This is a genomic window from Sorangiineae bacterium MSr12523, assembly GCA_037157775.1.
GTDB lineage: Bacteria > Myxococcota_A > Polyangia > Polyangiales > Polyangiaceae > Pendulispora > Pendulispora brunnea.
Window position 1 is genome coordinate 1844095 of record CP089982.1, and the last position, 230686, is coordinate 2074780.

202 protein-coding genes, 1 tRNA gene and 1 pseudogene (2 of these 204 running past the window's edge) are annotated in these 230686 nt (G+C 63.5%); 119 read left to right on the top strand and 85 right to left on the bottom strand.

Annotated features, from left to right (window positions below):
- A protein-coding gene (locus LZC95_07320) for a phospho-sugar mutase (protein ID WXA96644.1) crosses the window boundary here: on the top strand, positions 1-61 show its end. The gene continues 1709 nt to the left of window position 1, outside the view; only the last 61 of its 1770 coding nucleotides appear in the window; its start codon lies off the left edge, out of view; its stop codon occupies positions 59-61.
- Here LZC95_07320 and LZC95_07325 read toward each other — a convergent pair.
- A complete protein-coding gene (locus tag LZC95_07325) occupies positions 45-605 on the bottom strand; it encodes a Uma2 family endonuclease (GenBank protein ID WXB00308.1) in 561 nt (186 codons plus the stop codon). The two genes, LZC95_07320 and LZC95_07325, sit on opposite strands and share 17 nt — an antisense overlap.
- A gap of 98 nt (positions 606-703) precedes the next feature.
- The gene (locus LZC95_07330) at positions 704-2482 is read right to left on the bottom strand and encodes an AMP-dependent synthetase/ligase (GenBank protein WXA96645.1); all 1779 of its coding nucleotides are present in this window, start codon (positions 2480-2482) and stop codon (positions 704-706) included.
- 175 nt (positions 2483-2657) lie between these two features.
- Here LZC95_07330 and rpmI point away from each other — a divergent pair, with 175 nt between their 5' ends.
- The 6 genes from rpmI to LZC95_07360 all read left to right on the top strand — a co-directional run bounded on the left by rpmI (position 2658) and on the right by LZC95_07360 (position 8982).
- Positions 2658-2855: a 50S ribosomal protein L35 gene (rpmI, locus tag LZC95_07335; protein ID WXA96646.1), complete on the top strand. Its 198-nt coding sequence runs from the start codon at positions 2658-2660 to the stop codon at positions 2853-2855.
- A 77-nt stretch (positions 2856-2932) separates the two neighbouring features.
- On the top strand, positions 2933-3310 hold the full coding sequence (rplT, locus tag LZC95_07340; protein ID WXA96647.1) for a 50S ribosomal protein L20: 378 nt from the start codon (positions 2933-2935) through the stop codon (positions 3308-3310).
- Positions 3311-3368: 58 nt separating this feature from the next.
- Positions 3369-4439 carry a phenylalanine--tRNA ligase subunit alpha gene (gene pheS, locus LZC95_07345; GenBank protein ID WXA96648.1) on the top strand — a complete coding sequence of 357 codons (1071 nt, stop codon included), beginning with the start codon at positions 3369-3371 and terminating at the stop codon, positions 4437-4439.
- Positions 4440-4472: 33 nt separating this feature from the next.
- Positions 4473-6950: a phenylalanine--tRNA ligase subunit beta gene (pheT, locus tag LZC95_07350; protein WXA96649.1), complete on the top strand. Its 2478-nt coding sequence runs from the start codon at positions 4473-4475 to the stop codon at positions 6948-6950.
- Positions 6951-6968: 18 nt separating this feature from the next.
- The gene (locus LZC95_07355; GenBank protein ID WXA96650.1) at positions 6969-8423 is read left to right on the top strand and encodes a serine/threonine protein kinase; all 1455 of its coding nucleotides are present in this window, start codon (positions 6969-6971) and stop codon (positions 8421-8423) included.
- Positions 8424-8445: 22 nt separating this feature from the next.
- Entirely contained in the window at positions 8446-8982 is a 537-nt protein-coding gene (locus tag LZC95_07360) for a DUF1232 domain-containing protein (protein ID WXA96651.1), read from the top strand.
- Between the two features lie 152 nt (positions 8983-9134).
- On the opposite strand, the gene LZC95_07365 is transcribed toward LZC95_07360, so the two are convergent.
- Both LZC95_07365 and LZC95_07370 read right to left on the bottom strand, forming a co-directional pair.
- Positions 9135-10811, bottom strand: coding sequence for a protein kinase (locus LZC95_07365; GenBank protein ID WXA96652.1), 1677 nt, complete (start codon positions 10809-10811; stop codon positions 9135-9137).
- 156 nt (positions 10812-10967) lie between these two features.
- Complete coding sequence (locus LZC95_07370; GenBank protein WXA96653.1) at positions 10968-11690, bottom strand: hypothetical protein; 723 nt, start codon at positions 11688-11690, stop codon at positions 10968-10970.
- A gap of 231 nt (positions 11691-11921) precedes the next feature.
- Here LZC95_07370 and LZC95_07375 point away from each other — a divergent pair, with 231 nt between their 5' ends.
- The 3 genes from LZC95_07375 (at position 11922) to LZC95_07385 (ending at position 14495) form a co-directional block, all read left to right on the top strand.
- Complete coding sequence (locus LZC95_07375) at positions 11922-12899, top strand: hypothetical protein (protein ID WXA96654.1); 978 nt, start codon at positions 11922-11924, stop codon at positions 12897-12899.
- Between the two features lie 92 nt (positions 12900-12991).
- The gene (locus tag LZC95_07380; protein WXA96655.1) at positions 12992-13168 is read left to right on the top strand and encodes a twin-arginine translocase TatA/TatE family subunit; all 177 of its coding nucleotides are present in this window, start codon (positions 12992-12994) and stop codon (positions 13166-13168) included.
- Positions 13169-13265: 97 nt separating this feature from the next.
- Positions 13266-14495 (top strand): pyridoxal phosphate-dependent aminotransferase, encoded by a 1230-nt coding sequence (locus tag LZC95_07385; protein ID WXA96656.1) that lies wholly within the window; start codon positions 13266-13268, stop codon positions 14493-14495.
- Between the two features lie 4 nt (positions 14496-14499).
- Here the strand turns inward: LZC95_07385 and LZC95_07390 are convergent, their stop codons facing one another.
- On the bottom strand, positions 14500-14931 hold the full coding sequence (locus LZC95_07390; protein WXA96657.1) for a tropomyosin: 432 nt from the start codon (positions 14929-14931) through the stop codon (positions 14500-14502).
- A 147-nt stretch (positions 14932-15078) separates the two neighbouring features.
- Here LZC95_07390 and LZC95_07395 point away from each other — a divergent pair, with 147 nt between their 5' ends.
- Genes LZC95_07395 through LZC95_07420 form a run of 6 tightly spaced genes read left to right on the top strand, consistent with a single transcriptional unit; the run spans position 15079 to position 23548 of the window.
- Positions 15079-15699 carry a hypothetical protein gene (locus tag LZC95_07395; protein ID WXA96658.1) on the top strand — a complete coding sequence of 207 codons (621 nt, stop codon included), beginning with the start codon at positions 15079-15081 and terminating at the stop codon, positions 15697-15699.
- A complete protein-coding gene (locus LZC95_07400) occupies positions 15696-16760 on the top strand; it encodes a hypothetical protein (GenBank protein WXA96659.1) in 1065 nt (354 codons plus the stop codon). The genes LZC95_07395 and LZC95_07400 overlap by 4 nt, the downstream gene beginning before the upstream one ends.
- Positions 16757-20452, top strand: coding sequence for a glycosyltransferase (locus LZC95_07405; GenBank protein WXA96660.1), 3696 nt, complete (start codon positions 16757-16759; stop codon positions 20450-20452). Before LZC95_07400 ends, LZC95_07405 begins: the two co-directional genes overlap by 4 nt.
- Positions 20449-21750: a radical SAM protein gene (locus LZC95_07410; GenBank protein ID WXA96661.1), complete on the top strand. Its 1302-nt coding sequence runs from the start codon at positions 20449-20451 to the stop codon at positions 21748-21750. The genes LZC95_07405 and LZC95_07410 overlap by 4 nt, the downstream gene beginning before the upstream one ends.
- Positions 21747-22199, top strand: a complete 453-nt coding sequence (locus LZC95_07415) for a hypothetical protein (GenBank protein WXA96662.1) — start codon at positions 21747-21749, stop codon at positions 22197-22199. Before LZC95_07410 ends, LZC95_07415 begins: the two co-directional genes overlap by 4 nt.
- Positions 22196-23548 carry a hypothetical protein gene (locus LZC95_07420; GenBank protein ID WXA96663.1) on the top strand — a complete coding sequence of 451 codons (1353 nt, stop codon included), beginning with the start codon at positions 22196-22198 and terminating at the stop codon, positions 23546-23548. Before LZC95_07415 ends, LZC95_07420 begins: the two co-directional genes overlap by 4 nt.
- 21 nt (positions 23549-23569) lie before the next feature.
- On the opposite strand, the gene LZC95_07425 is transcribed toward LZC95_07420, so the two are convergent.
- Complete coding sequence (locus tag LZC95_07425; protein ID WXA96664.1) at positions 23570-23974, bottom strand: hypothetical protein; 405 nt, start codon at positions 23972-23974, stop codon at positions 23570-23572.
- Positions 23975-24105: 131 nt separating this feature from the next.
- On the opposite strand from LZC95_07425, the gene LZC95_07430 reads away from it, so the two are divergent.
- Positions 24106-24783: an oxidoreductase gene (locus LZC95_07430; protein WXA96665.1), complete on the top strand. Its 678-nt coding sequence runs from the start codon at positions 24106-24108 to the stop codon at positions 24781-24783.
- On the opposite strand, the gene LZC95_07435 is transcribed toward LZC95_07430, so the two are convergent.
- The 4 genes from LZC95_07435 to LZC95_07450 all read right to left on the bottom strand — a co-directional run bounded on the left by LZC95_07435 (position 24780) and on the right by LZC95_07450 (position 32571).
- Positions 24780-25337 (bottom strand): YaeQ family protein, encoded by a 558-nt coding sequence (locus LZC95_07435; GenBank protein WXA96666.1) that lies wholly within the window; start codon positions 25335-25337, stop codon positions 24780-24782. The genes LZC95_07430 and LZC95_07435 overlap by 4 nt on opposite strands.
- A gap of 24 nt (positions 25338-25361) precedes the next feature.
- Complete coding sequence (locus tag LZC95_07440; GenBank protein ID WXA96667.1) at positions 25362-25622, bottom strand: hypothetical protein; 261 nt, start codon at positions 25620-25622, stop codon at positions 25362-25364.
- 284 nt (positions 25623-25906) lie between these two features.
- Complete coding sequence (locus tag LZC95_07445; GenBank protein ID WXA96668.1) at positions 25907-30550, bottom strand: translocation/assembly module TamB; 4644 nt, start codon at positions 30548-30550, stop codon at positions 25907-25909.
- Positions 30550-32571 carry a BamA/TamA family outer membrane protein gene (locus tag LZC95_07450; GenBank protein WXA96669.1) on the bottom strand — a complete coding sequence of 674 codons (2022 nt, stop codon included), beginning with the start codon at positions 32569-32571 and terminating at the stop codon, positions 30550-30552. The genes LZC95_07445 and LZC95_07450 overlap by 1 nt, the downstream gene beginning before the upstream one ends.
- A gap of 88 nt (positions 32572-32659) precedes the next feature.
- Here LZC95_07450 and LZC95_07455 point away from each other — a divergent pair, with 88 nt between their 5' ends.
- The 4 genes from LZC95_07455 (at position 32660) to LZC95_07470 (ending at position 35890) form a co-directional block, all read left to right on the top strand.
- Positions 32660-33175, top strand: a complete 516-nt coding sequence (locus tag LZC95_07455) for a YXWGXW repeat-containing protein (GenBank protein WXA96670.1) — start codon at positions 32660-32662, stop codon at positions 33173-33175.
- Positions 33176-33247: 72 nt separating this feature from the next.
- Positions 33248-33997 carry a hypothetical protein gene (locus LZC95_07460; protein ID WXA96671.1) on the top strand — a complete coding sequence of 250 codons (750 nt, stop codon included), beginning with the start codon at positions 33248-33250 and terminating at the stop codon, positions 33995-33997.
- Positions 33998-34067: 70 nt separating this feature from the next.
- Positions 34068-34682 carry a glutathione S-transferase family protein gene (locus LZC95_07465; protein ID WXA96672.1) on the top strand — a complete coding sequence of 205 codons (615 nt, stop codon included), beginning with the start codon at positions 34068-34070 and terminating at the stop codon, positions 34680-34682.
- 275 nt (positions 34683-34957) lie between these two features.
- Entirely contained in the window at positions 34958-35890 is a 933-nt protein-coding gene (locus tag LZC95_07470; GenBank protein ID WXA96673.1) for a hypothetical protein, read from the top strand.
- Position 35891: 1 nt separating this feature from the next.
- Here LZC95_07470 and LZC95_07475 read toward each other — a convergent pair whose 3' ends face one another.
- Together LZC95_07475 and LZC95_07480 are read right to left on the bottom strand one after the other, a co-directional pair.
- Positions 35892-37217, bottom strand: a complete 1326-nt coding sequence (locus tag LZC95_07475; GenBank protein WXA96674.1) for a hypothetical protein — start codon at positions 37215-37217, stop codon at positions 35892-35894.
- 39 nt (positions 37218-37256) lie between these two features.
- Positions 37257-38036 (bottom strand): methyltransferase, encoded by a 780-nt coding sequence (locus LZC95_07480; GenBank protein WXA96675.1) that lies wholly within the window; start codon positions 38034-38036, stop codon positions 37257-37259.
- A gap of 173 nt (positions 38037-38209) precedes the next feature.
- Between LZC95_07480 and LZC95_07485 the strand changes: the two genes are divergently transcribed.
- Positions 38210-39031: a hypothetical protein gene (locus tag LZC95_07485; GenBank protein ID WXA96676.1), complete on the top strand. Its 822-nt coding sequence runs from the start codon at positions 38210-38212 to the stop codon at positions 39029-39031.
- Positions 39032-39352: 321 nt separating this feature from the next.
- Here the strand turns inward: LZC95_07485 and LZC95_07490 are convergent, their stop codons facing one another.
- Positions 39353-39772 carry a hypothetical protein gene (locus LZC95_07490; GenBank protein WXA96677.1) on the bottom strand — a complete coding sequence of 140 codons (420 nt, stop codon included), beginning with the start codon at positions 39770-39772 and terminating at the stop codon, positions 39353-39355.
- 81 nt (positions 39773-39853) lie between these two features.
- Positions 39854-41059, bottom strand: a complete 1206-nt coding sequence (locus LZC95_07495; protein ID WXA96678.1) for a hypothetical protein — start codon at positions 41057-41059, stop codon at positions 39854-39856.
- 309 nt (positions 41060-41368) lie between these two features.
- On the opposite strand from LZC95_07495, the gene LZC95_07500 reads away from it, so the two are divergent.
- A complete protein-coding gene (locus tag LZC95_07500) occupies positions 41369-42976 on the top strand; it encodes a metallophosphoesterase (GenBank protein WXA96679.1) in 1608 nt (535 codons plus the stop codon).
- An 89-nt stretch (positions 42977-43065) separates the two neighbouring features.
- Here LZC95_07500 and LZC95_07505 read toward each other — a convergent pair whose 3' ends face one another.
- Together LZC95_07505 and LZC95_07510 are read right to left on the bottom strand one after the other, a co-directional pair.
- Positions 43066-43599, bottom strand: coding sequence for a hypothetical protein (locus tag LZC95_07505; GenBank protein WXA96680.1), 534 nt, complete (start codon positions 43597-43599; stop codon positions 43066-43068).
- 61 nt (positions 43600-43660) lie between these two features.
- Positions 43661-44188, bottom strand: a complete 528-nt coding sequence (locus LZC95_07510) for a GFA family protein (GenBank protein WXA96681.1) — start codon at positions 44186-44188, stop codon at positions 43661-43663.
- Between the two features lie 230 nt (positions 44189-44418).
- Between LZC95_07510 and LZC95_07515 the strand changes: the two genes are divergently transcribed.
- On the top strand, positions 44419-44889 hold the full coding sequence (locus tag LZC95_07515) for a hypothetical protein (GenBank protein ID WXA96682.1): 471 nt from the start codon (positions 44419-44421) through the stop codon (positions 44887-44889).
- Positions 44890-44976: 87 nt separating this feature from the next.
- Here LZC95_07515 and htpG read toward each other — a convergent pair whose 3' ends face one another.
- On the bottom strand, positions 44977-46908 hold the full coding sequence (gene htpG / locus LZC95_07520; GenBank protein ID WXA96683.1) for a molecular chaperone HtpG: 1932 nt from the start codon (positions 46906-46908) through the stop codon (positions 44977-44979).
- 42 nt (positions 46909-46950) lie between these two features.
- Positions 46951-47892, bottom strand: coding sequence for a LysR family transcriptional regulator (locus LZC95_07525; protein ID WXA96684.1), 942 nt, complete (start codon positions 47890-47892; stop codon positions 46951-46953).
- Positions 47893-47971: 79 nt separating this feature from the next.
- On the opposite strand from LZC95_07525, the gene LZC95_07530 reads away from it, so the two are divergent.
- Positions 47972-48736: a dioxygenase gene (locus LZC95_07530; GenBank protein ID WXA96685.1), complete on the top strand. Its 765-nt coding sequence runs from the start codon at positions 47972-47974 to the stop codon at positions 48734-48736.
- Between the two features lie 32 nt (positions 48737-48768).
- Entirely contained in the window at positions 48769-49410 is a 642-nt protein-coding gene (locus LZC95_07535) for a YceI family protein (GenBank protein WXA96686.1), read from the top strand.
- A 127-nt stretch (positions 49411-49537) separates the two neighbouring features.
- On the opposite strand, the gene LZC95_07540 is transcribed toward LZC95_07535, so the two are convergent.
- Positions 49538-51022, bottom strand: coding sequence for a trehalose-6-phosphate synthase (locus LZC95_07540; GenBank protein WXA96687.1), 1485 nt, complete (start codon positions 51020-51022; stop codon positions 49538-49540).
- Positions 51023-51106: 84 nt separating this feature from the next.
- On the opposite strand from LZC95_07540, the gene LZC95_07545 reads away from it, so the two are divergent.
- Both LZC95_07545 and LZC95_07550 read left to right on the top strand, forming a co-directional pair.
- Positions 51107-51739 (top strand): hypothetical protein, encoded by a 633-nt coding sequence (locus LZC95_07545; protein WXA96688.1) that lies wholly within the window; start codon positions 51107-51109, stop codon positions 51737-51739.
- A 50-nt stretch (positions 51740-51789) separates the two neighbouring features.
- On the top strand, positions 51790-52818 hold the full coding sequence (locus LZC95_07550; GenBank protein WXA96689.1) for a serine/threonine protein kinase: 1029 nt from the start codon (positions 51790-51792) through the stop codon (positions 52816-52818).
- 96 nt (positions 52819-52914) lie between these two features.
- Here LZC95_07550 and LZC95_07555 read toward each other — a convergent pair whose 3' ends face one another.
- Positions 52915-53631, bottom strand: a complete 717-nt coding sequence (locus LZC95_07555) for a DUF882 domain-containing protein (protein ID WXA96690.1) — start codon at positions 53629-53631, stop codon at positions 52915-52917.
- Positions 53632-53712: 81 nt separating this feature from the next.
- Between LZC95_07555 and LZC95_07560 the strand changes: the two genes are divergently transcribed.
- Positions 53713-55464, top strand: coding sequence for an LTA synthase family protein (locus LZC95_07560; protein ID WXA96691.1), 1752 nt, complete (start codon positions 53713-53715; stop codon positions 55462-55464).
- A gap of 1 nt (position 55465) precedes the next feature.
- On the opposite strand, the gene LZC95_07565 is transcribed toward LZC95_07560, so the two are convergent.
- A complete protein-coding gene (locus LZC95_07565; protein WXA96692.1) occupies positions 55466-56266 on the bottom strand; it encodes a formylglycine-generating enzyme family protein in 801 nt (266 codons plus the stop codon).
- A 522-nt stretch (positions 56267-56788) separates the two neighbouring features.
- Between LZC95_07565 and LZC95_07570 the strand changes: the two genes are divergently transcribed.
- Positions 56789-57478, top strand: coding sequence for a hypothetical protein (locus LZC95_07570; GenBank protein ID WXA96693.1), 690 nt, complete (start codon positions 56789-56791; stop codon positions 57476-57478).
- A 72-nt stretch (positions 57479-57550) separates the two neighbouring features.
- On the opposite strand, the gene LZC95_07575 is transcribed toward LZC95_07570, so the two are convergent.
- Positions 57551-58420, bottom strand: a complete 870-nt coding sequence (locus LZC95_07575; protein WXA96694.1) for a metallophosphoesterase — start codon at positions 58418-58420, stop codon at positions 57551-57553.
- A 6-nt stretch (positions 58421-58426) separates the two neighbouring features.
- Here LZC95_07575 and LZC95_07580 point away from each other — a divergent pair, with 6 nt between their 5' ends.
- Entirely contained in the window at positions 58427-59278 is an 852-nt protein-coding gene (locus LZC95_07580; protein ID WXA96695.1) for a nucleotidyltransferase family protein, read from the top strand.
- Positions 59279-59499: 221 nt separating this feature from the next.
- A complete protein-coding gene (locus LZC95_07585; GenBank protein ID WXA96696.1) occupies positions 59500-62598 on the top strand; it encodes an ATP-binding protein in 3099 nt (1032 codons plus the stop codon).
- 28 nt (positions 62599-62626) lie between these two features.
- Here the strand turns inward: LZC95_07585 and kdpC are convergent, their stop codons facing one another.
- From kdpC to kdpF, 4 genes are read right to left on the bottom strand one after another with little or no spacing between them, the layout of a single operon-like run.
- Entirely contained in the window at positions 62627-63259 is a 633-nt protein-coding gene (gene kdpC / locus LZC95_07590) for a potassium-transporting ATPase subunit KdpC (GenBank protein ID WXA96697.1), read from the bottom strand.
- Between the two features lie 8 nt (positions 63260-63267).
- Positions 63268-65463, bottom strand: a complete 2196-nt coding sequence (gene kdpB, locus LZC95_07595) for a potassium-transporting ATPase subunit KdpB (protein ID WXA96698.1) — start codon at positions 65461-65463, stop codon at positions 63268-63270.
- Between the two features lie 2 nt (positions 65464-65465).
- Positions 65466-67211, bottom strand: coding sequence for a potassium-transporting ATPase subunit KdpA (kdpA, locus tag LZC95_07600; GenBank protein ID WXA96699.1), 1746 nt, complete (start codon positions 67209-67211; stop codon positions 65466-65468).
- On the bottom strand, positions 67211-67300 hold the full coding sequence (kdpF, locus tag LZC95_07605; GenBank protein WXA96700.1) for a K(+)-transporting ATPase subunit F: 90 nt from the start codon (positions 67298-67300) through the stop codon (positions 67211-67213). Before kdpF ends, kdpA begins: the two co-directional genes overlap by 1 nt.
- A 413-nt stretch (positions 67301-67713) precedes the next feature.
- Here kdpF and LZC95_07610 point away from each other — a divergent pair, with 413 nt between their 5' ends.
- Together LZC95_07610 and LZC95_07615 are read left to right on the top strand one after the other, a co-directional pair.
- On the top strand, positions 67714-69066 hold the full coding sequence (locus LZC95_07610) for an HINT domain-containing protein (protein WXA96701.1): 1353 nt from the start codon (positions 67714-67716) through the stop codon (positions 69064-69066).
- Between the two features lie 236 nt (positions 69067-69302).
- A complete protein-coding gene (locus LZC95_07615) occupies positions 69303-73337 on the top strand; it encodes a protein kinase (protein WXA96702.1) in 4035 nt (1344 codons plus the stop codon).
- Positions 73338-73341: 4 nt separating this feature from the next.
- Here LZC95_07615 and LZC95_07620 read toward each other — a convergent pair whose 3' ends face one another.
- Together LZC95_07620 and LZC95_07625 are read right to left on the bottom strand one after the other, a co-directional pair.
- Positions 73342-73851 (bottom strand): ATP-binding protein, encoded by a 510-nt coding sequence (locus tag LZC95_07620; GenBank protein ID WXA96703.1) that lies wholly within the window; start codon positions 73849-73851, stop codon positions 73342-73344.
- On the bottom strand, positions 73848-75779 hold the full coding sequence (locus LZC95_07625; GenBank protein ID WXA96704.1) for an APC family permease: 1932 nt from the start codon (positions 75777-75779) through the stop codon (positions 73848-73850). Before LZC95_07625 ends, LZC95_07620 begins: the two co-directional genes overlap by 4 nt.
- Before the next feature lie 72 nt (positions 75780-75851).
- On the opposite strand from LZC95_07625, the gene LZC95_07630 reads away from it, so the two are divergent.
- From LZC95_07630 to LZC95_07655, 6 genes are all read left to right on the top strand, one after another.
- Positions 75852-78539 (top strand): sensor histidine kinase KdpD, encoded by a 2688-nt coding sequence (locus tag LZC95_07630; GenBank protein ID WXA96705.1) that lies wholly within the window; start codon positions 75852-75854, stop codon positions 78537-78539.
- 8 nt (positions 78540-78547) lie between these two features.
- Positions 78548-79237: a response regulator gene (locus LZC95_07635; protein WXB00309.1), complete on the top strand. Its 690-nt coding sequence runs from the start codon at positions 78548-78550 to the stop codon at positions 79235-79237.
- A 44-nt stretch (positions 79238-79281) separates the two neighbouring features.
- Positions 79282-79512, top strand: coding sequence for a hypothetical protein (locus tag LZC95_07640; GenBank protein WXA96706.1), 231 nt, complete (start codon positions 79282-79284; stop codon positions 79510-79512).
- Positions 79513-79620: 108 nt separating this feature from the next.
- Complete coding sequence (locus LZC95_07645; protein ID WXA96707.1) at positions 79621-80253, top strand: hypothetical protein; 633 nt, start codon at positions 79621-79623, stop codon at positions 80251-80253.
- Between the two features lie 662 nt (positions 80254-80915).
- Complete coding sequence (locus tag LZC95_07650) at positions 80916-83342, top strand: condensation domain-containing protein (GenBank protein WXA96708.1); 2427 nt, start codon at positions 80916-80918, stop codon at positions 83340-83342.
- Positions 83343-83615: 273 nt separating this feature from the next.
- Positions 83616-84440, top strand: coding sequence for a hypothetical protein (locus LZC95_07655; protein ID WXA96709.1), 825 nt, complete (start codon positions 83616-83618; stop codon positions 84438-84440).
- A 145-nt stretch (positions 84441-84585) separates the two neighbouring features.
- Here LZC95_07655 and LZC95_07660 read toward each other — a convergent pair whose 3' ends face one another.
- Positions 84586-85092: a hypothetical protein gene (locus tag LZC95_07660; GenBank protein ID WXA96710.1), complete on the bottom strand. Its 507-nt coding sequence runs from the start codon at positions 85090-85092 to the stop codon at positions 84586-84588.
- A complete protein-coding gene (locus LZC95_07665) occupies positions 85089-85484 on the bottom strand; it encodes a hypothetical protein (GenBank protein WXA96711.1) in 396 nt (131 codons plus the stop codon). The genes LZC95_07660 and LZC95_07665 overlap by 4 nt, the downstream gene beginning before the upstream one ends.
- Before the next feature lie 392 nt (positions 85485-85876).
- Here LZC95_07665 and LZC95_07670 point away from each other — a divergent pair, with 392 nt between their 5' ends.
- Complete coding sequence (locus LZC95_07670; GenBank protein WXA96712.1) at positions 85877-87103, top strand: sigma 54-interacting transcriptional regulator; 1227 nt, start codon at positions 85877-85879, stop codon at positions 87101-87103.
- Here the strand turns inward: LZC95_07670 and LZC95_07675 are convergent.
- The 6 genes from LZC95_07675 to LZC95_07700 all read right to left on the bottom strand — a co-directional run bounded on the left by LZC95_07675 (position 87100) and on the right by LZC95_07700 (position 105709).
- Entirely contained in the window at positions 87100-88983 is a 1884-nt protein-coding gene (locus LZC95_07675; GenBank protein ID WXA96713.1) for a DUF885 domain-containing protein, read from the bottom strand. The genes LZC95_07670 and LZC95_07675 overlap by 4 nt on opposite strands.
- A gap of 209 nt (positions 88984-89192) precedes the next feature.
- Positions 89193-89819, bottom strand: a complete 627-nt coding sequence (locus tag LZC95_07680) for a hypothetical protein (protein ID WXA96714.1) — start codon at positions 89817-89819, stop codon at positions 89193-89195.
- A gap of 20 nt (positions 89820-89839) precedes the next feature.
- Entirely contained in the window at positions 89840-91039 is a 1200-nt protein-coding gene (locus LZC95_07685) for a cytochrome P450 (protein ID WXA96715.1), read from the bottom strand.
- Entirely contained in the window at positions 91039-91707 is a 669-nt protein-coding gene (locus LZC95_07690; GenBank protein ID WXA96716.1) for a glutathione S-transferase N-terminal domain-containing protein, read from the bottom strand. The genes LZC95_07685 and LZC95_07690 overlap by 1 nt, the downstream gene beginning before the upstream one ends.
- Before the next feature lie 29 nt (positions 91708-91736).
- Positions 91737-94763 carry an acyltransferase domain-containing protein gene (locus tag LZC95_07695; GenBank protein WXA96717.1) on the bottom strand — a complete coding sequence of 1009 codons (3027 nt, stop codon included), beginning with the start codon at positions 94761-94763 and terminating at the stop codon, positions 91737-91739.
- The gene (locus LZC95_07700) at positions 94760-105709 is read right to left on the bottom strand and encodes an SDR family NAD(P)-dependent oxidoreductase (protein WXA96718.1); all 10950 of its coding nucleotides are present in this window, start codon (positions 105707-105709) and stop codon (positions 94760-94762) included. The genes LZC95_07695 and LZC95_07700 overlap by 4 nt, the downstream gene beginning before the upstream one ends.
- A 210-nt stretch (positions 105710-105919) precedes the next feature.
- Here LZC95_07700 and LZC95_07705 point away from each other — a divergent pair, with 210 nt between their 5' ends.
- A complete protein-coding gene (locus LZC95_07705) occupies positions 105920-106114 on the top strand; it encodes a hypothetical protein (protein ID WXA96719.1) in 195 nt (64 codons plus the stop codon).
- 389 nt (positions 106115-106503) lie between these two features.
- Here the strand turns inward: LZC95_07705 and LZC95_07710 are convergent, their stop codons facing one another.
- Complete coding sequence (locus LZC95_07710) at positions 106504-107478, bottom strand: AraC family transcriptional regulator ligand-binding domain-containing protein (GenBank protein ID WXA96720.1); 975 nt, start codon at positions 107476-107478, stop codon at positions 106504-106506.
- Positions 107479-109052: 1574 nt separating this feature from the next.
- Between LZC95_07710 and LZC95_07715 the strand changes: the two genes are divergently transcribed.
- The 8 genes from LZC95_07715 (at position 109053) to LZC95_07750 (ending at position 117225) form a co-directional block, all read left to right on the top strand.
- Positions 109053-109895: a hypothetical protein gene (locus LZC95_07715; protein WXA96721.1), complete on the top strand. Its 843-nt coding sequence runs from the start codon at positions 109053-109055 to the stop codon at positions 109893-109895.
- On the top strand, positions 109892-110773 hold the full coding sequence (locus LZC95_07720) for a site-specific DNA-methyltransferase (protein ID WXA96722.1): 882 nt from the start codon (positions 109892-109894) through the stop codon (positions 110771-110773). The genes LZC95_07715 and LZC95_07720 overlap by 4 nt, the downstream gene beginning before the upstream one ends.
- Positions 110770-111762, top strand: coding sequence for a hypothetical protein (locus tag LZC95_07725; protein WXA96723.1), 993 nt, complete (start codon positions 110770-110772; stop codon positions 111760-111762). Before LZC95_07720 ends, LZC95_07725 begins: the two co-directional genes overlap by 4 nt.
- Before the next feature lie 57 nt (positions 111763-111819).
- Positions 111820-112059, top strand: a complete 240-nt coding sequence (locus LZC95_07730; protein WXA96724.1) for a hypothetical protein — start codon at positions 111820-111822, stop codon at positions 112057-112059.
- Positions 112060-112171: 112 nt separating this feature from the next.
- On the top strand, positions 112172-113671 hold the full coding sequence (locus LZC95_07735; protein WXA96725.1) for a DNA cytosine methyltransferase: 1500 nt from the start codon (positions 112172-112174) through the stop codon (positions 113669-113671).
- On the top strand, positions 113668-114999 hold the full coding sequence (locus LZC95_07740; protein ID WXA96726.1) for a DEAD/DEAH box helicase: 1332 nt from the start codon (positions 113668-113670) through the stop codon (positions 114997-114999). Before LZC95_07735 ends, LZC95_07740 begins: the two co-directional genes overlap by 4 nt.
- Before the next feature lie 52 nt (positions 115000-115051).
- Positions 115052-115372, top strand: a complete 321-nt coding sequence (locus LZC95_07745) for a hypothetical protein (GenBank protein ID WXA96727.1) — start codon at positions 115052-115054, stop codon at positions 115370-115372.
- Positions 115369-117225, top strand: coding sequence for an ATP-dependent DNA helicase (locus tag LZC95_07750; GenBank protein ID WXA96728.1), 1857 nt, complete (start codon positions 115369-115371; stop codon positions 117223-117225). Before LZC95_07745 ends, LZC95_07750 begins: the two co-directional genes overlap by 4 nt.
- Before the next feature lie 8 nt (positions 117226-117233).
- On the opposite strand, the gene LZC95_07755 is transcribed toward LZC95_07750, so the two are convergent.
- On the bottom strand, positions 117234-117758 hold the full coding sequence (locus LZC95_07755; GenBank protein ID WXA96729.1) for a hypothetical protein: 525 nt from the start codon (positions 117756-117758) through the stop codon (positions 117234-117236).
- Positions 117759-117854: 96 nt separating this feature from the next.
- Between LZC95_07755 and LZC95_07760 the strand changes: the two genes are divergently transcribed.
- The 6 genes from LZC95_07760 to LZC95_07785 all read left to right on the top strand — a co-directional run bounded on the left by LZC95_07760 (position 117855) and on the right by LZC95_07785 (position 122592).
- Positions 117855-119357 (top strand): virulence-associated E family protein, encoded by a 1503-nt coding sequence (locus tag LZC95_07760; GenBank protein WXA96730.1) that lies wholly within the window; start codon positions 117855-117857, stop codon positions 119355-119357.
- Positions 119358-119630: 273 nt separating this feature from the next.
- Positions 119631-120320, top strand: coding sequence for a hypothetical protein (locus LZC95_07765; GenBank protein WXA96731.1), 690 nt, complete (start codon positions 119631-119633; stop codon positions 120318-120320).
- The gene (locus LZC95_07770) at positions 120299-120706 is read left to right on the top strand and encodes a hypothetical protein (GenBank protein WXA96732.1); all 408 of its coding nucleotides are present in this window, start codon (positions 120299-120301) and stop codon (positions 120704-120706) included. The genes LZC95_07765 and LZC95_07770 overlap by 22 nt, the downstream gene beginning before the upstream one ends.
- 325 nt (positions 120707-121031) lie before the next feature.
- Complete coding sequence (locus LZC95_07775; GenBank protein ID WXA96733.1) at positions 121032-121196, top strand: hypothetical protein; 165 nt, start codon at positions 121032-121034, stop codon at positions 121194-121196.
- Positions 121197-121314: 118 nt separating this feature from the next.
- Positions 121315-122265 carry a hypothetical protein gene (locus tag LZC95_07780; GenBank protein WXA96734.1) on the top strand — a complete coding sequence of 317 codons (951 nt, stop codon included), beginning with the start codon at positions 121315-121317 and terminating at the stop codon, positions 122263-122265.
- A gap of 132 nt (positions 122266-122397) precedes the next feature.
- Positions 122398-122592 carry a helix-turn-helix domain-containing protein gene (locus LZC95_07785; GenBank protein ID WXA96735.1) on the top strand — a complete coding sequence of 65 codons (195 nt, stop codon included), beginning with the start codon at positions 122398-122400 and terminating at the stop codon, positions 122590-122592.
- 3 nt (positions 122593-122595) lie between these two features.
- On the opposite strand, the gene LZC95_07790 is transcribed toward LZC95_07785, so the two are convergent.
- Positions 122596-123003, bottom strand: a complete 408-nt coding sequence (locus LZC95_07790; protein ID WXA96736.1) for a hypothetical protein — start codon at positions 123001-123003, stop codon at positions 122596-122598.
- On the bottom strand, positions 123000-123473 hold the full coding sequence (locus LZC95_07795) for a hypothetical protein (GenBank protein WXA96737.1): 474 nt from the start codon (positions 123471-123473) through the stop codon (positions 123000-123002). The genes LZC95_07790 and LZC95_07795 overlap by 4 nt, the downstream gene beginning before the upstream one ends.
- A 203-nt stretch (positions 123474-123676) precedes the next feature.
- On the opposite strand from LZC95_07795, the gene LZC95_07800 reads away from it, so the two are divergent.
- The gene (locus LZC95_07800; protein ID WXA96738.1) at positions 123677-124651 is read left to right on the top strand and encodes a site-specific integrase; all 975 of its coding nucleotides are present in this window, start codon (positions 123677-123679) and stop codon (positions 124649-124651) included.
- A gap of 20 nt (positions 124652-124671) precedes the next feature.
- Entirely contained in the window at positions 124672-124992 is a 321-nt protein-coding gene (locus LZC95_07805) for a hypothetical protein (protein WXA96739.1), read from the top strand.
- A 12-nt stretch (positions 124993-125004) separates the two neighbouring features.
- On the opposite strand, the gene LZC95_07810 is transcribed toward LZC95_07805, so the two are convergent.
- The 8 genes from LZC95_07810 to LZC95_07845 all read right to left on the bottom strand — a co-directional run bounded on the left by LZC95_07810 (position 125005) and on the right by LZC95_07845 (position 129224).
- Positions 125005-125349: a hypothetical protein gene (locus LZC95_07810; protein ID WXA96740.1), complete on the bottom strand. Its 345-nt coding sequence runs from the start codon at positions 125347-125349 to the stop codon at positions 125005-125007.
- Positions 125350-125637: 288 nt separating this feature from the next.
- Positions 125638-125982, bottom strand: a complete 345-nt coding sequence (locus LZC95_07815; GenBank protein WXA96741.1) for a hypothetical protein — start codon at positions 125980-125982, stop codon at positions 125638-125640.
- 86 nt (positions 125983-126068) lie between these two features.
- Positions 126069-126401: a hypothetical protein gene (locus LZC95_07820; GenBank protein ID WXA96742.1), complete on the bottom strand. Its 333-nt coding sequence runs from the start codon at positions 126399-126401 to the stop codon at positions 126069-126071.
- The gene (locus tag LZC95_07825) at positions 126398-126730 is read right to left on the bottom strand and encodes a hypothetical protein (GenBank protein ID WXA96743.1); all 333 of its coding nucleotides are present in this window, start codon (positions 126728-126730) and stop codon (positions 126398-126400) included. The genes LZC95_07820 and LZC95_07825 overlap by 4 nt, the downstream gene beginning before the upstream one ends.
- Before the next feature lie 205 nt (positions 126731-126935).
- On the bottom strand, positions 126936-127241 hold the full coding sequence (locus tag LZC95_07830) for a hypothetical protein (GenBank protein WXA96744.1): 306 nt from the start codon (positions 127239-127241) through the stop codon (positions 126936-126938).
- 103 nt (positions 127242-127344) lie between these two features.
- Positions 127345-127566, bottom strand: coding sequence for a hypothetical protein (locus LZC95_07835; GenBank protein WXA96745.1), 222 nt, complete (start codon positions 127564-127566; stop codon positions 127345-127347).
- 83 nt (positions 127567-127649) lie between these two features.
- Positions 127650-128051: a hypothetical protein gene (locus LZC95_07840; protein ID WXA96746.1), complete on the bottom strand. Its 402-nt coding sequence runs from the start codon at positions 128049-128051 to the stop codon at positions 127650-127652.
- A 165-nt stretch (positions 128052-128216) separates the two neighbouring features.
- A complete protein-coding gene (locus LZC95_07845) occupies positions 128217-129224 on the bottom strand; it encodes a DUF932 domain-containing protein (protein ID WXA96747.1) in 1008 nt (335 codons plus the stop codon).
- A gap of 359 nt (positions 129225-129583) precedes the next feature.
- On the opposite strand from LZC95_07845, the gene LZC95_07850 reads away from it, so the two are divergent.
- The 12 genes from LZC95_07850 to LZC95_07905 all read left to right on the top strand — a co-directional run bounded on the left by LZC95_07850 (position 129584) and on the right by LZC95_07905 (position 136939).
- Entirely contained in the window at positions 129584-129892 is a 309-nt protein-coding gene (locus LZC95_07850) for a hypothetical protein (GenBank protein ID WXA96748.1), read from the top strand.
- A gap of 43 nt (positions 129893-129935) precedes the next feature.
- Positions 129936-130745, top strand: coding sequence for a hypothetical protein (locus LZC95_07855; protein ID WXA96749.1), 810 nt, complete (start codon positions 129936-129938; stop codon positions 130743-130745).
- A gap of 115 nt (positions 130746-130860) precedes the next feature.
- Positions 130861-131103 carry a hypothetical protein gene (locus LZC95_07860; protein ID WXA96750.1) on the top strand — a complete coding sequence of 81 codons (243 nt, stop codon included), beginning with the start codon at positions 130861-130863 and terminating at the stop codon, positions 131101-131103.
- A gap of 267 nt (positions 131104-131370) precedes the next feature.
- Positions 131371-132015, top strand: a complete 645-nt coding sequence (locus LZC95_07865; protein WXA96751.1) for a hypothetical protein — start codon at positions 131371-131373, stop codon at positions 132013-132015.
- A gap of 228 nt (positions 132016-132243) precedes the next feature.
- The gene (locus LZC95_07870) at positions 132244-132585 is read left to right on the top strand and encodes a hypothetical protein (protein ID WXA96752.1); all 342 of its coding nucleotides are present in this window, start codon (positions 132244-132246) and stop codon (positions 132583-132585) included.
- Positions 132586-132629: 44 nt separating this feature from the next.
- Positions 132630-133826, top strand: a complete 1197-nt coding sequence (locus tag LZC95_07875; GenBank protein WXA96753.1) for a hypothetical protein — start codon at positions 132630-132632, stop codon at positions 133824-133826.
- 113 nt (positions 133827-133939) lie between these two features.
- Positions 133940-134512 (top strand): hypothetical protein, encoded by a 573-nt coding sequence (locus LZC95_07880; protein WXA96754.1) that lies wholly within the window; start codon positions 133940-133942, stop codon positions 134510-134512.
- A gap of 228 nt (positions 134513-134740) precedes the next feature.
- Complete coding sequence (locus LZC95_07885) at positions 134741-135178, top strand: hypothetical protein (protein WXA96755.1); 438 nt, start codon at positions 134741-134743, stop codon at positions 135176-135178.
- Positions 135179-135431: 253 nt separating this feature from the next.
- The gene (locus tag LZC95_07890; protein ID WXA96756.1) at positions 135432-135824 is read left to right on the top strand and encodes a hypothetical protein; all 393 of its coding nucleotides are present in this window, start codon (positions 135432-135434) and stop codon (positions 135822-135824) included.
- A gap of 25 nt (positions 135825-135849) precedes the next feature.
- Positions 135850-136089 carry a hypothetical protein gene (locus LZC95_07895; protein ID WXA96757.1) on the top strand — a complete coding sequence of 80 codons (240 nt, stop codon included), beginning with the start codon at positions 135850-135852 and terminating at the stop codon, positions 136087-136089.
- The gene (locus LZC95_07900; GenBank protein WXA96758.1) at positions 136086-136391 is read left to right on the top strand and encodes a hypothetical protein; all 306 of its coding nucleotides are present in this window, start codon (positions 136086-136088) and stop codon (positions 136389-136391) included. The genes LZC95_07895 and LZC95_07900 overlap by 4 nt, the downstream gene beginning before the upstream one ends.
- Before the next feature lie 356 nt (positions 136392-136747).
- A complete protein-coding gene (locus LZC95_07905) occupies positions 136748-136939 on the top strand; it encodes a hypothetical protein (GenBank protein ID WXA96759.1) in 192 nt (63 codons plus the stop codon).
- A 262-nt stretch (positions 136940-137201) separates the two neighbouring features.
- Here the strand turns inward: LZC95_07905 and LZC95_07910 are convergent.
- The 3 genes from LZC95_07910 to tnpB all read right to left on the bottom strand — a co-directional run bounded on the left by LZC95_07910 (position 137202) and on the right by tnpB (position 139484).
- Positions 137202-137274, bottom strand: a tRNA-Lys gene (locus LZC95_07910).
- A 41-nt stretch (positions 137275-137315) separates the two neighbouring features.
- Positions 137316-138773, bottom strand: a complete 1458-nt coding sequence (locus LZC95_07915; protein WXA96760.1) for a hypothetical protein — start codon at positions 138771-138773, stop codon at positions 137316-137318.
- Positions 138774-139016: 243 nt separating this feature from the next.
- Positions 139017-139484, bottom strand: coding sequence for an IS66 family insertion sequence element accessory protein TnpB (gene tnpB / locus LZC95_07920; protein WXA96761.1), 468 nt, complete (start codon positions 139482-139484; stop codon positions 139017-139019).
- 264 nt (positions 139485-139748) lie between these two features.
- On the opposite strand from tnpB, the gene istA reads away from it, so the two are divergent.
- Both istA and LZC95_07930 read left to right on the top strand, forming a co-directional pair.
- Positions 139749-141314, top strand: coding sequence for an IS21 family transposase (gene istA, locus LZC95_07925; protein WXA96762.1), 1566 nt, complete (start codon positions 139749-139751; stop codon positions 141312-141314).
- Complete coding sequence (locus LZC95_07930; protein ID WXA96763.1) at positions 141311-142129, top strand: ATP-binding protein; 819 nt, start codon at positions 141311-141313, stop codon at positions 142127-142129. The genes istA and LZC95_07930 overlap by 4 nt, the downstream gene beginning before the upstream one ends.
- A 460-nt stretch (positions 142130-142589) precedes the next feature.
- Here LZC95_07930 and LZC95_07935 read toward each other — a convergent pair whose 3' ends face one another.
- The gene (locus tag LZC95_07935; protein ID WXA96764.1) at positions 142590-143063 is read right to left on the bottom strand and encodes a hypothetical protein; all 474 of its coding nucleotides are present in this window, start codon (positions 143061-143063) and stop codon (positions 142590-142592) included.
- 234 nt (positions 143064-143297) lie between these two features.
- Entirely contained in the window at positions 143298-144689 is a 1392-nt protein-coding gene (locus tag LZC95_07940; GenBank protein WXA96765.1) for a hypothetical protein, read from the bottom strand.
- Between the two features lie 571 nt (positions 144690-145260).
- Between LZC95_07940 and LZC95_07945 the strand changes: the two genes are divergently transcribed.
- On the top strand, positions 145261-145998 hold the full coding sequence (locus LZC95_07945) for a hypothetical protein (GenBank protein ID WXA96766.1): 738 nt from the start codon (positions 145261-145263) through the stop codon (positions 145996-145998).
- Positions 145999-146357: 359 nt separating this feature from the next.
- Here LZC95_07945 and LZC95_07950 read toward each other — a convergent pair whose 3' ends face one another.
- Positions 146358-147170 (bottom strand): hypothetical protein, encoded by an 813-nt coding sequence (locus tag LZC95_07950; GenBank protein ID WXA96767.1) that lies wholly within the window; start codon positions 147168-147170, stop codon positions 146358-146360.
- Positions 147171-147481: 311 nt separating this feature from the next.
- Complete coding sequence (locus LZC95_07955) at positions 147482-148291, bottom strand: hypothetical protein (protein ID WXA96768.1); 810 nt, start codon at positions 148289-148291, stop codon at positions 147482-147484.
- A gap of 173 nt (positions 148292-148464) precedes the next feature.
- On the opposite strand from LZC95_07955, the gene LZC95_07960 reads away from it, so the two are divergent.
- From LZC95_07960 to LZC95_08120, 33 genes are all read left to right on the top strand, one after another.
- Positions 148465-150303 carry an AIPR family protein gene (locus LZC95_07960; GenBank protein ID WXA96769.1) on the top strand — a complete coding sequence of 613 codons (1839 nt, stop codon included), beginning with the start codon at positions 148465-148467 and terminating at the stop codon, positions 150301-150303.
- Between the two features lie 291 nt (positions 150304-150594).
- Positions 150595-151074, top strand: coding sequence for a hypothetical protein (locus tag LZC95_07965; GenBank protein WXA96770.1), 480 nt, complete (start codon positions 150595-150597; stop codon positions 151072-151074).
- Positions 151071-152153, top strand: a complete 1083-nt coding sequence (locus LZC95_07970; protein WXA96771.1) for a hypothetical protein — start codon at positions 151071-151073, stop codon at positions 152151-152153. The genes LZC95_07965 and LZC95_07970 overlap by 4 nt, the downstream gene beginning before the upstream one ends.
- Before the next feature lie 47 nt (positions 152154-152200).
- Positions 152201-152629, top strand: coding sequence for a hypothetical protein (locus tag LZC95_07975; GenBank protein WXA96772.1), 429 nt, complete (start codon positions 152201-152203; stop codon positions 152627-152629).
- A 51-nt stretch (positions 152630-152680) separates the two neighbouring features.
- A complete protein-coding gene (locus LZC95_07980; protein ID WXA96773.1) occupies positions 152681-154114 on the top strand; it encodes a terminase family protein in 1434 nt (477 codons plus the stop codon).
- A gap of 6 nt (positions 154115-154120) precedes the next feature.
- On the top strand, positions 154121-155677 hold the full coding sequence (locus LZC95_07985) for a DUF935 domain-containing protein (protein ID WXA96774.1): 1557 nt from the start codon (positions 154121-154123) through the stop codon (positions 155675-155677).
- A gap of 236 nt (positions 155678-155913) precedes the next feature.
- The gene (locus LZC95_07990) at positions 155914-157446 is read left to right on the top strand and encodes a phage protease (GenBank protein WXA96775.1); all 1533 of its coding nucleotides are present in this window, start codon (positions 155914-155916) and stop codon (positions 157444-157446) included.
- Between the two features lie 52 nt (positions 157447-157498).
- Positions 157499-157909, top strand: coding sequence for a DUF2190 family protein (locus tag LZC95_07995; protein ID WXA96776.1), 411 nt, complete (start codon positions 157499-157501; stop codon positions 157907-157909).
- Positions 157910-158008: 99 nt separating this feature from the next.
- Entirely contained in the window at positions 158009-159088 is a 1080-nt protein-coding gene (locus tag LZC95_08000; protein ID WXA96777.1) for a major capsid protein, read from the top strand.
- Positions 159085-159309, top strand: a complete 225-nt coding sequence (locus LZC95_08005; GenBank protein ID WXA96778.1) for a hypothetical protein — start codon at positions 159085-159087, stop codon at positions 159307-159309. Before LZC95_08000 ends, LZC95_08005 begins: the two co-directional genes overlap by 4 nt.
- A 3-nt stretch (positions 159310-159312) precedes the next feature.
- Positions 159313-160077, top strand: a complete 765-nt coding sequence (locus tag LZC95_08010) for a site-specific DNA-methyltransferase (protein ID WXA96779.1) — start codon at positions 159313-159315, stop codon at positions 160075-160077.
- Entirely contained in the window at positions 160064-160543 is a 480-nt protein-coding gene (locus LZC95_08015; protein ID WXA96780.1) for a hypothetical protein, read from the top strand. The genes LZC95_08010 and LZC95_08015 overlap by 14 nt, the downstream gene beginning before the upstream one ends.
- Entirely contained in the window at positions 160540-161085 is a 546-nt protein-coding gene (locus LZC95_08020; protein ID WXA96781.1) for a hypothetical protein, read from the top strand. The genes LZC95_08015 and LZC95_08020 overlap by 4 nt, the downstream gene beginning before the upstream one ends.
- 17 nt (positions 161086-161102) lie before the next feature.
- The gene (locus LZC95_08025; protein ID WXA96782.1) at positions 161103-161798 is read left to right on the top strand and encodes a hypothetical protein; all 696 of its coding nucleotides are present in this window, start codon (positions 161103-161105) and stop codon (positions 161796-161798) included.
- Between the two features lie 137 nt (positions 161799-161935).
- A complete protein-coding gene (locus LZC95_08030) occupies positions 161936-162304 on the top strand; it encodes a hypothetical protein (GenBank protein ID WXA96783.1) in 369 nt (122 codons plus the stop codon).
- Positions 162301-163824, top strand: a complete 1524-nt coding sequence (locus tag LZC95_08035) for a hypothetical protein (protein WXA96784.1) — start codon at positions 162301-162303, stop codon at positions 163822-163824. Before LZC95_08030 ends, LZC95_08035 begins: the two co-directional genes overlap by 4 nt.
- A gap of 18 nt (positions 163825-163842) precedes the next feature.
- Positions 163843-164220, top strand: coding sequence for a hypothetical protein (locus tag LZC95_08040; protein WXA96785.1), 378 nt, complete (start codon positions 163843-163845; stop codon positions 164218-164220).
- Entirely contained in the window at positions 164217-164828 is a 612-nt protein-coding gene (locus tag LZC95_08045; GenBank protein ID WXA96786.1) for a hypothetical protein, read from the top strand. The genes LZC95_08040 and LZC95_08045 overlap by 4 nt, the downstream gene beginning before the upstream one ends.
- A gap of 61 nt (positions 164829-164889) precedes the next feature.
- The gene (locus LZC95_08050) at positions 164890-165435 is read left to right on the top strand and encodes a hypothetical protein (GenBank protein WXA96787.1); all 546 of its coding nucleotides are present in this window, start codon (positions 164890-164892) and stop codon (positions 165433-165435) included.
- Positions 165436-165462: 27 nt separating this feature from the next.
- Complete coding sequence (locus LZC95_08055) at positions 165463-167616, top strand: phage tail tape measure protein (GenBank protein WXA96788.1); 2154 nt, start codon at positions 165463-165465, stop codon at positions 167614-167616.
- Entirely contained in the window at positions 167613-168548 is a 936-nt protein-coding gene (locus tag LZC95_08060) for a DNA circularization N-terminal domain-containing protein (GenBank protein ID WXA96789.1), read from the top strand. Before LZC95_08055 ends, LZC95_08060 begins: the two co-directional genes overlap by 4 nt.
- Before the next feature lie 3 nt (positions 168549-168551).
- Entirely contained in the window at positions 168552-169787 is a 1236-nt protein-coding gene (locus LZC95_08065) for a hypothetical protein (protein WXA96790.1), read from the top strand.
- Positions 169784-170554, top strand: coding sequence for a hypothetical protein (locus LZC95_08070; protein WXA96791.1), 771 nt, complete (start codon positions 169784-169786; stop codon positions 170552-170554). The genes LZC95_08065 and LZC95_08070 overlap by 4 nt, the downstream gene beginning before the upstream one ends.
- Before the next feature lie 759 nt (positions 170555-171313).
- Positions 171314-172813: a baseplate J/gp47 family protein gene (locus tag LZC95_08075; GenBank protein WXA96792.1), complete on the top strand. Its 1500-nt coding sequence runs from the start codon at positions 171314-171316 to the stop codon at positions 172811-172813.
- Between the two features lie 243 nt (positions 172814-173056).
- Complete coding sequence (locus tag LZC95_08080) at positions 173057-173548, top strand: hypothetical protein (GenBank protein ID WXA96793.1); 492 nt, start codon at positions 173057-173059, stop codon at positions 173546-173548.
- Positions 173548-174525 (top strand): hypothetical protein, encoded by a 978-nt coding sequence (locus tag LZC95_08085; protein ID WXA96794.1) that lies wholly within the window; start codon positions 173548-173550, stop codon positions 174523-174525. The genes LZC95_08080 and LZC95_08085 overlap by 1 nt, the downstream gene beginning before the upstream one ends.
- A 336-nt stretch (positions 174526-174861) precedes the next feature.
- On the top strand, positions 174862-175719 hold the full coding sequence (locus tag LZC95_08090) for a hypothetical protein (GenBank protein ID WXA96795.1): 858 nt from the start codon (positions 174862-174864) through the stop codon (positions 175717-175719).
- Entirely contained in the window at positions 175716-176537 is an 822-nt protein-coding gene (locus LZC95_08095) for a hypothetical protein (GenBank protein ID WXA96796.1), read from the top strand. The genes LZC95_08090 and LZC95_08095 overlap by 4 nt, the downstream gene beginning before the upstream one ends.
- Positions 176538-176862: 325 nt before the next feature.
- The gene (locus LZC95_08100) at positions 176863-177351 is read left to right on the top strand and encodes a hypothetical protein (GenBank protein ID WXA96797.1); all 489 of its coding nucleotides are present in this window, start codon (positions 176863-176865) and stop codon (positions 177349-177351) included.
- A 335-nt stretch (positions 177352-177686) separates the two neighbouring features.
- A complete protein-coding gene (locus tag LZC95_08105; GenBank protein WXA96798.1) occupies positions 177687-179210 on the top strand; it encodes a hypothetical protein in 1524 nt (507 codons plus the stop codon).
- 36 nt (positions 179211-179246) lie between these two features.
- Positions 179247-179606, top strand: coding sequence for a hypothetical protein (locus LZC95_08110; GenBank protein WXA96799.1), 360 nt, complete (start codon positions 179247-179249; stop codon positions 179604-179606).
- Positions 179603-179872 (top strand): hypothetical protein, encoded by a 270-nt coding sequence (locus LZC95_08115; protein WXA96800.1) that lies wholly within the window; start codon positions 179603-179605, stop codon positions 179870-179872. The genes LZC95_08110 and LZC95_08115 overlap by 4 nt, the downstream gene beginning before the upstream one ends.
- 110 nt (positions 179873-179982) lie before the next feature.
- Complete coding sequence (locus tag LZC95_08120) at positions 179983-180603, top strand: hypothetical protein (GenBank protein ID WXA96801.1); 621 nt, start codon at positions 179983-179985, stop codon at positions 180601-180603.
- 162 nt (positions 180604-180765) lie between these two features.
- Here LZC95_08120 and LZC95_08125 read toward each other — a convergent pair whose 3' ends face one another.
- The 7 genes from LZC95_08125 to LZC95_08155 form a co-directional block, all read right to left on the bottom strand.
- The gene (locus tag LZC95_08125) at positions 180766-181362 is read right to left on the bottom strand and encodes a hypothetical protein (protein ID WXA96802.1); all 597 of its coding nucleotides are present in this window, start codon (positions 181360-181362) and stop codon (positions 180766-180768) included.
- Between the two features lie 224 nt (positions 181363-181586).
- Positions 181587-182567 (bottom strand): hypothetical protein, encoded by a 981-nt coding sequence (locus LZC95_08130; protein ID WXA96803.1) that lies wholly within the window; start codon positions 182565-182567, stop codon positions 181587-181589.
- 21 nt (positions 182568-182588) lie between these two features.
- On the bottom strand, positions 182589-183476 hold the full coding sequence (locus LZC95_08135) for a fatty acid desaturase (protein ID WXA96804.1): 888 nt from the start codon (positions 183474-183476) through the stop codon (positions 182589-182591).
- Positions 183477-183495: 19 nt separating this feature from the next.
- A complete protein-coding gene (locus tag LZC95_08140) occupies positions 183496-184779 on the bottom strand; it encodes an FAD-dependent oxidoreductase (GenBank protein ID WXA96805.1) in 1284 nt (427 codons plus the stop codon).
- Entirely contained in the window at positions 184776-185972 is a 1197-nt protein-coding gene (gene cfa, locus LZC95_08145) for a cyclopropane fatty acyl phospholipid synthase (protein WXA96806.1), read from the bottom strand. The genes LZC95_08140 and cfa overlap by 4 nt, the downstream gene beginning before the upstream one ends.
- Complete coding sequence (locus LZC95_08150; GenBank protein WXA96807.1) at positions 185969-186805, bottom strand: hypothetical protein; 837 nt, start codon at positions 186803-186805, stop codon at positions 185969-185971. Before LZC95_08150 ends, cfa begins: the two co-directional genes overlap by 4 nt.
- Before the next feature lie 242 nt (positions 186806-187047).
- Positions 187048-188097 carry an AraC family transcriptional regulator gene (locus LZC95_08155; GenBank protein ID WXA96808.1) on the bottom strand — a complete coding sequence of 350 codons (1050 nt, stop codon included), beginning with the start codon at positions 188095-188097 and terminating at the stop codon, positions 187048-187050.
- A 335-nt stretch (positions 188098-188432) separates the two neighbouring features.
- Between LZC95_08155 and LZC95_08160 the strand changes: the two genes are divergently transcribed.
- Positions 188433-189317, top strand: a complete 885-nt coding sequence (locus tag LZC95_08160; protein ID WXA96809.1) for a hypothetical protein — start codon at positions 188433-188435, stop codon at positions 189315-189317.
- Positions 189318-189658: 341 nt separating this feature from the next.
- Here the strand turns inward: LZC95_08160 and LZC95_08165 are convergent, their stop codons facing one another.
- Positions 189659-190543: a hypothetical protein gene (locus tag LZC95_08165; GenBank protein ID WXA96810.1), complete on the bottom strand. Its 885-nt coding sequence runs from the start codon at positions 190541-190543 to the stop codon at positions 189659-189661.
- A gap of 163 nt (positions 190544-190706) precedes the next feature.
- Between LZC95_08165 and LZC95_08170 the strand changes: the two genes are divergently transcribed.
- Positions 190707-191027, top strand: coding sequence for a hypothetical protein (locus tag LZC95_08170; GenBank protein ID WXA96811.1), 321 nt, complete (start codon positions 190707-190709; stop codon positions 191025-191027).
- A 233-nt stretch (positions 191028-191260) separates the two neighbouring features.
- Here the strand turns inward: LZC95_08170 and LZC95_08175 are convergent, their stop codons facing one another.
- The 11 genes from LZC95_08175 to LZC95_08225 form a co-directional block, all read right to left on the bottom strand.
- The gene (locus LZC95_08175; protein WXA96812.1) at positions 191261-191602 is read right to left on the bottom strand and encodes a DUF4280 domain-containing protein; all 342 of its coding nucleotides are present in this window, start codon (positions 191600-191602) and stop codon (positions 191261-191263) included.
- Between the two features lie 41 nt (positions 191603-191643).
- Complete coding sequence (locus LZC95_08180; protein ID WXA96813.1) at positions 191644-192714, bottom strand: hypothetical protein; 1071 nt, start codon at positions 192712-192714, stop codon at positions 191644-191646.
- 29 nt (positions 192715-192743) lie between these two features.
- Complete coding sequence (locus LZC95_08185) at positions 192744-194975, bottom strand: hypothetical protein (GenBank protein WXA96814.1); 2232 nt, start codon at positions 194973-194975, stop codon at positions 192744-192746.
- 18 nt (positions 194976-194993) lie between these two features.
- Positions 194994-198098 carry a peptidoglycan-binding protein gene (locus LZC95_08190; GenBank protein ID WXA96815.1) on the bottom strand — a complete coding sequence of 1035 codons (3105 nt, stop codon included), beginning with the start codon at positions 198096-198098 and terminating at the stop codon, positions 194994-194996.
- Between the two features lie 63 nt (positions 198099-198161).
- A complete protein-coding gene (locus tag LZC95_08195; GenBank protein ID WXA96816.1) occupies positions 198162-199538 on the bottom strand; it encodes a type VI secretion system baseplate subunit TssK in 1377 nt (458 codons plus the stop codon).
- Positions 199535-200953, bottom strand: a complete 1419-nt coding sequence (gene tssC / locus LZC95_08200) for a type VI secretion system contractile sheath large subunit (protein ID WXA96817.1) — start codon at positions 200951-200953, stop codon at positions 199535-199537. The genes LZC95_08195 and tssC overlap by 4 nt, the downstream gene beginning before the upstream one ends.
- Positions 200950-202314, bottom strand: a complete 1365-nt coding sequence (locus LZC95_08205; protein WXA96818.1) for a type VI secretion system baseplate subunit TssK — start codon at positions 202312-202314, stop codon at positions 200950-200952. Before LZC95_08205 ends, tssC begins: the two co-directional genes overlap by 4 nt.
- Positions 202308-205148: a type VI secretion system baseplate subunit TssG gene (tssG, locus tag LZC95_08210; protein ID WXA96819.1), complete on the bottom strand. Its 2841-nt coding sequence runs from the start codon at positions 205146-205148 to the stop codon at positions 202308-202310. Before tssG ends, LZC95_08205 begins: the two co-directional genes overlap by 7 nt.
- Positions 205148-205546, bottom strand: a complete 399-nt coding sequence (locus LZC95_08215) for a hypothetical protein (protein WXA96820.1) — start codon at positions 205544-205546, stop codon at positions 205148-205150. Before LZC95_08215 ends, tssG begins: the two co-directional genes overlap by 1 nt.
- Positions 205543-206076, bottom strand: coding sequence for a hypothetical protein (locus LZC95_08220; GenBank protein ID WXA96821.1), 534 nt, complete (start codon positions 206074-206076; stop codon positions 205543-205545). Before LZC95_08220 ends, LZC95_08215 begins: the two co-directional genes overlap by 4 nt.
- A gap of 3 nt (positions 206077-206079) precedes the next feature.
- Positions 206080-207795 (bottom strand): type VI secretion system baseplate subunit TssF, encoded by a 1716-nt coding sequence (locus LZC95_08225; GenBank protein WXA96822.1) that lies wholly within the window; start codon positions 207793-207795, stop codon positions 206080-206082.
- A gap of 513 nt (positions 207796-208308) precedes the next feature.
- On the opposite strand from LZC95_08225, the gene LZC95_08230 reads away from it, so the two are divergent.
- The 3 genes from LZC95_08230 to LZC95_08240 are packed head-to-tail and all read left to right on the top strand — an operon-like array spanning position 208309 to position 209460.
- Positions 208309-208665: a hypothetical protein gene (locus LZC95_08230; GenBank protein WXA96823.1), complete on the top strand. Its 357-nt coding sequence runs from the start codon at positions 208309-208311 to the stop codon at positions 208663-208665.
- Positions 208662-209018, top strand: a complete 357-nt coding sequence (locus LZC95_08235; protein WXA96824.1) for a hypothetical protein — start codon at positions 208662-208664, stop codon at positions 209016-209018. The genes LZC95_08230 and LZC95_08235 overlap by 4 nt, the downstream gene beginning before the upstream one ends.
- The gene (locus tag LZC95_08240) at positions 209002-209460 is read left to right on the top strand and encodes a hypothetical protein (GenBank protein WXA96825.1); all 459 of its coding nucleotides are present in this window, start codon (positions 209002-209004) and stop codon (positions 209458-209460) included. Before LZC95_08235 ends, LZC95_08240 begins: the two co-directional genes overlap by 17 nt.
- A 60-nt stretch (positions 209461-209520) precedes the next feature.
- Here the strand turns inward: LZC95_08240 and LZC95_08245 are convergent, their stop codons facing one another.
- The 4 genes and pseudogenes from LZC95_08245 to LZC95_08260 form a co-directional block, all read right to left on the bottom strand.
- The gene (locus tag LZC95_08245; protein ID WXA96826.1) at positions 209521-210825 is read right to left on the bottom strand and encodes an AgmX/PglI C-terminal domain-containing protein; all 1305 of its coding nucleotides are present in this window, start codon (positions 210823-210825) and stop codon (positions 209521-209523) included.
- Positions 210826-212141: 1316 nt separating this feature from the next.
- Positions 212142-212561: pseudogene (locus LZC95_08250) on the bottom strand (DUF1565 domain-containing protein).
- On the bottom strand, positions 212515-214002 hold the full coding sequence (locus LZC95_08255) for a hypothetical protein (GenBank protein ID WXA96827.1): 1488 nt from the start codon (positions 214000-214002) through the stop codon (positions 212515-212517). The pseudogene LZC95_08250 and the gene LZC95_08255 overlap by 47 nt, the downstream one beginning before the upstream one ends.
- 37 nt (positions 214003-214039) lie before the next feature.
- Positions 214040-215032, bottom strand: coding sequence for a hypothetical protein (locus LZC95_08260; GenBank protein WXA96828.1), 993 nt, complete (start codon positions 215030-215032; stop codon positions 214040-214042).
- A gap of 28 nt (positions 215033-215060) precedes the next feature.
- Between LZC95_08260 and LZC95_08265 the strand changes: the two genes are divergently transcribed.
- Positions 215061-215969: a hypothetical protein gene (locus tag LZC95_08265; protein ID WXA96829.1), complete on the top strand. Its 909-nt coding sequence runs from the start codon at positions 215061-215063 to the stop codon at positions 215967-215969.
- A gap of 64 nt (positions 215970-216033) precedes the next feature.
- Here the strand turns inward: LZC95_08265 and LZC95_08270 are convergent, their stop codons facing one another.
- Positions 216034-218460 (bottom strand): protein kinase, encoded by a 2427-nt coding sequence (locus LZC95_08270; GenBank protein WXA96830.1) that lies wholly within the window; start codon positions 218458-218460, stop codon positions 216034-216036.
- Positions 218461-218544: 84 nt separating this feature from the next.
- Here LZC95_08270 and LZC95_08275 point away from each other — a divergent pair, with 84 nt between their 5' ends.
- The 3 genes from LZC95_08275 (at position 218545) to LZC95_08285 (ending at position 223027) form a co-directional block, all read left to right on the top strand.
- Positions 218545-219927 carry an FHA domain-containing protein gene (locus tag LZC95_08275; GenBank protein WXA96831.1) on the top strand — a complete coding sequence of 461 codons (1383 nt, stop codon included), beginning with the start codon at positions 218545-218547 and terminating at the stop codon, positions 219925-219927.
- 1127 nt (positions 219928-221054) lie between these two features.
- Complete coding sequence (locus tag LZC95_08280) at positions 221055-221954, top strand: hypothetical protein (GenBank protein ID WXA96832.1); 900 nt, start codon at positions 221055-221057, stop codon at positions 221952-221954.
- Positions 221954-223027 (top strand): hypothetical protein, encoded by a 1074-nt coding sequence (locus tag LZC95_08285; GenBank protein WXA96833.1) that lies wholly within the window; start codon positions 221954-221956, stop codon positions 223025-223027. The genes LZC95_08280 and LZC95_08285 overlap by 1 nt, the downstream gene beginning before the upstream one ends.
- Positions 223028-223029: 2 nt before the next feature.
- On the opposite strand, the gene LZC95_08290 is transcribed toward LZC95_08285, so the two are convergent.
- From LZC95_08290 to LZC95_08300, 3 genes are all read right to left on the bottom strand, one after another.
- Positions 223030-223584, bottom strand: coding sequence for a hypothetical protein (locus tag LZC95_08290; protein WXA96834.1), 555 nt, complete (start codon positions 223582-223584; stop codon positions 223030-223032).
- Positions 223585-223887: 303 nt separating this feature from the next.
- Positions 223888-224382, bottom strand: a complete 495-nt coding sequence (locus LZC95_08295; protein WXA96835.1) for a hypothetical protein — start codon at positions 224380-224382, stop codon at positions 223888-223890.
- 448 nt (positions 224383-224830) lie between these two features.
- Complete coding sequence (locus LZC95_08300; GenBank protein WXA96836.1) at positions 224831-225175, bottom strand: hypothetical protein; 345 nt, start codon at positions 225173-225175, stop codon at positions 224831-224833.
- Positions 225176-225488: 313 nt separating this feature from the next.
- Between LZC95_08300 and LZC95_08305 the strand changes: the two genes are divergently transcribed.
- The 3 genes from LZC95_08305 to LZC95_08315 all read left to right on the top strand — a co-directional run bounded on the left by LZC95_08305 (position 225489) and on the right by LZC95_08315 (position 227315).
- Complete coding sequence (locus tag LZC95_08305) at positions 225489-226217, top strand: hypothetical protein (protein ID WXA96837.1); 729 nt, start codon at positions 225489-225491, stop codon at positions 226215-226217.
- Positions 226218-226448: 231 nt separating this feature from the next.
- On the top strand, positions 226449-226661 hold the full coding sequence (locus LZC95_08310) for a hypothetical protein (protein ID WXA96838.1): 213 nt from the start codon (positions 226449-226451) through the stop codon (positions 226659-226661).
- A gap of 252 nt (positions 226662-226913) precedes the next feature.
- Positions 226914-227315, top strand: coding sequence for a hypothetical protein (locus LZC95_08315; protein WXA96839.1), 402 nt, complete (start codon positions 226914-226916; stop codon positions 227313-227315).
- A 154-nt stretch (positions 227316-227469) separates the two neighbouring features.
- Here the strand turns inward: LZC95_08315 and LZC95_08320 are convergent, their stop codons facing one another.
- The 3 genes from LZC95_08320 to LZC95_08330 are packed head-to-tail and all read right to left on the bottom strand — an operon-like array spanning position 227470 to position 230378.
- On the bottom strand, positions 227470-228048 hold the full coding sequence (locus LZC95_08320) for a hypothetical protein (GenBank protein ID WXA96840.1): 579 nt from the start codon (positions 228046-228048) through the stop codon (positions 227470-227472).
- Positions 228045-229601, bottom strand: a complete 1557-nt coding sequence (locus tag LZC95_08325) for a hypothetical protein (protein WXA96841.1) — start codon at positions 229599-229601, stop codon at positions 228045-228047. Before LZC95_08325 ends, LZC95_08320 begins: the two co-directional genes overlap by 4 nt.
- A 3-nt stretch (positions 229602-229604) precedes the next feature.
- Positions 229605-230378: a hypothetical protein gene (locus LZC95_08330; protein WXA96842.1), complete on the bottom strand. Its 774-nt coding sequence runs from the start codon at positions 230376-230378 to the stop codon at positions 229605-229607.
- Between the two features lie 101 nt (positions 230379-230479).
- Between LZC95_08330 and vgrG the strand changes: the two genes are divergently transcribed.
- Positions 230480-230686, top strand: the start of a protein-coding gene (vgrG, locus tag LZC95_08335; protein ID WXA96843.1) for a type VI secretion system tip protein VgrG. Its footprint extends 2025 nt past the window's final position; only the first 207 of its 2232 coding nucleotides appear in the window; it begins with the start codon at positions 230480-230482; the stop codon falls past the right edge of the window.

A 230686-nucleotide genomic window follows, 5' to 3' on the forward strand; every position in this document is an offset into this window, starting at 1 on the left:
GCGCGGCCAAGCCACACTTACGGCGCTCGGCAACAGCTTCAAAGCTATTCTGGGGATTTGACGATTCGAATCGTGCGCGTTTCATACGGCGGCTCGACGATCGGAAAATCGTCGATGCCATCGTAGATCGCATCGATGGATATTTCCGCTTCGCAGACGGTGAATCCGCCGGAGGTGGCGCGTTGCCAACTCCATTCGACGGGGCCGCGGCGATAGATCTGAACGTGTTTTTCGTTCTGAGAGACCAGCACGTACTCTTGCAGTGAGGAGAGCTGGGTGTACCGGCTCACTTTGAGTGTCTTGTCGATGTGCTCCGTGCTCGGCGAAAGGATCTCGAAGAGTGCACGCGGATTCACCAGCGCCCGGCCACGAATTGGGTCGTAGCGAGCAGGCTCGCACGTGACGATGACATCCGGGGCGAAGGCATCGTCCGTTGCTTCGATGTAGACACCCATCGGCCCCACGACACGGCATCGGCCAGCAAGAGCGTTCCCTATCCTGTGGATCAAAGAACCCATCAGGAATGCGTGCCTTCCCGAAGGCTGGTTCATTGCCACGATGCGCCCATTGAAGAGCTCGTAACGACGTTCGTCTGGAGGCGTCATGTCGCAGAACTCTGCGAACGTGACGCGCTGCCTCGGGTCTGCCGCTCGGCTCATGCTCCGACTCCCTCTGGACAGGATACCCCCGCTTGGCGTCGAGGCTACTCCTGGTACATCGCCTCGATTTGGGCGGCCCAGTTTTGATTCACGACGCGGCGTTTGACCTTCAAGGTCGGCGTGAGCTCGCCGTCCTCCATCGAGAGGGGGCGGGGGAGGATGATGAACTTCTTCACCGTTTCGACCTTGGCCAGATTGGCGTTGGTCTCGTCGATGCCCTTTTGGATCGCGGCGCGGATTTCGGCGCTCTCGTGGAGGCTGCCGTTGGCGGTGATGCCGCGCTCTTTGGCGAAGGCGCTCGCCGCGTCGGGATCCAAGGTGACGAGTGCGGTGAGGTACTTGCGGCGGTCGCCGATGACGATGGCTTCCGACACCAAGGGGTGCGTCTTGATGCTCTCCTCGATGTTCTTCGGCGTGATGTTCTTGCCGCCCGCGGTGATGAGAATCTCCTTCTTGCGGCCGGTGATGTTCAGGAACCCCTCGGAGTCGAAGACCCCGAGATCGCCCGAGTGCAGCCAGCCATCGATGAGACTCTCGCGCGTGGCCTCCTCGTCCTTGTAGTAGCCCATGAAGACGTTGCGGCCGCGCACCAGGATTTCGCCGTCGGGCGCGATCTTCGACTCGACGCCCGGGAAGGCGCTTCCCACCGTGCCGAAGCGGATCTTGCCCGGCTGGTTGAACGTCGTCGGGCCGGTGTCCTCGGACTGCCCGTAGACCTCTTGGACGACGATGTCGATCGACGCGAAGAACTCGAGCACGTCTTTGCCGATGGGCGCCGCGCCCACCACGAAAATGCGCGCGCGGCCCAAGCCGATGGCCGGCTTCAGCTTGGAGAACACCAGGCGCGTGGCGATCGCGTGACGAAGGCGCAAAAGCGCCGGCGGCTCCTGGCCTTTGCACACGTGTGCCGAGTACTCGGTGGCCGTACGGCGCGCGAACGCGAGGATCTTCTTCTTCGCCCCTTTGGCCTCGGCCATCTTGGCCGAAATGCCCGCGTGCATCTTTTCCCAGATGCGCGGCACGCCCAGGAAGATGGTCGGCTGCACCTCTTTCAGGTTGTCCGCCACCTTGTCGATCGACTCGGCGAAGTACACGCTCGCGCCCGACGAGATGGGCAAGTGCAGCGTGAACATCTGCTCCGCGATGTGGGGCAGCGGCAGGTACGACAGGCTCGAATCGCCCGGCTTGCAGGGAACGACCTTCAAGGCCTGCTCCGCCGTCCATGCCAGATTGTCGTGCGAGAGCATCACGCCCTTGGGCGGGCCCGTCGTGCCCGACGTGTAAATGAGCAGCGCCAGCCCGCCCGGCTTCAGCGCGTGCAGGCGCTCGTCGAACGTCGCATCGGTGACGTCCTTGCCCTTGGCGAGAAAGGCCTCCCACGACAGCACGCGGTCGTCGCCCGGCGAAGGCCCGCCGCGCATCACCACCACGTGGCGAAGCTTGGGCATGTTGCCCCATTGGGACTTCACCTTCTCCCAATGGCCGGCCGTCTCGATGAGGAGCACGGGCGATTCGGCGTGGTCCACGATGTACTGGATCTCCGTGGCCGACGAGGTGGCATACACGCCGGCGGCGGCGCCCCCCACGGCCATGGTGGCCAGATTCATGATGACCCACTCGGGCCGGTTGAAGCCCAGAATGGAGACGGTGCCTCCTGGCGAAAGACCCAAGGCTATCAAAGACTTACCAGCGGTTTTCACCTGCTCGGCATAGGTCTTCCAGCTCGAGGGTTGGTAGACGCCCCCCTTCTTCTCATAGTAGGCGGGTGCGTCGGGTCGGATTCTCGCTTGGTTGAAAAGTCTGTCGACGACGGTCTCTGCCACGCGTCCACCTTACGAGAAGTTTGGAAGCCCGCCTTGACAAAGTGCTCGCTGTTGAGGATAAACCCGCCTCCCGCATCCTCGTAGCGTTCTAAACGTCGAACCTGCTTTCTACCTCGGCCTTACTAGCCGGCGCCTGGGGCAGGTACCTACGGGAGCGATTCTAAAGGTGACGGCCATGCCGAAGATGAAGACCAATAAAGCTGCCTCCAAGCGATTCCGCGTCAGCGGAACGGGACGCGTTCGTCGTCCCAAGCAGGGCGGCAACCACGGGATGCAGGAAAAATCACGCAAGCGTCTGCGCCGCCTTCGCAAGAACGACATGGTGGACAAGACGCTCCAGAAGAAGATCCGCAGTCTTCTTCCCTACGGCTGATTCTGGCAGCAGCAAGTTTTAGCCATCAGTCAATCAGTCACGTAGGCCGCTGATTTCGACCTTATCAGGAGCATCCTATGCCGCGCGCAAAACGAGGATTCAAGGCACGTCGCCGTCGTAACCGTATTCTGAAGCACGCTTCGGGCTTCCATAGCGCCCGCTCGCGCCTCTTCGCCTATGCGAAAGAGGTCGTGATGAAGGCGTGGGTTTATGCCTACGCCCATCGCAAGCGCAAGAAGCGTGATTTTCGCCGTCTCTGGATCGCCCGCATCAACGCCGCCGCCCGCACCAACGGGACGAGCTACTCGCGCTTGGTGCACGGCCTCAAGAGCGCCAAGGTCGGTCTCGACCGCAAGGTGCTGAGCGATCTCGCCATCACGGACGCAGCCGCGTTCCAGCAGATCGTCGATCTCGCGAACAAGAGCACGCCCGTCGCAAAAGCTGCAACGAAGTAGCGATTGCCCAAGATCGGCGTCGCCAAAAGCGAGCCTCGGCGTGTATTAAGGGCTCGTTATGTCCGAAGGCGCAATTTCGCCGGTCCAATCGAATCTCCTCGCATCGCTCGACGCACTCCGCACTGATTTTGCGCGCCGGTTCGAGGCCGCCACCACCGAACAGGTCCTTCGCGAGGAAAACGCGAAGATCCTCGGGAAGAAGGGCGAGCTCACCCAAATCCTGAAGCAGATGGGCAGTGTCCCCGGTGACCAACGAAAGGCCATCGGGGAACGCGTCAATACGCTGCGCAAGGAAGTGGAGGATGCCTTCGCCGCTCGGCTGGCGGCCATCGCACGCGCGAAACGCGAAGCGGATCTGCACGCGCCGCCGTTCGACCTCACGTTGCCCGCTCGGGAGGCGCTGCCGCTCGGGCACCGGCATCCCATCACGCGGATGCGCGAAGACCTGGTGACCATCTTCCGGTCGCTGGGCTTTGCCGTGCACGACGGGCCGGACGTCGACCTCGAGGAGAACAACTTCACCAAGTTGGGCTTCCCGCCGGATCACCCGGCCATCGACGAGCAAGACAGCTTCTGGACGACGTCGGGCCACGTGTTGCGTACGCACACGAGCAACGTGCAGGTCCACGCGATGATGGGGCAGAAGCCTCCGTTCGCATTCATTGCGCCGGGCACCTGCTACCGCCGCGACGACGACGTGACGCACTCGCCGATGTTTCATCAAATCGAGGGCTTCCTCGTCGACGAGAAGGTGACTCTGACGCAGCTTCGCGGCGTTTTGTCCGAGTTTGCAGCGCGCTTGTACGGCGAAGGCACCAAGGTGCGCTTCCGCGCCAGCTACTTCCCGTTCGTGGAACCGGGGGCCGAGGTCGACGTGCAATGCGTCTTCTGCAAGCAGCCCGACGGCACGAACAAGGGCTGCAACGTGTGCAAGCACTCGGGCTGGATCGAGATTCTCGGCTGCGGAATGATCGATCCGCGCGTCTTCGAAGCGTGCGGGATCGACTCCGAGCGGTACACCGGCTTTGCCTTCGGCATGGGCATCGAGCGCGTGGCGATGCTTCGCTACGGCATCCCGGACATCCGCCTGCTGTTCGAAAACGATCCGCGTTTCTTGGCGCAATTCTAATAGAACGAGACAAACGAGACAGAGGAAGAACCGATGCTTGCCTCGTATCAGTGGCTAAGGTCGCTCGTGCCGCAGTTGACGGCCTCGCCGGAGGACGTCGCGGCGCGCCTGACATCCGCAGGCCTGGAGGTGGAAGGCCTCACCGCGTACGGCGCGGGAAGCGAATCGTGCATCATCGTGCGCGTCGTCTCCATGCGGCCGCACCCGAATCGCGCGAACCTGCGCCTGGTGACGGTGGATCGCGGCGGTGGAGCGGCGCACGAGGAACTCGTGTGCGGTGCGCCCAACGTGCCCGATCCGGGCGGCCTCGTGGTGCTCGCACCGCTGGGCACGCACCTGCCGGCGAAGGGGCTCACGCTCGAGAAAAAGGCCATCGGCGGAATCGAAAGCGCCGGCATGCTCGTGAGTGAGTCCGAGCTCGGCCTCTCGGAGGATCACGATGGCATCATCGTGCTGCCGCCGGATTTCGCGCCGGTGGGCACGCGTTTCTCGGACGCGGTGCCGGAGGCGCGCGATACGATTTTCTCCATCGGTGTGACGCCGAATCGGCCCGATGCGTTGGGCCATGTCGGCATCGCGCGCGAAGTGGCGGCGCTCTTCGGCTTCCCGTGGTCGCCGCCCGAGCCGAAGCTGCCCGAACCTCTGCGTGGAAAGTCGGCCGTCGCAAGCGACGGACCTCCGGTGCGCGACGACGCGACCAAAATGGACTCGCTGGTGCGCGTCCGCATCGAGGACGGCGAACGGTGCGCCCATTACGGGACGGCGCTTTCGCTGGGCGTTACGATTCGGCCTTCGCCGCTGGGCATTCGCTACCGCCTTTCGGCGCTCGGTGTGCGGCCGATTTCGAACGTGGTCGATGTCACGAACATCGTCATGCTCGAGTTCGGGCACCCGCTCCACGCGTTCGATTTGGATCTCGTGCGCGGTGCGGAAATCATCGTGCGACGTGCGCGTCCGGGCGAAACGATGCGCACGCTCGACGACAAGGAGCATCAGCTCACCGACGACGATCTCGTCATCGGCGATGCCGAAGGCCCCACGGGGCTGGCCGGAGTCATGGGCGGTGCGCACAGCGAAATTCGCGCGACCACGAGCCGCGTGCTCATCGAGTGCGCCTACTTCGACGCCCGCGGCGTGCGGCGAACGTCGCGGCGGCACGGCTTCCACACGGAGGCGAGCCATCGCTTCGAGCGCGGCGTCGATCCGGGCGACACGCGCGCCGTGCTCACGCGCGCGGCGGTGCTCATGCAGGAGCTGGGCGGCGGTACCGTGCTCTCCGAGGTGCGGCTCACCACGGCGCGGGAGATCCCGGCGGCGGTGGTGCGGCTTCGTCTCTCGCGGGTGGATCAGCTCATTGGCGTGCACATCGCGCAGGACGAGGTCACCGGCATCCTCAAGCGACTCGGCTTCGTCCTCGACGGCCAGGAGGGCGACACGCTGGTCCTCAAGGTGCCCACGCACCGGCCGGATGTGACGCGCGAGGTGGACATCATCGACGACATCGCCCGCATCCGCGGCCTGGAGACCTTGCCGGCGGTTCTTCCGCCGATGCATCCGCGCCTCGACGTGGGCGGGCAAGAAGAGGCCGTGCGCCGTGCGCGTGCGGCGGCGGTGGAGCTCGGGCTCTCCGAGGCGCTGACCTTCCGCTTCATCGCGCGTCGCTGGCTCGAGGCGGTGGGCGCACCGGCGCCCGCCCTCACGGTGGCGAACCCCATGTCGGAGCGCGAGAGCGTCATGCGCACGTCGCTCCTGCCGGGGCTTTTCGAGGCGGTCTCGCGCGCCTCGCGTCACGGCGAGCACGATGTGCGGATGTTCGCCATCGGGCCGGTATTTCTTGCTGCGCCGGCGTCGGACAAGGCGCCGCCGGCCGAGGAGCGGGTGACGTTCGCGGCGGTGCTCTCGGGCGACCGGCCGAGCTACCTCACGAAGCCCGTCGCGTACGACGTGTGGGACGCGAAGGGCGTGGCCCTCGGGTGGCTCACGCGCATCACGGGCGGTCGCGAGGCCAGCGCGGTGCGCGCCGAGGAAAGCGAGCGGCCGCACCACCTGCACCCGCGCGGTGCCGCGTTCCTGCTGCTCGACGGCGAGCGCGTGGGCAATTTCGGTCCGGTGCATCCCGACGTGGCGGACGCGTTCGAGCTGCCGCAGGGCGCCCTCGCGATCGAGATCGACCTGGCGAAGATCCTCGCCGGCGGCCGGCGTGAGCCGAAGTACACGCCCATCCCGCGCTTCCCCGCCAGCGTGCGCGATCTCGCGGTGGTCGTGCCCGACGGCATTTCCGCGGGCGACGTGGAGCGCGCGGTGCGTGAAGCCGCGGGCGCGCTGGGCGAGTACGTGACGCTCTTCGACCGATACGTCGGCGGCGGCGTTCCGGCGGGCCATGCAAGCCTGGCGTTTCGCATCGTCTACCGCGTTGCAGACCGCACGCTCACCGACGCGGAGGTCGACGCGCAGCACACGAAGGCCATCGAAACGGTACAAGCTCGCTTTGGGGCTACGTTGCGCGCATAATCGCGTCGCCCATGCGTCATGGCGAATCCCTCCCCGAATGATCCCTGGATTGGGGCGGTCCTGGCGGATCGCTACCGGTTGACTCGGTCGCTCGGATCAGGCGGCATGGGAAGCGTGTACGCCGCCACGTCCCTCGAGACGGGGCAATCGGTGGCCATCAAAGTGCTGCACCGGGAATTCCTCTCCGATGCGGGGGTGCTCTCGCGCTTCCTGGAGGAAGGGCGTACCTGCCAAAAGCTGGTGCACCCGAACATCGTGCGCGTGTTCGGCACGGGCCACGCGCGCGTGGATGACGCCTCCCAAGCGCATGCCGAGCTGCCATTCTTGGTGATGGAGCTCCTCGAGGGCGTGCCTCTCAGCGCGTACACGAAGAACGGCGGTCGGGTGCCGCTAGCGCAAGCTGTGCCCATCGTTCAAGCCGTGCTCTTCGGCCTGGCCGCCGCCCACGCCGAGGGCATCGTGCACCGCGATTTGAAGCCGGAGAACGTCTTTCTGGCGCGCGAACCCAATGGGCAATTCATCGTGAAGATCCTCGACTTCGGCATCGCCAAGGTGATGGACGAAGCGGGCGGCATGGGAAAAAAGACGAGCACGGGCATGCTCCTCGGGACGCCCGCGTACATGAGCCCGGAGCAGATCAAGAACTCCAAGGACGTGGACCCGCGTTCGGATCTGTTTTCACTGGGCGTGCTCTTTTACGAGATGCTCGCGGGCGGCCCGGCTTTTCCCGCACCCAACGAATTTGCGAAGCTGTCCGCCGTTCTGACGATGGAGCCGGAGCCCATCGAGCGCATCGATTCGAAGCTCGCGTTTCTCGCGCCGTTCATTGCACAATCGATTGCCAAGGATCGCCAGCAGCGATTTCAATCGGCCGCGGCCATGATGCATGCCTTGGCGGCGGTGCTGGGGCACGATTCAGGAACGGGCCCGCAAGCGGGTCCTGGGGTTTCGCGAAGCCGTGCGCAGGCGCAGCCGCTCTCGCAGCTTCCCGAGGTGCCTTTTACGGCCACGGCGCGGGTGGCGCAGACGCCGTTCACGGGCGGTGCGCCGCCGCGCGCATCGGAGAAACCACCGTCGATCATCGCGAGCGAGGCGATCATTTCCGCGTCCCCCATTCCGATGCCTCCTCGGGCAAGCCCGGCCCCGCAAGCCGTGCCTGCGGCGGCACCTGCCCCGCGCGCGGAGCCTGGGGTCGGAACGCTCGCCAGTGCGGGGGCGGGCATTACGGAGGCGCGCCGGCGCCTCTTGGATATGCCGATTTCGTCGAGCGATACGCTGGCGAGTGCCCGAGGGAATCAGCATCCCGTGCACGAGCCTCCGCCGCAGGTGGTGCTGGTGGCGCCGTCCTCCGGCTCCGGTGCACTGTCATCGGGTGACTCGCGCGGCGTTGCGCCTTGGGTCGTTGCGGCGTTGGTGGCGGCGGCGCTGCTAGCCGGCTTTATTCTGGGTTTCGCCGTCGCCCGGGCGATGTAGCCCATGCTAGCTTAGGACTGCCATGACAGATTCGGTCGATCCGCGTTATCTCGAGCTCTTTCCCGCGTGGCTTCGCTCGCTGGGCGAGGATGTCGCGGCCTTCGGCGAGATCATCCAAGGTGGATATTCGGAGCCGGTCAAACAATACGCGGCGGCCGGATTGAATTACCTCTTCAAGTCGCTCGACTTGATCCCCGACGGCATCGACGATCTCGGGTTCTGCGACGACGCATTCGTGCTTCGCGTGGCGGCATCGCTCGCCATCGCAGAAGACGCGGCGGCCCAAGACGGGACGTTGGGGCGTCTGGCCAGCGACACCGAGGCATTGCGCGATTTCCTGGGCGAAGATTACGACCGCCTCGAGGCCTACGTGAAAACGCTGCGCAAGGGCGCCGCGCGCGGCCGCACCGTGGAAGACATTCTGAGCGACGAGACGATCCGCGCTTCGTTCCTGAACGAGGTGACCGCGTGGTCGCAGGCCTTTCAGCCGCCCACGTTTACGCGCGATCCAAAGACCCTGATCAAACTGCGCGCCTTCTTGAGCGCGAAGCTCCCGTGACGCTCCCAGAAGGTTGAACAGGGAGGCGGGGAGACGGGGAGTTTTTTTTGTTTTCAATCAGCCCAATGCGCTGAATTGAAAACCAACGAAACAGCGTTCCGCGCCGGCCGTGCCGAAAGTCCTCCCCGCCTCCCCGTCTCCCTGTTCAATCTTCAGGGATTGCGGCTTTCGGGGCCGTAGTTGGCTTTGGCGGTGATGTGCGGGGTGTTGGGCTGCCCGTGCATGTTCTCCATGAGCTCTTGCAGGAGATCGCGCACTTCGGGTTTGCCCTTGAGATGGTTCAACAGCAGCGTCGACACCTCGCTGAAGGCCTTCTCGAAGGCGAGGCCTTCGCGCGTGCGGGCGGCGACCTTTTCGCGGCCCTGCGCCAGATCTTCCTCGAGCGCCTCGGCGTAGCGTGACAGCTGCGCGCGCAGCTCTTCGATTTGGCGGCGCAGGTCGCGGGCGTGCGCGTCCTTGATGCCCGCCTTCTGCTCGCGTTCGGCGAGGTGCTCTTTGCGTGCCTCCACCAGCGCGGCGGCAGCGCCCGAGCGCTCGAACGTTGCACGAAGCTGGATCATGCTCAGACCCTGCGTGAGTGCACTCTCGGCTTGCGCTCTCGCGGAGGCCGCGGCGCGTTCGGCGACTTGCACCAGCTCGCGAATGCGCGCTGCCTCGTGCTGCTCGCTCGTCACGTCGCGCAGTGCACGCGATTCCTCGTGCGCGAGCTCCTCCACCTTTCGACCGATCTCCGCACGCAGCGCGCGACCGCGTCGCTCCAGCGACTCCAGCTTGCGCGTGTGGCTTGCCACCTCGCCCTCGAGACGACTTGCACGCGCCGCCAGATCCCACGCTTGCGCGACCGCGGCCTGCAGATCCGCAGGCGCATTCGCCGAAGGGTAGGCACGGCTCACCATGCGCGAGAACAACGCTGCGCGATTCGCCCACTCCGTCACGCCCGGTGACTGCGGCGGGGGAGGCGGCGGCGGCGGTGCGAGCTCGCCCACCGTGTTCACCTCCCACGCCGTGCTCGGAATCGAGCGCTGGAGCGACTTCAGCTCCTCGTGCAGGTGGTGCGCATCCTGGAAGCGCTTGCGCCGATCCTTCTCGAGCAGCTTCAGCACGATGACTTCCGCCGCGGGAAGCACGTCCGGCTTGATGGCGCGCGGCTTCGGCGCGGCCTGTGCGCGCTGCATCTCGAGCAAGGTCTCGCGATCGCTCGAGCGGAAGGGCAACTGACCGGTGAGCATCTCGAAAAAGAGAATGCCCAGCGCGTAAAGATCGCTCTGCGGTACGGCCTCTTCGCCGCGGGCCTGCTCCGGCGACATGTACTCGGGCGTCCCGAACACCGCGCCTTTGGGCGCGAGGCGCGGATCCATCGCCAGGTGCGCGAGCCCGAAGTCGAGGATCTTCACGAAGTCTTTCCGACCTCCGCGCGTCGAGAGCAAAATGTTGTCGCTCTTCAGGTCGCGGTGGACGACGCCCAAATCGTGGGCGCGTGCCAGGGCGGCGGTCATCTGCTCGAGGATGTCCAGGCTTCGCGCCAGGGCCATCGGCCCGCGCGCCAGCTCCGTCGAGAGGGCCGTGCCGACGAGGTATTCCATGACGAGATAGAGCTCGCCCTCCTCGGTTTCGCCGATGTCGTGAATGTCGATGATGTGCGCATGATCGACGCGGTTCGCGGCGCGCGCTTCGCGCAACATCCACGCGCGCAAGTGCGTCTCGCCGCGCAGATCAGGCCTGATGAGCTTCAGCGCGACGAGCCGATCGATCAGTACGTGGCGCGCGCGGTAAACGACGCCCATTCCACCTTCGCCGGCGCGCGCTTCCAGTCGATAGCGTCCAGCCACGACGCGCCCCAGCATCGGGTCGGCGGGTTTTGCGGAGGAGGGCGTACGATGAGGCTGCGGCTGATTCACTCCGGTCGAGCCTAGCAGCCCTGACCCGCACAAACCAAGCGTGCCGACACCTTCATGGACGTCTCGCCGATCGGTCGGCCGTCGAACTTAAAACGTTGCCTTGAAGATGGGCAGCCGAAGCTCCGTCACTTGCTGCACGCCGAGCTGCTTGCGCTCCTGAAGCGAATAGCTTTCGCGCACTTGCGGCAGGGGGATTCCCATGCGGAAGCCTGCATCGCGATGCAGGTCGAGCAACGACATGGGAACCGCGGGCGGCTTCGCCGGACTCGCTGCAGGCGGGGTGGACGGTGCCGGTGTGGTGGAAGGCGGCGGCGTGGTCGCCGATCCTCCTCCCTCGAGCACCACACCCCCACCCGGGCGACCCGGATCGGCCGGCGGTGCATTCGTCGGCGCGCGATCTTCGCTCGCGCCGTCGCTCGGCTGGTAGCGCGTGGCGTTGAGGACGAGAACGACCGCCGGGATGACCAGCGCAAGGCCGCCCGCCAGCATGTACGTGGGCACGCGCCCGTCGTCCGAGAACGAAGCTTGCTCGATGGCGTATCCGGCGAATCCACCGCCGACCGCGCCGAGGCCGCCGCCGATGACGTAAGCCCAGGGGCTCTGCACCTTGAAGAGCGACATCGGGATGGTCACGACCTCGGCTCCGAGCAGTGCGCCGCCTGCGATGCCTTTGCCATCGGGCGAAACTTCATCTGCATGTGCCACGCCGGGGCTCGCCGTGAGCGTTGCCGTTGCGAGTGCGGTGGCCGTGACGGCTGCCAAGACTCGACGCGCGGATGCTACGGAAAACAGCTCACCCAAAGTCGTCATCCCAGATCCTCCGGTCATGAGTTTCGCGAACCTACCACGACGTTCATCGGTTTTCAGGCTTTGTTGGGTCTGGGCTGATGTCGAAGCCGTTCACTTAACCCGTACACGTTCCCGTTCCCGTTCCCGTACACGAAGAAGCCTCGAGAAAGATCGGGAAGGGGAACGGGAACGTGTACGTGTACGGGAAGAGGCCGGCGCCAGGTGAACGGCATTGGGGCTAAGGTAGCGCCCGTGCTTCCGTTGATTCGGCCAGCGGCGCGGGATGCTGCCGCGTTTTGCGTGGGCATTGCGGTGCTCGCTCTCGGGGCGGGCGCGGTGCGTGTCCTGCCTTGGGCGCTCGACTCAACCGTGCCTTGGTCGGTGGCGCTTCCTTTTGCACGGAGCGTGGCGATGCTCGCGCTGGAGGCGGCGGTGCTTCTCGGATGGCCGCTCGGATGGGCGCTGGCCGCGCATCGCTTCGTAGCCGCGGGTGAGGCGCGCGTCTTCGCGCTGCTTGGCGAGACGCCGCTGCGCACGGTGTTTCGTCTTGCGCCGAGCGGTGCGGCCTTCGCGTGCGTGCTTGCGTTGCTCTCGTTTCTCGGCGGGCGCGATGCGAGTGCACCGGGGCGCGTGCTCGCGGAGCTCGTGGCGGAAGGACGCGCGTCGTGCGTTGCGGATCCTGCGGGGCCTCCGCGTGCGATCACCATTCCGTTTCTCCGTGCGAGCTGGCTCTGTGCACCGGACCGCGAACCGCGGTTGCTCGCGCCCTCGCCCTTGGGCAACCTCGTGGTGAACGCCGCCGATGCGCGCATCGCCGAAGATCTGCGCCGCATCGAGCTCGATGATGCGCGCTTTACATTGGGTTCGGACAAGAACACGGCGCACGTGCGCGCCGGTGCGATGGAAATCCGCGGGCTGCCGCCGTGGGCGCAATCGTCGAAGCTTCCTCCTCTAGGGCGCGCGCTGCTCATGGTGGCCAGTGCCTTCGCCGCGTCCGCGCTGGTCGTCTTTCTGCTGCTCTCCGAGCGATTGCGCGGGCGTGCTGCCGGGCTGGCTGTCGCGGCGTCGGGGCCGCTGGCCGCGCTGGGCGTGCTTCGCGCGCTGGAGCGTCAGAGCAGCGGGCCGATTGCCTTGTTTTTGCTTTTGCCGCTCGCGGCGGTGGCCGCGGTGCTATGCAGCACATGGCTCGCCGCGTGCTTGCCCAGAAACGGCGTCACTGCTAGCACATGACACACATTCTCCGGGCACTTCGCCTGGGGAGTACGATTCGGAACCAGAAGCAAACGAGGACTACCATGGGGTCAATGGGTTGGCCGGAGCTCTTGATCATCGCGTTGATCGCCGTCGTGCTGTTCGGTGCCGGCCGCCTTGCCGATATCGGCAAAGGTCTCGGTCAGGGCATCAAGCATTTCAAGAAGGGCCTCAAGGAAGCCGAAGAGGTCGGTAAAGACGACGACGAAGCGGCGCCGAAAAAGTTGCCCGAGAAGAAAGAAGCCTGACGCGTCGCGCCAGCCAGTGCTAAACGCATTCCTCGAGCCGCCTTGGGTGGCCTCTCATTAAATGAGGCGGGCGGCTCGCTCGAAAGGAGCGCGTGCCGTGCCTCAAGGTCTAGCGAAACGCCTCAGCGTGATTGTTCCGAGCATCACGCTGCAAGTGAGCGCGAGGGCGAATGATCTTCGCTCGCGTGGGATCGACGTGGTGAATTTCGGAGTGGGTGAGCCCGACTTCGAGCCCCCCTCCTTCATTCTCGATGCGGCCAAGAAGGCCATCGACGCGGGGCAGACGTCGAAGTACACGGCGGTGACCGGCATTGCGGCGCTCAAGCAGGCCATTTGCGCGGCGACGGAGAAGAAGCGCGGCTTCTTGCCGACGCCCGATCAGATCACGGTGAGCGTGGGCGCGAAGCACTCGCTCTTCAACGTGGCCCTCGCGTGTTACGAGGAAGGCGACGAGATCATCATCCCGACGCCCTGTTGGGTGAGCTACCCCGAGCAGGTGCGCATGTTCGGCGCCGAGCCGGTGCTCGTTCCCACGACGCCGGAAAGCGGCTGGCGTCTGTCGCCCGAGGATCTCGCGCGTGCGCTCACGCCGAAGACGAAGGCGGTCATTCTGTGCACGCCGTCGAACCCCACGGGCTCCGCGTACACGGAAGCGCAACTCGCCGCGCTGCTCGAGGTGCTGCGCAAGCACGACTGCTACATCGTGGTGGACGAGATTTACGGCGACTTGGTTTACGAGGGTTTCCGCCACGTCTCCGCCGCGAAGATCGCGCCCGATCTGCTGTCGCGCCTCGTCATCATCGACGGCGTGTCCAAGTCGTACGCGATGACGGGCTGGCGCATCGGCTGGTCCATTGCCCCGAAGCCGCTCGCGAAGGCATGCGACGTGGTGCAAGGTCAGAGCACGACGAACCCCACCGCGGTCGCGCAGCATGCCGCCGTGGCCGCGCTCACCGGTCCGCAGGAAGAAGTGGAAGCGATGCGCGCCGTGTTCCAGAAGCGCCGCGATCTCATCGTCTCCTTGCTGAACGCGATTCCCGGCGTGAAGTGCCGCACCCCCGAGGGCGCCTTCTACGCCTTCCCCGACTGCCGCGGTCTGTACGGCATCAACTACAAGGGCAAGGCCATCTCGAACGACGAAGACCTCGCGTTCTTCCTCCTCGAGAAAGCCCACGTCGCCGCCGTCCCCGGCGGAGCCTTCGGCGCGCCCGGCTACCTCCGTTTCAGCTACGCGACCAGCGAAGACCGCATCTCCAAGGGCATCGCCTCGATGCGCGCCGCCATCGAAGCCGCGCGCCAAGAAGGCCAATCCGCCACCGCGGGCTAGCCGCTCAGTAGCCCGGCATTTGGTCGGCCGGTAAGTGGAGGCAGGTGCAGGAAGGATCGCCCGTGATGCAGTTGCATGGGGCGGTCCTTTCGTTTTGGTAGCGATGGTACGGGGTTAGCGAGGGGGATTCGCGGTAGCTCGGGATGGGCTGGGAGAGCTCGCGGTGTGAGGGGACCGTGATGGCGGGCGAGAGCCGGTTGTAGTGCGGGCAGGCTCGCTGGCGCACGCTGATGAGCACCGCCATCGCGGCGATCAGCACGGCGGTCGCCATGGGAATGAGGCCCACCCATGCGAGGGGCGGGCGCGGAATCGCAATGCGGCTTTGCCGAAGTTGGGACTCGAGAAGAGCGTTGCGTCGTTCGAGTGCTGCTTTTTCCGCTTCGAGTTGCGCGATGCGGGCGTGCGACGCTTCGAGCTCGTTGCGAAAAGGGGCCATGAGCAAAGCTTGACCCCACGTGCGTCGCGCGCAAGCGAGTGCGGCGCCTGCGGGAAATGGCTACGGCTGCGCTTTGACGCAGCCAAAAGATCGCGTTGACGCGAAACCCTAGCCGGGCGACGGTCGAAACCATCGCTGGAGGCGAGCATGGCGCTTACGGATCCCGCGTCCCGCGCGGTTGGATACCTCATTCTCCGTCATCTCTACGATGGCGACATCATCGAGTGGCCCATCCCCGACGACCATCCGCAGCGACCCGTCTTCGAAGATCTGGAGGAGCAAGGCTTCATCGCCCGGTGGGACCGCGTGTGGCCTCTTCACGATCGCTACCGCCTCACCGAGCGAGGCATCGCGGCCATCGAGGCCGTCTATCGTCCCAACGGCGCGGGCGATTTTTACAATGAGCTTCGCCAGCGCGGCTTGAGCCCGCCCGATCGTCGCGCGTACATCGCCTCGCGCGGGCTCGATCCGTTCTTGTGGCCCCTGCTGCACGATCCGTGGACGCACTGGAGCACGTTCACCGATTTGGGGGCGTCGTATTACACGTATGTCTGGGAAGATCAGAGACCGCCGCGGCGTACGCGCCACCAACGAATGACGGCGCGGCCGCAATACCTCGGGCACGTCGAGTCGGACCGGGACGATCTCGAGGACGACCCGCTCTACGAAGGCGACAACCCCATGCCGGTGGCGTTGGTCGATCTCGACAACGAAGCCGATCACATCGGCCACCACGCGCCGGATCAAGGAGATTACGACATCTCGTGAGCACGCGGACTTTGCGCATCTTGCTCGTGGCCAACGACGGCGCGAGCGCAGGGCATGTGATGCGCGTGTTGGCCGTCGCGCGCGGGCTTTCCCGGCTGGCCCAGCGGCGCGGCTTCACCCCGGCGTTGCTGCTCGCGACCACCTCGGAAGCGCACCAGCTCGGAAGCGAGCAAGTGGCCGTGGTGCGTCTGCCGGCGCCGGTCTCCGGGCGTCGCGCAGGATTGACCGACGTCGAACGCCGACGCATCACCGGTGCAGCCCTCGAAAGCGTGGCCGATGCCTTCGGGCCGGATCTTCTCGTGGTGGATACGTTTCCATCGGGGCCGCACGGTGAGCTCGCGGGGCTCTTGTCGTCGGGGCGCATGCCTTCGCGCGCCAAGCGCGCCATCGTGCGTCGAAGCGTGCCGCGGGAGGTTCTCGACCACCCCACCCTGGCGCGCGGACTGGAGCGATACGATCTAGCCATCGTGGCGGACGATCCATTCCGCGACGAGACCTTGCGCCTGCCGTTGCGCACCGCGCACGTGCCGTCCATCACCCTGACGGAGCCCGCGGACGCGGAGAATCGGGATGCCGCACGGGCACGGTTCGGTGTGCCGCAAGATGCGTTCGCCGTGTTGGTGGCAGCCGGAGGCGGGGCCGATCAAGAGGCGGCGCAGTGCGCCTCCCGCATCGTCAAGGCATTGCCGCAGGGCGTGTTCCCCGTGGTCGCGGCGGGCCCGCTCGCTCCGGGCGCAGGCGGCACGCGCGTTGCGCCGATGGCTCCGTGGCTGGCTGCGTTCGACGCGGCGTTCTCCGCGGCGGGGTACAACACCGCGCACGAATTGGTGAAGGCGGGCATCCCGTCGGCGCTGTTCGCGATGCCGCGGCCGTTCGACGATCAGGCCGCGCGCGTTCGGCGCTTTGCCGATGCCTCACTGGCGTTCGCACTGGAGCGGTTCGACGAGGAGGGCTTGCGCGAGGCCATGGCATGGTTCGAGGCCGGACCACGCGTGGAGCTGCCCTCGGGCGGTGCCGACGAGGCGGCGCGAGCGCTGTTGGACCTGGTGGGGGCGACGTGAAGATCGCGTTTCATGCGATCAACGGCGTGGGGCTCGGGCACCTCGTGCGCGTCCTGGCCCTGGCCAACGAGGTGCGGGCGTTGGTGCCCGGGGCGCGCATCCTGGTGGTGACCAACGCGCGCGATCCATCGATGCTCACGCGCGCCGGAATCGACTTCGTGGCTTTTCCTCCGAGGCTACACGAACCGCACGCCGATCCCCGGCGGGTCGATTCGGCGCTGCCGCCCGCGCTGGAGGAGGCGGCCCTTCTCGCCGTGTTCGAGACGTTCGCGCCGGACCTGGTGGTCTTCGACACCCATGCACCCATGGGCGTGGTTCGGCAGCTCCGCGGCCCGCGTGCGGTGCTCGTGTTGCGTGAATTGCGTCCCGATGCCCTGCGCGCCTTCCTCGCGAGCGGCGCACCCGCGTGGTTCGACCGCATCGTGGTGCCGCACGATGCGGACGAGGTGAACATGCCGCTCGAAAGCGCGCCCCTGTCCATCGTGGGCCACGTGGTGAGCACGCATGCGCTGGCCGCGCGCAACGTGGCACCGCAGGAGGGCACGCGCGTCGTGGCCATGGCGGGCGGCGGCGGGCAGCCCCTCGATGCCGCGCGCTACACGCGGGCGGTGGCTGATGGCCACCTTCTCGCGCGGGCCCGCATCCCGGGCCTGGAAACGGTGCTCGTGCTCGGTCCTTACGGGGAAATGCCCGCCCACGCCGAGGATTTTCCCGGCCTGACCATGCGGCGCTCGGTGGCCGACCTGCCGGGGCTCTGGGCACGCGCGAACCTGGTGATTTCGCAGGCGGGGTACAACGCCATTGCGGAGATCCGCACACTCGCCAAGCCGGCCATTTTGATTCCGGGATTTCGCAAGGCCGAGGATCAACGGGCGCGGGCGAAACGGCTCGTTCGTGCGCGTGCGGCGGTCATGGCACGCCCGGAAGCGCGGTCCATCGCGGATCGGATCGAGGCGCTGCTGACGACACCGGGGGCGCTCGAAGCCATGCGGCGCGCCCACGATGCGTACCCTCTCGTGCCGCGAAACCGCGAGGCAGCGGAGGCCGTGCTTCGTCCGGTGTGGCGTGGGCCGGGGCCGCTGCGTCGGGTGGTGCTTGTCGCGCACGACTTTGCGCCCAGGGTGGGCGGGATGGAGACCGTGGCGCGTGCGCTCGCCGAGGGGCTGCTCGCGCGTGGCGTCGAGGTGCGCGTTTACACGATGAATCGGCTGGGGGCGGCGACGGCGAGCGGCCTTCCCGCGGGGGTGGTGCGCCCGCTGTATGCGCCGCCCCTCGGCGGGCGGGGTATCGACTTGGAGGCGGACCTGCTCACGACGATCGACGCGGCCCTCGAGGAAGCGCCCGACGTCGTTCACCTTTGCCACGCCGGGCTCGGGCCATGGGTACCGGCGCTGCGCGCGGCCCTGCCCAGTGTGGTCACCGCCCATGTGCACGGCAACGATCTGCTCGCGCCGTGGGTGCACCATGGTCGTGAGCCGGACGCGTACCGTGCGGCGGTCACCGGCGGGCTGTCCGCAGCCGATGCGGTGCTTTGCGTGTCGCGCTTCTCGGCGCAGGCCGCGCGCGATGCAGGGGTGGCGTCCGAGCGCATTCGCGTGGTGGAAAACCATGTCGACGTCGATCGGTTCGCGCCGGGCCCGCGGGACGAGGCGCTCGCACACCGACTCGGGTTGCAGCCGGACGACGAGGTATGGCTCACCGTATCGCGCCTTGCGCTTCGAAAGGGGCATCGCACCGTGCTGCGTGCCCTCGCGGCGGTGGCGACGCAGCGTCCGCGCTTGAAATACGTCTTCACCGGCGAAAGCGACGAACGCCTCGCGGAGCTCCTCGCGTACGCCGCCTCGTTGGGCATCGGGGGGCGTGTGGTGGCGGCGGGCTTCGTACCGGAGAGCGAGCTTCCCGCGCTCTACCGGCTCGCGGACGTCTTCATCCTGGTCCCGGACGGAGACGAGCAGACCGATGTCGAGGGCTTTGGCGTAGCGTTGCTCGAGGCCGCTGCGAGCGGCATCCCCGCGGTGGCCACCTGGGTGGGTGGCGTGCCCGAGGCGGTGGAAGACGGCGTGAGCGGCGTGCTCGTGCCCAAGGGCGACCATGCGGCGTTGGCGCAGGCTGCACTGCGGTTTCTCGAAGATCGCGACCATGCGAAGGCCATCGGCCAGCATGCGCGTGCGCGGGTCGTGTCGCGCTTCTCACAGGCGCAGGCCGTGGAGCGCGTGGTGGCCTTATGGGAAGCTCGGCTGGGGCACGCGAGGCAAGCGCTCCCTGGCCCGAGCCTCGTGCACGCGGCGCGCGAGCACGCAGGCCAACGACGACGGGAGCGGGCGAGGCGGCTCGAGCTGATGAAGGGCCACATCGCGCGCGGGAAAATCGTGCGGCTGCGCGCGATGGGCACCGGGGCGAGGCTTTTGCCCGACGCGCTCGCGGATTGCGAAACCCTGGGCCACGCGCCGCGCGTCGAGATGAAGTTGCGGCGGTTTCTCGATGCGGACTTCGCGGTGTACGCGCTCCCGCGCGTCGAATCGGTGGAGCTGGTGCACGGTGTGCCCCACGCGCTCGGCCCGGCGCTCCTGGAAAAGCTGCGACAGCTGCCCGATGCGGCGCTGGCCAAGGTGCGCTCGGTGCGCATCTTCCTGACCACGGAAGCGCGTGAGCAGAGCGAACTCGCACTATCGGCCGTCACCGAAGCGCATGCCCTGCGCAAGGCCCTGCGCGAGCGCGGCATCCTGGTCGTGCCGCCACCCGAGTTGATGCGCTACCTGTCCGAGATGCCCGCGGGCGGCCCCGAAACCGGCATGCTCGAACCGACGAACCTCTGCAACCTCGAGTGCCCCACCTGCCCCACGGGGAAGGGCAAAATTGCGCCGCTTCCTCCCATGAGCTTGCGCCAATTCGACGCGGTCATCGGTGAGCTCGCGCCGCGGATGAAGAACCTCGCCCTTTGGAACTACGGCGAGCCACTCTTGCACCGCGAACTCCCTGCGATGATCGCGCGCGCCAAGAGCGCCGGTGTGCGCGTCGTGAAGGTCTCGTCCAATGTGCACTTTTTGACCGAGGCACGCGGCCAGGCGCTCCTCACCTCCGGCCTCGACGTGCTCATTTTGAGCGTCGACGGTGCGAGCCAGGAGACCTACGCCACGTTTCGGAAAGGCGGCGACTTCGCCAAGGTCAAGGCGAACGTCGCCTGGCTCTGCGCCGAGAAGAAGCGCCGCCAACTGACCAAACCACGCATCGAGCTGCAGTTCATCGCCATGCGGCACAACGAGCACGAACTGCCCGAAATGCGCCGCCTCGCGCACGAGCTGGGCGTCGATCGCCTGCGCATCAAAACGGTGAACGCCGAGGACGACGAAAGCCGGCACCTCGTTCCGAAGGAGCTGCTTCTTTCGCGCTACCGCGCCGATGGTCGCTCGCACAACCGCCGGCATCCCTTCTGCACGATGGCATGGGACCACACGGTGGTGAACGTGGACGGCTCCGTCACGCCGTGCTGCTACCTCCGGCCCGACATGGGGGCGGAGTTCGTCATGGGCAACGTATTCGAAACATCGTTTGCCGAGATTTGGCGCGGCGAGAAATACCGCGCCTTCCGTGCCGCCATGCTCGACGGGCGCGCCTCGATGCCCGTGTGCAGCACCTGCCGCGGGGGCACACACGATCTCGTCGCCGCCGTCGAGGAGGTGGGCGCACCATGATGGCGCTCTTCGAAGGCGGCACCCCGAACGAACCGGGTGCGGCGCGAGCTCTCTACGAGCGCGCGCTGAATGAGCCTGGGGGCGCGATTCGTTGGTGCGTCGATGCTGCGAACATCGGGCTGCTATCCCGAGCGGCGCGCGAGCTCGATGCCACGACCGCGCTCGAGGTGGTGCTCCCCGCGCGCGATGAGGCGCCAGATCGAACCGTGGTGGCCGACGAAGGCGTGCTCGTGCCCACCTTGCGGCGCATCCTCCAGCAGCGGCCCGAGAAGCTTGCGTTTTCCATGAGCAATGGGCGGCCCTACGTCTTGCCGCCGCCGGCGTTGGATATCTCGACGAACGACCTTTGCGGCTTGAAATGCGTCATGTGCGGCAACCGCGCCACGCGGCGCGATCCGCACACCATCTCGGTCGACGACGTGCGCGCGCTGATCGACGAGGCCGCGGAGTGGGGCATCCGCCGCGTGGCCCTCACCGGGGCGGGCGAGCCCTTTCGCGATCCCGCGATGCTGGAGCACGTGGCCTACGCGAACGCGCGCGAGCACCTGGTGACCATCACCTCGAACGGCTTCCCCATCTCCGAGAAGATGGCCGGCGAGCTCGCCCACCGCAACGTCTCCGTCTCCCTGTCCATCCACGGTGCGACGGAGGGCACGCACGACGCCATCGTGGGCGTGCCCACCGCGGCCGATCATGCATGGCGCGCGGTGCGGCGCCTGGTGCGTGCGCGCGATGGCCGGCCTCAGTCGAAGCTCCGCGTGAACGTCTCCAGCGTGATCCAGCGCGACAACCTCGGCGAAATGCCGGCGCTGGTCCGGCGCGCCCGCGAAGAAGGCTGCAACGGCATCAACCTGCAGCCGGTCAACCTGCAACACGGCTTTCTCAAGGCCGAGGCCATCGTGCGCCGCGACGACATTGGTGCGATGTCGCGCTTCTGGCCGGTGCAGAGCGTCGAGCTCGAGCGCGTCTTCGAAGAGCTTTTTGCCCTCAAAGCCGAATACGGCCGTTTCATGCATGCTTCTCTGGAGCGGCTCGCGCTGTTCCGTCGCTATTTCGCCGACCCATCCCGCGAGGCGCTCGGTGTGACGTGCCATGTCGGCGAGTCGTTCCTTGCCGTCGATCATCGCGGCCAGATCAAACCGTGCTACCGCCTCCCATGGTCCCACGGCGATGCACGCTTCCAGCGTCTGCGCCCCCTCTGGAACAGCGAGGCGTACGCGCACACGCGCGCCCTCGTCGAGAGCTGCCCGCTCACGTGCATGAACAATTGCTTCTTTCGCAAGGAGGCCGCCTCGTGATTCCGCTCGTCGAACGCGTGCGCGTGGCCGTGACCGATCCCGAGCTTTCGCGGGCGCTGAACCAAGCCATCGCTGAGGCCATTCGTACCGCCATGCCGTCCGAGCTGCCGGCCCTGCGTGTCGTTCGCTTTCGCACGCGAAAAAAGCTCGCCCAACTGCTCGCCGCGCCGGAGACACTGGCTGGCGCCATCGCGGTGATTCGCGTGACCCGTGCCAACGCGCGGCACCTCGAAGCCTGGATCATCGAGGCGCGGCGGGCCGGTGTGGCCGGCGTTCAACTCGTGTGGAACGGGCGCGATCCGTCGCCCGAGCACGTGCAGCCGCGCATCTTTCGCGTGCTCGAAGTGGCCCGCGCCACCTTGCGCGAGGGCCCGGTGGTTCTCTCGTCGCGCGGCGCGCCGGAGCAGGCGCTGCTTCTCTCGATTTCGATGAAAGGGAACTCGCCATGATGACGTGCGGGCGGGCCATCGCGATCTTGCGGGGCCTCGAGACGAATCAGCTCGTCGCGGAGGCCAAGGAGATCGACACCCTGATCAAGGCCGGCGCCATGGTCGAGGCCGATCCCGAGCATTTCCACGCGCTCACGCGCATCCATCAGCTGAAGGCCACGGTGCCGGAACTCGATGATGCGCTGTCGACGGTCTCGCTCAAGATGGCGCTCACCGACATCGAGTCGAAGCTCAAAGACGAGTGGTACCGCATCCGCACGGGCAAGGAGGAGCTCCGCGCCCAAGAGCAGGCCCGCATTGCCATCCGCTACGCCCTCGGCCGGCTCTCCGATCGCGAGGAAGGTGCGAAACTGCTCACGCTGGACAAGCAGCGCGCGCTGATCCCGGAGGGCGCGATGTACGTGGCCTGTCCGTCGCTGGGCTGCGAGCTGTACGCCATCACCCACCGCGGTCGAAGCATGCGCCAGGAGCTCGAGATCCGCCTCGCCCGATTCGAGCCCGTGGAGTTCTCCGCCTTTCTCAAGGTGTTCGACAAGACGTCCGCCAAGATGGACGCCTTCGTGAAGAACCTCACCGCGCTCTCGCAGGATGTTCCTCCGGTGCGCAAACACCGCGCGCAGATCCTCGTCGGCCTGGTCAAGTCGGGGTTGCCCGCGCAGCAGGCGACGGGCACCTATCGCGAGGTGTTGCGCCACAACCAGCCGCCCGACATCGCGGTGACCTGCGCCCGCAATGTCGGAAAGTTCGGCAACATGGCCAACACCATGGGCGCCCTCCAGCAGGCCCACCGCGCGCTCGTGCAAGCCGGCCTTCGCGATGGGCCGGAGCTCGCCTCGGCCGCCAAGGCGTTGCTCGCGTACGAGCCGCGCGAATCGGCGGTGGCGCGCTTCCTGGAGCTCGTGCGCGGCTTGACGCAGTTGCTTCCGAACGCCGGGGCGCTCGTCTACAAACACGCCGCCCGCGTGATGCTATCCGCTGGCACCGTGCACGAGATCGTGCGCCGCGTGTCCATGACGCTGCAGCTCCTCTTCTCCCGGCGCAACCTTCTTGCCGACGAGGTCAAGGTTGCCGTCGCCCTGGCGGGGATGGTTCAGACGGAGGACGTGCTGCCGGGCTTCGTGGAGCGCTTCTTCCACCTGCGGCACCTGCTCGCACACGAGGCGGGCAACCAGCCCGCGTTGGCTGCGGACTACGCGCTCGAGTGCATCGTATGCCCCGGCACACCGGAGGAAGTCGTCTCCCTCGTGCGAAACCTCGCCTGGCGCATCACCGAGACACGATCGCAGAGCACCACTCCGCAGGACGCCACCGCCATGGCCGTCGCCTTCGCCAAGCGCTTCGCTTATTGAAGCCCCATCATTCCTGCGAGATCACTTCTGCGTGATGTTCCCTTTGGCGTCGATCACCCAGAGCCCTTGGCGGTCGACCTCGTCGTCGCTGAACGTGTCGTTCTTGTTCGTGTTCGTCTTGTGAAGGTCGAACGTCCCCGGCGCGATATTGCCCTTTCGCTTGAACTGCTCTTCCCAGGTGCGAGGCTTCACGCCGTCCGTGTCGACCAGCACGACCGTGCCCTTCTCCATCACTTCAATCATCGGCACGGTGAGGCCATTGATCTGCACCCGCTCGTATTTGCCATCGGGTGGCACCCAGCTGGCCGTCGCACCGGTCGTTTGAGTCGCCTCGCGCTTGTCTTCTTTGGCGTCGGCGCGCTCACGACTGCAGGCCGTGCAAAAAGCCAAGACAAAGAACAACAAGGAAAGTCCAAATCGGGTCATGGTGATCGCGAATGCTACTCACGAATTGGAGGCTCTGGAATCATTCCAAGTTGGCCACGCTTGAGCCGAAGTGGCGCTCGTTCGTTTTGGGGGTGCGTTTTCCAGGGCGCAGGAGCATAACCCTTGGCCGGATGACCTCACGCACTGCGCTCATCGTAGGTGCCACGGGACTGGTGGGGAATCACTGCCTCGATCTTCTCCGGTCCGAACCGCAATACCGCCGCGTGGTCGTGCTCACGCGCCGCACCCTCGGCGTGGCCGATGCGAAGTTGAGCGAGGAGCTCGTCGACTTCGATCGGCTCGACGAACACCCCGACGCGTTTCGTTGCGACGACGTTTATTGCTGCCTAGGGACCACGCGAAAGATCGCCGGCTCCAACGAAGCGTTCCGCAAAGTCGATCACGACTACATCGTCGAGGTGGCCCGCCTCGCCAAGGAGCGCGGTGCCAAGCGCTTCGCCCTCGTCTCCAGCATGGGGGCCGATGTGCGGTCGCGCAATTTCTACCTGCGCGTGAAGGGCGAGACCGAACGTGACGTCGAGGCGCTCGGCTACGACGTCCTGCAGATCTTCCGCCCCAGCTTCCTCGTCGGGCAGCGCAACGTGCGCCGCCCCAGCGAAGCGATGGTCGTCGCCGTCACGCGCGGGGTGTCCAATGCCCTCATCGGCCCCTTGCGCAAATACCGCCCCATCGAGGCCTCCACCGTGGCCGCGGCGATGGTGCGCTCGCTCGTGCAGGGAGAGCCGGGGCAGCGGATTCACACGTTCGACGGCATTCAGTCCCTCGTTCCGCGCGAGGCCAGCGTTTAGCGCTCGACCAGCTCGACCAGAGTACGGCGCGTGATCGTTCCCTCCCGCGTCAGCTTGCCCGCCGTCACGTAGAGCTGTCCCTCGTTTCGCACCAGCTCCCATTGGGTGTGCCGCTCGATGCTCGCCTCGAGCCCGTCGAGAAATGCCGGCTCGAGCCGCCATACTTCGATGTCGGCCGCGCGATGAATTTCCTTCTTGGCCCATTCGCGCCGAAGCAAGGTCAGCTCCGCGTGCGTATAGAGCGCCACCCGCTTGGCGGCCTTCGAGGCCTTGTGCAACCGCTCCGCCGAGGGCGCGCCAACATCGATCCACGCGAGCAGCAGCCCCGTCGGATCGTGCACGGCAATGGGCGGCTCGTCGGTGGAGGAGAGCCCGCCTTTGCTGAAGGCAATGCCTTCCTCGTACGAGAGGGCATACGCAAAGAGGCGTGTGAGCATGTAGCGCAGGCTCTCCGAAGGATGCCGCGCCACCCGCAAATCCAAGGACTCATAAACGCCGCGGTCGACATCCGACAGGGCGATCTCGACTCGATGTATTGTCGCAGTAAGGGCCATGGCTGGCCCATCCTAGCGGATCGTCTAGGCACTCTCGGCGTGCGAGTTTCGCTCGGATAACGACGAGCGCAGCCTCGACAGCCGCTCGATGATGCTCTCGAGGCTCACGCGAAGCTCCGCCGGCCGGCGATGCCCGCGATCGATCTCGATCGTCTCGGGCTCCAGGGTTTGCCATTCGACGAGCTCTTCTCGGCCCGCACGATGAATGCGCACGCGCACTTCGTGGCGAAGCGAGTGCATGCGCGAGAGGTTCTCTTCGAGCTCGGACATCTTTGTCTTCTGCATGACGGGTTCCTCCCCCGACGAGAAACCCCGCCGGCGATTCGTCGTAATCCGCGCACTGCCGGGATCGCAATGTCGATCCCGTACATGCAACGTAACGGACATCGCATCATTGCATAGCCAATGCGCACGCGGGCCGTTTTTCAGAGAGAAAAAAGTGCGCGGCTCCAACGCCAACCAGCTCCAACCAGCAGAGCGGGTAGCTTCGTCGAAGCAGCGTTTCGATGTCCCAACGCTGCGCTACGTTTCGTCATCGTTTCAAAAAATGGCGCTCATGGCGCGCAGCGTCAATAGCGTCGTTGCCAGACACCGTCGACGATGGAGGTTCCTCGATCGCCAAACGTCGTTTCCAGCGTCCAATTGCGTTTCACGCGCCAGCTGATGATCAAGAAATTGCGATCGGGCCGATCGAGCGGCGGCACGCCCAGCGCGTGGCCCAACTTCACCGCGAGGCTGCGCGACAATTGGAACTCCAGTTCCGGGCGCGGGTTGGCCGATTGCGTTGTGTCGATGTGGGCCGTAATGCGATCGGTCCCTGCGAGATCCTCGATGCCTTTGTTGAGCCCTTGTGCTGCATAGGCGCCGCCCATCCCGACGGCGCGAACGGTTCCATCGGGCTGCCGCTGCGGGTACGGCGTCGATTGTGAGCCCTCCGCGGTGCCGAACATCAGCAGCGCCACGATCTCGTTCTTGGGCCGTGGCGGCTCCGACCGCAAATTGACTTTCCCCGTTTTGAGCGGGCCGACGAAATCGGCGTACACCAAAGTCCCATCCGGGGCATTCCAGCGCGCGGTCACCACGATTTCGGGATTGTTCGGTTCGCCCACGAACGATACCGTGCCGCGCTCGATTTCGAGCTTCTTACCCTGCAGCTCGATGAATCCGCCGGTAAGGCGGAGCCGTCCGGTCATTTTCGTCTTTTCGCCGCTAATTTGGATTCGAGGATCGCCGGTTACACCGACCTTCACATCGGTGGAGCGCCGAATCTCGACATCGTCACCCAGGTGAACGTTGACCGTCGTGACGGTCTGTGGCTCGTTCGTGGTCTTTGCTTCGCCGCCTTCGTAGTCCTCTTGATCGAGCGGTAGCTTGGTCAGCTCGTCGCGTTTGCGCTCGACGCCAATCTGGATGTCGTTGCGCGCTTCGAGATCTTGCACACTGTTCCCGCCGGTGGGCGGCAGCTTCGTGTGGAAGCTGGGGATGTTCACGTTCATCGTGGTGGTGCGGCCATCGGGGCTGTTGCGAAGGTCGACGCTCACATCGCCATAGATGGCGCCGATCGGTTCGCCTTGGAGGGCCAGCGGCAGCGCTTCGCGTTCGCGGATGTGCACCTTGCCGGATGCGTGCTCCAGCTTGGTGCCGGCCAGCTTGGCCTCCGCACTGGCCGAGAGCCTGCCCTCGGTACCGTGCGCCACCACGTCATCGACGCGAACGCGGCCGTCCTCGGTGAGCTTCACCGTCGCGCGCACGCCGTGCAGCTCGTCGCCGAGCGCGGGCAGGTTGACCACGCCTTCGCGGAAGGCGAGCTGGCCGCTCATCTTCGCGTCCTTCGAACGGGGATCCCATCGACCTTGCGCTTTCGCATCGAGGTATCCGTCCAGATCGCTCACCGCGCCCGCAAGAAAGGGTTCCAGCGCGGCAACTCGGAAGTGCTGCGCGGAGACGTTGGCCTCGACCGGTTTGCTCTCGTCGAGTGCCGGTGCCACGGCCGCGCCCCATGTCGTCGTGGCGCGGGCGCGCGCCTCGAAGAATCCGTCGTCCTGGTCGAACCGCACCACGGCTTCCGTCGGCTCGGGCCCGCCCGCATGGGCCTCGATGAATCCGCCTTTGTAGCGCGCCTCGCCCACCGCGAGCTTCTCGATGTCCAGGCGCGCGCGCGCCCGGGCATCCTTGTGAATGCCTTGCACGGCCAGCTCGCCGCGCATCGTTCCGCGCACCTGCATATCGGAAAATTGCGACACGCTCTGCAGCGGAAAGTTGGCCAGTTTTGCCTGCAGATCCGCATCCCATGGCAGCTCGCGCCCGGCCACGGGATGGAGCAGATCCTCGATGTTCACGTTGGCTTGAGCTTTCGCCGTGAGGACCTCCGTGCCTGGAAGCGTGTTCACGCGCACGGTGGTCTCGAATCGCTTTCCGTCGTAGGAGGCGTTCATGCGCGTGTCCGTCGCCGGCGTGCGGGTCCCGGGTTCGACCTTGAAGTCGGAAAGGCGCGCATCGATCGCGAGGCGCGGCTCCTGCGCGTTGCCCGAGGCGGACAGATTCAACTCGAGGTTCCCGGGCATTCCTTTGGTGCGAAGCGCCGGCGGAAGATCGGCGACCTTGCGGCGGGGCACCTGGAAACGCGCCTCGAAGGGCACCTTTTCCAGCTCCGCCATCGCGTGGGCCGGATCGGGATCGCTCCAGAGCTCGTTGTAGGGCAGCTCCGCTTTGGCGTCGAAATTCATCAAGGGGCCATGTGCATCGACGAGGCGCGCGGACAGCTCGGCGTGGCCGCTGGTCGCATCCACGCGCAGATTGAGCGCTGCATCGACGTCGCTGCTTCGCCAGGCGGGCGGTGCGACGACCTTCGTTCGTCCCACGGGCGGCGGCGTCTCGGGTTGCGTGCCGGCGAGCACCAGCCCGCGCGTCTGGGTGGAAAGGCTGATCTCGGGCGCCACGGTCGGCGAATCGCGGCGCAGGGTCCCCGTGACGTCGAGCTTCCCCTTCATCTCGCCGAAGGGCCGCTGGTTGGGCGGCACGAGCGAGGCGATTCGCTCCAAGTCGATCTCGCCGTCCAGTGCAGCACGGCCGATGAGGCCTTTCCACGCTGCGACGTCGAGCGGACCCTTCGTCCCGTGCAACTTCGCCTTCGTGCTGCGCAGCGAGATGTGCCCCGCCTCCGCGAAGTCGGCCTTCACGCCGATGTCGAGATCGTCGTCGTTCAGGACCGCCGCAAGCTCCACGTTGCCGTGTTGCAGCTCGGAGACGGTGGCGTCTTCCACGGACAGGTCCACGCGCCCCTTCGCCGTGCGCTCCGCGAGGCTTGCGTCGATGGCGAAGGCCAGCGTCCCTCCCGAGACTTTGTCCTGGACATCGAGCAGGCGGGCCATGCGGTCCAGATCGAGCCCGTCGGCCTTGGCGTGCACCGTCAGGCCATGCGCGCTTTTCGAAAGCGAGGCGTGCGCCGGCGCGCCCAGGCCCGAAATGACGAGGCCATCGACCTTCAAAGCATTGGCCGCCACCAGGCGGTCGACGTTGACGGACACGGTTTCGCCGTTGCGGTCGAGGGTCACGCGCGCGTTTCGGACGACTTGGTGCACGGGATCGACCGAGCCGCGCACGCCAAGGGTGCGAACATCGTAGCCGCCCGCGACGACGTCGCTGGCGTGGACGCTGGCATCGATGCGGGGCGCGGAGAAGGTGCCCGTCGCCCGTGCGTCGACGGTGGCGCGGGCCACTTGCGCCGTATCGGTGTAGGCGAAATCGCGCACGTTGGCTTGGAGCCGCGCGTCCAGGGTTTGGCCCTCGACGTCGACGCTTCCCGTGGCCTTCAGATCGAACGCACCGGCCAAGCCCCGCGTGAGGCTTTCGAGCCGCGGGACGCGCTCCACCGCCGGCACGTTGCTGGAGACAGCGAAGTCGACCCGATGGTGCTCTCCGACGGGGCGCATGGTGGCCTCGAAGGCGACGGGCGCGCCGCGCTCCTCGATGGAGCCCTCGGCGCGGGCGCTGTCTTCCGTGAAGCGTCCCCGCACGTGCGCCGGCGGGACGGCGTTCGGCCCGAAGGAGCCGGGCAGCACATCGAAGGTGTACACGCCGGAGAGCGCGCCTTGGGGCCCGATGGCCAGCTCGATTTCGCTGGTTGCGGCAAGCTTCGAGGCCGGCGCCGTCTCCGAGAACGCGCGAACGTCCACATCGCGTGCGGCCACGTGCGCGACGACGTGGGTGCGGTCGGCGCCGAGGCCTACGGTGCCCGTGACGTCGACCGCGCCTGGGCCTGCGGTCACGTGCGCTTTGGCCTCGAGGCGCGACAGCTCGCCATGCACCTCGGCATGGGCCTCGAACGGCTCGCGGACGGGCGGCGGATCGAACATGCCGCGAAGCCGCTCCGCTTCGGTGCGCGGTACATCGAGCACCGCATCCAGGCGATCGCCATTCATGCGCGCGTGCGCGTGCGCAGGGACGCCTCCTGCATCGCCATCGAACCGCCCGGTGAGCTCCATCGACTCGCCGCTGTGCGAGGGCATGGCCAAGTGGAACTCGGCATTCCCATGCGGGTTGGCTCGATTGGGCATTCCGCGCGCGGCGAGGTGCGCGCCATCCAAATCGATGCGCGTGTCCTTCGGCGCGACGAGCACCCGGACGGAAAGCCCATCGGCATCGACGTCCAGTGCGGGCGCACCCGCCATGGTGCCGTGCACCCAGCCATGCGTGAGGGATGCGTGCGGAAAGAAGAGCCGCAGCCCGCGCGCGGTGGGATCCGGTGGCTTGGGCGGCACGGGCTTGGGGGGCTCGACGGGCTCGAATGCACGAAGCAGACGCATCACGTGCTCGGAGCTCTGGTCGTCGTCGAGATTCGCCTCCAGATAGGCGATATCGAGTTTCGTCACGGTGATCTCGATATCGCCTTTTCCAAGCAGTGCGGATTTCAGCACAGCCATGGCCGATAGCCGCGCATCCACGCCGTCGGCCAGCAACACGCGTTGTCCGCTCGGATCGGTCACCTGAGCACGCACGCCGCGCACGCCATCGAGCCCGAGGTGCGCGATGCGCTCGAGGGCGATGCGTCCCTTGAGCGATTGCGCCAACAGGGCATGGATCTGATGGGCCGCGACACGCCGCGTCGCCGGCAAATCGAGGTGCAAAAGCGCACCGGCCACCGTGGCCGTGACGAACGTGACCGTGGTGCCTACGACCGTACCAAGAATGCCGAGAACGCGTCGCGATCGCATCAGAACGCCTCTCCCAGGCCGAAAGCAATGGCAATTGGAATGCCGAAGAGGTCCTGCGGCGTCTTTTCGTCGCGCGTTCGGCCGCCGAGCACCTGAAGTCCCGGAATTCGATAGCCGATATCCAATCGAATGGGACCGACCGGTGTGTCGTAACGCGCCCCGACGCCGCACGACAGATGCAAGTGGGTGAGGCGAATGTCCACAGTTTGCGGGGAGACGTCACTCATGTCACAGAAAACGGCCCCAGCCAGGGGGCCATTGATGACGAAGCGCAGTTCGTTCTGAAATTCCCAAAGCGTGAATCCCCCAATGGGGATCGTGCAATTCGGATCCGTGGACCCAGGTACGCATGCGCTTTGCACTTGGGCCGCCGCCGTCTCCGGATTCAAAAAAGGCACGAACGCATGCGGGCTCACCCCGCGGAACGGATAACCGCGATTCGAGGTGGAGCCGCCGGAGAAGAACCCTCGAAAGAACATGACTTGAAGATCCCGCGTGCGATCGGCATCCTGCGGCAATTGGGCGCGCGCCGGATCGCGCACGGCGTCTCCGTAGTTCGAGGGGAAAAGAAACCCGACGGACAGGCGTGTGACGAACGAGCCTTTCGCGGCCACCGGAATGTACGTGCGGATCTCGGGCTGCACGCGAATGTCGCGCACGTTCCCGCCGAGCCCGGCCACCTGCAGATCGTTTCCCAGGAAGATGCCTTTTCGCGGATGCACGGCATCGTCGCGAAAGTCGAGCTGGGTCAGAAGCTCCGGGTAGCTGACCACGATGTTGGAAAGCGTCGGGTCTTTGGCACCCTGGTACATGAAGGGGATATCGATTTGCACATTTTGGGATAACGCAGCATACAGCTTCCAAATCGTGCGATCGACACCGACCGAACCTCGGAATTCGGCATACCCCAATACCGGATCCGGTGTTTTTGCATCGGGATTCAGAAGCACCGGAAATACATTGAACTCGGGGCGGACGAAGCCCGTGGTGCGCGCCTCGAGAAAGCCGGGTTGGCGAAGCTCGGCGCGCAGCTTTTCCTCGGGGAAGAAACGCTCCGGCGCGACCAGGTTGTTGATGCGCGTTGGATAAAACACCAGGCCGGGTTTCAGGGTGACTTGGAAGCTGCGAAACCCGCCGAGGAAGTTTTTGCTCTCCCAACCCACGAGCCCGTGGACGTCCGCGCGCAATTGGTCGAATTCGAAGCCGCCGCCGAGCCGCACGGTGCGAAGTCGGGCCGGCTCGACTTTGACGGTTATCGGCACCACGTGGTCGTCCGGCGGTGGGGTGCGCAAATCCGGTTTCATTTCCACCGAAGCGAAGACGCCCAATTCCAAAATAGCTTGCTGCGCGCTGTCGAGATCGGCCTCGGAATACGGTTCGCCTTCCTGGATATCCATGGCGCGCCGCACGGGTGCAGCCGGCAGCTCGCCCAGTCCCTCGATGGTCACCTTGCCGAAGCGTGCGGGCTTCTCCGGCGTGGCGCTCAGAACGATTTTGGCCGTGTGACGGACCAGGTCCACGGCGGCGGCGCGTGTCACTTTGGCGTACGCGTATCCGCGATCGCTGAGCGCGCGCCGCACATCACCTTCCGCGGTCGTGAGGTCGTCTTCGGCGAAGGGCTGGTTGTGCGGCAAACGCCCTGCGGCGGCTTTCAAGGCGGCGTCGCGCACCGGCGGTGGGAGTCCCTCGATGCCCTCCACGGTGACATGTTCGATGCGGACCGGTTGACCTTCATCGACGATGACCTCGACGCGGACGTGCCCCTTGCCGGTCTCGATGACCTGGCCTGCCATCGCCCGGGCGTCGTAGTACCCGCGCGCGCGATAAAAGCGCTCCACCCGCGCGAGATCGCGCTGCAATACGAAGCGATCGAGAAGTTCGTAATCGAAGACGACCCCGCGGAAGAGGGACAAGAATTTCGGGCTGGGGCTCGTGGCGAGCTTTTCGGCAATATCGGAATCGTCCACGTTGCGTGCGCCGCGGATGTTCACGGCATCGACCGCCGCGCGACCTTTCGGCACGGACGCGCAGCCGGTCAGACACACCAGCAACGCGAGAAATCCAGCGAGTCCGAGAAGGACTCCGCATCTCAAGCGGAAAACCGCAACCATGGGTACAAAGCAACAGCGAGGCCGATCGCAGAGCGCCCGGCATGCAGCGTGCTCGCGCGTCACGTTGATGCGGCTCGTATTCGTCGTGCTTGCATGGTGCACGTGTGCGGTTGGCTGCGGCTATGCGCGGCTTCCGCATCCGCCGTACGTTCGGCAAACCTCGGCCGAATTGGTGGAGGTTCCGTATCCGCCGCCGCCCGCCCGTGTCGAGTTCGTACCCACGAAGCCACGCGATGAAGCCGTTTGGGTCGACGGCGAGTGGACGTGGCACGGTCGTCGGTGGGCATGGAAACGTGGCCGATGGGTCATTCCTGCATCCGGAACGGCATTCTCGCCACGTGCGCTGATACGCAACGATTCGGGCACGCTGTTCGTCGCCGAGGGACGATGGCGCGACGAGCGGACGGGCCGCGAGGTCGCGGAGCCCTCCGCGCTGGCCGTTGGAAAAGCGAGCCCCGGCGACGTGGTCGATCCGGAGGGCGATCCGACAGCGACGGGGCAGGATCTCGAGTAGGGGTTGAAACTCGCGCCGTCGTCGTGAATGATTCGCGTCGATGCGGCTCCCAACCGTGGAGCACGAGGCCCCATGCCCATCGTCCGCAAACTTGCACTCGGTTTGGCGACGGTCACCTTCGTGACCCTCGGTGTCGGCACATGGGTGTCGGCGGCCAACGAACGACGACGACACGATGCGGAAACCATCGAGCGCGCAGGCCCGACAAAAACCGGGGAAAGTGAGCGCGAGCCGGTGATTCTCCTGCATGGTTGGGCGGCCTCGCGCAAAGATATGGCCACGATGCGGGATGGTTTCGCGAGCGCGGGATATCCCACCTACGTGGGCGCGTTTGCGGGTGAAGACAACATCGTCAACGCGCGGGCCATCGCCGACATCGTTGACACGGCGAGGCGAGAGACCAAGGCCGAGAAGGTCCATCTGGTCGGTCACAGCATGGCGGGGCTGTCGATGCGCTACTACATCAAGCGCATGGGCGGGGCGGCGAACGTGCGGTCGTACGTGGCCTTCGGCACGCCTCAGTATGGCTTTTCGGTGGCATGCATCCTGGCCGAAACGAACGGCGGCCAAATGTGCCCGTCGAGTGCCTTTTTGAAGGACCTCAACGCCGGGGATGACACGCCCGGGAACGTGGCCTACTTCGCGTATCGGAGCACGAAGGACACGCCGGGCATCACGCGGCTCGATGGTGGGGCGTGCTTCGTCGAGCTTCCCGACGTGTCGCACTTCGACGAGCCCAAGTCGCCTGCGTTCCTGCAGTCGATTCTGCGCGCCGTTGGTGGCACCTGTCCGGGTACGTACACGGATCTGGCCGTGGAGTGAGGTTCGCGAAAAACTGACACTCCCCTGTCATCGGAGGGTGCCAGTGTCTCCTTTCGACAGGAGGCAGACCGTGAAACTCTATTTTTCCCCGTACTCGTTCAACTCGCGCAAGGCCCTCATGACCGCGTTGCAGCTCGGGCTCGCGCCCGAGGTGATTCACGTGGATCTCGCCAAAGGCGAGCAGCGCAAACCCGAGCTGCTGGCCATGAACCCCAACGGCAAGGTGCCGGTGCTGGTCGATGGCGACTTCGCGTTGAACGAGTCGCAGGCCATCATGGCCTATCTGGCCGACAGGACACCCGGCCAAACGCTTTATCCAACGGAGCTTCGCGCCCGGGCCGACGTGAATCGGTGGCTATTCTGGAGTTCGAACCATTGGGGAATCGCGATATCGATGATCAATCGGGAAAGGGTCGTCAAAAAGCTCATCGGCGCTGGCGATCCGGATCCCGCACAGATCGAGCGCGGCGAAGGTTTCTTTCGCGATTTCGCCAAGGTGCTCGACGCGCATCTCGCCAAGCGAGAGTGGATGAGTGGTAATGCGATATCGCTTTCGGATATTGCCATTTCCTGTCCACTGATGGTGGCGAAAATGGCAGAGTTGCCCGTGGCGGAGTTTCCGAACATCGAAGCATGGTTCGCGCGTATTCAAACGCTCGACGCGTGGAAGCGCAGCGCGGGATGAATTGACCCACTGAGTTACGAAGGGCGCATTGGGCAGTATCTCGATGCGCCCCGAACTGGATATCATGCGATTCGAGTGCCTCATTCGATGAATGACTGATCCATTCGAGAAGGCTGAATTCACGGGGCATGATCGGATTAATCACCCCCGTAAGGAGGATTGTTTTCAATCCCCTCCGTTGCTACCACTGGTGCAGAAGGATTTCTTGGCTTGGGTCGTCGCCGCATGCGCCCCAGCGAAATTTGGAAATCCGCCGACGGAAAGGGGTACGCGCCATGAGGACGATCACGACCGTTGCTGCTGCCTTGCTGTTCGTTTTTCCGATTGCTGCAGGCTGTTCTTCCGCCCGCGAGGAGGCGAGTGCGCCCGGCGAGGAAGAGATAGGCGAAGAGGGCGCCGTCGCCACTGGCCAGAGCGCCCTCGCGACGTGTTATTGCGCCGCGCCTTATACCTGCGGGCATTCGACTTCGCCGTCCTACATGTATCCCGCCGCGTATTCGGCGATCAAACGCGCGGGCGTTACCGATTCGCAGCTTACGCAGACTTATGGCGACGCCGAGGCTTCCGTGGGAACGCACTGCCCGGAGCCGGGAACGAGTTATTCGGCGGCGACGGACGTTACGTCGACCTCCACGCCCTGCACCCGTGTTCACAAGCTCCGCATGGAGGGCTTCGCCGCATGGTCGCGCGTTCCGCCCACGTTTTCCGCGCACATTCACGCGGTTTACGCGGGGACGCCGGTGTTGAAGCAGTCGCTGAAGAATCAGATTAGCTCGTTCTATCAAAAGCGAAATGGTCTCGCGAACAACGCGATCGACGATATTTGCCCGATCAGCGATGCGGAAATCACGGCGGTGCGAAATGTACAGAATGGCGGTGGCGGTGGCACGACCAGCTGCACCGCCGGGGGCCGCTACTGCGGTGGCGACAAGGTGGTGGGCGACGCGAATACGCTCTATCGCTGCAACTCGGACGGCAAATCGGCCACTGTGATTCGCGCGTGCTCGCATGGCTGCTACATCGCCCCCGCGGGCCAGGACGATCGATGCCGTTGTGTGGCCGGCAGCGCCTACTGCGGTGGCGACGTGGTGGATGGCGACGCCAATACGCTCTACCGGTGCGGCTCCGATGGCGTATCGACCAGCGTCATCCAAGTCTGCGCCAACGGCTGCCAGTGGAACACGGGCGACGACGATAGCTGCAAGTAGCCTATCGCGGGCCCGCGAGCGTGAAGTCGCCTTTGCGCGCACCCGGCTTCAGTGTCCAGCCGGGAGAGAGCTGCAGTGTCCAGCCGTCGCCTTGCAAAGGGTGGGCGGCTGGATCGGCGGGCGTGGATACCGTGACGGTGGTCCAATCCTCGGAGAGGAGGGCACCCGTGGAAGCACTGAGCACGCCCCATTCGTCGCTCACGCGCAGCTGACGGTACACGGTGCCGGCGTCGCCCAGGGGCTCGAGTTGATTCGGGTCGAACGAGATTTGCTTTTTGCGCAATGCAATGACGAGGTGCGGTCCTTCCACGAAGCGCGCGCGGTAGCTCGCTGCGCGCGCCAGGCGTGCCTCCTCCCGGCGGCCTTCGGTCCCGCGCAAGGTGGCGCCGTCGTAGCTCGATTGCCGGTTCGCGGACTCGGCTTCGAGCTTGGGCGGCAGCCGAGCGCCCGTGGCGTGCGCGAGCAATGCGCCAAGATCGCTCGCGGGGCTCAGGGACCGCCGCCAGGGGACGCCGGTTTCATCGAGCAGGAGCCCATAGGCAGGGCCTGACGCATACGCGAACGAGCGCACGAACGAGGGCTTTGCGGGACCCTTGTCGAGCAGTTGCGCCGCTACGGCACGGCGCTCGGCGGGCGAGTTCGACGCCAGGGTAGTGCCCGTGTACTCGGCGAGCCCCTCGTTCATTTCGAGGGCGCGCTCGTCCTGCGCCGCCGTTGGAAAGATCTCGCGACGGCGCGCGCGAAAGACGAGGGCGTCCTCGATGGCCCGCTGCCGCGGGGCGCCCTGCTCGAGCACGGCCTTCTTGAGGGCGCGCCATTCGAGCTGCAAAAGGATTCGGCCTTCCAGGGCATCGAGATGCGCATTGCCCGAGTCGTCCATCGGGATCCGCAGGGCGGCTTGCTGCCGATGAAAGGCCTCGTGGGCCATGAGGCGCTTGCGGGCGGGGGCATCTTCCGGCAGAGGCCACAGCACCTCGGTCCAGCGGACGCCGGCCCATTCCAGCGCGGAGTTGGCCGGCGATACATCGTTGCCGACATGGCCGATGAAGAGATGGCCTCGCGCGACGAGTTGGCCTTGGGCATCGGCTCGATTGGCGACCACCTCCCGCGATTCGGGGTCGAGGAACAAGATCGGCCCATCGAGATGGAGGCCCCAGAGTTTCCCGTCGTCGCGCGCGAACAATGTGGCTGCCTCGGTGAAATAAGCTTCGGCACGCGCTTCATCGATATGGGCAAGCGGTGGTACGGGAACGAGGGCGGGTTGGGTCGGCGCCGGCGCGCAGCCGAGGACGAGCCCGAGGGGAAGCCAACGAATCGAGTCGAGCATCGCAGGGCACGTAGGTCCAATCGTGGACCGGTGACAGTCTCAAACCGGTTTTCTTCCCCAGGCGGCGCACCCGCATGCCGTGAGCCCCACGAAATCCGGATTCCGTATCAACGCGAGAAACGCATCGATGTCGCCATGGCCGACGAGCCCCGCGTCGACCATGCGAGGGCGGAGGTGTTCGATCGCAAGGGCCCATACGGGGGTCAGCGGCCGCGAGCCACCCCATTCCGTTGCCCGGCTTTCGAATTGAACATCTTCGAGCCCTTGTTCACGCACCAAGCAACCAAGTTTTCTTCCGCGCATGCGGTCGTGACCTCCCGACGCGAGAAGGCTCAAAAAGGCTTCGCTCACCTTGGTGAAAACGCCTTCGTGGCCGCCCCGCACTTGGCCAAATGACCCGTAGTCCGAATCCTCGACGAGGAGCCACCCGCCGGGTACGAGCGCCGTTACCATTTTGCGCAGCACCGGCTCCGGCTCACGGAGATGTTCGAGCAGCGATCGTTCATGAACGACGTCGAACGCGCCCGTTTCGAGCGCGTCGGCCGTGATGTCATGCCGCCGCACCTCCAGATTGGGCGTATCGAGCGCATCGAGAAATCTCGTCTCGATGTCCGTCGCCACCACGCGCCCCGCAGGGCCGACCCGCTCACAGAGCCACCGCGCAATGGACCCACCGCCTCCGCCCACCTCGAGGCAGCGCCATCCCTCGCGCACGCCGATGGCTTCGAGCCGTCGAATCGTAAAGGGATCGGCCACCGCCTGCAGAGCTTCGAGTCGTTCCAATTCACGCGAGGCTTTGTTGTCGAGAAGGTAAGCCATACCGTAGAACGGTCTACGAGATGCAGGGCGACCGCGCACGTTCTGATGCCTTATCGCGGCGTCGATTTTTGGCGTAACGCGCCAGACGTACCTCATCAAGGAGATGCCTCTTTTCGTCGTCCCTTTTTCGCAGCTAGGCTCGCCGAATGTTGCTTGGCTCTCGATATCGTAAAATGGCTTGGACGGCCCTGGCGTGTGCTCTTCTCGCGTCGTTCGTATCGGCGGATGCCGCGGCAGCGGATCGAAGGACGCCGGGCGAGTGTGCGGCCTCGTTGGATTGCTCGATTGCCGACATCGATGCGATGTCGATGCCCGAGCGGCTGCAGTTCCTTCAAGCCATGGAGAGCGGGCCGGCGGCGCAGTTCGGGGCATCGGACCGATGGCGCAACATCGAAGGCATCATCATGTTTTTCCGCGACCGGCAATGGGGCGCGTCCGGTACTTGGGTATCGTACGTGGACGCCGGCATCCTGGAGGGGGTCGAACGCGGTTTGGCCATCGCATTGGGGCGCGGGACCGATCCATCCGGCAATCCTGGTTCGCAACGCTGGGCAAGTTACGATACGCGCCTTTTGCAGGGCGAGCTGAAGATCCGCGGTCCACACGATCGCGCATGGGGCGAGGCCGAGCAAGCCTCGACCGACCACGGCGTCACCGTGGCCGAGAACCACGGTCAATATGCCTCCACCGTCGAGCAACGCTTCTTCGGTTTCTCCGAAGTCTACCGCTGGGCCCTCCGCAACCGCCCCGCCGTGCTCGATCTACTGGCCATCTATGGCCCCTTGATCCACCCCGATCTCGCGCGCCTACGCGTCCCCTTCTACGACTGGTTCACCGACGTGCGCGAATGGAAGCCCACGTACATCGGCGCGGCCATTGCCTACGAGCTGTCCGACCTCCACCCCATCGCCGGCCTCACCGGCATGCCGGCACTGCTCTTCGAATACATCCCGCAGCTCTTCGAAACGTATTTGGCGACGCAGTCCTCGCGATAAGCCAACTAGGAAACAGCGTCACGCCCCCGGGATTTTGGCTTAGCTCCAATCATGTGCGTAACGAAGGGCAATATATTGAGTGCCGTTCGGCCAAAGAACAAGTCGTGACCTGTTCGGCCTGTTTCTGCGGTGATGTACTGCCTTATCACTGACATCGACCGAGGACACCCCTTTGGGGAATCCTTTTTTAGCCGCGGGAACTCGGGGTGAAGCTTTCGGATCTCCTCTTTCGATCTCGGAAATGTGAGCGGGGAGGTCATGGGCAACCGTTGCGAGTAAATCCTTCGCAGAGATTGCTCCTGAAAGAAAACGCGTGGACCGCTATCGGCAATAGGCGTCGCAGGTTGCTGTGAGGCAGCCGTCGGTGGCGGCGCCGAGGGGGCGGCAGGTGTCTTTGCCGGCGTAGCAGGAATCGACGCAGATGCAGTCGGTGGCGGCGCATCGATTGACGCAAACGTCGACGCCTTCGCACGAGGGCTCGTTGTTCTTGGCGGATTGTTGCGTGCTGCACGCGCCGGCGTATTCCTCGTCCTGGCATTCGCAACGGGGCACTTTGGCGAATGCGATGCATTCGATGCACTTGGGGGACGTCTCGCGGGTCCATGATGCGCGGGTGGCGCAGGCCTTGGAGACGTCGTTGACGCCGTTGGTCGTCGTGCCGGTGTCCTCCGAGGAGGAGCCGCAGGCGGTGAGAACCAAGGTGACACAAGATAAGAAGGCGCAAAGGTAAGTCTTATTCATATTCGTGCTCATGAGGTGCGAGAAACGGACACGGGCGGCGCACCCGAATGCGTGCGCCGCCCATGGATCACACGACGCCGATCACTTGCCGACGCTGGCCGTGATGCTCGCGGATGCCGAAGCGGAGTCCTTGACGTTCGCCAGCGCCTGGCCCGCGGCGCCCACCAGTGCCGGGATGCAGGCCGGCTTCACGTCGGCGATGGCGTTGATGTTGGCCGACACCTGCCCCGTAATGTCGACCATGGCCTCCAGGCGGGTCTTCAAGGAGAAGATGATGGGGAGGTTCGCCTTCAACGTGGCCACGAGTTTGCCGATCTTGCCGGAGTCCACGTTGAACTTGATGTCGATCGACGGCGGCGTGCACGACGCCTTGGCCTGCACGCTGGCGCTGCAGTTTGCATCGCACTTCGCGTCGACCTGGCAGCCGCCTTCCAGCTTGCCGCCCTTGCATGAGATGGGCTCGTAATCGGCTTTGCACTCGCCATCGCACTTGACCGATGCCTCGGCGGTGCCCTTGCAGCTGGCCGAGCACGTGCCGCTGCAGCTTCCGTTGCATTGGACGTTGGGCGCCGTCACGGAGCACGTGCCGGAGCACTTCCCCTTGCACGTTCCATCAGCCTGCGGGCCGTTGCCGCCTGCACTCGCCGTGCACGTTCCGTCGCACTTGCCTGCGCACTCGACCCCGCCGCTCGCCGTGCAGGACCCTGAGCAGCTGCCCGTGCACTGACCCTCGCAGGAAAGCGTCGCTCCTGCTTTGGCCGTGCATTCGCCCTTGCACGCGACTTCGAGCTTGCCGCCCGTGCAGGTCGGCGGGTTCACCTTTACGTCACATTTCCCGTCGACCGAGCATTTCGCTTGGCAATCCGCCTTGGCGCTGATGGAGGCTTCACAGACGGGCGGGGTGGCTTGCACCGTCAGGGTCGCACCGGCCTTGAACGAGGTAATTTGATCCACGGCAAGCTTACACCATGCTTGCATTTGCTTGTTCTTGTTCGTCTCTGCGTCGGCGGCGTCCTGCTTGTCGGCAGGGGCATCGAGATCCTGCGCAATGCCTCGGCAAGCCGTTGTCAGATCGTCCACGGCCGCCGCTGCGATGCCGGCGACATCTGCGACCGCTTGGGCAGCCACGCGCCCTTGCGCCGTTCCCGCGACGTTGACATCGACGGTTGCACCCACCTCGAATTCGTTGCAGCAAAGCGGGTTGTTCGCATCGTCGCTGCACCCGTTGGCAAAGAGGGGAAGACCGAGGACTGCGACGACGATACCGGGCATGAAGCGATTCTTCATTGGAAGATCTCCTTGAATGCGTGGGGACCCAATTCCTGACCCTCACGAAGAGGGACCTGCCGCTGCCCAGTTCAAGGGTCGGAACGCGATTTGGTGTCGCGACATTACATCAAGGGAGAGAGTTCGAGCGGGAATTTACGCATCAAGCGAACATGCGGTTTTGCTGCGACAAGCTCGTATCCGGAGTGCGACGTGCGTTCGACCCGTGCTCGCCGTGTCATGGTCACCGGATGTGCCAGTGGGCACTCACACCCTTCCTACGCTCGCTTCTCTTCCTTTGAGACGCACTTCAGTTACTCTTGACTTCAAATGAAGTCTTACGCGTCCCTCCTCGTCTTGTCCCTGATTGCCTCGGCATGCTCCAGCAGCGACGACAACGGTCCCTCGTCGCCGCCCCCGGATGACCATAAGCCGACCGAACGCGAGGTCGCCAAACTTGCGCCGCTTTCGGCACCGGTGAAGCTCACCGATGTGCAAACCATCGTGCCCAGGCACGCGGTGGAAGCGGAGCAGAGCAAGCCCACGTCGATCGAGCCGGCGGTGTTGAAACAGCAGCTGGCGGACGGCTTTGGTGCATTTACGACGGGGCCGGGGGAAGCGATTCAGGTGGAAACTCCGGATGGGGCAGCGGCACCCACGCCCGGGCCGAATGCGCGAAAGCTCACCCGATTTGCCCACTTGGCGGATTTTCAACTTGCGGACGACGAGTCGCCGACGCGTGTGGCCAACGTCGATGGGATCACACCGGATCTCAGCGCCGCATGGCGTCCGCAGGAAGGGCACGAGTGCCGCGTCGTCAATGCCGTGGTCCGAACGGTAAACCGGATTCACAAGGATGCGCCGTTCGACTTCGTGGTGCTTGGCGGCGACAATGCGGATAGTGCTCAGCAAAACGAAGTCGACTGGGTACTCGCACTACTCGGTGGGGCCGACAAGCTGGCGTGCGATTCGGGCAATGCCGACGATCCGGTGCCCGGGGCGAACAACGATGGCAAAGATCCGTTCACCCCCGAGGGGCTCGATATGCCTTGGTACTGGGTGTCGGGCAACCACGATGTATTGATTCAGGGGACGTTGGTGGTCGACGCGAATTCGATCGCGCAGTCGAAGGGGTCGAAGCCGGGGGTGTACGGGACGCGCGATTACCGATTGCCCGGAAGTCCGATCGCAAGCGATGGAGAGATCCCCGCCGATCCGAATCGCGCCGCGATGCCGCGCGCCGACTTGATCGACCGGGTGCTCGCGCACAAAGGGAAGTCCGGGCCGCTGGCCCATGGGTTGGGGGACTACGCCAAGTCGGCGAAAAAGGCTTTTTACGAGCAAGATCTCGGTGAGTCGGGGATTCGGCTCATCACCATCGATACGGCGGCGGAGACCGGGGGAGCCGAGGGACTGCTGCGCAAAGGGGATATCGATGCCTTCGTGAAGCCGGCCCTGGAGCGGGCGAAGCAGGACAAGAAGATGGTGCTCTTTGCTTCGCACCATGCGGCGGAGAATCTCTCGGACGGCGGATCGCTCGGTGGGAAGCAGCAGCCGGATGCGTTTTTGAGGCCCGAGTGGGAGGCGTTGCTGACCGCGAATCCGCACGTCATCGGGCACATTGCGGGGCATTCGCACATTCACAAGGTGCGGCACGTGGCGGCGGCCGCGCCGGCGACCAATGGCTATTGGGAAGTGCGGACTTCGGCGATTGCCGATTATCCGCACCAGTTCCGGACCATCGAAGTATGGGACGAGGACAATGGCTATTTGTCGATTCGCTCCGTCGCCGTGGACTACTCGACGGAGAACGATTCCGTGGCGGAAATGGGCCGCACGTTGGGGATTCTCGATTATACGACCCACGGGGTGGGGGCAGGGCAGGGGACGGCGAAGGATCGGAATGTGATCCTTTGGATCAAGAAGCCGACTTTTTGATCGCTCTCCCATTGATATCGCGCGCCTTCGATAACGAAAGAATCGTGGCGTCCCTCATCGAGCAAGCCGCGACGGCTCAGGGCAAGTAGCTACGAAGTCCGCGACGCTTCGGACGCGAAAGCGGCCTTCCACGTCTCGAGCGAGAGGTCCACGGGGGGCTCGACGGCGGATCCGGTGACGACGCTGTCGATGAAGTCTCGGAACCGTCCGCCAAAGTTGGGCCGCGCGATCCTCCAAGCGGCCCGCCAGCCCGGGCTTCTCGCCATGAGCCGAACGCCCGCAACGACGGTTTCGAACGCGTCGTCGTTCAACAGCCCTTCCTCACGTTGATAGAACGAGTCTTCGAAATGGAAGAAGAGCGCGCGGCATAGGTGGATGTACTGGCGTAGCTCCGTTTGCGTGATGTCCTGGGGGCTCTCCGAACCGTGAAGCCATGCATCCGCCACGGCGGGGTCTGCGAGCGCCAGATGCAACTCGACGATGCGCGAGGCGCGACTGTGCCTGATCGAGATTTGCTGATTGCGCTCTGTCTGCCTCACTTGAAGCGCGAGGTAGATGACCGAGACCAGTACAGCAACGCCGCTAATGAGGGTTCCGAAAGACGCGAGATCGGAAAGTGACATGGAGGTTCCCGCAGTCTCGCAAGACTCCGACGTGGGCGCCACGCTCCAGTAGCATTGCCCCTTAGGAGGCTTTTCGTGTCTTTCGGGACTTGGGGGATTTCGGGGACTTGCGTGACTCGCCCGAGAGGCCGTGGTTCTCGTGCCATTTGGCAATGGATAGCTTGGGGTAGCGCTTGAAGGTGGGGCCCTCGCCCGGGGCGGGGACCCACTTGGGCTTGAAGGCCAGCATGATGCGCACCTGCTCGGGGGGCTCGGGCAGCTCGGTGTCGACGGCGGCCGCGTTGGGCCAGATGCCCTCGGGCCAGCGGTCGTCGGCGACGAAGAGGTGCGTGCCGCATTCGCCGCAGAACCAGCGTTCACCCTCGCTGCGGTGAGGGCGCTGGCCTTTTTCGCGCATCACCGCGTGGTACTTCTTCACATAGCGCTCGCCGCGGATCTTCAACGTGTCGCGCTTGCCCATGATGTTGCACGTGAGCGCGCCCGAGGTCTTGCGGCAGATGGAACAGAAGCAATACATGTACGGATACGGCGTATCCGAATCGATGCGATAGGTGACCTTGCCACACTGGCACGAGCCTTCGAGTTTCATGCCCCGCAGTTTGGCACGGGCCAACATCCCTCGTAAGCTTGTGTGGACATGGCCCGCGACTACAGCCTTCTCGAACCCGGCGAAGAGCCGTGGGATGTTCGCATCCTAAATCTTCTTCCTAGCGGGGTCGACGAAACCCAAATCCGCGAGAATCTCACACTCACGCCCGAGCAGCGGCTCCGCAAAATGCTTGCGGTCCTTCGCTCCCTCGATGCTTTGCGAGCCACTCGATGACCGACCTGGAACAGCTCGTCCGGATATTTTCCGAGAACGGAGTTCGCTATGTGGTCATTGGCGGCGTCGCCCTGGTGCTGCAGGGGTCGTCCCGCGTGACACAGGATCTCGACATCTGCTACGCGCGGACGCGAGACAATCTCGACGCGCTTGCACGCAGTCTGGGGCCGTTTCACCCGCGTCTTCGCGGCGCCCCACCCGAGCTCCCCTTTCTTTGGGACGCGCAGACCTTACGGAGCGGCCTGAACTTTACTCTGGCCACCGATATTGGCGATGTCGACCTGCTGGGAGACGTCCCTGGGCTCGGGGGATTCGATGAGGTGCATTCGCTATCCGTGGCGGTCTCGCTCTTCGGTCACCAGGTCCTTCTGCTTGGTCTCGATGGATTGGAGCGCGCGAAACGAGCGGCGGGTCGGCCCAAAGATCTGCTCGATCTCGAGGAGATTCGCGCGTTGAAAAAGAGGTAGTCCTTATCCGCCGGCGCGCGCGAGGAAGGCACGGCCCGGCCACCAAAAAGGTGGCCCAGGCCCTGGTCGATCACGTACTTCGAAGCGTCAACCCTGCTTGGTCGCGCCCCCGGTCGCAACCTCCGTGAGCAGCGAGGCAATGCGCCGCGCCAGCCGATTCGGATCGTCGATGGTCGCGCCCTCGGTGAGCAGCGCCTGGTCGTAAAGAATATCGATCCACTCGTCGATCTTCGGTGACTCGGCGTCCTTCTCCACCAGCGACGCGAGCGACTCGATGATCGGGTGCGTCGCGTTGATCTCGAAAATGCGCTTCGCATGCGGAATGCCCCGCCCGCGCTCCTTGAGCAGCCGCTCCATGAAGGCGGGCGTGCCCCCATCGGGAAGCACCAGGCACGACGGCGTGTTCGTCAGCCGGTCCGACACCTTCACCTCGCGCACCCGGTCGTGAAGCACCTTGACCATGCGCAAGATGAGCGGCTGCAACCGCGTCGACGCTTCTTCCTTCGTCTTCTTCTGCTCCTCGTCGAGCGGCAGCTTCAGATCCGTGCGCATCGCCGACACCAGCGGCTTGCCCTGGAATTCGCGCAGACCCTCGGCCGCCCACTCGTCGACGGGATCGCTCATGAAGAGCACCTCGAACCCGCGCGAGGTCAACGTCTCCAGATAGGGCGAATTCTGCAGCGACGCCGTCGACTCGCCAAAGAGGTAATAAATGCCCTCTTGGCCTTCCTTCATGCGGCCCACGTAATCGGCGAGCGACACCAGGCCTTCGCCATGGGAGCTGCCATATCGAAGCAGCGGCGCAATGCGCTCTTTGTATTCGCTGTCCAGCGCCAATCCCTCTTTGAGAACTTGGCCGAAGTTCTTCCAGACGGTCTCGTAATCGTCCTTGCGCTCCTTGGCCATTTCCTCGAGCAGGTCCAAGGTCTTCTTGGTAACCTGCTTCTTGATCGCGTGCAGGATGGTCGAGTCTTGCAGCAGCTCACGCGAGACGTTGAGGGGCAAGTCGTCCGAATCGATGACGCCGCGCATGAAGCGAAGCCAGGGCGGAAGCACCTCCTCCACGTCGTCCATGATGAAGACGCGCTTCACGAAGAGGCGCACGCCGCGCGGCTTGCGGCCGTCGTACAGATCGAACGGCGGGCGGCGCGGGATGAACAAGAGGCCCGCGAACTCCTGCGTGCCCTCCACTTTGAAGTGGGTGCGCGCGATGGGCGGCTCGAAGTCGTGCGTCAGATGCTTGTAGAGCTCGTCGTACTGCGCGTCGGTGATTTCCGACTTGGGGCGCTGCCACAGTGCGTTGGCGCGGTTGATTTGCTCGGGCTGCTCCGGCTTTTCGTCCTTCTCGGGCTTCTTTTCCAGCTTAATGGGGTAGGCGACGTAATCGGAATAGCGGCCCACCAAGTCGCGAATGCGCCACTCGTCGAGGAAGTCTTTGTGCTCGGGGCGCAGGTGAAGAATGATTTCCGTGCCGCGCTCGGCCCGGGTGGTGGGCTCGATGGTGAAGGTGCTCTGCGCGTCCGACGACCAGAGGAGGGCGCGCTGGCCGGGGCCGGCGGCGCGGGTGATGACCTCGACACGATCCGCCACGAGGTAGGCGCTGTAGAAGCCGACGCCGAATTGGCCGATGAGATTGACGTCTTTCGCGGTGCCTGCTTTGGAAAGCTGCTCGAGAAAAGCCCGCGAGCCCGAGTGCGCCACGGTGCCGAGGTTCTCGATGAGCTCCGCCTCGGTCATGCCGATGCCGGTGTCGCGGATGACGAGCACGCCCTTTTCTTTGTCCGGCGCAATCGTGATCTCCAGCCGGGGGTCGTTGCCCATCAATTCGGGCTCGGTCAGGTTGCGAAAGCGGAGCTTGTCCAGCGCGTCGGATGCGTTGGAAACGAGCTCACGCAAGAAGATCTCTTTATGGCTGTACAGCGAGTGGATGACGAGCTTGAGGACCTGAGCCACCTCCGCTTGGAACGGGAGACTCTTCTTGCCCTCTGTCGTGGCTTGGTTGGGGGTCGGATCGGTCATGACGCTCTGGCAATAATCACAGGAAAACCACCTGAAAAGGGGCTACCTCTGCATTTGCCAACGACGCAGAAGTGCGCGGTAGGCGGTCGAGTCGGGGGCGTGCTTCGTGAGGTAGTCTCGGAAGGCGCGCACCTTGGCCGGAACGACCCGCGCCGCCGGGTGGACCAGGTAGAGGCCCACCTGCCGCAGGGCCCAATCCGGAAGCACGCGCACGAGGCCGAGGTCCGCCCGCGCGAAGAGGGAAGGCAGGATGACGATGCCGCCGTCTTTCAGCGCGAGCTCGCGTAGAAAGATGGGGTCGTTGCTCGCGATGGCCGTTTTCACATCGGTGTGGCGCACGCCCTCCGGCCCGCGCAGTGTGAGGCGCGCGATGGGCGGCCCGAGGACGGCCATGACATGGCGCTCCAAATCCGCAGGCACGCGTGGTAGGCTGCGCCGGCGCAGGTAGCGCGGGCTCGCCCAGAGCGCGAGGTCCGTCGTGGAGATACGGCGGGCCACGAGACCCGAATCGGCCAACTCCGCGGCGGGGCGCACGGCCAAGTCGATGCCCTCGCCCACGAGGTCCATGAAGCGCGCCTCGACGAGAACCTCGACGGTCACGGCAGGATGGCGCGCGCAAAACGTGGCGATGAGCGGCGGGAGCCACGTGGTGGCCAGATCCACGGGCGCCGTGATGCGCAAATGACCGCGGGGCGTGTCGCGATCTCCCTGGGCTTCGCGGTTCGCCTCGTCGATGTGCGCGAGGGCGGGTGCGATTCGTTCGAGGTACGCGGCACCCACCTCGGTGAGGTGCAACTTGCGCGTGGTGCGCGTGAGAAGCTGCGCACCGAGTCCTTCTTCGAGGCGACTGAGACGCCGGCTCAAGGTGGACTTCGGCACGCGAAGGCGCTGCGCGGCCGCCGTGAGACTGCCCAATTCGGCGATGCGCACGAAGGCCTCGAGTTCTTCGAGCTGCGGGAAGAATTGTTGCGTGCCATGCAACATAGAGATGCACTGCTATCGCCTTGTTGGCGTTGGTGCAATCACCCAGATTGCCGGGGGTCAAATGAAGGAAACCCAGCGTATGCCGGTCGCGTTCGTGGGGCACGGTGCGCCGTTGCTCGCGCTCGATGCCGAGAAGGGCGCGGAGCTCTCGGCGTGGGCCATGACGTTGCCGCGCCGCCCAAGTGCCGTGCTGGTGGTGTCGGCCCACTGGGAGGACGCACCGGTGACCTTGTCGTCGACGCGAAACGGAACGCCGCTGGTGTACGATTTTTATGGCTTTCCGGAGCCGCTCTATCAGGTTCGGCACGATGCTCCGGCGGCACCGGAGCTCGCCACCGAGGTGACGAAGCGCCTCGCTTCGTGGGGGCCGCGTGCAAGCGATCGCGGGCTCGACCATGGCGCATGGACCGTGTTGACCCACCTGGATCCGGAGGCGCGGCTGCCGACGCTGCAGCTATCGATGCCACACTCCGCGAGCATGAAGGAACTCCTGGCCCTCGGCCGCGCGCTGTCGCCGTTGCGTGATCAAGACGTATGGATTCTGGGGAGCGGGAATATTACCCACAACCTCCGGCGTCTTCAGCGTGATGGTACGGATGCGCCTGTGGCATGGGCCGCGGAGTTCGATGCGTGGGCGACGGAGACCTTGTCGTCCGGTGACCTGGATGCTCTATGCGACCCCAAACGAGCACCCGGTTGGGCCTTGGCGCATCCAACACCGGATCATTATCGCCCGCTCGTCGTAGCCGCGGGCGCGGCTGGAGACGATGCAACAAAGGTTCGTTTTCCAATCGTAGGATTCGAATTCGGTAGTCTGAGTCGCCGTTCGGTGGAGTTCGGGTAGGCCCCGTTTTTTTGGTGAAGGAGAGAAGGAAGATGATGCTTCGATATGCCGCTGTAGCTTTCGTCGCGGTCGCGCTTGCGGCCGGGTGCGACAACGATCCGGGCAAGGACAAGGCGAAGGCGCAGGTATCCGCGCCCGCGGCGGTGCAACCGGTGACCACCGGGGCGGCGACGAAGCTCGCGTTCTCCAGCGCCGATGGGTCCAAGTTCTCGTTCGTGGGCGCGAAGGTGACGCGCAAGCACGATGGCAACTTCGGCAAGTTCTCGGGGACCGTCGATTTGGTCGACGGCAATGCCGAGAAGAGCAAGGTGACCGCCGAGGTGGACGTGGGCTCGCTCTCCACCGACGAGGAGAAGCTGACCGGCCACTTGAAGACGGGGGATTTCTTCGACGTGGCGAAGTTTCCGACGGCGAAGTTCACGTCGACGGCCATCAAGGCCGGCGGCGAAAAGGGCGCCTCGCATACCATCACGGGCAACCTCGAACTTCACGGCGTGACCAAGTCGATCTCGTTCCCCGCGACCATCAAGGTCAACGGCGATCAACTCGACGCCGACGCCGAGTTCGCGATCAACCGCAAGGACTTCGGCATCGTCTACCCGGGCAAGCCGGACGACTTGATCAAAGACGAAGTCCTCATCAAGCTCGCCATCCGCGCGAAGAAGGCGTCCTAGCTGAGAAGACGAACCGCCAAAGGCGCCAAGAACGCCAAGGATTTGGGGTGTCGACGAGGTCCACGGCACTCCGATCCAACAATCTCTTGGCGTCCTTGGCGTCTTGGCGGTTCCATCCACCAGCGTGTTAGTCCACGCCGAGATCCGTCAGTTGGGCGGTGAGCCAGTGGGATGCGGTCCAACTGCGGACGCGGGCGCGGAAGCGTTGGAGACGGCCTTCGCGTTCGGTGCGGGGCATCTCCAGGGCGCGGACCATGGCCTGCGTCGTCTCCTCCACGTCGAGAGGCGAGACCGTGAGCGCGCTGCCCGCGGCTTCTTCGGCGACGCCCGCCGTCTCGGAGACCACGAGCACCCCGGGGCGGTCCGTATCGGCCACGATGGCCCATTCTTTTGCGACGAGGTTCATCCCGTCCTCCTTCGAGTTGACGAGAAGAACGTCGCACCGCTCGAGCGCGGCCAGCGCCTGCTCGCGGTCATTCGTGTAGAACACCTCGATGGGCGGCCGCCCGCAGCTCGGGCCGTAGGTCGCGTTGATGCGCTCGATCTCGCGGTAAATCGCGGCCTTGTAGTCACGGTACACCGTGTGGTCCGTGCGTGACGGCACCAGGAAGGCGCGAAAGAGCACCCGCCCGTGCAGATCGGGGCGCGTCTCCAGAAGGTGCGCGAACGCCTTGAAGCCCACCAGCTGGTTCTTGCTCGGATCGAGCCGGTCCACGCGCACGATGGAAAACTCGGACCGCGTGTCGGCAAAGCGCGCACGCGCTTCGACCACGCGTGGGCTATCGCGCAAGGCCAACAGCGCCTCTGGATCCACGCTCGCGGGGTAAACGCCCACGTAGACTTGCCGCCCATCGATGGCGCGCACCGTCTTCGTCTCGAAGTCCACCTCGCGCTCCGCCGTATACTTGCAGCATGCAAGGAACGCCTCGCGGTCCTCCTCCGTTTGGAAGCCCACACGATCGGCGCCGAGCATCCCGTGCAAGATCGCCTCGCGCCACGGCTTCGGCAGAAGGCGCAGCACCGTCGGCTCCGGAAACGGGATGTGCGTGAAGTGCAAGCTTCGCACATGCGGAAAATGGCGCCGCAGCAGCGCTGGCAGCGGATACAGATGGTAGTCCTGCACGAGAAACGCCCGCGGCGTCACGCATGTCTCTTTCACCGCGGCGGCGAGGCGACGGTTCGCCTCGAAGTACCCGCTGGACCAGGCGCGGTAGCGCGCGTGATCGACCAGCTCGTAGCCGCCGGGCCCTAGCATGTGATGCTGCAGCATCCAGAGCACCTCGTTCGAGATGCGCCCGTAGTACGCTTGGTAGACCTCGGGCGGCAACGGTAGCGGCACCACGTCGAACTCCGCGCATTGATCCGCGGCCGTGGTGAACAAGCCGTCGCGTTCCCCTTTGGCATCGGGCGGCTCGGACACGCAACAGAACCACGTCGTGTCGGGGCGCTGCGCCAGCGGCGCGAGCATGCTGACCAGGCCTCCCGAGGCGCGTTCGACGACCCAGCCGCCGCCGCGCCACACGAAGTCATTCGGGCCACGGTTCGACAGAATGACGATCTTGTCCTGCTTCGTTTCCCTGATGCGACTTTGGCCAACTTGAGTGGTTTGCACGCCGTTCAAGCTGGCGAGGCCCGCGTTAAGATGCCGTAAAAACGAGGCTTGCGCTCCTGGCGGCGCCCATCTATCGAAAGTGCCATGCGCGAGACGAAGGTCGTGGCTCAACTTGCTGCCGCAGAGGCAAACCATGCCGATGATCCAGAACGCGTGGAACTCCTGCGGCGCGCCCGGCGTTTCAAGTCCAGTTGGGTGGAGCTCGCAGAGTCACTGACCCGCGTACGGCGCACCGGCCAATGGAAGGCGTGGGGGTATGACAGTTTCGAGAACTATGCGCGCCGCGAGCTGCATCTGAAGCCGGAGACCGTGGACAAGTTGACTGGCTCCTTCGCGTTTTTGTCGGCATCCCGGCCGGAGGTGCTGGCGCGCGATGGCATCTCCACACCGATCCCGAACTATCAGGCGGTCGACTTCTTGCGCCGCGCCGAGGCGGAAAATGTGCCGTCCGACACGCTCGAGTCCTTGCGCCGGCGCGTTCTCGACGAAGGCGCTCCGCTTCCCGCGCTCAACCGCGAGTTTCGCGACCAGGTTTTTCCCGTGGACGAGGATACGCTCCACCAGCGGGAGGTGGCTGGCCTGCGCAATGTCGCCACGCGCCTTCGCCAACTTCTGGCCGAGACGCGCACCGTCCCCCGCAAGCTAGCATCCGAAGTGTCAACGACGCTCGACCACCTGCTTGAAGTGCTCGAGGATCGCGAGGAAGAGGCAGCTTGAACGACGGACTGTCCAAGAATTCGTCGCGGGACAATGATAAGGTCCCGAAGGTGCCGCCCCCTTCCAGGCCTACGAAGCTTGGCGATTACGACGTCATCGCCAAAATTGCTTCGGGCGGTATGGCAAATGTTTACTTGGGGCGTTCCAAGTCTTCCGACGGAGAAGACAGTGTCGTCGCCATCAAGGTGCCGCTGCACGAGCTGGCCCAAGACGAGCAGGGCATCAAGATGTTCATGGACGAGGCAAAAATCCTGTCTCGTCTTTCGCACCCCAACCTGATTCGCACCGTCGGGTACGGCACGTCGGGCGAGTACCACTTCATCGCGATGGAGCTCCTCGTGGGGCGCACGCTGATGGACGTGTGGGACACGTGCGCGGGGCTCAAGGTCGCCATGCGCCTCGATGTGAGCGCGTGGATCACGGCGCGGGTGGCCGACGGACTCGAGTACGCGCACGGGCTTGCGGATCCCGAGGGCGCGGAGCTCGGGATCATCCACCGCGATGTGAACCCCAGTAATATTTTTCTAACCTACGACGGCGAGATCAAGCTGTTCGACTTCGGCCTGGCCAAGTCGGTGGGGCGCGCTTCGAAGAGCCAGGCGGGCATCGTGAAGGGCAAGCTGCCCTATCTTTCGCCCGAGCAGATCCTGCAGGTGCCCATCGATCGGCGCAGCGACATCTTCACCTTGGGCACGACGCTCTGGGAGATGACCACGATGCGGCGGCTGTTCCGTCGCGACAACGACATCGCCACGGTGAAGGCGGTGCGCAACGCGCCCATCCCGGATCCGCGCACCCTCGTCAAAGGCTACCCCGACGCCCTCGCGAAGATCGTGATGCGCGCCGTGGAACGCGAGCGTGACCAACGCTATTCCACCGCCGCGGAGTTCTCCCGCGATCTCGATGGCTTCGTGCGCCGCACCGCGAAGGGCACCAACATGTCGAACCTGACGCCGGCCATGCTCGACCGGCTCTTTCCGGGCGATCGCGCGCGCCAACTGGGCTGGCTCCGCCGCCGCATGACCCCACCGCCGCCGCCCGTGGCCGAAAAGCGCGCCTCGAAGCGGAAGCAAACGTAGCGAACCGCCAAGACGCCAAGAGCGCCAAGGATTCAGGGATCGGCGCAAGCCCCATCTTCCAATTCTTGGCGTCCTTGGCGCCTTGGCGGTTGGCTCCTAAGGCTGCTCGGGCAGATCGCTTTCGGGCGTCCACGCGGCGTCGCGCTCTTCGCGACCGGGATCGTTCAGCTTTTTCTCGTGCCACGACTTGCCTGGCGGCGAGGCATCGAGCCAGTGGTAGCTCTCCTCGCGCACGTCGAGGTGCACGTATTGGGTGTCGGGATGCGTGTAAATACCCACTCCCACCTTCGGTAAAGTGCGTACGTACGAAGCTACCTTCTTGGAATCGATCCCGCGCAGCTTGAAATCGATGGCCTCGCCGGTGGCATGCTTGCCGGCCGAACGCTTTGCCTTCGAGGGGCGGTACGCGGAGACCACCACCACCGAATGCGCTTTGAAGTGATACGCCACCTTCATCACGAGCTGCACCAAGCGGGGATGCATGGGGGCAGGTCCCGCATCCTTGGCCGCAACGATGCGACGAAAGGCCTGCAATTCGTCGGGATCGACGGTTCCGTCGGAGGCATAGAGACGAATCGGGATCTCTTCCTCGGTGTTTGCATAATACACGCGAATGGCGTCGAGCTTCTCCGTCCACTCGGCCACGCGCTTGGGCACCGGCGGGGGATTCGAAGCCGCCACATCCACGGATGGAGCTGCGGGTGTCGTCGGCGCTTGACTCTGGAATTTTTCCGCGGGAGCGTGCCCGCACGTGGTCAGGAGAAGCGCAATGGGCGCGATGACGAGCAGCGGGAATCGCGCACGATGCAACATGACATCCACGCATAGCATAAAATGATTGGCATCTACACTCGAGTTGCGCGCACAGGTAGGAGGGTCTCGCCTCTTATTGCATTGACGGCATTTGCCACTCAGTGGGTCGCCCTCGATTGCCTGCTGCGTGGAATCGAGCCATATCGCCGGGATCCGCGCCTTCTCTTCACGGCGGCTGCAAGTGTTCTTTTGAGTTTCGTTCTCGGGAATATTTTCTGGCGACGCTTTTTTCGTGCGCTGATTTCGTTGCTCGTGGCGTCGCTCGTGGTCATCGACGTATTCGTCTATCGGCACTACCACGTACCGCTGGACGAGCAGGTCATCGAGACCGCCATGTTCGCGTGGTCGGACGTGAAGCCGGTGGTGCTCGCCATGCTGCCGGGGACGGCGATCATCGTGACCGCGGTGGGCGCGTTCGAGTACGCGTTGCTCACCGTGGGGGCACGTGCGGCGTGGTTCCAGCGTCGGCGAACGCGTGCCCTCGTGGTCGCAGCCGGTGCGCTCCTGCTGCTCGCCGGAGGCAAACTGCGCGAAGGTACCCTCGACGTGCGCCTCGCGCATGCGGCGTCTCTTGCGTGGGAGCCCTCGCGCGATGCGGAGGCCGCGGGTGCGCAGGTGCGGGTCCCCGCGCTTTCGTCGCGGCGAAAACGCCTGCCCAACGTGCTTTTCGTGCTCACCGAGAGCGTGCGCGCCGAAGACTACGAGGGGCCGCGAACGGCGGCCCTGCTGCCCTCGCGCGTGACCCTGCAGGGAATGCGCTCCGTGGCGAGCTACACGGCGGTGTCGGTGTCCGCGCTCACCACGGGCCTATCGCAACTCGGCCACCGAGCCGACATTCTTGCGGCGCCAACTTGGTTCGACTGGATGAAATCCGTGCGCGGGGACGATGGGCAGCGGCCGCGCGTCATCTACTGGTCCGCGCAATCGGAGCATCTGTTCGAGCGCACGGAGCTGCGCACGGTGATGGACTCTTTCGTGATGATGGAGACCCTGTTGGGGCACGCCGTCGCGGACGAGGACGAAATGATCGACCGCGGCGTGGACCGCCTTCTTGCCGCGCACACCGTGGCGAATCTGCCCGCGCTGCAGTCGCCGTATTTCATCACGCTGCACTTCGGCGGCACGCATGCTCCCTATTTCGTCGACAAGGACGATGCTCCCTATTCGCCGTGGGAGCGCACGGTGACATGGTCCAAAATGCCGCTTTTGCACAATGCTTATCGGAATGCCATTTTCGAGCAGGACAAGAGCATTGCCTCATGCATCGGGCGCTTTCTCGAGGCGCAAAAAGACTCTCCCTGGATCATCGTATTGACCAGCGACCACGGTGAATCCTTCGGCGAGCGCGGGGCCATTCACCACGGGCAAAATCTGTACGACGAGCAAACCAAGGTGCCGGGCTGGATCGCCTTTGGCAATGGCGCGCTCGAGCCCGAAGAAGAGCGCGCCCTTCGCGGGCACGCCGGCGACGTGGTGACGCACTTCGATGTATTGCCCACGCTCCTCGACATGTACGGTGTGCTGGATGCCACGCCGGTGCTGCCTTACCGCGGGAAATTCGCGGGCCGCAGCCTGCTCCGCCCCGACGAGGCGCCGCGCGCACCGATACCGGTGACCAATTGTACGGAGATGTTTCCCTGCCCCGTCAACACCTGGGGCATGTTGAGCGACCAACGACTCCTGGTTGCGCAGCCCTGGGACAACGCATTCCATTGCATGAACGTGCGCGACGGCGCCGCCATGGATAATGCCAACGATGGGGCATGCGCCTCATTGGTTTCGGCGTCGAAAACCTATTTTTCAGAGCTGCCGAATCACGCGCCGAATCGATGAATCATCGACGACGGCGGGCCCGCCGGGGTTTGGGCGCGAGGGCGCGGGTGGTGCTTTTGGCCAGATCCCATACGGGAACCGTCGTGTCGTCGTCCCATTCGTCGTCATCCACGGGGATGCCATCGTGCTTGGCATTTTCGGCGCCCATTCCGTCCGATGAATCGGTCGTGCTGGTGTCCTCGTCGTCGTCCAATGGCAACGAGTCCGCATCGGCGCAGCAGCGAAATCCCGTGGAGTAATCGTGGTAATACGGGGCGTGGGCGGCGGTGATGTATTCGCAGCCCTCGCCATTGATTTCGGTATCGAGGTAATAGCCGCCGCGGAAAATGCCCTCGTCGACCCACTCGTGCAGATTGCCGACCATATCGTGCACACCGTAGCTATTGGTGCAGGCGGTCGCGGTTCCGGTGGGGGCGACCGTACCCTCGAGTTGGTTGAGGCGCGGGTCGTTCATGTGCTCGGCGGTATGTCCGCCGTGGAAGATTTTTATCACCGGCGAGATGCGTTTCGTATCCACGCATGCGCCGGGAACACGGGTGGGGCCATACGGATACCGCGTGTTGTCCGGGCCGCGGCAGGCAGCCTTCCACTCCTGCGAGCGGCAGAGTCGTTTGCCGGAATTGTGGCACGCTCTACGGGCCTCGAACATCGATATATAGGCTTGTGGCACGACCCCCGCTCGGGATACGGCACGCACCTGATGCTTCTTTGGAATCTCGTAAGGGCTAAAAGGAACTTCGCTCCCGTCCTCGAGTGTCTCGACCAGCGATCCTTCGTATTTGTCCACACAGGTTTCGCCCACCAGGGCCATATCCGATGGACAATGCCGTGCAGGCGGTATTTCCCGCGCAGCTTCGTCAATTTGAGCGCGCGCCGGAGTCGATAAAAACAGCACACCGAATGCGCACATTCCTAACAGCCGGCACATCACTCTCATCGTCGTACATGTGCGATGCTGCGTGCCGTCTGAACAATTTCGCGTGTCGTATCGTGATCGACGCCGCATGAGAATACGAATGGCCAGGATGAGCCGATATCCCCAATAGCCTGCCGAAGAAATTCACAGGGAGGCGGGGAGGCGGGGAGTTTTTTTTGGTTTTCAATTGGCCCAATGTGCCAAGTGGAAAACCAAAAAAGGCGTTCCGCGCCGCTCGCGCCGGAACTTCTCCCCGCCTCCCCGCCTCCCTGTGAATTTCTCTCCTGAGCCCATTGGGTGGTGCGGTGTTAACCCATGCTATCGGGTGGCGGGCGATCCCCTTACCGACCTTGAGTCGAGGAATTTCAACGGTTTACGGGAGGCACATGCGTTGCAGACCGGGCGGGCATGAGAGAGGTGACATCGGCGGTGCTCCTGGTTGGGGTGGCGATGCTTGCATGCGCATGTTCATCGAGTGACTCCGGCGGAGAAGAGCGTGATGCCGGCACGGAGCCGGATACGTCCGGCTCCACGCCAGATTTTCAAGTGCAGCCGACGGAGCTCTACTCGGGATATGACGAGGAGCACGTGTTCCATATCCCCTTCGCGGCCTACGGCGCCGGCACGGACTTGAAAGCTACGGTCGCCGATACCAGCGTCGCCAGCATCGAGCCGACCACCTTTCAGGGCGATCCCTCGGACACGGGCAAGTGGTACATGCTGACCGTCAAGAAGGCCGGCAAGACCAAGGTCACGGTCACCTCGGGCGGCAAGACGAAAGAGGTGAGCGTCAACGTCGTGGGCTACGACAAGAACCGGTACGCCGCCGGCGAGGCGCGTTACAACAGTGCCGACGGTAGCCAGCCGCCTTGCGCGGAGTGCCATAGCAAGAAGGACGGCCCGGACCACTCGCCCTACAAGCTGGCCCCGATTCCCGACAACCAGGTCAAACTCATCATCACCACCGGCATCCTCGACGGCTTCCCCATCAAGGATGTCCAACAGAACCACCGCTGGACCCCCAATGACGAGCAGCTCGCGGGCCTCGTCACCTACCTCCGGGCGCTACCGCCCCGCGGCTTCTCCGGCACGCCCTAAACTCGTCAGCTCGTCCCACATTAGCGAGCACGGGCGGAAGCGCCACACTGAGGCGATTGCGCTCCTGCCGGCTCAGAGCTGGAGCACACGGAAGTTGGGACTCTCCGGCGTGACGGTCCGGAGTAGCGGCAGCGCAACATTGTAAATCGGAATGCCCGCGTTCGTGCGGCCCTCCGGGCTGCCATGGTGCGCGTGCCCGTGAAAAAGCGCATCGACCGGATACCGATTCAGCGGTTCCGCCAGACGCCCGCAGCCGAGGTAGGGGAAAATCTCCACGGGCTCCCCCTCCACCGTCTCGCGAATGGGCGCGTAGTGCAAAACAGCAATGCGCCGCTCCGTGCGCAAACGGCTCAGGGCAGACTCGAGCTTGAGCGCTTCATCGATGGCCTCTTGCACGATGCGCTTGATGGCAGCTTCGCCCCAGCCTCCCAATGTGCCACGGCCGAATCCGCCGATGAATCCTTTGGTCCCGGCGAAACCGACCCCGCAGACTTCCACCGCCTCGCCATCGAGCATCTCCACACCGGCTTGCTCTAAAATGGCGGAAACCTCCTCGGGGTGGCCGGACTCGAAATCGTGATTTCCCAGAACGCCTACCTTGGGAATGCGCACCACGCCCAGCTCCTTGGCCAGGATGTGCGCCTCCTCCGCGGTGCCGTGATCGGTCAAATCTCCGCAGAGAACCAGGACATCGGCCCGGTCGTTGACGGCCTCGAGCAACGGCGAAATCGTATGGGTCGACGTCTTTCGGCAGTGGAGATCGCCCACGGCGGCAATGCGCACGCGCGGGCCGGATTTGATGTCGCTCATTGGCGAATTTCCCGGGTTGGAGGCAATGCAGTGCGGCGGTTGGAGCAAGATCCTCGCCGAAGCGGCACCGTCGGCAGCCCGCCACTGGCTCGTGCCTTGCTCCGTCCTGCCTCCGCCGCTGGTTGCGGTCATCCCCTCATGAGCTCCTCGCCGCTATCCCTCCCGCGCTACGCCGAGCGTGCTTGCAGTGAGCCCCCGCACGCCTCGCACGCCCTCGCCAGCGAAGCGTTCTATGCGCGCTGCCTGCAGGACCTCACGAACGCCAACGTGCCCTTCCTGGCCGGCGGCTCGTACGCCCTGATGCAGTATTGCCACCTCGTTCGCAAAACGAAGGATCTCGACCTGTTCGTGCGCCGTCGCGATTTGGATGCGGTCCTTGGCGTGCTTCGCGGCGCCGGTTGTTGGACCGAAGTTCCGTTTCCGCATTGGTTGGCCAAGGCCCATCAGGATGGGCAGTTCATCGACATCATCTTCAACTCGGGCAATGGCCTCACCGCGGTGGACGACGATTGGTTCCATCACGCCACCAGCACGACCTTGTTTGGCGTGGATGTGTTGCTTTGCCCCATCGAAGAGACGATTTGGTCCAAGTCCTTCGTCATGGAGCGCGAGCGCTTCGATGGCGCGGACGTCGCGCATTTGATCGTGGCACAGGGCCACCATCTGGATTGGGAGCGCCTCCTGCGGCGATTTGGATCGCGCTGGCCGGTGCTACTCGGACACCTAATTTTCTATAGCTTCATTTATCCAGACGAACCCACTGTCCCCGCGTGGGTCATGGACGAGCTGTTTCGACGGGCGCGTGAAGATGTGGCGCTTCGCCATGCCGTGCGCACGCAGAGGCGGATGTGCCGTGGCACCTTGCTGTCGCGCGAGCAATATCTGCCGGATTTGGGACGCGGATTCGTCGATGCGCGCCTGCCTCCGTATGGAACCATGAGTGCACACACCATCGCCATCTGGACGGAGGCCATAAGAAAGAATCGTTGAGTTTGATTTCTTTCTCGGTGCTTCACCCCCGTATTGCCCGCAAACTGGTAAATATCCGGCTGGACAGTGCTTCTGCCACTTCCCGGCGGCGCTGAAGCCGCTTACCCTTGTACTTGCGTCAAAGGGAAGGGGGAACGTGGACTCGTGGGTGGAAGCTCTCGCGCCTCGTTCTCCCGTCGGGGGAGATGATGAACAAGGTGCCTACGGGCCAGTTTCGAGGAGTGACGACCATCGGGGCACAGGACCTGAGCGGAACGCGCCGTACCGGCGCGGCAGAGCGGACGACTGACTTCGAAGAGCGTGGCGCCGGTGTTGGTGGCGTTGGCAGCGTGCACGGGCGGCGCCATCTTCGGTTTCTTACCGACCTGCGCGAACTGATGGAGAGCCTCGAATCGGCCGAAAGCCCGGAAGACGCCTGCGCCCTGACCGTGGAAGCCCTCGTCGCCGGCGGGCGCGACGTGATGTGCGCCTTCGCCTATCTTGTGGAACGAGACGGCGACCGTACCCGCCTGGTGGCGCGCTCCGGCCCCGCTTGGGTGCATGATGCAACGATTGTGCTGCGCCAGCCTGCCTTGCGCGGCGCCCTGGAGGTCATTGGCGATTTGGATCGGCACCTGATGGTGCGTGAGCGCACGGCGCTCAACGATGTGCCGCGGGTTGGCTTGAGCGTGCCGGCGAAGGAGCCCCGCGGGGACATGCCGCGTGCGGTCCTGGTGGTGGGCCTCACCGATCCAGCATCGTCGCTCGAGGGCGACATGCACGCGTACCTCGATCTGGTGGCGACGCAGCTCGGCAGCCGCATCGGGCGGCTCTACGCGGAGGAGCAGCAGCGCGCGCGCTCGACGGCCTTCGCCGCGCGCGACCGCGCGAAGACGGACTTCGTCGGCACCGTGAGCCACGAGTTCCGCACGCCGCTCACCTTGGTCTTGGGCCCGGTCGACGATGCCATCGACGACGAGACCTTGCCCAAGGAGCATCGCGCGCGCCTCGGGCTCGTGCGGCGCAACGCGCAGCGTCTCGCCAAGCTGGCCGACACCCTGCTGGACTTCTCCCGCGTGGAGACCGGGCGTGTGGACGCCGTCTTTCACGAGGTCGATCTGCCCGCGCTCACCGCGGACTTGGCGAGCGCGTTTCGCTCGGCCATCGAGAAGGCGGGCTTGCGCCTCGTCGTCGACCTTTCGCCCATGCGTGAGGCCACCTTCGTGGACCACGACATGTGGGAAAAGATCGTTCTCAATTTGCTGTCGAACGCGCTCAAGTTCACCTTCGAGGGCGAGATTCGTCTTTCGCTGCGCGAGCGCGACGGCCATATCCAGCTTTGTGTGAGCGACACGGGCAGCGGCATCCCCGAGGCGGAGATCGGCCGCGTGTTCGAGCGCTTCCACCGCGTGAGCGGCGTGCGCGGGCGCACCCAAGAGGGCACGGGCATCGGCCTCGCGCTGGTGAAGGACCTGGTGAAGATCCACGGCGGCGACATTTGCGTGGCGAGCTCGACGCAGTTGGGCGCGGGCAACGGCACCACGTTCACGGTGAAGATCCCCACGGGCTCGTTGCACCTTCCGCAGAGCCGCGTGAGCCGTCAGCAGACGTCGGCGCGCGCCTCGGCGGGCGTGGCCACCTACGTGGAGGAGGCCCTGCGATGGCTTCCCGGATCGGACGAGAAATGTCCGTCGACGCGGCCGCCCGCCTCCACCTCGGCGCCGGGGACCGTCGCCACTGCCGCGGCTCCAACCCGAGCGCGGATTCTGTTGGCCGATGACAATGCCGACATTCGCTCGTACATGACCCGGCTGCTCGGCAAGCACTGGGACGTGACCGCGGTGGCCGATGGCCAGGCGGCTTTGGAAGCCGCTCGCGCGAACCGACCCGACTTGATCCTGAGCGACGTCATGATGCCGCGCCTCGATGGCTTTGCGTTGCTCCGCGCCATTCGCGAGGATTCGCGGTTGAAGACCACCCCGGTCATTCTGCTCACGGCGCGGGCGGGGCAGGAATCCACCGTCGAGGGTTTCGCGGCGGGCGCCGATGACTACGTGCTCAAGCCGTTCTCCGCGCGGGAGCTGGTGGCGCGCGTGCGCACGCACCTCGAGCTGTCGAACGTGCGGCGGCAATCCGAAATGGAGCAAGAGACGGCGCGCACGCACGCCGAGCGGCTCAATCGGATGAAGGACGAGTTCCTGGCCACGGTCTCGCACGAGCTGCGCACGCCCCTGCAGGCCATCCTCGGCTGGGTGAAGCTCCTCAGCGACGGCCAAGTGAAGCCCGAGCGCGTGGCCAAGGCCATCGACGTCATCGAGCGCAATGCCCGGGCGCAGGCGCAATTGATCGAGGACATCCTCGATGTGTCGCGCATCATCGCGGGCAAGATTCGGCTCGATCTGAAGCCGGTCGACATGGTCGCCGTGGTGAACGGCGCCATCGACACGGTGCGGCCTGCCGCGCAGAAGAAGCAAATCGAGATCGTCGCGACCCTGGGACCGGCGCTCGGTGGCGTCGTGGGCGATGCGGATCGCTTGCAGCAGGTGGTGTGGAACCTCCTGTCCAACGCGGTGAAGTTCACCCCGGCGGGCGGCAAGGTGGCCATCTTCGCAACCATGAACCGAGGCCGGGTCGAGGTGCGGGTGACGGACACCGGCGAGGGCATCAACCCGGCGTTCCTGCCGCACGTCTTCGAGCGATTCCGCCAGGCCGACGGCACCACCACGCGTTCGCAGGGCGGGCTCGGTCTAGGCCTGGCCATCGTGCGGCACATCGTGGAACTCCACGGCGGCACCGTGGAGGCCGACAGCGAGGGCTCGGGCAAGGGCGCCAGCTTCGCGGTGAACCTGCCGGTGCGCACCTTGATGTCGACCGCGCGTTTCGCCGAGCGCGATTCGGGCACGCATCCGACGGCCGCCGTCGCGCGACGGCTCGATGGAAAGCGCATCTTGGTCGTGGACGACGAAGAGGACGCTCGCGACCTTCTGATGGAGGTCCTCAAGGAAAACGGCGCCGAGTCACGCGGCGCGCGCAGTGTGGCGGAGGCTCTCTCGATGATCGACGAGTTCCGCCCCGACGTGATCCTGTCCGACATCGGGATGCCCGTCGACGATGGGTACTCGTTGATTCGACGGCTCCGCGCCATCGAGGCCGAGCGCAAGTCCCCGCCGATTCCGGCGCTGGCGCTCACCGCCTACGCCCGGGAGGCCGACCGCCGCATGGCCCTCGAGGCGGGCTACCAGATGCACGTGCCCAAGCCCGTCGAACCGTCGGCCTTGGTCGAAGCCATTGCGCGCTGGGCCGCGCCCGTGGAGCCGTTGAAGGACACGGGTACGACCTGAGGTTCGCGTGCTGGAGGCGCTGGAAGCGCTAAAGCGCGTCCAATGCCAAGTTCAACTCCAGCACATTGACGGCAGGCTCGCCCAGAATGCCCAGGTCCCGTCCCTGGGTATGCGCGGCGACGAGCTCGCGCACCCTCGCCTCCGGAATGCCACGTACGCGCGCCACACGGCGAACTTGGTATTCCGCGGCGGCGGGGCTGATGTGCGGATCGAGCCCGCTGCCCGAGCCCGTCACGAGATCGACCGGGATAGGCGCGTTGTTCCCAGGGTCGGCCTCGTGCAACGCATCGATGCGCGCTTGCGCAGCCTTGGTCTCCGCCTCGTTCGTGGGGCCGAGGTTCGCCGGCGACGACGAAGCCCCGTTGTACGGCCCAGGCGAGGTGGCCGAAAGCCGGCCCCAGAAGTGCTTCGGATCCTCGAACGACTGGCCGAGGAGGTGCGAACCCACGACCTTGCCGTCTTTCACGATGAGGCTTCCCTCGGCCTTGTCCTTGAAGAGCGTTTGCGCGACCCCCGTCACGACCAGCGGATACACCACGCCGGTGATCACGGTCAGAATGACCAGCATGCCGATGGCGTGAACGAGCTGGCGCGCGAACGACGGTTGCTCGGCGGACGTGACGGGCGAGTCTTGTTGAGCGGTATTCGTAGAGGCAGTCATGGCAGCACTCACGTGAGGTGGAGAACGACGAGGAGCAAGTCGATGGCCTTGATTCCGATGAACGGAATGACGATGCCACCGAGCCCGTAGATGAGGAGGTTGCGCTGCAAGAGCGCGCCCGCGCCCATGGGTTTGTAGGCAATGCCGCGCAGAGCCAGGGGGATGAGGAAGATGATCACCAGCGCGTTGAAGATGACCGCGCTCATGATGGCGCTCGCCGGCGTGGCCAGGTGCATGACATTGAGCTTGTTCAGTTGCGGGTACGTCACCGCAAAGGCCGCCGGGATGATGGCGAAGTACTTCGCAATGTCGTTCGCGATGCTGAACGTGGTCAGCGCACCGCGCGTCATGAGCATCTGCTTGCCGATTTCGACGATCTCGATGAGCTTCGTCGGATTCGAATCGAGGTCGACCATGTTGCCGGCCTCTTTCGCGGCCTGCGTGCCGGAGTTCATGGCCACCGCCACGTCGGCCTGGGCCAGCGCGGGGGCGTCGTTCGTGCCATCGCCGGTCATGGCGACCAGGCGCCCGCCGGCTTGGTGCTCGCGGATCAATTTGAGCTTCGCCTCGGGCGTGGCCTCCGCGAGGAAGTCATCGACCCCCGACTCGGCCGCGATGGCCGCCGCAGTGAGCGGGTTGTCGCCCGTGATCATCACGGTCTTGATGCCCATGCGGCGCAACTCGGCGAAGCGCTCCTTGATGCCGCCTTTGACGATGTCCTTCAATTCGATGACACCGACGACCTTCGCACCATCCGCCACGACCAGCGGCGTGCCGCCCTTCTTGGAGATGTCCTTCACCGTGTTCTGCACGGCCTCGGGGAAGATCGTGCCCTTGGCCTTCACGTAGGCCTCGATGGCCTCGGAGGCGCCCTTGCGAAGCTGGCGCCCGTCGGCATCGACGCCGCTCATGCGGGTCTGCGCCGTGAAGGGGACGAACGTCGCGCCGAGATCGTGCAGGTTGCGCTCGCGAAGGCCGTATCTCTCCTTGGCGAGAACGACGATGCTGCGTCCCTCCGGCGTCTCGTCGGCCAGCGACGAGAGCTGCGCGGCATCGGCAAGCTCCGCCTCCGACACGCCGGGGGCAGGGTGGAACTTCGTCGCCTGGCGGTTGCCGAGCGTGATGGTGCCCGTCTTGTCGAGCAAGAGCACGTCCACGTCGCCTGCGGCTTCTACGGCGCGACCCGAGGTGGCGATGACGTTGGCCTGGATCATTCGGTCCATGCCGGCGATGCCGATGGCCGAGAGCAGACCACCGATGGTCGTCGGAATGAGGCACACCAGCAGCGCGACCAGCACGGTCACACTGACGACATGCCCCGCGCCCGCCGCCTTCACGGCGTACGACGAGAAGGGCAGCAAGGTTACGGTGGCCAGCAAGAAGATGATCGTCAGCTTGGCCAGCAGAATGTTCAGCGCGATCTCGTTTGGCGTCTTCTGTCGCTTGGCGCCTTCGACCATCGAGATCATGCGGTCGAGGAAGGTCTCGCCCGGGTTGGCGGCCACGCGCACGATGATCCAGTCCGAGAGCACCTGCGTGCCGGCGACGACGGCGCTGCGGTCGCCACCGCTCTCGCGGATGACCGGCGCGCTTTCGCCCGTGATGGCAGCCTCATTGACCGAGGCCACGCCCTCGATGATGTCGCCGTCGCAGGGAATGTCGTCGCCCGCCTCGATGAGGACCACGTCGCCTTTGCGCAAGGTGGCCGACGAGACGACGTTGTACTTGGCCTCGCGGCGTGCCTCGGCAAGCTTCTTCGCTTGCGTATCCTTGCGCGCATTGCGAAGTGCATCGGCCTGCGCTTTGCCGCGCCCTTCGGCCATCGCTTCCGCGAAGTTGGCAAAGAGCACGGTGAACCATAGCCACGCCGAGACGGCCGCGATGAAGCCGGCGGGCGCCTCGCCTTGGCCGACCACGGCCTGGATGAAGAGCAACGTGGTGAGCGCGCTCCCCACCTCGACCACGAACATGACGGGGTTTTTGACCTGATGGCGCGGGTCGAGCTTGATGAACGACTCGACGATGGCGCGCTTGACGATGTCGGCCTCGAACAGCTTGCGCGGGGCCGCCCCACCGCGCGCGGGGGTGACGCCGGCGCGTGCAGCTTGGTGGGCTTCTTTTTTCGCCTGCGCGGCAATCTGCGAGATGCGCCCTGACGGCGCCGGCTCCGGAATGGAGGGCAACGAAGGTGACTTGGTGCTCATGGTCAAGGTCCCAGTGCGAGGAGATGCTCGACGATTGGTCCGAGGGCCAACGCCGGAATGAAGGTGAGCGCGCCAACGATGACAATCGTGCCCACGAGCATGGCGACGAAAAGGGGAGTGTGCGTGGGCAACGTTCCGCTGGTCTGGGGAACGATCTTCTTCTTTGCGAGCGCGCCGGCGGCGGCCAATACGGGAATCATCAGCCAAAAGCGCGAGAGGAACATGCATATCCCGAGTAGCGTGTTGTAAAACGGCGTATTCGCCGAAAGGCCGCCGAACGCGCTGCCGTTGTTGTTCGACGCCGACGAGAGTGCATAAAGGATTTCACTGAATCCGTGCGCCGACGGGTTGAGCGGCCCTTTCTGCCCCGCCTCGGTCGTGCAGGCGATGGCCGTGCCCACGAGCACGAGCGCGCACGGAACGAGAATGGCAATGGAGGCCATCTTCATCTCGTACGCCTCGATCTTCTTGCCCAGGTACTCGGGGGTGCGGCCCACCATGAGGCCCGCGACGAAGACCGCGACGATGGCGAACATCACCATGCCGTAAAGTCCGCAGCCGACGCCGCCGAAGATGATCTCACCGAGCTGCATGAGCCACATGGGGACGAGGCCGCCGAGTGGCGTGAGCGAATCATGCGCGGCATTGACCGACCCATTCGAGGCCGCGGTGGTGGCCGCCGCCCAGAGTCCGGAGTTGGCAATGCCGAAGCGAACCTCTTTGCCCTCCATGTTGCCGCCGGACGAGAGCGCGCTCGCCGCTTGGTCGATGGGAAGGTGCGCCAGCGCCGGGTTTCCGCCCTGCTCCTGGTAGACGCAGAAAAAGAGCAGCGGAACGAAAATGACGTACATCGCCGCGAGCAGCGCCCAACCCTGCCGCGGATCCTTCACCATCTTACCGAAGGTGTGGCAGAGCGCGGCTGACAGGATCAGGATGGAGAAAACCTCGAGGAAGTTCGCCAGCCCGGTGGGGTTCTCGAACGGATGCGCGGAGTTGGCATTGAAGAAACCGCCGCCATTGGTGCCGAGCTGCTTGATGGCGATTTGCGAGGCGGCCGGCCCGAGCGGGATGACTTGATCGACGATGCTCTTGCCATCGGCATCCTTGGTGGCCTCGAGCAGGCTGGCCGAGCCATAACTGCTGAAGGACTGCACGACGCCCTGCGAGACCAGGAGCACCGCGAGGATGAGGGAAAGCGGTAGCAAGATGTAAAGCGTGCTCCGCGTGAGATCCGTCCAGAAATTGCCCAGGGTGGAGGCCGACCGTCGGGTGAAGCCGCGAATGAGCGCGACCAACACCGCCATACCCACCGCGGCCGAAACGAAGTTCTGCACGTTCAGGCCGAGCATCTGCGTGAGGTAGCTCATCGTGCTCTCGCCGCCGTAGCCCTGCCAATTCGTATTGGTGCCAAAGCTGATGGCCGTGTTGAACGACGAATCGGGCGTGACGGCGCCGAAGCCCTGCGGGTTGGCCGGCAGCACGCCTTGAATGCGCTGAAGCAGGTAGACGACGAAGATGCCGACGATGTTGAAGAGCATCGACGCGACTGCGTACGTCTTCCAGGTCATCTCCTTGGTGGGATCGATCCCGAGTACGCGGTAAATGAGCCGTTCGACGGGCCCGAGGACTTTCTGCGCGATCGTGGCCTCGCCGGTGTAGACGCGGGCCATGTAGTCTCCGAGTGGCTTGGAGAGGACCGCGAGCAAAATCAGATATAGAAGAATCTGAAAGATGCCATTGGTGGTCATCAGAACTTCTCCGGCTTAAGCATCGCGAACGCGAGGTAGACGAGGAGGCCGGCCGACAACACGGCCCCAACGAGTTGGAAAGCGGTCATGGCGAGCTCCTTCTCTCAGACCCGTTCGCAGAGGTGCATGAGCGCGAGTGTGGTGCCGAAGAGCACCACCGTGAGGCCTATGAAAATGATGTCCATGGGGGACCGAGCTCCTCTTTCTCCGGCGTCGTGTGGTGGCCGGAACAGCGTGCGCAACTTAGGTCGGCCGAAATCAAGGACTCATAAAGAGGGGCCTACACGGCATTAAGATTTCATTAATGAGTTGCCCTACCAGTTCACTCGGGCCTGGCGGCCCTCGTAGGCCTCATCTGCCATCGATTCCGCACTCTTCCGCCGGTTCAATGAACCGTATTCCGTTCAGCCGTGTGTCCATGTAAGACCGCCTGAAAATACCGAGAAAGTCGAAGCGCTCCGGACAAGTACGCGTGAGGTATGCGAAGTGCTAAGCGCGCCGCATGATCCGACGTCTCTTGGATGATCGACGCGGAGTATCTGCGGTGGAGTACGCGCTCCTGTTGGCCGCTCTTCTCCTTGTCTTCGCCGGGGGCTATCACGCGCTCGGTAGGAAAAACGTCAAACCCACGAATGCATCGACCGACGAGTTGAGAGGCGGTACGGGGTACATCGCAGGCACGGGGCCGGGTGCGTCGGGCGCCGGTGGAGCCGGGAATGTCGGTGGAGGACCCGGCGGCGTCGTGTGCGACGGTCGTTCATGCGGCGCCCCGGGAGGCAATTGCTTCGTGGCGGGGACGCCCGTATGGACCCCCAGCGGCGAGCGTCCCATCGAGAACATCGCCGAAGGCGATATCGTGTTTTCGCGTGATGAAGCGTCGGCAGCGATAAAGCCTCGTCGCGTGGTGCGGACCTTCACACGGCGCGCGCAGCGTCTGGTGGCCGTGACGATCGCGAGCGCGCAAAAAAGCGAGACATTGCGGGTCACCGGCGAGCATCGTTTCTGGACCGAAGATCGCGGCTGGGCCGAGGCCGCCGCCCTCGTGAAGAATGAGCCGCTCGTCGACCTCGCAGGCGACGCCGTCCGCGTGGTTTCGGTGGTGCCTCTTGCCGAAGAGGCCGTCGTTTACAACTTCGAAGTCGAGGAGACGCACACGTACTTCGTCGGGCACACCGCAACATGGGTGCACAATGCATGCGATCCCATCAAGCCTGTGTTCGACGGGCTGACGGGTCAAGCGGCCGTGGGGATTTCGCCGACGCTCTTCACCAACTATTTCACCACGGGTGCCCTCCCGCCGAACGGAACGGGGACGTTCGCGATCAACACCACCAGCGGTGCGATATCCATCGGCCAGTCTTCGTGGTTCGGCCCGCCGACGTTCAATGGGCAATATGTCGGGTTGCTCACGCAGCCGGACGGGAATGTGCCGCACGACATCAACCCCAATGCGGACGTGATCTTTACGGACAACCTCACCGGCTGCGCGGTCGTGGTCACGCAGAACGACCGACCGCAGTTGCTGCACATACATGCGCCGCTTCTGGGAGACGATCCCCAAACGTACAACGCGACCCTCGTGCCTTATATGTACTCGCAGGGGATCGATGCGGACGGCAATCCTTCGCACGGCATTCCCCCGCCGTTGGTGGTGAAGGCCAGCGATTACGGTTGGATCATTGGTGGCGGCGACTACGGGCCGGGAATGAACAACCCGCACAACGCGCACGCGTTCCTCTATGGCGTCAAAGATGACACCGGCCATCGTCAGTGGTGGCTGCTCAAAGTGCAATCGCTGCCAAACAACGGCGGCTATCAGCACACGACGATGCCCGTGGGAACGACGCTCTATTGAGTGTCGCGAACGTGCCCGATTTGGCACTTTCTCATCGACGTAAGAAGCACGCCATCATGACGTGCCGGCCTGCTACCTGAACCCTTCGACACGATTTGCGCAAAAACGCTCTGATTCGGAGCGCTCGGTGTGCAGGCACGCGAGGCGGGATGTAGTTCGAGCATCGTCGCCGTGGACGAATTGGTGTCGGCAAGCGAACGCATTGCGAATGCGACGTGGCATTCTAGCTACCGCCGATGAGGACGAAAAAGAACGAAGGCATGCCCATAGTGCCGGAGAGCGCCGTCGGAACGCTGACGGACGGCGCTCGTTGGGCGAACCGGCGCGACAATGCGCTCGAACCAGCCAACGCGGTCAACACCGGCCTGAAGCCCGGAAGAAGGCTTGGCGGAATGACCCAAACGCGATTCGAGCTGCTCGAGCCCCTGGGTACTGGAGGTATGGGGGTCGTCTTTCTCGCGCAGGACACCGTTCTCGATCGAAAAGTGGCGATAAAGTTTCTCCGGCGCAAAGACCTGAACTCCGCGGAGGCATTCGGGCGTGTTCAGCACGAGGCGCAGGCGTGCGCGCGTTTGAACCACGAAAACATCGTTCGCATGTTCGACATCGGGCAAGACGAGGGACACCCCTTTCTCGTGATGGAATACCTGGAAGGGCATCCCCTCGACGTTCTCATGCGCCGTGCGCGCGAAACGAATGAAGCCCTCGTCGATGTCCGGCGTGCCGTACGCCTCATGATCGACGTCGCAAAGGGACTGTCGCACGCACACCGAGCGGGCATCGTGCACCGCGACTTGAAGCCGAGCAACGTCTTCATCACGAGAGACGGAACGGCGAAAGTTCTCGACTTTGGCGTGGCGCAAATGACCGCCGATAGCGACGTCGCCGGTGAGTATTTCCTTGGGACGCCCCAGTACATGTCGCCCGAACAATGGCACGGTCAGGTTCAAGATGGCCAAACCGATATTTGGGCAGCGGGGGTGATCTTCTTCGAATTGCTCACGGGGGTTTCTCCGTTCACCGGCCATCACATCGCCGAATTGCGCAACGCCGTGCTTTCGCCAGATCCTTCGCCGTCGCTGCGAGGTTTGCGCCCAGAGCTGCCCGAGGAGGCCGAAGAAATTGCAACGCGTGCGCTCGAAAAAGACAAGAATGCGAGATTCGGCAGTGCAGACGACTTGCTGGACGAGTTGGTTGCATTGGAGGTGCTGCTCGTGCAGGACCTGCACGGCCAATCGACAGCAAACTTTCCCCGACGGCGAGCGCCCAGGCTCACGGCGAATGCCGAGCGACGTCAGATTACCGCGATGGTTTGCTCCCTTTCGTCCACGAGAACGGACGAATCGGTGGGCGAATTCTTCGAGGCGTGCGCCACGATCGTGCGCCAATTGGAGGGCAGGATTTTATCCTCCTTGGGCAGTCAGGTCGTGGCGTGCTTTGGCTATCCCCGAGCCCACGAAGACAGCGCCGAGCGCGCCTTGCGTGCGGCGTCCCTGATCGTCGATGCATTTCGGCCCGATGACCATGAGCCCTCTCGCGGCGCCTGCGTGGGGGTAGCGACAGGTCCTTGCATCCCGCTTGCCGTGGACCCGGAAGCCGCTCCTCTGCGCATGCAAGGGGAGGTGCTGGACGTCGCTCAATCGCTGGAACGCCGCGCCCGGCCGAACGAGATTCTCATGGAACGCGCAACACGGCTGCTCGTGCAGGGCGCCTTCGAGCTCGATGAGGTGGTAGCCCAAGATGGAATCGCGTCGCACCCTTCGTATCGATTGTTGCGGCGGAAGGAGAATCGGATCCGCTTCAACCCGATTGCGGCGGGCAACGTCACTCCGCTGGTGGGGCGCGCGTCCGAGCTCGACGAACTGCGCGTCCTTTGGAGCACGGCCAGCAGCGGCAAAGGCCAGTTCGTATTGATCACCGGCGAGGCGGGAATCGGCAAGTCGCGCCTGCTCGAGCAGCATCTCGAAGGCCTGGCGGCGGAAGGCCACAGGTTGGTGCGCTGCCAATGTTGGCCGCACTCCCAGAGCAGCGCACTGCAGCCGATCCTCGAAGGCCTCGAGCACTCGATGGGTTTGGATCCCAATGCCTCTCCGCTCGAGAAAGCGGCCCTACTGGGGCTTCCCACCCAAGATGTGGCCGCTCTGCCGATGTCGAGAAATGCCAATTTGCTCAAGCTCCAAATGCTCGAAGCGCTCGTCGGCTTGTTCCAGCGGCTGGCCGACCAGGAGCCTTTGCTGCTCGTCCTCGAAGACGCACACTGGGCGGATTCCATTACGCTCGATTTGCTGGAGCGCTGGTTATCCGGTCTCGCGGGGATGCGCGCCATGGTGCTCGTGACCGCGCGCCCGGAGTTTCAGCCGATCTGGGCGCGTTCTTCGCTTCTGCATCACCTCGATCCATGCCGGCTTTCGCCGAGCGAGAGTGCCGCGCTGGTCGCCTTTGCCGGTCGCGGGCGCCATTTGCCCGCGGCCCTGGTGGAGCAAGTCGTGCAGCGCGCCGACGGTGTCCCGCTCTTCATTGAGGAGCTCACGTACAGTGTGCTGGACGCGCTTCAAAAGGGCGGAAATGGCCCTTCACCGTGGGTTGGCGTGGTGCCAGCGACCCTCGAGGCACTCTTGCGCGCACGCCTGGACAACTTGCCCGAACCCGGCAGGGAGCTGGCCCGGGTGGCATCCGTGCTCGGGCGCGAGATGAATTACGATTTGCTTCGGGTGATGTGTCCTCTTTCCGAGGAATCACTCCGGATTGGGCTTCTGCAGCTCGTCGAAACGGGGATTTTTCGGCCGATAGGGCCCATATCGCGCGCGACGTGTCGGTTCAAGCACGTCCTCGTGCAAGAAGCCGCGTACCAATCCCTCGTCAAGCAAGAGCGCCAGGAGCTGCACCAGCGAGCTGCCGAAGTGCTGGTTTCGCAATTTTCTCAAATCGCGGAGCAAAACCCGGAAATCGCGGCCCGGCATTTCGCCGAGGCGAAGCGCCCGGAGGAGGCCTGCGTGTACTTCGAAAAAGCGGCGAAACAGGCCCGGCAAAGATCGGCGAACGTCGACGCTCTCCACCATTTCGCGCGTGCGATGGCGCAATTGGGTCTGCTGCCTTGGAGTTCGGGACGCGACCGACGTGAGCTTTTGCTGAAGGCCCAGCTGGCGGGCGTGTACCTCGCCGAGGATGGACTCGAGTCGAGCCGTGTCCGGGAGACCCTTTCACGGATTCGCGAGCTCGCCGAGAGGTACGAGGGCGACGAACAATCGTTCTGGGCGCTGTGCAGCCTCCAACAATTGAACCACGTTCAGGGTGAGCAGCGCACCGGTCGCGAATTGGCCTTCAAACTGATGGCCCGCGCCGAAAAAGCCGAGCATCAGGGCATGATGCTCGCCGCCTACACCGGGAAGGTTGCATCGGCACTTCTTTGCGGCGACCTCACGACGTGCCGCAACGATGCGGAGGCAGGGATACGGCTCTACGAGGCGCAGCCGCAAGGCGCGATTCGTTTCCATGTGGGGGCCAACGTCGGCGCCATGTTGCACGTGTATCTCGGTTGCGCATTGTGGCTATTGGGCCAGCCTGACCAAGCCATTCGCCATTGCCAAGAGGGGGTGCGAATTGCGCGCAAGTACGATCATCCGGCAAGCCTCACGATACGCTTGCTCCTCCTCGCCCTACAGTACAATGAATGCGGTGAGTACCCCGAGGCGCGTGCCACCGTCGATGAGATATTGCGCCTGTGCGAGGAGTACGGCCTCCACTTCATTAGCAGCCAAACCCGTGTCATCCGAGCGTGCACGCAAGTCCATTGCGGTGAGCGCGAGGGTGTCGACGAGCTCCAAGCAGCCCTGGAGGGTCGAGCCTCGATGGGCGGGACCCTGGCGTTTACGCGCTATCTTTCCGTACTTGCCTATGGGCAGCTACAAAATGGCGCGCTCGACGAGGCGATGCTTTCGGTCGACAAAGCGATGGAGATCTCGGAACGGACGGGGGAACGCTATTGCGATGCGGAGCTCCTTCGATTGAAAGGGGAAATACTGTTCGCCATGGACACTTCGGATCTCCACCGCGTGGCACGCCACTTCGAGCGCGGCCTCGAAGTAGCGCGCGGCCAGCATGCCAGGAGTTGGGAGCTGCGACTTTCCTGCAGCTACGGTCGCTTGCTTGCAAGCCACGGAAAGACGGCCGAGGCCAAGGCGCTCCTTGCTCCGGTTTTGGCGAACTTCATGGAAGGTCATGGTACGCGTGACCTTCGAAGGGCGCGCACGCTGCTTTCCTCCTGGGACTGAAAGCTCAATGCGCTGGAATATGCAGCGCGATCGACGTCCCGTGCTCGAAGCCCGAGGTCCGACTCTTCACGTCGATGCGACCGCCATGGGCGGTGACGACGTCGTGGATCAACATGAGCCCCAATCCGGCCGCGTGCATCTTGCCGTTGGCCCGCTGAAAGAGCCAGGGCAACTTGTCCGCCGGTATGCCGGGGCCGTCGTCTTGAACCCGGATGACCACTTCGTCTTTTTCGCGCACGTAGGCCAAATGCACGACGACCGAGCCGCCCGGCATGAGTCGCGTCCCCGGTCGTGCGTAGCGCAGCGCATTGCCCACCAAGGTGGCGACGGCCCAGGCGATCTTCTCGGGATCGATGCAGATGTCCTTGGGAAGATCGTTCGAGGCCTCGATGGTGAAGGCCACGTCCAGGTTCGATGCCTGCCGCTTCAGGACCTCGAGGCTCGAGGCGAGCAGCTCGTGCAGCTCCGTGGGCGAGCGCCGTATGGGAATGGATTCCACCATCACGTTCATCATGTCAGATAAAACGGCGTGTTCACGACGATCACGCGGGGGCCGCCGCGAAGCCGAAGCAGACCCTTGAGGATGATTCCGCGGTTGTTGTGAAGCAGCGCGTGGTACCAGCGCCGCACGACCAAGTCGGGGACGATGACCACGACGTCGCGGCTCGGATGCTCGTCGCGGACTTGTTCGACGTACTCGATGAGCGGGGCAAAGAATTGCCGGAAGGTGGACTTGCGCACCACGAGGCGCGGCGGCTCGAGGCCTGCGGCCCGTGCCGGCTCGACGACCAGCGAATCCCAGGTGCGCGCGAGCGCACACGGCGCATCGTCCTGCGTCTCTTGTGTCACGATGTGCAGCGCGCGCACGTCGGGTGAAAGCTCGACGGCGAAGCGCAGTCCCCGGCTCGTGAGCTTGTTCCACGCTTGAACGGGAACCACGACCAGGGGCGACGTCGTCCTGGAAAGGTCGAGCGGGCGGCTGTCGTTCACCTCCTGGCCGACGTAACGGTAGTGCCGGTGGATGCGCGAGAACGTCAGAACCGCGAGCGGGACGAGCAAGACGGCGACCCACGCGCCGTCGGCGAACTTCGAGACGACGACCACCACCAGGGTGATGCCGGTCGCCGCCGCGCCCAGCGCATTGAGCCAGAGCGAGCGGCGCGCGCCGCCGATGCGCCGCCAGTGCGCGACCATGCCGGCTTGCGAAAGCGTGAAGGCCAGGAACGCGCCAATGGCAAATAGCGGAATGAGGCGATCGGTCACGCCGCCGAAGGCGACGAGCAAAAAGCCCGATATCACGGCGAGCACCACCACGCCGTAGGAGAAGACCAGCCGGCGCCCGCGCGTGGCGAACGTATCCGGCAGGAACCGGTCGAGCGCAAGCACGCGGCAAAGGCGCGGAAAATCGGCGAAGCTGGTGTTCGCCGAAAGCGCGAGCACCGCCACCACGGAGCCCATGGTGACGTAATAGAGAGGCCCGCGCCCGATGACCGCACCGGCGAGCTGCGAGAGGACGCTCTGGTAGCCGCTCTCGCCCGGCGCGGTCGCGCCAATGCCGTATGCGCGCGCCAAAAGGGCAATGCCCGCGAGCAACGCCACGAGAAGGGCAATGATGACGGTGAGCGTGCGCTGCGCATTCGCAATGGTGGGGCGGCGGAAAATGGGCACGCCGTTGCTCACGGCTTCGACGCCCGTCATGGCCGTGCAGCCGCTGGCGAACGCCCGCACCACGAGCCAGAGGCTCATCGTCTCCGTCGAAACCGGAAGAGCGGGCGGAGCCTCCACCGGCACGGGATGCCCGCCGGCCGCGAAGGCTTTGAAGGCGCCCCAAAGAAGAATGCCGCCCAGCGAGGCCACGAAAAGGTACGTGGGCAACGAAAAGGTGAGCCCCGACTCACGCGTGCCCCGCAGATTCACGATGGTGAGGAGCACCAGGATGGCGAGGCACAACGACACCGTGTGCGGCAACAACGCCGGCACCGCCGACACGAGCGCACCCACGCCGGCGGAGATGCCCACAGCCACGTTGAGGACATAGTCCAGCGCGAGCGCCGCACCGGCCACCAGGGCCGCTCCTTGGCCGAGATTCTCTTTGGCCACGGTGTACGAACCACCGCCGTTTGGATACGCGGCGATGGTCTGCCGATACGAGACATAGACCACCAAGAGGACGGCCACGATGATGCCGCTCAACGGCACGATGAACGAAAGCCCCAGCGCACCGAGCGGCAAGAGCAACGTGAGCGCCGCCTCGGGGCCGTACGCCGCCGACGAAAGCGCATCGAGGCCCAGCACTGGCACTCCGGCCAGGGGCCCTATCTTCTGTTCGTCTTCCTCCGCCGTGGCAAGCCACCGGCCGAAGATGTAGTCGGCCAGCGTCTTTTTACTTGGACCTGCGGGCACGCTCTCGGCGTGCGTCACGATCTTGGCTGAAAGAGTCATTTTCGATATCAGCAGCTATTCTGACCACGTACTCCCTCGTGAGCGGATCAAAAGATTGTTAAGAACGACGCGATGAGCGACGGCCGACCCGACCCCGATTTGCTTCTCCAGCGCGTGCGCGACGAGGAAATTCGCGCCCGCAGCGGCAAGCTCACCATCTTTTTCGGCGCCGCGCCCGGCGTGGGGAAGACGTATGCCATGCTCGAGGCAGCCCGCGCCGAGCACGGCCAAGGTCGCGACGTCGTGATCGGCATCGCGGAGACGCACGGCCGTTACGACACGGCGGCGCTCTTGCTCGGGCTGGAAATCTTGCCTCGCCGTAAGATCGCCCACCGCACGGTGAACCTCGAGGAGTTCGATCTCGACCTCGCCCTGTCGCGGCGCCCGGGGCTCCTTCTCGTCGACGAGCTCGCGCACACCAATGCGGAGGGAAGCCGCCACGCCAAACGCTGGCAGGATGTGGTCGAGCTCTTGGACGCCGGCATCGACGTCTTCACCACGCTCAACGTGCAGCACGTCGAGAGCCTCAAGGACGTGGTGGCGCAGATCACCCACGTTCTGGTCAAAGAGACGGTGCCCGACTCCATTTTGGATCGCGCCGACGACATCCGCGTCATCGACTTGCCCGCCGACGAGCTCCTCGAGCGCATGCGCGAGGGCAAAGTGTACGTGCCCGATCAGGCACGGCGTGCGGTGTCCAACTTTTTCCGCAAGGGTAACCTCATTGCGCTGCGCGAACTCGCCCTGCGCCGCACGGCCGAGCGGGTCGATGCGCAGATGCAGCACTACAAGCGCGAGCACGGCATCGAGCGCGTGTGGCCCGTGGGCGAGCGCGTGCTCGTCTGTGTGAGCCCGAGCCCCACGTCCGCGCGCCTCGTCCGCGGGGCACGCCGTCTTGCGAGCTCGCTCCACGCGGATTGGATTGCCGTCTACGTCGAGACGCCCGCCTCGTTGCGCCAGAGCACCGAAGACAACCGCCGCGTGGCCGCGAACCTCCAGCTCGCGCAGCAGCTCGGCGCGGAAGCCGTCACCATCAGCGGCTCCAACGCCGCCGAAGCGGCGATGAGCTATGCCCACCAGCGCAACGTCACCCGCGTGGTCATCGGCAAGCCCACGCACGCGCGCTGGCGCGACCGCCTCAAGGCCTCCTTCCTCGACGAAATCGTGCGCCACAGCGGCGATGTCGACGTCTACGTCATGTCGGGCGATGAAAGCGCGATGCGCCGCGCCCGCGAAGAGGCGCAACCTGCCCGCGCGCCGCGCGGCATGGCGGGTTACGTGATGGGCGCGGGCGTGGCCGTCGTCTCCACCCTCATCTCGTGGGCCTTCTTCCGACGCGAGCAATTGCCCGACACCGTGATGGTCTATTTGCTCGGCATCGTGCTCGTGTCGATGCGTTATGGCTACGGGCCCTCACTCCTTGCGGCCGTGGCCAGCGTCGTCTGTTTCGACTTTTTCTTCATTCCGCCGTATCTGACCTTCGCCGTCGGCGACTTGAGCCACCTGGTGACGTTTGCCGTCATGTTCCTCGTCGCCGGCATCATCAGCCGACTGACCACGCGCGTGCGCGAGCAGGCACAAGGCGCCGGCGAGCGCGAACGGCGGACCGCGAGCCTTTATGCCATGAGCCGTGAGCTTGCCACCGCGAAAACACTGGAGCACGTCGTATCCATCGGTCAGAGGCACATCGGCGACGTCTTCGGCGCGCGGGTCGTCGTACTTCGCGCCGGCTCGCTCGCGCCCATCGTGCGCGAAGGCGCCTCGCTGGAACTCGACGACAAGGAAAAAGGCGTCGCAAGTTGGGTATGGCAAAATGGGCAAATGGCGGGCGCGGGCACCGACACCCTTCCGTCCGCCCGCGGGGTCTATCTGCCTTTGCGCGCCTCGCGTGGAAAGTTGGGCGTCCTCGGCGCCCTCGCCACGACGCCCGAGTCGCTCATCGAGCCGCAGCGGCGCCAGCACCTGGAGGCATTCGGCGCCCAGCTTGCGGCCGCCATGGAGCGCGCCGAGCTCGCGGAAGAAGCGCAGCATGCGCGCCTGCAGATCGAGTCGGAGCAACTTCGCAATGCGCTCCTCAGCTCCGTTTCGCACGACCTGCGCACGCCGCTCGCGGTCGTCACCGGCGCGGCGAGCACCTTGCTCGAACGAAACATCGCCGAGGGAACGCGGCGTGAGCTGACCGAGACGATCTTGCACGAGTCCGATCGGCTCAATCGGCTCGTGCGCAACCTGCTCGACGTCACCCGCGTCGAGGCCGGCGCGTTGCGCGTCAAGAAAGAGTGGCAGCCGCTGGAAGAGGTCGTCGGTGCCGCGCTCCACCGGGTCGATGCAGCGCTGCAGGGCAGGGAGATCATCACGGATCTGCCGGACGATCTGCCGCTGGTCCCGCTCGACTCCGTGCTCATCGAGCAAGTGCTGGTGAATCTTCTCGAAAATGCTGCAAAGTACACTCCAGCCCATGCATCGATATCCATCGCAGCCCGCGCGCAACACAAGCCAGAGAACCAAGTGCAAGTGACCGTCGCCGACCGTGGCCCGGGCATCGCGCCGGGCGAAGAGGAGCGCATCTTCGAAAAGTTCTACCGCGCGCAAGAAGGGCGCGGCGGCGCTGGCCTGGGACTCACCATTTGCCGCGGCATCGTCGCCGCGCACGGCGGACGCATTTGGGCCGAAAACCGCTCGACGGACGAGGGCGGCGCTATGTTTCATTTCACGTTGCCGATCGAGGGCGAGCCGCCGAACCTGGAGCTTCAACCATGACCGAAGTCATCCCCCGCATCCTGGTCGTCGAGGACGAGCCCCAGATGCAGAAATTCCTGCGAGCGTCCCTCACGAGCCACGGCTACCGGGTCGTCGAATCCTCCACGGGGGGCGATGGCCTCGTGCAGGCGCAGGCGCACAATCCCGATCTCGTCCTCTTGGATCTCGGTCTTCCGGACATGGATGGCCTCGAGGTCACCAAGGGCCTGCGCGCTTGGACGACCACACCCATCATCGTCATTAGCGCGCGCGGGCAGGAGGAAGACAAGATCCGCGCGCTCGATGAAGGCGCCGATGACTATTTGACCAAACCGTTCAACACGGGTGAGCTCATGGCCCGAATTCGCGTGGCCCTTCGCCATGCGATGCGCGCCGGCCTCGAGAAGCCCGAGCCCGTGCTCGCCGTCGGTGGCCTCAAAATGGACCTCGACCGCCGCCAAGTCTTCGTGGAAGGCGACGAGGTCCACCTCACGCCCATCGAATACAAACTTCTGACCGTGCTCATGAAAAACGCGGGCAAGGTCCTCACGCACAGGCAGCTTCTCAAAGACGTTTGGGGCCCGGCCTATGCGAGCCAAACGCAATACCTCCGCGTCTACATGGTCCAACTCCGACACAAGCTCGAAAAGGAACCGGCTCGCCCCCGCTACCTCGTGACCGAGCCCGGTGTGGGCTATCGACTCAAAACGGAGGACTGAATCTTGATCCCATCTTGATGGGGCCTCCGTCATATTCGAGGCTCATGGAGCCCGCCGCCAGCACCGAAGCCGATCCAGCCGTCTCCGCCGTGAATAGCGCAGCCGTACTCGTGGCCGCGCTCTTCGTCTGGGGGGCGAGTGTAGTGCGCGTGGTAGGTACATTTGTGTACCGCGAGCCCTTCGGTGCCGAATCCACGCTCGCGCTGGTCATGGTGCTCCTCATGTCGCGGGTTCTCTTCGCCCCGCTGGCATCCCGATTTCGGCAACGCTCTTGAGCAGTAGGTAAGCGCGCGCAATCGAGCGCGCACCCAGTTCTTCGGACATACGGCCAAAGAGCCGGTAAACTCGTCGGGTTCCTTTTGACGAAGCTTGGGGGCCCATCGATGAACATTGCGAAGTTTCCAGCGCGTCCCGCCGAGGAAGTTCCCCGGATGCGCGCAGGGCAATTGCACGAAGCACTCGCACTCATCGACGAGCTTCCGAAGCCCGTCGCACGCGCCATTCGCGCGAAGTACAACCCGAAGTACCTGCAGGAAATCGAGCAGGCGACGCGCCTCACGTGGATTCCCATCGAGTACGGCGTGGAAATGGCGGTCGCCTACCATGAAGTCCTTGGCGAAAAGGACACGTTTCTCTGGGGACGCGCCACCATGCTGCGTGTCACGGAAAAGCCATGGATTCGTCACCTGCGCGACACCGCAGTCCGCATCTTCGGATTAACCCCCAAAGGGCTATATCGATTCGCCCCCCGTTTCTGGGACGCGGTCTACAGCCATAGCGGCGAACTCGTCTGCGTGCCCCGCACGGAAGGCGCGGTAACCATCGTTCTGAACAATATTCCGCGCGTCATGCTCGAGGCCCACGGTCATCTCACTACGATGTCCGGCGCTTTTGCGGCCGCTCTCGAGTTCTGCGAAGTTCGCGGCGATGTGTGGATGCGTCCCGTCGTGGCGGGAGACAACCGCTGCACGTACGACGTAATTTGGAGTGAGCGGAAAACAGCGGTTTCGCAGTAGAAGTCGTTTCATCGCTTTCGCAGACGTGGCCGTGTTCCGACCGGGCTCATTTTTGGCTGATTCCGCGCAGTTGCGCGCTCAAATGCGCGGCTTCCGTCCGATCGGCAATGAATGTGAAACGATACAAATCCAAGATAACGGATATGAAACGATAAAATCATTAGGCGCCTAATTGGATATTACCCATGGGTAACATTCAATGCGTGCTCGACCGTATGATGATCTGCGTCATCTTGGAAATTCGCGGAAGATTCACTTGAACGAGAGTTTAGGATTGGCACGCCGGCAAGCATCCGGGCGAATTCCTATTCGCCTTGCGAGGCATTCGACGCCAGTGACTCGAAGTCATCTCAGATATCAATCGTCCGACGTTGACGCTTGGTGGTCTGGCCATTATCGTGCTAAGACTTTCGCATGCCCGCTGGCTTGCATGTCGGCATCCGATGTTTCGGAGCCCGGAGTGCGAGATGGCGAGGTACCCCAGGTAGCCGCCTCGTGAGGGTGATTCGGAGTCACGCCCAAGCGGTTTGCATTGGATAGCGAGCGAGCGCCTGCGTGGATGGCTCTCGCCGGAGAACGAATCAACGATGAGTGAGCGCAATCCTTCCTCGGTCCCACAAAGGCTTCGTGCGTGCTTTGGGCGTGGAATTTTTGACGATACCATGCGCGACTGGGTCGACACGACGGCGGCCCGTATTCGCTCCCTGTGGAAGGTGCCCGGCCGGCGCCCGCGCATGTTGGAGCTTGGTTGCAGTTCCGGCCCGCTCTTGTTTCGGCTCGCCGCCCACGCCGAGACGTACCACGCGACCGATATGTCGAGAGCCGCCGTCGAGTCGCTCTCGCGCGAATGCAATACCATGGGTTTTTCGCACGTCACGCTCGCCCAGCGGGAAGCGAACGACTTCAAGAAACTCGGTATGAGCGCGTACGACGTTATCGTCCTCAATTCCGTCGTGCAGTACTTCCCCAGCATCGACTACTTGGTCGACGTCCTCGAGAAAGCATCGCGGGCGCTACGGCCCGGCGGGTCGCTCTTCATTGGCAATGTGCGCAGCTTGCCGCTCCTCGAGCTGTTCCACACCTCCGCAGAACTCGCGAAGGCCCCGGCGTCGCGTACTGTCGCGCAGCTCAAACGGCGCGTTCGCCATGCCGTGGCGGCCGAGAACGAGCTGGTCGTCGATCCGGCCTTTTTTTGGGAGCTCGGGCGCTTGCTCCCGCGCCTCGCGGGGCTCGTGTGCGAGCGCATCCTCTGCCAGCGCACCCGCTCCCGCGACGAGGCGAGCCAATTCCGTTACGACGTGGTCTTGCGGCATCGTGCCATCGACGCCCTGCCTCCCGCCGTGGACTCCCTCGAATGGCGCGCGCCATTCGCCGCCCCCGCGAAGGAGATCCTTCAAGGCCTGCGCGAGCGGCTCGAGGAGGAACGGTGGCCGATGCTGACGCTCACCCACGCGCGCGATGCGCGGCTCGCCTCGGAACTTCGCGCCTTCGAACTGGCCAATGAGGCAGAAGAAAACTGCACCGTCGGCGATTTGAGGAAAGCGCTTTCCGACCGGGACGCACCGTCCACCTCGGCACTCGACCCCGACGACCTCTTCCTGGTGGGAAACGAGTTCGGGTACGACGTCGACGTTCTCGGGTGCGGAGATGCTCCAGGCTACTTCGATGTGCGATTCCTCCGTCGCACGACGCCGGCCCCGGGCGGGCGTGACGCAGAGCGGCGGGAGGAGCGGTCGAGTTTCGCCCCGCCGCCCGTTGCGGAAGAACGGCCGATCCATCACTACGCCACCAAGCCGCATCGAGAAGTGCAGCCGGTCTCCGCGATGCAGGCGCACATGCTCGAGCGCCTCGAGACGAATCCTGAACCGGGCCTCTACACCTCGTTCGACGTGGTGCCCATGCCTGCGTCGGTCGACCGCGCCATCGTGGAGCGCGCCTGGCAGACCCTGGTCGAGCGCCATGCGGCGCTTCGCACGTCCTTCGTGAAAACGCTTTCCGGCCGGTACCGGCAAGTGGTGCACGAGAGCGCGAAGGTACCGCTCGAGGAACACGACTGGCGGCATCTTCCCCCGCTCGATGTGGATCGCGAGCTCGAGGCGTACATCGATTCGTTCCGCGCGCGTCCGTTCGAGCTCGACGAATATCCTCCCGTGCGGCTGGCCCTTTTTCGAACGCGCGCACGGAGCTGGGTTTTCCTCGGCTTCAGCCATATCGCGCTCGATGGCGCGAGCACGATGATCCTGCGCGAGCAGTGGCTCGCGCTCTACAAAGCGTATTCGAGCGGAGGAAGCGTGCCGTCGTTCGGGAGCAGCCCCCCGCTTCTGCGTCCGCCGACGTCGGTCGACGCGGCCTCGGGTGAGTCGTTCTGGCGAAGGGAGCTGCAAGGCTTCCGCCGCCCCATGAATCTCGTCGAGAGCATGGGCCGGGCAGGCGATGCACCTCGCGGCGAGCGTTCCTATGCCAAACAGCATGTCTACTTGGATAAGGAGCTGAGTGAACGGCTCGCCGCAGTTTCCCGCGCCGAGAAACTCTCGCTGCATACACTGGTGCATGGCGCATGGGCGCTGCTCCTGAGGGAGTACACGGATCGGCAAGACGTGCTCTTTGGCACGATGGTTTCACCCCGCACACCGATCGGGCCGGCATCCGAGGGCACGGTGGGGGCGTTGGACGACGTGTTGCCCGTGCGGCCGCCATCGCCGTCGCGCTTTCTCTCGTTGCAGGCTTGGCTCGAGGCGCTGCGGGACGGACTGACGAAGCTGCCTCGCCATGGTCACGCCTCGCTCACCGACGTGAAACGGTGGAGCGAGCTTCCCGCGAGCGCGCGCCTTTTCGAGAGCTACGTCGTCGTCGAAAATCGTTCCATCGACGAGAACACGTCCGAGTCGCTGGATCCCGCGACGCCGTTCTCGCTGGTCCAACTCGACTGCCCGCTGCGTGTGGAAGCCTGGCCCGGCCCGCGGCTGCTGCTCATTCTGCAATACCACCGCCGACACTTCCGCGACGAAGCCGTGGAAAAGATGCTGCGGGACATGGAGCGCGTCCTCGGCTTCTTGTCCCATGGCCTGGACCGCTCTTCACGCGGGTAGCTCGTCATTGACGAAGGCGGCTGACCGTATAAGTATCCACGGTCTTTCGCCTTCGTCATGCTCCGCGCTCTTCTTGCATCGTGCATCGTGGTAGCCGCTGCCATCTCTGGATGGATCGCGTGCTTGCCCGATCAACCCGCCGTTGTCGATTTGCCATCGGACGCGTCGAACGACACCGGCCCGCCCGTCGACACACGGCCATGCGAGACCGCGGTGGATGGAGGGGCTCCGTTTGGGGATCCGCACCGAGTCTTTCCTGTGCCAACGGAAACCGTGGATCGACGTGGCGCATCGCTCTCGCCGGACGAAAAAGAGATCTATTTCGGGAGCACCAAGGGCCCGTTCGCCGGGCCGCTCTACACATCGACCATTCACCGTGCGGAGCGCGGGCTGGTCGTGGAGCCCTTTGTGGACTCCGGCGATTGGAAAGCGATGAAACCACTCGCGGGGCAGGATTCGCCGCGATTCAGCGAGGACGGTACGACCGTCGTATTGGCTGCCATCACACAGAGCGGTGGCAAACCGCATTTGCACTTCGCACGTCGAGGTGATGCTTCGGCCGACTTCGGCGACCTACTGCCGATCGCGCTGAAGGTCGATGGAAGCCAGTTCGAACTGAATCCGTATCTCATCATGAGCCGGGATGGCCAGGGAGAGCTGTTCTTCTCTCAATGCACCAGCGCTTCGACCGACAACTGCGACTCGCCCAAGGAAGGTGCGAACAAAGAGCTCGTTCAAGTTCACGTCAATCATCCGAATCTCGCGGCGCCCGATGCTTTCGGCGATCCGAAGGCACTGGCCGAGATCAATGCGGAGTTCAATGAATATGCGCCGGTCGTGAGCGCCGACGGACTCGAGATCTTCTTTTCGCGAAATGGCCGAATCTTCCGAGCGTGGCGCAAGCACCAAGGTGCACAATTTGGTCAGGTCAATATCGTCAAAGATCTGGATCTGCCGGGCCACGGCGAAATGGCCCCCACCTGGCTTTCACCCAATAACTGCCGCCTCTATTTTCAGTCCCAAAAGGGCAATACGTCACAGCCGCGCCCCATCATCGTCGACCTCTGGGTCGCCGAGCGAAAACCGCTGTCTCCGTAGGTGCCCAACAGGAGATTGATTGAACAGGGAGGCGGGGAGGCGGGGAGATTTTGGGGGTTGCAGTGTCTGCAATTGGACATTGGAATCCCAAAAAACTCCCCGTCTCCCCGCCTCCCTGTGAATTCTCTCTTGGAGCTGCGTGAGTCTAAAATCGTACGCCGAAGGTGGCGTGGGCGCTGAGGGTGCGGTCTTTGCCCAGAAGATCGAGTTGTGGGCGAACGCCTAGAAAGAGATTGAACTCGCGGGTTTGCACCAGGTCGAAGGTTGCGGAAAGGTGCAGTCCGATTCCGATCTTGTCCAGTTTGGAGTTCGTGCTCTCCCGCTCCAGAGCGAAGTATGGAAAATGGAGTCCGCCGCCCACGCGGAAGCGATCGAGAATTCCCTCCACCGTGAGGCCGAGTTGCCCGAAATGAACGGGTAGACCGTATTCCGTGCGGGCGCGCTCGTACTGGATGCCGCCGTAGATGCCCACGGATTTGCCGATGTCGCCGCCCAACTCGGCGCCGAGGCCGATGCCGTAAAACGGCACCGAGAAAATGTGACCGTAGCCGCCTTGGACGTTCACCTTGGCCCCGATGCCCTCGCCGGCCGAAGCCGCCGAAGTCCAAAGGAAGGCGCCGAACGCCGCGATGGCCATGCCGACTCGTTTCATGGACACACCGGTCCCCGGCTCCCGCCGGCGTCGGAGGACGACGGCTTTTCGCCCGTATAAGGAAGATCGTTCTGGGCTCGCGTGCACACGTCCCGCTCGATCAAATCGGAGCACTCCAAATTGCGGATGCACTGGCTCTCGTCCGAATCGAGCGTCGGGTGCTCCACCTGCGTGCTGCCGCCCGCGCAGCCCTCGTCGTAGTTGTACTCGCAGCGCACCCGCCCCGGGTCGAAGCCCGGACAGCAATCGGCAAGGTGGGCCAGCGCCTCCTCGCACGAAATGACGTCGCCCCGAAAATTGTCGTGATCGTGCCTGTCGTCGCAGGCAAAGAGCACGACGATCACGGCGGCCGCGACGTAGCCCCCGCGAAAAGCCAAGCGCCTTTCCTTCATCCTAAGGACCTCGTAGCGCTCCCAACTGCAATGCCTGCGCCCGAGATCGACCATCGCGAAAGGTCGCGAAAACGACGCCTCCCGCACCAAGAAGCGTGATCGGCGGTCCTCACAGTGGCAATTCGACGACAGCTTTACGCGGGGCCGTCCGGGCGAACCTCAACCATGACTTACGGGAAGATCCGGCGGTGACGTGCTGTCTTCGGTGCAATTGCGACACAATTTTCTAAGCACGGCCGATTGATCAAGCGGAGGCCCAGCGGATCGGGCGCTCCTCCCTGTGCGCACCGCATCAGCTGGGCGAGTGTGCAGCACCTTCAACCTTCGAGGGCTGACCACGTGAACTCCAACAAGGGACTCTTGGTACCAATATCGATTGGGGTGGACGAATCATGAAAGCTCTTGTCGTCGTCGACGGTCCTCTGGGCCAAGACCTGGCGACCACGCTGGAGGGAGCCGTTCCGCCCTTCCGCGTTCAACGCTTGCAGCCTGGTGAGCTTGCTTATGCGCCGCCGACGGATCTCATCGTCGTCGACGAAGCGATGGCGGAAAGCCAGCGGGAAAAGCTTAACTCGAACCATGGCGTTCCGATGTTGGTCGTCGGGCGCGATATCGAAAAGCCATTTACGGAAGCGGCTTTGCGCAAGGCCGCATTGAAGGCGGCCAAGCGTTTGCCGCGCACGGCCGGAGGGCTCGTGGCCGTCGACCCGCCGTTGCGGACGGCCTTGCGTGTGCTGGAGCAGGTGGCCAGACGCAAGCAGGGTGTTCTCGTGACGGGGCCGACCGGCGTGGGAAAAGAGCTTCTCGCCACGCACCTTCACGCGCGCTCGGGGCGTGCCGGGGCTTTCGTCCCGGTGAACTGTGCGGCATTCAACGAGAGCCTCGCCGAAAGCACGCTGTTCGGGCACGTGCGTGGCGCATTCACGGGGGCCGTGTCCAACGTTCCCGGTGCCTTCGTCGAGGCCCACCGGGGAACGCTGTTCCTCGACGAAATCGGGGAGCTCGAACTCGCCGTGCAGGCGAAATTGCTTCGCGCGCTCGAGGAGTGCTCGGTGCGTGCCGTCGGCGCTTCCAAGGCGACCGAGGTGGACGTGCGCATCGTCGCCGCGACGAACCGCGACCTACGGCGAGAGGTCGCGGCCGGGCGTTTCCGCGCGGACTTGTATTTCCGCCTGGCGACGTTCGTCGTCGAGGTTCCCGCGTTGCGCGAGAGACCGGGCGATCTCGAGGCCCTCGTCGACTGCTTTCACAGGCAGCACGATCGCGCAGCCCAGGTTCGCCTTTCCGCCGGTGCCCGCGGCTGGCTTGCACGGTATCCATGGCCGGGCAACGTGCGCGAGCTTCGCAACGTGATGGAACGGGTGCTGGCGCTGGCCGCGCCGGGCGAGCTCACCGAGACGGGGCTTCTGGAGCTCGCACCGGAGTTGTGCACGGCCATCGCCAACGACGATGGCACGCGCGAAAAGAGGACCACCCGGCAGGCGCTCGCCATTCAGGAGCAAGAGATGATTCACGCGCGGGTGGCGCGAGGTGGCGTGAAGCGGCAAAAGCTCGCCGATGAACTGGGCATTCACCGCACCACGCTATGGAGAAAGATGAAACGGCTCGTGCCGAGCTAGAGGCGATGATCGAGGAGGGCCCGGCTCGGCTCGTTCGCGGGCCGGGCAATCCAATCACGGACGACTTTTTCCAAGTCGGGCATGGACACGGCACCTACGCCGAGGACCGTGTCGTGGAATCCCTTGATGTCGAATCGCGAGCCCAACTTCGCCTTCGCCTCTTCGCGAAGGGCCAAAATCGTCCCCTGGCCGACCTTGTAGGCAAGGGCCTGGGCGGGATCGTTGATGTAGCGATCCACCTCGTTGCGAATGTCGTTTTCGGGCAGCGCCGTGTGCGCGAGCAAATATTGCACGGCCTGCTCGCGGCTCCATCCCTTGGCGTGCAGACCGGTATCGACGACCAAGCGCGAGGAGCGCCACGCATCGAAACTGAGCATCCCCATGCGATCGAGATCGGCCGTGTAAAGTCCCATTTCATTGGCGAGACGCTCGGTGTAAAGCGCCCACCCCTCGACGTACGACGTAAAGCCGAGAAACATCCGGAACGAGGGCAGGGCAGGGAGCTCTTGGCTGATGGCTATTTGCAAATGATGGCCCGGAATGCTCTCGTGAAACGCCAGCACCTCGGCTTCGTAACGCGGGCGGGTCGTGGGCTGGTAGGTGTTGACGAAGTACTCGCCGGGCTTCGAGCCGTCCGGATTCGGCGCCCAGTAGTACGCGCGCGTCGTATACGGCGCCTCGTAGTCGGGAATGCGGCGCACGACGCAATCGGCTTTGGGAAGCACTCCGAAGTAATTGGATATTTTGCTCTTCGCCAGCGCGAGGTTTTGAACGGCTTTCGCTTCGATTTCGTCCTCGGTCTGGAAGAACATCGCGGGATCCGAACGGAGATGCTGCAGGATCGTGAGCAGATCGCGGGTGCCGAAAAGCTTCTCGCCGAGCGTGCCCATCTCTTCGTTGATGCGCGCGGTTTCGGACGTACCTCGATCGTGCAGCTCGTCGGCCGTGAGCGGCAAGCTCGTCTGCGAATGGATCAAGGCCGAATAACAGGCCGCGCCGCCTGGAACATCCCGCAGACCGCCGCGATCGTCCGGGCGGGCGTTGGGCAGAAGCTTCGTCGCCACGAAATCCCGCCACCGCGTGGCCGCCGTGCGGATGCGTGCCACCAGGATGGTGATCTCGCGATCGAACAGGCGTCGCTCGGCCTCGCTCCAATCGGGATGGGCGGCCTTCTTCGGGCCCGAGAGCGCCCAATCCGCATCGGGCTTCGCGAGCTGGCCATCGACCATTTGCAGCGCAATGTTCATCGATGTGGCATTGCCCACCATTCCCGCGCGGGCGCCCCTCGCCAGGTTATCGATGTTCGTGTCAATCCATCCCGGAATCGCTCGATAACGCCTGAGCAAATTCTTCGCCTCGGCAAACGTCCTCGAGGACTGAATTTGGGGCAGAATGTTCCACTTCGAAAATGGATTGGACGAAGCGGCGACGTTCCACTCGTCGAGGCGGCACGCATCCGCGGCGCCCGCGGAGGTGTCCAGTTGGCCCACCAGCTCGTCGAGCGTCAGGGCATCGCTCGCGTCCAGTTCGTTCCCGATCCGCATGCGGAGCTCCTGCGCCTCCTCGAGGAACGCGCGCTCGCGGTGGCGCTGAACCGCACGGTGGTACGCGCTGATGTCTTCGATGCGATCGTCGAATCGGTGTTCGCCGAACATCGTTGCCCATGTCGGATGCTCGGCGAGAAACCATGCCCAGTGACGTTCGAGCAGCTCCGCGAGCTCGAGGTTGTGCACCCCCGCCGATGCCCCCGTGCGCGCCGCGACATCGGACTGCAACGCCATCGTCGATGACGCTGCGGGTGCTGCAGAATCGGATCCGCAGGCAACGAGACCGAGCATGGATGTCATTGCCAACACGGTCGAAACCAATCGAGATGTCATGTCGTTTCGTCTCCACTCGCCATGGGCAGGAATCACAGATGCCCTTCGGCGTCATGAGGATATTTTTCGCGCGCGGATCTGGGGTCGCTCCATCCAGGGAGAAACCCCACTCGCGGCGAATTGGAAACGTGACACATCCGTCAGCGCGCGAGTACGTGCTGAAACGGAACGACACTCGTAACGATTCCGGAATGAGAAGTCTTGCTTCGCTAGGTGACCCGTCGCACGACGATGGCCGCGTAGTCACGGCTTGGCGGATCGGGAAAGTACTTCTCGATGACGTGGGCTTCGTCGGGCACGACGAAGTCGTGGGTCCGGTACATCTCGAGGAATGGATCCACCAAGCAGCCGTTCAACCATGTGAATGCATATTTCCGTGCATCGATATCGCCAAAGCGCCGGCAGTAGGCGTCGTAGCCCGGGATCTTTGCCCCGGCCAGCACGTAGGACAGACCCAATTGGCGCGCCAGATCCACCGATGCATTCATCATCGCACGATAAACGGTGCCACCTCGCGCGGTTCTTTTCAGTGAGCCCGCCGCGAGGTACAGCGCATTCGCCGTGGACGAATCGAGGGGGTCCGGATAATCGCCATGGTTGGTCACCTCGTCCCAGCTGTGCATCGCGCCGACCTTGGCCGGGTCGTAATGCATGGGAAAACCCATGAGCGTACCGAGCACGTGGCCGTCCCGTTCGAACATGAGAAACCCCGCCGGGAACTTCCTCAGTCGCGTCAACATGCGCTCCCTGCTGGCCCGTTGGGACTCTTCCCAGTCAGCTTCGACGAGCATGATCTCGTCGATATCCATCTCGGTTGCTTGCCGTGCTCGCACCATGTTTGCCGCTCCTTCGTGGGTCACCAGATCACCGGCAATCGATTCAATCCGTGAATGAACACGGCTTCACGCCATCGCAAATTCGAGGGATCCTCGGCGAACGCCAGCCGCGGGTATTCCTGCACGAGCACGTCCACGGCGACGGAGGCTTCCAGCCGCGCGAGCGGCGCACCGAGGCAGAAGTGAGGGCCGAGTCCGAAGGCCACATGCTTGTTCGGTGAGCGCGTGATATCGAAGCGCTCCGGCTCCTCGAACTGCTCGGGATCGTGATTGGCCGACAAGAGCGATGCGACGACCTTCTCGCCCTCCGGAATGACCTGCCCTTGGAATTTGGTATCGGCGAGCGGATACGCACCGATGGTGTTCTTCACCGGCGGGCAATACCGCAGGACCTCTTCGATGGCCGATTCGAGCAGGGACGGTTCGGCGCGCAATCGCGCAAGCTCGGCGGGATGCTTCAACAGCGCCCAAACGCTATTGGCAATGAGGTTGCCCGTGGTCTCGTATCCCGCGGCGATGAGGAGAAAGAGCATGCTCATGAGCTCCACCGCGGAGAGGCGATCCCCTTGCTCCTCGGCCGCGATGAGCGCGCTCGTGAGATCGTCGCACGGCTCGGCGCGGCGGCGCTGAATGAACTCTGCGAGGTATTCCTGGAACTCCACGGCCATGCGCCGCAGCGATTCGAAATCGGGCGGAGCGGCCAGAATGTTGGTCCATGCTTTGAACCGGGGTTGGTCTTCCAGCGGAACGCCAATCAATTCGGCGAGCACCGTAATGGGTAATGAAAAAGCGAACACCTCGAGCAAGTTGACGCCCCCGGAACCGCGCGTTTCATCCGCCTCGCGAAGCAGCCACCGTGCGCTCTCGGCAATGCGGGGCTGCATATCCCGCATCCGGCGCGGCGTGAAGGCCTTGGCCACCAACGACCGCAGACGCGTATGCTCGGGCGGGTCGGCGAAAAGCATGTGTTTGTCCAGCGCGTCCAGCTCGGACACTCGGAAATACATTTCGCGCGATCGCGGGGGCAATTTGCGTTTGTCTTTGCTGAATCGATTGTCTCGCAGCAACTCCACGACGTCGGCGTAGCGGGTCACCACCCATTCCGGCGCGCCTTGATGGGGGTCGAAGAGGCGTACGATGGGCGCTTCCGACCGCATGCGCGCGAGAATCGGCAAGGGATCCACGTGTGCCGGCTCGCCCCATAGATCGAAATGATTCATCAGGTGTTCTCCACACTATCGAGGACTTTGCCGACCTTGATCCAGGAACGGCGCGTGCTGATCCGCTGCCACCAGGCAGCCATGTTTGGACGTTCGGTGACGAGATGGCCGCCGTGCGAAGCGAAAAGGTATTGCAAGTACGGCATCCAACTGATCTCCGCGAGGCTGAATGCATCGCCTGCCAGGTACTCTTGCGCAGCCAAGGTCCGTTCCACGATATCGAATGCCCGGGCCAGCTCACCGCGCGCCTGGGCGGCTTCGGCCTCGTTCGGTGGGGGCGGCAGTAAGTCGACGGCTGGACTGCGCCGGATGATTTCGTAAACGGGGCCGCCGCGCACCAAGGTCCATACGGGGCCGCTCACGTAGGATTGCTCCACGCTTATCCATTGTTCCATGAGGCCATAGGCCCGGATATCCGAGGGCGTGAGCGAGGGCCCTGGCAGGCGCCGATCCAGATATCGCATGATGGCGCGGGATTCGTAAATCAAGAAACCGTCGTCCTCGAGAACGGGAATCTCGCCGAACGGCTGCCGTTTCCGGTGCTCCGGCGATTTGTCATGGCCTCGAATGACACTCACGAAGACCAATTCCGCCTGGTGACCTTTTTCTTCCAGCACGGTCAGCACTTTGTGCGTGCAGGCGCTGGTATCCGTTCCATAGACCTTCATCGTTGTCCTTTCTCGTTGTTCGCCCGGGATCATTCGACCGACGACAGCCGCTCGAGCAGATACCGTGCAAGCGCCTTGGGGGTGGGGTAATCGAATGCGACGGTTGCGGGGAGTGCCTCGCCCGTGCGCGCGGAAAGCTCGTGCCGCACTTGCACGGCCATGAGCGAATCCACGCCCAGTTCCATCAGCGGCCGATCGGCGGGCACCTCCTCCGGCGAGGCGAGTTGCAGCACGGTGGCCACGTCGATGCGTACGGCCCGCTCGATTTCGGCCTCGCGCTCGGCCGCGGGGAGCGTCCGCACGTGATCCACCCATCGTGCGGGGTCCGCGCGCGTGGTTTCGGGCTCCGGCGTCCGATTCAGCCAATACGGTTTGCGCTGCCATGGATAGGTCGGCAGCGTCACTACCGGTTGGCGCATCGGGTACAGCGCATGGAAATTCACCGCGTGACCGCGCGTGTAGAGCGCGGCCAGCGCGCGCAGCAATCGTGGGAACTCCGGCTCGGCACGGCGCAGCGTGCTCACGACGCGGCCCGGTGTCGATTGGTCGACCAGGCATTGCCGCAGATTGGCCGACAGCACGGGATGGGGCCCGATTTCGAGGAAATCGCGCGCGCCCGCATCGATGGCGGCGTGGACCGCGTCCGCGAAGCGCACCGGCTGCCGCACGTTGTCGGCCCAGTATGCGGCGGTGAGCTCCATGCCCGTGAGGCGCGCGCCGGTCACCGTGCTGTACATCGGTCGCGTTGCCGGCTTTGGAACGAGACCGACCAGTTCCCGCGCCAGCTCGTCGGCGAGCGGTGCCATGATGGGCGAGTGGAAGGCGTAATCCACGTCCAACTTTTTCGCGCGACCGCCGAGGCGCTCCACGATCACGTCCAATTCGCGCTCGGGGCCGGACAGCACGATCGAACCGCGGTCGTTGATGGCGGCGATGGATACATTACGGGTCGCATCACCCAGCGCCTGCATGGCCTGTTCGGGGCTCGCCGTGATGGCCACCATCCGTCCCGATCCCGCGGCGCGCTGCATGATTCGACCGCGCAGGACGACGATTCGCATCGCATCGGCCAAGCTCAGTGCCCCGGCGACGTACGCCGCGGCAATCTCGCCGACGCTATGACCGATGACCGCCACCGGTTCGATTCCCCACGACGACAGCAGCGCGACCAGCGCGATCTGCACGCCGAACAGGACCGGCTGCACGATCTCGGTCTGGTTTAGCCGGCCATCGGCGGCCTCGCGCAGCTCGCGCGTCAGCGAGAACGGCGCGTGGGCATCGCATTCCGCCAAGGCCGCGGCAAAGACCGGCTGACCGGCGAGGAGCTCGCGCCCCATACCGATCCACTGCGCGCCCTGCCCGGAGAACACGAATGTCAACGCACCGGGGGCCGTGGCTTGGCCAGCCACCACACCGGCGGGCGTCTCCCCGCGCGCGAACGCGTTGGCCAATCGGGCGAATTGTTCGCGCGAGCTCACCACGAAGGCAGCCCGATGCTCGTGGTGCTGCCGGCGAACCGCGGCGGTGAAGGCCATCGCATTCAGTCCGGGGCCATGCGGTTCCAGGATGGCCGCGTACGCGCCGGCCAATTCACGGGTCGCCGCTTCCGTTCGCGCGGAAATCGGCAGCAGGATGGCCGCAGGCTCCTCGAAGGCGGCCGCCGCTTCCGCGTGCGGAGCCTCTTCGACGATCACGTGCGCATTGGTCCCGCTCATCCCGAACGAGCTCACACCCGAGAGCCGCGGACGCGATCCTTTTCGCGCGGGCCATGGCACCGGCTTCGTCGGAATGACGAAAGGCGTGCCTTGCAAGGAGATATGCGGGTTGAGCGTGGTGAAGTGCAGATTGCCCGGAATGCTCTCGTGGCGCAGGGCCTGCACTACTTTGATGAGACCGGCGATGCCCGCGGCGGCTTCCAAGTGGCCGATGTTGGTTTTGACCGCCCCGAGCACGCACGGCTCGTCGTTGGGACGCGGGGCGCCGAGCACCTCGATGAGCGCCTCGATTTCGATGGGATCGCCGAGCGGGGTGCCCGTGCCATGGGTCTCCACGTAGCCAATGTCCTTCGCGGACACGCGCGCGTTGGCCAGGGCTTGGCGCAGCATCTCCTGCTGGGCGAGCACGCTGGGGGCGGTGAGTCCTGCCGAGTGACCGTCCGCGTTCACCGACGAACCACGCAAGAGCGCGAGCACCCGGTCGCCGTCGGCCTCCGCATCGGATAGGCGCTTGAGCACCACCAGCCCACAACCCTCACCGCGCACGAAGCCGTTGGCCCGCGCCTCGAAGCTGCGGCATCGGCCGTCCGGGGACAGCGCCTGGAGATCTGCGACGATCTCGGTCGTCGATGGATGCAGGATCAAATTGACCCCGCCGGCCAGCGCCAGAGAACTCTCGCCGCTGCGCAGGCTCTGAATGGCGAGGTGCACGGCGACCAACGACGACGAGCACGCCGTGTCCACCGTCATGCTGGGCCCGCGCAGGCCGAGGAAGTACGACAGCCGCCCGGGCCCGAAGGCGTGCGCGGTGCCGGTCCCCGTGTGTGCGTCGCGGGCTTCGGTCCCTGCCGATGCACCGAGGAGCAGGTAATCGTTGGTGCTCATGCCCAGGAACACGCCCGTGGTGGTGCCCGCCAACCGCTGCGGGACCAGCCCCGCGTGCTCCAGGGCCTCCCACGCCACCTCGAGCACGAGCCGTTGCTGCGGATCGAGCTGGCAGGCTTCGCGTGGGGAAATGCCGAAGAATGCCGCGTCGAACCCATCGACGTTGGACAGAAACGCGCCCCATCGTGCGGCCGACGACAGGTGCGCGCTTTCGCGGGTAGGGGCGCGGTGGGCAGGCACCTCGGACACGGCGTCCACGCCATCGCGAATCATCTGCCAGAATGCCTCCGGATCGCGCGCGTCACCTGGGAATCGGCAGCCCATGCCAATCACCGCGATGGGCTCCGTCCGTTCTTTGCGCATGCGTTCCACGCGCGCCTCCATCTCCTGCAGCGCGGCGGCCGCCCGGACCAGGCGAGAGCGGTATTTGGCCTCGATTTCCTCGAGTGTGGTCACTCTTCGGTTCCTCCTTCGATGCGGTCGAGTGAGCTGTCGAGTTGCGCGAGCAGCTCGTCCATGTCCAGGTGGTCAAGGTCTTCGGTCGACGGTGCCGGCGAATGCAGCCCTAGTTTGTCCAGCAGCTGCACGGTGAGTGCGGATACGGTCGGGAATGCGAACAGCAACGTGACCGAGAGCCGAATGCCCAGCGAGGCCTCGAGCCGGTTGCGCAGCTCCAAAGCCATCAACGAATCGACGCCCATTCGGGTGAACGCCATCGCGCGATCGATGCGGGCGGAATCGAGCTGCAGAATTCGGCCGAGATGTTCGGTCACGAGCGATTCGACCAACGCCGAATGCGCACCGGGCGCCGCCGCCGCGAGTCGCTCGGCAAAGGCCGATGCGTGGCCGGTGTCTTGGTCCGCGCCTTTCAGTTCCTCGAACAGCGGGCTCGCCGCCGCGCTGGGATAGAACTGCAGCCATTGCCGAAAATGGAGGTTCAGCACCGCCACGTGCGTCGTATCGGTGCGGAGAAGCCTGCCGAGGATCGTCGCTCCTTGCGCGGGGGTGATCGTGCCGACACCTCGCGAGGCAAGGCGACTCCCCTCGGCTTGGCGATCGGCCATGATGCCTGCCTCGGCGAAAAGGCCCCAGTCGATGCAGAGCGCGGGCTCGCCCATGGCCTTGCGGTGGCGGGCGAGGGCGCCCAAAAAGGCGTTGGCCGCCGCGTAATTGGCTTGGCCGGGGGAGCCCAGCACGGCGGCGGCCGACGAGTACAGGACGAAGAAGTCCAAACGCCGGCCGAGGGTTTGCGCGTGGAGGTTCCACGCGCCCTGCACCTTGGGGGCAAGCACGCGGTCGAAGCGCTCGGGCTCGAGCTCCAACACGGTGCGATCGTCGAGCACCATCGCCGCGTGCACCACGCCTCGGAGCGGCGGCATGCGCGCGTCGATCGTGTCGAGGACGCGTGCCACGTCCTCATGCCGCGTCACATCCGCGCGCTCCACGCGTACGTCGACGCCCGCTTGACGGATCGTCTCGATGGTTGCCGATACCTGGGGCGATGCGCCACGTCGACCGAGGAGCACGAGGTGCCGCGCTCCACGTTCCGCCATCCATGCGGCCAACCCCAGGCCAAGTCCACCGAGTCCGCCGGTGATCAAGTAGGTCGCGTCCGAGCGCAGCTCGATCGCGTTGGTTTCGCGCACAGGTGCCCTGCGAACCCACCGCGCGGCGTGACGACCGTCCGCCCGCAGTGCGATTTCGTCGGCGCCGTCCGGCCCGAGCAGCTCCGGCAGCAGGCGATTCGCCGCCTCCACCTGGGGCCATCCGGCGGCGAGATCCACGCGCACGCAGCCGAATTCGGGGTGCTCCATCGCCAAGGTTCGGGCGAACCCCCACAACGGAGCTTGGGCCACCGATGGCCTCGCGGGATCGTGCACCCCTTGCGTGACGAGCCAGAGCCGGGGCGTGTCTCGCCAGCCACGACGCGAGATGGCGCGCACCAGTGCCAACGTGCCCAGCGCGCTCCGCCGCGTGTCGGTGGCCAGCGTTTCCGCCGTGGTGTGCTCGAGCGCGGCGCTGTCGAGGCTCCACAAGTGCACGATTCCGGCGCAAGCTCGCCCATTGGCAAACGCGTCGAGCCGTCGATCCCAGCCTTCGTCGTCCAGAGGATCGGGCAGCGACACGACCGATTGTCCACGCTCGATCAAGCGAGCGGCCAGCGCCTCGCCAATGCCGCCGCGATCGGCCAGCACGAGCCACGTACCCGCCGGACGCGAGGCGGGCCGTGGCGGGTCGGCCGCACGCCACACGAGCTCGTAGAACCAGTCTTCCGAGGGATCGCGGCCGGCGAGCTTTCGCACCCGCAACCCTTGTATCTCCGCGATGAGACGGCCTTCGTCGTCGAGGACCACGAGATCGCCGATGTCGTCGGACCCCGGGTGCAGCTTGGCGTGCACCCATAGCCCGTCGCCGGCGCGGCGATGCACGCGAAGCCGGCCGATGGCCACCGGCACAAGCGCCGCGCCACTCGGATCGGGCCGGCACGCCAGCACCATCCCTCCGAACACTTGGAAGCAAGCGTCCAGCAGCGCCGGGTGAAAGACGTGGGAGCCCGGCTCCACCGGCGTCACCACGCGCCCGATGGCCTCGTCGTTGCCGATCCACATTCGCTGCATGCCTTGGAACGCGGGGCCGTAGTCGATCGCGTGCGCGCGGTGGCGGTCGTAATGTTCCGTCGCCGGCACCTCGATCGGGCATCGGCCCCGCACCTGTTCGCTCGGCTCGAACGAAGGGGGCACGTCCGCGTCGGTGCACAGAAATCCGGTGGCGAAACGGGCCCACTCGGTGTCGTTGCGATAGAACGATTGGAACGGGATCCGCCCCTGACTCGACGGCTCCAAAATGAGTTGCACGGACGTGGCCGTGACCGTCACCATGCGCTCGAAGTCGATCTCCTGCAGCACGTGCGGCCCCGGCCCATGTGCCTGGCGGGCCGCATGGAGCACCATCTCCACGCAGGCGGCCGCGGGCAGCACCGTTGCACCTTTCACCCGGTGATCGGCGAGGTAAGCCGGTGACCGTTCGCGCACTTCCCCTTCCCAGATTCGCAGCCCCGGCTGGGTCGCCACACCGAAGGAATCACCGAGCAACGCGTGTCCACCCGGATTCTGCTCCGGCGGAGGAGCCGTTTCGACCCAGTGTCGTTGCCGCTGCCAAGGATACGTCGGCAGCGGTACGCACTGCGCTAGTTGGGAATCGCGAGCGCGCCAATTTACCGGATAGCCACGCACGTGAAGACCGGCGAGCGACTCCAGGAAGACGTGCCGCTCGCCGTGATCGCGCCGAAGGGAAGGGTAGGTCACCCCGGTCATCATGTCGTCGATCGCCGGCAACAGAATCGGGTGCGGGCTCAGTTCGAGGAACACCGTAGGACCGCGGTCGATACGTTCCTGCACGGCTCGTGCAAACAGGACGGGCGCGCGCAGGTTGCGCACCCAGTACCGTGCATCCAGCTCCGTGCCTTCGCAGGGTTGCCCGGTCACCGTGGAATGCATCGGAATCGTTGCGGCGACGGGCATGATCTCGGACAGCGCGTCGAGCAGATCCTCGGTCAGCGGATCGACCTGTGGGCTGTGCGATGCGACCGACACCTTGATGCGGCGGCAGAACACACCCGCCTCCGTCAATGTGGCGAGCACCTCCTCCAGCGCGCCCGCATCGCCCGAGATGACGGTCGAGCGCGGGCTGTTGCTGGCCGCGACGGAAACGCGATCCGCCACGCCCGAAAGGGCGCGCTCGGCTTCCGCCAGCGGCAGTTCCACGAGCGCCATGGCCCCTCGTCCGCTGATTCTGCCGAGCAATCGGCTTCGCCGGACAATGATGCGCGCCGCGTCCTCCATCGACAGGGCCCCGGCCACGTGTGCAGCGGCCACCTCGCCCATGCTGTGCCCGATCACCGCATCGGGTTCGACACCCATGCCTCTCCAGAGCGCCGCGAGGGCGATTTCCATCGCGAACAACACGGGCTGCACCACATCGACGTGCTCGAGCCGCGAGAGGCTTGGCTCGGTGTGCAGTTCGTCGATGACCGACCATCCCGTCTCGAGCCGGAGCGCCGCATCGCAATCTCGAAGCGCGGCGCGGAACACGGGCTCGTGCTCGTAGAGCTCACGGCCCATGCCGATCCACTGCGAGCCCTGGCCGGGGAAGACGAACACCACCATGGGACGCGTTTCGAGCGCCTGGCCCGTGACCACACCGGCCGATATTTCGCCGCGTGCCAGCGCCTCGGTTCGCTGGGTGAGCTCCTCGCGGGAGCTCACCACGAACGCGGCCCGATGCTCGTGGTGCTGGCGGCGGAGGGCGGCCGTGCTGGCGATGTCCTCCAGCCGCCACGCCTGCCGGGCGAGCCACGATGGATAGGCGCCCGCAAGCTCCCGCAGTGCAGGCGCGGTGCGCGCGGAAACAAGGACGACGCACGGTGCGTGGGGCAGCTCGGGCCCTGCATCTCGCTCCGGTGGCTCTCCCAGGATCACGTGCGCATTGGTGCCGCTGATGCCGAAGGAGCTCACCCCGGCGAGCCGCGGCCGTCCCTCCCGTTTCGCCCATGGGATGGGATCGACGGGGACCACGAACGGCGTGCCCGAAAGCGTGATTCTCGGGTTCAGCGTCTGCAAATGCAGGTTCGCGGGGATATGTTCCCTCTGCATCGCCAGCACGACTTTGATCACGCCGGCCACTCCGGCGGCGGCCTCCAAGTGCCCGATGTTCGTCTTCACGGCGCCGAGCACGCACGTCGAGCCGTCGGGTCTTGGTTCGCCGAGCACCTGTGTGAGCGCCTCGAACTCGATGGGATCGCCCAGCGGTGTGCCCGTACCATGGGTCTCCACGTACGCGATCTCGCGCGCGTCGACCCCGGCATGACCCAATGTTTGCCTAAGCAACGATGTTTGCGCCGTCACGTTGGGCGCGGTCAATCCCGCCGATCGCCCGTCCGAGTTGACCGCCGAACCTCGTATCAACGCCAGCACAGGATGGCCATTTGCCAGCGCGTCGGACAGGCGCTCGAGCACGAGTACCCCGCAGCCCTCGCCGCGAACGTAACCATTGGCCATGGCGTCGAACGTTCGGCACCGGCCATCGGGCGAAAGGGCCCGGGATCCGGCCAGCATGTTGCTCATGTCCGGCGAGAGCAGCAGATTCACGCCCCCCGCCAACGCCAGCGTGCTCTCACCGCTTCGCAGGCTCTGGCAGGCGAGATGGATGGCCACCAGCGAGGACGAGCAGGCGGTGTCCACGGTCATGCTCGGTCCCTGCAGTCCGAGTTGATAGGAGAGCCGCCCCGCGGGGAAGGCGTGCCCATTGCCGGTCACCGTGTAGATATCGCGGTCGGTTCGTGAAACCTTGTCGTAGTCGTTGACGACGAGGCCGACGAACACGCCCGTGCGCGAGCCCGTGAGACGGTCCGGTGGCTGCCCGGCGCGTTCCAGCGCTTCCCACGCGACCTCGAGCAACAGGCGCTGTTGTGGATCCATCGCCTTGGCTTCGCGCGGTGAGATCCCGAAGAACTCGGCGTCGAAGCCGTCCACGTTGGAGAGAAAAGCGCCCCAGCGCGCGGCTTCGTGCGCGGGCGTCGCCCATCGCTCGGCGGGCACCTCGGTGACCGCGTCGACGCGTTCTTCCAAGAGCTGCCAGAAGGACTCCGGATCGACGACGCCGCCGGGCAGACGGCAGCCCATGCCGATGATGGCGATGGGCTCGGTCGTCGCGTGCGCCGGTTCGCGTGAAGGGCGCTCGTTCGGGGCTTTCTGCAGGCCCAATTGGGAGAGAAGGTACGGCGCAAGCTCGGCGATGGTCGAATGGGTGAAGAGCAGCGCGACGGAGAGCCGCACTCCGAGGCTCGACTCGAGCCGGTTGCGCAGCTCCACCGCCATGAGCGATTCGAGCCCCATGTTTCGAAAGGGCGTCGAGCGGTGAAGCTTCGCGGAATCACGTTGCAGGGTGAGTGAGAGCTGGGTGCGGAGATGCTCTTCCAGCATGGCGGCCCGATTTTCCGGCCGGGCCGCGAGGAGCGCCTGCCGAAACGCGTCGGGCTTTCGCGCAGCGGGGGCGCGCACCAGCTCCGACAGCATCGGTCGTCCGGCGGCGCTGGGATGGGACTCGAACCATTGCCTCGGGTTCAGCGCGAGCACCGCCACGTGGGGCAGGGGCGTGAACAAAAGCCGGTTCAACACCGTTTCGGTTTCGGTGACCGATCCCCATCCAATGCTGAGTGCGGGCAGTCCCAGCGCGCGTCGGTGGTGCGCGAGCGCATCCAGGAATGCACCCGCCGCGGTATCCTCGGCATGCGCGGGGTCGCCCAGCAGCGCGGCGGCATTGGAGTAGAGGACGAAGAAGTCGAGCTCCATGCCTTGCGTGTGCGTATGCAGCTGCCATGCACCGGCGCATCGATCCGCCAGCGGTTCCGAGCTCGACGCATGCACGACTCCTCGCACGTCGGGCATGCTCCGCGCGATTTCGGCGAACACCTGGGCCACTTCGGTCGCGCGGGAAGGCTCGCCCACGACCACGATGTGTCGTGCGCCGCGCTGCCGCATCCACGCGCTCAGCGATTCGGTCATGGCGCCGTCGCTGCCCGCGATGATGTACGTGCCATCGTCTCGCAATGAGCTTGCGCCAGGGGCAGCCAGCACGCGGTCCGCAGGTGATTGCACCAGGCGGGCGACGTAGCGACCGTCCGAGCGCAATGCGATGTCGGTCTCCCGATCCGCGTCCGTCAGCTCGCGGGCGAGTCGAATCGCGGTCTCCTCGTCTACGGCGGGGAGATCGATTCGGGTGCACTGGAATGGGGGATGCTCCAGCGCCATCGTGCGGCCGATGCCCCAGAGCGATGCCTGGGCCGGAGAAAGGACCGGGGTTCCCGCGGGCTGCGCGGCCCGGGTGATCAGCCATAGGCGCGGTGCATCCCGCCACCCTCGGCGGGACAGCGCGCGCACCAGTTCGAGTGCACCACCGGTGATGCGCTCCACGCTTTCCGCATCCAGGCCCCACAGGTACACGACACCTGCCGGCGGCGGCCCCGAACCAAAGGCATCGCGCAGCACCGCATCGATCGGCTGCTCGTCACGCGCATGCACCAGCACGCAATGCTCACCACGCGCCCGCAACTCGGCGGCCAGCGCCTCGCCCGTCCCCCCTCCATCGACGAACAGCAGCCACGAGCGCGAGCGTGACGAAGGCGCGGGCGCAAGATGCTCCTGACGACGCCAATCGAGCGTGTACAGCAGGCCCGCGAGCGGATCCGTTTCGGGCAACCGTGTGCGCGGAGGCTCGATCCAGTGCCGTTCGCGTTGCCAGGGATACCGCGGCAATGTCACGCGCCGTCCCGTCTCGCCGAACACGCGATCGAACCGCACGTCGAGCCCTTGCGTGTACAGGACACCCAGGGACCGCAACATCGCCGCGCGATCGTCCTCGCCACGCCGCAGCGACGGCACGGCGCAACCCGATTGTCCGCGCGTCGAGAGGCATTGTTCCACGTTCGCGGACAGCACCGGATGCGCGCCGATCTCCAGGAAAATCCGGTGTCCCGTGGAAATCGCCGCGTCGACGGCATCGGCGAAACGCACCGCACGGCGGATGTCGGCTGCCCAGTAATCGGCATCGAGCTGCTCGCCCGCGATCTCCGCCCCCGTGACGGTGCTGTAGAGCGGCACCTCCGACGCGCGTGCCGAAACCGCGCCCAGGGCGCGCACCAGCTCGTCCTGAAACGGCGCCATTTGGGCGCTATGGAAGGCATAGTCGACCCGCAGCTCGCGGCAGTGGATCCCATCGCCGCGCAGCTTCTCCAGCGCGCTGGCCAGTGCGGCGTGCTCGCCGGACAGCACCACGGACGCGCGATCGTTGACCGCCGCGATGGATAGTCGGTCTCCATAGACGTCGAGCAGCGCAAGGGCAGACGCCTCGGGCAGCTCCACGGCCGCCATTCCGCCGAGGCCGGCCGCACGCCGCATGCACGCGCCGCGATGGTGAACGATGCGAATGGCCTCCTCGAGGCTCAGGGCGCCCGCGACATGTGCGGCCGCAATCTCGCCCACGCTGTGCCCCATCACGGCCGATGGCGTGATGCCCCACGAACGCCACAACGCTGCAAGGCCTACCTGGATCGCGAACAACGCTGGCTGCGCCACCGCCGTATCGGCGAGGCGGGATCCCTCTGGCGGCGTTGCCAGCTCCGTCAGCAGCGACCAGCCCGCGAGCGGCTCGAACCAATCGTCGCACGCTTGCACGGCGGCGCGGAAAACCGGCTCGCGCTCCAAGAGGACGCGGCCCATGCCCGCCCATTGCGTGCCTTGACCCGAAAAGACGAACACCACCTTCGCATCCCCGGCCGGCGCAGCAAACCCCACCGAAACATGGGCCTGCCGATCGCCTTGGGCCAAGGAATGGAGGGCGGCGGCCATGGCATCGTGGGAGCTCGCGGTCACCGCAACGCGGTGCTCGTGGTGACTGCGACGGGCTGCGGCCGTGTAGCCGATATCGTGCAGGGCGGTGTCATGTTGCTCGGGCAACCAATTGGCCATCGCCTGCACCGCCTCCATCCGTGCCGATTCGGACCGGGCAGAGAGCACGAGCAAGACCGGTGCACGGGACGTCGGGTAGAGGCTTTCCCAGGACACCGGCACGCCGCGCGCGTGGAGCGCGCCCAAAGAGTCGAACAGCGCGGCACGTCCGCGTTGGCCCCGCCGGAGCGAGGCCAGCGCGATGGCGCGCGTGCTGCTCTGTTGAATGGCCTCCGTGAGAACCGGGTGCGGGTCCACGTCGAGGAAAAGCTCGTATCCATCGCCGAGCAGCGCTTCCACGGCGGTGGACAACTGCCATGGCGTCCGCTCGGTGCGCAGCCAGTGCTCCGTGTCCAGCTCCGCGCCGTTCATCCGAGCCCCGGTGACGGAGGAATAGAAAGGGATCCGGCCAGGGCGCGATCGCAAGCCCGCCAGCGCCTCCCGCAAATCGGGCAGCACTTCGTCGGTGTAGGGGCTGTGCGAGGCATAATTGACGCGAATGAGCGCGCATCGGATGGACCGTGCAGCAGCCCGATCCACGATCTGACGCAGCGCCGTTCGATCGCCCGAGAGCACGGTGGAGCGCGGACCGGCGATGCCTGCAACCCAGACGCGGTTCTCGAAATCGCGCATCATCTCGCGCGCATCCTCGGCCGGCAGATCGAGCACGGCCATGGCGCCCTTGCCCGCGAGCCGGCTGGCGATGCGGCTGCGCACGCACATGAGCGTGGCCGCCGTCTCGAGATCCAGGGCGCCGCAGACGTAGGCGGCGGTGACCTCGCCCATGCTCGTTCCAACCACCGCGTCGGGCTCGATGCCCCAGGATCGCCACAATTCGGCCAGTGCGACCTGCATCGCGAAGATGGCAGGTTGGGCCACCTCGGTGATCTCGAGCCATGTGTCGTCGGCGCTGGCCAGCAGATCGACCAACGAGCGCCCGATGTGCGGTGCCATGATGGCGTCACAACGCCGGAGCGCAGCTCGGAACACCGGCTCTTCACGCAGCAGATCGGCGGCCATGCCTGGCCATTGCGAGCCTTGCCCACCAAACGCGAACACGATGCGGGGTGGCCCGCCCTCCGCGTGCATCGAGGACACACCCGGTATGGGCCGGCCCTCGAGGTAACTGCGCGCGGCGCGCACCAGCTCGATGCGATCCCGCACGCAAAGCGCGAGCCGATGCCGCCCCGCGCCCGCGACGGCCGAGGCGCATGCTCGGGCGAGGGCTGGCAAATCCTCCGTTGCTTCCTCGAGGGCCGAGACCCGCTGCCGCAGCGCCTCCTCGGTGTTCTCGGCGAGCGCGAGCAAATGCGTGGGCTGGTCGTGTCCACCCTCGAGCACGACATGGCAATTGGTGCCGCCGAAGCCGAACGCGCTCACCCCCGCCAGGAGTCGACCCTCGGCATCGCCGCGCCAGTCTTCCAGCGCGGTTTGCACCTGGAGGCCCCAATCGGCAAACGGGATGTAAGGGTTCGGCCGATCGAACCATAGGCTCGGCGGCAGTGCCCGATGCCGCATCGCCAAGACGACCTTGATCAATCCGGCGATCCCGGCCGCTGCCTCGAGGTGTCCAATGTTGGCCTTCACCGAGCCCAATCGCAGCGGTTTTTCGGCCAGCCGGCCTGCGCCGAGCACGGCGCTCAAGGCGCCCGCCTCGATTGGATCGCCGAGTCGCGTGCCCGTACCGTGGGCCTCGACGTACTGAACGTCGCCGGGGATCACCTCCGCACGCGCATAGGCGCTGCGCAGCACCTCTTCTTGCGCCTGCGGGTTGGGCGCCGTGAGACCGTTGCTCGCTCCGTCGTTGTTCACCGCGCTGCCGCGGATGACACCTCGAATGGAGTCTCCGTCGGCCAGCGCGCTTCGCAATGGTTTCAGCACGACGACCCCGCCGCCTTCTCCGCGGCCGTAGCCATCGGCGCGCGCATCGAACGCCTTCGAGTGGCCATCCGCCGACAGCGCGCCCAGCTTCGACAATGCGATCATCGTATCGGGGGCGAGCATGAGACTCACCCCACCGACGATGGCCAACCCGCATTCGCCATCGCGCAGGCTCTGGACAGCCAGGTGCACCGCCACGAGCGACGACGAGCAGGCGGTGTTCACGTGCAAACTCGGACCGCGCAATCCAAGGGCATAGGAAACGCGCGCAGGGATGATCCCAGGGTCACCACCCGCGAGGGTATGCTGTCCGATTCGCTCCGGAGCCGCGCGAACCCCCGCGCCATACTCGCTCCACATCGCCCCGACGAACACGCCGGTGCGGCTGTCTCGGAGTTCGCGCGGCGGGATCCCGGCGTCCTCGAGTGCTTCCCACGCGAGCTCCAGCATCAATCGCTGCTGCGGATCCACGTGCGCAGCTTCGCGCGGGGAAATATCGAAAAACTCCGCATCGAACGCATCGATGCGATCGAGAAACCCACCCTTGCGCGCGCTCGCGCGACCCGGGGCTGCGGGATCCGCATCGTAAAGGGCCGCGCCATCCCATCGATCCGCGGGAACGTCGGTGATGGCATCGCGCCCATCTCGAAGCAGACGCCAAAACGCCTCTGGGCCATCGGCACCTGGGAAGCGGCAGGCCACTCCAACAATGGCAATCGGCTCACGCGCCTCGCGGCCGATCCGATCCGCGGGCAGCGCGAGATTTTCCATATGAATCGCCCCGCCGAGGTGCTCGGCCAGCGCACGAGGGCTCGGGTATTTCCAGAGAAGCGTGGGGGAAACGGGCTTTCCCAGCAACGCGGCCAGCTCACCGGCCAGGGCGGTCAGCCCTCGCGACTCGAGACCGTAGCGCACAAACGGCTCCTGGCTTCCGATGGCGTCGGGGGCGAGATCGCATAGCGTTGCAAGGCGTGCGACGAGCCAGTCCTGGATCTTGGGGACTGTCCAGAGCTGCATGGGATTGACTTCAGTTTTGATTCGTGATGATGGAAGCGGGAGATCACACCGCGGCTTGCCGTGTGAGATCGACATCGGCAGTGCTTAGCTCCAAGCGCAGCCGGCGAGTAGTCGGTCCGGGGGTGATTTGGCAATCAAGACTGGACGAAACGCGCCAAAATAGCGTGTGACGTCACAATTTTTCATTCATGGCGCACCACCAGGAGACGGATGCGCGTGCGAGGCATCCGGCGTTCCGAGCCGTTCAGCGCGAACGCGCAGCCGAGGGCGATGCAGAGCACCCCGGAGGGTGACGTGGCGGGCGGGCGCGTTCGCGGTCACTTCGTCTTCGTTCACCAGAGCGTGCCGCCGCGCGCTGGTCTTACGCCTTGCTGCGCGAGCTCGTGCGGCGCCGTCATCGCGTGACGGTCGGCCTTACGGCTTTGGCCAGGGCGGGGGTGTCACCTCCAAGCTGAACACGCTGCAGCGCCCATATTCGTATATGTGGAGTCCGTGGACGGGGTGGCTAGGGAAGAAATACTCGAGCAAAACCCTGGTCAGTATTCACTATTTCTATTTCGTCGATCAAGGCCAGCTCCAGGCGACCTGTACGCGAAGGTCGTCCGCGGCGGCGGCGTGATGATCGACTACACGCGCCGCTATTGGGTCAAGCTAGGTTGATATCAATGTCGCCGCCGGGCATCTTGGGGCATGCACTTCGTGCTCACACGACCCGCAGGGGCCCGGCGGCAACGCGCACCTCATTGTCCGATTCGATGGATGATCAGTAGCTCATCTCGCGGAGACGAATGACATTAGACCTTCCGCACGCGCTCCAGGAGCTCCCGAAGTTCGGGTGACTTTCGAGACCACTGCTCGAGGGCGCGGAGCAATTTCTGCTCGGTGTCGTATCCCAGTTCTAGGCGCAACTTGCGCAAATTATACCCTTCGGTTTGGAGGCATCGACAGGCAATTCGAATTTTGACTTCCTCTACCAATTGCGTAAAACTATTTCCCTCTTCCTGGAGCTGTCGCTGCAAGTCGCGTCTGTTCAGGTTGAGTCGGGCCGCGACTTCTTCGATGCTCGAAGACGGCTTGGTCCGCAGTACCTCGCGGACGCGACTCGACTTGTTCCGTCCCCTCCAACGCTCATCGAGCCGACCTCCCCGTTGAGTGATACTGCTGGGAACATCGCCGCTTGCACGAGATATCGGTCGCGCCCAATCGACACTATTGAAAACGAGCTCACTGTTGCGCGCATTGAAGAATATTTCACATTTGAACGTCGAGACGTAGTGTGCGTAATATTCCGGGGCCGGTCTCTCGAATTCGAAGGCTACACGAACGGGCTCGAGCGCTTCATCTCCGACGAGATGTCGAGCACACCGCAATGAGAATGACGTCTCGAAGTCCTGCCTTTGTCTCGCGAACGGCCCTTCGGTCAGCTTGAATCGTATCGTCGTTCGTTCGGCTTCGCGCACGATGTCCCGCCATTCGCCACTCATTTCGTGTTTGTGGTATGCGAGTTTCTGTAGGCCCTCTCCGAGGGTGGTGCTGTTCGCAGCAACGACATCGAACAGCTCGGAATCAATATGAGTACCCATAATTAACCCGAACCATGGGGGAGACTTGGCGGCGGCGAGCGAGAAAAGGTCGTATACTTGTTCGACGCTCGCGTGTTCCGGCATCGTGGGGTCGAGTCCCACGGAACGAGCGAGGTCTTCGATATCCGCGAGACCCGCACGCATTGCCTCCAGCAAAGCACGGGAAACTTTCGGGATGTACATCATTTGGCGGCCCTCGGATTGACGTATGCATTCTTGGTCCGCCGATGCTCATTGGAGCCTTTGCTCCGATGCGGCCTGGCTCTGGGCGCCCAGGGTGCCGATGCTCGGCGATCGATAAGGATGAAGGACTCGACGAGGGCTTCGAATCGAAGATGGCGGTTTTTCGTATTCCGTATGCTGGATGCGTGAACGTGGTACAGCAACGTGACGACGCAATGCTGTGAGACGCGTCGCGTTGGCGTGGTGCTTCGGGGATTCTTTTTTGCGTTCGGCATATTTCATCCTTAGGAAATCAAACCAGTGCGCTTACTCGGGGCTCCTGCACGAACGAATCGCGAGACGATCGGCTCGACAACGCGTTCAAGGCGAAACAGCCCACGTTTGCGCTCTTATCAACGGCCTCCGAGCGGCAGGTGACAAAAATCGATTCTCGACGCAATATCCTCGTTGGCCGGTCGACGGACCGTGTGCGTCGAACGGTTGAGCTCTGAGATCCCCGAACGAGTTGGATGAATGCTCGTCGGGTTCAATTGAATCGAATGACCCACGAAGCAATGTTTCGAGCTCCCGTCGTCTGGTGCCGGGACATTCGTTGACAGGCCTCATGGCGAATGCCGTGGAAGGAGTGCCGGTGTTGCGTCGGGCGGTTCGGTGAACGGACTCCGAGTGCGCGCAGCATCGCCAAGGATCTTGAAAGGGCTATCAGGTTCGTGCGCGTCGTCGTCGTCGACCGACTTCGACGGTCGCATGGCGCTGTGAAGGTGGCGTTCGAGCGTTTCTATTCGAGCGCGGGGCGGAACCTCCCGGCTCTCCGCGTGGTGGATGTCTCTCGACATTCTCGAAGCTCGAGAGGAGAGTCATCGCGTTTGGCAACGAGACGCGAAGCCGTTGACCGCGCTCGCCGCATACCAACTCGAGCGCCTATCGCGTGATGCGCACCTCGTGCAAGCCGGCCGAGGCTCAGCTTCACGGCGCCCATGCCTCCAGCCGACCGAGAAGGCGCGCTTCGTTAGCGCGCCTCGCGTGTGCGGTTACCTTTGTGGAGCCGAGGGGGATCGAACACCTTGTCTCTGACGGAAAGCGCGAGAAACTAGAGGAAAGTGGAGGAAGTTCCGAAGCGGAGCCCCCACCAAATCCTCGCGATTCCGACCCATCCCGCCGCGAATCCGGCGCACGACTACATGGCCCTGACGCTCGCGCGAGCCGGGCGGTCTCCTGGTTGTGGTTCCACAAAGCCAGGTGGCAGGGGACGGCGGCGTGAGAACTACCGTCCTCGGCAGTTGCCTGAAGCGTTCCAGGTCGCAAGTCGCCTCGCGGATGCGCTCGGTATGCGCTGCGAGAGGGGAGCGGAACCATTGGCAGCAAACGATATCGCAGCGCCCGACAAAAGAGGAGCGCGCGACTCGTAACGGCCGACCTTCACACGCTGGGCGCCCCGTGAAAGTGAGCCCTGCGGCCGGTCGCCGCTACCAGGCCTACCGAGGGCGGCGACGATCACTCGCGCCGCTGTTCGCGCAAGCGCCTCGAGCGTCGTCGGCATCGTTCGAATCCTTCGGCGCGGGAAGGGGACGCGTACCGTGATCTCCACGGTATCCCAACGGTGGTGGCGTGGCGTCGCGGTCTATCGCCCGACAGGCGAAACGATCGTCGCGCGCGACTACGACGTCGCGCTGCTGCCGAAGGATGGGCCAGCGAAGGCCTTCGTTCTCACGCATCACTACGAAGGGTCTTATCCCGCGGCACGCGTCCGCGTCGCTCTCCATCGACGCGATCGTCTCGTGGGGGTCGCGGTCTTCAGCCAGCCGTGCAATGACCTCGCGCTCCGCCCCTTGCCGGGCGGCGCTGCGAGCAACCTGCAACTCGGGCGCTTCGTGTTGCTGGATGACGTGCCGGCGAATGGCGAGACGTGGTTTCTCGGGCGAGCGTTCGAGCTATTGCGCCGTGCCGGGTACTCCGGCGTCGTTTCGTTCTCTGACCCGATGCCGCGCACGTCTCTCTCTGGTACGGTGACGTTCCGCGGGCACGTCGGCGTCATCTACCAGGCGCATAACGCCGTTTACCTCGGTCGCACGCGCGCGGACGCGATGCGTCTCTTGCCCGATGGTCGTGTGCTGCACTCGCGCGCCATCGCCAAGGTTCGTAAGCGTGACCGTGGCTGGAGATACGTCGTCGATTCTTTGATCGACCACGGCGCTTCACGGCCGGCCCGAGACGAGGATCTGCGTGCCTGGCTCGCCGCAGTCCTGCCCACGGTGACTAGGTCGGTGCGTCATCCGGGAAACCATAAGTACGTCTGGGCGCTCGCTCGGACCCTGAAAAAGTTCCTTCCGACATCGAAGACGTACCCGAAGTTCGACCTGCATGAGACAGCGGCGCGCAGCATGCGGCGCGCCGCAGACGCGCGTGGAGGTCGACGATGAACGCAACTGCGCTCATCGCGCCCGCGCGCACCGTGGATACCGGAGGTCACCCGGCCGCTCGCGTTGAGCAAGGACGCGGATGGACGATGTACCTCGGCGACTGCCATGTCGTTCTGCCGCAGCTCGATCGCGTCGATGTGATCATCACCGATCCACCCTACTCGGCCACCGTTCACTCCAAATCGCGCCGCGGCGCGACGCTGCCCGACGTCAACGAGTTCGGGTGTCGGCATCATCGCGCGCGCGAGTTCGGGTTCGACGCCATCCGCCCTTGGGAGGTCGCGATCTCGTCCGCCTACTTCATGCGGCTCGCTCGCCGGTGGGTGCTCGTGTTCAGCGATGTCGAGCTCTCCCCCGTCTGGCGGGCGAAGTTGACCCGCGCGGGCGCGGAGCACATTCGCACGGGCGCATGGTGGAAGGTGGGCGGAACGCCGCAGTTCACAGGCGACCGTCCGGCTCCGGGGTTCGAGGCGATCAACATCGTGCATCCGCGCGGCCGCAAACGGTGGAACGGCGGGGGACACGCCGCATCGTGGGCGTGGCCGCCGGAGGAGCTCCCACACATTTTCAAGCACCCGATCGAGGCGAATCGCGCTGGCAATCGCCACGTCCGCCGGCATACCGCACAGAAGCCGCTGCCGCTGATGCTCGAACTGGTGGACGTCTTCAGCGACCCCGGCGAGACCGTCCTCGACGCTTACGCGGGATTCGCGACGACGGGCGTTGCGTGCCTTCGCCGCGGCCGACAATTCATCGGCATCGAGCGGGACGAAACGTCGTTCACAGACGCGGTGGCTCGCCTCCGCGCCGAGGAAATGCAGAGCACCCATCATGCGGCGCGTAGCGGGCAGGTCGCCCTTTTTGGAGGTGGGCGATGATGGTGCCGTACGAAGTTGAGGCCCATCGCCAGGCGCTCCTCCGCCCTAACCCACGAGGCGCCGCGTGCGCTCGCTCGGCACCGAAAGTCGGAGACCGATACGGTGAGCTGACCATCATCCGCCTTGCCAGTGTGGCGCGCGCGGGCCGCGTCTGGGAGCTCGAATGCGACTGCGGCGGCAAGGCGCTTCGCACGACGCACGCTCTGACATCGTCCATTCGAAACGGGCACGTGCCGATGTGCGCCGCATGCGCGCGCGAGCTTCGTGCCGGATCGTTTCACGCGCACCACGCCGCGCAGCTCGAGCTTTTGCGTGCCCGGTGGCAGGCGGGCATGGGTCTCTACTCGGCGGGCGACGTCGAGAGAATCTCGGAGGCTGTCCTTGCCGACCTCGAAGCCGAATTCGGGCCGGTCGAGGAGCCGGTCGACCCGAGAGATTTCCTCGTCGACTCGACGATGATTTGGCAACCGCCGAAGGGAAAGCGAGACCTCGCGGACGAAGCGCATTTGCGGCGCAACGCGAAACGTGTTGCACGCGAACGGGCCAAGCGCGAGGCTGCAAAGGCGGCGGCCGCACGGCGAGCCGCCGAGCGAGAAGCAGAGGAACGAGCGGCCGAAGAGCGACGCGCTCGCGAGCAAGCGCAACGTAGAGCCGCCGAGGTGGCTGCTACCGCAGAGTGGCTCCGCGTACTTGCCGGGGCGCACGACCCGCGTGCGATAGCCTTCCTGTCCCCACCGTCCATCGGACGCGTCGTACCGCGGGTCGTCAGCTCCGTCGATGCCATGGGCCGCAAATGGCTGACGGTGCATGCGCAGGCCGTCGTCGACTCGGTGCCGCAGACCGGTGAAGGCAACGTCGAGCGTCAGTGCGGCGCATGGACGATGAAAGTGCGCGATGTCGACGGACAGCTCCAGCAGCGGTGCGGCGAGCCCGCCACCAGCGGTCAATGGTGCGAAGCGCACGCGAGGCTTTTTCAGCGACGGACATGACCATGCGCTAGCGGCCACGGTGTCGCCGCACGCATATCGCAATGAGGAGAAACGAAAATGTCGGACATTGATGATGTTGACTTGGTAAGCAAACTACGGCGTTGGCTCGACGACGCGGAGAAGACCGCGAACGCAAAAGCGCGTCCGGTTGAAATCGCAAAGATCGATCAGGAAGCCGGCGTGCCCGATGGCACCGCCGCTCGCCTATTCGGCGAGGCACTCAGCCGCCAACGCAATTGGCGTGTCGTGGAGCAAGCGGGCGCCTTCATCTGGCTCGAATACAACCCGGAAGTGTAGGCGATGGATCCACGCCTATTCGCGATTCCGCGCTACGCCATTCCCACTCAGTGCAAGGCTTGCGGCGCGTCGATCGTATGGATCACGCCGTACCGCGGCGACCGGACACCGGTTGAAGCGGAGGGCGTCCACCGCGGGGAGAGTCACGTGCCCAACTGCACCCAAACCCAGCTCGGAGGGCTTCTCGGATGAATCTAATCGCGCTGCCAGCCGCCGCGCGCGGCTGCCGAACGACGGTGCACAAATGAGTCTCGTCATCGACAGCTTTGCCGGCGGCGGCGGCGCGTCGTTGGGAATCACCATGGCTCTGGGGCGCGGCCCCGACGTCGCCATCAACCATGACCCCGAGGCGCTCGCGCTGCACGCCGTGAACCATTCGCGTAGCCGCCACCTATGCGAGAACGTGCTCGACGTCGACCCGCTTGCCGTTTGCGGCAATCAGCATGTTGCATTGATGTGGAGTTCGCCCGACTGCAAGCATTTCAGCCGCGCTAAAGGTGCAAAGCCCGTGTCGACGGGCGTGCGTGGCCTCGCCTGGGTGGTCGTGCGGTGGGCGCGCGCGGTGCACCCCGATGTGGTCATTCTCGAGAACGTGCCCGAATTTACAACATGGGGGCCCCTTCTTCCCAACAACATGCCAGATCCCGCACGGCGCGGACTCACGTTCAAGCGCTGGTGGGGACAGCTTCGCGCCGCGGGTTACGAGCTCGAAATGCGCGTGATCGCGGCGAGCGACTACGGTGCCCCAACCACGCGAAGGCGGCTGTTCATTGTCGCACGTTCGGATGGCCGGCGGATTGTGTGGCCGGAGCCGACGCACGGCCCTGGGAGACGCCATCCATATCGCACCGCCGCAGACTGCATCCAATGGGACGTCCCGTGCCCCTCCATCTTCGAGCGCACGCGCCCCCTTGCTGCACCGACGATGAACCGCATTGCACGCGGGATTCGACGTTTTGTCCTGAACGCCGGGGACCCCTTCCTATTGCCAACGCCCCATGGGGGCGACGCCCGTGTCCATTCGGTCGATGAGCCGCTGCGAACGGTCACGGGGGCGCATCGCGGAGAGAATGCACTCGCTGCAGCAACCCTGATTCAGACGGGTTATGGCGAGCGCGCCGGGCGGGCTCCGCGCGCGCTCAACCTTCGTCGCCCAGTCGGCACGGTGGTCGCCGGCGGCTCGAAGCACGGATTGATTGCCGCATATCTCGCTAAACATTTTGGAGGGCACGAATCGCCGGGCGGCGCGATGTCAGCCCCCTTCAGCGCGGTGACGTGCCGAGACCACCACGCCTTAGTGACGGCCAAACTCGGCGCGGGGAGGCACCGGAGAGAAGTGCGCGCCCTGATGGGTGGACCGGCGATCGTCAAGGTCGGCCGGGATACCTTCGAGATCGTCGATATCGGCATGCGCATGCTGGGGGCGCGCGAGCTTTTTCGGGCGCAGGGATTTCCGGACCACTACGCGATCGACGTGACCACGGTGAGTGGCCGCCCGCTCTCGAAAACCGCTCAAATCAGGATGGCGGGCAATGCGGTCTGTCCGCCGGTCGCGGCCGCGCTCGTAGCGGCCAACGTGCGTCTCGATGAGGAGAAGGGACGCGCCGCATGACTTTCTCGCTCTACGATTTTCAGCGCGAGCTCGTCGAACAGGTCCAGGAGCGCTTCGCCGCGGGGACCCGAGCGGTCCTTCTGCAATCGCCTACCGGCAGCGGCAAGACGCGCACGGCCTCGGAGCTCCTTCGACGCGAAACGGCAGCCGGCCAACGCTCCCTCTTCTTGGCTCACTTGGATACACTTATTGAGGACACGTTCGAGCGCGTCACCGCGGCGGGCGTGCACGCGGGCTTCGTGCAGGCTGGCCGGCCGCTCGACCCGGGAGCCCCAGTGCAGGTCGGGTCGCTCGCGACGCTCCATGTGCGCGGCGAGCGACCGCCCGCGGATTTCGTGGTCGTGGACGAGGCGCACCGTGCCGGCGCGAGCACGGTCCGCGCGATTCTCGAGGCGTACCCCGAGGCGCGCATGCTCGGACTATCTGCCACGCCGCAAAGGTCCGATGGGCGGCCGCTCAACGTGTTTCAAGAATTCATTGCGGGCCCTGCAATCACCTGGCTCACCGAACGCGGGTACCTCGTGCCATGCGACCTGCTTTCGCCGGGCGAGTACCAGGAGCGCGGGCTCTGGCGCGATCCGGTCGAGTTCTATCTCGAGGAGGCGCGCGGCCAGCGCGCGCTCGTCTTCGCGGCGAACATCGCACACGCCGTCTTCTTGCGCGAGCGCTTCGCGAATGCCGGCGTCCGCGCCGCATGCCTCACGGGCACGACGCCGCGTGCGGCGCGCCACGACATCCGCGACCGCATGTACGCGGGCGACCTCAACGTGATTATCGGAGTGAGCGTTTTCCTCGAAGGCTGGGACCTGCCAGCCGCGGAAGTGGCTATTCTCGCCCGGCCCTTTGAGAGCTGCATGGCGTACCTGCAGGCGATCGGCCGCGTTCTCCGCGTCTCGCCAGCAACGGGAAAGAAGTCGTGCTTGGTCGGAGATCTGAAAGGCTGCGTGAATATCCATGGCCTGCCCGACGAGCTGCGCATCTGGTTGCCGTTTGGGGAAGGGGACGCGGTCCGGCGTGTTGATGTGCAAACCCAATTACGGCGGTGCGAGAAATGCTTTCGCGTCTTTCGGCCGTCCGCCCATTGCCCGCGATGCGGTGCGCCTGCGAAGCATGCGCCGAAGCTCCCACTTATCCTCAATAAGGCTGAGAAAATGGAGCTCTATTCGAGATTCGACCGCGCCGAGCGCGATATGCGCTATTTCATGCAGCTGGTGCGAATCGCACATCGCAATATGCGCGTTTCGCAAACGGGGGCCGAGCGCTGGGCGCTTGCGCAATTCCAGAAGCGTTGGGGGAGACTGCCCGAGGTGCATCGTGCTGGAGAATGAAGTTCAGCGGCGCGTCCTCCTCGAATTGGGGAACGAGGACGACTTAATCATCATGAAAAATGCCGTCGGGCGTGCGCGGTACGTCGATGAGCGAACCGGGCGTGCGTACTGGGTCCCATACGGTCTCTTGCCGGGTAGCCCCGACCTCGTTGGTATTCGGCGGGTCTGGATACCTGGGTGCTCCCACCATCGACCGATAAAACTCGGTGTGCTCTTTTGCCTTGAGACGAAACAGGTCGGCGGTCGCCTCACCGCGGAGCAGCGCCACTGCCACGAAGTGTGGCGCGATTTTGGCGCCTTTGTCAGCACGGTGCGCGGGCCCGACGAAGGGCGCGCCGCCTACGAACGCGCATGCCGCGGGGAGTTCGCATGATCGACCAGGTTTTCGGCACGGAAGGCTATCTCGCACGGGCGCCCGGTTATGAACCGCGGCCTGGACAAGTCACACTCGCCCGCGCCATCGACGAGGCCATCCGCACCGGCAAACACCTTGTTGCGGAAGGTCCGTGCGGTATCGGAAAATCGAAAGCGTACCTCGTGCCGGCCATCCATTTCGCCGTCACGGCGGGCAAGCGCGTTCTCGTCGCCACGTCCAGCATCGCCCTCCAAGAACAATTGATCCGCAAAGACCTGCCGGATCTTGCGCGGGAGCTGCCGTGGTCCTTCGATTATGCGTTGCTGAAGGGCCGCACCAACTACGTGTGCCTCGAGCAGCGCGACCAAGCGACCAATGCGGGGCTTCACGAGCCCCTCATGCGCGAATTCGTCGAGGTCGCCCGGTGGGCGCGGTCGACGGAGACGGGGGACAAGACGGACCTACCGATCCTTCCGCAGGACGCTGTTTGGTCTCGATTCAGCATGACCAGCGATATGTGTCCCGGAAAAGAGCGCTGCAAGCAGCACGCGGAGTGCTTCGCCACAATCGCCAAGGGGCGCGCCTCGCAAGCTCACGTCGTCGTGACCAACTATCACATGCTGGTCCTGCACCTGATGCACGAGAGGCGGGTACTTCCACCGTTCGACGTCGTCATTATGGACGAGGCGCACGAGCTCCCGGATATCGCGCGCGAGTTCCGTGGTTTCTCCGTCTCTCGCAATGCTTTCTTCCGCCTCGCGCAGGAAGCGCAGCGCCGGGGCGAAAGCGCCCTTGCGGCAAAGCTCCGCGACGTCTCGAGCGCGTACTTCGACACGCTGAAGCGATTCGCAGCGTCTCCCTACTACAAGAATATGCTTCAGGGGGAAGTTCCCATTGACCTCGAGCCGCTGCGGGTCGTCGTTGGCGAATTCACGGATCGGTGCTGCAAATCCCTCCTCGTTGACTATGCCAGAACGTCGATTGAACGCGTGACCGCGGCTGCACAGCAATCCGACGAAAACACGGTCTACTGGATTGATGTCTCCGAAGCGGGACATGCGGCCTACCGGTCCAAGGATGTCTACGTCGCCGAATTTTTCCGGCGGGAGCTCTGGGGCAACACGCCGAGCGTCATCGCAGTGAGCGCCACGCTAACGAGCGAAGGGCGCTTCCAATTCGTGCGCGGCGAGCTTGGAGTGCCGAACGAAGCGCGCGAGTTGGTGGTGCCGAGCCCCTTTGATATCGAACACAACGCTCTGCTCGTTCTGCCGGAGGGGATGCCTGATCCTCGGGATCCGGCATTCCCGGACGCCGCGGCTCAGCAGATCATCCGCGTCATCGACGCATGCGGTGGACGCACGATGTGCCTATTCACGAGCTACGAATCGATGCGCGCCATTCACGAGCGTGTCGCACGCCATTACGGCGGCCGGGTTCGCATCCTTCGTCAAGGAGACATGGCGCGCAACGTCCTTGCCGACGAATTTAAGCGAGATATCGATTCAGTGCTCTTCGCGGTCGGCTCGTTCTGGACCGGAATCGATGTCCCGGGCCCGAGCCTAACGGGTTTGGTCATCGAAAAGCTGCCATTCATCTCGCGCAGCGATCCCGTTCTTCTCCGAATGATGGAAAAAGATCGCAGACGGGCTTTCGTGGACTACATGGTGCCGCGTTCGATCCTGCCGTGGCGTCAAGGCGTTGGCCGGTTGATTCGCACCCGACGCGACTTCGGTGTCGTCGTCGCGCTCGATCCGCGCCTCACCACGGAAGCCTACGGGGCACGATTCCTTTCCTCGCTTCCCCAAATGCTCCGGGCCACCTCGACAGATGCCATTCCCTTTTTTCTGCGCCGACATGGAGTCGCAGCATGATGCACTGGCTACCAACGGACGACACACCGCCGCTCGACGCGGCCATTGCGTACGCGGAGCACGGATTCCGCGTCCACCCGGTATGGGGAGTTCGCGTGCAGGACGGCGTTGCATACTGCGGGTGCAGCCGCCCGGATTGCGACACGCCCGGAAAGCACCCGGTGCAGCGAGCGTGGCAACGCGTGTCGTCGAGCGACCCGGATGCCGCACGCGACGCGCGGCGCGGGATCCCTCAGGCGAACGTTGGTATTGCGATGGGGGGCGTCGAGCGCCTGGTGGCAATCGATATCGATGGCGCTGCCGGGCGTGAAAGCCTCGCCGCGCTCGAAACCGCCCATGGCCCGCTCCCGTTGACGCTCACGTCGCAGAGCGGGCGCGAGGATGGTGGCGAGCATCGGATCTTCCAGGTGCCGCCGCACCTCGACATGACGCGGGTGAAGAACAGGGCGGGTGTGAACGGACACAAGGGCATCGACACCCGCGGCGACAACGGCCAGATCGTTGTCGCACCATCGATTCACCAGTCGGGCCATCGATATCGGTGGATCGTGCGCGAGCCCATCGCGGTCATGCCCGATTGGCTGTACGACGCGATTTCCTTGCCCCTCAAAGCGCCGCCGCGAGAAAGCGTGCCGGTCATCGATCTCTCGGACAGGTATATTCGCAAGGTCCTCGAGAACGCAGCCATCGAGATCGCACGCGCGCCGAACGGCACTCGGAACTCGCTGCTCTTCGCCAAATCCGCTACCGTCTTCGAGTACTTCGTTGGGGCCCGCTTGGCCGTGACGGGGGCGCGTCCGACGCTGCGCGAGGCGGGGCTTGCATCGGGGCTCGATGCGCGCGAGGTCGATGCGGTGCTCGACAAGGCGTGGGCCCGCGCCCAATCCCACCCGCGGCACGTGCCCCCGCCGAAGACGCCAGTGAGAGCCGAATCGTCTGCGCGTTCCGAGCCGGCCGCGCAGGCTCCCGAGTTCAATCACAGCCTGCTGCAGGACAGCGCAGGAAACATCAAAAACACCTTCGCCAATATCTGCAAAATTTTGCGTGGGGCGTCTGGTTTCGTTGGCCGCCTGTCCTACGACGAGATGCGCGTCTCGCCCATGCTTGACGGCCGAGCGATCAAGGACGCCGACATCGCGGCCATACGGGAGCAGGTCGAGGCGCGTTGGGGCTTCAGCCCATCGACGGAAAACGTGATGCAGGCTGTCCTATTGGTCTCGTCGGAGCACTCATTTCATCCCGTGCAGGACTATCTCGCGGGACTCGAATGGGACGGTGAACTTCGAATCGTCAGGGTAGCAAGCCACATTTTGGGCATCGAACAGCCGAGCTTCTTGGTTCAGCGGATGATTCGATGCTGGTTCCTCTCAGCCGTGGCTCGCGCGCGAAATCCAGGTTGCAAGGTCGATACCTGCCTTGTCTTGGTTGGCGATCAAGGTGAGAAGAAGTCGACATTTTTCTCCGTTCTCGGCGGTCAATGGTTCAGCGATTCATACGCGGATATTACAACCAAAGACGGCATTCTGCAGGTGCATGCAGCTTGGATATACGAATGGGCCGAAGTGGACAAAGTGACCACGCGACGCAGTGCCAGCGACGTGAAAGCGTTTCTCTCCGTTGCCAAGGATCTGCTCCGCCCTCCCTACGGCCGAGGAGTCCTGATCCAGCCCAGGTCCAGCGTCATCGTCGGGACTACCAACAAGTCGTTCTTGGACGACGAGACGGGCAGCCGGCGATTTTGGCCAATCCGGATCGGCGTCCGCATTGACCGTGAAAAGCTTGAAGCGTGGCGCGATCAGCTCTGGGCCGAAGCGTGCGTCGGGTACCTTGGTGGCGAGCCGTGGTGGCTGTCCGATGACGAGGAAGGCGAACGCGAGCAAGCCGCCGACGAACACCGGGTCGAAGATCCGTGGGAAGAGCCCGTGAGAATGTATGTGAAGAAATGCGAGTTGGAGGCTATACCGATTACGTCCGCGAACCTCCTCGCATACGCTGTTGGGCTCGACACTGCGCACCACACCCCGGACGCCATGAAACGCGTGGGTAAATGTATGAGGACTCTTGGGTACGATAACCGAAGAGCGAAGAGCGGTGATACCAAAATACGTGTATGGCGGAAGCTTAACGTTTGAGTAAGAGGACCACTGGTCCGGACCAGTGGAAGACCATTGGATTTGTCGGCAAAATGGCCGGCCCATTGAGACCATCAAAATTCCAAAGAGTATCCCCACAAGAAGTCTTTGCTGGAATAAGGGTATGGTATTCCAATGGTCCAATGGAACTACAGGTAATTATTGGACAATTGAATGGTCCTGGCAATGGTACTCCACTGGTCTAATGGTCCTCGGATTGAATGGTTGGTACGGGGATTGCCGGCTACGGAAAATGCCATTATGGAAAATGACATGCCGGCAGTGACATCACACCAGCGTGACCCCAAGGAAAGCGAACTTCGGGCCGCGGAGGCCGAATTGATCGAGTATTTCGGTTCGGCACTGGGCGTAAGGGCCCAGTCCTACGACGGGAGCGCCGGCGTCTTCGACTCGTCCTTGCTCACTTCGATGGGCGAGCTTCCAGCGGCGCACCGCCGTCTTCGTCACCACGGGCACCGGCAGCACCTGGCGATTCACGGCAAAGTCGCCCGGACCCTTGCCGTTGTGAGCGGCTTCGCGCGGAACACACTGCTGCGGACGTACGGCCCGCAGGACTGCTCGCCGCGGGGGGCGCTCGTGCGGCTTCGGCTGCGTATCGGGCCGGAGGGCCCGCGAGGCGAGGCACGTTATTCACTCTTACGCGTCGCGCTCGGCACGCACGCACTTCGGCAGGCCTGGAACAAGAAGCACGACGGCGATCCAACGCGGGACGAGCTCGTGGACCTGCTCGAGCAGCTTGCAGGCCGCCCCGGGGGCGAGATCGCGGGCGTCCGCACCGAGGCGGAGGGAGTCTATCAGCTCGCTATCGCGGAGTACGTGTTCGCGCGGCGTGCGCGGCTCGAAGAGGAGCGGCGCGAAGCAGCGGTCGCAGCCGCCGCGCGCGCGGAGTACCTGGATAGCCTGCGACGTGGGAGGACACGATGGATCGCGAGCCGAGGATAGAGGCGCCGAAGACGATCGCGGAGGTTGCGGCGACGGCCGGATGGTCGTTGCGACGGATGAAAAGGCACTTGCTCAAGGTGAACGAGGAAGTGAATGGCATGCTTTTGGTAGCGTCTCGCGGCTCCAATCGGCGATGGCTCGTGCGCGTTTCCGTACTTCGTCACGCGGCGCCGGAGCTCTTCGAGTTTCAAGACCTGGAGAGCGAAGTGCGCGAGCTGCATGCGCGGATAGCCGAGCTCGAAGGCGAGCAAGAGAAGGCGGCGCGACACGCGGGCGAACTCCTTCGACGCCTCGCGGAGCTCGAAGCCGCCCAAGCCCGTGCTGATAAGCGCATCGGGGAAGTGGCTCTTCTCCGAGTGCCACGTTCGGGGGTTGCCGCGGCCTAGCGGAAAAAGTCGTGACGCGAATCGACAAGCGTGCATTCAGGACTTGACGATTTGCCATATGTCTATACGGTCCCGCCTTATGGACCTAAAAAACGAAATACATCGATTGGCCGAAGACTTCGCGCAGGGCGTACTCGCCGCCATGCGCGGCGCATCCCTTGAGGAGCTCGTAGGCGAAAAAAGGGGCGGTCGTGTGGCAACCGTCCCCGCAGCAAAAGCGCGCACGGCCGCACGTGGCGGCGCGGCTACGAAGTCCCCACGTCGTCAGGGAGGGCGGCTCCCCCGCCGATCCGAGGAGGAGATTGGCGCCGTTGGAGAGCAGATTGTGAATCTGCTTAAGGCACACGCCGCGGGGCTGCGCGCCGAGCAGATTCGGGCGGCGCTCGGACTGGAAGCCAAAGAACTTCCCCGTCCGCTCAAGGAACTACTGCGGTCGAAGAAGGTCAAGACGAAGGGTCAGAAGCGAGCAACGACGTACTTCGCAAAGTGACGGTTGAAGCCCGCGGCCGCCGCGGGCCTTCTCTTTGGACGGTCCCCGCCGGTCCGCCCTTTTCAGTAGATGTTGGCCAGATGTATCTTCAAAACGCGAGCCGTGCGAGGATCATGCGATGGCCCACCCGAGGTTGATCAGATTCTTCAACGGCGCCGTCGACGAACTTCGAGGTGCGTACACGAAGAGCGAAGGCTCACCCACCGCATGCATGGGCTCACTGCGCGAGGAAGGGATCCGTCGAGCCATTGAACACTCCCTGCCGAGCGTGGCAAGGCTCTACAGCGGCGAGATCATCGACCCCTACGGCGGTCAGAGCGGGCAACTTGATGGCATTGTGGTTCATGCAACCGGAAGCGCACTTGCAACCGCGCCGAACGATGTTCGCATTGCACTAGCCGAGGGGGTTCTGGCCATCCTCGAGTCCAAGTCGGACATTGGCGGACAGTGGGATGAGATCTTACGAACGCTAGCCAAGGTGCGCGCCCTTCGACGTCATGATGGCGCTCCTCAAGGCGGAATTATGGTAGGGCAGGCCGACGAGTCCGCCGAGGTGCATATACCATTCATTGTAATGGGGCGGACAGGCTGGAAGATGCCGGATACCCTTAGAGACAAGGCCGTCGAACTTTTCAAAACATTTGGCGCCGCAAAGGAAGCAGCTCTCGTGGCACTTGTTCAACTTGAACCTGCTGGACTTGGTCTCGTATGGCGCGAGCCTCCACCACCGCCAAAGCCGGCGCAGTTCAAACTCGACGGGTTTCGTCTGGTGCCGGAAGAGACGCCGGAGTTGGCTCCTCCTGTGGTACAGGGACAAGGCTGGATTTTCGAAGAGACAGATCGCTGGCGAACGCTTGCTTGGGTTTGGGCAACGCTCACGCAGAGCGCCCACCGCGTGCTACTCGCTCCCCCAAATTGGCCCGCCTACTTTCAAGGGCATGGTGATGTTGGCGAGAAGAGTAACGAGAAGAGCCCCGAAACAGGCGAAACGAAGACAAGTGGAAAGCGGGCGAAAACAGGCGAAACGCGAGCGAAGCGGAAAGCGCGAAAGGCTCGGGCGTCTCGTTGAGGCCCGCGGGCCGCTCGTGAGCGCGGCGCGTACAGCTAGCCACCTTCGGTGCTGTCTTGGCAAGAGCGGTTTAACCAGGCATTTTTAGCCGAAATGCCTCGAACGAAGCTTGTCGCTGGTGTTGGAAAGCCAATGGCCGAGGGTCCGTTGACGGAGCTCGCCGTGGCGGTCGGCGGGGTCTCCGCGCTCGCCGCGGCACTCGGAGTACACCGCAACACTGTGTCGCGCTGGAATCGCGGCGAGATCGTTCCCGAGGGGCCCGAGCGTCGAGCACTTGCTGCGCTCGCGACGCGACACCGCCTGAACGCGCCCTTCCCGATCGAGTAGTCGTTACGGCTCGAATGGTACTAGAACCGTGATGATCGACGCGTCGCCATCAGGTTCGATCACGGCGCACATGCTCGTGCCGAGAACCGTGAACTCCACGCGATCAAACGGCGTACCCGCCGCGATTGCTGTGAGAATCGCGGACCTCTCCAAGTTACCCTGCACGGCTGTAAGTAGTGACTGTAGCGCCAATTGAATGATGGACGTGTCACTTGCCGGACGACCCGCCGTGCAGTGATCCCAAGCCGCTCTCGTGAAGAAGACGCGGGAATTGAAGAGAGGACGAGCGAGCTCCGTGCACTCAATTAGGTAGCCCGCGGCGAGTGCCGCCGTGCGCGAATCTGCGCGAGGTACAGGAGCCGAGCGCGGTGTACGCTCGCTGCTGGCCGGCGCGCCATTGTCGTTGGTCATGGCCCCTTCCCCTCGCCCGGAATCATTACCGTGATGGCGAGCTTACCATCACGTTCGCGCCCGATGACCCCCTGAAGTTTCAGGGTGCCGATGTCCCGACCGTCCGGCCATGCCAATGGGACATCAAATTCAATACGGAGGGTTCGTTGCTGGTTTGTTACAACAGGGGTGGTCGCGATCAACCGTTGCGCGGTTCTTTCTAGAATGGCCCGATGCAGCGCGATAAGCGCTCGTTGAGCCAACCACGGGTTCTCGGCGCCCGGGTTCGGTCCTGTGCATACACACAACCGGAAGGCGCGGCTCGTGAACACAACGCGACCGCGAAACAGGTCTCGCGTCAGCAAGGAGCAATCCACAAGGACGCCGTCCTCGCCCGCACTTTGGTTCAACGCCGTCTGTCCAATTACTATTGCGTTGGCCCAATCGTCGGCATCGTCCGACGGCGGAGGGCCATTATCGCGTTCCTTCATCACGCAAGTCTCCAGGTTCTGCCTCACGCAACGGCGCGGGCTAGCCCTGGGAATATGCACCACGATGGTGCATATTCAAGACATTCGGCTCGATTTATCTAATTTCGAACGACCCTCGCAAATCGAATTTGCGTTCGTATGTTTTCGAAATCCTAACTTCCGAGAAGCGCACATTCTCGGAAGTGACCGAAAGGAGATTTTGAATGGCCGGCCGCTTGGCGCGCGTCACGGATCCGCACGCATTGCTCACTGCGCGAGCGTTCGCCTACGTCGAAGAGGCGAAGGCGTCGAGCACTCGGCGCGCATACCGCACGGCGTGGGGGGCTTTCGAGGCATGGTGCGCGGCGCAGGAATTCGCCGCGCTTCCCGCGGACCCTTCGACGGTGGCGCTCTACATCGCGTATCTCGCGGACGAAGGGCTCGCAGTTTCCACGATTGGCAAGGTCCTTGCGGCCATCGCGGACGCGCATCGCACGCGCGGGCTTGCATGGCTGCGGGGTGCGCCGGCGGTCAACCTGACGATGTCCGGCATCAGGCGAAAGCTTGGCGTGGCTCCCCACCAGAAGACGCCCGTGCGCGATCGCGAGCTTCGCGCGATGGTGGCCACGCTCGAGCCTGCGGACGGTCAAGCCTGGAGCCTGACCGCGCTCCGGGACCGGGCGCTCTTGACGCTCGGATGGTCCGGCATGTTTCGCCGGTCCGAGCTCGTCTCTCTTGGAGTCCGAGATATCCGCCGCGTGCGCGAAGGGCTCATCGTGACGCTCCGTCGGTCCAAGACGGACCAGACGGGCAAAGGCCGCGAAAAGGGCATACCGTACGCGGCCGACCCTGACCTTTGCCCCGTTCGCGCACTTGAGGCCTGGCTTGTGGCGGCGAAGATCACGGAGGGGCCCATCTTCCGTGCGGTGAATCGCCACGGTCAGGTAAGCAAGCGCGCGCTGTCCGATCGTTCCGTGGCCGATATCGTGAAGCGCGTTGCGCGAGCCGCGGGCCTCGACGACGGCGATTACTCAGGGCATTCTGTCCGGGCAGGTGCGGCGTCCACGGCAGCGGAGAACGGGAGGAGCCTGTCTGCGATCATGAAGGTGGGCGGCTGGACTTCCGAGCGCGTCGTGGTCGAGCGGTACATACGGCACGCAAACCTATTCGTTGACCACGCCACCAAAGGACTTATCTAGTTTGGAAAGGAGCTTTCGATATGTTTTCGAGTGAACTGCAAACCAATCGGGCATGCCGCGCGCTGCTCGCGCTCATGCGGCTCGAGCACATGTGGACCCCGAAAGGCCCCACGATCGACGCGATCGACATCTATCAGCGCAACGGCGCCGGGCTCTCGACCAGCGAGCGCGCGGTATTTCTCGCAGCATGGGCGTTCTATGACCGTCCTTCGCCGCTCCTGTTCTCGGAGCTCTTCTTGCTCGGGACGGGTGCGACCGAGGCGATCTGCTCGCTCTTGGTGGCCTTGGCTCGGGGCCCCAGAGAGATCGACAAGTGGCTCGGGACCTACGAGCGGGCGTAATGCAGGCATGTGTCATTCGCTGTCGTCGCGCTCGAAGCCAACTTCGCTTGCCGTAACGACGGTCATGGCGGGATCCTTGCCCCGGTCTATGATCGCAACAAGTCGCACGGTGGAAGGCGGTTCGCTATGCCAAACGTTGCAGCGCACCTGGAAGTGGAACACGGGCGCTCCATCGGCGCGGTCGAGCGCGACTCGGAGTGCGCCGAGCACGGCCCGGGTTCGCGCCTGCCGGTCCACCGACGTGGTCCACGACGGAACGCACTGCGCCCATGCGACAAGGGACAGGTCCACGCGGTATGCCAGTCCCATCTCATAGGCAAAAGCCGTGCAGTCGAAGAGCAAGCCTTCGGCGAGCATGTCTCGCCGAAGGCAGGTGAGATCAATGGGCAAGCCATGGGCGAGCAGCCGCGCTCGTGCCTTCTCCTTAGGGCGCACGAGACCCTCTTGACGCATCGGCAGTCAGATACAGGCCGTGGCGATCGACTCCCCAGCCTATGATGACCGCGCCGAACGCGTCGAGCGCATCGCCAAGGTACGGAAACGGATGGCCATACGAGGCGAACCCGCGATCGCGACGGTTGAGCGCCCACCAGCGGCCCTCGGCGGAAGGGCGCAGGGTAAGCGGGCCAAAAAGCGTAAATCGGCTCACGGTGCATTCCCCATGGCGTCGCGCCATTCGGCCTTGAACAGGAAGGGCCATGCTCTCGTAGAGATCTCTACGACTTCTCCATCCTCATCCAGCTTCGCGCGGCCGGCTTGGACTAGCGTATCCAGGTCGCGCACCTCCAGAAAGACCTCCGGAGTAAGCGAGTAGTCGCAGACGTACCAGCGTGCGAACGCGATGAGCGCGTCGGCCGGTTGCCAAAGCTCGGGAACGTGACCCCAGTATGCGCCCTTTGCGTCCCGCACAATGACGAGGCGCGAGCCCTGCGGGGCATCGACCGGTTCCGACGTTTGCCAATTGATCTCTTCTCCGCGATATTCGCACATGGTAATCGTCATCCTTCGAAGTCTGTTGATTCAAAGACGGCGCACGCTCGCCTTGGGCGCGCGCCGTCGGTTTGAAGGCTCGCGCCCTATTCGCGAGCGGGCATCGGCCCGCTCGCGTTCACACCGTCGAGCGGGTTCGCGTTGAAGATATTTCCCCGCGGATTGCGCCGGTAGAGATCCCAAGTAATCGGCTTCAGAATGTCGCCGGTTTCCGGATCGATGAAAGCCCATACGAGCCGCGTCCAATTGCTGATGAGCAGCCGTATCGGTTGCTTTGGACGGCGCGAGATGGTCAGCACCTGACGCGAATTGCGGGGAAAGTGCTTGGCGTTCTCCGCGTCGATCATCCGCTGCGCCAGGCTCACGAATTGAACGAGCGCAACCTCGAAGGCCTCCGCGTCGTGCGCGAGTCCGCTCATTTGTTTCCCCGATTCGCGTAGTTGGCGCCCAGCGCGTTCACCCCTTCGAGCGGATCCGCGCCGAAAATGTTTCCGCGCCTGCCCTTCGCGGGCCGCTTATACCCGTCGCACTTGAGAATATCGCCGTTGGTCCGGTCAATGAAGGCCCAGGCCGGTCCGCTCGCAGCGCCGGCTTGGAGCCGAACGATCCGCACGTAGCGTGTGCCAGCCATGGCCGACAGCGTAAACGGTACCAGGCTCGGGTAGTGTTGCGCGAAATGCGCATTCACCATCTCTTGCGCGAGGCGAATGAAATTCGCGAGTGCGTCGTCAAACTTCTTCGGATCCATGGCGTATGCCTCCCAGAGGCGTCCCGGTCCCCCCGGGCGTGGGCCGGTCCCGATTGACCGACAACGAGAAACCTAATCATGACTCGGTCAGTGTCAATACATGAAATGTATCGACACTGACCGAGACCAATCACGCACGCGTGGGCTCGGTCTCGCTTGACCGATGATGGGAGTATAAGGACGCGCGTTGGGATGTCAATACATTTTATGTGTCTACATTGCATTTGAACTTTGCGGAGTAGAAATCCGCAATTGCCGTTTCCACGACCGACGGTGCAGCGCCGTACACACGGCTTAGAAATCGCCCCTGGTAGTCGGTCAATTGGAAGACGGCAAGCAAGCGCCCGTCGCGACCTGCGCCGATCAGGCAGGTCCAGACACGCCCCTCGACCGTCGTCCAAGGGCTGGCGCACACCTGGAACATGTTGTAAGCGAGCGGGATTTCGCGGACCGCCATGTGCTCGGTTTTTTCGATCATGCTCATCGATATTTCGATCGGGGCAATCGCCATGTTTCTTGTCTCCAAAGCTTGCGCGCACCGCGGCATGGTTGGCCACGGCGGAGCGATGAATTTGAGAGACGGGGGACCGGATGTCCCCCGTCTACGGAACGCATCAAGAGCCGTTGCGAAGGGGCCCGCGGCTCGCGTCCGCCACATAGACGGACAGATTCATCCCGAGCCACATATCGTGGTGCGTTCCCACTCTGTACAGCGTCGTGCCTTTGACCCAAGCCGCGCCAACCACCCCCTCTACCGCTTTTTCGGAGGCCTCTTCGAGCTCGGGTGTGGCTTCGCCCAGATGCTCACCCGTTACATACGCATAGACGTTTTTCATTCGTGCACCCCTTCTGTTTTGAGCCGTTGTGTGACGAGCGGCGTAGACGCCGCGCGCGACGGCGCGGCGTCTACGGTGCGGGATTACGCTTGCGTGACGGCCTGGGATACGGCCGCGGCAAGGTCCTCGCGCTGGTACTTCTCCGCGACAGCGGCGGCGTACTCGAGCGCGAGGAGTTCGCGCATGGTCTCGAGCTTCGCGCGCGTCTCTTCGTGGAGGATCGCGTTCGGTCCGAGTTCGGCAAGCGTTGTGAACGCTTCGCCGTAGTTGCACGTCGTGCCCTCAGCTTCGGCCGCAGCCAGGATCGCATACGGCTCGCACGCAGTCCTGTCGGTCTTTCGGTACGGAGAGGTCGCGATCAGCGCGCCGATGTTCGCGAAAGATGCGTCATGCAGGGTGAGAGCGGCTTCCTCTCGTGAATCGCGGTGCGAGAGTCCAGCAACGATGTTTGCAAGCGCGTCCAGCTCGATAATCTTGATGGCCATGATATGCCTCCCAGAGGCGTCCCGGTCCCCCCGGGCGTGGGTCGGTCGTTCCCTCGACCGATGATGAAAGCCTAATTCTTCGTACTCTCAATGTCAATACATTTTATGTATTCACATGCGAAGCTCGGTACCCCTCTGCTCGAAGGGTACCGAGCTCGCGTGAGGCTACGCGGCCATTTGGACCGCCACGCTCAACGCGCGGCGGTTGATGTCGGCAGCGTCGCCAAACCAATTCGACCCGACGCGAATATCGACATCCTTTCCGCGCTCATAGGAGAGATACTCGGTCACGGCGTTGTACGCCGCCCACATCGTTCCCGCGACACCGGGCAACTGATTACCGCGTCCCTGGACGAATAGCCGATGGACCTTGGGATAAATGCGGTCCTTCGGTTCGTCGTCGTCGATGAACTCCGCATCGATGATCTCGCGCTGGCTCGCGAGAACCATCGCGGTCGAGGCACGCGCGGCCGCCTTCTGGGGCCGAAAGACCATGTTCACGTACCGACGCAGGTCAGCTTCGACTACCCCTTTCCGCGCAAGCTGGCGATACTGCTCGCCCGTTGCCTCGAACGTCCGATTCGCGAGGTTCATGATGTCGCGGACTTGTGCAAGCGCCTGCTTCATGCGGCGCGTGTGGCGAACCCGGAGGAGCGTGCTCGTCTTGCTGTGCAATGCCGCGGATAATGTATTTTGGCATACGACGCGCGTGGGTGTATAGCCGAGGTTTGTCGCGAGCGTGCCATCGTGCGCATGCGCGAGAATAAGAAATCGGCGTACAATATCATCGGCGCGCGGCACTACAACAATGGGGTCACCAGTAAGTTCCGCGAGAATCCAGACATAGCGGCCATTCCGCAGGCTTCCTGCCGTTTCGAGCTTGGCTTCGCCCGAAGAAAGGTACGGCTCGAACCAGCAAAATGCGTCGCGATTTTGAAAGATTTCGTAGTTCGGGCCAACTTCGCCGAGCTTCCGCCCGTCGCTCATGCGGTACGTGAAGCGGTGATCGGCAATCTCGCCATCGGGCGTCTTAAGCTGCTTGAATCCGACGTCCCAATCTAAGCCAGCAAGCCGGATGGCTTCTTCGGTATTCGGCGCTTCGCTGCATCGCACGCCTAGTCCGTGCCAAGGCGTCTCGCCTCGATAGAACATGCTTTCGACTTCGTGTGCCATGTTGTTTCCTTGCCTCGCAGAGGCATCCCGGGCCCCCCGGGTGTGGGTCGGCCGTTCCCTCGACCGATGCTCAGACAATAAGGCCCGCCCTTTGGGATGTCAACACATAAAATATTTCGACATAACCTTTGGTGTAGGGCGGTGCTATGGGCGGCGTACAACATGAGCGTACATCTGATGTGTTGACACGGTGCGGTCAGGTCTTACCCTTCCATCAGCAAACACGGCGGCGAGCGAGCTCCCTCATGTGGATACATTTTATGTGTTGACATTGCGCGTGCGCCGACTTATCTTTTGGGCATCGGTCAATCGAGACCGATCCACACCCGGGGGGCCCGGGACGCCTCTGGGAGGCACACGTGTTCGAAGCCTACGTTCTGATTCCTGTCTACGACAATGAAGGCACCATCTTCTCCGCCGAAGATCATCACCAATTCGAATGTCTCCTTGCAGAGAGATTCGATGGGTTCTCGCTCGTGCCGTCGTCGCTCACCGGTGCGTGGGTTAACGGTGGAAAGACATACCACGACGAACTACGGGCCTACGTCGTGGCCCTCCGGTCCATCGCCCAAGGCGGTGCGGTCGTTGAAGTTGCCCAAGCCGCAAAAGCCCACTATCGACAAGAGGCCATCTACATCCGGTACCTCGGGGTATCGGAAGTTATCTAGCGCCGGCGTAGGGACGTCCCGTGTCGGCGCGGGAGCCATTCCCATGCCGACACACACCACGCTTTCCGGACAAACCATCGAGTACGCGCCGTCGCAACCCGTCGCGCAGTTTTTGAAGCGCCTCAAGGCAATGTCGGAGGATCCTGACATTTCCGAAGGGGAAATGATCGCGTTCGCCTACGGATTGAAGAATCCGCTACTCGACCATTCAATCTTCCCCGAGCGCGGCGCCGTGACGAAAGAGGTCCTCTCGGCACCGGCCTACCAGGTGATGACCGATCTGCTCGCACGCAAAAGGGTGCAGCAAGACGGGATCGACGTCGAAAAGTTGGCGGCCGAGTTCACGGTATCCGTCTCCGAAGCGGCGCGCGAGCTCGGCAAGACTCCGGCGGCCATTCGCCAGGCGATTCAGTATCGGCGGGTCCGGGCATGGATGAAGACGGGGCCGAAGGGCAAACAAGATTATTTCCTGCGGCCAGAGTCTGTTCGCACCCTGGGTGCCATCATGCGTGGGTCGAAGGACTCGACGCCGGGGCCCCTCCTCGTCCGGGTCGGTCACATTGCCGGAAATATGGTCGAGATTAAGCATCCTGGCGATTTGGAAGACCGAAAGAAGGACGCGCGCCGCGAGATCATCGAAGGTCGAATCCCGCGGTGGAAGAGGGTCGCCTTCCGATACGGCGGAGGTGTGAATCAAAGCCCGCGTCTTCGCGTCATCGAACCAGCGGACGAGCCCAACGAGTTTACCTGGGGTGGTGAGTTCTTCATTCGCGGAAATTTCAAATATGTGGGCGAGACGGTCAACAATCGGAAGCGACAGGAAGAGGAATGGGCGACCTTTCAGCCACTTTGATGTAGATAGTTTTTATGTATTGACATCCTGACGAGCCGGAATTATGGTTGTTTCATCGGTCGAGCGACGGCCGAGCCCACACCCGGGGGGACCGGGACGCCTCTGGGAGGCCACAATGAACAAAGCGAATAGGGGACGCTGCGCCGAGTGCGACGCGCCGCTGAACGACACCATGAAAGAGCGCTGCACAGTGTGCGCCGGGCGCGCGCAGGCGCGTCGGCACGGACACCTTGCGATGCGGCAAGGTCACCGCTACGAGTGCTGCGTTTGCGACGCGTCGGGTATCATCGAGAGTGGTGCGCCGCTCGGCAGCGTGTTCAGCGCCGGGTGCCCCAATCGGCCCCCGGCGACCCCGTAGGCCCGGCAACGCCGTGCGCGCAGCGCCGGGGTGCAGTCACCCGGCACTGCACGCCTCGCACGAAGGGGTAGGACACGAGCCACAGGGTGGGATCGGCCTTCGCGGCGCATCGCCGCGCGCGAAGGCTTCGTGTTCGAGTGAGCCTCGCGACTTGTGAATACAGTTTATGTGTTGACATCTGAGGAATCGATACGCATCTTCTCATCATCGGTCGAGTGAACGACCGACCCACGCCCGGGGGGACCGGGATGCCTCTGGGAGGCATGTATGACGGATTTCATCGAAGTAGAGGAACTGGCGCAAATCCTCGTCGCAATAACGCCGGAGGCGCGAGAAGCCTTCGCGTCACTGCTCGAAAAGGCGTCTACGATCAATGCGATTCGCTCCGGTGCAAAGGCCGGTTGGCGCCAAGATCAGATCCTCGCCGCGGCGAACTACGCGAAGTTGAACGTGGAGCGTGCGCATGCGGCGGTCGATTCGTTGGAGCGGAGCACTCAAGATAGCGGCGCTCTCCTCGCGCCGATTGATCGACAGATTCAGGTGTTGCGCGTTTTTCTCGCAGCAAGCACGCGGACAACGACGCTCCTTCATCTCCGACATCTGGCCGGCATTGCGGCCGGGGTCTCGATTCAGAAGCGTTGGCTATCCTGCGAAATTTTGATGCGGCTTTCGAAGGAGAATTTCGCATCCATCGAAGCGCGGTATCCGTCGCGCCTCGTGGGGTTAGGGCCGTTCAGCGCGCGAGAGATCTTCGACGCAGCCATCACGTTGCCAGCCGACGCTGAATTCGCCGGACAGATGGTGAAGGGCTTGGGAATCTGCTGCCTGGACCGGGATGGGAAGGTGCCGGACAAGGTCGTCGATGACGTGGAGCTCTTACGGACTCTCATCGCCTTGGGAAGCGTGACGTGAAGACGAAGGACGCGCCATCGCACACGGGGCGCGTCTGGGTGCGCCCCCGTCGAGGCGGGGGCGTGCTCGTCTTGTGCCCATTCGGCCATCTGGTGACATCCTGCGGGGCTCGGGAATGGCCTGGGAGCATGCTCGAAGCCCGCGTGGGCGCACGGGGGTTCGTCACATGCTACGGCGCATTGCCGCATCCACGAAAATTGTAAAGCGAATTACGAAAGGCGGACCGTAATGGATCGGGAATACCGTATCTTCGTTGCCACGTTTGGTGAAGACATCATCCGTCGTCACGGATTTGATCATCCGTGCGTCGCCGAGCACAGTTTGGATATTGACGAATTGGGCGAGGTTCGCCTCTACGTGTGGATGATCGATGCAAAGGGGGCTCGTGTGGTGCACACGACGACGTACCGATATTTCTCACCGCTATGGAATGACGATCAGCTCTTCAACCGACTTTTTAACGTCCTGCACGACAATCCGACTCCCGAAGCCATGCGCGTGGTTCGCGCGCGTATCGAAGACTTCCGGAGGCGCTGCGTGGCGACCAAGCTAGACGGGGCGGATTCTTGATTTGGCACCGCGGAGCGCGGCGCGATTGGATAGGAGATCAGTCAATGAACGACGACGAAAAGAAGGCAGCACGCGATTACTTTGCAGGCGAAGTTGCCGAAATCATGCTCACCCTTCCACAGGTGCTCGGCGTGAAGCGGGGCAGGGATTTCACGCTGGACGTGGCTACGCGCGATGGGGTCCATGCCAAGGTTCACTTGGAGAACATCTTCAGCGAGACGCGCGACATGTCGACCGAACAGCGGAAATTGCGTATTATTGTCGCGTACGGATCAATCGGAGCACCGCCGGTGGATGCTTGGTCGCAGGTGTGCGGCGCGCTCGTTCCGGTTTTGCGTAGTGCGACCTACAGCATTGGCACATGGGCGCAGCAACCAGGCGCCGCGCCGATCCGGAGGCCTTTTCTGCCCTTTCTCGACGAAATTGTCGTGATGGATCAACCGACGACCATGATGCCCATTCTTCGGGCGATGGTTTCGCTATGGAATGTCGACGAGCAAACCGTCTTTGCCGTCGCCGATTCTCGCAAGGGACTCTTTTCGGCGCCGTCAGTGCGACTTTACGATGATAAAGACGGCCCGCTCTGGATTGTACAGTGCGAGGACGCATACGAGGCATCGCGGCTCCTCGTGCCAGGATGGCTCGCATCCTTCCGAGGCCGCGTGGAGGGGGAGCCGATTGCGATCATGCCTCAACGGTCCATCGTAATGATCGGAGGGGACCGACGGCCCGCCCTGATAAAGAGATTGCTCGACAAGGCGGCGCGCGAGTTCGCCGTGTCGACGCGCGGCCTTTCGCCGGCGCTGTACTCCGTGGACGCCGAAGGACGGGTCATTCCGTACGAGCGCGCGGGGCACGACGAGCTTGCAGTGGCGGTCCGAGTGGCCCACCACGAACTCGCCTACGCCGAGTACGAGGCTCAAAGGGAGGTACTGAACCGAATCCATGCTAGCCAAAAGAGGGATGTCTATATTTCGCGCTATATTGTTGTTGTCAATGGCGACAAGACGGAGGCGCAAAGTTGCGCGGTATGGCCGAAGAAAATCCGAACTTACTTGCCGAGGGCGGAGCGCGTTATTCTGACGCCGAGCGAAGCTCCAAGCGAATGCGTCGATCTGCCCTTCAGCGCCATCGAGGCGCGTCTGAATCCGCTAGCAAATTCTCACCCGCTGCTCTTCGAGGCGGGCGAATTCCCCAGCGAGCACGAGCTCGCAGCGTTGGCCACCTTGGCGCGTACCTGATCATCGTTTCGCGATGGCGACGCAGAACGAGCCGGACGCCTACGAGCTGGCCCAAGCAATCGTCCAACACCTCGCCGGGTGGCGCGCGAAGGAAGTGATCTCGCATTGGCCCGATGGCCGCCGAGCGCGCGATCGGGCGCTGCTCTGGCGCAGGGCGGACGGAGGGGAGATTTGGACTTTGCGTTGGGGGGTATCAGCGCGCGGGGCGCGTACGATTTCACACGCGTTGGCCGCAGTACCAGGATGGACGGAGCTTTCACCCGCGGGACGATTATTCGATAACCTGCAGTTCGACACGCGCGCCCTCTGCGATCGCTGCGGATCTCGAGCGCCGCCTGCTCGTCTGGTACGATCAGGTGCTTCCGCGGGCGCAAGAGGCGATTCGCACGAGCAACGCTTCGGCGCAAGAGGCGATGCGTGCGGCGCGCCGGCTCGCGCACGCCGCACGGGCTAACGCCCCGAGCAGTGAGCGTCGAGGCAACGGCGATTACATCGAACTTCGCGGCCGGCTCCCCGGCGTCGATCGAGTGCGCATTTCTCCGGCGTACGACGAGAACCCGCTCCGCGTCCGGCTCGAGCTCGACGACCTCTCCGCAGAAGCGGCGCTCGATCTGCTGGCTCGCGTTCGCGCCCTCAAGGTGGACGTGCCTCTGTGCGGGACGGGGCGTCGCTGCCCGCGCCGATAGCGCGGGGCGCATACGGCTGTGCCGCGATTGGCGCGTTTTGTTTCTTCGCAGGCGGACCGCGATTGGCGCGAGTTGGTGTTGCGCGTGACGTAAGCAGGGAGCATGACGCTCGAAGAACTCGAACTCGATCTTGCATTCGCACCATCAGACGACGTCCACGCTCTCATCGAGCTCGTACAAGCTAGGCTGGGTGCCGTGCGGGTGTGGCAAGCGCGCCGAGAACTGAGAGTGACATCGATTCGCCTCGAAGGAATCATCCGAGTCGCCATGGCGATGGGTGAGGTCATTCAGGTCGGAACCTTGCAAAAGCGGCGACTACTCCCTGCCACGGAAGGGCCACTGATCACGCGCCCGCTGAAAGCGCTACTCGCGGACAAGGTGTTCGCGCGGTTCGTCCGCCGCGTTCTCATGAGCCCGAAAGGGGTCAGCAGGGGGACGATTCACAGGGCTCTCGGTGTCTCAGTAGAGGATTTCATGGTCGCGCGCCACACGGCCATTGCGGCGGGCATGATTGCGAAGAGTGGCACCAAGCTCCGTCCCATGTACGGTCCGCGCGAGCCGGACTTCAAGATCGATCGATACGCGTTGCGCCGGCACGTGCGATTCCAAGTCGAGTGCATCCTGTATCGGTACCCGCGAGAGTCGGAGGACCGTCACCGGCCCTGAGCCCAACACGCTCGGTCACGAGCCGAGCTCAACGTAAATATTCCCATGATATCGTTTACTTACCGGATGGATTTGACACTGATCGTGCGTTCAGTCATTTCCATTGGATGCTCGCACGATGCTACTGCCTCCGACCCCTGTACGAGCTTGCGCGCCGGGTCGAAAAAGTGGGGTACGGGTTCGCGATTGATCTGAAGCTTCGCGTCCTCGATACGGAGATTGGGCTTCCCATGCCGCGACCGGCGGACGCGCGATGACGTCGAGCGTCGCCATGGACATCGCGGTCCACGCGCTGCGCCGGTTCGCGGGCTCGCTCGAATACATCGCGCGGCGCGCGTGGCGCGTGGAAGTAGCGACAAATTCTCGCGGCGAGCTCGCGATCATGGTGTTGTTGCCGCCCGAGCGGCCCGGGGAATTTGATGCCCATCGACGAGCGAACACCCGACAACTTGTGCCCCAAGGGCAGTTTCCTGCGCCGGTCTCCCAGATCGCCGATCAACTCGCGCGCGTTGTCGCCAATCGAGGGCTGCGCGGCCGGTTGGACGTCTACTGGCGCGAAGTGGGTTCGCGCGACGTGTGGACCTATGAGCTCTCGGTCGTCGCGCCCGATGCGATCGAGCAGCGGAAGCTCAAGAATCGTCGATAGGAATGAGAGAGAGGAACATAGGATCATGGCGCTATTCTTGTCGGGACTTGGCCCCCTTTCGCGCGACACGGCGAGCCGCGTTCGGTCGCTCGCCGAACGCCACAACGTGCGCTTTATTTGCGACGATGACGATGCCACGAGATTCCGGTTCGAGGCGGACGACGAGACCACCGCGCGGACCTTCACCATCGCGCTGCGCCGGAACGTGGAGCTCTATCTGCTGCTCCAAGAGGAAGCGGATCTCTTCGAGGAAACGATTGAATGATGGGTTCCTGGGCTGGCTGGCGGCGCCTGCCCGATGGCCGATTCGGTTTCGTGGTGTGGTTCCACGATGGCCCATGCATGCCGTACCTCGCGCTCGATCTCACGGAGGCTGCGGCCGTCGAGGAGGAGGATATCTATCTCGACACGCTCCTCGCGGAGGGGCTTTGTCGATCGGGGTCGGCCGCGCTGCAAGAGGCCGTGGCGCGGGCGGCAAGCTACATCGGCAAGCTTCCCTTGGACGAGCCAGGATTTCTCACCTACGTGGGCGCCGCCGATCTCGCGAAACCGATGTCCCGCCGGTGACGCCCGGCGCCCCGGGGCTCGGATGGCTTCCAACGCCGGTTTCAGCGCGCTGCTCATCGTCCGCACGACGTGAAACGTTGTGTCCTTTGAGCAGAATGACAAATACATAGAACCCCACAACGGCCGACACCGGCAGGTCGACGTACCCATCATGAGGCTGTCGACCACTTCGCGAACCATCGACGTCATTGTTCGTCCGCTCGAAAGAGCGGCTCGCGGGCCTGATGGCCGACCGCCAAAGGCGGATCCGAGCGGCGGTACTATTCGCATCGTGGGTTTCGCGGAACAGCGGGACCTTGCTCTGGCAGCATCCTCGGCGTTGCTCTACTGGGTCATCACCCCATTCTCTCGTGACGATGGCATCGACTTTCATGTACTCCGCGACCATCTTGGGAAGGGTGCTCGTGTCGGGATGGGGGTCCTTGTCGGGGCTCGCCCCGGAACAGGCGCAGGCCTCCTGGTGCCCATCGCAACCGGCTTTGCGTTTCATGCTCTTGGCGGCGGCCCATTTGCTCCCTTCGAACGACTTTTCTCTGTCCGCGCAATGACCATGATCGTGGACAACTGGGTGGACGAAATTGCGCCAAACGGCTCGCTTCCTGCCCGAGCACTGCGCCGTAAGGCTGGCGCCACCATCCCATGGGGCGCGATTCCGAGCGGCTCGGAGCACATCTCTCCGCGCGTTTCCCAAACGCTATCCTCCGCTTTCGTGTCGTTCCGAACGCCCCTGTAGACGCGCGCCTTCAAGCGACGCGGGACGGCAGCGCGCCTCGTTCTACTCGAGGGCGCCGTTCGCCCGACCGCAACGAGCGCCGAGAGCAGGGCTCGAACCTGCGTCCAGTCGGTCCAAGAGCCGACCGCTCTACCACTGAGCTATCTCGACGAAACGAATGTACGCGATTCATGGCACCCGCGCCACCGCAGCTACGCGTCCTCGCCGCCGGGGCTTCCGGTCGCACCCAGCGCGAAGCCATGCGCATCGCGCTCGACGGAAACGACCCCGGCCACGGGAGCTGCCACCCTACCCGAAAACCACGACGCGCGTCGAAGGGTCGCAGCGAGGATGGGGCTGTCGACGGCAACCCCGTGAACCAATTCGGGCGTCGGTCGGAAGGGAACGGGCTTCGCCGGCGGCTTCGGCCCGGTCCATCCAGCCGGGTCGACCCCGCACTTGCGGCAGGCCATTTCGACCATCTTTCGCGTGCACGGCGCCCTGCCCGCCAGCACGTCCCAAGGCAACGGCAGCTCCGCCCAGACCCTCGTATCGGGATGCACGTCGCCGCCCGACGCGCGATGCCAGGCAGCAACGTCAGCTGCCATGAACCGCAGTACCTTTCCCGGACACATGTCGTCGAGAAGACGCGACATACCCATTGAGTGCAGCAACGAGATCCAGTGCTCGCGCGCCTTATTCCAGGCCCCGGCGGTTTGATTCCAGGTTGAGGAATCGTTCCCGCGGCGGACGACAAGGGTAGCTCGGTCGACGGTGCTGGTTCGCCACGTCTCCTCAAGCAGGTCGGCGACGTCGCGCAAGATCGCGAACCACGATCCGAGTAGTCGCCCTTTCATTTCCTCGGAGAGATGCTCGAGAACACGCGGGTCCGGGTAGACGTGAGCCATAGCCCACCAATTTGCGGTCGGCGATGCGGCGGCGATCCGATACAGGACCGCGCTCACCTCATCGAACGCACGCTCTTGAGCCGTGTTCGTGAATAGGCTTCTCACGCTCATTCGCGACGCGAGATATGCGACGAAACATGCCGTCGGTAGGTCGCGCGCGAGATCCTCGCGGGCCAGCTTGGTCGCCAGCGCACTCTTGCTGTACCGCGTGAAGTCGTACTTGCGTTGGTTTCGGACCATGCGGCCGATCTTCGCCTCGAGCCGTTTCAGAAATCGCCAGCGCTTGTTGTACTGGCGTTTTTTCGCGATCTCCGTGGGGAGACCGGCATCGCGGCGGGCACCTCGATTGAGCCGATCCGCGCGAAAGTCGCTTCGCCCCACCGCGTAGGCCAATTGGGCGGCGACACTCCGAAGAAGGTTCTCGACCTTCTGCGGCTGCAGGCATTCCGCAGCCGAGAGCGGCGCCGGCACCGAAAACAACTCCTCGGCCTTCTTGACCTGTCGCTGAGCGCCGACCGGCCGAAGGAAATCTGCGGCCATGGCCGAGAACCCCCAGGAGTTGCGCCGTATGGAGTTCCTCGCCGCCTTCTCGAGCGTAGCCTTGTCCGACCGGGAAAGGTGCTCTTCGAGCACGGCCAATACCAGTTCCGCGACATCTTCCGGGCGCGGACGCGTCTGGATGCAGTCATAGAGAGCTTGAAGCGTTTCATCTGGCTTCGACGGTGCGCTGTTTTGAGCGCCTGTTCCCGGTGCAATCGTCATGGTTTCCGCATGAAGGGTAGGGTCGTCCTGCGCCCGGCGCCACGGGAAGCCGCTGTCGAATTCGCGTGGGCGCTCCCGCCCCCCAGTTGCGGCATGGTGAGCACGCTGAACGCGCGGCCGGGCGCCCCGCCGAGGGGAGGCGCGCCCCACCACGTATTACGCCTTCGTCGGCGGATGCGCTCGCGAGCATGCGGCGTAGGCGAAGGCGATTCCGACGACCATCGCAGGTCGCAGCGACGGCGATTACCGTTGTCGCGACAGCAGGTGCAAGCCCTTGCCGTTGGTCTGCGAACCTGGAGCATGACCTCCGGCGAGAATCGCGAGCGCAACTTCGAACGCTGAGCCGGGGAGAGTCGCCCGCGGCGCATTCGAAGTCGGTCTGACCAGCGCATCGAGCCGAACGAGGGTGACGGTCTTGTCGGAGACTCCAACCTCGATTTCCTCGGATCCGCTCACGGAACCGAGACTCGCAGGCAGTTTGATCAACCCCTTCTCAAGTTTTTTCAGGAGGATCGTATGACTCTTTCCGTCCCACCAGACAGCCTTGGCGCGATCGCGTGCCGGATGCACGCATACGAAGAGCGCTCCCGGGCTGCGCGAGATTTGCTCGCGCATTGCCGCTGGCAGCTCTCCAATCGAGGAGGTCATGCGAACGGGAAACGTTGCGATGTACACATCCGTTTTGTCGGACGAAATCAATTGAGTTGCCATGGGTGCCAGTTTGCAGGGGGATGGGGCCAGGTTTCGGCGTTTTGTGCAGGGTCATGGGGCCAGCCACAAAGCAGGATGATGGGGCCACCCGCACGGGGGACGTGACGGAGTTTTTTGCAGGGTCATGGGGCCAGCCTTTTGGGGAATTAAGCAGGGGGAAGGGGCCAGCCCGGGATGATAGCGATCGGGACGTGAGACAGCCTTGTTCCGACGACGGCGCGGGTCGCCGTCGGAAGGAGGCCCATGACCTACCGAGAGCTGATCATGATGGACGTGAAAGAGATGCTTCGGCGCCGCGCGGCGAAGCAGAGTGCGCGCGAGATCGCACGTGAGACGGGAATCGATCGAAAGACGGTGGCACGCTACTTCGCCGCGGCGGCGACGTTGCCATTGCCAACGGACCGAGAAGCGACGGACGACGAGATCCACGAGGTCGCGCAGCGTGTGCAAGCGCGGCCCGTGGTGGATGCGAGCACGCAGTGGAAGCGGGTGGAAGCGCACCGAATCCGTATCGAGTATTGGCTCGGGCAGAAACGCCCGCTTCGCCTCCGGAAGATCCACACACTCCTTCGGCGCGATCACGGGCTCGACGTAAGTTACGACACGCTTCGGCGATTCGTTCGCAAGGAGCTTGGATGGCGCGTCAAAAAGACCACGGTGCGCCTGGCCGATACTGCGCCGGGAGAGGTCGCGCAGGTGGACTTCGGCCTGATGGGGATGCTCGCAGATGCCGATGGCCGAATGCGACGCTTGTACGCGCTGATCATCACGCTGGCCTTCAGCCGCTATCAGTTCGTGTGGCCTTCGTTCGAGCAGTCCACGGAGGCCGTGTGCGCAGGACTGGACGCGGCGTGGCGATTTTTCGGAGCCATGGCCCGCGTGGTGTTGCCCGACAATATGAAGGCGATGGTGCAAGAGGCGGACGAGCTTGCGCCAACTCTCGTGCCTTCGTTTCTCGACTACGTGCAAACGCGCGGGCTGTTCGTCGACACCGCGCGCGTGCAGTCGCCCAAGGACAAGGCGCGGGTCGAAAACCAAGTGCCGTATGTTCGCGAAAGTTGGTTCGACGGTGAATCGTTCTGCGGGCTCGAGGATGCTCGCCTCGCGGCGGAGCGCTGGTGCCGCGACGTCGCGGGCGCGCGCGTGCACGGCACGACGTGCGAGGTGCCGCGCGAAGTGTTCGAAGAGAAGGAGCGGCCGGCCATGAAGCCCGCGCCGACGAGTCCTTTCGACGTGCCGCATTGGACCGATGCCAAGGTTCATCCCGATCATCACATCCAAGTGCTTCGCTCCCTCTACAGCGTGCCGACGCGTTGGGTCGGCAAGGTGGTGCGCGTCCGCGCCGATCGCAAGACGGTGAAGGTCTACGCCGGCACGGAGATGGTGAAGATGCACGGGCGCGTTGCGCCCGGAAAGCGCTCCACCGATCCGAGCGACTACCCGGTGGGCAAAGGCACCATCGCTACGCGCGATATTGCATCGCTCGTCGCGACGGCCAAGAAGTCAGGAGAGCACATTGGGATCTACGCAGAGCGCCTCTTGGCAGTGCCATTGCCCTGGACGCGGATGCGATTGGTCTACGGCCTCTTGCGTCTGTGCCGGAAGTACGGAGATGGCCGTGTCGAAGCGGTCTGCCAGAGTGCACTCGCATTCGACGTCGTCGACGTTCGGCGCATCACTCGAATGCTCGAGCAGGCACAGAAGCCGATGCTGCCGTCGAGCGACGGCGACCGTAAGGTGATCCGACTCGAGCCTCCGCGCTTCGCGCGCAGCATCGAGCACTTCGCGACGCGCGGCGCGATCAAAGGCAGCAAGGATGGTGCAAAATGACTGCGCCGATCGATCCCGAGCTGATTGCCGTGCTCAAACGTCTTCGGCTTGGAAGAATCGCACTCACGCTTCCGGAGCGGCTCGTACTCGCCGAAAAGCAATCGATGTCCCACGAGGAGCTTCTTCTGCTAGTCCTCACCGACGAGATCGCGCGCAGGGAGGCGAGTGCGACGGACAATCGCGTGCGCGCCGCGGAGCTCCATCCCGACATGCGTCTCGAGCTCTGGGACAAGACCGCAAAGGTCTCCTTCGACAAGCGGCTGCTCGCGACGCTGACGAGTCTGCGCTTCTTGGAAGAGCACCAGCACGTAGTGATTCTCGGGTCCGTTGGCGTGGGGAAGACATTCCTCTCGAATGCGCTCGGACACATCGCGTGCAAGCATGGCTACGGCGTGCGCTTCCTGCGTGCCGACGCGATGCTGAAGCTCCTGAAACAGAGTCGGCTCGACAACTCACGTGACGCGGAGATGGCCGCACTCACCTCCGTCGATTTATTGATTCTGGATGATTTTGCATTGGACGCGATGAGCAAAGAGGAGAGCAAAGACGTCTATCAACTCTTCCTCGAGCGCACGGGCCGTGCGTCGATGATCGTGACATCGAATCGCGACACGGCCGAATGGCTCGCGATGTTCGACGACGTCTTGCTCGCGCAGAGCGCTGTCGATCGTTTCAAGAATGCGGCTTACGATTTCGTCGTCGAAGGCGAATCGTATCGACCGCGCCTGAAACCGCAGCTCGATCCCGACACGAAGGAGCTCGTGTCTCCGCGCAATAAGCCTCCGGTGAATCCTCGCAGTCGACGTCGACGCTAAACACGATGGCCCCGGCGAGGATGTTCTCGTCGGGGCTCGCCTTCGGCACCGGTGACGAGGCTCGTCGTCGCCGCTCATGCCAAACGGCGCGGTCACGCGCGCCTCGGGGCGATCAGAACTTCATTCCAAGACGCGAGGATCGGGCCCCCGAACTGACACCCGTGTGGCCCCATCCCCCTGCGTAAAAGATCCACGTCGTCGGTCGCTACGCGACCGACTCCGGAACCCCTCGACACGCTCCGCGGTCTCGGGCATCGTCAACCCGATCGCTGTGTCTCTCCCCCGGCCCCATGTCCCTGCAACGAGGTGGCCCCATCCCCCTGCAAACTGGCACATGGGGGCTCCTTTGTTGCAATGCGTGCGCCGAGACGAGGCGCGCGAACACGCGCGTCGCCGGGCGCTGGCGGTGTCTAGGGATCAAGCGAATCGTCAAAAAAATGGACAGAAAACTGTGGATAGCTCAAGAATTCGCGCCGCCATTCGCGGCGAGTATTTCGACAGCGTTATGCGCGTCCTTCGGCGGCCCAGGTCTCACGCGATAGCTCGCCGCCAGGGCCGCGAGAACGGATTGTGACGGTGCCCGAGCGCGGTTATGCCCATGGATCGTCCAATGAACCACGATCCAATCGTATTCGATCGCGTCTTCCCACATCAACTCGACATCGAAGTCAATACGGTCTTCAAATTCACGATCGAGCGCGCTTAGGCGGCCGAAGAAATGCGCGTATCCTGCTTTGGGTTCCACGGCCAAGGTGATGTACGCCGGCTCACGATCGTGCCCCGAGCACGAGCACATCGTGGTAACAAGGTCCGAATCAGCACGTAGGGCTTCCACAAGCGGCAGGATCTCCGGGTCTATCCGCCCAGCAATGCGACTGGGTGGCTTGCGCGTCGGCTGCGGCGTCGCCTCCTGAACCATCTCACTATTGATCATGAGTTCCTCTCCCTTCCTTCATTGATGTATGACCGCAGGGGGGCCAGGCGCGCGCGTCTGCCCGCGCCTCGCGCACCCCGACTGTTGTTCTTCCGAACCAAATAGTCGTCGACGCCGACTCTTCGGCCCGATGCGCCGCTCAGCACGCCGGGTCACCCAGCGGTCGCGCGACGGGGCGGCCACCTGCACCCGGCCGTCCGCCATTCGACACTTTAGCTCGTCACCGAATGCGCGTCAGTCGGAGCGCAGGCCCAGCGCATTTCCGCTTGGCGTTGCGGGCAGCGACAATGAACCTTCCGTTTGCAGTGTGGCAATGAATCTCGCGAAATCTTGCGCGAGGCTTCTTTCGGCCTCGCCCGCCTCCAGGCGGCCGGCAAACGCTTCGAGCGTTGCCATGGCGTACTGCTCGCGGTCTTGCACCGGAGAGATTTTCGGCTCGGAAGCCATGATGCGCGCAAGGTCCTTTGCGAGGGCGCGCAGGGCGGGCGCCGTTCGGGGCGAATATCGAGTGCTCGTTCGCAGGTCCATTTGCATCTCGTCGAGTAGCCGGAAGAAGCTCGACTCGTTGCGAGCTCGCCCCTCGGCCAAGTCGCGCGACGTGTAGGCAACACGAGGCATGGGCGCTGACGTTTCGACGGTGGTACGCGGTGAAGTATCAGGGACGGAGGACCACTGCGCGAAGGCGCGCGCGAGCTCTTCCTTCTCCGCGGTGAACATGTCAAACACTTCCACCCGATTCATTTCGACGGCATCGACCGCGGCTTCCTCTTCGTGCAGCTCCTCGCCGTCCTCGCTCTCGTCAAAGAGCTCTGGATCGAGCGACGCGAGTAGTTCCACGACCTCTCGGCTACCTTCGCGATTGGCGGCGTCCGTTTCTGCCTTCAGCCGCCGGACCAGATCAACCTCTTCGTAGCTGTGCTGCCGGCTCGCGTAGGCGAACACGCCGTTGATCTCGTCGTCCAGCAGAATCCGATTCGCGCCGTCGCTCAGGGGCAACGTCACGGGACCGGGTGGACGGGGGACAACGTGTTCGAGACGTGCAAGGCGCCGCGGGCTCGCGTCGCGCAGTACCCAGCGATGGATGGCCCAGTTGAGGCCCGGCACGACAAATCCCAGGATGTGATCCATGCAGTAATGATGAATACGACGCACGAGATCGTCGGCATTCCCAGCGTAGTTCTGGATCCCGTAGTAGGGGAGGCTGCGAAACTCCGTCATGTCGAACTGCGCATGGGGGGAGACGGTCTTCTCGATGGCTGCGCCGTAGATGACGGCGGCCGCGATTACAACTCCAGGTGTCACCTGCACACGAAACGTCTTATTTATTCGATCCATCCAGACGGCGCTGGTCTCTTCCTTCCACTCGACGGCGGGGTCTTCCCTGATTAGGCCGTCGTCGTCGACCGCAGCATTCTGCACGAAATACGCGAGCGCGGCATCGACATCGCCCAGCTTACTCCGCAGCAGCGTGCGTGATTCGCGCGCCCGACCCGGTTTCAGCGTGACCCCCATTCCCTCATCATAAAGAGCCGGAAGCCGCGCCATGGTGATCGCCAAGCGAAGCTCCAGTTCCGAGGCTCTTTTGAGGTCGCCCCAATCAGCAAAATCGTGCTCGCGCGCCGTCACGAATTGAGCCCTCATTAGGCCAAACGTGGCCGCGAGCTCGTTGTCCGTTTGCTCCGCGGCGGCAGTGTCGGCGCGGCGCACGCGCTCACATGCCTCCGCATCTCGCGCGCGGACGGCTGCGTGAAGGCTCTTCGCGAGGCCCTTAACGTGATCAATCGGCTTCTTGCCAGCGGCGGTCATGGTCCATACCCTTTCGAGTCAAAGCCGTTGCTGATGTGAAATTGTCCGCGAGTAGCAACGACGATCGAAGGGCAGCACACACGACCCCGTCAACGGTTCGGTTTGGACCACACGGCCTTTGCGCGGACGGCAGGTGCAACCGATCGCACCCGGGGAGGAAGATAGACCTGGCGGCGATGGACGCAAGGGGCGTGGAAAAAAAAAGGCGTGCCTCTACCGAGCGACACCTGCGCTTCGCTCGAATGTCAAATCAACCTCGTCGCAGGCGGGGCGGTCCTTGTGATGAGATGATGACATGGGAGCAACGAAGAAGCGCGCCTCTCGAAAGGCGGAGGGGATCGATCCAGCGGCGGGAGCGATGCGAATGGAGATATCGGTACCCGCGGAAGTCATGCCGTGGCCCGATTTCTCGCCAATCCCTCGGGAACGCAATGAGGCGATGGAGTTCGCGTTCGACCTCCAGGGGCGCATATCCGAACTGAGTGACAAGGTGGCCGCGTTGGGACTCGGCAGTGGCGGCAACTTCGGGCTCTCCGGTGGCAACGCGGGTATGGAAGCCATGTCGTCGGCGCTCTTCCTCGCGTGGCGGACATTGGGCGCCGTCGGCACCTGGCTCAAGTACGGCGATGAATGGCCGCGCGATCGCGAGGAGCTCGTACGCGCGGCCCATATTCTTCGCGGGGGGACGCGCGCCGGCGGCAAGGATAGCAACGGTCACGACCTCAAGATGGCTATCGCCATGGGTCGCCAAGCCCTTGGCAAGGCCATCGGTGTTGGCTGTCCGAAAGAGCCGGCAGCGGAGGTCATCACCTTCCTGCGGGGAGCTTACTCGGACCTGTTCGGCACCATATTTTCGAGCCGTCCCCCGGATCAGGTGATCCGCGCAGCCTTGGAGAAAGCTTCGACACGCCTCGCGCGCACCTTCCCCAGTCGCGACGCCTATTACGCGGCGTTCGACAAGGCCGGCGAGCACGTCGCGCGGGATGTGATCTTCGCGGCTTGGCGAGCCGCCAAGCTCAGACCCAGAGATACGAGAGTCTTTAGGTTTCCCATGGGTGACGAGGAAACTCCCGAAAGTTTGCTCAAGAGATTCCAGAATCGTCGTGCACGACCTTCCCCGTCACTATGAAGAAAGGGGCCCGATTCTCGTGGCATTACCAGAAACATGTCCACGAGGAAAAAGGTTCAAGCCCGAAGGATACGAGCGAACGTTGCCGCGAGCACGAGCGAGCGAGCTCCGCTCCAAGGTCAGACCACCCCTACAGCTCGGCGCGCACGTCGTCGGTGGGTCGCTGCCATGGTTCTCGTGGCCGGATGGTCGTCTTCGGTATCCTGCGAGCTGCATTGCAACCCATCGACGCCTTCGAAGACCGACCGCGCCCTGAGTCTTCACATCGAATTACTCAAGTAGGTCGCCGGCAGTCTTCGCTTCAGTGCGCAGAAAGTGCCTCGCACGATCCGGAGACATTCGACAGCCTACACGGATACCTATTTCGAAACGCCTTGCGGAATCGCTTTGCATGTTCCGTCAGCGCGAGGCGATTTTCGTTGCAGTTCGTTGTACTCCTCGAGCGTGGCGTCACGGTAGTATGCCGTGCCGTACCAGCCGCTCTCGAGTCCAAAGTGCCCCATGTCCTCCGCGTCGTCGCTGCGGAGATACGTCGCGGGGTGGAAGCCCACGAGAACGACGGCGAGTCGCGCTTTCCCATGTCGAAGCCATGTTGCCGTCCCAATCGGTTCGTCCGGACCTCGATTGCGCTGCGAGGCCTTGTAATCAGCGCTGTACTCGCCGCGCTCGCCGCGGAGGTCAGAGTCCGCCGCTGCCTTGCGCTGCGCAGCGTAATCCTCCCGGAGCTGGGCGAGGCGGCCGAATGTCATCGGCTGTTCTCGCCCGCGCCATTCGCGCGATTGGTACCGCTTCGTGACTTGAACCGCGGAAGCGTCGGCCCAGAACACTTTCGAGCCGTCGGAGAACGCCAACTTGGCGGCCGGTCCGCGCTTCGTGTCGCCCTCCCACACAAGAAGATATTCCTTCCCCTTGTATCGCGCGCGACCGAGCACCTTTGAATCGTCGTTGAGACGCTCGGCAGGACGCTCGCTCTGCGCTTGCGCCGCACCATTGGCGGCCTGCACGCCGGCGCTTGCGAATCGCCGCGCAACATCCTCCTTGCTGACCCACCACTGCCCACGCTCTCCGCGCTCTCGGTCAAAGTGCCCACCAGCAGCGCTGATTTGCGACCGAATCGGGTAGGTGTCGCCGACCAGATAGTATCGCCTGCCCACTTTCTCTATCGTGATCATGCTCTCACCCTCCAAGTCACGGTGAGCAGCGCCTCCAGACTCTTGGGTCGGCTCGTTTCCGGGCTTCGTATCGATTCCATAGTCCCTCGCTCGGCAAACGCCGACGCTCGTGATGCGCAGCATTGCCATCACTTGGGCCAGCATTCATACATCCAACGAGGCCGCCGTTTTTAGCGGCGGAAAACCCACCCCGACGGGAAGGGCAAAATAAGCCTACCTCCGGGACCCGCCGCCGCGCAAGTCGCGTCGCGAAGGCTGGAGAAACGATGGGCCGGGTGCCAGCCGGCGCGCAGCAGCGTGGTGCGCTTCTCCTAAAAACACTGAAGCTCACCGAACGGACGCGCGGCTTCGGTCACAAGCTCCCCCGCGACGAATGCGCGTGCCTTCGCCATCTGCTCGAAGAGACCAAGGTTATCGTGCCTGTTGCGATCGAAGATCGCCTTATCCATCCGGTATGGGAAGCCGTACTCGTACTCGTCGCCCGCGAGGAGAACCCTGCGAGCGCCGGCGTTCGCCGTGTTCCCGACCCTCGTGCGGAAGAGCCAGGTCGTTCCTTTCGACCTCGCCTCGACCTTCGTGCCGATGACGGTGCCGGGCTCCTGCACCACCAGCCCTGGGACCTCGACCTCGATGTACCAATCGTCGACCCGCTTCGTGCCAATGTTCTTCAGCACGACGACGAGTGCGTAGCGGTGAAGCTCACCCATAATGAGCGTCTTCTTGTAATCGAGCGTGAGCTCGACACGGGGCCGCCCCGACGCGGCCCCGATCAGCGCAGGCTTGCCAATCTGCTCCCTGGCCTCGTGCTCCGCTAGCGCCTTCCACGCCCTCAGCAGAGAAGCCGGAAATCGCGCGGGGTCACTGTCAATCAGCGCGCCGCAGTTCGAGCAAAGCCAGATGCCATTATGGATCGAGCGCCGCTCGGCCGCTGTCTGAGCGCTGTCGTATCGCGCCCCGCCTGCCGCCGCAGCGTGGATGTGGCAGGCCTTGCCGACATTCGCGGCCTTATCGTCGGTCTCATGCGCGGACTTTGTCGGCGCCCGGCACTTGGGATTCGAGCAGTGCAAGTTCACTCGCTCACCCAGCTTACGGATCGTGTCGGAGGAGAAGTCGTCACGCATCGCAAAGAGTTTACACCGCTGACCCGAGACCGGAGCAGCGCGTCGGTGAGCGCATGTCCGACGGAGGTCACGTCCACGTCCACGCATGCGCGGCCACCAAGCAGGCAACCGCGGCGGCGTGCACCGACGCAAGGCTCCGCGCCCGGCCATAAGCGCAAGAGCCGAGGCGCGCGATGGAAAAAGTTGCCCACCCGTCCTCCCCCCTCTCCAGCTCATCCGACGTCGTTTACAGATCACTGCTGCAGACCGACTGCTTCCCGTTCGCGTACGCTTCCACTTCAGCGCAGCGCGGGGTGAACATGGACCGAATCACGAAGGGTATCGTCGACGAGTTCCGAGAGAGTCAGTCGTTACAAAAGCTTCCTGACGATAAGGCGTTCGAACGCCTTTGCAACCATTGCATCGTCAGTCGAGAAATCGAGGAGTTCAACGTTGAAGACGTGTCTACCGGCGGCGGCGGCGACGGGGGCATCGATGGACTTGCTATTATAGTAAACAACGCAATCATCACAACCATCGATGAAATCGAGGACGCAGCGGCGCGCAGTAAGTATTTGGATGTGACGTTTATATTTGTTCAAGCAAAAACAAGTGACCGCTTCAGTGCCAGTGATGTCGGTACCTTTGCCTTTGGTGTAAAAGACTTCTTTAGCGAGACACCAAAGCTCATACACAATGACTTCATCACGCGTGCGCACAAGGTCCAGATGGCAGTCTTCGGCCGCGGAAGCCTCTTCAGCCGTGGGAAGCCGCATTGCAAACTATTCTACGTCACGACCGGGAAGTGGCTCAACGATGCGAACGTATCCGCTCGCCTTCAACAAGGAAAAGCCGACCTCGAACAGCTGCAACTATTCAAGACCGTGGAAGTGTCGGCCCTCGGAGCAGATGAACTCCACGGCCTCTATCAGCGAACGAAGCACCATTTTAGCGTAGAGTTTACATTCCAAAACCGCGTAGTTCTCCCGGAAATCGCGGACGTCTCCCAGGCGCACATTGGAGTGCTTCCCGCCAAAGAATTCCTGCGCCTGATTGTCGACGAGGGAGGCGCCCTTCGCAGGTCCTTGTTTTACGACAACGTTCGCGACTATCAAGGCAATACCAATATTGTCAACGAGCAGATTGCCCTTACGCTCGACTCCAAGTCTGAGCGGGGAAGATTTCACGTCCTAAACAACGGAGTAACAGTAGTTAGCAAGTCGTTGCGAAACATCGGCGGTCACAAATTTGTCATAGAAGACTATCAAATTGTCAACGGCTGCCAGACGAGTCATGTCGTCTATGCAATGTGCGCCGGTAACGAGCTGGCAGCGGACGCGGTCCACGTTCCGGTGAAAATCATCGAAACTACCAACGATTCGATTACCACTGCTATTATTAAGGCGACAAACAGCCAAACTGAAGTGCGGCGCGAACAACTTGAAGCGTTGTCGGGCTTTCAAAAGAAGTTAGAGGCGTTCTTTGAAACGTTCAAGGGCGACCAACGCCTATTTTACGAACGTCGATTAGGGCAATATGGCGCTGATTCGTCGGTAAGAAAAGTGCGTGTCATAACGATGCTGCAGCTTGTAAAAGCGTTCGGCTCAATGTTTCTCGATGAACCGCATCGGGTTACTCGCTCTCCGTCCGCCGTTATCGACAAGTTGGGTAAAGATATATTCTCGCCAGATCACCATCCGCTTCCGTACTATGTAAGCGCCTTCGCTCATTACAAGATTGAGTCGCTATTTCGAAACCAAGTACTTGAGCCTCGATACAAGTCGGCACGCTACCACATACTCATGGCAGTAAGACACATGGCCGCGAAAGTGGAGATGCCCTACCTCAACTCCAAGAAAATGGAGAGCTACTGCGGGCCCATTCTGAACGTCCTTTGGGACGAGGAGTCCGCCGTCGACACCTTCGTGAAGGCGGCGCGGAAAGTCGATCGATTGTCCGGCGGCGATCTGGACAATGATGAATTGCGAACGCAACCATTCGTGGTGAAGCTGCTGGATCGTCTCGGGACATAATGATGTCCGTTGACCATGACGTAGACGATGGCAGCGACTCGTCTTTGCGTTATTAGGCGTACATTCACCCACCAATTTGTTAGCCCGAACGATTTGTCGGCGCGCGTCGCCCAGCGTCAGCCGATCCGTAGCCCCTCCTTAATAGGGCGAGCACGCACGCGCAGAGAACCTCCCCCCGACTCTGCGCGTGCGGGCAACCCCTATTAGCCGGCGCTTCGGGCCGACTCAGCCATTACTTTTGGCGGAGTCAGGAATGACACGTCATTCCTCTGTGCGCCAAGGGAGCGCACATTGGCAAAGCTTCGACATTCGTATCGACCCAAGGGGTCGGTCACCGCGGACGCGCGGGCGTTGGCAGCACGCCAGCGCCAAACCCGTGTCGTCGAACTTCGGATTCAGGGAAAGACGTACGACGAAATCGCAAAGGAACTCGGGTACGCGAGTCACACCGGCGCGATAAACGCATTTGCCAGCGCCCTCGCTGCCGTCCCGGCGGAGGATGTCGCCCACTTGCGGCACATCGAGGGCGACCGACTCGACGCGATCGTCAAAGCCCACCTGCCAAAGGCGATGGCGGGCGACGTGGACTCCGCATACGTGTGCATTGAAATATCGAAACAGCGCTCTCGACTTTTCGGACTCGACACGCCGAAGGTCGCGCCAGTCGCGAATCCGGACGGCGGTCCCTCCGCGAGCTCCTCGCAGGACGCCATTCTCGATCGTCTAGCCCGCCTCGCAGCGGTTGCGCGGGCGACGGTGGTGCTCGAATGACGGCGCCGTTCTTCCAGTCGCCGGATCGATCGCGCGCTCACGTTCTTTTCGTCTATCGAAATTTCGCGGCCATCGAAAATCCGAATTGCCAGTCGCACGTCGGGCTCGGTGTCAACGTTCTTCACTCGATTCGCGTCCTGCGGCGGCATGGCGTCGACGCCTACGGGCGCGGCGTGTGGACGGTGGAACACGTCCGTGCCGCGCTGGCAGCATATCCGCAGACGACGCACCTGGTGTGCGAGGCGCCGTGGATCGAGGCGCCAGATGTGGCACGTCTTATAAGTGAGTATCCGGACGTGCACTTTCTGATTCGCTCTCATAGCCAAATTGGATTTCTGCAAGTGGAGGCCGGCGCAATTCATACCATCCGCGACTTGATGCTTTTGCAGGATGGTGCGTTAAACCTCTCTGTTGCGAGCAACAGCAAGCGTTTGAAGCATTATCTCGAACGCACTTACAACGGGGGCTGCGTATTCTTGCCCAATCTCTACGACATCGAGAGAGTCCATCGCAAGCGTGACCTGTCGCACACCCGCGGCCTTGTAAGGATCGGAAGTTTTGGCGCTATTCGTATATTGAAAAATCATTCGTCGGCAGCTGCCGCAGCGATGTTGATTGCCAAGTCACGCGGCGTTGATCTCGAATTTCACATTTCCGTCAATCGCGAAGAGGGCGGCAATGGAGTGGTTGACGCTTTGCGTGCGATGTTTAAAGACGTTCCATGGGCCAGATTGATCGAGTCGCCTTGGCAAGACTGGGCAAAATTTCGTCGACTAGTCGCTTATATGGACTTGAACCTTCAGGCGTCTCTCACCGAAACATTCAATATTGTGAGCGCCGATTCGACCGCCGAGGGCGTGCCATGTGTTGTGACGCCAATGATAGAATGGGCGCCGCGGTATTGGCAAGTTGATCCGGACGATATTGAGCAAATGGCACGTGTGGGCAATCAGCTCCTATCCTCGATCGACGGGGCGGAAGACGGGCTTGAGGCATTGACCTGCTACGTCCGCGACGCTGTCCGGCGCTGGCTTGCCTATCTGGACGGTGCGCCGAGTGCATTCAAGATCGACGTTTGAATGACGTATACGGAGACGGGATGTCATATATTTGGATTCTCACTCTCATGACGCTGTTGCAGCCTACCGCCGCATGGTCGTCTACCTATGAGAGCACGGCGAGTGCGATCGCCTACGTCGTCGATACCGAGCCGGCCCTCTTTTCGGGCGACACCGACAAGAGCGAAACGGCGGCACTCCTCGTTGCGGTGTCTTGGTACGAGAGCCGGTTCAACCCCCGCGCTCTGGGTGACGGAGGCCGCTCTTGGGGGCTATTTCAAATGCGCGGCGGCGGACCACGCTACTTCGACCCTGTCATCGCTGCCCGCGGTGCACTCCGTGCCATGCGAACGTCTCTCGACGCTTGCAGCGACCAGCTGCCTGCCGATCGCCTTGCGGCGTACGCGAGCGGCTCGTGCGCGCGGGGACGTCGGGAGTCGCGCGCCCGCATGCAGCTCGCTTCAAAACTCGTCATGGCTTCGAGTCTGACTTGGTGATGCTTTCGGTCGGCCCATGCGTGTGCTGACCCCCTCGGCGGCGGGCCGCGAATGCAGACGCAGATCGCCTCGCTCGTCTCCCTCTCACCGGAACAGCGAGCCGAGGTCATTCGGTCGCTCACACCCGAGGAGAGCGAGCAACTCTATTATTGCTGGCGCGCCTGGGCGCGACCGAGCCAGCTCGCACCGCCCGGTGACTGGTCGACATGGTGCATTCTCGCGGGGCGCGGCTGGGGCAAGACTCGCGTCGGCGCCGAATGGGTCAGGGAGCAGGTCGAAGCCGATGGCCCCCGGTCGGAGCTACGAATTGCGCTCGTCGCACGGAGTGCCGCGGATGTACGCGATACGATGCTGCAGGGAGAGAGCGGGCTACTCGCGATCTGCCCACCATGGAATCGCCCGAGGTACATCCCGAGTAAGAGGCTCGTCCTATGGCCGTCGGGCGCGAGGGCTCATTGCTACAGCGCCGAGGAACCCAGTCTTCTCCGTGGTCCGCAATTTCATCTCGCATGGGCCGATGAACTTGCCGCTTGGCGGTACCAGGAGACCTGGGACCAGCTTCAATTCGGTCTTCGACTTCGCCATCGTTCCGGCCGCGAGCCGCGCGTCGTGGTCACCACGACGCCCCGCCCGACTCGTCTTATTCGCGATCTGGTGGCCGATCCACACACCGTCGTCACCGGCGGAAGCACGTTTGAGAATCAGGCCAACCTTGCATCGAATTTCTTTCGGCAGATTATATCGAAATATGCAGGGACGAGGCTTGGCCGCCAGGAGCTCTCTGCTGAGATACTCGGAGACAACCCTGGTGCGCTATGGCAGCGCGAAGTCCTCGACGCCCTGCGGGTCCGTCACGTCATCGGTAGCGACGGGCAGCTCACGCTTCCTCGGCCGGAGCTGGGGCGGATCGTCGTCGGGGTCGACCCCGCCGTCACCCATCGTCCGGACGAAGATGTTCCGTCGGATGGCAAGAAGGCGCGCCGCCGGCGCAGTAACGAGACTGGGATCGTCGTCGCCGGCTTGGGGGCGAGCGACCACCATGGTTACGTCCTCGAAGACCTGTCGGGAAGGTTCTCGCCTGCAGATTGGGCATCGCGAGTTGCCGAGGCGTACCACCGATGGGGGGCAGATGCCGTCGTCGCTGAAGTCAATCAGGGCGGTGATTTGGTCGTCTCGAACTTACGCGGCGTCGATGCGGCGATAAACGTCATTCAGGTCCGCGCTACCCGCAACAAACACGTGAGGGCCGAGCCGGTCAGCGCTTTGTACGAACAGCGGCGCGTGCATCACGTCGGTTCGCTCGCGCTACTGGAAGACCAAATGACGAGCTGGGACCCGGACGACACGTCCGAGGAGTCGCCAGACCGCGTCGACGCGTTGGTGTGGGCGATGACCGAGCTCATTGTCAAGTATGGTGAGCCCACAGACACGAAAGCAAGTCCACTTATCCTGACGGACTTTGAAATGGTGGGGGTTCTCGGCTGATCACGCGTGGCGAAACGAAAGACACGGGTATCTGGCGGACTACCTCCCTCCGTCGACGCAGCGCCGCTCGCGCCGTGGCCCCTCATCGACCGATATCCGAGTGTCCTTGGATCGCAGATCTCGCTTCAGACCGTATCTGCGACGCTCCGGTTGTGCCAAACGGGATATCGTCAACAATACGTCGATTTGCTCGGGGAGTTGCTCGAGCGCGAGCCACATGGATATGCCGTCCTGTCCCAACGCATCCTCAACGTTGCCGGCGGCCGGCTCGAAATCGCCCCGGCGAAATGCGCCCCGGGCAGCACCGACGAACGTCGCGCTCAGGAGCTCGCCGACGAAGTGGCAGCGGATATCCACGCGATTCCCGACCTTCGGCAATCCCTGGCGGCCCTGCTGTGGGCAATCTACTACGGGGTTTGCGGAGCGGAGATCGCCTGGACACGGGACGAGAGTCGATGGAAGCCCCAGCGCCTCCACTTTGTGCACTCCCGCAGAATCGCTTATCCGGACCCAGCGACTTGGCGCGTCCACATTTGGGACCAGGGCCTCGTGCGGGGTTGGGAACAGCCTATTGATGCCCCGACGCAGGGAATCTATGGCCTTCCAGTCGATGAGTTTCCAGGGAAGTTCGTAATTCATGCGCCACAATTGAGAGGCGAGTACCCGACACGGGACGGCCTCGGTAGAGAGCTGATTTGGTGGTTCGTTTTGAAGAGCATTGGCGCGCGCGGGGCGGCCGAGTACCTCGAGCGGTTCGGCAAACCGTGGGCGATCGGATATGCCAGTACGCAACCCGATGGAAAACCGAGAGCCGCGAATGACGACGACATGCGCGCTGCGAATGCCGCGCTGGCGGCACTCGGCGTGGGCTCGCTCGCAGGCGCCGTCCTGCCGAATTCGGTGCAAGTCCACCTGATGGGCCCGGCCTTCTCCTCGGGCCGGATTGGTATGTCGCACGAGCATTGGCTTGCGATATGCAATTCCGAAATTAGCAAGTGCGTTCGAGGCCAGACGTTTACGACCGAAAGCACGAACTATGGCTCCCGCTCGACGGCTGATGTCGGGCAGTCAGGGGAGCTTCGGCTGGCCGCATATGATGCCGATTGCATCGCGGAGACACTGCGGCGCGACCTGATCACGCCGATGATGCGATTGAACCACCCCGACGAAGTCCGACTTTGCCCGCGCATCATCGTGCATGTGGAGGACGAGCCCGACCCTGCGCAGCGACTCGAGCTGGCCGTGAAAGGGGCGCAAGCGAATCTCCCAATCGACGCTGACGCGATGGCCGATGAAGTCGGCCTGCCGCTGGTTGCGAAACCGGAGGGCGAGGAAAGCAAGCCACGCCGCATGGTGCCGCTGTCCGCCATGAAGCCGGCGGACGCCCTCGTTATGAGCGAGCCGCAGCTCCTTCGCGTGCGGCTCCCGTCCGAACAGGATAACGACGAGCAGGAGCGCGGAGCGCCGCGCGGCGAGGGAGACGGCGAAGGCACCGAGCAGGGGCAGGGGGGGCATCCGCGGAGGCCCGACGGAACTTGGGCGAACGCGGTCGCAGACTCCTAGACCTCGGCGTGAGCGACGTCCACATCGACCGCCCTCTCGCGGGTGTGCAGCGCCACAAGCCGAAGGAAGCTCCCATGGCAGAAATATCAGCAGAGCGACGAAACGCGCTGCCGTCTTCGGCATTTGCGTGGCCTGAAAAGCGCAAATTTCCCATCCATGACAAAGCCCACGCGGATAATGCCTTGGCTCGTTTGGAGCAGCAGAAAGGCCGCATGCCTCCAGCAACGTATGCTCGCGTGAAAGCGCGCATTCGCGCGGCGCAACGCCGATTCGGCGAGACACCGAAATCCAAGCAGCGTGGAATGCGGCTCCATGGGCACCTCGGCCCAGGCTCGGAGCTGCACGTGCGGCATCTGGCCGACGTCATCCACTCGTTCAGTGAGCTGGAGCTTAAGGAAGTCCCCGATGAAGCGGGCCCTGTCTGGATCCAGGTCGCGCGCACCGGCTCGTTCAGGGGGCACCACGCCGGGCCCTTCGAGCTGAATGAAAAAGTCTTCAGCGAGATCATCCGGAATTTCAAAGAGGCCAAACAGCCCATTCCAATCGACTTCGAACACGCCTCCGAGTCCGACCCGACGTCGGGTGAAATACCCACGAAGGGGGCTCCGGCGCAAGGTTGGATTCACGACCTTCGAATCGAAAACGGCAATCTATACGGGCTTGTCGAGTGGGGGGAGCTCGCAAAGCAGTACATCCGCGCAGGCCAGTATCGGTACTTTTCGCCGGCAATTCGATTTAATTCCCGTGACCGCATCAGCGGAGAACCGATTGGCGCGCGCATGACGACGGGCGCCCTAACCAATCTGCCGTATCTGCCGCATATGCAACGGCTTGTGGCACGCGACGATGAGGTAGGCGCCGTGCTCGCGACCTACGCGTACTCCAGCGCCGAGACGATGCCGGTGGTGCGCGCGGCACTTCGGCTGCCCGAGCTTGCAACCGCCGCCGAGTGCGCGGACGCCCTTGGGCGTCTCCGCGAACTGCACGAAATTGGCGGCGGTGCCGATGTTCAGGGCGTCGCGGTGCGGTCGTACATCACGGCCATTCGGGACGCGCTGCACGCGCCGCTCTCCTCCACGGTCGAAGACGTGTTTCAGGCGCTCGCCGAGATGATTGGTGCGGCGATGGACGAGGCGTGCGCAGGCGACGAAGCCAGCGACGTCGAGCTCGACGATGACGTGGGCGACGGGGATGATGACGGCGTCGCGATGACGTCGATGGAGACCGACATGAATGAACAACAGCGGGTGACGGAGCTCGAGGCGGATGTGGCCCGCGCGAATGCATCCCTTGCCGAAGAACGGGCGGCCCGCGATGCCGCGGAGACCGAACTTAAGGCGTTGCGCGCGTGGAGACAGGAGCACGAGACCGCAGCCGAGAAAATGGCCGCGGACGTGAAGGAACTCCGCGAGTGGCGCGCGGCCCGCGAGGAGCGAGACACTCGCGATGAGGTCGAGGTGGCGTTCTCGACGTACAAGGACAGCAAGCGGCTCGTTGAATCGGACAAGGCCGATATGTTGGCCATGTGCAAGGCGGTGCCGGATTCCTTCCGCCGAATGTACCCTCCTGTGCCCCCGGATCAGCGCCACCTGCTGCGACAGATCGTCACTCCGCGCGGCGGTCCGCCCGCGACAACGTTCGAGGCTCCGACGGAGCGCCCCACGGTCGTCCAACTTGCCGAGCGGCTCCGGGCGCAGAATCCGAAATTGTCTGAGGAAGAGTCGTACATCGCGGCGGAAAAGCAGCTCCGCCAGCACGCATCGCGCTGAGATTTGAAATCGACGCGCGGACTGTATGCGCGCGCAGTGGAGACGCTCCCAAATGGCTATTACGTCACAGATTGGCGGATTTCCCGTCGAGGGCGGAGACTTGCCCTTCCGGAACTACGGCACCAACGACATCGCGAGCAACATCGCGGTCCTAATCGATGCTAACCCGGCGAACATCATGGGCGTCACCGTCCCGCAGACGGATGCGCCTGTCACTCGCGGCATCGGCATCACCCTGGAACGGATCCCTGCCGGTAAAACGGGACGCGTCCGGTGCATCGGCGCCGCGGTCGCGACTGCGTCCGCTGCGATCACCGCGGGCGATCCCGTGCAGATCGATTCGGCCGTGTTTCAGGAGGGGCATGTCAAATTGGCGGCGGCGGGCGCACCGAAGATCGGCATTGCGCTCACCACTGCGGGCGCCCTCGACGCTGTTTGCGTGCTGCTGACGCACGCACCGTAATCGTAAAACTTCAAAACATCCACTCAAGAATGGCGCACGCGCAGGGAGGTCGTGGGGCGTCGGCGGCGAGGACCACCTCTGTCCGCCGGAAAGTGCACCATGTTCCAGGACCCCGGGGTCCAAGTACGGGACGTCGAGACTGGCGAGCTCACGACCCTCAACCTCTCTTCGAATTCGATGCGCCTTCCCGATGGGCGCCTGGTCACGATGGATCTGGGCGTCGCGGACGTGCATCTCGACGCTGCACTGGCCAACGTTGCCTTTGGGTATCGTCTCGCGCAGGGCATTGCCGACGAAGCGGCCCCGGTCGTTCCCTCGGCGAAAGCGTCCGACCGGTATTTCGTGTGGGACAAGGACGATGCCCTGCAGCCGGTGAACAATCTGCAGGTTGCCCCGTCGGGTGCCGTGTCGGAGGTGAGCCCGCGCCTGTCGAATGCTCCATTCTCCACGATGCCGTATGCCCTTCAGTCGGCGATTTCGACCGAGACGGAGGCAAACGCGGACTCGCCGTTGCGCCCTCGCATTCAGGCGATGCGTCGCCTGATGAACGCGTTGCTGATCGGGCGCGAAGTTCGCGTCGCGACCATGCTACGGAATCCGGCCAATTACGGCGATCCATTCAAATCGATACTGGGCGCAACCGCAAAATGGAACGGCGGTGCGACGTCAAATCCGGTGCAGGACCTCTACACCAGGATCGAAGACGCACTGATGCCCATCACCGATATCGTGATGAGTGAGCGCACGTGGCACGATTTCGTGCAGAACAGCGCCGTCCAGAAGTACATTGCGTCGAAAATCAACGTTCCAGGCACGCCGACCCCGGACCAGATGGTCGGCGACCTCGCCCTACTCGGCTTGCCCCCTATCCGTGTCGCGGCAATGAAGTACAAGGACGTTGGGGGCGGCTATTCCTATGTCTGGGGCGACGATGTCGTTCTTCTGCACCGCCCCGCGAATCTGCCGAGCGATGGCCAAGACATTGCCACCGCCTATACGTACCGATGGACCGGCGTCCCCGCGCCCGAGGGAACCATGCAAGGTGGGTTCTTCGTGAGGTCCTACTTCGACAATAAGCGGGGTCCCAGGGGAAGTACGGTCATTGTCGTCGGGCACAACGATGCCGAGGTGTTCACCAGCGACGCCGTCAGCGGATTGATTCAGGGAGCGCACCAATGAGCACGGAGTACCTCGTGAAGCGCGGGTCGGTCACCGTCGCGCAACAGGGGGCAGACGGGCGATGGACGGAGCGTGCGACGGTCCGCACCGGTGAAACCTGCGCCGTTCACCCCGACGAGGCAGCGCAGCTCGTGAAGCTCGGTGTGATCGAACTGGTCTCGCCTGAAAAGCCGGTCGACGGAAAGGGCAAGAAAGCCCAGGGCGAAGAGCCCCGGAAATAGCACATGCGCGTGACGCGCGTCCGCGACGACGGAATCGTCGTCTGCGCAGACGCTGATTCTGTCGCCACGATTGACCGCGTCAACGAAGTCTGCGGTGCTGTCCCGCTCATCATCGCGGATCCCCCGTATGGCCGGATCGTCTCCGAACAGTGGGACCGAACGCGTCAGTCCGCTCGCGAATTCGCTACTTGGATGTTCGGATGGACGGAAGGGTGGCGTCGGCTCCTCCGGTCCGGCGGGGCTTTCTACGTCTGGGGATGCATTGGGCGTCCCACATTTCGTCCGTTCTTCGAATATCTCACGATGACCGAACAGGAGGGCGAGTTCGAGCTCGCAAACCTCCTCACGTGGTCGAAAAAGCGCGCGTATGGCGTCCCGCACAATTACCTATTTACCCGCGAAGAGTGTGCGTACTGGATAAATGGGAGCGCGCGGAAGCCGGCGATATTCAATATCCCATACCTCGCGCAAAAGCGCGGGTACAAGGGGTACAACAAGCGCTATCCAGCCAAATCGGACCATCTGCGCCGCACCAACGTCTGGACGGATGTCACCGAAATTCTTCGGGGCAAGCAGCACCCGACCCAAAAGCAACAGCGATTGCACGAGATCATGATCGAGGTCCACACGCGCCCTGGCGATTGGGTTGTCGACCCCTTTGCGGGCGCAGGCACCACCGGACACGCTGCTCGCAAGCTTGGTCGCAAATTCGTGTTGATCGACAACGACGCTCGGTGCGTCGAGCAGATGCCGCGTGGCCTATCCTGAAGACCCGTTCGTGAGCTTCGAGGAGCTTCGAGCAGCGCTGGGGCCCGCCACGTTCCTCGCGATTTTCGATGACGACAACGACGGTACTGTTTCTCCCAATGATGTTGCCGTGTCCCTCGTCCGGCAGCGCGGACACGTCGAGGTACTATCGTATTTGCCTCGAATTTACGACACCCTGCCGACTGCCGTCCCGCTGCTGCTGAAGAGCGCTGAACTCGATTACGATATTGCTCTTTCATACGAGAGACATCCGGAATATGTGCGAAGTTTTGGTGAAGAGACACGCGCCGAACGCTGGTTGCGGGCAGAGAAGCGTATGGAGCGCGTGGCCGAGGCCGTGCAGCAGCTCACCGATCACGCGCCGGAGCCGAAGCCCGGTATCCTCGCCCCGTTCTTGTACTCTCGCGCGCATCGCGTGCTCATCGACGACCCTGACGGAACCGACAACGGCGGAGATTTCGGGTGAGGCTGACGGCACGCATTGAGGGGCTCGCAGAACTGCAGCGTGATTGGCACCGAGGCCTCGTCGAAATTGCCGTGAGCGTCGTGGAGGCTGTCGACAAGGGAACGAGCGAGGGTGCCCATGAGGCCCGTACCAACCATCGGTACGAGGACCGCACCGCCGCGTTGACGAAGTCGATCTCGGGCCGAGTCACCGGTCGAGCGCTGGGGGTCGGAGGGGCGGCAACCGGCGAGATCGTCGCGATGGCGCCATACGCGAGGTACGTCGACGAAGGTACAGCGCCTCACGTGATCCGGCCGAAAGCCGCGAAGGGCTTCGTGGGCCCGCTGCATCGGGGGCAGAGTCGACGGAGCGATAAGGGGGCGCCCAGAAGTCTCCTTATCTGGGTCGACCAGCACGGAGTGAAGCATGCAGCCCCCGTTGTCCACCACCCCGGCACGAAGCCCTACGGATTCATGGCGGTCGCTTACATCAAATGCGAACGGGTGATGGTGCGCGAGATTGAAATCGGCATTGCACGCGCGCGCCGCATCATCGAATTGTAATTTGCGAGGGATTCCCCATGGGAGATCGCTTTGGTCTCGTGACGGAGCCCGTGGCCCGCGTGTCGGACGGCGAGGCTGCGGGCGACCCTGCGCTATCGAGGTTGGGCGCGTACCTCCAGGCGTACATGAACGCAAACGGCAGCGCGGCATTCTCGCAGGTGATGCCGTCGGCCCCCCTCGTGCGTGCCGTTTTCGGCCACAATCCGGAAGATGTGGTTTTCTCGGAGCGCGACTTGCCGGCACTGTTTCTCTGGAGGGAGGAGGCCGACGCGGAATATGTCGCGGAGGATTACCTTCTCGAAACGAGTGACGTGTCTCTGCTGTGGGTGTTCCCGCCAGCGCCCCAGGCCAATCAGCGACTGAGACAATCATTCGTCAACGCGACGTGGAAGCTGGCCAATCTGGCAATTGAGGCCGGGCGCACGCCGGGCTTCGTTGTCGTGGGTGATATGGATCCGCGGGCCAAGACGGAGGGGTCCCTGATCTACCCCTACCTCGGTGTGTGGTCGATCATTCTGCGCCGCCGTCGTCGTCGGACATTCGTGGAAACCATGGCCGACTCGCCATCTCGGCGATATGCGGCCCTCGAAATGAACATCGAGCTGCGGGAGCAGCACGAATATGACTTGGGCGTCTTTGCGCCCATGTCCGCTACGAATCAAACGACGGCGCGCGACCGCACGGGGAAAGTCGCTGTCGCTGTTCGTTACTAGCAATCCGTGGAGAGTCAATGGGCCACCCCGACACGCTACACGTGTACCCAAATCCCTATGCAGCGCCCCTCGATGCGAGGGGGCGGCCAAGCGCGGCCTACCCATGGGACCCCCACCATAATCCAAACCGGGGCTGGGTGGGGGCGCGCCTACAGGCCGAGGGCGACGACGTTGCGTTCGTCTTCGACGAGGGGGTCGTTGTCCTGCCGTACCTCGTGCACTCGAACCATTATCGCAGGGGTGTCCAGCACGGAGCCCTCGTCGCAGCCGACGAAGAGACGGCCCGGCGCTGTGGTGTCCCGTTCCGCGATCCATCGGAGATCCTCGCGGCGGCGCGCGCCGACGCCATCGCGCGGTGGACCGCCGAGCGCCCGGACGAGACGCCCGCCATCGCGCGGATGGATCAAGCCGACTCCGGAGAGACGGCGGCAGTCCAGGCCCCTCCTTCCGAAGCGGCCGGCGGCGAGCACGCGGTCGGTGACGCGCCGGCCAACGGGGCGTCGTGAGCCAAATCGTCATCTCCGGTTTCGCCCCCACCGATAAAGTGCCGGGGGCGTACGGCGAGGTGCTATTTGGCACTGGCGCCATATCCGTCGGGAGCATTCCCCTCGTCCTGCTCTTGGTCGGCCTCAAGACCGCCGCTGGAAATGCCGCTCCCGATACGCAGGTACGGAGCGTTTTCTCCGAAACAGACGCGCGCCGATTCTTCGGCGGTGGAAGCCAACTCGCGCGAATGGCCAGTTCCGCGCTGCGGGTCTCTGGTGTGACGATCCGAGCCATTGCGGTCGCAGAAGCCCCGGGCGCTGTCGCAGCGACCGTACGGATCGCCATCGCGGGTACCTGGAATACAAGTTGGAATATCGGGTACCGCATCGGCGGGAAGCTCTACGCGAGCATCGTCGGCTCGACGGACACGCCAGCGCAAGCCGCCCAAAACATCGCCGCCGTTTTCAACGGTGACCCGGATTGTCCGGCCACGGCCGCAGCCGCGCCGGATGGGAGCGTGACCCTGTCCGTGAAGTGCAAAGGGGCATGGGGCAACAGGTTTCTCGCCTTCGATGCCTCAGAGCCTCCGAGCGGCGCGACATCGACCATTACGGGCGGCGCGGCGGCAACGGGGGGCGGGGTGTTCTTTGGTGGCGGCACCGGCGTCGAGGACGTGAGCAATGTCCTCTCGACGATCCATCCCCAGACCTACGATCGCATCGCGGTCGGCCAAATTGACGCGACAAACATCGGCCGATGGCGCGCGCAGGTGAACGCGCAGGCCGATGTGCTGGTGGGGATTCTTCAACACGCAATCGTCGCGAGCAACGATACGCTCACAGCGGCCGTATCGATCGCACAAAACACTCTGAATTCCGAGCGGTTCCAGGTTTGCTGGTTTCAAAATTCCGAGACGCATCCGTCCGAGATCGCAGCCGCGATGGCCGCGCTCCGGACGCAACGAGAGCAGTCGGACCCTGACGCAAGCTACGACAACGCAGTGCTCGCGGGCGTTGCGCCCCAGAGCCAGGTCGCCGACATACCACAACATGGGACATTGGTGAGCGCGCTCAACAATGGCATTACCCCCATCACGACGACGAGTGACGGATTCGCCGTCGTCGTGCGGTCGATTGTCTCGCACTCCCTGCGCGGTAGCATTCCCGACTACTCGACACTCGACACGGGCGATGCGGTCGTACCCGACTACATTCTGAAGGATCTGAAACTGGTATGGAGCACGCAAGTTGCTCCGGCAAACCCGAGGATCGCACCGGATGTGGGCCCACAAGAGCGGCGGCGACCGAGCGGCGTTCTTACGCCGTCCGTGTGGAATGGCATTGTTTACACACGACTAAAACGGTTCGAGGCCGGTACCGATCTCCCAGCGCCAATTTTGATTAACGTCGATGGCAATTTGCCAGTCTCGACATTTGATACGACGGCCCTGCGAATCATGACCGCGGTGCGGGTGATCGCCGCGCCGGCAAACCACCAGATCGGTATTTCGGTGCGACCCACTTCGCTTGCGGCAGCGTAGGGCTCGAGGTGATTTGATATGGCGAACACCAAAGTTCGTGCGGCCTCATTGTATATGAATGGGCGAAAATGGGCGGAGTGCAGCGAGAATACTTACGAAGTGGATAGCGGCGACGAGCCACAGTTCGGCGATCCCGGATTATTGGGATATAGCGACGGCGCGATTCAATCGAAGTTGACGTGCAAGGCCGTGGTTCCGGTCGCCGGATCGAGCGTTAGCATGCTTGACCTCATGAAGGCTAAAGCAGATATCGACGTCGCGGTAGCGCTCATCGACGGAAAGATTCATCAAGTTACAATGCGTGTCCTGTCAGCATCGATTCAGTCGGTACACAAGAATGGCACGCAAGAAGGCAACTTTACACTTGGTGGTGGTGAACCGGACATCACGGGTTGAAACTTTCGGCACTGTCGAATGCTCGCCTTGGCGCGAAGGCAGAGCGTCCGATTACAATTCCAATCGCGCTCGGTGACGACGGCGTCATCGACACCCCGTGCGTTGTCGTGCCGCTTACGGCGGCGCAGGACGCCGAAGTGCTGACATTCGCATTGGAATATGCGCGCGCGCGCGGCGCCGAGCCAAAGGAAGGCGAGCCGTTGTTCGACTTGGCATGCATGGTCAAGACGATCGAGCTCTCCGTACGCGACGTCGATTCTCCCCGTGAGGCGCGCGAGCCTTTCTTCGACGGCGGCACGGACCAGGTCCTGCAGTTTCTGTCGCGGGAAACGATCGTCTTCGTATATGAACGGCAACAGATTTGGCAGGACGAATGCTCCCCGTCCGTCCGGCGCGTCTCGGCGGCCGATTTGGTCGATCATATCACGCGGATCGCGGAGGCTGAAGACGACCTCCCTTTCGTAGTTTTGTCGCCCGCTATGCGGTGGATTTGCACGCGTATTATGGCACGCCTGCATCTGGCCTCTGCCGAGGACAGGTTGCCCTCTTTATCGCCTATCGAGCGTATTGGAATCGAATTGAAGACGCTGCAAGAGAAGCAGCGCTGAAGGCGGCGCGCGAATGAATTTCGCCATATTGCGAGAAAGGGCGAAGAGAAAGCCGCTTCGTGTGATTGTGCTGCCTCCCTCGGCCTTCGCCGACCGTTGGGAGGCGAAGCCCGACGCCGCCGTCGCCGTAGGCCTCCGGCTGCTATCCGAACGAGATATTCAGGTTGCGAAAGCCGAATCGTCGAAGTGGGTAGACAAGATGTATTCGGGCGCGGACGGCGTCATTCGTGACGTCGACAAGGCTGTCGAGTCATGGAACGATTGCCTTGTTCGCTGGGCGTGCGCTCTTGGCACGTGTGACCCCAATGACGTGACAAAGCCCTACTTCCCAGCCGCAGAGGATGTGATTGGCGACGCCCTCACCTCGGAAGGCCTCCGTCGCATATGGGACGCCCTCGAGCTTCTCCACCTTGAAGAGAGCCCTGTCGCTCCGGAGGCGACCGACGCGGAGATCCTGGCGCTGATTGGGCGGATCGCCGAAGGCACGGCGGACGTCGCCGAGTCCGAAGGTCGCGCGATCGACGCTGGCCCCCTTCTGACCGGCCTATCCCTCGCACAGGCGAAGCGCGCACGCCGACTCTTCGGGAGGCTCGGAGAGCTCGTGTAGTTGCCGACGCCGAACATTCGCATCGTCGTGGGTGCGGCGCTCGACCGCGATGCTGAAAATGTCCTTGCGCCGCTCGTTGCGGCCGTCCAGCGCGCGCGCGCGAAGATCGAGGCCGAGAGCAAGAAGACGGCGGCCGGCCTGGCCGCCGAGACGAAGAAGGGTACGCGAGCCGCGGCGGCGTCATTCGATGACTTCGCGACTCAGGTCGACACCAAGACCTCGCGCATCCTAACGCCATATCGCGACGCGACGGCCAAGTTTGCCAGTGATACCCGGACGCATCTCGATGCGGCCAAGCGCGACTTCACTGACTTTACCCGCTCTGCAGAAAGGGACCTCGAGCGCCTTCGGAAGGCGGAGCAAGACGATACCTCCGGCCGCCGGAGCCGTCGCCGGCGTCGAGGAGGTGGAGACGACGCGCGTGGTGGCGGCGGTGGCGATGGGGCCGGAGGGGGAGAGGGCCAGCCGCCCGCGCCGGGAGGTCGGCGGCGCGGATCATTGGCGCGGGGTCTCACGGTTGCCGGTGCGGCATACGCCACGCGCTCTGCCTATCGATTCGCATCCCGCGTAGCCGGCGATTTCGCGCGTGGTGCAGGTGTCGATTGGGACCTCTCTTCCCTCATTCAGAAGAACGTCGAGCTTGAAACACGCACAACCGATCTATCAAATCAAGCGTACATGCCGGGCAAAGCGGGCCCCGCGGGCGAGCGCCAAGACCCCCGCGTGCTCGCGGCCGAGGTGCGGCGCGTCGCCCAGAACACCGGCACGGATACGACAACTGCCGTCGAAGGTTTGCAGGCGTTCGTTGCCAAAACCGGCGACTTGGCACTCGCGCGGCAGATTTTCGAGCGCCTCGCGATTCTCTCCAAGGCGACCGGAACAAACCTCGCCGATATGGTTGACGCGGCCGGGGACGTCAGCAATCAATTGGGCGATATTCCCGGCAAGGCGCAGGCGATCAACAACGTCATGACGCAGGTGGCGAGCCAGGGAAAAGAGGGCGCCGTCGAAATCCGGAGCTTGGCGAGTCAAATGGCCAAAGTCGCGGCGATGTCCGGCCAGATCGAGGGCGACACGGGCGAAAATATCAAAGTCCTCACAGCGTTTGCGCAGGCGGCGCGAGGGAAGGGCGGCGCGGCCAGCGCAGAGCAAGCCGCGACCGCCGTGCAGAGCTTCATCAAGACCTTCAAAACGCCCGCGAGGGCCCGCGCCTTCGAGGCAGCGACGGGGAAGAGCGTGTTCAACGCTCAGGGAATGCTGCGAAATCCGGAAGAATTGGTCATCGAAGCTTTGAAGGCAAAGGGGATGAAGCCCTTGGAGTTCAATAAAATCTTCGCAAACGTTCGCGGCGCATCGGCGGTTGAAGGGTTTGCTTCAATCTACCGCCAGGCAGGCGGAGGCGAGGCCGGGGAACGCGAGGTTCGTGAAGCATTTGATCGATTCCGCAAAGCGGCGATGGATGACGAGGAAATCCTCGAATCGTTCAGGGCCGCCATGGCAACTAGCGAGTCACAGACAACGAACTTCAACACCCAACTACAACGCGTGGTGGGTGAAACTCAGGATGCGCTTTTGCCTGCGTTCATTGCGTTGACACCCACCATTATCGCCGCCGCCGAGTCCCTCGGGAAAGTCGCCGCCGCCCTTTGGGGCCTCGACACGAACAAGACCACAGACCCAGCTTACTATGGCGCCGACAAAGCCAGCAGGGACATCCGGCGAACGGAGAGCCAGATCCAACGTGGCTTCATCGACCCGAGGCAAGTCGAAAAAAATCAGCGGGACGAGGAAAGCCTTCGGAAAGCCATTGCCGCCGAGCGCGCAGCGATCGCCGCCGACAAGGCGAAGAGTGATTACGGCGTGAGCGAAGGAAAGAGCGACTCCGCGGTCGGAGCGGCGGCAATGAAGGACTTCCTCATCGGCACAATCGGCGGACTATCCGAATGGCGGCTCGACGGCGGCATGCGCTACATCAATATGAAAAGGCAGGACGTTCAGCAGCGCGAAGGCCTCATCAAGAGTGATGAGGAGCGCTTGAGCAAGCTGACCATCGAGAATGCTCGTGTCCACGAGCTGCTCAAGAGCGGCGTGATCAACGTTCGCGTCGTCGGTGTCGATAGGCCGCCGGGCGCCGACGGCAGCGGTGTCGCACGGCCCGAGGCACAGATTGGCTCGCATTGACCACGGTAGCAGACGGCTTCCCGCCGGCCTCGTTCGATGGCATTCCGTATCCCATTGAGGCTCAGAGGATTCGTGGCGGATTGCGGTACCATATTCACGAGTTCCCGCACGCCGCTGGTGGCGCCGCGGAGAAGCTCGGGCGATCCGTGTACCGGGTCTCGCATAGTGCCAATTTTCAGAACAAGTTCAGAAAATATCCAAAGCTGTATCCATACGCCCTCGACCGACTGCGTGTTGCGTTCGAGAGCGAGAAGACGGCTACCCTCGTCGTACCGGGGTTGGGGCCCGTGCAGGCCTTCTGTGTGGCCTGGGACCGAGACTTCGTTGCGCGTCTGCGGTCTGGCGAGCGCGCCTCATTCGAGTACGTCGAGGACCAGTCGCGGGACTTCGTCGTTGAAGCAATCACGGATCTCTCGCCGCGGACGCTCGATGCTCACGCAGCTAACGTCGCGCGCGAGCTCGCGCTGGTCCAAGCCGACCTTGCCCGACGCGATGCACGGGGGAACCAGGGCGTTTTGAAGCAGCTCCAAAGCACGTTCAACAAGATTCAGGATGCGGTCAACCGCGTCGCAGCGATTGCAGACCAGGTTGGCATGTACGGCAACCTATTGGAAGCGGAGCTTCGGCGTGTTGCGAACATTTGCAGCACGTTCGACCGCATCGATGCCCTGCGCCGCCCCATCTACGTTCGCCTGCTCGATGCCTTGCACGACCTCTGGCGTGCGTCGCTCGGACGCATTGCCGACCTTCAGAGTCGGCGCGGCAAGCTCCAGACGTTCACCGTGCCGGTGATGATGCCAATTCAACAGGCTAGTGTCGCTATATTCGGAGATGCGACGCACACGCAAGACTTGCTCAGTTTGAACGCCGTCGAAGACGCGTACCATTTGACCGCGGGAACGACGCTTCGCTACTACCCGGAAAATACGTAACGGATGCCAGCCCTCCAAACGGGGGGGATCGATGACCGCGTCCGCCTCGAGCTCGGGGGACAGGAGATAGTCGTTGCCGAGAGCTATGAGGTGCGCGCGGGAATACTGAGTCAGCCCGCCGCCTTCTCCATTCGCCTGGGTCATGGGTCGGTAATTGCGCAGCTCATAAAGCGATATCCGCCAAAAACCCCATTCAAGCTCTATATTGGTGACGTTCAGCAGCAAACGGGTGAGACGGACGGCTTCCGGGCTGAGGGCACATCCGGTGCCACGCAACTCACGATCCGCGGACGTGACTCTTTAGCACCGCTGCATGATTCGTACGTCGAGAACGAGAAATCGTACCTGGATTCCACATTTTCGGAGCTCGTTCGTTCGGCTCTGCGAGATGTCGGGTTGGACCCCGCGCGGTTGCAGACGTCCGCCCGCGCAGATCGGAGCATTCGCGCGGGGGTGCCGATCAAGGAGCTCTCCGAACCTCGGACGGTCGACCAGATCGCCCTGTCGCCCGAGGGTGGCACCGCGCCGGCCGGACAAACAAATTTCGCTGCCTCGATTCAAACCAAACTCGGGGAGCGGTGGTACGATTTCGTAAGGAGGTATCTCGACCGCGGCGGGTTGTTCCTATGGAGCGGCGTCGATGGCGGGTACATCTTATCACAGCCCAACGCGCACCAGAAGCCGGTATATCGAATCATCCGCCGGCGAGGACAGCACGACAACGGCGTCAATGTCACGTATGCGGAATACGCGAATGAAACGACGCATCGGCACTCAACCGTCGTTGTTTATGGTCGTGGAGGCGGTCGCAAGTACGGCCGAACGAAGGCAAAAGGGGCATTCGTCGACGACGAGATGTTCAACGGCTTCCGGCAACACGCGGAGGCTGCGGGGGGGCCTGATGAAACAGGATATCGCCGTGCCATCGTACTGCGGGACAACAACGTTGGGACGGTGGGGCAAGCCGAGTTTTTGGCTCTGCGAAAACTGGCGGAGGAACGGCGCGCGGGCTGGAGCGTTGTCTACAAGCTTGCAGGGCACACCACGCCTACGATTCAAGGTGGCGGCCGGGCCGTATGGACGTTCGATTCCATCGTCGAAGTTGATGACGATGAATTCGCGCTCCATGGGACGTACTATATCGAGAGTGTCGAGTATGCACGGGGATCGGATGGGACGACGACAACCGTCCGCTTGATGCGGCCAGAAGATCTCATCTTCGGGGGAATCGACGAATGAACTATCTCCACCACGATATCGGCATCGCGATGCTCAGCGTCTATGATGCGGACGGTTTTCTGGGGCTGCAGGTGGATGGCTTTGGCGAGAGCCAGTCGGGCCTTCAGCCCTATGAAGTTCACGGGGGTACTGGAGGTTTCTACTACAGGCCTGATGATCCTGCCGTCGACAGCAACGGGGAACCCATTCCCGGTCAAGCGTGCCAGGTGTTGTTCGGCACCGAGGGCGGGCGCGGGCACGCGTGGGTCCTGAATGATCCTCGGTCGCTCTCGGTTCTCCCGCAACTCAAAAAGGGAAGTTCTATTCAGTTCGCTCGACAAGGCTATTCATTTCACCTCATAGACGGTCAAAGCGGCTCGCACATCATTTACGTCCCGTATGGGTTCGACGCATCTGGAAAGAATCCGTCGAAGTCCTGCTCGATCGCGGTGAACGTCGATGACCCTGACGCACCATTCGTGTCGATTTTGGTCGGTGACGGCACGGCCATCCAGCTCAAGGATGGCGCCGTGACATTTCGCGCGGCAAATGGGAAGTCGTTCGTGACCGTCGCCGGAGATGGAACGCAAGTCGTCGGTGGCCTCGCGGTCACCGGCGGCGTCTCACTCGGTTCCGAGGCAGCCGGCAATCTGGTTCTCTTCGAGGCATTCGCGATGTGGGCGCAGGCCTTGGAGAAGAAGGTAGCCGCGAGCGTTGTCGGGCCCTCGCCGGTGCCCTTCGAGACCGTCGCCGCCCAGATGGCGACGCGGTTCACGAAGGCCTCATGAGTAGTCGGTGCGCCATTCCGCGCATCTCGTTCACGCCGCAGCCGCCGAATGTACCGTTCCCCAAGGTACCAGTCCGTCCTACCTTCGGGACGCTGCCTCCGATCCCCGGCGTCCAGGTTGCGTATCCGCGGCTCGACGTGGTCACGCCTCCTGTAACGATCCCGGTTCCGTCGCCGCCAAAGCGCCCCCAGCTCGCGCTTCCCGGCGTCCCCGGGTTCCGCGCCACGATACCTTCTCTTGGGCTCACGGTGGCTGCCCCCACTGTGCCTGTCCCGACGCCACCGAAGATTCCCTTGGCGGCATCCGTTCCATGCCCTCTCGATTGACATCTGCTGGTCACGGCCCGGTAGGGTACTCTCCGGTCGCCGCGCCAAGCCCGCCGGCGCCGACACGAAACCCGCCCGCGGCGACGTACTTCGATCTGCACCTACGGCAGACGATTCAGAACGCGGATGGCACGCTCGCTGCGATGCACCCGGTGGACCAAAGGGCCGTCCTCCTCCTCGGGGTCGCTGCGAGCTCGTTTAGCAGTGCGCCTGCGGTGGGTCACCCATTCCGAACGGTGATCCGAAGTTCGGCCGACCCAGCCCTGCAGGCGAAGGCCGAAGCGGGCGTAAATGCAGCATGGGCGGCGCTCATCGGCGGTGGTGATATTGAAGTACTCGACGTGCGCGCCGCGGGCTCGGGCGAAGGTCGAGTCGAAATAGCCGCCACGTATGCGAATCTACGAACGGGGCTGGTGACCACGATAACAAGGTAATGGCCGACGTCCTTCCGGGGGAGATCATCACGTTCACGCGTGATGAAGTCCGCGATCGCTGGCTCCGCGATTACAGCATCCGTAATCCTGAGGCCGACGTCGGTTCGGGCTCGATGCCGTTTATTCGCGCGTCCGTGATCGCGGACGCGCTTGCAGCAATCTACAGTAACGCCGTGGTCGTCGGGCAAAACGTTGCCTCCTCGACCAAGACGGGGGCCGCACTCGTCGAGGAGGCCGCGCGTCTCGGTACCGCGCCGCTACCGCCCGCAGGCGCGAGCGGATTCGTGCAGATCGTTGCAAGCGCGGGTGGCACGCGGATCTTTTCAGGTGACGAGATCAAAGCGAATGGGCGCAGGTATGCGGCTATTGCGTCTGGGATTTACACGAATGGGGATCACGTCCCCGTACAAGGCGTCGATACCGGCCCGCTGACAAACCTCGACGCTGGCGTTGCGATGCAGTGGACCTTCCCGCGCCCGGGTTGCGCCCCGAACGCGGTCGTCGTCCTCCAGGCGGACGGCTCTGGGCTCTCGGGTGGAAGGAACGGGGAGACAGAAGACGAGCTCAATGACCGACTCCGCAGCTTGCGCGCGAGTCCCCCCGCGTCGGGCAACGAAGCACAGTACATCGCCGAAGTCGCCCGCACGCCTGGCATCTCGGTGGAAGCCGCATTTGCGTTTCCGGCCTGCCGCGGTCCCGGGACAAAGGGCATCGTCTTCACGCTTCGCGCGGGGTCGCCAGGCGGGAACCGCAGTCCAAATTCCGCGCAGATCGCGGCCGTCCTGGGGCACTTGCGGGGTCAATTTCCAGCGGACGACGGGATTTTCTTGGGCGCCGTTCTTCCGCAGCCGGTGACGGTCGCGCTCCGTGTGTCGTGGGCCTCGCGCGTCCCTGGGTGGGTCGACGCCTCCCCGTGGCCAGCGTTCGGCATGGCGAACGTTGTTTCGGTGCTCTCGGCAACCGACTTTACGATCTCGACGGGGGGCGGGGCGCGACCCGACCCCGGGCAGACATTCGCCCTCTTTGATCGACCTGCCGCTGCATTTCGACGCAAACGCATTCTCACGGCGACACCTGTTGGAACGGGAAATTACCGCGTTGCGTGCGACACATCGAACGCTGCGAGCGACGTAAGCTACACGCCGGTGGTCGGGCAGGCACTCTGCCCCTGGTCGGATTCGCTGGACGCCCTGGTCCCCTCCGTGATCGCGTATTTCGATCGCCTGGGACCAGGTGAGCAAGCGACCACGTTCTTCGATCCCGGATTGCGCCAGCGGAGGATACCTCTCGATCCGGAGCAGTGGCCATCCAGCGTGACGAATCGGATATTGTCGACAAGGAAGGATCTTCCTGAGGGCGATCCAGGGGGCCTCTTCGACGTACCGCAGGTGCGGGATGTTTCGTTGCTCGCCCCTCAGGTCCCCTTCGCGCCGACCCCTGGTGCTTTGGGCGTCTATTGCAATCTCCTCGTGCTCCAGGATCTGGTGGCTTATGCCTGACGAATGCGCGACGTGCCCTCTCTGCGGCGAAAGCACAGCCCACCGGCATTCGCCCGCGGAGGTCTATGTTCTCGACCGAAAGAAGCTTGGCGATGCGCTGGAGCGATTTCTCGCCGACAACGCTCCGCTGCTCGCGCGCCTGGTCGAGGCGGCGCCCACCGACAGGCGCCGGTGCGCCCACTGCCTTCGATGCGGTGTAGTAAACGATTACGGAGTGTGCTTCGTTTGCGGGTGGCTAACGAAATGAGTGACGAATCTACGTTTGATGCAAATCCGCCATTTCGGCCAGGTCTTGCCTCATTTCATGGTGCGGTCAAAGTCGATCACACGGAGTTTCCGCCCAATCCGCTGACGATGCCGAGTGCCGGCGAGTACAATCTCCTCTGTAAGCTGGTCATTGCCTATGGCAAAGTTCTGCCCGTCGCCATCGTCGACGTGAAGGTCTCGAATGGTACTGCGTCGGTCGATCGATTTACCGCGGCGGGCAGCAATATTACCCTCGCCACGTTCACGATCGTGCGAAACGGGGCAGGCGACATCGATGTCCTATGGCCCGCCACGGCGTTTCCGCCCGCTGTCGTCGACGCGGATGCCTCGGTCACGGAGGACGTTGAGATCGATCGCATTCGGGTGGTCACGAAGGTATCTCCCCCCCCTGGAATGCGCGGCGTGACGGTGCGAACCCGCCTTGGGACCATCGGCGTCGACGCGCGCTTCCAATTGCGGATCTATTGATGCCCGTCTTCAGCTTGTTCACACCTTTCGGCATGCTCGATTTCTCGAGTCTGTCGACGCAGGCGGAGGCCATCTATCGATCCATGGTCGCGAGCCTCGAGCAGGGCATCGACATGAGTCCGGGCTCACCCGACGAGGCTGAGACCTATGCCGATGCGATGGCGCTCGCACGGGCCTCGTATACTTTGCAGCGCGCGGCGAACTCGCTGGACCCGCGGCGCGCGACGGAGCTGATTCCGAATTTGGAGAGAGACTACGACGTTCGGCCCGCGCCAAGCGACGATTTGTATGCGCGCAGGATGCGACTCGCTGCGTTGCAGCACCTGCCGCGGGGTGGGTCGTATCTTAATATTCGAGCTGCGCTGAACGATCTTCTCGCCGAAGACTTCGTTGCGTACGTCGTGAATTCCGGGGGGCAAACGATCCCTGACGCTGCCAGCGTCGGTAGCGTGGCCAACTTCCAGCCAGAGGGGGTCCCGCCAAAGTTCCTGCGCTTGCTCGAGCCGATCACGGACTTGAACGTGCCTCTGCGTGTCGCCTACGAACCCATGGACGCATTCGCCGGCGATGCCGTCCTCACCACCGGGGACGCGGTCGTCGTCTCGGCAGAGGGAACGAGCCAAGCCGAGCGCGTCGTGGTCAGCGATCCGCAGGTGATCGATGGTGAGCGGACATTCGTTGGCACATTTCGCACTGCGCACGACGTCGGATCGATCGTCACGACGATGGACTTTCCCTCATGGTCCGGAGTACAGCGCACGGCAACCATCGTGCTCCGTGCGGCCGCGGCAATCGACTCGGAGAAGCGGCGGCGGGTTCATGAGCTTCTGCGCCGCATGGCGCGCGCGGTCTCCACGTGGGCGATCGTCGCTCCGTCGGCCACAGCGCCCACGAACGTGACGATCGGGCCGTTTCGCCTCCCGGCGCTTCTCGGAACCACGCCTCTCGCGCAGGCAACCGTCAGCCGTTTGCCGTAGACCCAAATGGGCAATTTTAACCGAACATACCCCGACGACGTGTGGGGCGGCGCCGGATTCGTAGTTCCGCCCGCGGCGCTGGCTGACCTCGAGAGCAAGCTTCGGCGTGGCGTCAACGGCGATGGCGGAGCGTACGCGCCGAGCTCTCCCATCGCTATCGCGGGGGCTGGGCTCACGGCCAGTCCCGTCGTGGTTCGCGGCAACGGCCGCATCCGTGTCACGAGCAGCGGGACCTTTCCCGTGAGAAGTGGGTGGCCTCGACTGGGCAGCGAACACGCGGGGCGCACGCGTACGCGCATCACGCCCTGCGTTTTCGGCCAGTCGATTCCTACGGCCATGAGGTTCTTGCGCCGGGACCTCTGTGCCGCACAACTCTTCGCGTCTCAATTCTTCGTCGGGAGCGTCGCCGGCTCCACCCTCCAAGCCCAGCTCTATGTGCCACTTCGCGTCCATGATGACGCGACCATCACGCAGGCAACGCTCACGTTTGCCATCGCGCAACCACATCCATCGCCTCCGCTTAAGACGGTGACCATGCGGGTCCTCCGCGTCGATGCGAGCGGGAACAAGACCCCCCTCACGAGCGCGGCGGCCGGCGCGGACCAGTACGGATTTGTCGCGTATGCACCGTTCCCCTCCAGCGGAGCGGGCTGGTTTGACGGTGGCGCGGTGAAATCATTGGTCGTGACCTGCGATCAAAACAACGCTGTCGACGTGTCGCAATATACGTATTACGCGCATATCGTCGACGAGCAAGGGCTCACGGACCGGCCCTTTGCGGCGATCATCCTACCGCCAGTTGATTCGGTGTCACGGTTCGCTAATTTTGATTTGACAGCGACAAGCGGCTATGGCCGGACTGCCGGGGGCCGCTACCTTCTTGTTTCGCAGAAGAACCCCGCGGAGAACGGAATCTGGACGTGGCAGCCGGACCCCGACCACTTTCCTGACCCTCCAACGGGCAAGTACGTGCGGTACCCCGACGCAGCTATTGGCGATACTCACCCAGTCCTCGCACAGACAGGTGAGGCGTACTGGACTGGATACGGAACTTGGTATTGTGCTCCCGGGCTACCAAAGGACTTGGGGCCGCCGCTTGTCTGGACCGTCGAGCCATCACAGACAGCGGGGGGAAACATCTTTCATGCCGTTGCCGTAAAACATGAGGGGATTAGTCGAATGGGGTTCGCGTGACCTTTCAGCGCGTGCGGCGTGATGATGCATGGGTCGATGGGCGGGTCGTGACCGGAGCCGAATTCGCGCGAATCGACGCGAACCTGTCGGCGGGCATCAACGGAGACGACGGGAGCAGCCACGCCCCATCGTCTCCGGTGGTCGTTGCCGGCGCGGGCGCGATGGCCACCGGCGTTTGGGTGCTGAGCGGCACTGCGTCGGTCATCGTCGACGAGAGCGCGGCCGTTCCGAGTCAGGTGGTTTTCGGCGATTCCGACTATCCGACGCTCCTTCCGGGGCACCCTGGCCGCCTTCGAAAGCTCAGCATGCCTCTCGTCGGCAATCTCTCTAACGGGGATTTCGACGGGAGCTCCCGCTTTCCCGGAGCGCGCGCAGTATTCCCCCTGGACGTCCATCATGGCGCGCGCTTTGTCAGCGTCACGGTTGCCTTCGAGGTGACGAACGCCCACGGCCCGGTCCCGGACTTGCCGCGCTTTCGCGTTTTCGCGCTCGATGTGCGAGGCGTCAGTACGAGCCTGCTCGTCGGCGCGCCGCCAAGCGGGTTCTTGCCCTACTCACCACGGCCGCCCGACCCCGCCCCCGGTGGCAAGAGCACGTGGGGCCCTGACGGCTATCTCGAAGACGGGGTATTCATTCACTACTTCGTGGGCACCATCGTGCCCAACATCGTGGTGGATGTCGAGCGATTTACGTATTGGATCGATATCATTGACGAAAGTGGACCGTACGCAAATTCTGGTTATCCAGGTCTCAGTGGGAATGCATATTTCAGTGCCGTGACGGCTTTCGAGGATATAGCGGACTTGAGACCGCAATAGGCAAATCGTGCGGCATGACCATGTCCGACCCTACGGCACGTGGCCCCCGTCGTTCGTCCCGACCGCGCGTGACCTTCGTGAATTCGACGCGCGCGCCGCGCGATCGGTCGACCCTGTTGGCGGTGGGATCTATAGCCCGACCACGCCCCTGGCAGTCGGTGGTGCGGGGGGCGTATCGCTCACGACTTCCGGCAGCACACTACGTAATGTTGAAACGCGCAAGGGCGGACGGGTCGAGTTCCAGACTGGGTACCCAGTATTCACCCAAAAGCGCCGGCGAACCATTACGTGCCCCCTGGGCCCCGCGCGGAACGAGCCGTATGTGATGAATCTCACGGACTCGATCGATGGGCCTCTTGGATATGCCCTGAATTCGATTGGCCAAGATCTCGTGGTGATTCCCAAGCGCTACATGCACGACGGCTCGAAGCTGGTGGCGGCAAGCATTCGCTTTCGCGTACTGAAATCGCGCACGGCTCTTCCCTCCAATGGTCCCAGCTTCATAATCATATACCAGCGGGGCGACCTGATGCCGATTGATACCCCGCAGGGCAAGCTCTGTTTTTGGGCGATCTGTTCCGGGCAGTTCCCACTACCGGCCACACCGGCGGCATACTACAACGGGGGTGATCCCCAGGATCTCGTTGCGACGAACTTTCTACCGGACAATCCGACGATCAGTACCGCGGACTACTATTACATGATTGCGCTAACCGGTGAGTCCGGCGGCAACCCGGACGGAGCGCCGTTGCCGCGCAATATGTTTCATTCGATAACGATGACCTTCGAAGTTCAGGATATGCGGCCGGAGTGATTCAGGATTCGCGAAATCTACCCCCGGTGAACACGAGCATTCCGACCACGAAACTCGCGATGCCACAGCCGAGGGCCCAGCCGCCCTCGCCGTCGCCATAGCCGACACGAACCCAGCCCATAAACCCGAGCACGAGACCGAGACCCATCAGCGCCGTGCCAACGAGCTTCCGTGTCGCTGCCTTTCGCGGCGCAACACGAGCGTTTCTGGTGCGGCGGCCGCACCGCACGCAGGCAACGGCTTCGGACGACACGGGAGCATTGCAATCGGCGCATGAGAGGAGAGCCATGCCGCCGAAGAGTAGCTCGCTTTCCAAGCGCGGCAAGGAGACCTAGATGCCGGCCCCGCCGTACGCGAAAATCCTGGTTCTTGTGAACGGAGGCCCCCCACAGACCGGGGGCGTCGTCGCCCCATCAGGTGCGTCCATCCAGCTCGTCGCGGAGAACACGGTCGAGTGGCGCTCCTGGCGATGGGAGATTACGGACTACCCCCGCGGCTTCGCCCTTCCGGCGGGGTGGGTCGCCGATGCAAACGGACTGTTTTTCTCGGTCGACGTGACTCCCGCGGCGCTCACGCTGCCGCAAGCGAATTCACTGTTTGGCAAGTGGCTCTTGCGACTGGTGGTGAATAACGGGATCGACGAATTCGGGATCTACAACCCTGCTCGAATGGTCGACGAATCGACCGCGTTCGAAGTCGTGTCGCCATTCGGTTTGCACGACGTTGGCGCCGGCGAGGCCGAGCAATTCGGGGGCGCTCAGAAAGCGTGGGTCGGAGCGCTACAAGACAACTGGAGGCGGATAAACGCTCTACTTGGGCCTGTCGCTGCGCCCTCGGGTACAGGCTTCGCCCACATTACGAATGGAGTCTATGACTCGCCGGCGCGCCTGGTCACGGACGCAGACATCGTCGGCCCCATTGATCCAAAGAAGGTCGCGTTGGCAGTTCCCACCGGGACTGGCTTCACGCACGTAAGCAACGGCGCCGTCGACGGCAGCGCCAAACTGGTCGAGGATGCCGATGTCGCGGTCGGGGCAAAGGTTGCATCGTCGAAAGTGTCGTTCGCCGCGGGGGTCACGTTTCCGAGCGGTGCATCGATCATCCCAGCTCCCGACGGCAGCCAGCGAATATTGGTCGCTGGCGAGATTCGCGGCAACGATGCACGCAACGACCCACTGAATTTCGGCCTGACCCCCAAAGCGCTAACCGGGGGAAGCGTGAGCCTCACGGCGGCGGAGTATGCCGCCCTGACGATTCGCTTCACGGGCGCGCTCACCAGCGCCGCCATTGTGATTTTCCCTGCGGTCGCTGGATATGCAAAATTGCTGAGGAACGACACGAGCGGCGCGTTCCCGCTGACGGTGAAGACGGCATCAGGTAATGGCCTTGTCGTGCCGCAAGGCCAGAGCATGTGGGTCTTTTGCGACGGGGTCAATTTGATATCGGGGAGCACCGCAAATGCCATCGTTTCGGCGCAGGCCGCACATCTCACCTCGCAAGCCTTAGCAAACCAGACCAACTTCACGGATGTAAGCGCGTTATCGATCGCATTTCCGCTGGCAGTTGCTGGATATAAGATTGAAATCAAGTCGATCGTCGACCTCGGTATCAATACAAACGGATACATAGCAGAGACGGCCGTCGCTGTCGTAGACGGCGCCTCTACGGTCGTTATTCCAGAGACGATGCGAGGCAGCTCACCGCAGGGCGGTAGTGCGTACGAGTTCGCCGTCACAATCTACACGGTGGCAAACACGGGCCCGCTGACTGTAAAGCAACAACTCAGAACTTCGTCTCAATCGCAATTCGTGCATATCAATCCACCATCGAGTCTCGTGGCGACGTTGTTGCGGCCATAGCCCGCGACCGCGACGCGCCGGAGAGAAGGACCTTCAATGAGCAGCACGATCGAAGAGGTGATCGGCCTCGCGCTGGATCACAAATGGGTTCCAGTTGCCGCGCTCATCATCGGCGCAATTATCCGTGTGTTGAAAAGCGCGAGGCCGATCGGCATCGTGCCCCCGGCGTGGCGTCCGTGGCTCGCCCTTGCGCTCGGCGCCGTCGCTGGGGTGCTGCAAGCTGTCCTTGCAGGAAGCTCGTGGACGAAGGCTGTTACCGACGGCCTTGTCGCGGCGATGACCGCCATTGCGGGACACGATCTCGTGATCGAGAGCCTGCGTGGCGGCCGCGAGCTGTTTGCGAGTCGTCCTGGCCTGAAGGTGGTGGAGGGCGGCCCGAAGGGACGAGAGCTGTGAAGACGGTCCGGCTCGCACTCGTCGTCCTCCTGTTGGCCGCGCCAACGGCATGCGCACTCTTCACGGCAGATCGCGCGCGGACAGCGCTCGATGTTGCGCATATCGTGTGCCTCCTCGGGCAAGCCGAGAGCGATGATGCCACCATCGCCAGGATCTGCGGGATTGAGGAGGGGCTCTACCCGGAGATGCGCAGAATTCTCGAAGCGCAGCGCGTGGCGTCGCGGCGTTTTGCCGCGGCCCATGCCTCTGATGCGGGGGCTCCGTGATCAGCGGGCGTTACGTCGCGTCACGGGTAACGCCCGTTGACCATGAGAGCCTTCGCTCGGCGATTGTGCAGGAATGGGGGACTTTCGCACCACCCGGGGAAGCGATCCTGATGGCCCAATCGGCTCTCGAGACGCAGCGCGGGTCCAAGTGCATCAATTGGAACTTGGCCGGGATCAAGCATACCACCGAAGCCCTCTACACGTTTTCATCGACGCTCGAGATCTTACCACGTCGTGCCGGTGAGACGGCGTTGGCCAAGTCGACGCCCTCGGCGCCCTGCGAGCTCGCCGAAGATCAGGGAGGCGAGACCATCACCGTCAGGTTCGGCCCGAACCATCCAGCGGCGTGCTTCGCGGCTTACGGCTCGCTCGAGGAGGGGGTGCACGGATTCCTGTCGTTGCTCGGTGGGCGGTACGCGTCCGCGTTGGCGGCCGCGCGCGACGGCGACGTCGCCGCTTACGTCAGGGCGCTCAAGATTCATGGCTATTTCACGGCCGACGAGGGCGATTACCTGAGGAACGTCGCGGCGCTAGTCGACGAGTACCGAGCGCCGTGTCTCGCAACGAGATGGGAGCTCGCGTCCGCGTTCGCGCGTCTCGGGCTCTGGCCGGCGGACGATTTCTCGCTCGTGGTTCGGCGATTCCAATCGACCCATCGGTGCCGAGTCGATGGCATCGTGGGGCCCGAGACGCGCCGCGCGATTCGGGCGGCGCTCGCCGCGCTCCCGTAGTCGAAGCATCAACGGACTCTGAACCAGCCGCCCTCCCGCCGACGGTGGGAGCGGCGGCCTTTTTTCATTTAACGGCGCCACGCGGCGTCGGCGCGGGCGCGGACGACTGCACCAATTCCCAGCGCCGCCCGTCTGGCGTCCTTTTTACCTTTCCTTCGCTCTTCAGCTCGTACAGATACGTTCCCACAATGCATTTTTATTGGTCGCTCGAGTCTCCCAGTCGAGCTTTTCCATCCCCTCTCTGATCTCCTGCAACTCCAAGGGGCCGCCCTCGAGCTTGAGCGCTTCGACAACGATCTCCAACGCTAATTTCTTGCCGTGCGGATGCCGCCCGTTTGCTCTCAACTTCACCGCTTTTGTCGATTCATCTGCGCGGAGAAGGTGCTTCGTGTGGCCCTTGGACTTGGACTTCTTGCCTCCGGGCCGAGTTGGGCGAGCAACCGAGACGGATGTCGGTTCCGGCGGCGCTGCTACCGGCTTCCTATGCGCTACCAACGCGACCGGGGCCGCGCCTACGTGGCCCGCGGCCGCCTCGGCGTTGGCTGCCGTCTCGCCGCTCTCGAAAAGCGCTTGCACGCGCCGCAGTTCGAGCGCTCGGCGAGCTGTGTCGAGGTTCCTGCGGGCGATGTCGACCTTCATGCGGACAACCAGTTCGCGCTCGAGCTCCTTCTCGCCGAATCGGCTCATCGCAGGGTTGAGCTCCTTCTCGAGATTGCTCACAGCTTTCTCAAGAGCCTCGAGTTCCACGTCTGTCGTCATGGCGGTACCTAGCCGATCTCTAGCAGCGCCCCTCTCAACTTGAAAGGCCCTGCGCAAGTCCGTCGCCGCGGCGCAGAAACATGAATCGTCTCAGCGCTACGGATTTTCATGCCCCCGTCAACATCCCGTGGGGAATCTTCGCCCTCGCGCCTTCGTCGTCAAGCGATGCGTCGGGAGCGTCGCCCTCAATTCACCCACTTTGGCGCAGGGATCGCGGGTTGGCCCTACAGCACGAGCGGCAACTTGTTCGACCCAGCGAGGCGACGCAACGGCTCGCGCCGGGCTGCGAAAGAGGTCCCGTTCACCAGCACAGTTGAGGGGAGCTCCTGGCGCCCGCTGTAACGCACGGTGCGGTTCCGAAGATCAAACTGCACGTTCTCGCAGCCGGCGCGCAGCAGCACTTCGACCGAATCGGCGTAGTCGTTCGCGGGATCATCGCGGCGACGTACGTTCAGGAGCATATTGCCCCACACCTGAACCTCATCACCCGTGTCGTACGCCTTCTCGATGGGGAATAGTCGTCCCTTCAACTTGTCGCGCACAATCAAGGGCTGCCAATCCACGACGTTCGGGTCCAACAAGAAGTCGTATCTATCGACCTGAAGGACCAGCCCGACGCGTCCATGCTCAAGATAGGTTCCCATTGCCATCGCTGGCATCTCGGTCGAACCGTACTGCTCGATGACAAGGCATCCCGGCCATCGTTCCACAATGCTGTCGACGTCGGCATCGAAGACGCGTTCGCCGCCGAGCTTGAAAGCCTTCACCTTGTGGAGCGGGAGGCTTCCGCCCACCAATTCGCGAGCAATCGACGGGTAGCAGGAAATGAATTCAGGATCGAAGTCGATTAGACCACCTAGGTCGTCGAGTCCAAATGATCGAAAAGTCGTACCCTCGACGGTGAACCGAACCGCCGCCTGAGCATGCGAGACGCCCCCGAATAGGGCTACCCGGGCCGGCGCACCGTGATGTGCGGTCTGATACGCTCGCAGCACGCGGCGATATGCATCCGCCAAGTCCTCGCGGCTACGCGGGATTAGCAGCGGCACTCCACCGGACGAGCCGCTCGTGACTTGGGTCACGACATCCGGTCCGAAGTGCCCCGAAGTACGGAATGCCTCGTACTGCTCCTCACTCAATCCTCGTCGAACGATATCGTCGTAACTGCGACGCAGGTCATCCTTCGTCCAAATGATGTCGTCCATGTCACCCTCATCTCTGCGCCGTCAAGCAGCCTTCGGCGGCGCGGCGTTCTGTGGATTGAACTCCAATGGCCTACGGTGATGATTCTTGTGAAAATAGATGCCGAGCAGTACGGCGTTTAGGAACCTATACACCGCCGTATGGTTCAAATTTACGATCTCGACCCTTCCGTCGGCGCGTCTTGCGTGCGTGTAATAGTTGATGTGAGCGTACGTCAACTGGTTCGCGATGAACGACGGAATGTAAAATATGGTGAAGGGGATCGGTCCCAGAATAGCCAACACGAACAGCGCCTTTAGGACACGATTGACGGGCAAAAGGAGGCGCACTGCGCGCCACGCGCACCGCGTTGCCGCTGAGACTCCCCAGAGCCCAAAGTAGTTGCGCCGAAACGCTCGCGCGAGGCTTCCCTTAAGACCATTTAGATATTGCCAGAATGTCTTGTCGAGGTTCGGATGTGGGTCGAGATCCGGATCGTCCGCGTACTGATGGTGCAGAAGATGCAGGATTACAAAACCGGGATACCCAGAGAGTAGATGCACCGCGCAGAGCTCTCCCAGTATTCGATTCAGCCATACTGGGCGAAAGCTTCCGTGCGCGCAGTTGTGGATTACGGGAACGTTCACCATCCCCGCATATATACCCAGCGGTAAGAGGGCAAGATGCCACGCCGACAGCTCGGCGCGATGATATTCGAGCATCAGCCCGACGCAGAGCAAATTGGACACGACCACGGCGCTAAAGTTGGAAATGATGAGAGGCACCAAACAGGCGACCCAGACCCACGGCGAAGGTTCGTACGAGGTATGTCTCACGTATCGTGCGACGCCGATGGCGGCCACGAACACGAGGGTGCTCGCGGCGTAGTATTTTGTCAGCATATAGCGATCTCTCTTGAACCGCCGCAGCATGTCGAACCTTCCTTTCTGATCACCACTCGACGCCCAGGCCCTCGGCAACGTGCGACGCGGACCGAATGGCATCTTCATGAAACCCACGGCCGAAGTAACTTCCACAATAAAGGACGCCGTCTCCCGTATTGAGCTCCCACAGGTGTCGCTGGGTTGCTATCGCACGAGCATCGTAGAGGGGATGGCGGTACTCGTACCGGTGCAGAACTTTGGATCGGTTGACGTCGACGTCACCGATGGTCACAAAATATTGCTTCCGATTTGCGGGCCGCTGAATTCGCGTGATGTCGTATGTCACCGTGGCGTCGGCGCCCGGCGTATACACGACGTTCCAACTTCCCCAGCTTTCCAGGTTGTTGCCAGGAAGGACACTCGCATCGGTATGGAGCACCGTCTTGGCCGCGGAGTACCGCCACGCTCCGAGAAGGCGCCGCTCCTTCGCGGTCGCGCTTTCCCGGAGAAGGCGAAGGGCATCGTCCGCGTGTGTCGCGATCACCACGCGGTCGTACTCGTGTTCGCGGCTGTTCTTGAGAACGATGCGCGGCCGGCCGGAGAGAGGTCGTCGCACCGCTTGAACGGCATACCCTGTCTCGACCTGCCCGCGAAAATTGCGCAAGAAGGCGCGAATGTACTGACGGCTGCCGCCGCGAAGCGTCTGCCACCGTGCCCCGTGCGCCATCTTGAGCATGCGGTTGTGCGCGAAGAACCGAGCGAAGGTCGCGGCGGGGAACGACAACATCCCGCGAAGCGGCAGCGACCAGACGGAGACACCCATTGGAAAGATGAAGTCCTCGATGAACGACTCCGAGTAGCCTCGCCTTCGTAGATACTCGCCGAGCGTCGTTTTCTCATCCCCTTCGAGGTCCGAGAAGTTCGACCGTCGAAAGCGATATATCTCCGCGAGTAGCCTCAAATAGCGAGGACGGAGAACGTTGTGCGGTTGAACGAAGGCGCCGCCGATGCCTCGGTTCACCGTGTATCGAAGGCCGGATTTCTGATTTAGGAAACCGAACGACATTTCCACGTCGATGCACCGGTCCTGCAGGCCCCACTCCCGAAGGAGCTGCATGAATAAGGGATATGAGCCGCTGTGAAAGATCAGAAAGGCGGTATCCACTTCGACTGTCCGCCGCGAGGCGCCATGCCCATCGAGCGGCTCTTCGATCCGAGCGGCATTGGCGTGTCCGCCAATCTGCCGGTCGCGCTCGTAGAGTGTCACGATGTGCTTCCGTTGGAGCAGGTGCGCTGCCGTGATTCCCGCGACGCCGCCACCTACTACCGCGATGCGGAGGGGGCCCGTCACGCGCGCGCCCACAGTACTCGGCGCTCCTTCTGCCAGGGGTATCCGCCAGGGCAGCCGCCCTTCGATAGGACGAATTGCCACAATTGGAGCGAACGCGCGCGGAACCACCCCGCAAAAATGAGGAGGTAGTACTCCCACATTCGACGGAACGTCTCGTCGCCATACGATGCCCGAGTGCCTTGCGCAAGTCGAGGCCAGTTCTGGACAAAGTTCTCGTGCCAGGCGAGGAGCGTCTTCTCGTAGTCCGTGCTTAAATTCTCGACGTCTTCGAGGACGAAGAGGCCGTCAATCGCTGTACCGATTTGCGCGAGCGACGGAACTTGTGTATTTGGAAAAATATACTTCGTGATCCATTGATCATTTCCTCGCGTCATCGATGCCGTGCGGCCCATGGTGTGCAGAAGGGAGAGCCCACCTTCGTCGAGGCAGCGATCTACGACCTCCATGTACGTGCGATGATTTTGATAGCCCACGTGCTCGAACATGCCAACCGACAGAATGCGGTCGAACTTGCCCGTGATCGCTCGATAGTCGCGTTCGAGGAATTCGATGGGGAGACCTGTGCAAAGGTCGCGCGCAAGCAGCAACTGCTGAACCGAATTGGAAACGCCGACGCCGACAATTCCATAGCGCTGCGCAGCGTACTTGAGAAGGCTTCCCCAACCGCAGCCGATGTCCAGAACGCGCATTCCAGGTCGTAGGTCGAGTTTCCGACAAATGAGCTCCATTTTGGCGACCTGCGCATCGGCGAGGTTGTTAGCCTCGTTCCAATACCCGCACGTATATACCATGAGCGGATCCAGCATTTCCGCGAATAGGTCGTTGCCGATATCGTAGTGCTTGCGAACCCCGAATAGCGCGTTCTTTACATTTCCTTCATTCAAGAGCTTGGCTCGAAAGCGATTTAGTATAAATCGCGGGTTCAGCCGGAAGCGTCGCGATATTCCTGCCTTTGCGAAGCGTGCCATCATCTCGGGAAGGTCGTCGCAGTCCCACCACGCGTCCATGTACGTCTCGCCCAACCCGAGCGTGCCGTCGCGCAGAAAGCGGTGATAGAAGGCAGGGTTGCGAACCCGAATGGCGTGCGGCGTGCTTCCGTCGCTTGGAATTCCGGCGGATGCAAAGATATCGCGGACCAACTTCTCGTAGGCGTTCGCGGAGCGAGGCGCGGCGCCAATGGTGTCTGTGATCACGTGAGCCTCCTGGGCGCCGCAAGTTGCGCCTCCACGGCGGTAGATAGCCCGGCGAATTGTCGATAGACCCAGAATATGCACTTCTCGAGCAGCCCATGGCGTAGCTTGTTCTCCGCGATGAGCTGGTCCGTCACATCGCGCAGGAACATGTGCCACCGGATCGGGTCGGTATGAAGGCCATAAATCCCCAAGGGCTTCTGATTTGATACCATCACGTGAATACGCCCATACGGTTTGATATAAGAGTGTCTCGTGAGCCGAAAATGAATGAAACGATATTTTCTTTGTAGGCGCTCGTCCGCAGCCAATAAGATGTGAGATCGATTTGTCTCAACGAGAATGCGATGCACCTGCTCGCAGACGGCCTTGAAAACATCCGTTCGTCGAAAGCCACGCCGGACGCATAGGGCCGACACCTCAATGACCGACGCCTTCGAGGGGAGATCGGATGGGTAGTAGCCAAGTGCCCCGTCGATCGTCTCGAGGACGTCCCCCGCTCTCGGAACGCGCACGGTGAAGGTACCAACGAGCACAGGGCCGAGCCAGAGGCCGAAGATTCTGGCATCGTCATCGCCGCGCCGAGCGGCGGCATCTGTGTTGGTGCCCGAGGGGAGTTTGCCTGCGCCTCGATAGCAGTCGTGACGCAGATGGATCACGCACTCGTATTCGGCGTCTGATGTGACTTGCCTGATTTGGAGGAGACTCCGGATTTTGAGCGCGCTGGCACCGATTACCGCGCCGCGCCAATCGGCAGATCGAGCGGTGGGGTATGCCGGTGGATCGGCGGGCGCGGTAGGAGTGAGCGCCTGCGACGAGTCGAGTTCGGTGAGCATGGGTTCCTTGGTGAGATGTTTGGTGTCGATGGGGCGGCTGGAGGGGCGAGACTGTGCGACGCCATGGTTGTGACCACCCGCACAAAGGTTCGGTTAGGATGACCGGCGAGTTGCCCGAAAAAAGCGTCGCATCGACCTGACACAGTTGTTTCCGTCGGAAGGCGAGATGTGCCCTCAACTTAGCGACGTAGGTCTTCGGTTCGTTGGTTGTGTCAAGGACGACCGAGGGGCAAGCGCGGCCCTCAAGTTGCGGTCTCGCCGGTGGGTGGTTCCGCGCGGATATCAGCCGCGTCTCCGCCGAGCTGGGACGCTTGTTGATACGCGCCGAGTGTCATGCCCGTCCATATCCGAAAGTACCGGTCGAGGTTGCGGGGGTCGACACCAACGAGGAACGCGATCTGCTTCCGCAGGCGCGACGGGGGCTGTCGCGTCGCGAGGAGGGCGCGTTCGCGGCGCACCTGGTCGAGCAGCGTGCGAAAAGACGTTCCCGCGCGTTTCAGTCCTTCGGACAGCTCTCGATCGGGCACTCGGAGCAAGCGGGCGAGCTCGGGGGCATCGGGTGCGTGGCCGAAGAGGGCTCCTCGGAGCGCAGCACGCGCCCTCGCCTCAATGTGAGCCGAGGAGTCTTGGATCAGAGCTTCCTCCTCGGCTTGCACCCGGAAGATCGCTTCCAGATCGGGGTTTGACGTCACAACGCCACCTGCCAGGTCCGAGTCCTTGAAGCAGACTTCATTCACCGGCTGGTCGAAGTGGACCGGGCAGCCAAACGTGATGCCGTAGCGCGTGTGATATTCGGGGCGCGCGAACGCAAACGATGCGTAGACGGGGGATGCCGGCTTCCCCGTGAGGCGTCGGACCAGTCCCAGCACGAAGCTCAGCTCGCGTTCGACGGTCTGCCTCGCGTAGGACGCCTTCTCGACGGGAAAAAATCGGACAGCCGTCTGGCCGATCCGCGGCACCATCGCCATGGCATCCCCTGTCATCGCGGGCACGCGGCGAGCGAGGAGGGCGAGGGCCTCGCTCACGGTGGAGCAGGACATCACGGCCAAGCCGGTCAGGCCGAGCAGCTCGATGGGCGCAGTGAGCCCGATAGACAATCCAGACCCCGGGGGAAGCCTGCTCGCGGCTCCCGCCAGGAAGACGTCCCTCTGTGCGCTCGGCAGAAGTTCGGACAGCCGCTGAGGGTTAAGGCCGGCCGTCTTTGCCAGGGCTTCGAGGTCGATGCCCGATTGGGTCAGCCTTAGGAGAAGGGCCCGTGGAATTCGATATCGCGGTACGTAGGTTTCGCTCATGGGTTCCGCTCCCGGTGACGCCCGGCCGATGTTGTATTCACCACGCCGCTCTGATTGCGCAGTCCCCGGCAGCTCTCTCTCGCTTTCCTCAGGAAACCATTTCGGTCTGCAGTCTCAGTTGTTGCGTCAGTTGAGACGATTTTTCGGCCTGAGACTCAACACAACCATCGCGGGCGCTCTTGCCGCGCATAGAGATCCTGAGAAACAGGGGAGACGCACAGGTCGACTGAGATTGAGACCACGCGGCTCTTAAAACTGTGACAACTGTCGAGTCTGGCATGGCTCGGCGCTGTCGGTCACGCATTGCTCCGCGGCGGCACAAAAGGAAGAAAGCCATGCAACGAGCCTCCACCACGCTTCTCGAGTCTCTCGACAAAACCGACTGGCAGACACTTAGGCACGCCTACGGGAGTGCGGTTGACATCCCCGGCCATCTGCGCGCGCTCATGTCTTCAGATGCCAACGCACGAAGCGAGGCCCTGCTGGCACTCAACGAGCGGCTTCTCCATGGGGGCGCCAGATTCGATGCTGCGCCGGCGGCCATTCCCCACCTCATTGAGGTGCTCGCCGCCGATCGCGTGAGCGGCAAAGCGGGCATCCTACGAACCCTCGCGCACCTGGTCGCTCGGCCGTACTCGGTACGACCGGATCTCGGGTCGTCGCCGAGCGCGGCCCATGGGTTGATCATGGAACACTGCTATCGAGCGGCGCGCCCAGGCATCCCCGTCTTTCTCGCGCTCGCGCATCGCGGCGTATGGAACGTCCGCGCCGCTGCGAACTACCTCCTCGGCACCTTTCGCGACGAACACATGCGGATCTTGGCATTTCTGTTTGCGCGAAGCGCCCTTGCGCCCGCCGCGGGTCGTTCGATGGAACGACACTCGGCGGTACGCGCGGCGATGGCAGTCGCCTGCGCCCGGCTGCTTCAAGGCACGTCGGCATTCGAAGCTGTCCTGACCGAGATCCATGATGGCGATCCCTCGGAGCTCGTGCGCACGTGCTCGGCGCTTGCACTGGCCACGCACGGATGTGGAGGCGTTAACGTCCTCGCCACGTTGTTCGCCGCGCTGCCGAATCGTAACCTCGCTCACCGATACGGGCAGCTCTTCTGGACGCGCCAAGGGAGCGCCATGATTGGTGACATCACGTACGCGCTCTCCAAGGTATCGCCCGGCGTTGAAGGAGCCACGGCCGCCGGAATGTGGAACAAGCGGTTGTGACACGGAGCGGCGGTCGGCCATGAGGAAGAGCCGCCCGCGTCAGCGCGGCTCTCCTCGTTCTCGCAAGGGGAAGCGGCGACCTTCTCTAGGATTCGCACCTCGACCTCGCCGTCGATCTCCACGAGGTCGCCGTGCGCCGACACTCGGGCTCCGACGCGGATGATGGCCGGCAAGCTTACCGAACGCCGGAGTCGAATGACATCACCTGGTCGCAGGTGCGCCCATTCTCGCGCGGGCATTTCGACCACTCCCACCACCAAGAAGCGCGAAGGCGACACCGGGCCTTGGAGGGCAAGCTGACGCCAGCGGTACGGTTGCAGTTGCGCGCGGAGCTCGGATGTCTACTTTTGGGGACGTATCCGAGTCACGGCACTTTCGGCGGCGTCGGCGGCGGGTGCATCATCCTCGGGCGTCATGGTCCCCGGTAGAAACGGGGACGCGCTGCCGGAGTCCGCGTCGACGTCCTTGAGGCTCGCCGATAGCCGGATGCTTGTCGGCGCGTGAGGTGGCGCGACGATGCGAACTTCGATCCAGTGCATGCCGGTGTCATACCGGAGCTCGGCCTGGGCCCCCCGCACTCCAGGATGGCCGGTCTCAATCGCTTTCCGACGACGGAAATAGGCGACCACCTGGTCCAGAGAGTCACGGGTCTCGAGCAAGACCCACGGCGCCTCTCGCCGGCTCCCAGGATAGAAGCCGATCAGCGTCGCGCCGGGATACGTCTCGCTGGAGCTCCCTTGATGAATGCCCTGGATGCTCTGAACCAGCGCGGATAGCGGGTAAAGCTTTGGCCCGCGGCTCGAGGGCGGTCCACTTGCCGGAGGTTCCTTGGATGCCTCCGAGGCGATCAGCGGAGCGCGGCGGCTTGGTGGGGGAACCGAGGGAGCTCGGACCCGCCGCACCCGAGGCACGGAGTCCGGCTTGGATGCAGGACCGGGTGAGCGCGCCCACCGAGGTACGTCGTTGGCGATTTGGGCGAAGCGCTTGCTAAGGCCACCGTAGCGATCATTCTCTTCCTCGATTGCGAGCGCGTCGAGGCGGCGCTGAATGCGTCGACCAGCCTCGGTGAGGCCGAGCTCAAAGACCTTCGTGGCGAGGTCCGAGAGGCGCCTTCGTAGGTCGCTGCGCGCCCGAACCTCCGTGTTTCCCCAGTTCTCGATCCACCGTTCCGCTTGATCGACGATCGTCTCCCGCACCCTCTCCACAGCGTCGTCGGCATTCGACATTTCATCGTTCCACTTCGGCCCGAAGCCGGTCGGGTTGCTTCGAAATTGAGCCACAACTCTGCAAAAATAATCAAAACCCGAACCAACTTCGCGGCCGATGAGAGTAGGCGCAGCCAAAGTTGTGGCAGGAGCTGTGATAGCTCAATTGAGAAAGAAGGATCCGATGAAGAAGCACGGCAGCCCCATCAAAATTGAGAACGCAGTCGGCGATATTCCGCCGATCGTGTCGAGGCCGGTAGAATCGCAACACAGCACGGAGCTCGAAGCGCAAGCGTACCTCGAGCGCAAAGTTGAGGACGCGCTCACGGCTCTCTCCCTCGACGTCCCGAGGCTTGTCTTCGAATTGCGCGCAATCCTCGGCGCCCGCGTGCAATCCGACCCGCTCTTTCGCGCGCTCGCGCTACAAGCACTCGGGATCGGCACTGGCGCGCGCCGGGGAGCATTCTCAAGGCTCAATCACGGCGCGCAGCGCCTCGCCGAGTAGAGCAACGCGTGCACGGAGCGAGTGCGCCGTCGATATCCGTGAGCAGGCAGGATGTAGCCTGCGGGCGTGTCGGCGAGCGCGTGGAGTCCGAGCCGGCGATGGCACGCTCCACACGTGTGCTCGACGAGCCAGACACCTCGGGCAGCGGATCGCGCACGGTGAGTGGGGCAACGTCGCCCCTCGACGGCGGCTTCTCGAGCTCCCGAGAAATCACGATGGCCCCGCACGATCGTCTACGCCACCTCGATCGCGTCCTGGCCTGCGTCCGCCGCTTCGATCGTGCCGCCTACACTGCACACGCACTTCGAGTCCTGGGTGAGCCAACCGATCCCGTCCCCATCAACGACATCGCCCGCGGACGTCCATGGCAGGAGAACAGACGGCTTGCACGCCTGCTGGGTTACTTTGCACGTGCCAAAAGGAAGGATGTTCGCCTCGCCGAAGTCCTGCGCGGTCGCTATCGGCGATCCGTCAGGCAATTCGCCCGACCCATCCCGCGACGGAACGGCGAGCTGCGATGGCGCCCCCCCCTTGCTGCACACGAGCGTGGCCCCGCGGGCCAAAAAAAATGTCATCTCCCTTGGTCCTTTCTCGAAGAGGGCGTCGGCAGGCACGTTCAGTCACGAGGCTGATTCCGCAGCTCGCGCGCGGAGAGGGCGATCGCCAACGAGCACGCGTACCAAATGTTCGCGATGCCGGCGAGGAGACGCACGCGCTCTGGCCGCCCCACGAGCCCCGCATGGCTGATCTCGAACTCGTCGGCCACGGGCCCGTTGCCCAGCATCGCCAAGCCCACGAAGAGAAGGCACAAGCCCGAGCCGATACACAAAAAGATTGCCCATCGCGGCGCCGTGCGGAGGACATCGCCTACCGGGATCTTCTCTTCGCCACCTTCGGTGTAGAGCGACGGATGGACGGAGTATGCAAGAGCGCTCGGAACGATGCCCCCCAGGAGCAGGCCCGTCAGGAGTACTGGCTGCTCGATCGGCGCCATGATGCTGATCAAGATCATGCAAGCGCTCGTCGCAAAGCCGATGGCGGACAGCGCGATCGCCAGGGATGTCCGCGGGGCAACTTCGCCGCGGCCACCCTTGAGCGCGAACAGCGAGTACACGCTGGATGCCACACGCGTGGTCCACGGCGTAAATGACGGCTCAGCCCGTTCAATCAGCGTAATCGGGCCGAGCTCTGGATGCGCGGTGAAAGGCGCGCTAACGGCATCGCCGCGATCTCGAAATGCGGCTGCCGGTTGCGAGCGCGCGAGCCACGCGTCCAGCACCACCTCGTCGCCCTCGCGGAATGCCGTCTCGGCGTAGAACGACATGCGGCCATCGTCGAGCGGCGGGCCGAGCTCGGGCGGTATCGGTCGGACCAGTGGGAATCGTAGCTGCTGCGCATCGTCGGCGACGAGAGAGAGCGCGCGGGCGGGCACGTGAATCCGCGCGCCGCTGTCAGCAACCAGCTCCAGATCGCCCGTAGCCCACTGGCGTCTCTCGGGGGCATCGGAGGGATCCATCGGTGATGGGTCGTCGGCATCTTCCGCCCAGAACCGCCACATGAATGCATTCGCACGCGCCCCCGTCAACGGGCTCGCGATTGTGTTCGGTGATGCAACCCGCGCCGCCAGCCGCACGCGCTGCGGCGTCGGCCCAAGTGAGCTGAGCACCTCGTCGTCATGTTTCGCCATGGGCCCTCCAAACTCGAGAATACATGAGCCTATCGCTTGGGAACCACCGTCAACATCCGGACCGCCGCTTGGCCTCGGGCCCACAGCTCGACCTTGCGGTTTTGCCACCACATGGCCTTCTCAGCGAAATGTTCCTCCTTCCAGATCCGAGCGGATACCGGGTCGTTCTCTGGATCGGGATCGTGCCCGAGCTCTCCGAGCCCAATGGCCTTCCAGAGCCCATCTGGGACGTGCTTCACGTCTCGAACCTTTTGCATCATCGTATTCGCCCGCTTCTGCGACAGCCGTTGATTGTACCCCCGTGGCCCTTCCGGTGACGAGAATCCTCTCATTTCAATATAGGGAAATCCGTCGAACAGTGCGGCCTCGGTCGCCATTACCACTTCGAACAAAAACAGGCGAGACCAGCCGTTTAGAGGACCCAATAGATCGCTCTTATCGTATTTGAATAAGGCACATACCGTGCGAGCATCCGTGGCCGCCCGCTCGCTATGCTCCTCGATGATGGGCGCCGGCCGCCGCCAGACAGGCAGGTCGTAGCCGCCAATCAAGAGTCCGGCCCCGAGGCTCACGCCAGCCTGTATATACTTGTGGGCAGCCTTCGGATCCGAGAGGTGCTTCTTCTTTGGATATGACGGAGCTAGGCCGTCCGTATACTCGTCTCCCTTTTCTGCAATACCCTCGATCTTGTCCCAATCCAACTTAATCTTATTGTCCCATTTGAGCGACGGCTTGATGGTGGCATCGTCGAAGACTCCTTCGAGGCAGAGGTGCTTACCATTGAGGTGAAGCTGCATTATCTGCGTCTTGCCCCCCACCACCTTGACTTTTCCGCCAACTTTTGCGATCGGGGCGGCGCCGCCCGCGCCGACCGAAATTCCCGCTTCGATCGATGCTATTGTAAACGTCGCGCCGCGAAAATGCTTGTGCGGGTCCAAATATTCACCCGAATACATCTCCAGCTCTGAAGGTAATTCCGGTGGGTCCGCAAGGCCTGCCTTGAACTCCATAAATGCCCCAGTGAACCCCGCGACCCCACCGTCCACGGGGGTGAATGGCCCAGGATTCCCATCGGGTCCGCGCGTGGCGGCCGAAACGCTGATGCCGACGTCGAAGAAACCCACCGCCGCGGACAAGGGGTAGGGCGGGCTTGCGAGCACGGTGCTTGCAAAGGTCATGGTGTAGCGATAGACGACTGAACAGACCAGCACCTTTTCGAAGTTCGCCGGCACTTCTGCACGACGATTCTCGACGTGCCGCTCATTGACCGCGATCTTCGAGAGCCATTCCAGAATAGACATGGTTTCGGGTGGCGTTGGCTCTCCGTGCCCGCCGGTGGGTATTCCGTTTGGGTCCAATTCTGGCGCACCCGGACCACCACCGATCGAGAGGCCCGGCCGCTCAGTGTCCTGCGCCATGATCTGTTTGACGAGCAACAGGTTGAGATAGGGCTCCTGGTCGGAGCCGTCCCAGGGGAACTTGAGCAAGTTGCTGATCGAGTCGACAGCAAACTTCTTTCTCGCCCGGCCGCTTTCTGGATCTACGTAAATCTTGACGAATTGCGCGATCTGCCCGTCCGGAGCGAACCGCGCGAGATACTCTTGCCATACAGCCCCGGATGGTTTTGATATATCGAAGAACGACGACGGTGTTGGGTGGCGTTGCCGCGCCAGCAGGACCCTCTTGAGCGAGTCAATCTGGTACATCGTCGCTCTCGACGACATCCTCGTCGATGCGTTGACTCGCTCAACAACGAGCTCGCGCCTAACGGGCTTCTCGAAGTGAAACTCGATGCGATTTCCCTTGATCTCGAAACGCCCCCAATTCACATCCGCTGGCGGGTTGTCCTTGTTCCACGGGTTGGTCGGTGACAGCACCGCGGTCGGGTCCCATGCCGAGCTGTCCTCGACCTTGACGGGCCAGAAGCGATAGCCACGGTCCGCCTTATCATCGTCCTCCAGGCTCCCGATGAAGACCGCCTCTTCAATACCGAAGCGCCCACCGGTATCCACGAACTTGAGCGGAGATGAAAGCCACCCCACCACAGCGCGTCCGAACTGATTCAGGTGCACCATGCACTTGGAGTTTTGACCGTGCTCTGGAACGGCCTCGTACATCCCGGTTAAATCGAAAGGGAGCTTTCGCTTCGGATCCGGATCGGCGGGCTTCACATTGACCGCTGGCAACGGGCCGACGACGGCGCCGGTTGCATCGATCAGAGCATGCTGCGTCGTTACTTTGGGGGAATCAGGGCTGCCCATGTTCCGGTTTCCTCTTGATTACGTCGGGGAATGTAGTTCGGTGATCTTGGCAGAGGTCGAGCTATCCAGCTCGCCGGTGACTTCGAGGTCGTGGTGATCTTGGAAGCAAAGGAGCGTGTCGAGCATGGTGCTGTTCATCGCACCGCTGAGGGGGCCGGAGTACCATCCCAGATTCCGAAGGCACTGCTGCGCTCCCAACACGGAATCGGCGCTCTCGATAGGGCCTCGCGTTAGGGGGTATATAACCCGTTCTCCGTCAGGAAAGTCACCCTTCCACACGGTGCAACTGCTCGTCGTCGTGTCATCAACCATGGGGACCATCACCCGCCCGTGGGCGTCGGTCATTCCCTCGAGCAGCTGACCTCCGATTTCGAGCTGGTATCTGCGACTCGCAAGCGGCTGTCTATCCTCATCGAGGCATATCAATGGTGCTTTCTTGACCGTCGCGTCTTTGAGCTTCTGCGCCCCGACGGTAGCCCCATCGCCCTTGCCAATCTGAATCTTCCTGCCCGTGAGTTGCGCAGCCTCCGCGAGCTTCAAGCGTGCCCCCGCTCCCTGCAGGACGATATCGCTCGACATGACTTCCACGAGGTTGTCGAGACGCACGCCGGCGCCTTCGGCGTGGAGCTCGAGCTTCTTCGACACGCACTTGACAGTGTCGCCGGAAAGGTAGATGCCGTCGGGACGCAACTCGATTGATGAACCCTTGACGCTTATGCGGATGGATTCCTCGGCTTCGAGAAGGAGCTTCTTTCCTGCGACGCGGCACTGTCCGGAAACGTGCTTGTTGCTTTCACCAAGCACCGTCACGATTTCGTTCCGACCGATGGACGTGACATCGTCTTCGCCAATCGTGGTGGTGCGCGATCGCTCGTGCGCCACCTTGCTCTCGCCTGCTGCCTGTAGTTCGTACTGACCCCCGGCTTTGACCGACATGTCCCTCGTGACGGTGAACTCGCTAGAGCCGCACGTTGTCGAGATGGTATCCTTGACATGGTCCACCCGGCTCTCGAGAACCATACGTCTCTCCGTCCCCGCGATCTGCGTGAGAAAGGCGCCTTCGACCTCGACGTTCACGGGACCCGCCACGTAAGCGACGGCGTTGGCGTCGATTCGTGCACGAAACTCATGGCGCGCGTGCACGTCGATGTCGCGCTGCGAGTGCACATTCACAAGCTCGGCGCCACGCTGATCGTCGATTGAAATCTCGCTCGCCCCACCATCGTAGGGGATCGTCTGGGAGAAGATGCCGATCTTTTGGTAATGCCGCGGGTCGCCACGGAAGGGCATTCGATTCGTCTCGTCAAAGAGGCATCCTCGAACGAGTGGCCTTCCACTCTGGCCGTTGAAAAAACCGGCCACGACGTGGGCTCCGTCGCGCGGGATGTTTCTTGTTCCGAAGTTGTCGCCAGCGAGAGCTTGAGTCACCGGAATGCGAGCAGCATCGCTCTGCTCGGCCCCGTATGCGAGGGCGCCGCGCGGCGTGACCTCATCAGCCGCGAGCTCCCATGGGAACACGAGCTTCACGTGTCCTTGCTCGTCCGCGTCCAACAACGATGTCACGCGCTCGCCCTCCTGGGTCGCGACGGTCGCAACGTCGTCGCCGAGGATCGGTCCACGCAGACGTGCGGGACGGGGAATGACATGAGCGGGAACGCACACGATCGAATTAGAGTACGCGTACTGCGTCTCGCCCGAGAAGGGATCCGTGTGAGCCTGGCCCTTGCACTCGAAGAAGACGGTCGTGTATTCGCGATCGAGTTCATCGTAGGAGTACTTCTCCAGCATGAAACGGTATCCTGCGCCCAACCGGCGGCAGTTGCCCGTCCCACTCGCGATAACACTGTGCACCCGCTCGCGTTGCAATTCCATCTCCATGCGCTCTCGCTGGTCCTGGTAAAAGCGCAATGTGGGATTCACCTGATACAGGTGCTTTCGGAGAATCTCCGGCGGCAGATTGGGAGCGTCCACATCGAAGTCGAAGCTCCCTCGCGCCTTAAGCGAGGGGCCCCCCTTTCCCATATGAAGGCCAACCCCCGCGTGGAGCGCGGCGGTTACGGATTTGGTTTCGACCGCTCCTACCCAATTCTTTCCGGCATGAATATCGCGTTCGATGATGTGTAGACGCTTCGGTCCAATGGAGGCTTTTACTCGGAAGTCCCAAAAGCGCTCCTTCTCCGAGCTGACGCCGCTGGCGTCATACACGATCGAATCTGGCATGCTCTCCACGACATCATCCACGGCTTCTTCGACGTCCCTAGCCGCATCGCCACCAACAATTGCCCCGGCCAGGGCGCCGATTCCGCTCTTGATCGCGCTCGTGGCGGCTTCATTCAGGGCCGCCATGTCCTGGACAGCCGGCAGATGACGCGCGTTATCTGTAAACGTCAGAATCGTGAGCGTCTTCGTCGCTTTGCCTACTTCATTAGCCACGTCGGCAACCGCGCCCCCGATCGCGTCGGCAATGGCGGCGGCCTCACCAGCCACCGCGGAAGCACCCGAGAGGAGAGAATCGGACGCATGGTCGAAAAAGAATAAAATGCCGGCCTCCGAGAGGACGCGGCAGAAGAACTCGTAGTCCGTTTCGTTTCTCTGAATGACGATTGGTAATCTGGGATACCGATCCTCCTTGATATGCCAGCAGCAGTGTTCCGCTTTGATCCCGATGGACGCCAGAACCTGCTGAACGATTTCCTTCGGCGTTTTCTGATAGAAGACGCGGTTCGTCGTCCTCTCGGTCAATAGCCAGAGCCGCGGTGCAATCAACAGTTCCGCGAGACGTCGCCCCTTGCCCTCGTCACCCGGTACGGCGCCCCGCGTCTCCACATGCGCGACAATCCCCTGGATGGCGCGCGCGTCGTGACCATCGACTCCCCCGATCGAGAGGCACGCGTCAAGCCCCTTGAGCGCGACGAGCGCCCCGAAGGGCTTATCGGTGACGACGAGAACGGGATACAGGTATAGGTCGTTGATGCGCTCCGTACCATTGAACTCTGCGACGCGAAGTTCGTTCCTTCGGAATGTTCCCGCCGCGAGTTTGAACTGGTCGTCGTGAGCGCTCTCGCCCCCACCTGGAAGGAGATTGGTCACGCGGGCAAGCGGATTCAATGACGATAGATCCATTCGACTACGCCCCTTCTTCGGCAAGCGATTGCACTTGCCCTGCTGCGAGATATCCCATTCTGTCTACCCCTCCGAATCCACGGCATACAGGTAGAATTGAAGTGGCGGCGGGGCGTCTGGCACATGCAAGTGCACCTCGCCCGTGCTCATGATCTCCGTCCAGTACGAACTTCGCGGGCCATCAGGCCCCTGGTGAGCCTCGCTCTCGTCCTGGCGCCGCAAGACCGTATACGCGAGGATGCCGCGGCCGAACGGGACGTCCCGAGGCGGGTCGTCGTCGACCTTGACGCGAACGCCGCTGACGGCGCTCTGCTTGATGCTCGAAATGGCGGCCGGCCCGGCCATCTTGAGCAGCGCGGGCAACTTTCTGAGGTACGTGCTGTCGACCAGGTGCTCGGCGGTCTCGGGCCACCACGCAACAAGGACGGGGCGCTTCCTGCTCGGGAAGGCGTCGGGGGGAAACCTAAGCGCGAACGTTCCGAGATCGTCGACGCGCTCGAACGCGAACCAAGTCACGTCCTGACGCGCGACCCTGTCCACGAGGTCGACAATCCGCGGGACGAACCACGGAATGACATCGCCAAGCTTGTCGTGCTCGTACTTCGGTGGCTGCGCGAGCTCGTCCTCGAATGCCGCCAAGGATAGATATAAGCTCTTGAGCTGTTCGTAGATACTCAACGGACGCGCGGTGGGGTGGTCAAGAAGCAGCGCGAGCGCCGCGAGTTTGGCGCCGACAATTTCGAGCAGCTCGAGCGCGTCCTGCGGGAAGGCCCCGAGCGTCAGGTGAAACGTATCTGCCTCGCGCGCTGCGAGGAGCTCATCATGACGCCTTGCCAGCGCCTTGAGCACCACTTCGACTGCCTGCTTGAGTGGATCGCAGGCATGCACATGGAGGGACACGGGCCAGGTAGAGGGAGCGAAGCGCAGTGTATGCCCCACACGCTCGATGCGCCCGAGAGCCAGCACCTCGGAGGGATCGTATTGGTCGCGAGGGTCGCCGTCGAAGACGATTTCCAGCTTTGGACGGATCCATCCGCCATTCGCGGTGAGACTTTTCACGAACCGCGTCGATCGTGCTCCGTGGTCGTCCGCGCTGATGTTCGAGCCATCGTGCACGAATCGCGGTACCGCCAAGGAGACCCCGATGGAATTCGTGAGGCCGTACAGGCGAGGTTTGACATCGGCGTCGAGCATCACGGGGCCCGTGTCATCGATGACCGCCGGCAGACCCGACTGGAACCGCACGTCAAGTTTCCGAAATCGGAGCGTGCCTCGAGCCAATGCGCCATCGTCGATGAGCATCTCGGCGATCCCGTACGAATCGGGCAGGATGCGGCGGAAGGTGCGGAGGGCGGCGCTCTCGCAGTAGCGGGTCGCCGCCTGGAGATGGGCCCGGGTAACGAACATGCTCGGCGGATAGTGTGGCTGAAGGGGGATCACGGGCGACCTCCCTGCGCATGTGCGCCGGAGAGACGCTGCCTGGGGTTTCGTTCGAGTTTGCCCGGGAGCGCAAGTCCGATGTCCACCCCCTTGTAAGTCATGTGAGGCCAAAGAAGAATTCGAATTGCGTACCACTCGGGTTGCCACGGAAGCTCGATCACCTCCACCTGCGCTTCGCGAAGCGGATACTTGAGAGCCAGCGCCCGCGACGGGTTTGAATTCTGGTACGGCTTCAGACTAGCGGTAAGGATACGCGCAATGCTCTCGACAGATTGATGGCTGCCGGCAATCTCACGTTGGGTAAGCTTGATGACGTGAGCGAATGGGCATGCAAACAATAAATATGGCATCTGCGTGGCCATAAAATAGTTTCGCGTGTCCTGCGGTCCATGCTCGCCACCGAAAATCTTTGGTTTCTGAAGGCTGTTGGCGCTGGAAAATCGGAATGTGCAATGAATCGGGTCGCTGGTGAGTGGGATGAATCCGTGCGCTGCCAACGAAACTTCGAGGTCGTGTGAGAACACGACGTCAACTGGCGGCTTCAGAGCGTCCCCATTCATGGCTCGGTGCCAATCCCGCGCCGGCGGCAGCGCGTCGGAGGTGCCGACGAGCCCCATCGCGGTTCCAAAACGCACATGGCTATCCGCGAGACGCGTTGCAAAGGCATAGGTGGCGCTGCCCCACAGGAGGTCATTCACATCCTGGATGCGCTCGTTGTAGATGAAGCTCGGTTCGTCGTCGTCGCCCGCGGCGCCAAAGGGGAGATGCAACTCCGCATCACGGTAGGGGAGCCGCAACTGCATTTTCGGGAGCAGTACCCCCACGTACTTGCTATCTTCCGCGGTCCGAAACTCGTTCCACTTTTGGAGACGTGGCGCCCCGAATATTGCGCGAAGGTCCCCGCGGAGTTCCTGAAAGCTCGAAACGCCGAAGAGCCTCGGATCGGCATCGACGAAAATGGGAGCGTGCGCCATAGCTGCCACGGCTGCGACGCCACGCAAAAGGGCCATGTCGGGAGGCGTCGAGGATATAGGAAAGCACGCAAAGACTGCTCTGTAAGGGACACCACCGTGCTGGCCGTATTCACCCGAGTAGACAATTTGAAAGAATGTCGACTTGGTCCGGTCGATATTGTCCTCCAGATCCATTTGGAGTTCACTTTTTGAGCACCACCACACATCGATCTTCACGCTTCGTCCGGGCTCCACGCTGTCGACGACGAACTTCAACCCGCGCCACGCCGCTTCGAGTGCTTGAAAGGCTGGGTGGTGCAAAATGGCATCCACGCAACTCGCGACATGTTGATCGATCTTTGCAATGAGCTTGTCGACCAAACTGATCGAGCCGAGTATGGTGGCGATTCGAGGGTCGAGATTCTCCGAAGTTGCTTCCCGCACGGTGTCCGGCGCTCTCATTTGTTTTCCGAGTCGACGGCATATAGGACAACGTTCGTAATCCCGGAAATGTGGTCGTATTGGAGACCCATCGAGAGCGAGTGGCAAATCTCTGCCCAAATTGGCGAACTTTTGTCGATTTGAAAGTAGAAGACGCCGCGAACTTGCGGGAGCTTTGGGGGAGCGGCCGTCCAGTGAAGCGGGACTCCGCGGGAAGTTGCATATTTCATATTGACCAATTTGTCCAAAGGACCAATTTTGATGAGCTCAGGGACGCCGATTTTACGCAACTGCTCCAAGTCTGATCCGGAGATCGCCAGGTAGAATTCCTTTGCAAGGAGCCCCTCCTTGCTTAGGTCTGCATGGCGCGCCCACGGTGCTTCCGGTACCGGCGGGAGAGGTATCTCCAGATGCTTCTTCTCGGCGATCTCGGCGACGACCTTGTCCAGCGCAGCAAATAGCCCGGAGAATGTATCGGTTAGATTGAAGTGTTCGAAGGCGGGCAGCGACTTTTCTCGAGCGGCTCCGTCGCCGTTCTGCACGCGCGGGGGAAGCGGGGCTTTGGCCCGCGGGGTAAACACTGCGAGTGATTGAAGGACGACTGCGAGCTGCAAGTGTGCGTCACGGGGCGATTTCAGGGGCCGGTCGAGGATGTCGGCTACCCATTCAACGGATTCGCCGAGGACCCTGCGTAGTTGCGTGCGTCGGTGGAGCAGATCCGCGGGCGCATTCCAATTGTCGGCCCACGTCTTGAGCTCCAGCAAGCCTTCCGAAAGCTTCTCGAGTTGCTCGATCAAGTAGGCCGAGGCACGGACGCGCCAGATTGGAGGCACAAACGAGCGGTCCAGGATAGGCTTGCCACGCCTGTCTCGCGTGATCCGGACACAGGGAAGCGTGTCGAATCTGTCGAGCTGGTCTTGGTCGGACAAGAGCCTAACATTTGGCCGGAGAAAGGGGGCACGCACCGGCTTCCGTCCGTTCTCGAAGTCGGAAATGTCGTGCTCTTCGACCTCGTAGCGGGCGCTCGAGTTTCGGGTGCCGGCCGGTAGCGCGTTCGCGCGCGAGGGATGAAGCTTGGGCAGTGCTACGTGCATGATCACGGAGCCGTGGGCCGATAGGTCAGGCAGCCGGCCCGTCAGGGGGATGTCACCTGGGCCCACGATCACCTCGCTGATGTCGGGGAAGGTCGCGTTCAGTCGTAGGATATCCACCCGTCCCCGCGCGAGCGCCGATACGTCAATCTCGATGTCGTCGATCCCCCACGCCTCCGTGTTCACGTGGTCGCGTTCGTGTTGAACGCACCGTTTGTGATACTCGATGGCAGCCTGAAAGTGGTTTGCCACAATATCCACATCGTCCCGCCACAACGGCATCATCAACATGAGGCATCTCCATAGGTGACAAACTGACGAACCGCCTTTTCAGGGTCGGCGACCAGTGGGACTAGCGTAAGGACCTCTTTATCGATGGCGTCAGCGTAGAACGTATCAACGTTCAGTCTGGCCGCTCCGAGCCTCAAGGTCGGCGCGTTCTCGGGGGCGACGCGGACTGCGAGCATGGGAAGCAACTTATCGTCGAAAAGCCAGGTCAAGAGGCGCCACAATGCCGTATAGCCCGACCCACCTGGCATCAGCCATTGGTAGGTCGCCTTGTCGACGGGCCCCATGTGCAATGCGAGCATTCCATCCGTATCGTTGCGCTCCACGCCGTAGACGAAGGTCTTGCCTAGGATCGCCCCATTGCGCCCGAGGCGAGTGACCTCTGAAGGCCCAACTTGCACGGTTCGTCGGACATTCGGTTCGAGGGATATCGGAAGTGGGTGAAGGAGACGTTGGAGGAGTCGCTCCGCGCTGCGGAGGTCGATCGCGTGCGCGTGGCCACGGCGGAAGTCAGCCAACCCCAGGATGACCATGTCCGACACGGGCTCGTCGGGCAGGGTGGTTAGTGCGTCGACTCCGGCGAGAGATCGAAGGGTCTGCGAAAGCGGGTCGCGGCCTTCAAGGTCGAATCCCCCCTCAATCGAGCGCGACTTCCAAGCCCGATAGAGACGTAGAGCAAAGACGTGGTGAAGTACATCGTAGAAGCCTTGGAGCCGGCCTTCATCGTCGGCGTCGAAAACGGCATCCGTCCACGACGCTGACAGCGGCGAGCTCGTTCCAACCAGCCCAAGAAATCGCATGATGAGACGCGCGCCGTCGCCGCCTTGCTTGCGGTCGATGATGAGCCGCTCGATATCGGTCGCTGGGTGGGTCAGGCTGGCCTGCTGACCAAAGCGAATGGGCGATGCGGCGTACGACTCGCGTGAGAGGTCGATATCGAGTATGTGCTCGAGCATTCTCGTGGCCTCGAAGAAGTCGTACTGGCAGATCACTGGTGCGAGGTCTTCGAGGCTGGGCGCGGATGGCGCCTCGACGGATGGCGCCCCCGATTCGGGCTGCGCCACCTCCACTCGAGCGTTTGCAGGCGCATCGCACGGATGCTGGTGATGGTGCTCGGGGCGCGTCACGGGCGTTGCCGGCGGCCAAGCGATGAAGGCGCCGGTTTTTCTGCATTGCACTTCGACGCGGCAGAATCCGTTGAGCGAGACGTGGGTGTGGAGCAGTTGTTGAACTACGTAGAAGAACAGCCCCACATCACCGACTCCGCGGAACGCGGTCTCGTCCACGATGAACTGGAAGAGGTACCCACGTCGGGAGCCCTCGTGGTCGAAGGCAGGCGTGACGGCCAGTTGTTCAATGGCGTGAATCCTCCCTAGATTGGCTCGAAAGAGGATGGGATCGAGGTCTTCCGGCGGTAGTAGGGAGAGCAGTAGGGTTCTGAGCGTGAACAACGCATCCCGTGGAGGGATCGCCCCGCGCATGATGGCGCGAAACGCGAGATCGGTTCCGACGGACGGTGGTACGTAGGGCGAGCCTGGCAGGATGTTACGGACCGCGACGGAGGCTGGAAATTCAGCGCCCGCTTCGGTCACCTCGCCCGGGGCGACCTTGCAGGCCCCATTGGTCGCGCGAAGCCGCAGGGAGACGACGTGCGGTTCGAGTAGCGGACGCGCGCCACGGGGGCTGGTGAGCGCCACGACGAGCGAGGTGTCGCGGTCGGGGGGCGCGGAGACGGCCACCCGCCTGGTGGAGAAGGCATAGGGGAAGGCCTCGGAAATGGAATCCGCGGCAAAACGGTGGGCCCGCGGCAGCGCGACTTCGGGCGCGAGACGGTCGCGTGGCGTTGCGGTGGCCGAGACGACGTCGTAGGTGCTCGAGCGCCCCCGCGCCAGCCCCGCCACATGGACAGCGAAGCTGGACTGTCCCGGCCCAAACGTTTGAGGCTCGGAATGCGCAGGGAACAAGTTGATGACGGGGGCGCAATGCGGCAGAAGGCTATCCGCGCCGATGGAGGTGCCGGGCGGCAATGGCTCGCGAAATCGGAGCACGATGGTCGCGACAACGGCCTTGGTTCCCCGTAGAGCCCTTGCCACGCCTTCGACGACAAAGAACGAAAACTTCTCCGGGAAGACGAAGTACTCTCTCACCAGCGCGCTGGCGTTGGGCGGACCGTCAATTTCCGGAGCGAGGACATCGTCGACAGAGGTGCCGTAGGGCCTCACCCGGCGCAGCAGGCAAGTTCCAGCCTGGGCGGTGCTGAGCTCGATGCGTGCCGTATGCGCGAGTAGATGGGTGAGCACCAAGAGCGCTCCCTCGCGTGGACCATCCACGTAGATTCGAAGGTCGTCTCCAATTACGTCCTCGAGCGGCCGGGTGGAAGTCGCCACCAGCTCGAATCCCAGCGCGCCTCCGAGTGCGTGGGCGTTTCGGATGGCGAACGGGCCGACATCAACGTCGGCCGTAACGCGGAAGCGGCAAGATCGGTCGTGGTAGAACGTGTTCACGTCCGGCGCTCCGACCGTCCGTACTTCGGCGCCCGCCGGGACCCGCTGTGCTGGGCCCTGTGTCGCCGAGAATTGAACGATCGTCGCAACCGGGAGCGGCCGGGTGGAAGAGGGGGCTACGACTTCTGCCAGCGCCCTGTAGGCGTCCATATCGAATTCGGCGACCTTCTCCAAAATCGATGCAGTGAGTGCAAAGAGCGCACGGCGGAGGCGTCCCAGCCTTCCGCCTCCATGGACGTTCGCCAAGCGCCCGGCGATTGCGGGGAACAATTCGGCGAACCCCTCCGCATCTCTCTCCAGAGAATTGATGCGCCCTTGGGGGAACCGCGCCATTAGAGCACCCTCCACGGCTGTCGAGCATCGACGGCGATATCGAAGCGCTCCAACACCGACGCGCGATTGACGAGTAAATCCCCTTCAATTCTTGCGTAAAAAGTCAAATCGAGCTCGTCACCGTCGGATTGCCATACTCGAGGATTACGAAAATACGGAAAGAAGCGGCGCAGCGAATTCTCGACCCGAAGGCACCATTCCTTTGCCGCCTCGGGCTGCGACTCGTAAATGCGCGTCACGTCGGGTACGCCATACTCCGGCTCACCGGGCATCGAGCCAAGTGGAGTGCCAAGAAAATCCGAGAGGTCGGAAATGAACCGCTCGCGAGCCATTCGTAGTGCGACATGCTGCGACGGAACGTGCTGCGTGTCTCTGTCGAGCTCTTCGAGAGGGTTCATGACCCGGCGGCCTTTTGTTTGAATTCCGCTTTCGATCCTTCGATGTCAAAGTTGATTTTCTCTCCGACAAATCCAATTGCGACGATGCCCCCGTAGTCATCGTCGGCTATGCATCTCGTGTCTTTGTCCAGAAGGATTTCGACAGCTCCCACACCGAACTCGAGTCTCGCGATGGTGGCTTTGCTGAGTTGCACCGTCATATACGTCTCGGGCTTGCCGCTCTTGTCGTTCCGCTTGACTCGGAGCACCACGTCGAGCGGTTCGCTCTCACCCCAGACGGCCGTCAGGCATTGGGCCACGAACGCCTTGATCTGGCAGATAATCCACGTCAGTCCGTTCTGGGGGACGCCCAGGCCCCCGCCGGTGGTCGATCTCGTTCCGTGCGGGACGGCGATGCCGAAGCGATATCCCACCACCAGACACGCATTGTCACCCGCTCGTGACTTATCGCTCTTGAAAGGGCCCTGTTTGGAGCCGGTAAGCTCCATCTCGATTATCGAGTTTCGTGAAATCGAATTTTCCAGATTCATGGTTCAACCCAGCGGAAATGAAAGGCGCTCGCCATCGCGAGCGTCGTATTCAGCAAATATCTCCTCGCGACGCCCCTTTTGGCAGGAAGCCGTGAGGCGCGAGGCGCGCATTAGGTCGTTGCGCTCCGCTACCGCGCGGGACACATGGTGGCAGACGACGAAGGCCTCGGCGTCACTGCACGCCGTCTTATCAATTTGTACGTCGAAGTGATCGACCTGTTGCGACCCACCACCGGAGAGGCCGCGTCGCTCGAGTTGGTGCGTCATCGCCAGGAACCGCGGCGCGCGCACGGCGCCGTCGGGGACGCAATCCTTGTGCATTCCAACGAACGCATCGAGATGCGCTTGGTGGGCGAACCGATGCGCTGACATGCGCCCGAACGCGTTCATCCGCATCGGTAATCGTCGATCGAGAACGGCTCGACGCGAGGGTGCAACGCGAGAGATATTCTGCCCGATGTCGGTGCGGCCGATCTCGCCGACACCGATCGTTTGCGCGAGCATCCCATCGCTGGCGAGGACCGTGCCCTGTATCACGGGACGCGGAGCTCGCACGCGAAAGCTTTCCCTTGTTGCGAGGGAAAGACGCATTTCGGTGCGTGAACCGTCCCTCGCGATCTTTTGGCTGAGTCGATAATAGAATCGACCTGATTCCAGCGTGTGCGGTTGTTCGGGGGCCTCGAAGGATTCGAGGGGGACGGGGCCCGGTTGCCCCTCCGCCTGCATGGTTCGAACGTGCAGGACCTCCGCGCGTGGACGCTCCGCCGGCAGCAGCAGCCAGTCGGGCCCCTGGGCTGCGCGCAATGGCATAATCGGAACATGGTAGGCGTTGACCGCTGGTGCGCAGAATAGACGAACATTCGAGTTGCGCATTGCCGCGGCATGTCCGACCACGTAGCCAAACGGCAGCGTGAGCTCGATGCGTGCAACCCGCTCCGAACGGAACGAGGTGGTTCGGACCTCGAAGAAGGAGTGTCCTTCGGGAAACGCAAACAGGTCCTCGAGCAGCACGCTCGCGCGAAACCTGCCCTCCGGCGCGTCGACAAGCGGTGGCTCGTCGTCGGTATCGACCCGAACCCAACTGAACGCGCTGCGAGGAAGCTGCCCTTGCTCGAGCCGCGCCCCATTCACGTCGAACGTCTCGAACACAATGGGATCGCGAGCGATTCGCAGCGCATGGATCACTTCGAGCGCCGCGTTGGCGGGTTCGATGAACACGAAGAATCGGACTCGCTCGGGAAGGACATTGCCGATGACCGCTCCATCGCGGCCCGCGAGCGTCAGCTGCAAGGTCTGCAATGTGGCGCTCGGGCGTTCCACACACACCTCCGTGAGCTCGTACGGCCCCGGAGTGACGAAGGACCTCAGCTCGAACGATAGTGGAAATCCCGCATCCTTGCTGCTCGCATCGAACTTCGCGCGCCAGGCGCTGGCGACCTTGATGCGCGCGGGCGGCAACGCGAGGATGGTCATGGCCGGCCGCGGCCGCAGGCACTCGGGCATCGCCAAGGCGACGAGCGCACGGATCATGGCTTGGCCATCGTCGTTCAATCGCTCGTCGATGCACGCGAGGCCGAATGCGGTGGCTTGAACCAGGCTGGTGATCCCCACGTTGGCGTCGCGCGCCAAGATCCCCGCGAGCTCCCGATGCGTCTCGGAGAGCTCGGCGAAGCCGTCCCATACGGCGTTGACAGCGCGCTCGAACAGAGCTCGAAACATGTGTGTAATCTCTCCCTCGCAACCCGCTGATCGATGGACGAGGCGGGGTAGTGGCGGGCTCTCAGTTGTGTCACAAGGGCGCACGCCCTCAGTTGCGTGTTTCACTGTGTACTTCGGGCAGCGGGGACCGGTCGTTCTCAAAAATCGACACGAGACCAAAAGAAGCCGCAACTGACACAAGCGTGAGCAAACCGACATCCTCCCGCTCAGAGTGGACGATTGTGCCCGCTTAGCCTACAATCGATTGTGGACACAGTCGGCGATCGGGGCGATGTTCCCCGCAACGCGACGGAACACAACTTTACGGTATGGCGCGGGCGCGCGCGGCAGAGTAGCGTCTCAACCCGGGAGGACTGAGAGATGACGTTGCCTTCGGGTTTCGTGCTTCGGGGACAGTTTTTTGAGTGGGCGCTTCCTCCCCCGTGGAAGGCGCACTCACGCCAGGCACAGTTTGGTGATGTGGGGGCCGTAGACGCCAGCAGGCGGCGGGAGCTCGTTGTAGCCACGACTGCCGTGAAGGTCCGCGCGGCGAAGGCCGAGGGCCATTCGTTCGAATCCCTCTGTCGACAATTGGCCGAAGCCCGACGCGCGACGATCGCCAGGTTTGCGGCTGCTACGGACGACGTCGAGCCTTTGGCCAGCGAAGAGCTCTCGTCGACCAAGGTCCTTATGTTTCGGGCTCGCCTCGCGAACGGGCCCTTCGCCGCCACGCAGCTTGCTTTCGTGGGCCTCGGCGCGCCGACGGGGCGAGCTGGTCGCGCGACGACCCGCGAACGAGCCTTCCTCTCTTGCACGTTCTTCGACCATACCGGCGTCGAGCTGGATCCTTTCGTTCGCGACGTATTGCCGCGACTCAAGTGGCGCCTATGAGCATCTGTGCTGAGACCTTGCTTCTCAATCGGGAGAGAGTGATCGCGGCCGCCGCGAAGGTGCCGAAGGGCCAGGAGGACCTGACCGTCATCGTGCTTGCCGACTTGGCTTGCGCCTCCGGTGTCGCGATGGCGCGCGCGCTCGCCCCCGACGTCGCTTGGGATTTGAGCACGCCGACCGTCATCGTGGCGCGCGGTCCCCGTCGATTGTTGCAGGAGGCGCTCGACCGGCGGGAGCCTCACGCGGCCGCTGGGCTTCGTAAGGCTCCGAGCATCGCGGTTTGTGTCATTGCTGGAGACCTTTTCCAAGTATTCTCGGTGATGGAGGATACTGGGTATGCCGGCTTCAATTGATCCCGAGGAGATCGCCTCGAAGATGCGCCCGCGCGCGCGGTACCACGACAGCCGGTACTGGGTCGACGTCGATGTTCACGCCCAAATCCAAACGACATTGGAGTTCGTGCGCGCGCTCGGTGTCGCACTCGACGTCGACCCCTTGCGGGAGTTGCATCTTGCCGACGTTCGGTGCGTTTTCGACGAGGATGCGGTCATGGCCAACGGCGCACCTATTGGCTCGTTGCTCGACGTCGCAGTGCTCGTTGGCGAGCCAGTTGGTTCGAACGAGGTTGGTGTCGATCGAGTGGCCACGCCCTATCGCAGCGAGGGGAAAGGGCCGCAGGCGCGCGTCGTCCCCCTCACGAAGGAGCAACTGGATCGGCTCCGCAAAACCCCCGAATGGCAGGCGCTGCGAAGTCTGAAGCAGGAGTGGTTCGATCGCATAATGCGAAGCGAATGAACCTTTCCGAAGGGCACGGAGAGTCTCGCAAGGCACTCTCGTGCAGCATGCGCCTCGGTGCTACTCGCCGTACTCGTACTTCGGCCTCAATTTGATGGGGTAGGTCACGGTTACCTTGCCTGAAGCGAGCGGCGGAAACGAGAGCTTGCCAAACTCTCTCACGATGCACGCCACGACGCTCGCATCGGGCAAGTCTGAGCCTGCATCCGTCGGAGAGACGACGTTTCCCGCGTCATCCACTATGAAACGCACGACTACGCGTCCCGCGAGGTTGGGCCGCGCGCGGAGACCACTTTGGTAGCATGAACGAAACCGATCGTCGTACTGGCTCACGAGTCGGTCGAGCTCGAGCCGCTGGATCGTTGGCTCCGGCACGTTGCCCTCGATGCGCGTTTCGCCGTGACCCACCCAGGGAAGGCCGGAGGGCGACTCGAGGCAAATTCGCCCTTGGGCGAGCTTTTCGATTTCGGGGCGCGCGCTGTCGTCGAGCAGGATCGCCGACTCGAGGAGTGCCTCCCCCTTCAAGTCGTAGAACAACGACGAGGCGATCTCTCCGCGCTCCCGCCCTTCGCAGCCCGCCTCGTGAATGGTGATCCAGCGCCGCACGCACTTCGCGGCGAAAGCATCGAGATGGAAGTCTGGCCCCACGGCGCGCGGATCAGGGTCGAAAATCCTGGGAAAGTCGCCGCGGCTGCCTTGCGGCGGGTGCACCACACGGCCGCTGGCTTCGTCGAAGGACGCTTTCCTCGTAGGCAGCCAGTAGAAGTTCTCGAGCTCCTCTGCGAGGTTCAAGCAGCCGCGGTCGAGATCGCGCTCCGAGAGCTCTTGCGCCCGGAGCAATCGCCAGCCGGGATCCCCATCGGGAAGGTTGTGACCCGGCAATGGTCGCTGGCTTTCCGCGCGCGCCGCGAGTGCCGCAAGGAGCGTGACTCCGGTACCCGCGGCGACGCCGAGCAGCCTCCAGGCAAATCGCCCATCGCGACGTCGTCGCGCGCCAAGCAAGGCCGCCAGAACGCCTAGCAGTAGGGGACCCGCCGCCAAGGTGCACGCAGCGATGCCCAAGGCCTGCGCTTCTCGGTAGCCCGGCCGGCGAAACATTTCCTTTTCGATTTCTGACCGAGCCTGTGGGTACTCGCGGGTCGTGCGGTTGATGGCATCGTCGACCTGTTGCTTGCGGTGCGCGATGCCGAGAATGCCGCTCGAGATCGAGCAAAACGCGAGCAGGATGGCGAGAAGGCCGAGCCAATAGGTCGCTCGCTTCGAGGCCACGAGCAGAATGAGCGCGATGATGCCGGCCAGACCGCCGAGCGTCGCGAAGACGCCGGCACCCCACGCACCAACTCCGCTCCAAATCGATGCATCCATCACCGAACTCCATTGATGGGCGGAATGACGGCCCTCATGGACGACACTTCGACCGAAGGTCGCTCTTGGTTGCTCTCAATTGAGCCGCTCACAATTACTTCGCGGTTGAGTCACACCCTCGTGTCTCATGGGACTGAAATTGTGGGACCGGCCTGGCCGGGCACGCCGTCGTTTGTGGCGGCGATGCCACCTATGCCCGCGGCCCCGCCCTTGCTCACCGCCGTGATTGTGGGCGCGTCTTGCGTTTTGGGTTGAGGTCCGGAGAAGAGGATTCCTGCCGAGACACCACCGGCACCACCGCCGCCCGCGCCGCCGTTCCCGCCCGCGCCGCCTGCGCCGCCGACGCACGCAAGACTATTCCCCCGATCACCGCCACCGCCGCCCAATTGTCCCTTCTGACCCAGCATCCCTTTGCCGCCGTCTCCGGGCTTCTTGGCCGTCAACGTTCCCCCTACCAGCCTGATGTCGCTCCCGATGCTGAGCAACGCTATGCTGGCACCGCCACCTTTACCTGGGCTTCCGCCAATGCCGCCACAACCACCCGGTGCGCCACCGCCACCGCCACCCGCATTCGTCCCGCCACCACCGCCGCCGCCACCCTGGCCGACGCGGCCGACCGGCCCCGCCGTTCCGTCTTGCGGTGCCCATTTCCCATCGTGGATGCTGCCAATCTTCGCCGCCCCAGCGCCTGGGTCACTCGACGGAGCGTCGGCACCATCGTGGCCAAGTCCATCATTACCGCAGCTCACATTGCCTTTTCCTCCGGCGCCGCTCTTCTGACCGGTTCCAGGAGGGCCACCGTCGTAGACGCCGAAAGGATCGCCGTTCGTGCCTTGGCCGCCGTTGCTGCCACCGGCACCGCCTTGAGTGGTCCCACTGCCGGGCGGGCAAGCAGGGGTCGGGACTCTCGCAGGCGCCCCCGTTCCAGCATCGGCGTTATTGCCGTCCACTCCTCGCGCCAGTGCATCGGGCGGGCCTTGTCCATCGGCACCGTTGATGGCATCGCTCGCGGTGAGCGTGAGTCGCGAGAGCACGATGCGTAGGGCATTCTCGACGATGGCGGCGATGCTCGACGTCGTTGTAGCCGCGGAACCGGGAGGCGCGTTGAACGCGATGTCCGCGATCGTGACGTCGTTCGCATGCACCGTAAGCGGGACGCCGGCTGAAGGCGCGACGGTCACGGGGTTGGCCGCCGCGTTCACGCTCCAATCGGTGCACGAGAATCCCCCGAATATCCCGCGACTCGCGGTGACGTTGACGTTGTCCGTGTAGTCGCCTTTGCAAACGTACACGCGTGGCTTGCTGGCTGCGGCTTTCTCCAACGCCCGGGTCAACGTCGCGACGGGTTGCGCGCGCGTGCCTGGGTTGCTGTCGTTGCCGTTGGCGGAGCTCGGCGCGACGAAGATGGCAACTTTGTCGTCGATGCACGGCGTGCTCTGGCCGGGGTCCACGGATAGATCGCATCCTGGCGGCGCCACATCGACGCTGCCATCATCACCAGGAGCGTCCGCCGAATCGCTGCCGCAACCCACCGCCGATGCAATCGGGATGGGAATCAGAATGAGGAGGAGCGCGGACCGCCATGTGACCAGCGCCCTAGAATGGCATTGAGATTGAGCTCTCACAGGAGACACTTCGACCGTAGCGCGGCGCGAGTTGCTCTCAATTGAGTTGCGCCCCCTTGGTCGCTCATGGGATTGGGACTGTGGCGCCAGCCTGACCGGGGACGCCGTCATTTGTGCCCGCGATAGCACCTGCGCCTGCGGCTCCCCCCGCCGCGGCCGCCGTGATAATGGGGCCGTCTTGCGTCTTGGGTTGAGTTCCGGAGAAGAGGATTCCCGCCGAGACACCACCGGCGCCGCCGCCGCCTGCGCCGCCGTTTCCGCCGGCGCCACCTATGCCTCCTGCGCAAGCGAGTCCTGTGGGACTCGCGCCGGCACCGCCTCCCGGCTGTCCCGTTTGACCGGCGGCGCCCTTTCCACCGTCACCAGCTCTCTTACCGGTCAGCGTACCGGAGATGATCGTGACATCGCTGCGGATGGAGAGAAGCGCAATGCTGCCTCCACCACCCTGGCCTGGGTTACCGGCATTCCCGCCGCAGCCTCCTGCACCACCACCACCGCCCCCCGAACTGGTGCTGGCGCCGCCGCCGCCGCCGCCACCTCCGCCCTGACCAACCAGGCCAACACCACCGGGCTTGCCGTCTTGCGGTGCCCAGGTCCCCTTTTGGATCGAGCCGATGGGTGATCCACCCTGGCCAATGGATCCCGCTGGGCCATCGGCACCGTTGGCCCCCTTGTCACAACTGCTTCCGCCCTTGCCGCCGGCGCCGGTATTGTTGGGGCCCGCGTCGTAAACGCCAAACGGCTGCCCAGCTCCGCCGTCCGCACCTTCGTTGCCCCCCCCGCCGCCTTGGGTCGTTCCGCTACCGTTCGCGCAAGGCTGGGGGGACACGGGTTGGGCGGGACCACCGTTTGCTCCGGACGCGTCGTTTCCCTTCAATGCACGCGCAGGAGGAGCCGCAGCCGCTTGCCCGTCAGCACCATTCGCCGCGTCACCCGCGATGAGCCTGAGCCGCGCGAGCACGACGCGTAGGGCATTCTCGACGATGGCGGCGATGCTCGACGTCGTTGTAGCCGCGGAACCGGGAGGCGCGTTGAACGCGATGTCCGCGATCGTGACGTCGTTCGCATGCACCGTAAGCGGGACGCCGGCTGAAGGCGCGACGGTCACGGGGTTGGCCGCCGCGTTCACGCTCCAATCGGTGCACGAGAATCCCCCGAATATCCCGCGACTCGCGGTGACGTTGACGTTGTCCGTGTAGTCGCCTTTGCAAACGTACACGCGTGGCTTGCTGGCTGCGGCTTTCTCCAACGCCCGGGTCAACGTCGCGACGGGTTGCGCGCGCGTGCCTGGGTTGCTGTCGTTGCCGTTGGCGGAACTCGGCGCGACGAAGATGGCAACTTTGTCGTCGATGCACGGCGTGCTCTGGCCGGGGTCCACGGATAGATCGCATCCTGGCGGCGCCACATCGACGCCGCCGTCTTGACCACCGTCCTCGGACCCGAGGCAACGGAAGAAGTCGCACTGGTCCGCATTGTCGCAGGCGACAAAAGCGGCCGACGCCGATCCGAGGACACCGAAACCGAGCAACGCGCGGACGATCCAAGTTTTCATGAAAACTCCGAAGCAATAAGCTCAATTGAGGAGACCATCAGAACTGGCCTCGAACGCCCATACCCGCCGTGCCCGGAGACAGGAGGGGGAAGACCTGCGCGCCGGTCGTCTCTTTCGTCGACCGCGGCCACGCGAGAAGGACAACCCCTGCGCCAACCAGCGAGGCGGCACCGACGGCGAGTGAGATGCGCGAAAGCGTCAACTTGGAGTCGTGGTCGTCCAGGTAGCTCTGTGCCTGGCCGCATACCTGCGGCCTGTTCGGGCCTTCGCACGAAGAGGGCGGCGCGAGTCCGCGTGCAGAAGTCGTCGCGCTGTTGGCCTGGCCCTGCCAGATGCCATAGCCGATGATGCCGGCGACACCGACCGCCGCAAGCGAGATGACGGTGCCCGTGCACACTCCTGAATGAAAGCACGGCAGCCCACCGCCCTCGTCGCGCTTCGCGATTCCGCCGCCCGGACCGGGGCCCGGCTCCGTTGGATCCGTCGTCGAATCGAAGGTCACCGGGACTTCCTTGCCGCCCGCCACTTCGAGGTCCATGTGGCGCGAGCCGGATGGAAAGCCCGCATCGACGGCGTGATGGCCAGCAACAACCTCGATCGCATCCTTCCGCTGCTCGTCCGACACGACGGTTCCGTCGAGCGTGACGGGTACATTGCTCGGAACGAGGATCTTGACCCGGCCGATCCTCTTCATCTGCTGCTCGATGAGACCGTCGGCTTCCTTCTTTTTCTCAGGTTCCGCTCGAGGGTCGGCCTTGTACTTGCGGAGATCGCGCACCCCGTCAACGGGATGACCGGAGTCGATCTCGACGAGCGCGAGGTTCCACAAGGTCAACGGGTGCGGCGCTACGGCGAGGGACTGAAGAAAATAGCGACGGGCCGTGTCGTAGTCCCCGTCCTTGGCGGCCTTCTTGCCGCTTTCGTATTGTTGCTTCGCGACCGCGATGTCGGCGGCGCTGGGTTGGGCCTGCGCGCTGCGTGGGACAGCAAGTGCTGCGATAGCGACCAAAGCGATGAAGGAACGAAGCATTGAGGAACCAAGGGAGAGGGGTCAGTACGTGAGCGGCCGATCGTCGAGGTGGCCGGGGGTAACGGCCGTCGACGACGGAGCTGCTGGGGGCGTGCGTTGCGAAGAAGGGGAGGGCGGCACGTCCGGCGACGGTACCACCTCCGGCGTGCTTCCGGTGGGCTGCCGCGTGCCCGGTGGGCGCCCGGGATTTCTCGGGCGCGCTTGCCCGGCGGAGTGGACGGGAGGTGGATTACCCTTCGCGCCTGGTGTGTCGGACGATGTCCGTACGACACTGGGCACGGACGGCGCCGGTGTGGTCACCGCGGATGCAGCCGTGGCCTCCGATAGGACGGACGCGGAGGTCGCCGGAGCGGACGGCACAGAAGCCGAGCGCGCGGGCGCGGGTATCGACGGTGCACGAGCCGAGGGCGCCGAAGATGTCGACTCTGGCGGAGGAGGAGGCTCGGTTGCCAGCAGCCATAGCCAAGACCCGACGCCCACACCCACGAGCAAGATCCCCGCGCCCAACGCCAAACCAATTTTCATCCATTTGGAGCGCGTGGGCTCCGCGGGCACCGCTGTGACGATGTCCCTCGTCCCCGGTGGCAGGCTGCCCTCGGCGGGCACGGCGCTCGCGCCGGGGGTCGGCCTGCCCTCGGCGGGCACGGCACTCGCGCTCGGGGTCGGCGTAGGCTCCATCGAAGGCGGTGGCCCTGGCTCGGTTACGTCGACCATCACGCTTTCATCAGGGATGGTCGCCGAAATGATCGTGCGCGGTGGCACCGTCGCGGCGATCAAACTACGACTGAGCCCCGCGGGGCGTGCAAGTCGGTCAAAGGAGCGGCCCGCCGGCCGTGGTCCGGGGTCGGTCTCGGCCGAGCTCCGCGTTTTGTTGGCGCCTCCAGGGTCGCTCTCGTTGGCAGCAGCTACGCGGCGCTCGACGTGCGCAGCGGGTTGAGAGGGGTCCTTCGTTGCGGCCGCGATCGAGCGCCCGCTCGGATCCGAGCTTCGCTTATCGGCGTTCATGTGGGCTCTCCAACCATCGTCGCCGGAGGGCCAGCCGTTCCCGATGTCATTGCGGGAGACCGGCCGCGAAAGAGGAGGGCATAGATTGCCATCACGACCAGCATCGCAACCAGGATCACGCCGACAAATAGTAGCGCGCGCATCGTGAGCGATGCTGTCCAATGGCTGTTCGCCATGTCTGAGCGCTTCGGCCCCGCGACTCCTGGGACGACGGTCGGAGCGTTCCGATCGTTTCGATTGACATCGCCCGTGGCGATGCCGGATGCGCCGCGCTCATGTCGACGGACCTCGTCGGCGACGACAATCGATCGGGCCTCCGCCATCGAGAGCTCATCGACCCACTTGAGTCCCTTCGACGAGTCAGGCGGTTCGCTTATGGGCCTCGCCAGCGCCGGACGTTGCTCGCTCGCGACGGACTCCTCGCTGGCATCCGCGGGCGCGCCAATGGCAGCCTCCGTGATTCCGTTGACGCTGGCGCCGTTGCGCGACGGCTCCGGCGCGGCTGGCCGATTGACCGTTGCGGATTCCGCGTTGAACACGTGTACGATCGGCATCGCGACGATCGGTGGCAGCGCAGGATCCGGCGCCTCCACGGCTGGCATGTCAAACCGGGGCGTCTGCATAACCGGCGTGTCGGGATCGAGCGTTTGCGCGAGCGGTGCATCGAGGTCGAGCGCGTGCACGGCGGGGAACGCCGGGGCCTGCACGACCTGTGCGACAAGCTGCGTGGCCAACGAACTGGGCTCGAGCGGAAGCCGGTTCGTGTCGGGCAGATTCGAGCTCGTGGTGGCCGCCGGACCGATGCCCGCGCTCTTGGGTGGCAACCTGTTCGTCGCAGGCAGCGGCTGTGGGGAGCGCGCTGGCTGGCCGTTGGCCGTACCCGTGTTCGCTCCGTATGAGGCGCCGACGGCGGGACGGGAGGGGTCGATCTCGTCTGGGTGAATCGGGCGCGTATCTGTTCGTTGGGCCGCGGCGTCGTACGTGGGCGCGCGATAGGAGAGCGTCGGCGCCGCCCTCATTTCTTGCTCCGGCGACACGACCGGCTCCGCGCTGCGGACGGACGAGAAATGGGGCGTTCCCGCCGCGCGTGGTGTCTCGTACTTATCCGCAACTCGGTTGGTTGCCGGAAGAGCGGAGCGGAGTGTACCGCCCGCCGTCGTCTGGCCCGATTTCGTCGGCGCTTCTTCCTGCTCGACATTTTCCGGAGCCGGACCGCCCAATTCTGGATCGTCCACGACCTCCAAGGGTCGACGGTCCTCGGTGCGATTGAAATCGGCGCGCCGCCAAGGGGCTGTGTGATCCGTCACGAACTCGGGTGCCAGCGTCGCGGTCGCGTGCTCCGCCTCCCATCGATTGTACATAAAGTTCGCCCGCTCCAAGACCTCGTAAGCCCTGCCGGGCCGCTCGCGCGGGTCTTTGCGAAGCATCCACATAACCAGCTCTTCGAGATCCTCGGGCACATCGGCGAACTGTCGGATCGGAGGTGGTGCCACGTGCTGATGCCCGTGAGAATAGGCCTTCACGTCGGCGCCGAAGTTCCCCGTGTCTTTGTCACCGATCGGCCGTTGTCCGGCGAGCATCTCGTAAATGATTGCTCCGAGCGCATACAGATCGCTTTGCACAGTCGGGGCGGCACCTCGCCATAGCTCGGGAGCCATGTAGAGCATGGTGCCGAGCAAACCAATCGGGACGTTGGTTCCCTCCTGGGGCCACCGCAAGCCGGCGATTCCAAAGTCCAAGATTTTGGCGATTTCCCGCCCATCCGTGGTTCGATGGAAAACGATGTTTTCTGGCTTCAAATCGCGGTGAATGATCCCCTGGTTGTGGGCGTGTTGCACAGCCTGCAGAAGCTGGAGCATGATGTTGAGGACGTGCCCCACGCTGATGGGCTGCCCTTGCTCCGCTTCCAGACTGGTTCGAAGCGATTGCCCATGCAGGTATTCCATGACGAGGTAGGGTCGCCTCAATCCCCCTTCCTCCTCAGTGATCCCGAAATCCCAAGCTTTGACGATTCCTTCATGTTCGAGCTTCCGCAGCTTGTCCAACTCCTGAAGCATGAGCTGCTCGGCTTCGGCCAAGTTATCGTCAAGGACAGCGTACAGCTTCAGTGCGTACCTGAGCTGGGCCTGTTGCTCGCCATTCTCGTCAATTGTGACGCTATTGGTGACCCGTATTACCTCCGAGTAGCCCCCCTTGCCGATCCAAGCGAGGTAGAAATATTTCGTCCCGGGGATCAACTGGAAACGCTTGTAGACCGGCATTACTCTCTCTGCTTGTCCCTTCGACCGCGCGGGCCATCGTGTTGCGACCGCCGGCATTCTAGGGGAAAAACTCTGCGCGTGCGACGCGCTCGGAGCGCCCCGGTCGCGCCAGCATCGCGAACACAGCTCGGGCACAAGTCGTCCTGTCGTGCAGATCCACACATCGGGGCGCCGGGTACGCCTTCATGCTGATGAATTCACGCAACGTGTTGCTTCCGGCAGTCGACTCGTTAGACGATCCATCGCATGTTGCTCCTGAGACTTCACAACCCCGGCGCCGGCCGCTCGTTCGAGCATACTGCCGAGCGAACACCAGTCATCATCGGGCGAGATCCCAGTCAGGCGGGATGTGCAATTGAGAACGATCTCGACGTATCTCGCGAGCACGCGAGCGTCGAGCTGCGGGGCGATGAGATTTACGCCAGGGACCTCGGGAGCACCAACGGCACGTTCTTCAACGGGGTGAGGCTCGGCGATCAATGGACGTCGCTCGGCCACGCCGATACCGAGCGGCAGATCACACTCGCGGCGTGGGTGATCGGCGTACGTCGCGCGGCACGGCCCGCTGTCGTCAAGGCGGAAGCATCACTTGCGTCGACCGAGCGCGCCCCCGAGGTTCCTCGCGCGACGGCGATCATTCGCCCGACGCTTCGTTCCGGTGAGCCGCTGGGGCCCGAGTACGAAACGATGCGCCTGGCAAACGCCAACGACCTTCCGCGCCCTGTGATCGTGGCGAAGCGCCTCGCCAAAGGAATTGAGGAGCATCGGAGCGCGGAGCGGGCGCTCTACGAGGAAATTGAGTCTCAAATCGAAGCGCTGCCCGCGTCCGAACGCGCAGCCGCATGCGAGGAGCTCGCGATCGATTACCCCGACCTCGCCCGGGGTGTCCTGCGTGCACTGTTCGAGCGGTGCGCCGTGACGGTGCCACCTGAATCGCCACCGCCCCTGCCGCCTGACGCGGCGGCTGCGCTCACCGGCGTACAAGGCTTGTCGCATTGGTGGACCAAGCGGACCGTGCTCAGCGCCGCCGATATCAAGGCGTTCTGCACAAAGGTTCGCGGGGTGCACGACGAGTTTGTGCAAGCGCACCTCGAGCAGGTAAAAGGGATCGAGCGCTTCGAGAAGGCGGTGGCTGTGGGCGCGGGCGAAAATGCCTTCCGTCTGCCGCAAACCCGGGCCGAGTTTTCGCACGCGCTCCTCGACTGGAACGACTCGACAGATCGAGCGCTCGAGGCGCTCCGGCGCGAGTTGACGGATCTCAAGCTCCATCACCTGGGAATGTTCGACGGGGTGATGGCGGGCGTCAAAGCGTTGCTCGACGAATTCGATCCCGACGCGATCGAGGAGGCGTGGAACGAGCGTCAAGCCCGGCGCGACGCCGTGACTCGCAAAATGAGCCAGCTCGCGAAGGACAAGGAGCTGATGGAGATTTACTTCTCGCGTCACCGCGATCTTGCCGATGAGGAGAACACTCGATTTCGCAAGCTCTTTGGTCCCGAATTCGCCGAGGCGTACAAGGCCCACGCGATCGAGCGCCGGAGTCGGTCGACATCATCGGGCCTTGATCGCCCTGCGGCGGACCCGCCTCAATTGGCACCCGGACCCCGAACATCTCGCTCGAGCGAGTAGGATGTTTCGCGATGTCGGGCTGCGAAAAGTTGTGCGGCTGGGCTGCCTTTCCGACGCCCCTAGGTCTCCGAGTCAGCTATTAATCGAACCCCCCTGAAATGAGACGTAACGGCGATCCCACCAAAGAACGACCCGTTCCGGCGGAAACGGATCTTGGTGCCCGCCCAGTGTTTCGGCTTCGGAGGGCAGCCTACGATCCACCGAAGAAACCGCTCCCTGGCCGCCCAAGCGGGACGGTCGACGAACTTCTCGAAAATCTTCAGGCAAACGAGCCGCAAGGCAAGCGCGGAGACCGACGCAGGCGCCGTCGCGGCCCCGAAGAGAGGTCTCCCGCAGACGCTGGAAGTCGCGCTAGTGAAGGCGCCGACGCTTCGAACGAGAGCTCGCCCGGTGTTTCAAGGACACCGACAGACGACGCGCCTGACGCCCTTCCACGCCGGCGACGCATTGGTTCGTGGCTTGCCGTGATCAGCGGGACGGCAGCGATCATCGGCACGGCCGGATATTTCTTCGTGGTGCGCGCACCAACGAATCCGCGTGTCGATTTGACCGCAAAGAGCGTCGAGCACCCCGTGGCAGCGGCGCCGGTTGCGGCGCCTAGCCCAGCGCCGCAACCGTTGCGGCGCGAACCACCACCAACGCTTCCCACCGTGATCGTGGCCACGGAGCCCGCGGGGGCAGCACCCGCCCCATCGGCCTCGCAGTCGACGCGCCGGGATGGTGCCCAACGCCCCTCGACGAAGAACCCTCGACCTGAGAAGCAACGTGACGTGTCCTCGCAACCGAGCCTCGAGCCTTTCGCGGAAGCGCCCTCCAAGGCCGCTGCAATCTCTCCAGCGTCAACTTCGTCTCCGTCGGCAGCCCCGCCGCCGAAACAACCTGTGGGCTCCGCCGCGTTGAGCGGGCCTTGAGCCTGTCGCACGGGTAAGCAATTGAGTCAGCTCACAGGCGCTTCGCGCCCCCATCGGCCACACGAGCAGGCACAAGTCCATCGCGGCGACTCGCAGTTGAGACGCATGCGGTTGCGGGTGTCGAGCGTGGCGATCGCAACGTTGTGCCCCGCGCTGGCGTTCGCGCAAACGGCGACGTCGCCATCATCAACGAGCACGCTCCCAACCGAAGCTCGCATGAGCGAGGCGGCCCAACGCTACGAGGAAGGGAGAGTCCTGTTCGCCCAGAGCCAATTTGCCGACGCCTACATCAGGTTCTCGCAGGCGTGTGCCCTGCAGCGCACCATAAACTGCGCAAAAAATCTAGGCCTCGTCGAATACAACTTGGGTCAGTACGCCGAGGCCACAACGCACCTTCGAGAGTACTTCGATTCGCTGCCCCCAAACCAAAGTGTCAACGCGAACGTCTACGCGGCCGCTCGCGAAGTGTACGATCAGGCCTACGCACGCTCCGGTCATCTTCGCGTGGTTGCGCCTGTTGGAGCCAAGGTCACCGTGGACGGTCGCATCGTGGGCGGTGCCCCGCTGCCGCCCGTGATCGACGTTGCGGCCGGCGCGCACACGATCGAGACGCGAACCTACGGCACATCGAGGCAACAGGTGCAGGTCAGCGTGCCCGCCGGGAGCGTTCTCCCCGTGACCTTTCTCAGCGGGCCGCCCCGAGTCGCGTCGACTCCGCGCGAGGCCGAGTCATCCCCGGCGAAGATCGTCATCACCACCATGATGTACGGCTTTGCGCTCGCCAGCGCCGGCGCTGGCGTGTGGTTCGCGCTCCATGCCGAAGATAAGAGCCAGGGGGCCGAGGTGCTCCGCGCGCAGCTCGCGACCCCGTCCTCCTCGGCGTGCACTGGCTCGACGTCGCCCGTATGCAGAACCCTCAGCTCCTTCAAAGACGACTACGACAATGCGCGGCGCTGGGAGACGATCGCGTTCATTGGCGCCGGAGCCTTGGCGGTCAGCGCCACGGCGACCTTGATACTGTGGCAGCCTTCGAGCTCGAGCTCTTCGCGGTCCGCGCGTTTTGCTCCGCTTCTCTCGCCCGGCTTGGCCGGCATCGGCTACGGAGGTACCTTCTGATGGACCAAGGAGCCGTGATCCGCTATCTCGCCGCGCCCTCGACAGCGAGGCGCGTTAGGGCAATACTTTCGGCGCTGCTTTTGACTTGGCCGCATTTGGCTTTCGCGCAGGCGACATCTCCGAGCAGGACGGACCTAAAACTCGCGCGCGACCTCTTCGCCAAGGTGGAGGCCGACGAGGCCGCCGGCCGATGGGACGCGGCGCTAGAGAAGCTGGCTCGCATTGCCGGGATCAAGGTGACCGCGGGAATCCTATTTCACACTGCTCTTTGCGAGGAGCGCCTCGGCCGCCTCGTCGCAGCCCAGGAGGACTACAAGGAGGCGCAGACCAAAGCGAGAGAGGACGGCAACGCGTCGGTAGCGGCGACTGCACGCGAGCATCTCGATGCGCTTGGTCCGCGCGTACCGTCCCTCACGATCGCCGTCGAGCCGATCTCGGACGGTGTAGAGGTCTACCTCGACGGGAATTTGATCCCCCTTCGCGCTGGTAGCTCCGTCCTGCAGGTCGACCCCGGTCCGCGCGAGGTGCGCGTGCAGGCTCCCGGCATGAAGAAGTTCACCACGACCCGCATCGTCGGCGAAGGCGAGCGGGCGACGATCAAGGTCCAACTTGAGTCGATGGTGCTCCCCGTGGTCCTCGTTCCCGCGCCAGCCGCGACGCCGGCACCGACTCCGCGCGAAGGTTTTTGGACGACCGGCCATACCGTTGCCGTCTCGTTGTTCGGACTGGGGTTGCTTGCCACAACCGGCGGCGTCGCATTCACGCTTGCAAGCAATGGGAGCGCGTCGGAAGGCGACCGACTTCGCACGCAACTCCCCCCGTCGACGACGTGTGCCCAACCGACAGACCCAACAATCATCGCCACGTGTGGCCGTCTTCGGGACGCGCAGTATGCGCACGACAATCAAGCGACCATGGCGAGAGGCTTCTTTATCGCCGGCGGAGCGTTCGTAGCGACCGGCGTGGTGGTCTGGCTCGTCTGGCCGAAGGACAAGCCCAACACCGAGCGCGTCGTGCTTAGGCCCACCTTCGACGTGCACGCGCGAGCCGTTGGCCTGCAGGGGACGTTCTGATCTCAGGGCGATTCGCGGCGGGCACGCCGGACGTCGGCCCAGTATTCGTAGAGGTAAGAAACGTGCACCGAGAGCCTCGGTCGTTCCCGATCTCGCCACACCTCCATGAGTTCACCTCGCAGGTGATCGGGCAGGTCCGGGCGCGAGATCTCGTGCGCCAACGCCTGGAAGACGAACAACACCGCCTGCGGCGGATCATGCGGGTCTCCACTTTCTTCGAAGGGCCAAGCCTTGTCGGAACGCACGGCCTCGAGATATCCGCGGCAGAAGTCCACGATGCCTTGCGTGTCATCGGGGGCCGGACAAACGACGGCGATGTTCGCTTTCATCTGCTCGCCGATCTCGTCGTAGCAGTCGAGGAGCTGCCGGCGGCTTCCCGAGCGGCGCCGAAGCAGCGCCTGTTTCTCGTCATTGAGCCAACCGAGAGGTTTCGGCGACCCCGGGCCGGTGCGTGCGGCCGTGAAGTAACCTGTAAGCCACATCAGGCTGATCCCGAGTTCGGTGAGGAGCTCGGACAAAGGTTCGTTCATGGACGTCCAATCGAGCCCGGTTTTCATGTCTCACCCATCGGTCAAGGATACCAAAACGTTACGAAATGCGTTGGCCGTGTGTCGTTGAACAGGGGGCCGGCGCTGGTCGCCCTGCCGCGTGCGCGCGATCAAGCTCGCCGCGGCGAAGCGGTCGGCTTCTAGAGTTCCGCCGCCAGGGCCCGTTCGGGATTGGGCCCTCACACGAGACACTTCGACCATGCCGTCTCTCAAGTTGCCCTCAATCGGCATTGTGTCCCTCTGGAGGTACCATGCGGACGGGATTGTGTCCTCGCCGCATCGTCTTCGAGGGACTGCGCCGACGGCACAGGGCTACGTGCACTCGTCGGCATCATCGACCTCGAGCCCCGCGAGCCACCCGTAGGTCTTGGCAGGCCCGAACTGGATTGAAATTCGGCGTCCAAGAGCCAGTGTCCGGTCGTCGCTCTCGTGCGCGCACACGGCGGAAAGGGCGAGGGAGTCCTCCCCCTGGGGCGCCAAAAGAACGGGGCGGGTGGTGCCTCCCGTACGCATGTTTCCGTAGGCTGCAAATTCGAACCGCGCGAGCCCGCTCCTCAGCACGAGAAACGGGTAGGCTTCGCCCGGAACCCGGGTGACGACGTAGGGCCTGCCGAGCAGCGTCGGATTAAGGCAGGTTCGATCCACGACGCCGGAAACGACGACGCGCGTTTCTCCGGTCCGCGGCGCGGAGCCGAGCCCTTCGACGACGGCGGGGAGCGAGAAGCGCAGCGCGTTCTCCCTGAAAAGAGCGCTGCGCAATCGGAAGTAGGCACGGGCTCGGCGCCGAGCGTCTTCGCGCTCACTCACCCGGGACGCTCATCATCTTGATGACGGGTTGGCCGGCGGGAAGCCGGCTTCGGCTCCGAGTAGCCTCGAAACCACGACGGCAGATCATTTCTCTTCGTCGTCGGCATCGGAGTCGTCTCGTCGGCCTCTAGATCTTGGTCCTTCATCACACACCTCGCTGCTTGAAATGGAATACTGCCGGGTCGCACGGGAGCTCCGGGGGGCTTCCGTCTCGTGCGGCTCGTTGGGGTCCTCCACCTGGGTCGAGGGCCTTCGAAAGAAAAGGACGACCTCGGGCTGCGCGCCCGCTGGATCGTGCGGGAATGAATCCCCTTGGAGCGTAGGGCTGTCGCTCGTGACGTCGTCGCCCTCGTTCGGGGCACTTGGTATGGGTCCGTTGGGCATGTCGGCTCTCTCTTGAAAGGGTTGTGTTCCTGGCCGCGGCAATCGCCACGGGTAGAAATTGAAATCACTCGGTGGGACGAAACTGCCGCGCTTCAACCGCGTTCAACACCCATTGGAGGCGGTGGGCCCGATCCGAGTCCTGAGCCGTATGCGTAACGGTCTCAGCATGGGCCACCCCCGCTTCGAGCTTGAGCCATCTTGCCAGGGCCTCTGCGGCATCCTCGTAACCGGTCGGGTCGACGTTGTCCTGCGAGGCGTCCAAAATGTACGCGGGTATTTCCTCGCACAACTGCATGAAGTGCTCCGCGACATCGTCGAAGCCGGCGTCGCGCGACTGATCGGCCTCAGTTACCAGCCAAGCCCTAAACTCCTCGAGCGTTTGGGCATACGTTCTACGCCTCTCTCCCATACCTAGCCTTTCGGTGCGGTTGTGAGGCCGGTTGTGCGAAATCTGTTGAGGCGAGTCAAAATTTTTCTTCTGGCTGAGCCTCAATTTTGTTCACACAACTCGCATCCATTCCCGCGAAAGTGCCTCAATTGAGATCGGACACACCTTCGGGTTGACGCTCAGGATGAGGCGTCAATTCTTTCGGCACAACGTCTAACCCCGTCGTCAAAAATTTCGACACGTAGTTGCGATAATGTCACCGGTTTCGCAATCTTCTCTGCGGCATCTGCTTTGCACGCGCGCCGACGTTGCGTGCAACCCATTGGGGAGAAAAATGACGCATTCGCGCCGCTTACTTTCCGTTCTTGATACCAAGTCGATACTACGCACACCAACCGGCGCGGAGGCGCTGAAGGCATTGCTGGCTGCCGAGGAGGACTTCGTCGTAAAAGGAGACGCGGCGGCGGCGCTCGAGCAGAGTCGCAAGACCGCGCACTTGGTTCGTTCTCTGACCTTGTCCCAGGACGACATCCGGGCGATCGCTGTGGAGCAGGCCCGCTATATGCTCGCTCTGGGCGACGTCACCGGAGTCCAGGATTTGACGGATCTATCAGCCAAAGCGAGCGAGGTAGACCCTCTTCATGGGGGTCGCATCATGATGGATACGGGCGACATTCTCTGCGAGGCAGGCCGTTACGTGGAGGCCACGGCCTTGTATGCCGCGGCGACACACGCCTTTGTCGCGGCGGGCGACGTATCGCGGGAGATAGACGCGCTCTTCGCCCTTGGTTTCGCGTGGCTCAACCTGGGTGCAAGCACGCGAGCCCTCGTCGCTTGGCGGCAGGCCGTGCAACTCGCCCGCCTTGGGAGAGAGGACGTCAAGCAAGGCGATGCTGGATGGGAGGACAGAATCCTGGCGAAGGTGGTCGAGGTCGCGCGCGAACTGGCGACACTGAGCAATGAGAATGTTGCGCGAATTCTGCGCAACTGCGCGGATGCTCTGGAGACAACACTCCGCAGTGAGCCGGTGGACGAAATTCCCGCTGAATCGGCGCTCAATTGAGAACTGTGTCGACAACCATTTCTTTCATTGGACACGAGGATGGAAAGTGAGCTACTCGGGGCCATGCAGACAGCTCTTCACGACGACATCCGTCGACTGGCCGAGTCTTTTGCCCGCGGCGTTCTCGACGCCATTCGTTCTACTTCAATGGACGAGCTCCTCGAGCTCTCGCCTTCGCCGCGCCCCGCTCGCGCAGTACCCGTGCCCGCGAGGCGGAATGGAAAGAAGCGAGTGTCGAGCAATCCGACGGCCGGGGCTGACGCATTGCTCGACAACCTGGTCGAGACCGTGAAGAAATTCCCGGCCGGGCTCCGCTCAGAGGAACTGCGTTCGTTGCTCAAGATGGAGAAGGTTCCATTTCGCCTGGTCGCGCGTGAGGCTGTCGACGCAAACTTGATCCGGCGCACCGGCGAGAAGCGCTCCACGACTTTCTTCCCCCAATAGACTTCGCATCCGCGGCGAAGCCTACGATGGGGAAGGTCCATCGGGTTCCGATTCGGCGCGCGCGTCGTCGCCGCTCGAGCGTTGCGTACAGGATCTCTCGGGGGTCAGCCGTTCGGCGGCTCCCATCGACACGTTCGTCACGATGGACAAACTCTATCCACACGCCCCATTCCGACGAAGCACGCTTGCTCCTCCATTTGGATGCAAACGCGCTCACCTCCAACAGAGCCTCGTCACCTCGGAGCAAACGCCATGAGCGGCCGACTCGTGCTCACGGACAATGGCCTGCGCGTGCTCAACGGCGACGTGATTCCGCTCGCCATCTGGTATCGCATCGCCCACAAATGCATGCTCGAACGGCCCCACGTGCTCCCGAACGACGTCACGGTCATCGTTCTTGCGCTCGAAGGGCTCCGCGACAAAGAGCCCAACGAGCGGCGCGCTTTCGTCGACGCCATGCGGCCGGTGCTATCCCGATTCACGTTGGACGAGGGGCTTCGCCTCGCGCTCGAACAGATCGACAGGCTCACGCCCGGCGCGCAGAAGGGGGGCTACCGCGAGCCAAGCATTCAACGTATGCGCGATGACGCGTTGGACCGGCTGGCCGATCTCGTCGTCGAGCTCGTCGAAGAGGATCCGCATGCTACCCCATGATGCTCCCGGCACACGGCGGTTCTGCTCTCGGCCACGAATGCTGCAGCGCGAACGTAGGAAGCCCGAAGCGATTTCTGGTTGAGGGGAAATTCATGAACGATGTGCTCCTGGACGTCGAGCTGCCCGAATCCCGATCTCCAAGCGACCCGGTGGTCTAGCGGTCACGGAGTTCGGGAAGATCCGGCGACATGCACGCGTCTCCACACGTGCTCCTCATCAAGCCCCGCACGGCCTGGTACGCGGCCCGCGCGCGCGGGTTCGTGAGCCATGTGTGATGCGACAAGGCCACCTCGCAATCGAACCCGTGGAGTGACAGCACCGTGAACTCCAGCCGATCGTGCGTCGATTCGCTGTTCGCCAGCGCGCAAAATTGATTTCGACGCAGAACCTCTTCGACATCGCGAACCGCCTGCGGATCGATGCGCCCCACCCACACGCGCGCCCCATCCTGGAACACGGCGGTCCCATCATCTTGCACATAGAACGATGCCGCGGGCGGCGGCGTGACGGCCGCAAGACGGATCCAGGGATCCTTCGTAAGGGGTGGCACGATCCTGCGTCGCGTTCCTGCCTCCGCATCCCGCAAATCGTACACGGTCCCTTCCAGCAGCGGGCCGGAGTTGGAGGCCCCATCGCGGGCGGCCGGCGCGGCCGCGTCGAGCGCCGCCGCCGGTTGCGGCGACTTGCGGCACCCGGCCGAGAGCAATGCCACGAACAGCCATGGCCATCTCATCGGCGCGGCGACCATATGCCATAGTAGCCGAGACCCGTAATCGTGAAATCGTAATTTGCCTTTCCCGCGCTGGTCTCCAGCGAGACGCTTGGCCACAAGTACGAATGGGAATCGTGAAGGTGCGACGGGACCTGGTCGGGGGCGGCATAGAGTTCGAAAACGATCTCGCTCGGCGATCCATTGGCGGCGATGTCCAAGGTTTGCGCCGCCCGATTCATCCCGATGACGGCGTGCTGGGCGCGCGAGGACACGCTCGCGAACAGTTCCTCGAGGAGCGGTTGCTCTGGGTAGGTCGGCCGAATGTGGACCCAGCGCATCGTTCCACGCACGATGTGTCCTTTGGGAACGGTGAGGGTCACCCGGTAGACCCAGCCAAGCTGGTAGCGCGCGACCAGCCGATCGTCGAGGTTCGCACTGGAAACTTCGTGGAACGTCTGCCCATCGGGCGAGGACTCCAACTTCAAACGGAAGGGCGGCGGCTTATCCCGGATCTCCTGCCGCCCAGAGTGGCTGGAAAGAAAACCGTAATAGCTAAATGTGTCTGCCGTCGTCTCCACGGTCGTAAGTGGCTTGAACTGCGACCAGAGATCCAGGCGATCCCCCAAGGCTTCCTTATGCACAATCGCGGCCCACTTCTGCGTTTGGTTCGCGGCCCGCCACGCGTCGAGGAACGGCTTCTTGTCCTTGAGATGCTGGAAGAACCGCTGCGCGATGCTGACGGACGAATCCGCACCCGGGGAGGCCTCTTCGTAGGCCAGGATCCCCCGCACGTGCGGATGGCTCTTGGCGAAGACCCGTGCCCAAAGGACCCACGTGGCAGCGTTGATCGTGGAGCACTGCGCCAGCACAATCCACTTCGGTCCGGCGAAGCCACGCCCCTCGGCCGCATATCGACCCACCGAAAAATAGACGCTGGGGGTATAGGCCGCGCGCGCCTCGGGCGGACTCGCGAGCTGCCAGCTCACGATGCTGTTGCCGCGTGCAAACCCTCCAAGCCATCCGTGCGAGCTAAAATACAGAAGGTCCGCGCTGTAGTGGACCGCATTGGACGACGCGGGGCCCCCCGGCAACTGAGGAATCACTTGCGTTCCGCCGGCCCCTCCGAACTCCAACTCGACCTGCGGCCGCAGAAAAAGGTCTTGCGTGTACCGTGCGCTTTCCTCGGCCGCCGTGTGGCGACCTTTGGTTTGGACCGCGTCGCTCCAGTCGCGAATGCCATCCGGATCGGGTTCACCGGTCTTCGGATCCCTGCCGGGGTACGTGATCCAAAACGGATCCTTTCCATACGCGTTTCTCCCACCGGGACAAACGACGGCGACCTTCTTTCCGCCCGCCTCGACGAGGCAGATTGGAAGGAAGGGATGCGCGGGATCGTGCAGGCGCTGGGGATCTTTCTTGGCGCGCGCGAGAAAATCCCCGTACAGGTTTCGCCACCCCGTGTGCTTTTCGAGTTCCGCGCCGAACGCCGCGCTGTCCACGGCGTCCGTGCCGTCGATGAGAACGTAGTAGAAAAACTGGGGAGCCACCGCGGTGATCCCTTCGAACTTGGCCATCGACTATCCTCGCGTCCCCGCCTTGAGATCCTCGGTCACGGCGGACTGGATGGCGGCCTTCGTGGCGTCGTCGAGTGTGCCCGTGAGGGTTAGGTCTTTGTGCGCGGCTTGGAACGCGAGAACGGCGCGTTTCTCGTCGGATCCGAAGCCCAAGTTCCAAAGGTGCGCCACGTAGTCGCTGTCCGTTACCGTCTCTGGCAACACCATGATCTCCCGCACGAACTCCACGTCCGATCCGGCGGGCTTGTACGTCAAGCGAATCATGTGCTGCCGTTTTGGAAGACGCTGCTCAAGGAGCCCGCCGCCACCGGTCACCTTGTCCCGAACGACCTCACCGGTCGAGAGCTCCAGCTTGTACGCGATGTTTTCGCAGGGCCCGTGCATCTCGTCGTGAAGGCGCATCTTGTAGAGGAAGGTCTCGTCCTCCTCGCGGGCGGAATCCTCCTTCTCGAACGGGTCCTCTTTTTTGAAGTTCGCGACCAATTGGGGTGCAGGCAACCGAAGCGCCACGAGCTCCCGGCGCTCGAACGCCTCTGCGATCGCGCGGCAGAGGCCCTCGTCCTTCTCGCGATGTGCGAAGAGCACATTCGGAAAGCCACCCCTCAGGGCGGCGTGGACTTCGAGCAACGCCATCCGATTCCCGCTATGGTTGAGCCAACGGGCGACGTCCCACGGCGCAATCGACTCCAAAGTGGCTCCCGCATGCGCGCCTGCGTCCTCGCTGCGCACGAGCAGGATGAGACCGAGCGGTTCATGCACGAGCCAACCAGCCATCAAGGGCGACGAGGATACATGTACCCGCGATCCGATTCTATGCCGTCGGTCGTGCACATTTTGTCTCGGCGCCCCGTCCATCCATGAATATAGGATGAGGCGCCATGCAGAACCTGATGTCGATGTTCGAGGGTGCAGTCGACACGATCTCGTTCAAGCTCAAAGCGGGAAAGTACGGCGAATCCGCGTTGGTGGTCGCCGGATTTCGCGCGAATGAGAAGCTCTCGCAACTTTTTCGCTTCGATGTCGACGTGGTGGTCGACCCCGACGTGATCCCCTCGCTCGACGATACCCTTGGCGAAGATGCCGAG

Coding starts and splice junctions, on each gene's coding strand:
- LZC95_07325 (WXB00308.1), bottom strand. CDS start 605: ATGACGCCTCCAGACGAACGTCGTTACGAGCTCTTCAATGGGCGCATC.
- rpmI (WXA96646.1), top strand. CDS start 2,658: ATGCCGAAGATGAAGACCAATAAAGCTGCCTCCAAGCGATTCCGCGTC.
- rplT (WXA96647.1), top strand. CDS start 2,933: ATGCCGCGCGCAAAACGAGGATTCAAGGCACGTCGCCGTCGTAACCGT.
- pheS (WXA96648.1), top strand. CDS start 3,369: ATGTCCGAAGGCGCAATTTCGCCGGTCCAATCGAATCTCCTCGCATCG.
- pheT (WXA96649.1), top strand. CDS start 4,473: ATGCTTGCCTCGTATCAGTGGCTAAGGTCGCTCGTGCCGCAGTTGACG.
- LZC95_07355 (WXA96650.1), top strand. CDS start 6,969: ATGGCGAATCCCTCCCCGAATGATCCCTGGATTGGGGCGGTCCTGGCG.
- LZC95_07360 (WXA96651.1), top strand. CDS start 8,446: ATGACAGATTCGGTCGATCCGCGTTATCTCGAGCTCTTTCCCGCGTGG.
- LZC95_07370 (WXA96653.1), bottom strand. CDS start 11,690: ATGACGACTTTGGGTGAGCTGTTTTCCGTAGCATCCGCGCGTCGAGTC.
- LZC95_07390 (WXA96657.1), bottom strand. CDS start 14,931: ATGGCCCCTTTTCGCAACGAGCTCGAAGCGTCGCACGCCCGCATCGCG.
- LZC95_07395 (WXA96658.1), top strand. CDS start 15,079: ATGGCGCTTACGGATCCCGCGTCCCGCGCGGTTGGATACCTCATTCTC.
- LZC95_07410 (WXA96661.1), top strand. CDS start 20,449: ATGATGGCGCTCTTCGAAGGCGGCACCCCGAACGAACCGGGTGCGGCG.
- LZC95_07420 (WXA96663.1), top strand. CDS start 22,196: ATGATGACGTGCGGGCGGGCCATCGCGATCTTGCGGGGCCTCGAGACG.
- LZC95_07425 (WXA96664.1), bottom strand. CDS start 23,974: ATGACCCGATTTGGACTTTCCTTGTTGTTCTTTGTCTTGGCTTTTTGC.
- LZC95_07430 (WXA96665.1), top strand. CDS start 24,106: ATGACCTCACGCACTGCGCTCATCGTAGGTGCCACGGGACTGGTGGGG.
- LZC95_07435 (WXA96666.1), bottom strand. CDS start 25,337: ATGGCCCTTACTGCGACAATACATCGAGTCGAGATCGCCCTGTCGGAT.
- LZC95_07440 (WXA96667.1), bottom strand. CDS start 25,622: ATGCAGAAGACAAAGATGTCCGAGCTCGAAGAGAACCTCTCGCGCATG.
- LZC95_07445 (WXA96668.1), bottom strand. CDS start 30,550: ATGCGATCGCGACGCGTTCTCGGCATTCTTGGTACGGTCGTAGGCACC.
- LZC95_07455 (WXA96670.1), top strand. CDS start 32,660: ATGGGTACAAAGCAACAGCGAGGCCGATCGCAGAGCGCCCGGCATGCA.
- LZC95_07460 (WXA96671.1), top strand. CDS start 33,248: ATGCCCATCGTCCGCAAACTTGCACTCGGTTTGGCGACGGTCACCTTC.
- LZC95_07470 (WXA96673.1), top strand. CDS start 34,958: ATGAGGACGATCACGACCGTTGCTGCTGCCTTGCTGTTCGTTTTTCCG.
- LZC95_07475 (WXA96674.1), bottom strand. CDS start 37,217: ATGCTCGACTCGATTCGTTGGCTTCCCCTCGGGCTCGTCCTCGGCTGC.
- LZC95_07480 (WXA96675.1), bottom strand. CDS start 38,036: ATGGCTTACCTTCTCGACAACAAAGCCTCGCGTGAATTGGAACGACTC.
- LZC95_07485 (WXA96676.1), top strand. CDS start 38,210: ATGGCTTGGACGGCCCTGGCGTGTGCTCTTCTCGCGTCGTTCGTATCG.
- LZC95_07490 (WXA96677.1), bottom strand. CDS start 39,772: ATGAATAAGACTTACCTTTGCGCCTTCTTATCTTGTGTCACCTTGGTT.
- LZC95_07495 (WXA96678.1), bottom strand. CDS start 41,059: ATGAAGAATCGCTTCATGCCCGGTATCGTCGTCGCAGTCCTCGGTCTT.
- LZC95_07500 (WXA96679.1), top strand. CDS start 41,369: ATGAAGTCTTACGCGTCCCTCCTCGTCTTGTCCCTGATTGCCTCGGCA.
- LZC95_07505 (WXA96680.1), bottom strand. CDS start 43,599: ATGTCACTTTCCGATCTCGCGTCTTTCGGAACCCTCATTAGCGGCGTT.
- LZC95_07510 (WXA96681.1), bottom strand. CDS start 44,188: ATGAAACTCGAAGGCTCGTGCCAGTGTGGCAAGGTCACCTATCGCATC.
- LZC95_07515 (WXA96682.1), top strand. CDS start 44,419: ATGACCGACCTGGAACAGCTCGTCCGGATATTTTCCGAGAACGGAGTT.
- htpG (WXA96683.1), bottom strand. CDS start 46,908: ATGACCGATCCGACCCCCAACCAAGCCACGACAGAGGGCAAGAAGAGT.
- LZC95_07525 (WXA96684.1), bottom strand. CDS start 47,892: ATGTTGCATGGCACGCAACAATTCTTCCCGCAGCTCGAAGAACTCGAG.
- LZC95_07530 (WXA96685.1), top strand. CDS start 47,972: ATGCCGGTCGCGTTCGTGGGGCACGGTGCGCCGTTGCTCGCGCTCGAT.
- LZC95_07535 (WXA96686.1), top strand. CDS start 48,769: ATGATGCTTCGATATGCCGCTGTAGCTTTCGTCGCGGTCGCGCTTGCG.
- LZC95_07545 (WXA96688.1), top strand. CDS start 51,107: ATGCGCGAGACGAAGGTCGTGGCTCAACTTGCTGCCGCAGAGGCAAAC.
- LZC95_07555 (WXA96690.1), bottom strand. CDS start 53,631: ATGTTGCATCGTGCGCGATTCCCGCTGCTCGTCATCGCGCCCATTGCG.
- LZC95_07570 (WXA96693.1), top strand. CDS start 56,789: ATGAGAGAGGTGACATCGGCGGTGCTCCTGGTTGGGGTGGCGATGCTT.
- LZC95_07575 (WXA96694.1), bottom strand. CDS start 58,420: ATGACCGCAACCAGCGGCGGAGGCAGGACGGAGCAAGGCACGAGCCAG.
- LZC95_07580 (WXA96695.1), top strand. CDS start 58,427: ATGAGCTCCTCGCCGCTATCCCTCCCGCGCTACGCCGAGCGTGCTTGC.
- kdpC (WXA96697.1), bottom strand. CDS start 63,259: ATGACTGCCTCTACGAATACCGCTCAACAAGACTCGCCCGTCACGTCC.
- kdpB (WXA96698.1), bottom strand. CDS start 65,463: ATGAGCACCAAGTCACCTTCGTTGCCCTCCATTCCGGAGCCGGCGCCG.
- kdpA (WXA96699.1), bottom strand. CDS start 67,211: ATGACCACCAATGGCATCTTTCAGATTCTTCTATATCTGATTTTGCTC.
- kdpF (WXA96700.1), bottom strand. CDS start 67,300: ATGACCGCTTTCCAACTCGTTGGGGCCGTGTTGTCGGCCGGCCTCCTC.
- LZC95_07610 (WXA96701.1), top strand. CDS start 67,714: ATGATCCGACGTCTCTTGGATGATCGACGCGGAGTATCTGCGGTGGAG.
- LZC95_07615 (WXA96702.1), top strand. CDS start 69,303: ATGAGGACGAAAAAGAACGAAGGCATGCCCATAGTGCCGGAGAGCGCC.
- LZC95_07620 (WXA96703.1), bottom strand. CDS start 73,851: ATGATGAACGTGATGGTGGAATCCATTCCCATACGGCGCTCGCCCACG.
- LZC95_07625 (WXA96704.1), bottom strand. CDS start 75,779: ATGACTCTTTCAGCCAAGATCGTGACGCACGCCGAGAGCGTGCCCGCA.
- LZC95_07630 (WXA96705.1), top strand. CDS start 75,852: ATGAGCGACGGCCGACCCGACCCCGATTTGCTTCTCCAGCGCGTGCGC.
- LZC95_07640 (WXA96706.1), top strand. CDS start 79,282: ATGGAGCCCGCCGCCAGCACCGAAGCCGATCCAGCCGTCTCCGCCGTG.
- LZC95_07645 (WXA96707.1), top strand. CDS start 79,621: ATGAACATTGCGAAGTTTCCAGCGCGTCCCGCCGAGGAAGTTCCCCGG.
- LZC95_07650 (WXA96708.1), top strand. CDS start 80,916: ATGCGCGACTGGGTCGACACGACGGCGGCCCGTATTCGCTCCCTGTGG.
- LZC95_07660 (WXA96710.1), bottom strand. CDS start 85,092: ATGAAACGAGTCGGCATGGCCATCGCGGCGTTCGGCGCCTTCCTTTGG.
- LZC95_07665 (WXA96711.1), bottom strand. CDS start 85,484: ATGAAGGAAAGGCGCTTGGCTTTTCGCGGGGGCTACGTCGCGGCCGCC.
- LZC95_07670 (WXA96712.1), top strand. CDS start 85,877: ATGAAAGCTCTTGTCGTCGTCGACGGTCCTCTGGGCCAAGACCTGGCG.
- LZC95_07675 (WXA96713.1), bottom strand. CDS start 88,983: ATGACATCTCGATTGGTTTCGACCGTGTTGGCAATGACATCCATGCTC.
- LZC95_07680 (WXA96714.1), bottom strand. CDS start 89,819: ATGGTGCGAGCACGGCAAGCAACCGAGATGGATATCGACGAGATCATG.
- LZC95_07685 (WXA96715.1), bottom strand. CDS start 91,039: ATGAATCATTTCGATCTATGGGGCGAGCCGGCACACGTGGATCCCTTG.
- LZC95_07690 (WXA96716.1), bottom strand. CDS start 91,707: ATGAAGGTCTATGGAACGGATACCAGCGCCTGCACGCACAAAGTGCTG.
- LZC95_07700 (WXA96718.1), bottom strand. CDS start 105,709: ATGCAGCTCTGGACAGTCCCCAAGATCCAGGACTGGCTCGTCGCACGC.
- LZC95_07705 (WXA96719.1), top strand. CDS start 105,920: ATGCGCGTGCGAGGCATCCGGCGTTCCGAGCCGTTCAGCGCGAACGCG.
- LZC95_07710 (WXA96720.1), bottom strand. CDS start 107,478: ATGATGTACATCCCGAAAGTTTCCCGTGCTTTGCTGGAGGCAATGCGT.
- LZC95_07720 (WXA96722.1), top strand. CDS start 109,892: ATGAACGCAACTGCGCTCATCGCGCCCGCGCGCACCGTGGATACCGGA.
- LZC95_07725 (WXA96723.1), top strand. CDS start 110,770: ATGATGGTGCCGTACGAAGTTGAGGCCCATCGCCAGGCGCTCCTCCGC.
- LZC95_07730 (WXA96724.1), top strand. CDS start 111,820: ATGTCGGACATTGATGATGTTGACTTGGTAAGCAAACTACGGCGTTGG.
- LZC95_07740 (WXA96726.1), top strand. CDS start 113,668: ATGACTTTCTCGCTCTACGATTTTCAGCGCGAGCTCGTCGAACAGGTC.
- LZC95_07745 (WXA96727.1), top strand. CDS start 115,052: ATGAAAAATGCCGTCGGGCGTGCGCGGTACGTCGATGAGCGAACCGGG.
- LZC95_07750 (WXA96728.1), top strand. CDS start 115,369: ATGATCGACCAGGTTTTCGGCACGGAAGGCTATCTCGCACGGGCGCCC.
- LZC95_07755 (WXA96729.1), bottom strand. CDS start 117,758: ATGGCCCGACTGGTGAATCGATGGTGCGACAACGATCTGGCCGTTGTC.
- LZC95_07765 (WXA96731.1), top strand. CDS start 119,631: ATGCCGGCAGTGACATCACACCAGCGTGACCCCAAGGAAAGCGAACTT.
- LZC95_07770 (WXA96732.1), top strand. CDS start 120,299: ATGGATCGCGAGCCGAGGATAGAGGCGCCGAAGACGATCGCGGAGGTT.
- LZC95_07780 (WXA96734.1), top strand. CDS start 121,315: ATGGCCCACCCGAGGTTGATCAGATTCTTCAACGGCGCCGTCGACGAA.
- LZC95_07785 (WXA96735.1), top strand. CDS start 122,398: ATGGCCGAGGGTCCGTTGACGGAGCTCGCCGTGGCGGTCGGCGGGGTC.
- LZC95_07790 (WXA96736.1), bottom strand. CDS start 123,003: ATGACCAACGACAATGGCGCGCCGGCCAGCAGCGAGCGTACACCGCGC.
- LZC95_07795 (WXA96737.1), bottom strand. CDS start 123,473: ATGAAGGAACGCGATAATGGCCCTCCGCCGTCGGACGATGCCGACGAT.
- LZC95_07800 (WXA96738.1), top strand. CDS start 123,677: ATGGCCGGCCGCTTGGCGCGCGTCACGGATCCGCACGCATTGCTCACT.
- LZC95_07805 (WXA96739.1), top strand. CDS start 124,672: ATGTTTTCGAGTGAACTGCAAACCAATCGGGCATGCCGCGCGCTGCTC.
- LZC95_07810 (WXA96740.1), bottom strand. CDS start 125,349: ATGCTCGCCGAAGGCTTGCTCTTCGACTGCACGGCTTTTGCCTATGAG.
- LZC95_07815 (WXA96741.1), bottom strand. CDS start 125,982: ATGTGCGAATATCGCGGAGAAGAGATCAATTGGCAAACGTCGGAACCG.
- LZC95_07820 (WXA96742.1), bottom strand. CDS start 126,401: ATGAGCGGACTCGCGCACGACGCGGAGGCCTTCGAGGTTGCGCTCGTT.
- LZC95_07825 (WXA96743.1), bottom strand. CDS start 126,730: ATGGATCCGAAGAAGTTTGACGACGCACTCGCGAATTTCATTCGCCTC.
- LZC95_07830 (WXA96744.1), bottom strand. CDS start 127,241: ATGGCGATTGCCCCGATCGAAATATCGATGAGCATGATCGAAAAAACC.
- LZC95_07835 (WXA96745.1), bottom strand. CDS start 127,566: ATGAAAAACGTCTATGCGTATGTAACGGGTGAGCATCTGGGCGAAGCC.
- LZC95_07840 (WXA96746.1), bottom strand. CDS start 128,051: ATGGCCATCAAGATTATCGAGCTGGACGCGCTTGCAAACATCGTTGCT.
- LZC95_07845 (WXA96747.1), bottom strand. CDS start 129,224: ATGGCACACGAAGTCGAAAGCATGTTCTATCGAGGCGAGACGCCTTGG.
- LZC95_07855 (WXA96749.1), top strand. CDS start 129,936: ATGCCGACACACACCACGCTTTCCGGACAAACCATCGAGTACGCGCCG.
- LZC95_07860 (WXA96750.1), top strand. CDS start 130,861: ATGAACAAAGCGAATAGGGGACGCTGCGCCGAGTGCGACGCGCCGCTG.
- LZC95_07865 (WXA96751.1), top strand. CDS start 131,371: ATGACGGATTTCATCGAAGTAGAGGAACTGGCGCAAATCCTCGTCGCA.
- LZC95_07870 (WXA96752.1), top strand. CDS start 132,244: ATGGATCGGGAATACCGTATCTTCGTTGCCACGTTTGGTGAAGACATC.
- LZC95_07875 (WXA96753.1), top strand. CDS start 132,630: ATGAACGACGACGAAAAGAAGGCAGCACGCGATTACTTTGCAGGCGAA.
- LZC95_07880 (WXA96754.1), top strand. CDS start 133,940: ATGGCCGCCGAGCGCGCGATCGGGCGCTGCTCTGGCGCAGGGCGGACG.
- LZC95_07890 (WXA96756.1), top strand. CDS start 135,432: ATGACGTCGAGCGTCGCCATGGACATCGCGGTCCACGCGCTGCGCCGG.
- LZC95_07895 (WXA96757.1), top strand. CDS start 135,850: ATGGCGCTATTCTTGTCGGGACTTGGCCCCCTTTCGCGCGACACGGCG.
- LZC95_07900 (WXA96758.1), top strand. CDS start 136,086: ATGATGGGTTCCTGGGCTGGCTGGCGGCGCCTGCCCGATGGCCGATTC.
- LZC95_07905 (WXA96759.1), top strand. CDS start 136,748: ATGGCATCGACTTTCATGTACTCCGCGACCATCTTGGGAAGGGTGCTC.
- LZC95_07915 (WXA96760.1), bottom strand. CDS start 138,773: ATGACGATTGCACCGGGAACAGGCGCTCAAAACAGCGCACCGTCGAAG.
- tnpB (WXA96761.1), bottom strand. CDS start 139,484: ATGGCAACTCAATTGATTTCGTCCGACAAAACGGATGTGTACATCGCA.
- istA (WXA96762.1), top strand. CDS start 139,749: ATGATGGACGTGAAAGAGATGCTTCGGCGCCGCGCGGCGAAGCAGAGT.
- LZC95_07930 (WXA96763.1), top strand. CDS start 141,311: ATGACTGCGCCGATCGATCCCGAGCTGATTGCCGTGCTCAAACGTCTT.
- LZC95_07935 (WXA96764.1), bottom strand. CDS start 143,063: ATGATCAATAGTGAGATGGTTCAGGAGGCGACGCCGCAGCCGACGCGC.
- LZC95_07945 (WXA96766.1), top strand. CDS start 145,261: ATGCCGTGGCCCGATTTCTCGCCAATCCCTCGGGAACGCAATGAGGCG.
- LZC95_07950 (WXA96767.1), bottom strand. CDS start 147,170: ATGATCACGATAGAGAAAGTGGGCAGGCGATACTATCTGGTCGGCGAC.
- LZC95_07955 (WXA96768.1), bottom strand. CDS start 148,291: ATGCGTGACGACTTCTCCTCCGACACGATCCGTAAGCTGGGTGAGCGA.
- LZC95_07960 (WXA96769.1), top strand. CDS start 148,465: ATGGAAAAAGTTGCCCACCCGTCCTCCCCCCTCTCCAGCTCATCCGAC.
- LZC95_07970 (WXA96771.1), top strand. CDS start 151,071: ATGACGGCGCCGTTCTTCCAGTCGCCGGATCGATCGCGCGCTCACGTT.
- LZC95_07975 (WXA96772.1), top strand. CDS start 152,201: ATGACGCTGTTGCAGCCTACCGCCGCATGGTCGTCTACCTATGAGAGC.
- LZC95_07980 (WXA96773.1), top strand. CDS start 152,681: ATGCAGACGCAGATCGCCTCGCTCGTCTCCCTCTCACCGGAACAGCGA.
- LZC95_07995 (WXA96776.1), top strand. CDS start 157,499: ATGGCTATTACGTCACAGATTGGCGGATTTCCCGTCGAGGGCGGAGAC.
- LZC95_08000 (WXA96777.1), top strand. CDS start 158,009: ATGTTCCAGGACCCCGGGGTCCAAGTACGGGACGTCGAGACTGGCGAG.
- LZC95_08005 (WXA96778.1), top strand. CDS start 159,085: ATGAGCACGGAGTACCTCGTGAAGCGCGGGTCGGTCACCGTCGCGCAA.
- LZC95_08010 (WXA96779.1), top strand. CDS start 159,313: ATGCGCGTGACGCGCGTCCGCGACGACGGAATCGTCGTCTGCGCAGAC.
- LZC95_08025 (WXA96782.1), top strand. CDS start 161,103: ATGGGAGATCGCTTTGGTCTCGTGACGGAGCCCGTGGCCCGCGTGTCG.
- LZC95_08040 (WXA96785.1), top strand. CDS start 163,843: ATGGCGAACACCAAAGTTCGTGCGGCCTCATTGTATATGAATGGGCGA.
- LZC95_08065 (WXA96790.1), top strand. CDS start 168,552: ATGCCAGCCCTCCAAACGGGGGGGATCGATGACCGCGTCCGCCTCGAG.
- LZC95_08070 (WXA96791.1), top strand. CDS start 169,784: ATGAACTATCTCCACCACGATATCGGCATCGCGATGCTCAGCGTCTAT.
- LZC95_08075 (WXA96792.1), top strand. CDS start 171,314: ATGGCCGACGTCCTTCCGGGGGAGATCATCACGTTCACGCGTGATGAA.
- LZC95_08080 (WXA96793.1), top strand. CDS start 173,057: ATGAGTGACGAATCTACGTTTGATGCAAATCCGCCATTTCGGCCAGGT.
- LZC95_08085 (WXA96794.1), top strand. CDS start 173,548: ATGCCCGTCTTCAGCTTGTTCACACCTTTCGGCATGCTCGATTTCTCG.
- LZC95_08090 (WXA96795.1), top strand. CDS start 174,862: ATGAGGTTCTTGCGCCGGGACCTCTGTGCCGCACAACTCTTCGCGTCT.
- LZC95_08100 (WXA96797.1), top strand. CDS start 176,863: ATGAATCTCACGGACTCGATCGATGGGCCTCTTGGATATGCCCTGAAT.
- LZC95_08105 (WXA96798.1), top strand. CDS start 177,687: ATGCCGGCCCCGCCGTACGCGAAAATCCTGGTTCTTGTGAACGGAGGC.
- LZC95_08110 (WXA96799.1), top strand. CDS start 179,247: ATGAGCAGCACGATCGAAGAGGTGATCGGCCTCGCGCTGGATCACAAA.
- LZC95_08120 (WXA96801.1), top strand. CDS start 179,983: ATGGCCCAATCGGCTCTCGAGACGCAGCGCGGGTCCAAGTGCATCAAT.
- LZC95_08125 (WXA96802.1), bottom strand. CDS start 181,362: ATGACGACAGACGTGGAACTCGAGGCTCTTGAGAAAGCTGTGAGCAAT.
- LZC95_08130 (WXA96803.1), bottom strand. CDS start 182,567: ATGGACGACATCATTTGGACGAAGGATGACCTGCGTCGCAGTTACGAC.
- LZC95_08135 (WXA96804.1), bottom strand. CDS start 183,476: ATGCTGCGGCGGTTCAAGAGAGATCGCTATATGCTGACAAAATACTAC.
- LZC95_08150 (WXA96807.1), bottom strand. CDS start 186,805: ATGCTCACCGAACTCGACTCGTCGCAGGCGCTCACTCCTACCGCGCCC.
- LZC95_08155 (WXA96808.1), bottom strand. CDS start 188,097: ATGAGCGAAACCTACGTACCGCGATATCGAATTCCACGGGCCCTTCTC.
- LZC95_08160 (WXA96809.1), top strand. CDS start 188,433: ATGCAACGAGCCTCCACCACGCTTCTCGAGTCTCTCGACAAAACCGAC.
- LZC95_08165 (WXA96810.1), bottom strand. CDS start 190,543: ATGTCGAATGCCGACGACGCTGTGGAGAGGGTGCGGGAGACGATCGTC.
- LZC95_08170 (WXA96811.1), top strand. CDS start 190,707: ATGAAGAAGCACGGCAGCCCCATCAAAATTGAGAACGCAGTCGGCGAT.
- LZC95_08175 (WXA96812.1), bottom strand. CDS start 191,602: ATGACATTTTTTTTGGCCCGCGGGGCCACGCTCGTGTGCAGCAAGGGG.
- LZC95_08180 (WXA96813.1), bottom strand. CDS start 192,714: ATGGCGAAACATGACGACGAGGTGCTCAGCTCACTTGGGCCGACGCCG.
- LZC95_08185 (WXA96814.1), bottom strand. CDS start 194,975: ATGGGCAGCCCTGATTCCCCCAAAGTAACGACGCAGCATGCTCTGATC.
- LZC95_08190 (WXA96815.1), bottom strand. CDS start 198,098: ATGGATCTATCGTCATTGAATCCGCTTGCCCGCGTGACCAATCTCCTT.
- tssC (WXA96817.1), bottom strand. CDS start 200,953: ATGAGAGCGCCGGACACCGTGCGGGAAGCAACTTCGGAGAATCTCGAC.
- LZC95_08205 (WXA96818.1), bottom strand. CDS start 202,314: ATGTTGATGATGCCGTTGTGGCGGGACGATGTGGATATTGTGGCAAAC.
- tssG (WXA96819.1), bottom strand. CDS start 205,148: ATGGCGCGGTTCCCCCAAGGGCGCATCAATTCTCTGGAGAGAGATGCG.
- LZC95_08215 (WXA96820.1), bottom strand. CDS start 205,546: ATGAACCCTCTCGAAGAGCTCGACAGAGACACGCAGCACGTTCCGTCG.
- LZC95_08220 (WXA96821.1), bottom strand. CDS start 206,076: ATGAATCTGGAAAATTCGATTTCACGAAACTCGATAATCGAGATGGAG.
- LZC95_08225 (WXA96822.1), bottom strand. CDS start 207,795: ATGTTTCGAGCTCTGTTCGAGCGCGCTGTCAACGCCGTATGGGACGGC.
- LZC95_08235 (WXA96824.1), top strand. CDS start 208,662: ATGAGCATCTGTGCTGAGACCTTGCTTCTCAATCGGGAGAGAGTGATC.
- LZC95_08240 (WXA96825.1), top strand. CDS start 209,002: ATGCCGGCTTCAATTGATCCCGAGGAGATCGCCTCGAAGATGCGCCCG.
- LZC95_08245 (WXA96826.1), bottom strand. CDS start 210,825: ATGGATGCATCGATTTGGAGCGGAGTTGGTGCGTGGGGTGCCGGCGTC.
- LZC95_08255 (WXA96827.1), bottom strand. CDS start 214,002: ATGAAAACTTGGATCGTCCGCGCGTTGCTCGGTTTCGGTGTCCTCGGA.
- LZC95_08260 (WXA96828.1), bottom strand. CDS start 215,032: ATGCTTCGTTCCTTCATCGCTTTGGTCGCTATCGCAGCACTTGCTGTC.
- LZC95_08275 (WXA96831.1), top strand. CDS start 218,545: ATGTTGCTCCTGAGACTTCACAACCCCGGCGCCGGCCGCTCGTTCGAG.
- LZC95_08280 (WXA96832.1), top strand. CDS start 221,055: ATGAGCGAGGCGGCCCAACGCTACGAGGAAGGGAGAGTCCTGTTCGCC.
- LZC95_08285 (WXA96833.1), top strand. CDS start 221,954: ATGGACCAAGGAGCCGTGATCCGCTATCTCGCCGCGCCCTCGACAGCG.
- LZC95_08290 (WXA96834.1), bottom strand. CDS start 223,584: ATGAAAACCGGGCTCGATTGGACGTCCATGAACGAACCTTTGTCCGAG.
- LZC95_08300 (WXA96836.1), bottom strand. CDS start 225,175: ATGGGAGAGAGGCGTAGAACGTATGCCCAAACGCTCGAGGAGTTTAGG.
- LZC95_08305 (WXA96837.1), top strand. CDS start 225,489: ATGACGCATTCGCGCCGCTTACTTTCCGTTCTTGATACCAAGTCGATA.
- LZC95_08315 (WXA96839.1), top strand. CDS start 226,914: ATGAGCGGCCGACTCGTGCTCACGGACAATGGCCTGCGCGTGCTCAAC.
- LZC95_08320 (WXA96840.1), bottom strand. CDS start 228,048: ATGAGATGGCCATGGCTGTTCGTGGCATTGCTCTCGGCCGGGTGCCGC.
- LZC95_08325 (WXA96841.1), bottom strand. CDS start 229,601: ATGGCCAAGTTCGAAGGGATCACCGCGGTGGCTCCCCAGTTTTTCTAC.